Source organism: Bacillus massilinigeriensis (assembly GCF_900117315.1).
Lineage (GTDB): Bacteria > Bacillota > Bacilli > Bacillales > Cytobacillaceae > Bacillus_BE > Bacillus_BE massilionigeriensis.
The window spans coordinates 2,826,974-3,057,659 of sequence record NZ_LT630337.1 but is presented as its reverse complement, the minus strand read 5'-3'; the positions used below and the strand labels follow the sequence as shown (position 1 = coordinate 3,057,659).

Here is a 230,686-nt window from a genome sequence, read left to right as displayed (position 1 = left end):
CGGGAAAGCCTCAGATAGTAAGGATGGAGCTAAAGGGGAATTTTACTTCGCAATAAAAAAAGGGGATGACTTTATTGACCCTATTCAGGTGATTCCGTTTGAATAATCTATTGAATTTAATGAAAAAAATTCATATTCACCCCATTTTTTGGGCAATTGCTTCCCTTGCTATCATGACGGCACATTTCTTAGATTTAACCATTCTTTTCTTGATTGTTTTGATTCATGAAATGGGACATGCGTTTTGCGCCTCTTATTTTGCATGGAGGATAAAAAGGATTTCTCTCCTCCCCTTTGGTGGAGTTGTGGAAATGGATGAGCATGGCAATAGACCGTTAAAGGAAGATGCGTTGGTCATTCTTGCAGGCCCCATTCAACACCTTTGGCTTTTTCTCGCAGGGTGGATTGGATATACTTTAAACCTGATTCCAGAAGATATTTATTCTCTTTTTTTTCAATATAATTTAATGATTCTCTTCTTTAACCTATTGCCAATTTGGCCTCTGGATGGCGGGAAATTATTGTTTTTATTATTATCCTTAAAGCAGCCGTTTCCTGAGGCACATATGAATACTCTTATGCTTTCCATTGGAAGTACTTTGGTCTTTGTTTTGATCAATTTTTTGATAGACCCTTTTAATTTGAATGTGTGGATTATTGTCGCATTCCTACTTTTTTCTTTATTTTATGAGTGGAGGCAGCGGCGTTATTTATTTATCCGCTTCCTGCTTGAAAGATATTACGGGAAAAATCCAGATTTTCAATCCCTTCTTCCCTTGACTGTTCATAAGGACGATATGGTGATAGACATACTAGAGCGTTTCCAAAGAGGGTGCAAGCATCCAATCGTCGTTGAAGGAGATGGCAGTGAAATTGGGACCCTCGATGAGAATGAGCTCTTACATGTGGTTTTTTCTGATAAGCTGTTGACTGCAAAAGTCGGGGATTTGCTATATTATTATTAGTGTAAAATAATATAGGAATCTGACTGCGAAACGAGGAAACCATTTGAATAAATTAGTAATTAATTACACAGGAAGAGAAAAACGATGGGCCTTATTACAAAATGATAAGATTGAAAAAATAATGATAGAACAACCACAACAGCTTTCATCGGTTGGAAATATCTATTTAGGGATTGTAACTAAGGTTCTTCCAGGAATGAATGCTGCCTTTGTAGACTTTGGGGAGGATAAGGGAGGCTATCTTCATCGTGACAAGCTTTTATCCTACATCCAATCAAATGAACCGAAGGAGGTTAAACAAAAAAGAAGTATTTCCACCTTTGTCCATCAGGGAGAGCGAATTCTCGTCCAGGTGGAAAAGGATGCGACAGGAACAAAGGGCGCCCGACTGAGTGGAATCATCGAGCTTTCCGGGGATTATCTCGTCTATATGCCAAATGGACGTTATGTAGCCGTTTCAAAAAAAATGAAAAGTGAACGAGAGAAGGCTAGATGGCGCAAATATGGCTTCCATGAGAAAACCGAGGAGGAAGGTTTAATTTTCCGGACGGAATGCGAGAATCAATCAGAAGAAACAGTTCAATCCGAGCTTCAATTTTTACGCGAGAGATTCTTTAATGTTAATAAACAAGCGCAATCGATGAAAAAAACCGGAATTGTTCTCTCAAAGGATACATTTCTAAAGGAAATTGAAAAGGAACTGAAAAAATGGAATGTTGGAGAGGTCATTATAGATGATGCAGAGGCTAAGAAGAAGATAGAATCTCTGATTTCGAACCCTGAGATCAATGTTCAATGGTATTCGAAGAAGGAAAGTATTTTTTCTGCCTATCATTTAGAGCATGAGGTTGAAAGGGCGTTAAAGCGTATTGTATGGCTTCAAAATGGAGCCTATCTTATTTTTGACTATGCGGAGGCATTAACAATCATAGATGTGAACACTGGAAAATTTTCTGGAAAAAATGATTTGGAAGAAACAGTATTGAAAACAAATGAATGGGCGGCCGAGGAAATCGCGCGGCAAATTCGTTTGCGGGACCTTGCAGGAATGATATTAATCGATTTTATTGATATGAAAAGTGATGAGGAACGGAGAATTGTTCAAAAACGGCTGGAGACTGAGCTTTCTAAGGATGAACGAAGGACAAAGGTAATAGGATTTACACCTCTTGGCATCTTACAATTAACAAGAAAGAAAACAAAAGTTTCCCTCTCTGAGTCTTTGCAGACAAAATGTTCAGTATGTGAAGGAACAGGTATGGTATTAAGTCCGGAATCCATTGCCTTTCAATTAGAAAGAGAGCTTTGGGAGCATCGAAACTCTGATGCGGAAGCTATTTTAATTGAAACGACTCTAGAGGTAAAATCTATTTTTTGTGGGGATCAGGAAATACATAAAAAAAGATTTGAAGAGATGATTGGTCTCCGATTATTCTTTATCCTAAAGGATAGCTGTAAGCCATATTACGAGATTAGACAGATAGGGAGCCTCTCGGAGATTGAAAGAAAAGTGTAACAGTGAAAACTAGCTTTTTTCAAGGCTGGTTTTCTTTATTGTTATTGACATTCAAGCCTAAACCATGTTAGTATTTTAATGTTATGTTTGTAGCGCACCCGTGCTACAACCGCTCAGAGCAGGTAATAAGCTTTTGCTTTCGAGCAAAACGCCTGATCATGGCGAGTCTTAGTTTATAAGGAGGTGCAGTTCATGTACGCAATTATCGAAACTGGTGGTAAGCAAATCCGTGTAGAAGAAGGTCAAGCTATCTACATCGAAAAGCTTAACGCTGAAGCAGGCGAAACAGTTACATTTGATAAGGTTTTATTCGTTGGTGGTGACAACGTTAAAGTTGGTAGCCCCGTTGTAGAAGGAGCAACTGTAACAGCTACAGTTGAAAAACAAGGTCGCGCTAAAAAGATCATTGTTTTCAAATACAAAGCGAAGAAAAACAATCGTAAAAAACAAGGTCATCGTCAGCCATACACTAAAGTTGTTATTGAAAAAATCAACGCGTAAGGCGAGTAGTGATGATTCAAGCAGAATTTATTCGTAATGAATCCGGAGCTATTCAATCATTCACATTAAGCGGACATGCGCTTTTTGCGAATCATGGCAATGATATTGTTTGTGCAGGTGCATCAGCTGTATCAATTGGTTCCATTAATGCGATTATCGCGTTAACCGGAGTGACTCCTGAAATCGAACAAGGCGAGAGTGGCTTTCTCCGATGTGTAATACCAGACGACTTACCAGAGGATACACAAGAGAAGGTTCAATTGTTGCTTGAGGGCATGCTCGTATCATTGCAAACGATTGAAAGAGATTATGGAAGACACATAAAAATTACCTTCAAAAAGTAGGAGGTGGAAACAAATGTTAAGATTAGATCTTCAGTTCTTTGCTTCTAAAAAAGGAGTAGGTTCTACAAAGAACGGACGTGACTCTATCGCTAAGCGCCTTGGTGCTAAGCGTGCAGATGGTCAATTCGTAACTGGTGGTTCTATCCTTTATCGTCAACGTGGAACAAAAATCTATCCAGGTGTGAACGTAGGTAAAGGTGGCGACGATACTCTATTTGCAAAAGTAGATGGCGTTGTTAAGTTCGAACGTCTAGGACGTGACCGTAAGCAAGTGAGCGTTTATCCAGTAGCTCAAGAAGCTTAATCTTCTTACTAAACTCTAACCGATTAGGTTAGAGTTTTGTTTTTAGTTTGGGGAAAATACATAGTACTTTTTGTTTTGTGGATTACATAGTTTGTTGTTTTGTGGGATTAGGCATGTTGGTGTGGGAAGTGGGTTGGGAGATTACGATTGGTTTTGGGATTGGGGAGTTGGATTGTCGCGAATCAGTTTGGGAATTTCGCGAGTATTTGGTGGAATTTCGCGGGTATTTGGTGGAATTTCGCGGGTATTTGGTGGAATTTCGCGAGTATTTGGTGGAATTTCGCGAGTATTTCGAGAATTTCGCGAGTATTTCAAAATTTCGCGAATAATCCCCAAGATTTCGCGAATAAAATCCAAAACTTCGCGAATAAATCACCAAATTTCGCGAATAAAACTCAATTTTTCGCGAATAAACCCCCAATTTCTCCAAGTAAAAATAATTCTCCCGCCTCCGACAAATAAAAAAATCTGCTCAAGGGCCATAAATAAGTAAAAAGTGGCTGTTCAGAGCAAATAATCAAGTAAATCTCCCTATTATTCGAGGATTTTACCAAAAATCAATCTCACTCCAGGCTAGAACACAACTAAAGGATCACACTAAACACAAAAATCCAGAACCAAACAATGCCTAATATATGCATATTTGGATGAAAATTATGAATTTAATCATGCCATTGTAATTATTTTTGGTATACTAGCCTAAAGAGGAAACTGTGCTAGGAGTGCTACAATGAATAGGGACTGGAATACGGTTGAGGTGCTAAGGCACGCAAGACATGATTGGTTAAACAAAATACAATTAATAAAAGGAAATTTATCTTTAAATAAATATGGACGTGTAAATGAAATTATTGATGAAATTGTGGCAGAGAGTAAGCAACAATCTAAGCTATCCAATTTGAATATACCTCAGTTTGCCTCATTACTTTTAACCTGCAATTGGGAAAATCACTTATTTCAAATAGAATTTGATGTATTAGACGATCATCCGAATAAGAATAAAATTCAGGATGAAGCTTTGACAAATTGGACGAATAATTTCTTTCAGACGTTAGATTTGTCGGTAAAAATGTTTTACGATAATTATCTTTCAGTAACAATTGAACCGCAAATAGAAGGAACCGGTTTCTTTTTTGATTTTCGCGGGATAATAACAAGTAGGGAACAAATCGAACAATTTTTAAAGAGGGAGCAATCTTTAAAGTTGGGTGTTACAGTTCAGCAATTTACCGAGGGCGAGCTTTCTCTCGAGTTCTTTTTACCAAATGAATAAACTAAGGAAAATAAATAGAAGGATTCTCGTCTGATGATAATCATTCTTTTTACAGACTTTCGACGGGAGGAAAAATATGTTTGTAGATCAAGTCAAAATATATGTTAAAGGTGGAGACGGCGGTAATGGAATGGTTGCGTTCCGCCGGGAAAAATATGTACCAAAAGGTGGTCCAGCTGGTGGGGACGGAGGAAAGGGTGCAGATGTTGTTTTTGAAGTAGAAGAAGGCTTGCGCACCTTAATGGATTTCCGATACCAACGACATTTTAAGGCTCCCCGAGGGGAACATGGGATGAGCAAGAATCAGCATGGAAAAAACGCGAAGGACATGATTGTCAAGGTTCCACCGGGTACGGTTGTGTATGATGCAGAGACAAATCAGACAATAGCTGACCTAACAGAGCATGGACAGCGTGCGGTTATTGCGAAGGGTGGTCGAGGAGGTCGAGGAAATTCTCGTTTTGCAACCCCATCAAACCCCGCACCAGAGCTATCTGAAAAAGGTGAGCCTGGGCAGGAACGAGATGTCGTCCTTGAATTAAAGCTTTTAGCCGATGTGGGTCTGGTTGGTTATCCAAGTGTTGGGAAATCGACACTTCTTTCAGTTGTTTCAGCTGCCAAGCCAAAAATCGCTGAATATCATTTTACTACGATTGTTCCAAACTTAGGAATGGTTGAAACAGAAGATGGCAGAAGCTTTGTTATGGCGGACCTCCCTGGATTAATTGAAGGGGCACACTCAGGAGTAGGGCTTGGCCATCAGTTTTTAAGGCATATTGAAAGAACAAGGGTTATCGTTCACGTAATTGATATGGCTGCAACTGAAGGGCGAGATCCATTTGATGATTATCAAAAAATCAATAATGAATTAAAAGAATATAATCTACGCTTAACGGAACGTCCGCAGATTATTGTTGCCAATAAAATGGATATGCCGGGAGCAGAAGAAAATCTTAAAAAGTTCAAAGAACAATTAAAAGAGGATTATCCAATTTTTCCGATATCAGCTATTACCCGTAAAGGCTTAAGGGATTTACTTTTTGCGATTGCAGATAAGCTTGAGAATACACCTGAGTTCCCACTTACACACGAAGCTGAGGAAGAGGATGAAAGCATTAACCGAGTATTATACAAACACGAAGCGGAAAAACCTGATTTCGCCATCACAAGGGATCCTGATGGCAGCTTCGTGCTTTCAGGATATTCGATAGAAAGATTGTTCAAAATGACAGACTTCTCAAGGGATGAATCTATTCGCAGATTTGCACGCCAGCTTAGAGGTATGGGTGTGGACGATGCATTGAGAGCAAGAGGAGCGAAAGATGGAGACACTGTGAAGCTGTTAGAATATGAATTCGAGTTTATGGATTAAGCTGGTTGGTTCATGGGGTGGGGAAATGAAAAATAAGAAATTAGATAAAAAATTTTATTTAGTGCGTGAAGATGTACTTCCAGAAGCGATGAAAAAGACGTTAGAGGCAAAAGAGATGCTAGAGCGAGGAAAAGTGGAATCTGTATGGGAGGCTGTACAAAAGGTGGATTTAAGCCGAAGTGCCTTTTATAAATATAGAGACACCATTTTTCCCTTTCATACAATGGTGAAGGAGAAGCTTATTACATTGTTTTTTCATCTAGAGGACAGATCTGGAACATTATCCCATCTATTAAGTGTTGTGGCGACAGCAGGCTGCAATGTTCTGACCATTCATCAAACCATCCCTTTGCTTGGAAGAGCGAATGTTACGTTATCTTTAAACATCTCTGAAATGGGAATAGAAATAGATGAATTGCTAGCTGAGTTAAGAAAGCTTGAATTTGTTGATAAGGTTGAGGTGCTGGGGTCGGGTGCTTAAAGAGGTACCTCAGCCCTGTTTTTTTTCTAGTATTACATGGTTACATTAAAGCAATAAAGATAGATGTTTTTTAGCTTGTAGGAGGAGAGGAAAAATGAAGATTGCCTATCTAGGTCCAAAAGCAACCTTTACTGGCCTAGCTGTTCAAAAAATGTTCCCTGGATTAACCGCTATTCCTTATATAACCATTCCAGATTGTTTAGATGCAGTGATGGATGATGAAGTAGATATAGCTGTAGTTCCATTAGAGAATGCGTTAGAGGGGTCAGTTAACATTACGCTTGATTATTTGATTCATGAGGTAGACTTACCAATCGTGGGGGAAATTACAGCGCCCATTCGTCAGCATTTTCTTGTACATCCTAACCAGGCAGATCATTGGGAGGATATTGAAATAATCTATAGTCATTCCCATGCGATTGCCCAGTGCCATAAATTTTTACATAGAAATTTTAAGGGCATACCATACGAGAGTGTGACTTCAACAGGAGCGGCTGCGAAATTCTTGGCTGATCATCCCAATCAGAAGGCAGCAGCGATTGCCAATGAATTAGCGGCAGAAGAGTATGGCTTATTTATTGCAAAAGCTGATATCCACGACTTTGATTTTAACCATACAAAATTTATCATTTTGTCTAAGAATCCTATTGATTTGAACGAGCAAATGAAATATAAAGTTGGGGATAAAACAACATTGATGGTGACGCTACCTTCTGACCAAGCAGGGGCGCTGCATCAAGTCCTTTCTGCCTTTGCTTGGCGCAAGCTGAACCTATCAAAAATTGAATCAAGGCCAATGAAGACAGGGCTTGGAAATTATTTCTTTTTAATTGACATTGAAATGTCTTTAGACGATGTATTGATTCCAGGGGCAATGGCTGAGCTTGAAGCATTAGGATGCTCGGTAAAAATACTAGGAAGCTATCCTTATTTTCAATTGGATAAGGAATCCTCCACAGTCGGGGAGACATCTGCTCGAACGGAAGTATAAAAAAAGAGGCCGTCCCATAAGGCGCCATTCACCATATTTAGATATCCTCTTATGGTGAATGGCATTTTTCCTTTAGGACAGGCCTTTTTTATTGCTGATCAATTAAAAAATTTGCTTCTTTCATGGCTTCTACCGCTTCATCTAGTATTTCTTCGGAAGTTGCAGTAATCGTATGTAGATGGTATCCATCTGTTAGTTCAGAAAGATAGGAAGCCTTCGTGTTTCTTATTTTTTCCATGAATTGTTTGACTTCCTTTCGATTAGATACCCGAATAGAAGCCGTTAAATCGCCGTAAACAGGATGCTCAATTCTAACATCCTTTACCGTTACTCCATGGTCTACTAATAAATTGAGCTCCTCCTCGGTTTGTTCAGGTGGATGGGAGCAGGCCACTGTTCGTTCATAAACCGTGAAAGTAGATGGATGAACTAAATATAAGTACCCTTGACTTGAGGCAATAATGGGTTCATTTTTGGCTTTTAGTAAAGTGATATCTCCGACTATGACTTGCCTGCTGACATTTGCTCTTTCGGCAAGCTCACTACCTGTGATTGGACGATTACTTGTCTTTAACCAATTAAGAATTAGGTCTCTTCTTTGTTCCCCCGATAGTCTTTTCTCCTTCAATGGTAAGAACCCCCTTTCTTAAAAAATTCACACCTTTTACACCTTGATTTCTGCATTTTCTACAATAGACAGGATGGCTTCTCCCAATTGCTTAACATCATTGATGGATGTCATTTTACCAAAGGAGATACGGATAAATTCCTTTGCCTCTTTTCCGGTGACACCAAGAGCCTTCATAGTTTTAGATGGTGATAGCAAACCAATTTGACAGGCGCTTCCTGTTGAAATAGCAAAACCAAGGCGGTTAAGCTCTAGCATCATCCATTGTCCCTCAATCCCCTTAACACGCATACCTATGGTTGAGGGTAATTGATTATTAAACTCATAGAAAATGAATCTTGAATCCATCGTTTCTAATTGTTGAAGGAGTTGTCTGCGAAGAATTTGATAATGCTCATGGAGCTGTTCACGCATTTTTTCCATCTTCACTGCAGCAACCGTCATTGCAGCGATTGCTGGGACATTGACCGTTCCTGGTCTAATCCCTCCTTCATGTGAAGTTCCAGGATAATAAGGCTTCCATGCCCTTTTTGGCGAGAGATATAAAGCACCGATTCCTTTTGGTCCATAAATTTTATGGCCGGATATTGAAAAGCTGTCAACAAGCTTTGAAATCGTTTTTAAATCTTGTTTGCCAAATGTTTGCACACAGTCACTATGCAGGAGTATATCATTTTTTTGACATAATGTGCTAATTTCTGAAATCGGTTGAATCGTGCCTATTTCTGGATTTCCATGCTGTACGGTAATGAGAATCGTGTCCTTGCGTATTGCCTTCTCTAGCTCCATGAGGTCTATTACCCCATCCTGATTAAAGTCAAGATACGTAATATCATAGCCTTCTTCCTTCAATTTTTCTAAAGTATTCCCAACTGAGGAATGCTCTGCGGAAGTTGAGATGATATGCTTTCCATTTTTAAGTGGCGATCCTTTGAGAGTTTGAATTCCCAAATAGTTACTTTCAGACCCACCAGATGTGAAATAAAGTCCATCCTTATCGATACCTAAAACGGATGAAAGCTGTGCGCGACTATACTCTAGTAGATTATAGGCTTTATTTCCAATGTCATGGAGGCTTTTTGAATTTCCAAAATAATCAGTAGCTGCTTTTATATAGGTCTCTGCAGCTTCCTTATCCAGTGGACAACTAGCCGCATAATCGAAATATATCATAAGTACCTCCATTTTCTAAGCTCATTACTATGAAAACACTTGTCATAATTTTAAATCTATGTAATTATAAGTGTCAAGACAGGTGTAAAAACGGAGGGTAAAAAATAATGAGACACTCCAATGTATTGATAATTGGAAGCGGTGTGGCCGCCATGCAATTATCAAAAAAATTGAGAAATGATGTAAATGTGATGATTCTCACAAAATCAGATTTAAACGATGGAAACTCCTACTTGGCTCAAGGTGGGGTGGCGGTAGCGTTGGGAGATAAAGATGATCCCTATAAACACTATTTAGATACGATGGAGGCAGGACGTTATCATAATAATGGGGATCTTGTTTTAGCTATGACAAAAGAGGCTCCCTTTTTAATAAAGGAGCTTTTCCAAAATGGTTGCCTATTTGATAAAGATTCAAAGGGGCAGCTTTTATTAGGGTTAGAGGGCGCTCACCGCGAGAAAAGAATCGTTCATGGTGGTGGCGATGCAACTGGAAAAACCATCATGGATTACTTTTTCCGAAATATGAATGATAATGTGTTCGTTGTGGAGAATGTGACTGTTTATAAGCTATTAATTGTCAATAATCGCTGTGTTGGAGTCATGGGGAAATATCCAGATGGAACTGAAGAAGTCTTTTATGCAGAACATGTGGTGCTAGCGACAGGAGGCTGTGGTCAAGTGTACAGCTATACTTCAAATGCAGATACAGTAACAGGAGATGGGATTGCCCTTGCCTATATCGCAGGTGCTGAGATTGCAGATATGGAGTTTATCCAATTCCATCCAACCCTTCTTTTTGTTGACGGAAAAACAAGAGGACTGGTTTCAGAGGCTGTTCGTGGGGCAGGCGCACGTTTAGTGACAAGGGATAGAAAAACCATCATGGATGATGTCCATCCAATGCGTGATTTAGCTCCTCGACATATCGTTTCCCAGGCTATTTATGACCATATCTCACATGGTGAAGATGTGTTTTTAGACATTTCAAACATAGAGAATTTTGAAGAGCATTTCCCGACCGTTTCAACTATTTGTAAAACCAATGGAATGGACTTAACAGAAGGGCTCCTTCCTGTTGTACCTGGCTGCCACTTTTTAATGGGTGGTGTGAAGACGGACTCATGTGGAAGAACTTCGATTTCAGGCTTGTATGCCATCGGAGAGGTGGCTTGTACTGGAATCCAAGGGGCGAATCGACTTGCAAGTAATTCCTTATTAGAAGGGCTATTTTTTGGCAATAGGCTAGCTGAGTGGATTAATACTCATGCTAAAGCTCCTATAGGGGTTTTGGAAGAGGTAAAGATGGATGAAAGAAAAATAAATGAAGCCTTAAACTTAAAGCTTCCAGAAGTAGATGAATTGAAACAAAGAATGATGGATTATACAGGAATCGTAAGAAACTATGAAAATTTGAAAAAGCAAAAAAGCTGGCTTGAAGGTTTTTCTATTGAAAAATGGGTGAATGCTGACCTTGGAAGGCTTTCTAAGGAGGATATTTCTAGAGCCTTTATGCTAATTACCTCCTGGTTGATTACCGATTCTGCCATGAAGAGAACAGAATCAAGGGGTGGCCACTTCAGAGAGGATTATCCTTTTGAAAACGATAAAAAGTGGAGACAGAAAATCATCATTCAGAAAAGACAGAAAGTTGAGGTAGAGGCGAATGAACAGATTAAAGCTAAGATTACTACTTGAGCAATTTTTTCTTGAGGATATTGGAGAACGAGATGTAACTAGTGAGCTCATTTTTGGAGAGGAAGAAAAAGGAGAAATTGTCTTCCTTGCGAAGGAAAATGGAATCTTCTGCGGTCAAGCTGTAATTGAGACTGGATTTTCTTTACTCGATGAAAAGGTTGAAATTAATTTGCTCGTTAAGGATGGTGAGCGAATTGAAAAGGGACAAAGACTTGCCACTGTTCGCGGAAGAGTGGCTGAGTTGCTTAAAGGGGAACGTGTCGTATTAAACCTTGTGCAACGGATGAGCGGGATTGCAACAAAAACAAGGGAAGCAGTCAACATTTTAGGAACCACACAAACCAAGATAGTGGATACAAGAAAAACAACTCCAGGCTTAAGAATGCTTGAAAAATATGCTGTCCGATGTGGGGGAGGCTTGAATCATCGCTTTGGGCTATACGATGCAGTCATGATTAAGGATAATCACATTTCTTTTTCAGGCTCAATTTCAAAAGCGGTGGAAAAGGTTCGAAAAAATCTTGGACATATGGTAAAGATTGAGGTTGAAACGGAAACGAAGGAAGAAATGCTGGAGGCTATTAATGCCGGCGTTGACGTCATCATGTTTGATAACCGAAAACCAGAGGAAATAAAGGAATGGATTCCATATGTTCCAAAAGGAATCATAACAGAGGCATCAGGTGGAATCACCTTGAATAATCTTGGGAGCTACAAGGATTGTGGTGTTGATGTTATATCATTAGGGTTCTTAACCCATACCGTCAAAGCTCTTGATATAAGTGTAAAAGTTCATGTAAGGGGATGAAATAAATGAACATTTTTGAAACCGCTGAAAAAACAAATAATCTACCAGAAATATATAAATCGATGACTGTTGAAGAATTAGAGGAACGAGTAAAAGAAGTAAAAGAAAAACTCGGAAAAAAGTTGTTTATTCCAGGTCATCACTATCAAAGGGATGAAGTCATTCAGTTTGCAGACGCAACAGGGGATTCACTAAAGCTTGCACAAATATCTGCAGAAAATCGAGATGCCGAATATATTGTTTTTTGCGGTGTGCATTTCATGGCAGAGACAGCAGATATTCTAACAACAGAGAATCAAACGGTATTTTTACCAGATATGAGGGCTGGCTGCTCAATGGCGGATATGGCCGACATTCACCAAACAGAAAGAGCCTGGAAAAAACTAACAGAGCTATTTGGGGATACTGTAATACCCATTACCTATGTCAACTCTACTGCTGCCATTAAAGCATTTGTCGGTGAAAATGGTGGTGCTACAGTAACAAGCTCTAATGCAGAAGAGATGGTGACTTGGGCATTAAAGCAAAAGGAAAGAATATTATTCCTACCTGATCAGCATTTAGGTCGGAACACGGCTTATCAATTGGGAGTTCCTTTAGAAGAAATGGCAATATGGAACCCAGCAGAGAACCGTTTAGAATATGAAGGCTCCGTTGAAAAAATCAAAGTCATTTTATGGAAAGGTCATTGCTCAGTCCATGAAAACTTTACGGTGGCAAATGTTGAGGCTGTCCGGAAGAAATACTCAGAAATGACGATTATTGTTCATCCTGAATGTAGCCGAGAGGTCGTTGCTTTATCAGATTTAGCTGGGTCGACCAATTATATTATTAATCAAATTGCAAATTCTAAGCCAGGAACATCCTGGGCCATTGGAACAGAAACCAATCTTGTCAATCGCTTAATTAAGCAATATCCTGACCGTCACATCATTTCATTAAACCCATATATGTGCTCATGTTTAACAATGAATCGAATTGATTTACCTCATCTTGTTTGGTGCTTAGACTCCATTGAAAGAGGAGAATTCTCAAATATCATAAATGTGGAAGAGGAAATTGCTGAAAAGGCAAAGCTGGCATTAGATAGAATGCTTGCACAATCTTAATAATTTTTATCGGTCAGAGGTTGCCTGACATGTACTAATCACATTTGTTCACTCGGACAGATGGAGTCATGCAGGTAACTCTCTTTTTTTGCCCAATAAAAAAGTAGTAATCCACTGATTTTAAGCGACTTACTCATATTTTTTTCCTTTTATGCATAAGTTTTTGTGAAGATTATTAGCATTTTGCCCATTTCGTCATACACTATATGGACTTATGCATAGGAGGGAAGCAGAGTGAAGATCCATATCGTTCAGAAAGGGGATACTCTTTGGAAAATCGCCAAAAAATATGGGGTAAACTTCGAAGAGCTAAAACAGATGAATTCCCAGCTAAGTAATCCTGATATGATCATGCCCGGTATGAAAATAAAAGTACCTACAACAGGTGGAACCGTGAAAAAAGAAATCCCTATGGGTTCCAAGAAGGAGTTTCCCGTTATGGAGCATCCATTTACAAAAGAAAAACCACTTCCAGTTGTTGAAGCACCAATCCAAGCCCCAGCCCCAGCACCTATAAAGGAAGCACCTATTAAAGAAGCACCAATTGTGCAAGCTCCAAAAGAAGTACCTAAGGAAATTCCAAAAGCACCATACGTGCCAAAAATGCCTCAGCCAGTGATCCCAGAAATAGACATTAATAATTACTATCTGATGAATATGCAGCAAAATGTATCTGTGGAGCAAACCACTCAGGCTCCACCAGAAGTAATGCCAATAATGGAAGAAAGTCCGGAATCTATTGAAGAAGAGTCACCAATTGAAATGCCGATTCAAGAGGTTCAACAACCACAAATGTGTCCTTGCATGTATTGCTACCCAATCACACCAGTAATGCCAGGACCTGGATTTTGTTACCCTGTAAACCCGTGTGCACCTTTTGTTCATGCGCCAGTTCCAGTTCCATTTCCAATGCAACAACCGTTTCCACAAGTTCAAGGGGCATATGGCCAGCAATTTCCTCAGGTAGCAGGAGCTTACGATCAGCCACTACCACAAGTTCAAGGGATGATGCAGAATCCTGGATTTGTTCCAACAAGTATGCTTCCAGGAGTAGAGGGAAATTTTGATCATGATGAATCTTCTTCATTATTTATGCCACAAATGCCAGGATACACTCCATCCTTTGCTGGTACAGGTATGGGAAGCTTTGATCCGGAAAGTCCAGAAGGTTTCTCTAACATGCAGCCAACCTATCAAGGCGTTCCAGGTCAGACACCTTTTGGCTTCCAACAGGCACCATTTATGCCATACCAACAAGGTGGACCAATGATGCATGGCCAGCCGATGATGCAGGGTCAACCGATGATGCAGGGTCAACCAATGATGCAGGGTCAACCAATGATGCAGGGACAGCCAATGATGCAAGGTGGACCAATGATGCAGGGTCAACCAATGATGCAAGATGAACCAATGATGCAAGCACAACAGCCATTTATGCCACAGCTGCAGCAAGGAAGGCAAATGCAAATGGGTATGCCATATGGTCAAATTCCATACGGATATCCTCAAATGGGAGGAGCACCATTTGGAGCTGCCCCAATGGGCTATCCTCAAATGCAACCCCTCCAGGAAGGAATAGATTTTGATGAATCTCCTGATGCAGATATGCCGATGGTACCGCAACAAATGTCTGTTGCTCCACAGGTTCAAGGAATGGGTATGCCGATGGATGATTGTGGATGTGGTGGTCCGCAAACTGCACATGAAGGAATGGGTGCCGGAAGCTACGAATTAGGCTCTTTTGGCCCAGGAGGATATAATCCAGCGATGTTTGGACCAGGTATGATGCCACCAGTCTTCACACCTGCATATGGGCCACAATGGCAGACCCAGCCACCATATATGACACCGTATAGCTATGGTCCAATGGGTCAGACGATGCAACGAAGCAATGAAGAAGAACTTGACGATTAATACCCCGGGAGACGACCATCAAAATCGTCTCCTCAGCTATTTAAAAGAACAAGTTCCATTTCATATTCACTCCATTAATAGAATTCGAAGTCATGTTTTTTTTGTCAAATCAAAGAAAGTCAATTTTATCCTTAAAGGGTTTTCCTCTTATCATCGAATGAAGCTACAGGAGTCATTTACTGAATCCTTAAAAAAAGAAGGATTTAACAAAACGTATCATTTTCTAAATATATTTAAGGATCCACCAATGTTATTTGATAAAAAATACTATGGCTGCCTAGAATACATCACACCGTCTAAAGAAATGTTCTCTTATTATCAGGAAAAAGATCGCCTTGAAGGGTTAAGGCTCTTAAGGAGCTTTCATCATACGACAGAAAAGCTCGTTAATCGATATCAAAGATTGATTCCAACCTTTCAATTGATCGATAAGTGGAAAGAGCGTACAAATCTATTCCTAGACAATCTGCGAATCATTCAATTTTTTATTAAAGAAGATTACACTCAAGAATTAATCAGATGGGCAAATTGGTCCCTCAAAGGTTTAGAAAAGGAACAGGGTTTTTTTAATCATGGGAACACAGTTATTTTACATGGGGATGTTGCTCATCATAATTTTCTTCGCAACCAGAGCAATGACTTATCGTTAATTGATTTTGATTTAATAGCTATTGGAAAAGAAAAATTTGATTATTTACAATATGCGAATCGAATTCTCCCATATCTAGGCTGGAGTCTCCTGGAACTAAGGAAGTATGAAGGGATAAATGAAAACTTGAGTGAAAAAGGATTCCTCTATGCTCTCGCCTTTCCTACCGATATTATGCGAGAATGGAATCGAATCATTAAGGAAAAAAGCTATAATAACCCCAAAAGAGTAAGACCCATTATTGAATTAACAACAGCACAATTCCATATGAGAAAGGAATTTATAAAGGAAATTCAACTGGCGTTAAAAGACTTATAAGGTCTTATCTGACAGCATGAAATTCCTCCTTCGTCACAATCTAATAAAGAGCATACTTTGCTCTTTAAACTGGCGAAGGAGGTCATTCGCTTGAATAGAAAAGGCTTAATGGTTTTTTCATTATCCACCTTGCTAGGAATCGGAATAGCTGGATGTGGAGGGAATAACGAGGCGAATGTTCAAGATGGGTATAGCAATCGAATGCAGCCCGTTGGATATTATTCCAATGAAACCCCTAATCGTGGAGGAAATGCTCTGGTGGACAATGATAATGATGGAGCATTAACCGAAATTATGGATCATACTCTTGGGGAAGAGGGGCAAGTTGCCAATGACAGAAGGACCCGGATTCTTGAAACAAGAGATGAAAACGGAAATCCAGGAAATCCAACGAAGCCTCTTGCAGATTATGATAAGAACTTCTTCGAAAGAGATAATCGTTTTAGTAAGGAAGATGCCAATTATCATGGTCATATAAATCAAAATAATCATGTGGGTAGACCGTCCTATTATACAAATTATGATGGAAAGCTTGCAGATAAGGTAAGAAATACAGTCAAGTCCGTTCCAAATGTTAAGGATGCTGAAACGGTCATCTATGGAAAAAATATGGTTGTGGCAGTAAATTTGAAGGATAACAGAAAGAAGAAATCAACCATAAATGATATCAATGGTTCAGTTAAGCCGTATGTAAAAGGGAAAAAACTAACAGTTGTCACCGATCCAAGTTCAATCAGTCGTATAAGAAGCATTGATAATGATTTGCGTGATGGGGGACCGACTGATCAAATTCAGGATGATTTAAGGGATTTGCTACAATCCAAAAAATAGCTTTAATATGAAAATTCAATTAAGCGGGCTGTCAGGAAAATCAGTCCGCTTAATTTTTTTGGATAATTTGACCATCCAATGGCAAAAATATAATTTGAAAAACATTTTTTGATTCTCTTATTGATAATAGAGGTGTTCAAAATGAGTAGAATTCTTTCCCCCATGCTGATGGTATTTGTTTTTACTTCTGTATTTTTCACCCATTCTGTGCACATACAAGGGAAAACAATGGATGGGATGAGGATTGTTCAAGAAGAGGAAATGCCAGTTCATGTAACGGTCATCTTAGAACGTGCTTATGTGGATGGAGATATTAGTCAAGAGGTAGTCCGTGAAACGATTTGGTCTATGGAGAATTTCTGGGCAAAGTATGACGAGTGGGACCTGGTTTATATGGGGAAAGACAAATTAGTATTTCATAAAAATATTGATGATATTTCACCTTTATTAAAAACAAACGGTTACTTTGGTATTACTGATGAGGGAATCTTAACCATTTTTAATGGAAAACCAAGAAATTACAATATTATTCAATCCTTTTTTCAAATTGATGTTGGAAGACTTGAAAGTACAAAGCATGAGCAATTGAAAAAAGGAATCCCAATTAAAAGTAAAAATAATTATGTTGAGGTGCTAGAAAGCTTTAAAATGTATTCAACAGAGGAAAAACATTAAAAGAATAGCCTACAAGTCTGTTTTCTTTAAGAGACAGACTTTTTTCACGTTTTGAGTTTTCCTTCGTATCTCCTCATTTGTTATGATAAAATGAGGGGTACAGCAAATGTTGAGGAGAGAAAGAATTGTTTGAATTTATTAAGGGAAAAGTTGAATACATAGGACCAGAATATATCGTCATTGAAAATCAAGGAATTGGATTTCAAATTGCCACACCTAACCCATTCTTTTTTTCAGGCAAGATAGGGAATGAAGTGATTGTTTACACGTACCATTATGTTAGAGAAGATGTGATGGCCCTATACGGGTTTCAAACGAGAGAAGAGAAACTCCTGTTTACTAAGTTATTAAATGTTTCAGGAATCGGTCCAAAGGGTGCCCTTGCTATACTTGCTTCTGGAGTACCTGAACAAGTGGTACAGGCAATTGAAGCAGAGGATGAGAGCTTTCTTGTCAAATTCCCAGGAGTGGGAAAGAAAACAGCCAGACAAATGATTCTAGACCTAAAAGGAAAACTACAAAACGTAGTCCCAGACTTTTTTCCAAACTTATTTACTGAGGAAAATGGGGAAGCAACGCACGTTAATGATCATCATGAATTAGAAGAAGCCATCCTTGCATTGAAGGCTCTTGGATATTCTGATAAAGAGATTACTAAAATGACAAAGGATTTGAAAAAAGAAAAGCTAACAACCGATCAATATATAAAGCTGGCTTTACAGAAGCAGCTAAGATAGTGAACTTTTTTGAAAAAAGGATGGAAACCGTATGGAGGAACGAATCGTATCAGGTGAAGCTGATTTACAAGATGTCTCGTTCGAACAAAGCTTGCGTCCACAAACGTTAAAACAATATATTGGGCAAGATAAAGTGAAGGAGAATCTTGAAATATTCATCCAAGCAGCAAAGCTTCGCGAGGAAACATTAGACCATGTGTTACTGTATGGCCCGCCAGGATTGGGTAAAACTACTTTGGCAGCGATTATTGCTAATGAAATGGGTGTAAATATTAGAACAACTGCAGGGCCAGCCATTGAACGGCCTGGGGACTTAGCAGCTATTTTAACAGCTTTAGAGCCTGGGGATGTGTTATTTATTGATGAGATACACCGTTTGCCTAGAGCCATAGAAGAAGTGCTGTACCCGGCAATGGAGGATTTTTGTTTAGATATTATTATCGGTAAGGGTGCCAGCGCTCGCTCGGTGCGGTTAGATTTACCCCCTTTTACCCTAGTTGGGGCTACAACAAGGGCGGGCTCTATTTCTGCCCCACTTAGAGATCGATTTGGTGTTTTAGCAAGATTGGAATATTATCATGAGGAGCAATTAAAGCATATTGTTATGCGTACCTCAGAGTTATTCGAAATAGAAATTGATGAATTAGCAGCCATCGAAATTGCAAGGAGATCTCGAGGGACCCCACGAATTGCCAATCGTCTTCTCCGGAGGGTACGGGATTATGCACAGGTTCGTGGAGACGGCTCCATTGATTATGATTTAGCTGTTGAAGCCCTTGAACTTCTCCAGGTAGATCGTTTAGGACTGGATCATATTGACCATAAATTATTAAAAGGAATTATTGAGAAATTCCGTGGCGGTCCTGTAGGATTAGAAACCATTGCCGCTACCATTGGTGAGGAGTCCACAACGATTGAAGATGTGTATGAGCCATATTTATTGCAAATTGGTTTCTTACAAAGAACTCCACGAGGAAGAATTGTCACGGATTTAGTGTATCGTCATTTTCATATGGAGGTGCCGGAGGATTGACAGGGATTCCAAAAATACTAATGACAATAGGAGCTATTCTTTTTGCAGTAGGGTTTTTGATGCAATTTATTCATATCGGAAAGCTCCCGGGAGACCTCATTATTAAAAAAGGAAATACAACCTTTTATTTTCCTATTGTAACTTCCATTGTTTTGAGTCTTTTATTGTCCCTTGTATTTTACTTATTAGGAAAGTTTCGTTAAAATTTTGTATTGATATAGATAGGGTGACATCATGAAAGTAGATTTATTTGATTTTCATTTACCAGAGGAGCTCATCGCTCAGACACCACTAGAGGACAGGACAAGCAGTCGTTTAATGGTGCTCGACAAAGAAACAGGAAATATTCAACACGAGGTTTTTAAAAACATCCCATCATATTTAAAACCTGGAGATTGTTTAGTTCTAAATGATACGAGGGTCCTACCCGCAAGACTATTTGGTGAAAAAGAAGATACTGGTGCAAAAATAGAGGTACTACTTCTTAAGCAAACAGAAGGGGATACATGGGAAACCCTGGTAAAACCAGCAAAGCGTGTCAAAGAAGGAACAGTAATAAGCTTTGGAGATGGACTTTTAAAAGGAGTTTGTGTTGGATCATCTGACCATGGTGGTAGACTAATTACCTTTAAGTATGATGGGATTTTCTATGAAGTTCTTGATCAACTTGGAGAAATGCCATTGCCTCCCTATATTAAGGAGCAATTGGATGATCAGGAACGATACCAAACGGTTTATGCAAAGGAAAGAGGTTCAGCAGCTGCTCCAACGGCAGGCCTTCATTTTACCGAAGAACTTCTAGAGGAAATAAAATCAATGGGTGTCCATATCGCGTTTATTACCTTACATGTCGGTTTAGGTACGTTTCGACCGGTAAGTGTTGATGATGTGGATGAGCATGAAATGCATTCTGAATTTTACCAGGTATCCGAGGGAACTGCTCGATTATTGAATGAGGTGAAGGAAAAAGGCGGTCGCATCATTACTGTTGGTACCACATCAACTAGAACACTTGAAACCATAGCTGCTGCCCATAATGGCAGATTTAATGCTGAAAGTGGCTGGACAAACATTTTTATTTATCCAGGCTATGAATTTAAAGCGATTGATGGAATGGTTACTAATTTTCATCTTCCTAAATCCACACTAATTATGCTAGTGAGCGCTTTGGCAGGGAGAGAGCATGTTCTTCATGCTTATGAAATAGCGGTCCAGGAAAGGTATCGCTTCTTTAGCTTTGGTGATGCCATGCTAATCCTATAAAAACGAGAAAAAAGATTTTCCTCTTGTTATATTAATAAGAAGGTCAACTCAGGAGGTACAAAGATTTGACAGCAATTAGATATGAGTTAATCAAAACATGTAAACAAACTGGAGCCCGTTTAGGACGAGTTCACACCCCACATGGCTCCTTTGAGACGCCAATATTTATGCCAGTTGGAACATTAGCAACGGTTAAAACGATGTCTCCAGAAGAGCTTAAGCAAATGGGAGCTAACATTATTTTAAGTAATACATACCATCTTTGGCTTCGTCCAGGACATGATATTGTCAAGGAGGCCGGTGGATTACATAAATTCATGAATTGGGACCGCTCGATTCTAACTGATTCAGGAGGGTTCCAAGTATTTAGTCTAAGTGAATTTCGGAAGATTGAAGAAGAGGGAGTTCATTTCCGAAATCATTTGAATGGAGATAAGCTCTTCCTATCACCTGAAAAGGCGATTGAAATTCAAAATGCTCTTGGGTCCGATATTATGATGGCATTTGATGAATGTCCACCATATCCTGCTACATTCGATTATATGAAAAAATCCGTAGAAAGAACGTCAAGATGGGCTGAACGCTGTTTAAATGCTCACACTCGTCCAAATGATCAAGGGATCTTTGGAATCGTTCAAGGGGGAGAATATGAGGAACTGCGCAAACAAAGTGCAAAGGATCTAGTCTCACTTGATTTTCCAGGATATGCAGTAGGTGGATTATCCGTGGGAGAGCCAAAGGAAGTGATGAACCGTGTGCTTGAATTTACCACTCCATTGCTTCCTACAAATAAGCCTAGATACTTGATGGGAGTGGGTTCTCCAGATTCACTGATTGACGGGGCCATTCGTGGGATCGATATGTTTGATTGCGTGCTGCCAACAAGAATAGCAAGAAATGGTACTTGTATGACAAGCGAAGGACGTCTTGTGATTAAAAATGCAAAATATGCACGAGATTTTAGACCACTTGACGAGCATTGTGATTGCCATACTTGTAAAAATTATACACGTGCCTATATTCGCCATCTCATTCGTTGTGACGAAACATTTGGAATTCGACTTACATCTTATCATAACCTATATTTTCTGTTAAAATTAATGGAAGAAGTCAGACAAGCTATTCGAGAGGATCGTTTGGGTGACTTTAGAGAAGAGTTTTTTGAACGTTATGGCTTCAATAAACCCGATGCAAAGAACTTTTAATAATTCCCGAAAGGAGGAGATAGAATGGAAGGTTTAGTAGGTACAATAGGTCCATTGTTACTAATGTTTGTTTTGTTCTACTTTTTATTAATTCGTCCCCAACAAAAGCGTCAAAAGGCTGTTCAACAAATGCAGGAGAGTCTGAAAAAAGGCGATAAGATTGTGACGATTGGTGGTCTTCATGGAACAATCGATTCACTTGATGAAGATAAAGTAGTAATTAAATGCGGTGACGGTAGTCATCTTACATATGACCGCGTAGCAATCAGGGATGTTAAATCCACAGAAGGTTGATTAAGCGAAAGAGTCTGAACCATAAGGTGCGTGGTATCTTATGGGTCAGACTCTTTTTAATGTGGTACCATCAGGCTTCGTCATTCTCTTTATTCTTCTTAGGCAACGCGAGATTTATTCGTCATGTTTACTCCAAGTATCCCACCCATCATCGCTGTTAAAATATAACAAATGTGATAAATCAATTGCTCCACATTAAATAATCGATCATAGCCTAAAAACTGAAATAAGAAGATAATTAAGGAAAATACAAGACCGGTTAAACCGCCGAGTAACCACCCTTTCTGTTTACCCTTCCCCCCAGAAACAAAGCCCCCAACAAATAATGTGATAAAAGAAATAGCTGTCACAATAAATTGGATTGAAGACTCTTGAACGGTAGTAAATTTCAATAGAATTGAAAAGATAAAGCTACAGATAATGAATACGATAAAGATAGTAATAATCCCATATAAAATTGAACTACCCATTTTTTTTGATTCATCCATATTTACATCTCCCCTCTGTAAATCCTTTCCAGCAAAAGATTAATACAGCTTGTTTCTCATAGTACATGCATATTCAAGGATATGGGAAAGTAGAATGGGAATTTGGAAAAGAGTAGGGAATAAATATAAGAAAATGGAAAAACCTTCGTTTCATGAATATCAACAGAAGTGTTTATTCTAAGGTTAAACTTGAGCAAACGTGGATGGGGGATTCAAGTGGAGGAATACGTAATTATCATAATACGAACGTTAATTCTGTACACATTAATCCTGGTTATTTTTCGAATCATGGGGAAGAGGGAAATTGGGGAATTAAGTATATTAGACCTGGTCGTCAATATTATGATTGCAGAGATGGCGGTAATTGCCATAGATAATACAGATGACAATATGTTTAAAACGGTTTTACCTATGCTGCTATTAGTCGTTGTGCAGGTAACACTGGCGATGATTTCTTTAAAGAGTAAAAAGTTTCGTGATTTCGTCGAAGGGAAACCAACGATATTAATTAATCGAGGAAAAATTGATGAAAATGAAATGAAGAAGCAAAGGTATAATTTTGATGATTTACTTCTTCAACTGAGAGAAAATAATATTCGCAATATTGCTGATGTAGAATTTGCCATTTTAGAGCCTTCTGGGAAGCTATCTGTTTTTGCTAAACAAAATGATCAAAAGGGAGATCTCATGATTCCCCTTATTGTCGATGGAGCCATCCAAGATGAAAATCTAGAGCGAATTCAAAGGGATAACCATTGGCTGACTCAGGAATTAAGGAAGAAGGGATATAAAGATCTTAATAATATTTCCTTTTGCAGCTATCAAAATGGTGATTTTTATATTGATGTGAAGGATGAGAAATAGTTACATATTCACTTGTTTTTTTCTAAGGCAAATAGGTTAGGATAAAAACCTATTTGCCTTTACATGTAGGTTAGGAAAGGGCAAAACGAGAAAGGAATTTCCCGATGAATGGGATGCGAGCTATTTCATTTTTATAAATTAGACCGAAGACAATGATTAATAAGAAGTATAGAAAGGCCATAATTACCGTTGTTAATAATAAACTTAGGGACATTTGGAATTTATTTGAAAGGGTAGAAAAAAGCATGTATCCAACCCATCCTGTAATTCCGATTGCAATAAATGTTTTCACGTAGTCCCTAACATAGAAGGTAAATGAGATGGTTTTTAATACAGTTGCGAAATGAAGCATAGTTACAAGTAATATCCCCACAACAATCCCAATAGCTGCACCGTTGATTCCAAAGCTTGGTTGGCTGGCAAGAAGGAAGATGACAACTGTTTTGACTAATGCACCGAGAAAGCTATTAATCATAGCAGCTCTAGCTAAATTCAACGCTTGAAGTGTCGCCTGCAATGGACCTTGATAATACTGCAGTAAGAAAAATGGGGCCATAAGCTTAATGAAAAAGGAACCGCTGGTTGAGCCGTACATTACCTCCATTAAGGGATCTGATAGGACATAAAGAATAACAACTGCAATTCCCCCTGTGATAAAAACAAATCGGAGGGCCTGCTGCAATCGATGCTCTATCATTCTTTTATCATTTTTTGATTTGGCTTCACTGATTGCAGGTACCAAGGATGTGGATAGGGAGTTTGTAACAAAGGAAGGTAGCATTAACAATGGCATAGCGAACCCTGTTAATGCCCCGTATTGTTTTGTCGCTACAATAGCTGTTACCCCTGCTAATGCTAGCGCTTGGGAGACAACAATCGGTTCGAGAAACCAAGAGATGTTCCCAATCAATCTACTTCCTGTAGTAGGTAAGGCAATCGCCATTAATTCTTTAAAAGTACTCTTTCCGGTCTGAACATGCTGAAAAAAGCGTCCACGTAAGCGAAAACGTTTTTTTAGCTTAAAGCTGGTAAGTAAATAAACAAGAGAGGCTAGCTCCCCAATAACAGAGGCAAACATGGCTCCTGCCGCTGCATATTCAACCCCATAGGGTAAAAATGTCTTCGTCATAAACGCAATCAGGGCAATTCGTATGACCTGTTCAATGACTTGTGAAATGGCGGCGGGTTTCATGTTTTGTTTCCCTTGAAAGTACCCCCTTAGTACAGAGGAAACAGCAACAATCGGTACAATCGGTGCAATGGCTAATAGTGGTAACAGAGTCCTGGAATCGGTAAATAATGTTTTAGACAAATACGGGGCAAGAAAAATAAGTGCAGGGGTGAAGACAATTGATAAAGATATGGTCGTAGTAAGTGAAACTATCAGGATTTTCTTTATCTTTTTAACGTCTCCCCGTGCCTCTGCTTCTGCAACATTTTTCGATATGGCAACCGGTAGCCCGAGCTGGGTAATTGTAATTATGAGAATAAGAGTTGGGAATGCCATCATATAGAGTCCTACCCCTTCTTCTCCAATAAAACGGGCAATTACAATTCGATTGATAAAACCTAAAACTCTTGTTACTAGGCCCGCAATTAATAAAATAAGTGTTCCTCTCAAAAACTTAGACATCCATTTCCCTGCCTTCTCAAAAATGGTGATATCATTTACAATTAACTATATGCACCCATGTGGACAAAGCATGACAAGGTTTAGATAATAATTCATTTTGATAAAAGGCGAGGGGGCGGCTCGATATGGGAATCGGCCATAAATATGATCATTTTCGCGAACTTGTACAGCCTGCTATGAAAAGTAAACTTGAGGAATTTGAACTCCTTGGATATGGGACAGTGCTAGAAGAAACATTATGGAAATATTTAACGAATAAAAGATGGAAAAAACCAAAGGAAGAGATCAAGCTTTTTGAAATTGTTCAAGATATCTTATCTGTTGATGTTGGTGAGTATATGAGCTTTGTTACAGTGGAGGCCTTTAAAGAATCCGAGTTTTATTTTGTTAGTGGGGATGATTTAAAGGAATTACTAAAGTAGAAACAAGATTTTGATAAAAGGCTGTTAAGGCATTTTAGTCGATTTTACAGCTTTCATGAAATTGGCAATGAAAGTTCATGTTCATAAATTGACAGCTTTTCCAATCTGTTTCATAATTAGAATGTTGGTTTAAAATACAAGCATATTCTGATAAACAGAGAGATTGTGGTTATTGAGGCCCTGAATTTAAGGAGGATTTATACATAATGGTAAAACGCAGTCGAATTGTTGCCTTTCTGCTTCTAGTCCTTTTACTAGGAGGGTTAGTTGGTGGAACAACAAAAAACATCCTAGATAACATCAAACTTGGACTGGATCTTCAAGGTGGTTTTGAGGTTTTATATAAGGTAGAACCAGCTAAAAAGGGACAAGTCATTGACAAGAAGGTTCTAGCCAATACGGCGGACGCATTGGATAGACGTATTAATGTACTTGGGGTTAGTGAGCCAAATATACAAATTGAAGGAAAAGATCGTATTCGCGTGCAACTTGCGGGGGTAAAAGACCAAAATAAAGCACGTGAGATTCTTTCAACACAAGCGAACCTAACCTTCCGTGATGTGAACGATAAGAAAATGATGGATGGTACGGATTTAAAAGAGGGCGGAGCCAAGCAAACCTTTGATGAAAATGGGAATCCTAGCGTATCACTTACATTAAAAAGTGCGAACAAGTTTAAAGAAGTAACCCAAAAAATTGTCAATATGGGTGAACCAAATAACCTACTTGTTATTTGGTTGGATTTTGAGGAAGGAAAAGATTCTTTTAAAGCTGAAGCAGCGAAAAAAGACCCTGGGTATCTTTCTGCACCTCGCGTTAGCCAAGTCTTTAATCAAGATACCGTTTCGATTGTTGGGGACTTCAAGCTTGAAGAAGCAAAGACATTATCTTCTTTATTAAATGCAGGGGCTCTCCCTGTTAAATTAAAAGAAGTGTATTCGACATCAGTAGGGGCTAAATTTGGGGAACAGGCCTTAAATGAAACTGTATTTGCAGGCATAATTGGGATTGCGATTATTTTCTTATTTATGATCTTGTATTATCGTTTCCCAGGATTTATTGCAACGGTTGCTTTATCCATCTTTATTTACTTAATTTTACTCGTCTTTGACTGGATGAATGGTGTCCTGACCCTACCGGGGATTGCAGCGATTATCCTTGGGGTTGGTATGGCTGTTGATGCCAATATCATAACGTATGAACGGATTAAGGAAGAGATAAAAGTCGGAAGAAGCATTAAGTCTGCCTTTAAAGCAGGTAGCTCAGGCGCGTTTACATCTATCTTTGATGCAAATATTACAACCCTATTAGCTGCGGGTGTATTATTCTTCTATGGAAATAGCTCTGTAAAAGGGTTTGCAACAATGTTGATAATCAGTATTCTAGGAAGCTTTATCACAGCAGTATACGGTTCAAGATTACTTCTTGGATTATGGGTACACAGCGGATTATTTGATAAAAGACCTGGTTGGTTTGGGGTTAAGGAAAAGGATATTCACAAGATTTCTGACAATGTCGATACATTGCAAATTCCAACCCGTTTTGACAAGCTTGATTTTGTGCATAATCGAAAGAAATTCTTTACTATTTCGGGAGTTTTGTTAGCTATATCAATAATTGCACTGATTGTCGTCCGTTTGAATCTTAGTATTGATTTTTCAAGTGGTACGCGAATTGAATTATTGTCTAAACAACCTTTGACAACAGAGAAAATAAGTAAGCAATTTGATCAATTAGACATTGAAACAGAGGATATTGTTATATCTGGAGATAATAAGGATATTGGTGTGGCAAGGTTAAAAGGTGTTTTATCGAAAAATGAGATTGCGGACCTCAAGGCACATTTTAAGAAGGAATTTGGAAATGAGCCAAATGTAAGTACGGTTTCTCCTACAGTTGGGAAGGAATTGGCTAAAAATGCAGTGATTGCGGTTGCTATTGCTGCCATTGGTATTATTATTTATGTCGCTTTCCGTTTTGAGACAGCAATGGGGATTTCAGCTATTCTGGCTCTTTTACATGATGTTCTCATGATTATTGGATTTTTCGCCATCACTCGTCTGGAAGTCGATTTAACCTTTATTGCAGCTGTCTTAACGATTGTTGGTTATTCCATCAACGATACAATCGTTACCTTTGATCGGATGCGTGAATCAATGGTTAAGAAGAAGCGTTTGAAAACACCAGAGGATATTGCTGAAGTTATTAATGTTGGGATAAGACAAACCTTAACGCGATCAGTAAATACAGTTATGACGGTCATTATCCCGGTTATTACACTCCTTATTTTTGGTAGTGAATCCATTCGTAACTTCTCCATTGCAGTATTATTTGGATTAGTGGGCGGTGTCTATTCCTCCATTTGTATCGCAGCACAAATCTGGTATGTCCTTAAAGTGAAGGAATTGAAGAAGAAGGGTACGATTATTACTACAAAGAAAAAACGTAAATATTCAGATCAACCACAAGTATAAAAGAAAGCAGTAAAGGGACTGGTTCATTTCTAAGAATCAAATACATGAAAGGATATTTTGATTCGAGTAGGAGGGCAGTCCCTCCTTTTTTGCATTTTTGTTATAAAATATTGAACGAATTCCAAAATTATACGGATTTATTTTGATATATTGTTCGGATTTTCCAAGTAATGTTCAATGAACTTTCATTGAATCAAAATAAGGTCTCCTGTATAATATTATCTCTAAAGAGGTGAGCGTATGTTAAAACCAAAAAGTCGATGGATTGTTCGGGAAACGAATCAAGAACAAGTTGAAAGACTAGTTTCGGAGTTGAACATCACTCCTCTTGTTGCTTCCTTACTTGTTAATAGGGGACTGGAAACTCCTGAGTCAGCACGGAGTTTTTTATTTGACAAAAATCAGGATTTTCATGATCCTTTTTTAATGTCTGATATGGATGTAGCCGTCGCCAGAATTAAAGAGGCGATAGAAAAACAAGAACCCATTTTAGTATTTGGTGATTACGATGCGGATGGGGTGACAAGTACTTCAGTGATGATGATAACCTTATCTGAGCTTGGTGCTAATGTCACTTTTTATATCCCTAATCGCTTTACAGAGGGATACGGTCCGAACGAAAACGCCTTTCGGCAAGCCGCAGATCAAGGCTTTCGTTTAATAATTACTGTTGATACCGGGATTGCTGCTATTCATGAGGCAAAAATTGCAAAAGAACTTGGGATCGATCTGATCATAACAGATCACCATGAACCAGGTAAGGAGCTACCTGAAGCTTTGGCCATCGTTCATCCTAAACTAGCGAATAGTCAATATCCATTTCGTGACTTAGCTGGGGTTGGTGTTGCCTTCAAGCTTTCCCATGCATTGTATGGTTATGTTCCAGAGCATTTACTTGAATTAACAGCGATTGGTACGGTTGCAGACCTTGTATCCTTAAAGGATGAAAATCGCTTAATCGTTAAAAAAGGATTAAAAAGGCTACAAAAAACAGAGAATTTAGGATTACTGGCTTTAATGAAAAAGGCGAGCGTGAAGCCTTCTTCGATTGATGAAGAAACGATTGGATATGTGCTTGCCCCTAGAATTAATGCAATTGGTAGACTTGAAAGTGCCGAGCCTGCTGTCCATCTCATATTAACAGACAATCAAGAGGAAGCGGATGTATTGGCTGATGAGATTGAACAGTTAAATAAGGAACGTCAGTCTCTTGTTTCAGAAATTACTGAGCAAGCGGTAAAAGAAGTTGAAGAGCATTTTCCAATCAAAGATAATGCCGTATTGGTGATTGGTGGAGTAGGATGGAATGCAGGAGTGATTGGAATTGTTGCATCTAAGCTAGTTGAAAAATACTATCGCCCAACCATTGTGCTTAGCTTTGATGAAGAAAAAGGAATTGCGAAAGGCTCCGCTAGAAGTATAGTAGGATTTGATTTATTCCAAAATTTATCTACGTGTCGTGACATTTTACCTCATTTTGGTGGGCATCCTATGGCAGCAGGAATGACTTTAAAGCTATCGGATGTTACGGAATTAAGGGATAGACTTAATTCATTAGCTAGTGAGCAACTCAAAGAGGAAGACTTTATTCCTGTAACAAAAATTGATTGTGAAGTGGATTTAAGTGATATTCAAATAGGTGCCATTGAGGAAATGAAGCTTCTTTCTCCATATGGAATGGACAATCCGAAGCCGCGTGTTCTAGTTCATCATGTTGGAATCTCCCAAATGAGAAGGATTGGTTCTGATCAAAGTCATTTAAAACTCACTTTAGACGAGAATGGAAATGGCTTGGATGGAGTAGGATTTGGACTTGGACATCTCTATGAAGGGATTTCTCCACTTTCAAAAATTTCTGTTACTGGAGAGCTATCGATTAATGAATGGAATAATATAAGGAAACCGCAGATTTTCCTACAGGATATTTCTGTTTCATCCTGGCAGCTTTTTGATTTTAGAGGATTAAAAAGGGTTCATAAATTATCTGACTCCATTCCAAGGGAAAAGACAAAATGGGTCCTTTTTAATCAAGAAAATAAGAACAAGCTACAAAAATACGTGGGAAATGATTTGGTTATCGTAGACTCCAAGGAGGCTGCGGTTGAATTAAGGCTTGATGCATTTAATGTTGTTTTAGTGGATATGCCACCTAATAAGGAAACCCTTGAAAGATTATTGGGTGGGAAAAAGCCTGAGAGAATCTATGTCCACTTTTATCAGGAAAAGAGTGATTTCTTTAGTACTATGCCAACGAGAGAGCATTTTAAATGGTACTACGCTTTTCTCCTTAAGAAGGCCCCATTTGATTTAAATCGATATGGCGATGAATTGGCTAAATATCGTGGCTGGACTCGTGATACGATTGATTTCATGTCAGAGGTGTTTTCTGAATTAGAATTTGTTAAAATAGATAATGGATTTATTTTCTTAAATCAGAACAAGATAAAACGTGATCTATCGGAATCTCTTGTTTATCGTAAAAAGCAAGCTCATTATGCTCTTGAAAATGATTTATTATTTTCATCCTTCCAGGAACTGCATCATTGGTTTGACGAAATGATTCAAGGGCAGATGAAATTTGAGGAGGCAATTAAGGAATGGATTTAAAACCTTATGTTACTATTGTAGAGGATTGGCCTAAACCAGGAATAAAATTTAAAGATATCACTACTTTGATGGATAATGGTAAGGCATATAAATATGCAACTGACCAAATTGTTTCCTATGCAAAAGAAAGACAAATCGATCTTGTTGTTGGTCCAGAAGCAAGAGGATTTATTATTGGCTGTCCAGTTGCTTATTCTTTAGAGGTGGGTTTTGCCCCAGTTCGTAAGGAAGGAAAGCTTCCACGCGAAACAGTAAAGGTGGAATATGGACTTGAATATGGTAAGGATATACTTACTATCCATAAGGATGCAATTAAGCCTGGACAACGAGTATTAATTACAGATGATTTACTAGCAACAGGTGGGACGATTGAAGCTACCATTAAGCTTGTAGAACAACTTGGTGGAGTTGTTGCAGGAATTGCCTTTTTAATTGAACTATCTTACCTAGAAGGTCGTCAAAAGCTAAACGGTTATGATGTTCTTACTTTAATGCAATTTTAAAGTGGACGTTAAGAGATAATTCATTTAAAATAAAAGGAAATTAGAAAATGTACGGAGCGCTATTTCTTAGTGCTCTTTTTTATATTGAATAGAATAACATTTCCTAATATGGAAAATTCATCTTGAAAAAGAAATGAATTTTCGACAATTTTCTTCATATTGGGAGAAAAATAAATTTCAATCCCTTTACATATTGCTTTTTTTTCAAGATAATAGTAACAATCATTCTATTTTGAAAAGTAATATTAAGTGATTCATTTTATAACTTTATGAAATATATTTAGAAATTAAAGGTGATTATATGGCGAATGATCAGGTTTTAACCGCCGAACAAGTCATCGATCGAACAAAGCAATATTTAAATGATGAGAACGTAGAATTGGTAAAAAGGGCTTATGAATTTGCCAAGTATGCTCATCGTGACCAATTTAGAAAATCAGGGGAACCATATATTATCCATCCCGTTCAGGTAGCAGGAATCCTTGCTGACCTGGAAATGGACCCATCAACGGTTGCTGCTGGTTTTCTTCATGATGTCGTTGAGGATACACCGGTAACTTTAGATGATCTTCGAAAAACCTTCAACGATGAAATTGCGATGTTAGTCGACGGTGTCACAAAACTCGGGAAAATTAAATACATGTCTAAGGAAGAACAGCAAGCTGAAAACCATCGGAAAATGTTTGTGGCTATGGCTCAGGACATTCGCGTCATTCTAATAAAATTAGCTGATCGTTTGCATAATATGAGAACCCTTAAGCATCTTCCTGCAGAAAAACAGAGAAGGATCTCAAATGAGACCTTGGAAATTTTTGCACCTCTAGCTCATCGACTCGGTATTTCAAAAATTAAGTGGGAATTAGAAGATACTGCTTTGCGTTATTTAAATCCACAGCAATATTATCGAATCGTTAATCTTATGAAGAAGAAGAGGGCAGAACGTGAGCAATATCTAGATGAAGTCGTTGATGAAGTAAAGATGCGTCTTAATGAAGTATCCATTAAAGCGGAAATATCAGGACGGCCAAAGCATATTTATAGCATTTATCGAAAAATGGTCATGCAAAATAAACAGTTCAATGAGATTTATGATTTGCTTGCAGTTAGAATTGTGGTTAACAGTATTAAAGATTGTTATGCGGTTCTAGGTATCATTCATACTTGCTGGAAGCCAATGCCTGGACGGTTTAAGGATTATATTGCCATGCCAAAGGCGAATATGTATCAATCCCTCCATACGACCGTCATTGGTCCAAAGGGAGAGCCATTAGAAGTACAAATTCGTACTGGAGAAATGCACAGGATTGCTGAATTTGGTATTGCCGCACACTGGGCCTATAAAGAGGGAAAGGCAATCAGTGAATCCTCCACATTCGATCAGAAGCTTACTTGGTTTAGAGAGATATTGGATATCCAAGATGAAACTACAAATGCTGAAGAATTTATGGAATCGCTCAAAATCGATTTATTTTCTGATATGGTGTTCGTTTTTACTCCAAAAGGGGATGTCATCGAGCTACCATCTGGTTCTGTTCCAATCGATTTTGCCTATCGAATACACTCGGAAATTGGTAATAAAACGATAGGTGCAAAAGTGAATGGGAAAATGGTCACCCTTGATTATGTGCTTAAAACAGGAGATATTATTGAGATTCTAACCTCCAAGCATTCCTATGGGCCAAGTCAGGACTGGATAAAGCTAGCACAAACCTCTCAAGCCAAAAGCAAAATAAGACAATTCTTTAAAAAGCAAAGAAAAGAAGAAAATGTTGAAAAGGGCAGAGAGCTTGTTGAAAAAGAAATCCGTAACATGGATTTTGATATTAAGGAAATTTTAACAGCGGATAATATTAAACGAGTGGCAGAGAAATTTAATTTTGCCAATGAAGAGGATATGTATGCTGCTGTTGGCTATAACGGAATTACAGCTCTCCAGGTAGCGAACAGACTAACTGAAAAATGGCGTAAGAAACGGGATTTAGAACAGGTTAGTACGATAAAAAATGCAGTATCAGAATTAAAGACTTACCCTCAAACGAAAAAGCGTGAATCCGGAGTACGAGTAGCCGGGATTGATAATTTATTAATCCGCTTATCTCGCTGCTGTAACCCTGTTCCAGGTGATGAGATTGTCGGGTTTATAACAAAAGGCCGTGGGGTTTCTGTTCACCGAGCAGATTGCCCGAATATAGATTCAGAAGATGCAAAGGCAAGATTAATAGAGGTTGAATGGGAATCAGGCCTTACCACTCGTAAAGAGTACAATGTTGAAATCGAAATTACTGGCTATGACCGCAGAGGGCTATTAAATGAAGTCCTTCAGGCGGTTAATGAATCTAAGACTGATATTTCTGCCGTTTCAGGACGAACCGACCGAAATAAAATGGTCACCATCAATATGTCTATTTCAATTTTAAATGTTAGTCATTTGCATAAAGTTGTTGAAAGAATCAAACAAATTTCAGATATTTATTCTGTCAGACGGATAATGAACTAAGGAATTTGACGATGAATAAAAATAGTAGGAACAAATGATCGTTCACATATGTGAGCGATTATTTGTTTGATAAGGAGTATGGTTATGCGGGTTGTTGTTCAACGATGTAAAAAGGCAAATGTAACGGTAGCTGGAGAAGTTGTCGGGAAGATAGGAAAAGGTTTCATGCTATTAGTTGGAGTCACTCATGGGGATACCGAGGATGACGCTCAATTTTTAGCAGAGAAAGTAGTAAACCTTCGCGTTTTTGAGGATGAAGCAGGGAAAATGAATTTATCCTTATTGGATGTAGGAGGAGAAATATTATCTGTTTCGCAGTTTACTCTATATGGCGATTGCAGAAAGGGAAGAAGACCTAATTTTATGGATGCAGCAAAGCCTGACCATGCCTTGGAAATCTATGAGTCATTTAATCGTCTTTTATCAGAAAAGGGAGTTCATGTGGAGACAGGCAGGTTTGGTGAAATGATGGATGTGGAGCTTATTAATGATGGTCCAGTTACTTTGATTGTTGAAAGTAAGTAAATAAATCATTTGGATGAATAATTGTATGATATATCATTGCGGAACCATTGTCCGAAAATGAAGTTGAGATTATCTTTACGGACAATGGTTTTGTTATTCATTCATTTTGATAGGCTTACTAGAATTTATAGGACACAGGTTCCACTATTAACTGAGAATCATAAGAAAATGGCTGTCTTTTTATAAAATAACGGAACCACGGTCCGATAAGACTTGAAAAAACCCCTTTTTTCGACAATTAGCGGAATGAATGTCCGCTAACAAATGTAATTAATTGGATTGGCTAAAATAGTTCTTTAACCCCTCAAAAATGGCGCTTGATACGAGATTTTGATATTGATCGCTCTCTACCATTTTTTCTTCATTAGGATTACTTAAATATCCAAGCTCCAAGAGAACAGCCTTCTGGCTATTTTCTCTTAAAACATGATAATCTCCAAATTTAAGACCTCTGTCATATAAACTGGATATTCCAGAAAGGGCCGAATGCACCTCTACAGCAAGTGGTTTTTGATAGGAATGGTAATAATAGCTAGTCACTCCATGAATACTAGAATCCAAAATGCTATCGTAATGGATGCTGATAAAGGCATCCGCATGCTCAGTCCCTGCTAGCTTTACCCTAGAAGGCAATGAGAGGAAGGAATCAGTCGTCCTGGTAAGGATCGGTCTTGCGCCAGCCTTTCGTAATTGTTCGAAGAGGAGGTTAGCAGTTCGTATGGTGAGATCCTTCTCAATTACTCCGGAAATGCCTGTTGTTCCTCTATCCTTTCCACCGTGCCCAGGATCGATGACGATAATTTTATCCTGTAATGATTGTTTTTTGACTTCCCCTGTATAGGGCTTTTCAATGGATACAATCCAGCCTGCAACATACCCAATTTCCCCGCCAGTTAAGCGGATTTTGTACCAATTTCCTTCTTCCTCTATGATTTGAAAGGTATCACCGGTATTTGCCTTTTGAATCATTTCATAGGAAACGTCCGGTCCAGTTCGAATATTCGTGTGGTCATGAAGAATGACTACGTTTTTTTCTTCGATAATCTTTTCCACTTGGCTCGATTCCTGATGATTCACTTCTTGACCTGATTCTTCATTTATCTCAGGTGGCTTACCGCCCAAAATCATATATTCTTTATACACCCAGCCACTGCCAGAGGGGGTCTCAATATTAATCCAATCCCCGTTGATTTGGAGTACCTTCACACCTTCCCCTTGATTAATTATGCCGATGATTTCTGATTCCGTATTAGGTGCCTCTCTCACTCTAAGGTTATCTGCATTAGAAACGGCTAATTGGACGTGTTCTTTCGTTTGCTCTGATGTACTTGCCTTTGCTAAAAGCCAATTAGCAACCCATCCGTTTTGACCATTTCCAAATTGAATTTGGCTCCAAGCCCCATCCTCTTTTATAACCGAGTATATTTCTCCTTTTGAGGCCTTTGCTATGATTCTATTTTCCAATCCGGGACCTTCACGGATATTTACTATTTCTGATGTAATGATAACTACTGTATTTTTTGCCTTCGCAAACGAAGGATGAAACAAAATGCATACCAAAAAGAATGAAGTAGTTAATCGTATAAAACGTTGCTTAAACAAAGAGCATCCCCCTTTTTGCGGTTGTAAACAGGAGTAATTGGCACAGGCAATGCACCTAAGATTAAAACGAGAGAAAAGTTTGTTTTATACCATTTCTACTAAAAGTAGAGATTCCCTTTTATATTTACTAGACATTTTGTCCACAAAGTTTGACAAACATTTTTAGACAACTTTTTTGTAACTTTTTTTGGAATGGTGGGAACAATAGAAGGACTAACGAATGGAAAGGTGATTGGATATGAGATACAGTGAAAAGGGTATGATGACTCAATCTGGTGAAAATCAAATTTTAGGAGTAGATTTTCATGATTTTATTCAAAAGGAGCAGAGCTCTAATATGGTTGAACTTGCTTCTGAATTTGGCCTTTCAGTGAGGGATGTTAGGAAGTTAAAAAAGCATTTAGGCAGAGCATGACCTAGATATTTATGAGTAAAACCCATCTTGACTTTTCTTTCTATGCTACGTATTATTATATAGATAAAGTGAAACTCCTATAAAGGATTCATTTATAGACCATAAAATGGTATTGAATTATTAAAGTATAATAATAACCAATGACGGAGAATAGTAGTTAAGAATCACTTGGAAAGAGAGGAAATGCCTAAGGCTGAAAGCATTTCTCCATTGTGACTTAATGAATGAACACTCCATAGGCTTCTCTCTGAAAAAGTTTCTTTAGTAGGAGATGAACGTTAACAGGCGTTAACTGTAAAAGTGGAAATACGAGTAAACTCGTATTTCAACTAGGGTGGCACCACGGGAAAATTCAACTCTCGTCCCTTGTATATTTACAAGGAACGAGGGTTTTTTTATTTACAAAAAGAATTTGATACATAAATAGGGAGGTATATTATGTCCATTCAAATACCAAGAGGGACGCAGGATATTCGTCCGGGAGATGTGGAGAAATGGCAATTAATTGAGTCAAAAGCCAGAGAGCTATGCAATCTCTATCAATATAAAGAAATTCGCACACCAATATTTGAACATACCGAATTATTCTTAAGAAGCGTAGGGGATACAACCGATATTGTTCAAAAGGAAATGTACACCTTTCTAGATCGCGGTGGCAGAAGCATCACACTTCGACCAGAGGGAACAGCATCAACGGTACGAGCCTTTGTTGAACACAAGATGTTTGGGGATGCCAATCAGCCTGTAAAGCTATATTATATGGGACCAATGTTCCGCTATGAACGCCCTCAAGCTGGTCGTTTCCGTCAGTTCGTACAATTTGGAATTGAGGCATTAGGCAGTGCAGATCCCGCGATTGATGCAGAGGTTATCTCTCTTGCAATGTCACTATACAAGTCATTAGGATTGAAAAAATTAAAGCTTGTTATTAATAGCCTTGGTGATAAAGAGAGTAGAAGTGCTCATAGGGAGGCGCTGATTCAACATTTTAGCCCAAGAATTGGGGAGTTTTGTCACGATTGTCAAAGTCGACTAGATAAGAATCCGATGAGAATTCTAGACTGTAAAAAGGATCGAAACCATGAGCTAATGAAGTCTGCTCCTTCTATTATTGACTACCTAAATGAGGAATCCAAAAATTACTTTGATAAGGTTCAAAAGTATTTAACCGCATTGAATATTCCTTATGAGGTTGACCCGAATCTTGTTCGTGGTCTAGATTACTATAACCATACAGCCTTTGAAATCATGAGTGATGCAGAAGGCTTCGGTTCGATTACTACACTTTGTGGTGGAGGCCGTTACAACGGACTTGTGGAGGAAATAGGTGGTCCGGAAACTCCAGGAATTGGTTTTGCTTTGAGCATTGAGCGTTTTATTGCTGCATTAGATGCGGAAAACATCGAGCTATCTACTAATCCTGGAATCGATTGTTATATTGTCTCCTTAGGAGAAGAAGCAAAGGATTATTCCGTGTCCCTTCTTCAACAGCTAAGAGCAGCAGGATTTTCAGCCGAACGTGATTATCTCAATCGTAAAATTAAAGCACAAATGAAAGCAGCAGACCGCCTTCATGCAAGTTTTGTTGCAATATTAGGCGAGGATGAAATCAAAGCCAATAAAATTAATGTGAAATCAATGGAAACTGGGGAACAAACGGAATTAGAATTAAATACTTTTATCAATCAATTTAAATTACTTAAAAAATAGGGGGATCATCATCATGTTTGGAAGGACTTATTACTGCGGAGAGGTACCAGAAGCTGCGATTGGTGAAAAGGTTAAGTTAAAAGGGTGGGTACAAAAAAGACGTGACCTTGGTGGGTTAATATTCATTGATTTAAGGGACCGTACTGGAATTGTCCAAGTTGTTTTTAACCCAGAGACTTCTGAAGAAGCATTAAAGACTGCTGAAAAAATCCGTAATGAATACGTACTAGACGTTGAAGGCGAGGTTATTGCCCGCTCAGAGGAAACATACAATGAAAATTTAAAAACAGGGAAAATCGAAGTCAAAGCAGAAAAGGTAACCATTTTAAATGAGGCAAAAACACCTCCATTTATGATTCAGGATAATTCAGAGGTTTCGGAGGACGTGCGCTTAAAATATCGCTATTTAGATTTACGTCGTCCGGCTATGTTTGAAACCTTAAAAATGCGTCATCAAGTAACCCAAGTAATCCGCAATTACTTAGATAGCGAAGGATTTCTTGATGTTGAAACACCTATTTTAACGAAGAGCACACCAGAAGGGGCTCGTGATTATTTAGTTCCTAGTCGTGTTCATCCAGGTGAGTTTTACGCACTTCCTCAATCACCACAGTTGTTTAAACAGCTTCTAATGGTTGGAGGCTTTGAACGCTATTATCAAATTGCACGCTGTTTCCGTGATGAGGATTTACGTGCTGACCGTCAGCCTGAATTTACACAGATTGATATTGAAACAAGCTTTATGAGTCAGGATGATATTATTTCCTTGATGGAAAACATGATGAAAAAATTAATGAAGGATGTTAAGGGGATTGATGTACAAATCCCGTTCCCTCGAATGAAATATAAAGAAGCAATGGACCGTTATGGCTCTGACAAACCGGATACTCGTTTTGAGATGGAGCTCGTTGATTTGTCCGAGTTACTAAAGGATTCAAGCTTCAAGGTCTTCTCAGGTGCGATTAGCTCTGGAGGTAAGGTAAAAGCAATTAATGTGAAAAACGCAGCAGGCAAATATTCTCGTAAAGATATCGATGCTCTAACCGAATTTGTTGCGGTATATGGTGCAAAAGGACTAGCATGGTTAAAGGCTGAGGAGGATGGATTAAAGGGACCTATCTCCAAATTTATCTCCGAAGAGGAACAAACTGGGATAAAAGCAACGCTTGCGGTTGAAACAGGTGACTTATTATTATTTGTTGCTGATAAATCAAGTGTGGTTGCTGATGCATTAGGAGCACTTCGCTTAAAACTAGGAAAAGAGCTTGATTTAATTGATCAAAGCAAATTTCATTTCCTATGGGTGACAGATTGGCCACTTCTTGAATACGATGAGGATCTTGGTAGATATTTTGCTGCTCATCATCCTTTCACGATGCCATTCAGAGAAGACCTTCCATTGCTTGATGAAAAACCAGGAGAGGTACGTGCACAAGCATATGACATTGTATTAAATGGTTATGAGCTGGGTGGAGGATCCCTTCGTATATTTGAAAGAGATATTCAAGAAAAAATGTTTAAAACTCTTGGCTTTACTGATGAAGCTGCGAGGGAACAATTTGGCTTCTTAATGGATGCCTTTGAATATGGAACTCCTCCACATGGTGGAATTGCCTTAGGTCTAGATCGTCTTGTCATGCTGCTAGCTGGAAGAACAAATCTTCGTGATACGATTGCCTTTCCAAAAACAGCAAGTGCAAGCTGCTTGTTAACAGATGCACCAGGTGAGGTTAGCGAGGCACAATTAAAAGAGCTTAGCCTTGCTACAACGGTGAAAAAACTGTAAAATTTTGGGTGATTGGTCTTCCTTGAAAACGAATGACCGATATGATATGATACATTCAACAAGTAAAGAGTCCTGAGGTGCTCGTTGTGTAACCTAAAGTTTTGACCGAACATTTCTTCTTTGGGAGTTCGGAGTTTTTAAGTAGCGTAAATGCCTTGGATTAGGACTTACAAAGCTTAAAATAGAACACCCACCTGCTAAGTGCGGGTTCAAAACGAAGGCAAAAAAATGACGGCACAGTTGGGACTCTAGCAATCACACTATCTCAAAGCCAATCTCTCAGAGGTTGGCTTTTTATTTTTTCAAAAAATAAAGCCTAATTATTCCCATAGATCTACTTGTTTTTAAAAGAAAGTATGTTATATTCAATATCGGGAAAAACAAAAGTAAGTATTTTCTAATAAGTAGTTTCGGAGTTGATATATGATGTTACATCAGTTTTCTAGAAATGAGCTTGCCATTGGTAAAGAAGGATTAGAAATAATGAAAAACAGCACGGTTGCTGTACTTGGAATTGGCGGTGTTGGTTCTTTTGCTGCAGAGGCTTTGGCCAGATCAGGCGTTGGAAAGCTTATTCTTATCGATAAGGATGATGTCGATATTACGAATGTAAACCGTCAAATCATTGCCCTTCTTTCAACAGTAGGTAAACCAAAGGCAGATTTAATGAAGGAAAGAATAAAAGATATTAATCCAGAATGTGAAGTTATTGCATTAAAGATGTTTTATACAGAAGAAACATATGAAGAAATTTTTGCCCATGGGTTAGATTTTGTTGTCGATGCCTCAGACACCATTGTATATAAAATCCATTTAATGAAGGAATGCTTAAAACGAAATATCCCGATTATTTCAAGCATGGGTGCCGCAAATAAAATGGATCCCACTCGGTTTCAAATCGCAGATATTTCCAAAACACACACGGATCCTATTGCAAAGGTAATCAGAACCCGCCTAAGAAAGGAAGGGATTAGAAAAGGGATTCCAGTCGTATTTTCAGATGAAAGTCCTGTTGTCATTCGTGAGGAAGTTAGAAAAGTAGTTGGGAAGGATGATGCGAAAATTCGTAAGGCAAAAATGCCTCCTGCCTCCAACGCCTTCGTCCCTTCCGTTGCCGGGTTAATCATGGCAAGTTATGTAGTAAGAGAGCTATTAAAGGATATCGAGATAAAACGGGTAAAAGATGAGAAATAAAGGTCAGACGTGATGTCTGGCTTTTTTGTTTCCCTTTATTTCGGTATAATGATACCAGGATTACAGTGGAGGTAATGAGTGTGAATGGAGAACCGCTGGCTTATCGAATGAGGCCAACTAACCTAGATGAAATCGTTGGTCAGAAGGATATTATCGGAAAGCATACAAGTTTATATAAAATGATTCAAAATGGACATGTACCATCCATGTTGTTATATGGTGAACCTGGAGTTGGAAAAACCTCGATTGCCTTTGCGATTGCTGGAACAACGAAGATTCCATTTATTGCTCTTAATGCAACGACCTCTGGAAAAAAGGATATCGAAGCGGTTGTTGAAGAAACACACTTAACAGGTAAGGTCATTTTATTCCTGGATGAAATTCATCGTTTTAATAAGGCACAGCAGGACTATCTTTTACCACATGTTGAACGAGGGGATATTATTTTAATTGGAGCGACAACGGAAAATCCTTATCATGATGTCAATCCTGCGATTCGCAGTCGTTGTGGTCAAATCAAGCAGCTTACTCGTTTAAAGGTCGATGATATCCTGGAGCTTCTACATCGAGCTTTAAAGGATGAAAAGAAGGGCTTAGGGACTCTTTCGATTCAAATTACTGATGAGCAAGTTAAGAAAATTGCGTTAGGTTCTAACGGAGATGCAAGAAAATCATTAACTCTATTGGAATCTGTTGTTTATTCTTCAGTAAAGGAAAATGAAACCTTTATCATCGAGGACGAAACGATCGATGATCTTATCGATCGAGTGGGTGTTTATGGTGATAAAAAGGGTTCTAATTTCTACAACCTCCTCTCCTGTCTTCAAAAAAGCATTCGTGGAAGTGATGTTGACGCAGCTCTTTACTATTTAGCGCATTTGCTCGAAATAGGGGATTTAGTTGCAGTGAATCGAAGGCTTTTGGTCATCGGCTTTGAAGATATTGGATTAGCTAATACCTCTGTAGGCAATAATGTACTAGCAGCTGTTATGGCAAGTGAGCGACTTGGGCTTCCAGAGGCAAGAATTCCATTATCTGTCGCCGTCGTTGAAATGTGTCTTTCCGCAAAATCTAATTCAGCCCATGTTGCTTTAGATCGCGCAATTTCCGATATACGAAATGGAAAAGTGGGAGATATACCAAAGCATTTAAGAGATGCTCATTATCAAGGTGCTAAGGCTCTTGGACATGTTGGCTATAAGTACCCCCATGATTATCCAATAGGCTCTTTTGGAGGCTGGGTAAAGCAGGAGTATTTACCGAAAGAACTACTAGGAACACAGTATTATGAACCAACAGAAGCCGGCCAAGAAAAACGCCTAGCAGGCATCTACAAAAAGCTTCAGGAGTTTAAAAATAATTAAAAGTATCAAGCAATTGGTACTTTTTTGTTTGAATTTTTACCAATTTGATACCAGGAAATCATTCTAAAGAATATGTTATAATGTCAAATGCCTATCAATATAGTATGGATTTTGATACAATTTATTTAGATAGGCTAATCATACTAAAATGCCTCTTTTTTTACATATATACTTTGGTGAAAGATTTTGAGCGTCATATAAAACGATACTAATTCTGAGGTGATAAAAATGAAAATATCTACTAAAGGACGTTATGGTTTAACAATTATGATTGAATTAGCGAAAAAATATGGGGAAGGTCCTGTTTCATTAAAGTCAATTGCTACTTCAAATGATCTTTCTGAGCATTATTTAGAACAGTTGATTGCTCCACTGAGAAATGCCGGACTTGTAAAAAGTATTCGTGGTGCTTATGGTGGTTATTTACTAGGAAATCATCCTTCCAAAATCACTGCTGGAGATATTATTAAAGTCCTTGAAGGTCCGATTACTCCTGTAGAGGGTATTGAGGATGAGGAACCGGCCAAACGAGAGCTTTGGATTCGTATTCGCGATGCAATTAAGGATGTACTGGACAATACAACCATCGAAGATCTGGCCAATCATTCTGAGGATCAAGAGCCAGACTCTTATATGTTTTATATTTAAGATAATGTCGAAACTAACCTTAAAAAGGAACTTATGGAAGGTGAAATGATTGGATCGGATTTATTTAGATCATGCAGCGACAACTCCCATGCATCCAAATGTAATAAAAGCAATGGTAACATGTATGGAAAACCAATTTGGGAACCCGTCAAGCATCCATACTTTTGGGAGAGAAGCGAGACATATTGTCGATAAAGCAAGAGAAGCACTGGCTTCAAGCATAAATGCTGAATCAAATGAAATCATTATCACTTCTGGAGGTACAGAAGCAGATAACTTTGCTATTATTGGTGTTGCAGAAGCAAATCAACAAAAAGGAAATCATATAATTACCACTCAAATTGAACATCATGCAGTACTTCACACATGTCAACAGCTTGAGAAAAAGGGATTTGATGTCACGTACTTGCCAGTTGATGAAACAGGGCGTATATCCATTGAAGATGTTAAAAGCGCTCTTAGGGATGATACGATTTTGGTCACCATTATGTACGGAAATAACGAAGTAGGAACCATCCAGCCAATCAAAGAAATTGGAGAGCTTCTAAAAAGCCATCCTGCCAATTTTCATACAGATGCTGTACAAGCCTACGGAATAGAAAAGATAGATGTTAAAGAGCTTGGTATCGATCTCTTATCCGTTTCAGCCCACAAAATAAACGGACCAAAAGGAATCGGATTTCTTTATGCGAAAAATAATTTGAAGCTAGCTCCAAGGATGTTTGGTGGGGAACAGGAAAGAAAAAGACGAGCAGGTACTGAAAATGTTGCTTCAATTGCTGGATTCCATGAGGCAGTGAAAATTGCACAGACAGAGATGGAAAAAAGAGAAAAACTGTATGTAGAGTATAAAAAAGTAATGATTGACACACTTAAGAAATTCCAGATAAATTTTACCATAAACGGATTAATTGAAAATTCCTTACCACATGTATTAAACTTAAGCTTTCCGGGTACAGACGTGGAAGCAATGTTAGTGAACTTAGATTTAGCAGGAATTGCGGTTTCGAGCGGATCTGCATGTACTGCTGGTTCAATAGATCCTTCCCATGTTTTAGTGGCCATGTTTGGAAAGGAATCTGAAAGATTAAGAAATTCAATCCGATTCAGTTTTGGATTTACCAATACAAAGGCGCAAATCGAACATGCTGCTGAGGAAACAGCTAAAGTCGTTCAGCGTTTAACAAATAAGTAAGAATTAAGAAAGGGAAGCGAGGTGATACACTTGAATAAAGCACCAAAGGATACTCGCGTCGTGGTAGGAATGTCTGGTGGGGTTGATTCTTCTGTTGCAGCATTGTTATTAAAACAGAAGGGTTATGATGTCATCGGTATTTTTATGAAGAACTGGGATGACACAGACGAGAATGGAGTTTGTACGGCAACTGAGGATTACGAGGATGTCATCAAGGTTTGCAATCAAATTGGTATTCCTTATTATGCTGTTAATTTTGAAAAACAATATTGGGACAAAGTATTCACTTATTTCTTGGATGAATACCGAGCAGGTAGAACTCCAAACCCAGATGTTATGTGTAATAAAGAGATTAAATTTAAGGCCTTTTTGGAGCACGCCATGAAGCTTGGCGCTGACTACTTAGCAACTGGTCATTATGCACAGGTGGAATATCGTGACGGAGAATATAAAATGCTACGCGGGTTGGATGAAAATAAGGATCAGACATACTTTTTAAACCAGTTAACTCAAGAACAGCTATCTAAGGTTATGTTTCCAATAGGCAATATTAAAAAGGCTAGGGTTCGGGAAATCGCCAAGGAAGCGAATTTAGCAACAGCGACTAAGAAAGATAGCACAGGAATATGCTTTATCGGAGAACGAAACTTCAAAGAATTTCTTAGTAATTACCTACCAGCTCAAAAAGGAAATATGGAAACCTTCGACGGGAAGGTTGTCGGTCGTCATGATGGACTGATGTATTACACCATTGGGCAAAGGCATGGTTTAGGAATTGGTGGAGCAGGTGAGCCGTGGTTTGTTGTAGGAAAGGATTTAAAGAGGAATGTTTTACTTGTAGGACAATCCTTTGATAATGAAAAATTATTTTCAGATTCAATCATTGCAACGGATATTAGTTGGGTTTCAAGTAAACCTATTTCTCAACCGCTAAAATGTACGGCTAAATTCAGATACCGTCAACCAGATAATAAGGTCACAGTTGAAGACCTTGGTGATGGAAGAGTGAAGGTCCTATTCGACCAACCCATTCGAGCAGTCACACCTGGACAAGCCGTGGTCTTTTATCAAGGAGAAGAATGCCTGGGTGGAGGAACCATTGACAAGGTATTTAAAGATGGTAAGCAGTTAACATATGTTGGTTAATTTTCAGCCTCGATTTCAACGGAAATCGGGGCTTTTAACTGTGAAGCCGGCTACCTAAGAACACATAATGGAATGACCAAAAAAATATGCTATACTTCTATACAGGATGAACTGGAGTGTGATACATATGAACAAGAATGAAAAAGGAATCGAATATATGCAAGAGGGAAAATGGGAGGAAGCAGCCAAGATTTTTATGGAAGCTATCGAAGAAAACCCACAGGACCCTGTCTCCTATATTAACTTTGGAAATGTCCTTTCCGTCGTAGGTGAAACCGATAAAGCACTGCGATTTTTTGAAAAAGCAATAGAATTAGACGAACATGCAGGTGCTGCGTACTATAGTGCAGGAAATCTTTACTTTGAAAATCAGCAATTCGACCAAGCAAAAAACATGTTTGAGCACGCAATGAAAAGTGGATTAGACTCAAGTGATAACTTTTTCATGCTGGGAATGACACTTCTGCAACTAGATCAATCTAAGCTCGCATTGCCATACCTTCAAAGAAGTGTTGAGCTTAATGGCTTGGATGCTGAGGCCCGTTTTCAATACGGACTTTGCTTGGCACAGCTAGAAATCCTTGACGAGGCGATTGTTCAATTAACCAAATGCGTGGAATTAGATCCAACCCATGCTGATGCTTACTATAATTTAGGTGTTGCCTATGGATTTAAAGAGGATGATGTGAAAGCATTACATATGTTTGAAAAGGCCTTAGAAATTCAGCCTGATCACCTTTTAGCGGGATACGGGAAAAAACTAATTGAAAAGGGAAACTCCGAACTAAATTAACTTTTATTAATAGGGGAGAAAGGAGGCAAAGCTTTTGGAGAGTCAGGAATCACTAGATTTATTCGAGGATCAGGGGAAATTTATCAAAGGAAAGCATTTGGTTACAATTTTTCATAATGAAAATAATTTGTATACCGTGTTAAGAATTAGGGTGGAAGAAACAAACCATTCCTATGATGAGAAGGAAGCGGTCATTACAGGCTATTTTCCAAAAATATTCGAGCAAGAGACTTATATTTTTTACGGTGAGTTTAAAGAACATCCAAGGTTTGGTCTCCAATTTCTCGCAAGTCATTTTAGAAAGGATATTCCACAAACCAAACAAGGGGTCATCGGCTATCTTTCAGGTGAGCTTTTTAAAGGGATAGGAAAGAAAACAGCTGAAAAAATCGTTGAAACCTTAGGTGAAAATGCAATCTCAAAAATCTTAAATCAGCCCTCTTTATTAGATCAAGTCCCAAAACTTCCTCCAGATAAGGCGAAAAGTCTTTATGAAACATTGATGGAGCATCAAGGATTAGAGCAAGCGATGATTGCCTTAAATCAATATGGATTTGGCCCACAGCTTTCAATGAGAATTTATCAGGTCTATAAGGAAATAACCATTGATGTCATTCAAAAAAACCCGTATAAGCTAGTTGAGGATGTGGAGGGCATTGGGTTTAACAGGGCAGATGAATTAGGTTATCAGATTGGAATATCAGGTAATCACCCTGATCGAATTAAGGCAGGTTGTTTATATACTTTAGAGACGAAATGCATGCAGGATGGACATGTCTATATTGAGGCTGAAACACTTCTGGAAAATGTCAAATCCCTTTTAGAGGAAAATAAAAGGGACCTCATAGATTTTATGGATATTTCCAATGAAATAATCAAGCTTGAAGAAGAAGGCAAGATCATCATTGAAGAAAAGAGAATTTATCTACCTTCCTTATTTTTTGCTGAAAAAGGACTTGTTACAAATATTAAGCGGATTTTAGGTCAAACCGAGTATGAGGATCAATTTCCTGAATCTGAATTCCTTCTTGCTTTAGGAAATCTAGAAGAGCGGATTGGTGTTCAATATGCTAACTCGCAAAAAGAGGCGATTCAAACGGCATTAATGTCTCCTATGCTCATATTAACGGGTGGTCCAGGCACAGGGAAGACAACCGTCATAAAAGGAATCGTCGAGCTCTATGGTGAATTACATGGCTGTTCCTTAAATCCCTTTGATTATAAAAAAGAAGAGCCCTTCCCATTTCTTTTAGCCGCACCAACAGGACGTGCAGCCAAAAGAATGACAGAATCGACAGGGTTGCCTGCAGTTACCATTCATCGACTACTTGGATGGAATGGAACGGAGAGGTTTGAACACAATGAGGAACATCCACTTGAAGGGAAAATCCTAATTGTTGATGAAACATCCATGTTAGATGTGTGGTTAGCAAATCAATTGTTTAGAGCATTGCCTGACAATATTCAAGTCATTCTAGTTGGTGATGAAGATCAGCTTCCATCTGTTGGACCAGGTCAGGTTCTCAAGGATTTACTTCAATCTGAACGAATCCCAACCGTCCAATTAACAGATATTTATCGACAAGCAGAAGGTTCTTCTATCATTGAGCTTGCCCATCAAATTAAAAATGGCAATATACCTGAAAATGTTGTCGAGCAAAAAAGTGACAGGTCATTTATTAAATGTAATGGAAATCAAATTGTCAATGCAGTAGAAAAAATTGTTCTTAATGCCAAGAAGAAGGGTTATACTGTCAAGGATATTCAAGTGCTAGCCCCAATGTACAGAGGCCCAGCAGGAATTGATAAGTTAAATGAAAGCCTCCAACAAATATTCAATCCTAATGTGGATGGAAAACGACGCGAATTGAAATTTGGAGATGCATTATATCGAACGGGAGACAAGGTGTTACAACTAGTTAATCAACCCGAGAATAATGTTTTTAATGGAGATATTGGTGAAATTGTCTCGATCTTCTATGCAAAGGAAAATACGGAAAAACAAGATATGGTTGTTGTTTCCTTTGATGGAAATGAAATAACCTATACAAGGCAAGATTTAAATCAGATTACGCTTGCCTATTGCTGTTCTGTTCATAAATCACAGGGGAGTGAATTCTCTGTTGTCATAATGCCGGTTGTTAGAAGCTATTATCGAATGCTGAGGAGAAATTTAATCTACACTGCGATTACAAGGAGCAAACAGTTTCTTATTCTATGCGGGGAGGAAGAAGCATTTAAAATGGGAGTTCAACGGGCAGATGAACAAACCCGACTCACAACCCTTTGCATGAAATTGGAAATGGCGATAGAGAAAAAGGAATCAATCAAAGAGGCAAGTGAATTGGTTCAAGTTCAAGAAGAAATGAACATTCCACCTCTCTCATATCAGGAACAACTCATGAAGGTTGACCCAATGATTGGAATGGAAAATATTACACCATATGACTTTATGACGGAATAAAGAAGCTTGGAGCGCTAGGTGATTGGATTAGCGCTTTTTTTGTTTATTTTTGTCACCTTATCGCAAAATAATGAATGAGGTGATGATATGAAGGAAGAAAAATTAAATGAAGAAGCAGCACCTAATTTAAATCTCGGGGCTCATGTTACTGTACGCAATTTTGAACATGAATTTTCAGAAGAATTGTCTGATGGGGGAGAACGGAACCAGAATATTGAACAACTAAATACAAACAAGAAATAAATTTAGATGAAAATCTAACTCAATCCCTCCAAAAAAGGGGAGTTAGATTTTTTATTCATTTTATTAATTGTAATCATGGAAATCGTTTCACCTTATACTTTCCTTTGATTCGTAAAAAATATAAATGTTCGAAAAGAGGTGGGATAATCTTTGCGGACATTTTCATTACTAAAAGGGCTTCCCGTTTATGCATTATCAAGTGGTGCTAGAATTGGCCAAATTTGTGATATTAGCATCTCAAGTAATGGAACGGTAAAGGGCTTGATCATAAAAAAAGGTGCATTCCTTAAAAGGAGCTATTTAATCGATATCCTCAATATATCCTCTTTTGGTTGGGATGGGATTATGGTAGAGGATGAAAAGGTTTTGGAACCATTAGGAAATCCTGAGCTTACCTTTGATAGCCGTCAGCGTTTAAACGGCAAAATGCTTATGTCTGCTGAAGGAGAAAGACTTGGGATCCTAGAGGATGTATATTTTCAGGAAGAGTTGGGAACAATCGTAGGGTATGAATGCTCAGATGGCTTCTTTTCAGATATCACGGAAGGAAAACGTGTCATCAAAACTGATAAGCCCCCTGCGATTGGGAAGGACGCCATCATTGTAAACGTTAAAGAATAACACCGCCTTCTTTAATAGGTGGCGAGATGTAAAATGAGGTGTTCTTCCATGTTAAAATGCCCCAACTGTAAAAGCAAAGATATAGGGAAAATAGGGATAAACCAGTACTATTGCTGGAATTGCTTTATTGAACTCTCCTTATCAAAGGGAGTTATTTTAACCCATCAAGTAGAGGAAGATGGAACTTTAAGCTCATTAGATGATTTGTTTGACGAGAATGAACGTCGATATAGTGGATAAAAATGACTAAGAGGTGAAACGTATGAATAAAATGTTAACCTCCGCAATCGCAATTGGTGCGGGTATGGCAGCATACAACCTAGCGAAAAGAAATAATATGTTCTCCGGCAGACAAATGAAAAAAATGCAAAAAAGAATTACAAAAGCGATATTTTAAGTGAAAACTTTTAGATTGGCTGTCTCTTTGAGGCAGCCTTTTTATGTATAAATATCCCACTATATTAAAAAATAAGGAGTGGAAGGAGGTAGTGTTTTGGATATTCGTGTGAAATGGTACTATCGACTTGGCTTCCTGCTCCTATTATTTATTGTTGTTTTAGTCTTTTTGAAACTTCAACAAATATGGCTCCCGATAATGAAAGCATTTATGTATGTATTAATCCCTTTTGCCATTGCCGCCTTCATTACCTACCTTCTTCATCCAGTTGTAGAAAATATTCATGAAAGAGGGATTCCAAGAGGCTTAGCAATCATACTTATTTATTTTATTTTTTTTGGCGGGGTTGGAATGGCTGTTTACAAGGGAATCCCAGCCTTTATTGCACAGTTAAAGGATCTGACGGAAAATGCCCCTTACTTCTCGAACCAGTATCGGTCCTGGATTGAAGCGGTTCAGCACCAAACATCAAAATGGCCAAACACTGTTCAGGAACGGGTTGAACAAGGAATAACAACAGTCGAAACCTCATTAGGTCAACTATTTACAAAAGTGATTAATGTGTTAGTGAGAATATTGAATTCAATTGTTGTTATAGCAATTATTCCTTTCATAGCCTTTTACATGCTAAAAGATATAGATTTAATAAAAAAGACTTGTTGGTATCTTACCCCAAGAAAATGGAGAAAAGAAGGGATTTTATTTTTAAGGGACGTTAATAAATCTCTAGGTGGCTATATTCGTGGACAGCTGTTAGTCTGCTTAATTATTGGAACACTATCATCTGTGTTATTTTGGATTATCGATATGAAATATCCTTTATTATTGGGATCCATCGTAGGGATTACAAATGTGATTCCATACTTTGGACCATTTATTGGAGCAATCCCAGCCGTTATTATTGCAGCAACGATATCTGTAAAAATGGTTGTTTTTTCTGCTATTATTATCATTCTTCTTCAATTTATGGAAGGGAATATTGTTTCTCCATTAATAATGGGAAAAAGCTTACATATGCACCCCCTTATGATTATGTTTGCCCTCCTTTCTGGTGGTCAAGTGGGGGGAATATTAGGGATGATATTGGCCGTTCCCATTTTAGCCATAATAAAAGTGGGAATGCTTCATGCAAGACATCATTTTGGCAAGTCTAGACTAAAGATCGAGCCATAAGCTCGGATGGTGCCTAATTTTACCACAAATATATTATTTTCAAATCTACATTGACAAATATCTTTTTCTATCGCTATAATTCGTAAATAGAGTGTATATAGTAAAAAATGTTGAAGGATCGATTATGTTATAGACCATCTGAGTGCTTATGCACAAAAGAGAGGAATTTCCTTGGCTGAAAGAAATTCTAGATGAAGGATAACAGAAAGCTAATCCGGAGTGCAGTTAAAACCTGCCGTCAGCCGCGTTAAGGTGAATTTGAGAGATGGATGTATTGGGTTTAAAAACTCTTTTACAAGAGTTCGCATCCATAATCAGGGTGGTACCGCGAGTTAGCTCTCGTCCCTGTTTTTGGGGATGAGGGCTTTTTGTATTGAAAAAAATATTCTTATAAATCAGGAGGATGTTTTAGAAAATGAAACAATTAACAGGATCTGAAATCCGTCGTATGTATTTAGACTTTTTTAAAGAAAAAGGTCATGCTATTGAACCAAGTGCATCACTAGTACCGCATGACGATCCTTCCTTACTTTGGATAAACAGCGGGGTTGCAACACTTAAAAAATATTTTGATGGTCGGGTGATTCCAGAAAATCCCCGTATTACAAATGCTCAAAAATCCATCCGTACGAATGATATCGAAAATGTTGGGAAAACAGCTCGTCACCATACATTCTTTGAGATGCTTGGGAATTTCTCAATCGGAAATTACTTTAAAGAAGAGGCTGTTGAATGGGCTTGGGAATTTCTAACGGATTCAAAGTGGATTGGCTTTGATCCAGAGCTTTTATCTGTTACCATCCATCCAGAGGATGAGGAAGCCTTTGAATTATGGAATAAAAAAATTGGAATTCCTGAAGAGAGAATTATTCGCTTAGAAGGAAACTTCTGGGATATCGGTGAAGGCCCATCTGGACCGAATACGGAAATTTTCTATGATCGTGGACCTGAATATGGAAACGATGAAAATGATCCGGAATTATATCCTGGTGGAGAAAATGATCGTTATCTTGAGGTTTGGAACCTTGTTTTCTCTGAATTTAATCATAATCCCGATGGTACATATACTCCACTTCCAAAGAAGAATATTGATACAGGCATGGGATTAGAGCGTATGGCTTCTGTTTGCCAAAATGTTCCAACCAACTTTGATACGGATCTATTTATGCCAATTATTAGAGCAACTGAAGAAATTTCTGGGGCTTCTTATGGTAAAAACCATGAGCATGATGTTGCCTTCAAGGTTATTGCAGACCATATCCGAACTGTATCCTTTGCTGTTGGTGATGGGGCATTACCTTCCAATGAGGGCCGCGGGTATGTATTACGTCGCTTACTTCGCCGGGCTGTTCGTTATGCGAAGCAAATTAATATTAATCGCCCATTTATGTTTGAATTAGTACCAGTCGTTGGCGAAATCATGGCTGACTTCTATCCGGAAGTAAAGAACAACGTAGATTTTATTCAAAAGGTCATTAAAAACGAAGAAGAGCGTTTCCATGAAACTTTACATGAAGGCTTAGCAATTCTTGCAGCTATGATCAAAAAAGAAAAAGAAAATGGCAGTGATACGTTATCTGGTAAAGATATATTCCGCTTATACGACACCTATGGCTTCCCAGTTGAATTAACAGAAGAATATGCTGAGGAAGAAGGAATGCGCGTTGACCATCAAGGCTTTGAGGCTGAAATGGAGCTTCAACGTGAACGTGCTCGTGCTGCAAGGCAGGAAGTGGACTCTATGCAGGTTCAAAGCGGGGTACTAGGCGAAATAAAAGCAGAGAGTAAGTTCGTTGGTTACAATCAACTCGAGACAACTTCAAAGGTTGTTGTGCTTCTTAAAGATGGACAAATTGTTCAGGAAGCAGGAACAGGCGATGAGGTTCAATTAATTCTTGATGTGACTCCATTTTATGCTGAAAGCGGCGGACAAATTGCAGACCTTGGGATTTTAGAGGCTGAAGGTTTAACCGTTGAAGTCAAGGATGTCCAAAAGGCTCCAAATGGTCAGCATTTACACCGTGCCGTAATCACACAAGGAATACTTACAGTAGATTCAAAAGTACAAGCGAAAATTGAAGAAAACAATCGCAGTCAAATTATTAAAAATCACACAGCTACTCACCTTTTACATCAAGCTTTAAAAGATGTATTGGGAGCTCATGTTAATCAGGCAGGGTCTTTAGTAGAAGCGGATCGTCTCCGTTTTGACTTTTCTCATTTTGGCCAAATCACTCCAGAAGAGTTAGAAAAGGTCGAGGCTATAGTTAATGAACAAATTTGGCGTAGCCTTGATGTAGATATTTCCTTGAAGGGAATTGAAGAAGCAAAGGCAATGGGAGCAATGGCTCTGTTCGGAGAAAAATATGGGGATGTTGTTCGCGTCGTGAAGGTTGGAGATTATAGCTTAGAGCTTTGCGGTGGATGCCATGTTCCAAACTCATCTGTAATAGGATTATTCAAAATCGTTTCTGAAAGTGGAATTGGTGCAGGAACAAGAAGAATCGAAGCAGTAACGGGAGAATCCGCTTATAAGCTAATGAATGATCAAATTGGTTTATTGAAGGAAGCTGCAAGTAAGTTAAAAACAAATCCAAAAGACGTAATGACGCGTATCGAGAACCTACTTGCTGAAATGAAGGAACTTCAGCGCGAAAATGAATCTTTGGCTACAAAATTGGGCAATATTGAAGCGGGAAGTATTGTGAATAAGGCTAAAGAAGTAAATGGTGTTACAGTACTAGCTGCAAAGGTTCAAGCTTCGGATATGAATAATCTGAGAAACATGGCTGATGAGCTTAAGCAGCAGATAGGTTCAGTCGTCATTGTATTGGGTAGTGTCCAAGAAGGAAAGGTTAACATCATTGCAGGTGTAACGAAGGATTTAATTGAAAAAGGCTACCATGCAGGAAAACTTATTAAGGAAGTGGCAACTCGTTGCGGTGGCGGCGGTGGTGGTCGTCCAGACATGGCTCAAGCCGGCGGAAAAGATCCGAATAAACTAGATGAAGCTCTACAATTTGTTGAAGAATGGGTTAAATCCATTTGATATTGGGACAAAGTAGTGTAAAATGTAGGTAACAATTAACAAGTTGGCTATTTTTTGACACAAAAGTTTACGCTTTTTGTCAAATAGTAGCCATGGGTTCACTAAAAGCGGGGTGCATAAAATGAGCTCATTTGATAAAACCATGAGGTTCAATTTTCCTGAAGAGCCAATTGAACATGATGTAAATGAGGTGCTTTTTCAAGTTTATGAAGCACTACAGGAAAAAGGATATAATCCGATTAATCAAATCGTTGGATACCTCTTATCAGGTGATCCGGCCTATATCCCACGTCATCGCGATGCTCGTAATATCATTCGAAAGTTAGAGCGCGATGAGATCATTGAAGAGCTAGTGAAATCATATTTAAAAAAACAACGTGAGGAAAAAATGAATGCGGATAATGGGTCTTGATGTCGGCTCGAAAACAGTTGGCATTGCTTTAAGTGATGAACTAGGTTGGACAGCCCAAGGCTTAGAAACCATACGTATTAACGAAGAAGAAAATGTGTTTGGTTTTGAGCGAATTGGTCAATTAATTAATGAGTATGATGTTACTAAAATCGTTGTCGGTTTACCAAAGAATATGAATGGAACGATAGGACCTAGAGGAGAAGCAAGCCAGTTTTATGCAAAAGAACTTGAAAGATTGTATGGATTGCCTACTGTCCTTTGGGATGAACGTTTAACTACGATGGCAGCCGAACGCGTCCTATTAGAAGCGGATGTAAGCCGAAAAAAAAGAAAAAAAGTCATTGATAAAATGGCAGCGGCGATCATTTTGCAAGGATATTTAGATAGTGTCAAGTAAACCTTAGGTAATAAAGACATGCCTTAAGGCAAAATATTAAATAATGAAACACTCCAAAACAGCAAAATGAGGTGTCTAGAATGAATCACGGTGATAATAATATTACTGTAGTAGATGAAGAAGGAAATGAGCAGTTATGTGAGGTTCTTTTCACATTCGACTCTGAAGAATTTGGCAAGTCATACGTTTTATATTATCCAATTGGTGCAGACGAAGACGATGAAGAAGACATTGAAATTCACGCTTCAGCCTTTATGCCAAGCGAGGATAATAATGATGGCGAATTAATGCCAATCGAAACAGAAGAAGAATGGGACCTAATTGAAGAAATGCTTAATACCTTCCTTGAAGAACAAGAAGAAGAATAAGAAATAGATAAGGCCGGCCTTGATATGAGGTCGGTTTTGTTTTTTATGTAAATTTTGAGGAGAATTGAAGGCTTTTTAAGCGTTGATTAGTGTCTTTGATACCGCTGGTAGTATAAAAACGATGGCAATATATTTTTTTATATGCCTTTGGAGAAAAATAATCCATTAAATCTTTGTTTATTCGCGAATTTACCAGTAATATTCGCGAAAATTAAAATTTATTCGCGAAAATCCTAAAAATATTCGCGAAAATTAAAATTTATTCGCGAAAATCCCCAAAATATTCGCGAAAGATTAAATTTACTCGCGAAAATCCTAAAATACTCGCAAAAAATTAAATTTACTCGCGAAAATCCTAAAATACTCGCGAAAATCCAGAAATACTCGCGAAAACCCCAGAATACTACCGAAAATCCAGAAATACTCGCGAACCCCTAATTAGTCCACCAAAAGTCCAACTCTACTCGAAAAAAATTTCACCCACAAATACTCATTTTCCCAGAACCTAAAGCTACCTCTCACAAAAATCCCCATAACTCAACTCTATTCTTTTACCACCATTCCTAATCTTTCGCAACCAAAAAACTCACAATAAACTTATGCATTCCTACTTTTTTGTATTTTCTTGCGACTTAAATAAAAAAATATAGTATAATGATTCGAGAAATGTGGAGATTCGTGCTGTGCTTTGGAGAATGGAGGGGAACTATTTGACCTTAGAAAATAAAAATGAAAAAAAAGAATACATACGTCAAAAAATGCTTGAGAAGCAAGGAGAGGCGAAGGTCGTAAGAAAAATTGTGCTCATCGTGACAATTGCGATATTCATCATTGCAGGATCACTGACTCTTGGTGGCTATATTTACATCAAATCTGCTTTAAAACCTCTTGATAAAAATGATAATAAAAACATATCTGTTGAAATCCCAATTGGTTCAAGCACTTCTGGAATCGCACAAATATTAGAGGATAAAGGGGTCATAAAAAATGCCCATATCTTTAAGTATTATGTGAAATTTAGAAATGAATCGGGATTTATGGCAGGAGAATATAAATTAAAACCATCCATGACATTGCCTCAAATTATTAATCGACTTAAGACCGGTAAGCTAATGGAAAAGGTCGTATTCAAAATGACCATTCCAGAAGGTAAGCAGCTTGATCAAATTGCCGATATCATTGCTGAAAAGACTAATCGAGACCCAGATGAAATATTTAAGCAATTAAATGATAAAAAATATATTAAATCATTAATGGACAAATATCCTAGCCTTTTAACGGAAGAGATTTTAGACGAGAATATCAAGTATCCTTTAGAGGGATATCTTTTTCCAGCAACCTATCCATTCTATAAGGAAAATCCCACTTTAGATGAAATGGTTACTTATATGCTTGATAAAACAAGTGAGGTAATCAATGAGCAAATGGGGCTAATGGAAAAGAAAAAGCTGACAGCTCACGAGGTGTTGACTATGGCATCGCTGATTGAAGAAGAAGCAACCGAAAAGGTCGATCGGGATCAAATATCAAGTGTTTTTTATAATCGATTGAAATTAAATATGCCATTGCAAACTGATCCAACCGTACTTTATGCTCAAGGGAAGCATAAGGAGAGGGTAGTGTACAAGGATTTAGAGGTGGATGATCCATACAATACTTATAAAAACGTCGGATTAACTCCTGGCCCTATCTCAAATGCTGGTGAGATATCCATAGAAGCAGCTATTAATCCAGCCAAAACAGATTTTTTATATTTCTTAGCCACAGCAGATGGAGAGGTTCTTTTTTCAAAAACATTGGATGAGCATAATGATAAGAAGGCTCAACATATAACAAAAAATGAAGAATCATGAAGAAATTGGGGAAGGCGCAAGGTTCGCTTTCCTCTTATTTTTATGTTAAAATAGAAAAAGTGTATTAATTCATTTGCTGATAGCGTAACACACAGATTTGTATGGTTTTGTTTCTTTTTAGCCAAACCTAGTAGTGCATAAACCCCTGTCTTTTATGTACAACTCCTGTGAACGCTATTTTTTCATGTCTAAAATAGACAGACGGAACCTTGCTACCTAGATTGTTACTTCCAATGATTTGTCCGATAGTATGATAAGGATAGAGGTGAGGCAGCTTGTTCAATGAGAAGCTGCATAATTATATAGAAGAACTTATACCTAATAGACCTGAGCTTTTGCAGAGAATGGAATTTTATGCAAAGGAGCATCATGTGCCAATCATGGAGATAACTGGAATTGAAGTGATGCTCCAGTTGCTTAGGATGCAGCAGCCAAAAAATATTTTAGAAGTAGGTACGGCAATAGGATATTCTGCCATTAGAATGATTTATACTATCCCTGATACAAGGGTCGTTACCATTGAAAGGGACCCTGAAAGATATGAGGTGGCAGAACAATATTTTAAGGAGGCAGGGATTGACTCACAGGTTGTTTTACTAAAAGGGGATGCGTTAAATCTTGTCGATGAGGTTCAAGGACACGGACCTTATGATTGTATCTTCATTGACGCAGCAAAGGGTCAATATAAGAAATTTTTCGAGTACTATGCACCGTTTTTAAATGAAAATGGGATAATTATTACGGACAACGTATTATTTAAGGGACTAGTAGCAGAATCGAATATAGAGAGCAAAAGAACGAAAAATTTAGTCAAAAAAATAAGAGACTTTAATCTTTGGCTGATGAATCATCCGGATTATGACACAGTAATCCTACCGGTTGGAGATGGAATAGCAATAAGTAAGAAGAGGTGAGCAGAATGAAAAAACCCGAATTATTAGTAACTCCGATATCAGTGAATGATATCGCTCCTCTTGCCGAAGCAGGAGCAGATGCATTTGTTATTGGTGAGCAAAAATTTGGATTAAGATTAGCAGGAGAATTTTCTAGGGAAGATGTTAAAAAGGCAATTGAGCTTGCCCATCAGAAAGGGAAAAAAGTCTATGTTGCTATGAATGCCATTTTTCATAATGAAATGGTTGACCAGCTAGCTGATTATTTACGATTTGCCTATGATGCAAAAGCAGATGCGATTATCTTTGGTGACCCGGCAGTATTGATGGTCGCTCGTGAAGTGGTACCAGATATGAAGCTTCATTGGAGTACAGAAACGACAGGAACAAACTGGTATACATGTAACTATTGGGGTCGAAAAGGGGCAAAACGAGCAGTTTTAGCCCGTGAAATTAACATGGATGCAGTCATTGAAATTAAGGAACAGGCTGAAGTCGAAATTGAAGTACAAATTCATGGGATGACAACCATGTTCCAGTCAAAGCGTTCTCTATTAGGCAACTATTTCTTATACCAAGGCAAGGCGATGGAAGTTGAAAATCGTAAATTGGAAAAGAATATGTTCCTTCATGATAAGGAGAGGGGAAACAAGTACCCAATTTTTGAGGATATCAATGGAACACATATCATGAGTCCAAACGATATTTGCATGATTGATGAGCTTCAGGAAATGGTTGAGGCAGGCGTAGACTCCTTTAAAATAGATGGGATTTTAAAAAGCCCTGAATATATCCTAACTGTAACAAAGCTTTATCGAAAAGCAATTGATCTTTGTGTTGAAGACGTCGATCAGTACGAAGAAGAAAAAGACGAGCTATTAGGGCAAATCCAAGAGATTCAACCGGCAAATCGCCCGTTAGATACTGGTTTCTTCTTTAAAGAAACGGTCTATTAACAGTCAAAATAAATCAGGGAGGAAAGCAAATGACAACGTTAGTAAAAGAGCCTATTTCAAAAATCGTTGACGGAAAACGTGTCATTGTGAAAAAGCCTGAGTTACTTGCTCCAGCAGGTAATTTGGAAAAGTTAAAAATAGCTGTTCACTATGGTGCGGATGCTGTTTTTATTGGCGGACAAGAATATGGATTACGATCAAATGCGGATAACTTTACATTTGAAGAAATGAAAGAAGGCGTGGAATTCGCCAAGAAGTATGGGGCAAAAATTTACGTTACAACAAATATAATTGCACATAATGAAAATATTGATGGATTAGAAGACTATGTTTTAGGTCTTAGAGAAGCCGGAATTCATGGGGTTATTGTGGCTGATCCACTTATTATTGAAACGGTTAAAAGACTTGCACCAGAAATCGAGGTCCATTTGAGCACACAGCAATCCCTATCAAACTGGAAGGCCGTTCAATTTTGGAAGGAAGAAGGCTTAGAAAGAGTAGTATTGGCAAGGGAAACAAGTGCGGAAGAAATTAAAGAAATGAAGGAAAAAGTAGATATTGAAATCGAAACCTTCGTTCATGGTGCGATGTGTATTGCCTATTCTGGGCGCTGTACACTAAGTAACCATATGACAGCACGAGACTCAAACCGAGGCGGCTGCTGTCAAAGCTGTCGATGGGATTACGATTTATATCAACTTGAAGGTGAGAAGGAAAATCCATTATTCTCAGAGAATGATGAGCATTTTGCCATGAGCCCAAAGGACTTAAATTTAATTCAGTCTATCCCTCGGATGATTGAAATAGGAATTGATAGCCTGAAGGTTGAAGGACGCATGAAATCCATTCACTATATTGCAACGGTGGTTAGTGTCTATCGTAAAGTGATTGATACGTATTGTGCGGATCCTGACAACTTTGTAATTAAAAGAGAATGGCTGGAGGAGTTAGATAAATGTGCAAACCGCGAAACAGCCCCAGCATTCTTTGAAGGTGTTCCTGGGTATAAAGAGCAAATGTTTGGTAATCATAGCAAAAAGACTACATTTGATTTTGTAGGCTTAGTGAAGGATTATAATCCAGAAACAAAAATCGTTACATTGCAGCAACGTAACTTCTTTAAGCCAGGTCAAGAAGTTGAATTTTTTGGTCCAGAAATCGAAAACTTTACTACAGTTATTGAAAAAATCTGGGATGAAGATGGAAATGAGCTTGATGCAGCTCGCCATCCATTACAAATTGTTAAATTTAAACTCGATCAACCGGTTTACCCAAACAACATGATGCGAAAGGAGCAATAATACCACCATGGAACGCAAGCCAGTTGTTATAGGAGTCGCCGGGGGATCCGGTTCTGGAAAAACAAGTGTAACCAAAGCCATTTATGATTGGTTTCATGGTCACTCCATCTTAATGCTTGAACAGGATTACTATTATAAGGATCAATCCCATCTTCCCTATGAAGAAAGATTAAAAACGAATTATGATCACCCACTAGCTTTTGATACAGACCTGTTAATTGAGCATTTAAAGAAGCTGCTCAATTATGAACCCATTCAAAAGCCTGTTTATGACTATGCGATACACACTCGATCCAATAAAGTTATCAATGTAGAACCTAAGGATGTTATCATTCTCGAAGGTATACTCGTTCTTGAAGATGAGCGATTACGCAATCTGATGGATATTAAATTATTTGTCGACACAGATGCAGACTTGCGAATCATTCGTCGTCTTATGAGGGATATCAAGGAAAGAGGAAGATCAATGGATTCAGTGATTGAACAATATGTGAGTGTGGTCCGCCCAATGCATAATCAGTTTATTGAACCAACCAAGAGATATGCGGACATTATTATTCCCGAAGGTGGACATAATCATGTGGCAATCGATTTAATGGTCACAAAGATACAAACAATCCTTGAACAAAAATCATTTTTATGAAACAATAGCATAGAAAATATATATAAAAAGAATGAAAAAGTATGCGCGTCTATTTAAGGCGCGCTCCTGTGCATTTATTCATTTTAAATGCTTTTAAATGCCTTACATAATATTGAGACACAATCTGATTTATGATTGTGGGTTAGGAGTGAAGGAATTGTCTACAGAGAAAGAATTTCCAATGACATTAGCTGGAAAAGAAAAATTAGAGCAAGAATTAGAATACTTAAAAACTGTAAAAAGAAAAGAAGTGGTTGAAAGAATAAAGATTGCTCGTAGTTTCGGAGACTTATCAGAAAATTCCGAGTATGATTCTGCTAAAGAAGAGCAAGCTTTCGTAGAAGGAAGAATTACCACTTTAGAAAATATGATTCGTAATGCAAAAATCATTTCAGAAGATGTAAGCGGTGATACTGTATCCCTTGGAAGATCAGTAACCTTTGTTGAATTACCAGGTGGGGAAGAAGAAACCTACACAATCGTTGGTAGCGCAGAGGCAGATCCTTTCGAAGGTAAAATATCCAATGATTCTCCAATAGCAAAGAGCTTAATGGGAAAAAGCGTTGGAGATGAAGTGGCAGTACAAACTCCTGGTGGGGAAATGAACGTTAAAATTGTCTCTATTAAATAATTATTGTTCTTTTATCATTTAATATTAACGAAAATATTTATACTTAGATTTAACTTAATAGTTTGAAAATAGCATTCCTCGTCAACACTTTTGACGAGGTGTTTTTTTATGTGGAGAAAAAGGGCAATTGTAATTGGTGGAATATTTATTTTCATGATTTTTCTTTTAATTGGAAGGCTAGTTGAAGTTCAATTAGTATCGACTGAGAGCTTTTCTAAACATCAAGTAAATTTATTGGAAAGCAGTGTCAAACAGCGTTCACAGGAAGTTATTATTGATAGTGGAAGAGGAGAATTTCTAGATCGAATGGGAGAACCACTGACACATAAAAGCATCCCAGTGCTCATTCTATTCCCATTCTTAAAAAATATGGAGTGGGATGTTGAAAAGGTATCCAAGATTATTGGCATATCTAAGTTTTCTCTGCAGTTATCCATCGAAAAGGCGAAAGAGCCATTTGCATTTGGAGACCCTCACCCGATTCCTCTCACAGAAGATCAGATGAAGGAAATTAACGAATTAAAAATTCCTGGTGTATTTGCTGTTGAGAGAAAATATGATGAACTGGATTCAATAGCTGAACAGCTGATAGGTATCACCGGTGAAAATACGAATGTTCTTAATAAAAGATACCCTGATAAAGATCTATCCCCACAAACATTAGTCGGTTTATCTGGACTTGAAAAGAGCTTTGACGAATTTCTATTACCCGAAGGAAAGTCTAAATTAGTCTACCATGTTGATGCAAGGGGCGGACCTTTATTTGGTATCAATGTAAAATATGTGGAGCCCGCTAATCCCTTTTATCCCGTCAATGTGAAAACAACGATTGATAAAAAACTACAAATGAGACTAGAGAAGCTAGTTGATGGCCAAGGAATTAAAAAGGGAGGACTTGTTCTTCTTGATATTAAAACAAATAGCGTTTTAGCCATGGTATCGCGGCCAAAAATAAATAGGGATGCCCCTTTCGATGAGAGAACAAGTGGAATAAAGAACATGATGCTAACTCAACAAATAATGGGCTCAGTTTTTAAAACCGTTGTAGCAGCCGCTTCGATTGATTATCAATTAGACGACCCAAAAAGAACATTTGATTGTAGTAAAAAAATCAATGGTGACCCAGATCCTGTGTATGATCATGGAATGCTAAATTTTAGTGAAAGCTTTGCACGAAGCTGTAACAATACATTTGGAACACTAGCAAAAGAGCTTAAAGATATGGACCCTAATCTGCTTACAAAATATGCAGAGAAGCTATCCTTGACTGGTACAGTAGGTTGGAATGATTCCATATTCCATATCAATTCCTTCAAACAATTGCCGGATGAAGAAAAGGGAAGAGTATTTCTGTCTGAAGAAGCAATGAAGGATGATAACTTTGTTGCCTTATCAGGGATAGGTCAGCATGAGGTCAGGGCGACACCACTTGCAATCGCCAACATGATGTCAACCATCGCAAAAGGTGGAAAAAAGGAAAGTGTACGAGTAGCATCAGAAATTCAATATAAAAATGGAACATCACTTATGGAATTTGATAAGGAAAAGCTAGAAGGGGAAACCCTTTCTCCTTATACTGCGATGAAGCTTCAAAAATTACTTAGAGGAGTAGTTACTAATGATCATGGAACTGGCAGATGGTTTCAGGAATTGCCGTACGAAGTGGCAGGTAAATCGGGTACAGCAGAAACCGATCAATATGTAAAAGGAAAGCAACTTCATAATAAATGGTTTGCTGGATATTTTCCTTATAAAAACCCGCAATATGCACTTGTAACGGTAAATCTAGGGGTTTATGAGGATGAGGGGGCTGTCAATCCTTTATTCGCTAGTGTTGTTAAAGCAATATATGATTACAATGACAATAATTAGGAATAACCCTTTTTCCACTTGAATCTTAATGCGATTCTGCTATACTATTTGTTCATGAAGGTCTGGTATCGCGTTTTTCTTCATGTTACTACTAAGACATGGTAGAATATGTATAGGCCAAGGGGAAGCTAAAATTATTTGCTGACTCATGAAAGGGAGGAAAGCATCGATGAATGATGAATTACGTTCATCTCGTTCTGAACAAAGATCAAAAAGGAGAAAAACAAATCTTATATTAAATGGACTAATTGCCATTGTATTAATCCTAATAGTAGTGATTTCCGCAAATATTTTTTTCGATGATAATTCCAAAGATGATACAAAAAAGGATAACAAAATAGAGACTAAACAAGAATCAACGAAGGAAGACCAAGATAATACAGCAGAGGATTCTAGCACAACTGAAAGTGAAGATGTCTCAACAGATATGCCATCTGATACGGGTGAAGATCTAACTCAAAATGGTGATAATGAGCCAGTTGAGACAAATGGTGAAGCAGTGGAAACGGAAGGCGGAAGTGACGAAAGTGTCCAGAAGACCATTGTCAATCCTAGCTGGCAACCTGTTGGTACAACACAAACAGGTGAGCATTCGGCAGTGTATGACTCAAATTCTGCGGATTGGAAGGAGATGCTAAAGGCAATTTCTTATGGATCTGGGGTAGAAGAAAGTAATATGACAGTATTATTTTTAGGCAATAATGGTCCGAATAAATCAGTAGGAAATATATTAGCAAAGAGTGAACAAAAAAAATACAGAGTCTTCATTGAATGGGTTGAGGGTGAAGGCTGGAAACCAACGAAAGTGGAAGTCTTAAAATAAAAAAAGCCTCCGTTCATTATGATTCGTTTCATCTATCATAATATTGAACGGAGGTCTTTTTTTGAAGTCACCTTTTTGCTTTAAAATGAACAACAGCGCTATAAAGAGTTCTCCCCTTCTCATCAACATGCATCTGATGAGAGACAGAATGAACACCTAGAAGAATAGCCTTATTCAATTCAATTTGATCATTAATCTTCCTTTCTAATGTTTTGATATCTACCGCTTCAAAAAATTCAATCTTATCCTCAATTATTTCTATTTGAAAATTCAACCTTCTCGCTCCTCTTTCAATCAACTAACTTTATTTTAGGGAAACAATTCCTGTTAATCAATAAACTTTCTTCTATTTCCACTAGTAAAAAATAGTATAATAGTGCAAACATAGGAAGATTGGGGAGAGAAATAATGGAAAAGGGCCTAAGTGGAAAAAAGGTAGTTATTGCGGGTTCTCGAAAGACCGATGAGATGAGTACATTGATTGAAAAACAAGGTGGCATACCCATTTTGCGACCACTGCAAGGTACTGTTTATTTTGACGAGAAGAAATTAGAGAAGGATTTTTTGTCTTTTCTTAAAAAGGGTGCAGACTGGACGATTTTTACCACTGGAATGGGGATTCAGACATTAATAGAGGTCAGCCTAAAATTGGGTGTGAAAGACCGTTTTTTATCAATCATAGGAAACTCAAGTGTAGCTTCAAGAGGGTATAAAACCTTTGCAGCCTTAAAGAAGCTTGAAGTTGTGCCGAGGGCTGTTGACGACGATGGCACAAACCGTGGTTTAGTCCGTTCACTAGAAAATGATGATTTTCACGGAAAAAAAGTCATGGTCCAGCTTCATGGAGAAAATGCACCAACATTAATATCATTTCTTGAAAAAAGAGGGGCTGAAGTCATGAAACTATTGCCGTATCAGCATATTCCTCCACAAAAAGAAATAGTAGATCTGCTTTGCCAAGAAATCTCAATGAATAATATTGACGCAATATGCTTTACGACGGCTATTCAAGTCCGGTCATTATTTGATTATGCAAGAGAGATAGGAGTTTTAGATTCAATTCTAGATGCATTTAATGAAAAGGTATTAGCTGCTGCAGTTGGAAAGGTAACGGCAGAAGCATTAAGTGAAGAAGGGTTAGAAAACTTTCTTGTACCTGACAATGAACGGATGGGAGCTATGATTATTGGGCTTTCACGTTATTATTCGAGTCAAGGTAATGAATAAGCTGAAATAGGTTGGAAAGTACACAAAATATCCCTAAAATACTTTAAACCCATACCATTAGACCTACTATATTGATTGAAAAAAGAATAATGCTGTGGTAAAGTTAGAACATCTTTTATTTTAATTCATAGTATACTCATAGGAATTTGTTAGTATGACATCGGAGAGTGACAGCAGATGGGAAAAGAGTTTATTGAGCTATTTGAGAACTGGGCAGATTCATATGATGATAGTGTGACTGGACACGACCCCGAATATAAGGATGTATTTCTAAACTACGATCGTATTTTGAATAACGTGGCGAAGCGCTCCTTCGGTCATGTACTAGAGTTTGGTCCGGGTACTGGTAATTTAACAGCTACATTAATTCGATACGGATTAAAGGTGACAGGAGTGGAACCATCCCCTGCTATGAGAAGGATTGCAAAGGAGAAATTGAAGAACAAGGTAACGATTATCGACGGTGATTTTCTACAATTTCCAAAATTGCCTTTTAATACAATCGTCAGTACCTATGCATTTCATCATTTAACAGATCAGGAAAAGGAAGAAGCTTTTAGCATCTATGGAAATCTCTTAACACCAGGTGGTAAAATAGTTTTTGCGGATACAATGTACGAATCTGAAGAAGCCTATAATGAGGCCATAAAGGATGCGTTGACTAAAGGCTATCATAATCTAGCTGAAGATTTGCAGAGAGAATATTATACAACGATTCCACTATTAAAAGAAATAGCAGAGCAGCATGGCTTTTCGGTTACTTTTGATAGGTGCAATGATTTTGTTTGGATTATGGAGTGTGTAAAGGAAAGATAATCTGCGAAAACCATATTAGAAAGAGGTAAGGGTATTGAAGATTGCCATCATCGGAGCAATGGAAGAAGAAGTAACTTTACTACGTGACAAAATAGAGAATAAAACCCAAGAAATCATCGCTGGCTGTGAATTTACTAGTGGAATAATGGACGGAGCAGAGGTTATTTTATTACGTTCAGGAATTGGAAAAGTGAATGCTGCTATGTCTACGACCATCCTTTTAGAGAAGTTTAAACCTGATGTCGTTGTGAATACAGGTTCTGCAGGCGGTTATAATCCAGAGCTAAATGTAGGAGATATTGTGATTTCTACAGAAGTTAGGCATCATGATGTAGATGTCACTATATTTGGCTATGAATATGGTCAAGTTCCACAGCTTCCAGCAGCATTTACTGCGGATTCAAAATTAGTGGAAATAGCCTTAGAATGTGCGAAGGAAATTGATGGAATTCAATCTGTAAAAGGATTAATTGCGACTGGGGATTCCTTTATGAATGACCCCGTTAGAGTGGAATTTGTAAGGGGAAAATTTAAGGAGCTCCAAGCGGTTGAGATGGAAGCAGCGGCCATTGCCCAAGTGGCTCACCAATTTGGAACTCCATTTGTGATTATTCGCTCTTTATCTGATATTGCAGGTAAGGAATCAAATATTTCCTTTGATCAATTTTTAGAAAAAGCTGCCTTACATTCGTCCACCCTAGTCATGAAAATCGTGTCGGCATTAAAAATTCATTAATCACTTTGTTTAAATAAATGTATATATTGCTTAAAACAGAAAGTTGATTAAACTTATCAAGCATGAATTAGTTAGTGAATTTGAAATAAAAGCCAAAAATTATTGGACGGGTGGGACATCAAGAATGGAGATTTATCATAATGTCCATGAAATAATCGGTCAAACTCCAATCATGGAAATTACTCAATTCCAATTGCCGGAGAAGGTGCGCCTCTTTGCGAAATTAGAATTTATGAATCCAGGTGGGAGTGTTAAGGATCGGTTAGGAATTGAATTATTAGATGCGGCTTTTAAATCAGGTGAATTAAAGCCAGGTGGAACGGTGATAGAGCCTACTGCTGGAAATACAGGTATTGGTCTTGCTTTAGCTGCGATTAATAAACAATTAAAGATTATTCTTTGTGTTCCGGAGAAGTTCAGTCTCGAAAAGCAGGCATTAATGCGAGCTCTTGGTGCTGAAGTGGTACATACCCCAACTGAGGAGGGGATGACAGGAGCTATCAAAAAGGCAAAGGAACTAGTGGAACAAATTCCTAATTCCTATTGTCCACAGCAGTTTGCTAATCCTTCCAATCCTGGGACCTATTATAAAACTTTAGCACCAGAAATGTGGCAACAGCTTGATGGGGAAATTGATGTGTTTGTGGCAGGTGCAGGGTCTGGTGGTACCTTTATGGGGACCTCTCGATATTTAAAGGAGAAAAAGCCGGAAATTAAAACCGTGATTGTTGAACCAGAAGGATCAATCATAGCTGGAGGAGAAGCCGGTCCGCATAAAACAGAAGGAATCGGAATGGAATTTTTACCAGAATTTATGGATCGAGCGTATTTTGATGCGATTCATACCGTATCAGATGATGATGCCTTTCGTTTGGTGAAGGAGCTAGCGTCGAAAGAAGGTTTGTTAGTAGGAAGCTCATCAGGAGCTGCTTTTTATGCTGCTTTACAGGAAGCAAAAGCCGCAAAACCCGGAACGAATATCGTCGTCATTTTTCCAGATGGAAGCGAGAGATATTTAAGTAAAAACATCTTTGAAGGAGGCATATAATCTTGAAAACAAAAACAAAATTAATTCATGGTGGCATATCTGGAGATCCGCTAACAGGAGCAGTTTCTGTACCGATTTATCAGGTTAGTACGTACAAGCAAGAAGGTATTGGTGGTCACAAAGGGTTTGAATACTCTCGTACAGGAAATCCAACTAGACACGCTTTAGAAGAACTGATGAAGGATTTAGAGGGTGGAAAAGCAGGATTTGCCTTTGGCTCCGGAATGGCTGCGATTACAGCTGTCTTTATGCTATTGAATAGCGGAGACCATGTCATCTTAACTGATGATGTATATGGTGGTACTTTTCGTGTTATGACAAAGGTGTTAAATCGATTTGGTCTTGAATTTACCTTTGTCGATACAAGTCATTTAGAAAATATTGAGAAGGAAATCAAGCCAAATACAAAAGCCATCTATTTAGAAACACCAACGAATCCACTTTTAAAAATAACGGATATTAAAGAAGCATCAAGAATTGCTAAGGAAAACAATTTATTAACTATCGTAGACAATACCTTTTCAACACCCTACTGGCAGAATCCACTAGAATTAGGTGCAGATATTGTTCTTCATAGCGCAACGAAATATCTAGGCGGCCACAGTGATGTTGTCGCTGGTGTAGTAGTTGTTAATAGTGAAAGGCTTGCAGAGGATTTACACTTTGTCCAAAATTCAACCGGTGGCGTTCTTGGACCTCAAGACGCTTGGTTATTGATGAGAGGAATTAAGACACTTGGTATTCGAATGGAAGAGCACGAAGAGAATACCAATAAAATTGTAAACTTCCTAAATAATCATCCAGCTGTCAAAAAGGTCTATTATCCGGGTTTAGAGAACCATCCAAATCATGAAATTGCTAAAAAGCAATCGGCTGGATTTGGAGGAATGGTTTCCTTTGATGTTGGCAGCGCAGAAAATGCTGATAAATTATTAGGTAAGGTTAAATACTTTACACTCGCAGAAAGTCTTGGAGCAGTGGAGAGCCTAATTTCTGTTCCAGCCAAAATGACCCATGCCTCTATTCCAAAGGAACGTAGAGAAGAGCTTGGTATTACGGATGGTTTAGTTCGAATATCCGTAGGACTTGAGGATGCAGAGGATTTAATTGAAGACTTGAAAATTGCACTGGACAATTAAGGGAAAACAAAAAGAGCCGACTAAGAGGAGCTTCTCCTCCAAAAGTCGGCTCTTTTCCATTTTTACTATAAATTACACCACCTGAAAAAAGAAAAAGTGTGCTAAATTAGAATATGATTGTTAAAGATTACGAGAAGGGGTAAAGAATTAGATGAAAACTAATGTAAAAAAACTTTATGAAAATATGAAAGATTTGCATCGTTTTGCAGTCGTATTCTTGGCAATAGGTGCATTTTTTTATTTAGGAGTTATCATCCCTTCTGATAAATCAGAATTAGACCAATATATAATGATGGGTTCAGCCACATCCTTTTTGATTGTATCTATTATTCTTTTTTACAACTCAAAACGATTTCGTACAAGACTTCTAGAAACGGAAGAAGGACAAGAATATATTGCGAAAAAATAACGTTCCATACGGGGCGTTTTTTTTTCGCAAAATTTATGGAGGATTTGCATAAAAAATTTATTTTTTGAAAATAGGCAAAAAAGGTTTACAAATATTTTGATTGTGGATATAATTACCAATGTAAGTAATTTATTCTTAAGAAGGAGGTCGAATAATATGTTAATGAATTTAGGAATGTGCCAGGGATTTTCAAAGAAGTTCACACGCAACACTACAACCGTATATCTAATAAACACATATTCGACCGTTAAGGAATGGATTGCTTAAGGTTTAATTAATTCTGCATATCCAAGCCGCAGGTAGAATATGTCCTGCGGCTTTTTTGTGTCTTTTTTTGCCGCGGGGTATTCCTTGCGGCTTTTTGTGTCCTTTTATTTGGATATGCATAACAATAATAAGATGGAAAGGAGGTTGGAGCTTATGACACTAAATATATTATTTTTTACAGTAACGATTAAAAAGAGATCAGTATCAGTCGAAGACTATATTCGAAATGAAAATGCTGAAAGAGCTTATCAAGACCACAAAGACCGTCAATTATCAATTCAAAGATATTATTAAGAAACAATCAATTAATATAGAAGGGTGGAATGAAAAATGATTTTAATATTACAACGTCGACTAGCATGCTTATGGGTGGAGAAAGACACCGCATAACTAATTAAGGTTAATAGGAGGTCTTGTATGTATTTAAATATTTTGATATTAACAGACCTTTTCCGAAAAAGGAAAAAGTGCTCTTAATAAATTAACAAAATGTTCACAACTTTTCTAATGTAATCCTTGTAAATATGATAAATTCTAAAGTATAAGGAGCATTTTCAAGAGGGGTGTGGAACATGTTCGCAATGGTTATTGGTTTATTAATATGCGGTACAGTTGGTTGCATTATTGCTGCAGAAGTAAGTGTAGAGTAGAGGGTGTATCATTAAGAAGTATTAATCTATTCTCCATGCATAAAAAGAGACAAATAAGATTATTAAAGAATGAGGCTATTCCAAAAGGTGTCTGGCACCATTGCTTTTGGGATTGTCTCATTTTTTCTTTCATAATAATTGTTTATAAATATTCTTTAATGGACAGACAAAAGCATCCTCCCTTTTTCATAGGTATTAGTTATAGGTGAAAGTCCATAAAACGGGGGTGGAATGATGTCCGGAATCTTAACTGCGTTGAGTTATTTAGTAAAGGAAATTGTATTCCTCGTTTCATATGTAAAAAACAATGCCTTTCCCCAACCACTGTCAGCTTCAGATGAGAGAAAGTACTTGCGCCTGATGGCAGAGGGGGATGCCCATGCTCGAAACATGTTAATTGAACACAATCTGAGGTTAGTTGCACATATTGTAAAAAAATTCGAAAACACCGGCGAAGAGGCCGAGGATCTCATTTCAATAGGGACAATCGGACTAATAAAGGCGATTGAGAGCTTTTCAGAAGGAAAGGGGACGAAGCTTGCTACATATGCGGCGAGGTGTATTGAGAATGAAATCCTCATGCATTTAAGAGCTTTAAAGAAAACGAAAAAAGATGTATCCCTTCACGATCCAATTGGTCAGGATAAGGAAGGAAATGAAATATCTCTGATTGATGTTTTGAAGTCTGAATCTGAGGATGTAATTGATACCATTCAATTAAATATGGAACTGGAAAAAGTGAAAGAATATATAGATGTTTTAGATGAACGGGAAAAAGAAGTAATTGTTGGCAGATTTGGACTTGATTTAAAAAAGGAAAAAACCCAACGAGAAATTGCCAAAGAATTAGGAATATCCAGGAGCTATGTGTCTAGGATTGAAAAAAGGGCATTAATGAAAATGTTCCATGAATTTTATCGCGCTGAGAAGGAAAAGAGGAAAAACACATGAAGGAAGCCAGGGGGATCTGGCTCTTTTTTTTGCATCAGGCCTGTCAATTTGGTTCGTGTTTACGATGGCTGGTATTTTTGGTGAAGCCCTGCATTTGTTTTTGGAAAAATAGTGAGGTAATTAGGTAATCGCGGATAAATAGAAATAATCGCGGATATATTGGAAACATCTCGGATAAATAAGAAATGTCCCTTGAATTAACTAATTTCTCCCCGAAAATATAGCCATTTTTCCAATATGAAAAGATCATTTCTCCAAACGAAGCTAGAAAGGCATCGATTTTCTCCACCCAACTGATAATCAACCAGACTCCTAATAAAAAAACTGTCGATAACAAATCGACAGCATCACCATTCATTTAGACCAATCCTATATTTTTTTAAGTGTAAAGGTACTTACCATCAAAAAAGATAGAACAATCATAATAAAAATGAAGGATTGTGGTGGGAAATATGGAATTGCGAGGTAACTTAATGTTGCAAGGCAACCAGCTGCAGTGATTGGGAGTCCGGTATAGAACCCATTATTTTCAGTAATATTAAAGCGAGCAAGACGAAATGCTCCACAGCCAATGAAAAAAACCGAAAAAAATATTCCTGGAGCCCCAAATTCGTTCAATATTCCGTGATAAACTAATAGAGCTGGAGCAACTCCGAATGATATAATATCACTCATGGAATCCAGCTGCTTTCCTAAATCTGAAGTGATTTTGAATTTCCTAGCTACCATTCCATCAAATCGGTCTAATAATGCCGCCAAGAAAATAAGGAGCAAACTTAGATTTGAATTTCCATTTATACCTATAATAATGGAAAAACCCCCTAAAGCAAGGTTAGCTAAAGTAATGACATTTGCAGTTTGGGCTTTGAGTTTTTTGATGGTTTGATCAAAGACATCCAATAAAAACAATATCCTCACTCCTTTTTCGGAGAGATACATAGGGTTTCAATCATATAAATTTTGATTAACAATTTGATGAAAGACCCTTTATTATTTATATAATGATATTTTTGTCTCTTTATTTTATGCCTGTAGGCAAGTAGTATATTTTTTTCTTATGGAGGTTTCATTCTTTGTTTCAAATAATATACCGCATCTTTATTGAATTAACTAATCGAAAATGGACGTCAAATGTTTTAAAGCGCTTTGCTATGTCGAAATTAAGTAAAGTTATTGTACCTTCGTTCACAAGAGCTTATAAAATAAATATGGATGAGATGGAAAAGCCCTTACAAGACTACTCTACATTACATGAGTTTTTCACGAGAAAACTAAAAGCCGGTGCGAGGCCCATTGATCTTCAGCCATTGACAGTGATTAGTCCGGTCGATGGGGTAATAGAAGATATCGGTGTGATTTCGAAAAATCAGATGATTACCGTAAAAGGGAAAGATTACTCAATAAGTGAAATGGTTGGAAATGATCAAGTACTAGCATCCTTCCAAGAGGGTATATATATGATTCTTTACTTAAGCCCCAGTCATTATCATCGCATTCATAGCCCAATATCTGGGAGGATGGTTAATCGATGGACCATTGGTAATCGATCCTATCCAGTGAATAAATGGGGGCTTAAATATGGGAAAAGTCCACTATCGAAAAATTATCGAGTGATTACAGAGATCAAGCATCCAAATGGTGAATTACTTCTTGTAAAAGTCGGTGCCATGTTCGTTAATTCCATTGAAATGGTTCATGAGCAGGACCAACTTACTAAAGGAGATGAGGTAGCGTTTTTTTCATTTGGCTCTACTGTCGTTTTACTGTTTGAAAAGGACTTCTTTGAACCGTCTTCCCCTAAAACACCTAGAGATGTCAAGGTTGGAGAAATTATAGGGAGTCTAAAACGAAAATAAAAAAAAGCCTTAAAAAAAGGCTCAGGATACTTTTAATTTGTGTGATAAAGAACGTCGGTGAATTTCTGTTTCGATAAGGCGAATAAAATCTAAACTCAAATTTAGTTCTCTGGCTTTAAAATATGATTCGATTAACAATTCGTCTGACAACTTCCGCATGTCAGAATTCACCTCCATTTGCTTAATGTCCGTTCTAACCATTTTTTTTCATACATATAATGTAAATTACTGGTTGTTACCTTACTTTAACAAAATTGCAGATTAAGAACAACTGTTCTGTTATCCACAGAATAAAGTGGATAACCTGTTAGTAAGTTGTTTATAATTAATGGGAACAGAGTAGGGACAAGTGGGATAATGTGAATAAAGTTATCCACAATGTTGGATAAGAACAGTTTTTGTCGAAAAGTTTTTTGCATAATAGGATAAATGTAGCGGTTTTTGTCAAAATAGGGCAAAATTTAAATGATAAAGTTTTGCACAAACTCATGAATAATGTTTCACTAGTGTTTGAAAGAGGATACAATATTCGTTATGATGGATAGCGGCGATAATTGGATAATTAACGAGGTGTTTGTAAATTGTTAAAGCAATTTTTACCAGATCAACATGTCAAAAGCATTTTTGATATTAAACCAGAAGTACTAAAAGAAAAGGGAATCAAAGGAATTATTACTGATTTAGATAATACCTTGGTTGAATGGGATCGGCCTAATGCGACCCCAAAATTAGTTAAATGGTTTGATGAAATGAAAAAGCAAAATATTTTAATTACAATCGTATCAAATAATAATAAAGAGAGAGTGGAAACATTTTCAGAGCCCCTTGGTATCTCTTTTATTTTTCAGGCGAGAAAGCCACTTAGATTGGCCTTTAATAGGGCGGTTAAAAAGATGGGGATCAAAAAAGAGGAAGCCGTTGTCATAGGTGATCAGCTTTTAACGGACGTTCTAGGCGGGAACAGGAGTGGGTTTCATACGATATTAGTTGTACCAGTGGCTCAAACGGATGGATTTGCGACAAGAATTAATCGAAAGATTGAAAGAATCTTATTAAAGTGGTTTCGTAAAAAAGGAATGCTACAGTGGGAGGATTAAACGAATTGAACGAACAAATTACATGTATTGGTTGTGGGGTGAACATTCAAACGGAAGATCCAGAAAAAATGGGATACGCCCCAAAATCCTCATTACAAAAGGATACGATCATTTGTCAACGATGTTTTCGGTTAAAGCATTATAACGAGGTACAAGATGTAGATTTAACGGATGATGACTTCCTTAAAATATTAAATGAAATTGGACAAAGTGATGCTTTGATTGTCAAAATTGTAGATATCTTTGACTTTAACGGTAGTTGGCTGCCTGGGCTTCATCGCTTCGTTGGTCATAATAAGGTTTTACTAATAGGAAATAAAGTGGATTTGCTTCCGAAATCCGTTAAGTCTCAAAAGGTGATTCATTGGATGAAACAAGAGGCAAAACAGCTTGGTTTAATCCCAGAGGATGTGTTCCTTGTTAGTGCCGAGAAAGGTCATTTTATTAAAGAGGTTACAGCTGCAATTGAGGATTACCGAGATGGAAAAGATGTCTATATCGTTGGCTGTACAAATGTAGGTAAATCTACCTTTATTAATCGAATTTTAAAGGAAATAACAGGCGAGGGAGATGTGATTACAACATCCCATTTTCCAGGAACTACATTAGATATTATTGAAATACCACTCTCAGATGGAAAGGTATTGGTGGATACTCCTGGAATCATAAACCATCATCAAATGGCCCATTTTGTTGATAAGCGTGATTTAAAAATAATTACACCTAAAAAAGAAATAAAACCAAAGGTCTTCCAGTTAAATGAACAGCAAACTTTATTCTTTGGTGGGTTGGCTCGTTTTGATTATCTTAGTGGAGGAAGATGTTCATTTACCTGCTATTTTTCAAATGAAATCAATATTCATCGTACGAAAACAGAAAATGCTTCGGAGTTATACAAAAAGCACGTTGGGGAAATGTTAACACCTCCGAGGATGGAGCAGCTCGATACGTTTCCTGAGCTCGTCAGACATGATTTCACAATAAAGGAAGCAAAGACGGATATCGTATTCTCTGGTCTTGGATGGATTACTTGTAATCAGCCAGGAACAAGGGTGTCTGTACACGTTCCAAAGGGTGTTAATGCGATGATTCGAAAATCATTAATATAAAAGCCGTAAAGTAGAAATAGATAGGGGAGAGGGTTATGAAAAAGTTATATGCTGTTATTGGGGACCCAATTGCACATTCCATGTCCCCGACCATGCATAACGATTTATTTCAGTTTTACGGAATGGATGCACATTATCATGCATTTAAAGTGGAAAAGGAAAACCTTGAGGCGGCTGTAAAAGGTTTTAAAGCCATTGGAGTGGAAGGTTTTAATGTCACAGTACCTCATAAAGTGAATATTATTCCTTTATTAGATGAAATGGATCCTTTAGCAGGTTCGATAGGAGCAGTGAATACTGTTGTAAACTGCAATGGAAAATTTATTGGGTATAATACAGATGGAAGTGGATATTTGAAAGGTCTTTCTACTATAATGGATATCCATGATGACCTATCTGTTCTGATTATAGGTGCTGGTGGAGCAGCTCGTGCCATCTATTTTACAATGGCCCATTCAGGTGTCCACAAGATAGATATAACCAATCGGACGGTCGAACGGGCAGATGTATTAGTAAAGGATTGCCCATATCAAGTACAATCAAAAGTCCTTACGATTCCAGAGGCAGAAGCTGCTTTAGGCGAATATGACTTAATTATTCAAACTACATCAATCGGGATGTCACCAAAAATTGAGTTTTCACCGATTGGATTACAAAATTTACATGCTCAAGCCTTTGTTAGTGATATTATCTACAATCCACTTGAAACCAATATCCTACAACAGGCGAAGCAAAAAGGTGCGAGAGTTCAAAATGGAATTGATATGTTTGTTTTTCAAGGGGCACTTGCTTTTGAAAAATGGACAGGAATTTTTCCAAGTACGGATCGCATGAAGAACACGGTTCTTACACAATTAGGAGGAATAAAATGCTAACAGGAAAACAAAAAAGGTTTCTACGCTCCAAAGCACATCATCTAAATCCAATCTTTCAAGTTGGAAAGGGTGGAGTGAATGAAAATATGATTAGACAAATAAGTGAAGCTTTAGAAGCAAGAGAGCTGATAAAAGTAAGTGTTCTACAAAACTGTGATGAAGATAAAGATACAGTTGCACATCAGCTATCTGAAGGAGCAAATGCTGAGCTTGTACAGATTATCGGTTCTACGATTGTTTTGTACAAAGAGTCAAAGGAAAATAAGGAAATAAAATTACCATAAATGAAAAAGGAGGAATCACTTTGAAAATTGGCATATTAGGCGGAACATTCGATCCTCCTCATTTAGGACATCTCATCATTGCAAATGAGGTATTGTGTTCCCTTGAACTTGATGAAATATGGTTTATGCCAAATCAAGATCCTCCGCATAAAGAAAAATCTAAGAATATATCAAATGAAAATCGATTAGATATGTTAAGTTTAGCCATCGAAGGACATCCTAAATTTAAAATAGAAACATGTGAACTTGAGCGTGCTGGACGTTCTTATACCTATGATACGATGAAATTACTAAAGGAGAATTATCCAACCTATCAATTTTATTTCATTATTGGTGGGGATATGGTTGAATACTTGCCAAAATGGTATCGTATAGATGAGCTAGTGCAGCTTATTACATTTGTAGGAGTTAACCGTCCTACATACAGTATTCAATCACCTTATCCTATTTCTTATGTTCAAATCCCAAATATTAATATTTCATCGAGCCTCATTAGAAATCGAATGAAGGAAGGAATAACCATTCGTTATTTAGTTCCGGATCCAGTTAGACACTATATTGAGGAGAATCAATTGTATGAATCGTGAAACAGCTCTAAAGCTTGTAAAGGAGCAATTAACCGAACATCGTTATCAGCATACGATAGGGGTAATGGAAACTGCCATCCAGCTTGCTCAAAAATATGGTGTGGATGAAAAAAAGGCAGAACTAGCGGCAATTTTTCATGATTATGCCAAATTTCGTCCTAAAGAAGAAATGAAGGCAATTATTGAAAAGGAACAAATGCCAGCAGACCTTCTGGATTATAATAGTGAGCTCTGGCATGCACCAGTTGGAGCGTATTTGGCTGAAAAAGAGGCGGGAATCTCTGATAAGGAAATACTAGATGCCATACGCTATCATACATCTGGTCGAAAGGGCATGACAATATTAGAGAAAATTATCTATTTAGCTGACTATATTGAACCGGGAAGGCATTTTCCTGGAGTTGAAGAGGTTAGAGAACTGGCCAGACATGATTTAGATAAGGCTTTAATTAAATCTATACAAAACACCATTGTTTTTCTAATGAAAAAGAATCAACCAGTTTATCCAGAAACATTTATTACATATAATGATCTAGTCATGAGGAGGGTTTTACCTGAATGAGTGAACGTAAGCTATTGTTAACAGCAGTGAAAGCCGCAGATGATAAAAGGGCTGAAGATATAGTTGTCTTAAATATGAAGGGTCTATCTCTAATCGCAGATTATTTTATTATCTGCCACGGAAATTCCGACAAGCAAGTACAAGCCATTGCCCGAGAAATGAAGGAAAAAGTAGAGGAAAATGGCTTTGAAGTAAAACGTATGGAAGGATTCGATGAAGCGAAATGGGTTTTGGTTGATTTAGGAGATGTAGTAGCCCATGTTTTCCATCGAGATGATCGCTTATATTATAACCTTGAACGCTTATGGGGAGATGCTCCAATTGAGAACATTCAGAGTGAGCTAGAGCAATGAGCTATGAAAGGTTTGCCTATCTATACGATGAGTTAATGAAGGATGTACCCTATGAAAAATGGGTGGAAATCGTAACTAGAGAGGTTCAAAAGCTTGGAATAGATGGGAAACAATTATTGGATTTGGCCTGTGGGACAGGTGAGCTTTCCGTTCAATTTGCTGAAGGTGGTTTTGAAGTAACAGGAGTTGACCTTTCTGAGGATATGTTAGCAGTAGCTTTTGCTAAAGCTCAAGATAGGGGATTAGAACTCAATTTCTATCAGCAAAATATGGCTGAACTAGAATTAATGACCCCATTCGATATCGTAGGAATTTTCTGTGACTCTCTGAATTATTTACAAACAGAAGAGGATGTAATTAAGACCTTTCATTCCGTCTTCCGCCATTTAAAAGAAAATGGCCTCTTTATATTTGATGTACACTCCGTACATAAAATGAGCAATCTCTTCTTAAATCAAACCTATGCCTACAATGGGGATGATATAAGCTATATTTGGCAATGCTTTGAAGGAGAATTCCCATTAAGTATCGAGCATGAGCTAACATTTTTTGTTCAGGATGATGATGGAAAATATGATAGATATGATGAACTTCATTTTCAAAGAACATATCCTGTTCAACAATACATAGAATGGCTTGAAAAAGCCGGACTTCAAGTAATGGAAATATTGGCAGATTTTGAAAATAAATCATATGAGCAGGATTGCGAAAGAATTCTTTTCATAGCAAAAAAATAATATAAGGTGTCAGGACCCACGCGAATGTGGTGCCTGACACCTTTGCATTTTCTTCTTAAAAAGTTTATAAATTTATAGCAGGAATTTGTAAATCTAATAGAGAATTTAATGAAGGGTATATTGCTTTTTCGTGTCCGCAATATCCTCTGCAAATTTCTGATGGGTGGCTTGAAAAAGATGTTCAAATACATCTCCAAGCTCACTTTCTAACACTTTTATTCCTTCTCCAGTGATTCCACCTTTTACAATCACTTTTTCTTCTAGCGCCGGTAATGTGTATAATCCTCTATTTAACAATTGTCCTAAACCAATTAGCATTTCACTTGCAAGCTTTGTAGCGGTTTCTTCATTTATTTTTGTTTCTGAAATAGCCCCTTCGATAAATCTTCTTGTTAAATAACTAAAAAAAGCAGGTCCACAGCTGACAATATCAGATGCTACTCTTGTTACATTTTCTTCAATTTCCACCGGTGTTGAAATAAAAGAGAATAAAGCTAATAATGTTCTTTTCCACTCTTCTTTGCATCCTTTTCCAAAGGTAAAAAGGGATACTCCTGAAAGGGCCCTATTTGTAATACTTGGAATAACCCTAGCGACAGAGCATGGTAATACACATTCAAGTTGATCGACATTAATCGGACTAGTGATAGAAACTACACAACTACTTTCACTTAGAGAAGGACGAATTTCTTGGATGACATGAAATACATCTAAAGGTTTCACACAAATGATAATTAAATGACAGTTCCTTGCGACATCAGAAGGATTTTCATAAATGACTATCCCTTTATATTCATCCTGTATTTGTACTGCCTTTGAAAGGGTTCTATTTGTAATTGTCAAAGAAGAAGGGGATATAGCTTTACTCTCTAATAATGCCTCTATCAGTATTCTCCCCATATTACCTGTTCCAATGATTCCGATTTTCATTGTTACTTCCCTCCTTCACTAACAAAATATTTCATATAACAATATGAATGCATTTGAAGAAATATACCAATGAAAGGAACGTGTTTGCATGATTGAATGGTTAAAGGTTCACAAGATTTATGGAATAATTGGTGGTTTGGCCTTCGTTATGATTATGTATTTTGGATTTACACGAATCGAAGACCAGCCAAAGGAGAAAAACACTAATCTTGAATGGAGCAATTTTCAGGAAGGGACTATGGATACCAAGCAAGAAGATATTATTTCAGACAAAGAGAACAAGAATCAAAAAGAAATACTAGTTGATGTAAAAGGTGCTGTCCATCAGCCAGGAGTATATGAGGCACAAGAGGGAGAAAGGGTAAAGGATATAATTCGAAAAGCTGGAGGGCTAAAGGGACAAGCAGATGAAAAAAATATAAATTTTGCCATGAAGGTAACAGATGAAATGGTTTTGTACATACCTAGGATTGGGGAGACGAATGTTGAAGGATCACAATCACAGGTTGGGTCTCCTTCAAGTTCCTCAGGTAAAGAGAAGGTGAACCTAAATACAGCTGATGAAGCTGCCCTTCAAACTCTCCCTAGTATTGGTCCATCAAGAGCAGCAGCAATCATAGAGTATAGAGAAAAAAATGGGCCGTTTAAATCGATTGAGGATTTAAAATCAATAAGTGGGATAGGAGATAAGACCTTTGAGAAGCTAGAGGAAAACATTTCGGTGCATTAGGACAAATTTTCAATTGACGTCAGATTTCTTTCAATATTAAACTAAAAGGAAAATGGATGATTAAAGGGATGGATAGCCGTGAGTGAAGAACAAAGATTAACTTGGAATCAATATTTTATGCTGAATGCACACCTAATAAGCATGAGGAGTACTTGTAATCGTTTAAAGGTTGGAAGTGTGTTGGTGAAGGATAACCGCATTATTAGCACTGGTTATAATGGTGGAATCAGCGGAGAGGAACATTGTTTGGAGGCTGGCTGTTATGTGGAAGAAAACCATTGCCTTAGATGCCTTCATTCAGAAGAAAATGCCATTCTTCAATGCGCTTTGCAAGGAATCTCAACGAAAAATAGTGTCATTTACGTAACTCATTTCCCATGTATTCATTGTATGAAAAAGATCCTACAAGCAGGTATTACAAAAATATATTATGCCGAGGATTATAAAAATCATGAATATTGCTATCACTTACTTGAGGTTAGCAATGTGGAAGCCATTAAGTTGGAAGTAAATATTGAAAATTATATTGATGAGATTCATCCTTCTAAAGGAATCCTAAAGTGGGATTTTAAATCTTTAGAAACAAAATAAACAAGTAGATCCAACTAAACCTCAAGCTGCTTAGTTGGATTTCTACTTTCAATAGATAGGAGGCTTTTTATTGACTTTCATTGATTTTTTTATGGATTCCTCTCAATATTACGGTGATTGGTTTTGAAAGGAAGATTCATTTTCTTTGTCATTGTTAGCTTAATAGGCATATACCACGGTTTTCATCAGTCTCTTTTTTCCTTCTTCTTATTGCTCACCCTTATCCTCTATCTATATTTTTATAAGTCATTTTCACGAAAGTCAATTATCCTTCTTATTGGTGTTTTTGTTCTTTTTTCCTTAAGGACCCAATTTGATCTGAGGCTTGCAAAACAAACCAAACTTGAAGGCACGAAAACAAATTTTGTAGTTGAATTGGATGAAATCAAGATGGATGGAGACAAGATTTCAGGATTTGCTAAGGAAGTGAAGGATAAAGAAAAAATATCTTTCACATATTTGATTCAATCGGAGAGAGAACAACATTACTTAAAGAACGCCTTTACCCCGGGAATCACTTGTAAAGTTTCCGGATTTTTAAAAAGACCGCAGCCACCAACAAATGATAATGCCTTCTCGTATCCCAAATATTTAGAAGCAAAAAGGATACATTGGATTCTGAACATAGAAAAAATAGAGTTCGCATCCTGCCAAAAGGGTGAAAATACTCCTCTAACAATTCTCAAAAGGCTCCGTCATCAAGGGGTTGAATACCTGTCTCTCCATTTTCCAAAAGAAACAGCTCCACTAGCAGCGGCATTAATTTTTGGTGACCGACATTTAATGGATGATCAATTACTAGATGACTATCAGGACATAGGGATTACTCATTTATTAGCCATTTCTGGATTGAATGTAAGTATGTTAGTTGGGATTATCTTTTATTTAGGGATACGATTTGGAGTAACACGAGAAAGTATGACCAAATGGTTGCTGATAGCTTTACCAATTTATATGATACTAACCGGAGCATCACCCTCTGTTAATCGAGCATGTATCATGATGATTATCATTTTATTGATGAATAGATGGAGGTTTGCTGCATTAAATATTCTTGACTTAGTAAGTCTTGCGTTTTTGCTCTATGTTACTTGGTCCCCTTTGATTATTTTGGATGTAGGATTCCAATTGTCATTTAGCGTGACGTTTTCCCTAATCCTTTCATCAACTTTAATATTAAAATCAATATCTCATCCAATAATAATTTTGATGGTTATCTCATTTATTTCCCAAATGGCAGCCACTCCAATTATTTTATATAATTTTTACGAAATCTCCTTAATCTCTCTCCTCGCAAATTTAATATTTGTCCCACTTTTTTCATCAGTTTTTTCTCCAGTCATTTTATTGCTCTTTTTACTACATCTTCTCTTGCAAGATTTGATTACACCAATTGTCATGCTCTTTAATGTTTTAGTCATTTTCTCAAACACATTGACGACAAAAATAGGACAGATTCCTTATTCAACAATAATTTTAGGGAAACCAGGGAACGTACAACTCTTCTTTTATATCCTTGGGACCTTCATCTTTTTTACCCTTTGGGAGAGAAAAAGGAAGCCAAGTGATATTCTGAAGCTTCTTTTCATTCCCATTGCCCTTTTTGTGTCTCATGGGATATGCCCATATTTTTCATCAGATGGAGAAGTCACCTTCGTTGATATAGGTCAAGGGGACAGTATTTTGGTTACATTGCCTTTTCGCAAAGGAGTTTACCTAATTGATACGGGAGGAACCCAGAACTTTTCAAAAGAAAAATGGAGAGAGCGCAAGAGCACATTTGAAGTTGGGGAGGATGTACTCGTTCCGTATTTAAAAAGTAAAGGTATAGGGACCATTGATAAGCTAATCCTAACACACGGTGATCTGGATCATATAGGAGGGGCAATTTCCGTAATAAAGGAGTTGAAAATTAAGGAAATAGTATTACCAGTCACTTGGGAGCAATCAAATTTAGAGGCGACGATATTACAGCTTGCAAGGAAATATGAGATTTCAATCAAGTTTGTTCAAGCGGGTGATAGCTGGAGAAGGGACAAGACTACCTTTTCTATTTTATCACCAAAGGGTATTGTCTATTCGGAGAAAAATGATGGATCCATCGTTATCCACACGAACCTAGGAGGAATATCTTGGATCTTTACAGGTGATTTGGAGGAGTCTGGAGAAAAAGAATTGGTAAAAAGGTACCCAAATCTTAGGATAGATGTATTAAAGGTAGGTCATCATGGTAGTAAAACCTCGACCTCAGAATTACTACTTGATTCCCTTCAGCCAAAAGCCGCTGTAATTTCTGTAGGTAGGGATAATCGTTTTGGTCATCCTCATTCTGAAGTAGTGAAAAGGCTGAATGATAGGAGGATCTTATTATTTAGAACCGACGAGAATGGAGCAGTGACTTATCGCTTTAATCGAAAAGAAAAAGGAACCTTTTTAACCGTGCTCCCATAAAATATCACATAGTTCATAACATCTTACTCCCACAAGTGAACAACTTTAACAAGATTGTCTAGCATGAGAAACAATTATAGGCATAAAAAAAAGACTGCTGAAATCAAGCAGTCTTAAAAAGAAGCTACGTGAGTCATTGTATGTATTAAGCGCCGACCAAGAAAATGACTGTAGCAATAATAAATAATGTAGCAAAGAAACCAAAGGAGACAATAAATCCTACACCAGAATCAACCGCATCATTACGTTTGCTTTGTACATTTTGTTCAAATTCGTTCACAGTCTACCCCCCCTATTTCCTTTATAGTATAAGCGAAATAATTAAAAAAATCTATATCTTCTATAAAACCCTTTTCCTATAATGACAAGAGTTGTCACAAATAGTTTACATTCATGAGGTAAAAATAATTGTTACAAACAGGCTTAACCGCTGTCATGTAAGTATCCTAGGCCTTACATGGCAGCGTTCAATATAGATTTGGGAATTGGTGTTAAGTGGTCAACCAATTCCCTTTAATATGTTTTTTAACAATAATATTAGATGAAATTTGTGGAAGTCTTTTTTTGCTCTTGTCAAAATGTCCAAGCTTATTTAGGATTAATAATAGGATATTTTTAGAGAACGGAGCGTAATCAATTGATTTTGGACATGTGGAAAGAGATTAAAAAGAAGCAATTCTCTTCAATTTACCTATTATATGGAACGGAAGCCTTTCTTATAAATGAAATAAAACAATTATTAACCAGTCATGTTCTAGAGGGGGAGGATACAGAGTTTAATTTATCATCTTATGATTTAGAAGAGACTCCCATTGATGCTGTCTTAGAAGAGGCAGAGACTCTTCCATTCCTAGGGGATAAAAGGCTCATTTTTGTCAATAATCCATATTTTTTAACAGCAGAAAAGAAAAAGGATAAAGTGGAGCATAATCTTTCCAAACTGGAAGCCTATCTAAAAAAACCCTCTCCTTTTTCCATTGTGGTGTTTACTGGACCTTATGAAAAGTTAGATGAAAGAAAGAAGTTAACGAAAGAATTAAAGAGAGTTGGACAAACCTTCGAGGCGAAAAAGCTTAATGAACGTGAACTTATTGGGTGGATTAAACAAAGAGCGAGCTATAACCATGTTCAAATCGATGATAAAGCCATTGAGCTTATGATTACTTTAGCTGGAAATAATTTATTTATGTTAACAAGTGAACTTGATAAATTAGCCTTGTATTCCGGTGAGAACAATCGAATAAATGTGGAGACCGTTGAGAAATTAGTATCCAGGTCATTAGAACAAAATATTTTCACTTTGGTCGAAAAGGTTGTTCAGCGGCAAATCGATGAAGCATTAAGAATTTACTATGACTTGTTGAAGCAAAAAGAGGAGCCAATTAAAATTTTGGCAGTCATTACGAGTCAATTTAGATTAATCTATCAAGTCAAGGAATTAAGCAGGAGAGGCTATGGCCAGCAGCAAATTGCGGGGTACTTAAAGGTACATCCGTTTCGCATAAAACTTGCTGCAGGACAAGCAAGGATGTTTAAGGATGAGGAATTAGTCAAAATTATGAATATGCTTTCAGATGCTGACTATCAAATGAAAACGGGTGCAATGAATAAGGAAATGCCGATTGAGATGTTTCTTTTCCATCTACATGATGCCCGAGTATAAAAAACAAGGAATGTTTCACAGGGTGCTTACTCCTTATGAAACATTCCTTGTTTTTTGTTTTCAGTAATAAAAAAGAGGCTTGATCCATTTCATGGTCAGCCTCATGTTTCGATTATGCATTTAAAGAGTTTAATTTCTTAGATAAACGAGATTTTTTACGAGCAGCAGCGTTTTTATGGATAAGACCTTTTGCAGCAGCTTTATCTAATTTTCTAGCAGCTTCAACGAAAGATTCTTTAGCAGCAGCAGCATCATTGTTTACGATAGCAGCGTCAACTTTTTTTACAGCAGTACGCATTGCAGATTTAACAGTTGCGTTTTGAGCATTACGACCTTCGTTAGTTTTCACACGTTTAATAGCAGATTTAATGTTTGGCATTCCATTCACCTCCCTAAAAAAACACTCGAGACTATATAACTCGACTTTCACGTTCATTAACATAAATGAAGAACAAGTGATATTCTATCAAACGAAACACATTATTGCAAGACTATCCGCCGAATTTGCTTGAAAGAGTTAATAATGTGAGCATGAATGAAATAATTGGAAAAGGAGAAAATAAGACATATTCTTATTAGAACTATTAATGATTCGGAGGACTTTGTGTGAAAAAATCCATTGATTTAAGTAAATATTCCATTCGAACAGATCTTGCAGTAGAGGCTAGAGAAATGGTTATTGATGAAAGGTCTAAATCAGTCCAGCATGGTGAAGATTTATCTCAAATTGAGGGTGTCATTATTAAAGAAAAGGAAAATAATGATATGAAAATTTCCCTAGTGGAAATTACGAAAGCAGGCGAGGAGCAAATTGGAAAAAAGGCTGGATCCTATTTAACAATTGAAGTAGTAGGAATTCGTGGACAAGATACGGAGCTGCAAAAAAAAGTAGAGGAAGTATTCGCAAGTGAGTTTGCTCTCTTTTTAAAAGGGCACGGAATCACTGAAGATGCCTCCTGTTTAGTCGTGGGACTCGGGAATTGGAATGTCACTCCTGATGCTCTTGGACCTCAGGTTTGTGAAAATCTTTTGGTTACGCGGCATCTTTATGAGCTTCAGCCAGAAAGTGTTGAAAAGGGATTTCGACCAGTAAGTGCGTTGGCGCCAGGAGTTATGGGATTAACAGGTATAGAGACAAGCGACATCATCATGGGTGTGGTTGAAAAATCAAAGCCAGATTTTGTCATAGCCATTGATGCCCTTGCTTCCAGATCAATTGAAAGAGTTAACTCAACAATTCAAATTTCTGATACAGGGATACATCCTGGATCTGGAGTTGGCAATAAAAGAAAAGAATTAAGCAAAGAAACGTTGGGAATTCCGGTTTTCGCCATAGGGATTCCGACAGTTGTAGATGCTGTTTCGATTACTAGTGATACCATCGATTACATATTAAAGCATTTTGGAAAGGAAATGCGTGAAGGAAATAGACCTTCTCGTTCACTAGCACCTGCTGGTATGACCTTTGGAAAAAGAAAGAAGCTTACGGAAGAAGATCTCCCTGAAGAAGAGCATCGAAAAACATTTCTAGGGATGATTGGTACGCTCCCTGAAGAAGAAAAAAGGAAATTAATATATGAGGTGCTTTCCCCACTAGGGCATAACCTAATGGTCACTCCTAAGGAAGTGGATGTGTTTATTGAAGACATGGCCAATCTGATAGCCAATGGATTAAATGCTGCTCTTCATCATTCAATTGATCAAGAAAACGCTGGTTTTTATACAAGGTAACTGACATTTTTCTATCATAGTTAGTCTGTAAGATAAGAAATTGCAAAGATGGAGTTCTATCTTTTCTAGTAAAGTCATATCATTTACTAGACTAGTTTGTGAGGTGGAACGATGAAATCTAATAGACCGCCTAATGTAATGATTACCATACAAGGGTCAAGTTTAATCAAAATATTTATTGCCTTTTTCCTATTTATCCTCCTACTATTTTCTATTAGTGGAGTCTTAACATCATTTAAATCGGCTTATCAGTTAAAGTCTTCATCTGTTAATACCGTTGCTGCCAACATAACAAGTGGTATGCTCTATCAATTGCTAGGATCTGAAAACCATGCATTCTTAGAAACATCCCCACAAGTTTCTTCAACTCCAAGGCTTGCAAATATTATGTTTGCTTTATCAACAAATGTGAATTTAAATGACCCGAGAAGCTTATTAGGAAGAGAGCTTCCTGGATTTTATCAATTTGATGGGAAGATACTCATTGCAGGGGAAGGTACGAATTATACGAATATGCCCATTGAATCCTCCCCACCATTAGAAATTTTAACCGCTGAAAAAGAAGCAACATTACAAAATACCGATGATATTGAAGATACAAAAAATAACCAATCATCAACCCCGCCGTTATCAACGGGCAAAAAAAAGGTCGTCTATTTATACTTTTCACATAATACCGAGTCATATCTTCCTTATTTAAAAGGGGTAACAAACCCTAACCAGGCCTATCATTCGAAAATCAACGTGACAAAAATAGGCGATAAGCTTAAGGAAGAATTAGAATCGAAAGGTATTGGTACGACACTTGATAAGACAGACATTCATGCCATTCTGATAAAGAAAAAGAAGCTTCATGGTGCATCATATGAGGAATCCGGAAAAATTGTAAAGGCTGCATTAGCACAAAATAGGGATTTATCGTATTTAATTGATATTCACAGAGATGCAAGAAGAAAGAAGCATACAACAATGAAGATTAATGGTGAATCCTATGCAAAAGTGGCCTTTGTCATTGGTGCTGAAAATCCTAATTTTGAAAAGAATGCGAAGCTCGCCGGGGAGCTGCATAAGATTCTTCAAAAAAAATATAAGGGGCTTAGCCGTGGTGTTTTAAAACAAGGTGGCCCTGGGAATAATGGGAAATATAACCAAGAATTATCTAGTAATGCAATCTTAATCGAATTTGGTGGAGTCGATAATACCTTCGAAGAGCTGTATCGCTCTGCTGAAGCAATAGCGGATGCATTTAGTGAATATTACTGGCAGGCTGAAAAGGTGGATAGCCAAGTGGAGGCTTCAGAGGAAGGGGAATAAGAATCAACTCCGAAAGTAAAGGTGAATGATATGAAAATGTTTATGTTCAAATCGATTCTTATTGCCTCCCTTATGTTCCTATCTGTATTATTCGGTATGCAGCAAGCGTATAAAGGAATTTCAAACATGAAGGGTTATGAGGATAAAAACTTTAAAAGTGCCTTGACCGTACAAAATAATCATGGCGGTGAGCTAGAGGTTTCCCTATTAGGAAATGATGTTGACAGCCATGACATAGAGAAGAAAAGAGAAAAGCTTGAAAAAATGAAGGTATATAACTTCTTTTCTTCTTTGGGAAAAAAAATAGCAAATACGACATCAAACGTAACGAAAAAAATAGTAATATTTCTATCTGAGATATAGTTCTTTCGATGATTGAGGGTGTACCAAAGGTAAGCTTTTTACTTTGGGTGCATCCTCATTGTTTTATTTATAAGTGGGGGAAAGTTCCAAATTCTATTTTGATTGAATCTTGAATCTCCTCTTGATATAATCAAAAATAGTGTATTATGCGCGAAAATAGTAGGAGTGAACGAACGATATGAACAGAGAAGAAAGACTTAATAGACAATCGAAAATCCGTAATTTTTCCATCATCGCTCATATCGATCATGGGAAATCTACTTTAGCGGATCGTATTTTGGAGAAAACTAATGCCTTAACTTCTCGTGAAATGAAAGATCAGCTATTAGATTCCATGGATCTTGAAAGAGAAAGAGGAATTACGATTAAATTGAACTCTGTCCAACTGAAATATAAGGCGAAGGATGGAGAGATTTATACATTTCATTTAATCGACACCCCTGGACATGTCGATTTTACTTATGAGGTATCTAGAAGCTTAGCAGCCTGTGAAGGGGCGATCCTTGTGGTTGACGCAGCTCAAGGGATTGAAGCCCAAACACTTGCTAATGTGTATTTAGCCTTAGATAATGATTTGGAGATTCTACCAGTTATCAATAAAATCGATTTACCAAGTGCTGACCCTGAAAGAGTGCGTCATGAAATAGAGGAAGTTATTGGACTCGATGCATCTGATGCTGTTCTTGCTTCTGCTAAAGCAGGAATTGGAATTGAAGATATATTAGAGCAAATAGTAGAAAAGGTACCTGCACCAACAGGAGATCCTGATGCACCATTTAAAGCCCTTATATTTGATTCCCTGTATGATGCATACCGTGGAGTAGTCACTTATATTCGAGTAGTGGATGGTACGGTTAAAGCCGGTGACAAAATACGGATGATGGCGACAGGTAAAGAATTTGAGGTTACTGAAGTTGGAGTCTATACGCCAAAAGAGGTTCCAACGAACGAGTTATCTGCTGGTGATGTTGGCTTCTTAACAGCCTCTATAAAAAATGTAGGTGATACCCGAGTGGGTGACACAATTACGAGTGTCAAAAATGGTGCTACGGAGCCATTACCAGGCTACCGAAAATTAAATCCAATGGTGTATTGTGGTCTTTATCCAATTGATAGCGCGAAATTTAATGATTTAAGAGATGCATTAGAAAAGCTAGAATTGAATGATTCAGCTCTCCAATTCGAACCTGAAACCTCCCAAGCGTTAGGCTTTGGCTTCCGTTGTGGCTTCTTAGGCTTGCTCCATATGGAAATTATTCAGGAGCGTATTGAGCGTGAATTTAAAATTGACCTCATTACAACCGCACCTAGCGTTATTTATCATGTGGTCATGACCGACGGATCGGATGTTAGAATTGATAATCCTTCTGATATGCCTGACCCACAAAAAATCGCACATGTTGAAGAACCGTATGTTAAAGCAACGATGATGGCTCCAAATGATTATGTCGGGGCAATCATGGAGCTTTGTCAGGCAAAACGGGGTATCTTTGTCGATATGCAGTATTTAGAGGAAACCCGCGTGAGCATCGTTTATGAAATTCCATTATCTGAAATTGTTTATGACTTTTTTGACCAATTGAAATCCTCAACAAAGGGATACGCATCCTTCGACTACGAGCTCATCGGTTATAAAGAATCTAAGCTAGTGAAAATGGATATTCTACTAAATGCAGAAAAGGTAGACGCGTTAAGCTTTATTGTTCATAAAGATTTTGCCTATGAACGGGGAAAAATTATTGTTGAGAAATTAAAGGAATTAATCCCTAGACAACAATTCGAGGTTCCTGTGCAGGCTGCGATTGGTCAAAAGATTGTCGCAAGGTCAACCATTAAAGCAATGCGTAAAAATGTTTTAGCGAAATGTTATGGCGGAGATATTTCACGTAAACGTAAGCTACTAGAGAAGCAAAAAGAAGGTAAAAAACGAATGAAGCAGGTGGGTTCTGTAGAAGTTCCACAAGAAGCATTCATGGCTGTATTGAAAATGGACGACAGCAATCCGAAAAAGTAATCAGTTGATTGATATGACGGAGGTTAGATACACTTGTTAAAAAGCAGGTGAATCTACCTTCTTTTTATTATCTTAAAGGTCGTGAAAAAATGATAGAAGCAGCATATATTCATATTCCGTTTTGTGAGCATATTTGTCACTATTGTGATTTTAATAAAGTGTTTCTAAAAGGTCAGCCAGTAGATGAATATTTATTATCACTCGAGGAAGAAATAAGGTTAACCCTTGCTCCTTTGCAAACAAAAGTATTTAAATCAATTTTTGTTGGGGGAGGAACCCCGACTGCTCTAAATGAAAAACAACTCAAGAAATTGTGTGAAATCATTCAAAAACATCTTCCATATGATTCAAATACAGAGTATACATTTGAAGCAAACCCTGGAGACCTTTCGAAGGAAAAGTTTCAAATATTATATGATTTCGGGGTCAATCGACTTAGCTTTGGTGTTCAGTCATTCAATGACGAACTATTAAAAAAAATCGGTCGGGTTCACCGAGCACAGGATGTATTTCATTCAGTAGATTTAGCAAAAAGGACAGGGTTTCGAAATATTAGCATTGATTTAATTTATAGTCTTCCCGGACAAACCGTGGATGACTTTAAACAAACATTAGAAACTGCCTTTACATTGGATATCCCTCATTATTCGGGATACTCCCTGATAATTGAACCTAAAACTGTTTTTTATAATCTATTACAAAAAGGAAAATTGCCTGTCACTAGTGAAGACACCGAAGCAACAATGTACGAAATATTAATGGAGCAAATGGAGAAAAATGGCTTCGGGCAATATGAGATAAGTAATTTTTCCAAAAAAGGCTATGAAAGCAGGCATAATTTAACCTACTGGAATAATGAGGAGTATTTCGGTTTTGGTGCAGGTGCGCACAGTTATGTTGATGGAAAACGAAGATCCAACCACGGACCACTTAAAAAATATATGAACGACCTCCAGCATGGAATGATTCCAATCCTTCACGAACATGTAGTGACCAAACAGGAAGGTATGGAGGAGGAGATGTTTTTAGGTTTGAGAAAAGTGAGTGGAGTAAATGTACAACATTTTATTCATAAATTTGACGAAAACGCCCTTAAACGGTTTAAGAAACAAATTGAGAAGCTGCAAACTCAAGGATTGCTCCAGGTCAAAGAGAATAACATTTCTTTAACAAAGCAAGGACGCCTTTTAGGTAATGAGGTTTTTCAGGAATTTCTTATTTAATTGAGTACGTATATAAGAACTCTATGAAGAAAAGGTGAAATAGGATTCAAATGATTGACATTGAGCCCTATTATTTGATAATTTATATGTAGAATTAGCACTCGGATTCAATGAGTGCTAACAGAGGTGATTCACTTGTTAACAGAACGACAATTGTTGGTATTCCAGGTTATTGTTGATGATTTTATTCGATCTGCACAACCGATTGGTTCTAGAAGCTTGTCGAAAAAGCCTGAAATTCCTTTTAGCTCTGCGACCATTCGTAATGATATGGCCGATTTAGAGGAAATCGGTTTTCTGGAGAAAACTCATACATCATCCGGGAGAATTCCATCTGAGCTAGGGTATCGATATTATGTTGATCATCTGCTTCACCCACAAAAGTTGAATCACCATGATATTCATTCGATACGGTCTATTTTTGCGGAACGGATTTTTGAAATTGAAAACATTGTCCAAAGATCCGCAAAGATTCTTTCTGAGCTGACAAACTATACTTCTATTGTTTTAGGCCCAGCCGTAAAGGAAAATAAATTGAAGAAGCTACAAATTGTTCCTTTAAATAAGGATACAGCGATCGCAATTATCGTAACAGATACTGGTCATGTGGAAAACAGAATGTTTAATTTGCCCTCCACTATCGATGCAAGTGATATTGAGAAAATGGTTAATATCATTAACGATCGGATTGTAGGAGTCCCATTAGTGGATCTAAATGGGAAAATCTATAAAGAAATAGCTGTTTTATTGCACCAACATATTAATAATTATGAATCCATGTATAACTCCATAGTTGAAGCTTTGCAGATTCCAACTCATGAAAAAATGTTTTTTGGTGGGAAAACAAACATATTAAAGCAACCAGAATTCCATGACATTGCTAAAATTAAGACGCTAATGAAAATGATTGAGCAAGAGGAAGGCTTCTATGAATTGATTCGAAGTAACCCATCTGGCATAAATGTTAAGATAGGCAAAGAGAATAATAACTCTGCAATGGAGAATTGTAGCTTAATCACAGCGACCTATTCAATAGGTACCGAACAATTGGGTACCATTGCGGTATTAGGCCCAACTAGAATGGAGTATTCCAGGGTGATAAGTTTGCTTCAATATATTAGCAATGACTTTTCAACATTACTAACCAAACTGTATCAAAACAAATGATGGTGGAAATATTGATTAAGGGTGGAAAATTCATTCCATCCCTTTTCCCTTGTGTTTTATGCAGCACTAATGTATATATTTTAGGTGGATGTAATGTTCGATATTTAAAGGGAGGTGAGTTAGTTGGCAGATGAAAAACAAATGCAAACAGAAGAAGTAGTAGATACTCCTAATCAAGTAGATGAGAATATGGAAGAAAACATAGAGAAAGTGTTTGACGAGGAGATAACTTCAGAAGAAACAATAGAGGAAGAAAATCCAATTTCCTTTGAAGCTCAATTACAAGAGGCAAATGAAAAAATTGCGGAGCTTGAAGCGAAGCTAGAAAATGCGGATAATCGTTATTTGAGATTACAGGCGGATTTTGATAACTCAAGACGTCGTTCAAAGCTCGATTTTGAAGCCGCTCAAAAATATAGAGCACAAAATTTAATCAATGATATGCTACCTGCAATTGATAACTTTGAAAGAGCGTTATCAATGAATGCTGATAATGAACAGTCCAAATCTTTATTACAAGGTATGGAAATGGTTTATCGCAGTCTACTTACCGCATTGAAAAATGAAGGCTGTGAACCTATAGAAGCTGTTGGGAAGGAATTCGATCCGAATCTTCACCAAGCAGTAATGACAGTAGAGGATCCTAATTTTGAATCCAATATGGTCGTAGAAGAATTTCAAAAAGGTTATTTATTGAAGGACCGGGTAATCCGTCCATCAATGGTCAAAGTAAGTCAATAGAATTATTTACATATTGGGGAGGTTTTTTCATTGAGTAAAATTATCGGTATCGACTTAGGAACAACAAACTCATGTGTTGCTGTATTAGAAGGCGGCGAGCCAAAAGTCATTCCAAATCCAGAAGGAAATCGTACGACACCTTCTGTTGTTGCATTTAAAAATGGCGAACGCCAAGTGGGAGAAGTGGCTAAACGACAATCAATCACAAATCCAAATACGATTATTTCCATTAAGCGACATATGGGCACGAATCACAAGGTGGAAGCGGAAGGAAAAGAATATTCACCACAAGAAATTTCCGCTGCAATCTTACAATATTTAAAATCATATGCTGAAGACTATTTAGGTGAAAAGGTAACTAAGGCGGTTATCACTGTTCCAGCATATTTCAATGATGCAGAACGTCAAGCAACAAAAGATGCTGGTAAAATTGCTGGCCTTGAAGTAGAACGTATTATTAACGAACCAACTGCAGCAGCTCTTGCTTATGGTTTAGACAAAATGCATGAGGATCAAACGATTCTTGTTTATGACCTAGGTGGTGGTACTTTCGACGTTTCCATTCTTGAATTAGGAGATGGAGTGTTCGAAGTAAAAGCAACTGCCGGGGATAATCGTCTGGGCGGTGACGATTTCGACCAAGTCATTATTGATTATTTAGTAGATCAATTCAAAAAGGAAAATGGAATTGACCTCTCAAAAGATAAAATGGCTCTTCAACGTCTAAAGGATGCGGCTGAAAAAGCGAAGAAGGATTTATCAGGTGTTACTTCTACACAAATCTCTCTTCCATTTATTACAGCAGGTGAAGCAGGTCCACTTCATTTAGAAATGACATTATCAAGAGCAAAATTCGATGAGATCTCAGCTGATCTTGTTGAAAGAACTATGGGACCTACACGTCAAGCATTAAGAGACGCTGGTTTGTCTGCTTCTGAGCTTGACAAGGTAATTCTTGTTGGGGGTTCTACACGTATCCCAGCTGTCCAAGAAGCGATTAAAAAAGAAACTGGTAAAGAACCTCATAAAGGGGTAAACCCTGATGAAGTAGTAGCAATGGGTGCTGCTATCCAAGGTGGAGTCATTACAGGTGATGTTAAAGATGTGGTTTTACTAGACGTAACACCATTATCATTGGGCATCGAAACAATGGGTGGCGTATTTACTAGATTAATCGATCGTAATACGACGATTCCAACTTCAAAATCTCAAGTTTTCTCTACTGCTGCGGATAACCAAACAGCTGTGGATATTCACGTATTACAAGGTGAACGTCCAATGGCAGCAGATAACAAAACACTTGGTCGCTTCCAATTATCGGACATTCCACCAGCTCCACGTGGAATTCCACAAATCGAAGTATCATTTGATATCGATAAGAACGGTATTGTTAATGTTCGTGCAAAAGACTTAGGCACCAATAAAGAGCAGGCTATTACTATTAAATCTTCAACAGGTTTATCTGATGATGAGATCGAAAAAATGGTAAGAGAAGCAGAAGAAAATGCAGAAGCGGATAAAAAACGTAAAGAAGAAGTAGAGCTTCGCAACGAGGCAGACCAACTTGTCTTCACAACAGAAAAGACGTTGAAGGATTTAGAAGGTAAAGTCGATGCAGCTGAAGTGTCCAAAGCAAACGAAGCGAAGGATGCATTAAAAGCAGCGATTGAAAAAAATGATCTCAATGAAATTCGTGAGAAGAAGGATGCTTTACAAGAAGTAGTTCAGAATTTATCTGTTAAACTTTATGAAGAAGCTGCAAAACAAGCGCAAGCCCAACAAGGTCAAGGTCAAGCTGATGGCGCTGGTAAAGACGATGATGTAGTAGATGCAGAATTTGAAGAAGTTAAGGATGATAAATAATCATTACTTTATCTTCCATCATGAGAGTAAAAGTCAGGTCATCAATTGACTTGGCTTTTTCTTTCGTCATTCCTTTTGGACTGATTTATTATCGATCATGTACTAGCAGTTTTTTATTCAACAGGGAAAGGAGAAACCTGCTTATTGCGTGATATTACATGGGAATGTTACAATAACCTTTATGTGAATGTAGCGGGGAGTGAGTAATCATGAGTAAAAGGGATTACTATGAAGTCCTTGGTGTGAGTAAAGGTGCGACCAAGGATGAAATAAAAAAGGCATATCGTCAGCTTTCAAAGAAATATCACCCAGATATAAATAAAGAACCTGATGCTGATGAAAAGTTTAAAGAAGTTAAAGAGGCCTATGAGGTTCTAAGTGATGATCAAAAAAGAGCTCATTATGATCAATTCGGCCATACCGATCCGAACCAAGGTTTTGGAGGATTTGGTGGCGGAGGAGATTTTGGTGGATTCGGTGGATTTGAAGATATTTTCAGTACCTTCTTTGGTGGTGGATCTAGACGACGAGATCCGAATGCACCAAGACAGGGAGCTGATTTACAATATACGATGACGATTTCCTTTGAGGAGGCTGTATTTGGGAAAGAAACAGATATAGAAATCCCAAGGGAGGAAACTTGTGATACTTGTAAGGGCTCTGGTGCTAAACCTGGTACAAAGCCTGAGACATGTAAGCATTGTAAAGGCTCCGGTCAAATAAACGTAGAGCAAAATACACCATTTGGAAAAATTGTAAACCGCCGTACTTGTCATTATTGTCATGGCACAGGTAAGGAAATAAAGGAAAAGTGTACAACATGTGGTGGTACGGGCAGTGTGAAAAAACGTCGTAAAATCCATGTGAAAATTCCTGCAGGTATTGATGATGGCCAACAATTAAGGGTAGCTGGTCAAGGTGAACCTGGAGTAAATGGCGGTCCATCAGGAGACCTATATGTCGTCTTCCATGTGATAAGTCACGAATTTTTTGAACGAGACGGCGACGATATATATTGTGAAATGCCGATAACGTTTGTTCAGGCGGCTTTAGGTGACGAAGTGGAGGTACCAACACTTCATGGAAAAGTGAAATTGAAAATTCCTGCTGGTACCCAAACCGGGACGAAATTCCGTTTAAAAGGAAAAGGGGTTCCGAATGTTAGAGGATATGGAGTTGGAGATCAACATATTATCGTTAAAATAATCACTCCAACAAAACTTTCAGAAAATCAAAAGCAATTGCTTCGAGAATTTGCAGAAATAAGTGGACCTGTGCCACAAGGGGAGAATGAAGAAGGATTTTTCTCAAAGGTAAAAAGAGCTTTTAAAGGCGACTAAGAAATGGAGTTGGTAGAAAATGAAATGGTCTGAAATTGGTATTCATACAACAAATGAAGCGGTTGAGCCTATTTCTAATATCCTGCATGAGGCTGGTGCAAGTGGAGTAGTGATTGAGGATCCCTTGGAATTACAGAAGGAAAGAGAAGATCAATTCGGAGAAATCTACCAACTCAATCCAGATGACTACCCTGATGAGGGAGTTATGATTAAAGCTTATCTTCCAGTTAATAGTTTTCTTGGTGAAACGGTCGAGGAAATTAAACAAGCGATTAATAATTTACCTTTATTTAATATTGATATTGGACGAAATCTAGTAACGCTTAGTGAAGTAAATGAAGAAGAATGGGCTACTGCTTGGAAAAAATATTATAATCCGGTGAAGATCTCTGAACGATTTACAATTGTCCCAACATGGGAGAATTACGTTCCGGTGAATAGTGATGAATTAATTATCGAGTTGGATCCAGGCATGGCTTTTGGAACTGGAACACACCCAACAACGGTCATGTGTATTCAAGCCCTTGAAAGAACAATTAAAAAGGGCGATAAGGTGATAGACGTTGGGACGGGGTCAGGAGTATTGAGTATTGCTGCTGCACTACTCGGAGCTTCATCCATTAAGGCATTGGATTTAGATGAGGTAGCTGTTCAGTCAGCTAGACTTAATATTAAACTGAACAAGGTCCATGAACGAGTGAGCGTTTCACAAAATAATTTACTAGATGGAATCAATGATACGGTTGATGTTGTTGTTGCTAATATCTTAGCGGAAGTAATCTTACGCTTTACCGATGATGTGGCAAGAGTAGTGAAAAAGGATGGATACTTTATTGCTTCGGGGATTATTCAAAAAAAGAAGGAAGAAGTAAAGGAAGCCATCATTCAGGCAGGCTTTGACATCGTGGAAACGATTCAAATGGAAGATTGGGTTGCATTATTAGCAAAAAGAAAATAATGAACTAAAAGGGGGATTTCATGATCTGAACAATCCCCTTTTTTCAATTTATCATGATGTACGAGGAAAAAGAGGTGTACCCGATGCAACGGTATTTTGTGAAGGAATGTATTGGAGAGCAATTTATTATTACAGGTGAAGATCATCATCATATTACGAGGGTGATGAGATTAAAAGATAATGACCAAATACTCTGTACCACTCTTGATGGAAGAAGTGCGGTTTGTTCAATTGCAGAAATTACCGGTGAAAACGTCATAGCAAACGTTGTAAAATGGGTAGAAGGGACTTCTGAGCTTCCAATAAAGGTTACCATTGCGAGCGGACTGCCTAAAGGGGATAAACTTGAATGGGTTATCCAAAAAGGAACAGAGCTTGGAGCAGATAAGTTTATCCCTTTTACTGCAGCTCGCTCCGTAGTCAAATGGGATGAGAAAAAGTCTGCTAAGAAGGTTGAGAGATGGCAAAAAATCGCTAAGGAAGCTGCTGAACAATCTCACCGTAGCCACATACCTGTCGTAGAACACCCAAATAGTTTGAAATTGCTATTGGAAGCTTCAATCAAATTTGACTATAAATTGATTGCCTATGAAGAGGATGCAAAACAAGGGGAAGTATCTATTCTTGCTAATGTTTTAGAGAAAATGCAAGAAGGACAATCCCTAATTATTGTTTTTGGTCCAGAAGGTGGATTAACGGAAGAAGAGGTTTCTCTTCTAAGAGAAAACGGGTTTATGTCTTGTGGACTAGGACCTAGAATATTAAGAACTGAAACAGCACCATTATACGTACTATCAGCTGTTTCGTACCATTTTGAATTAATGAGGTGAAATATATGCCAACAGTTGCATTCCATACATTAGGTTGTAAAGTGAACCACTATGAAACAGAAGCTATTTGGCAATTATTTAAGGAAAACGGTTATGATCGAGTAGACTTCGAATCTACTTCAGATGTTTATGTAATCAATACATGTACGGTAACAAATACAGGTGATAAAAAGAGTCGCCAAGTAATCCGTCGTGCGATTCGCAAAAATCCGGATGCAGTTGTATGTGTAACAGGATGCTACGCACAAACCTCTCCAGCAGAAATTCTAGCGATTCCAGGAGTGGACGTTGTTGTTGGTACTCAAGATCGTGTGAAAATGCTTGATTATATTGAACAATATAAAAATGAGCGCCAGCCTATCAATGCTGTAGGGAATATCATGAAAAACCGTGTATATGAGGAGCTTGATGTTCCATCTTTTACAGATCGTACTCGTGCATCATTAAAAATTCAAGAAGGCTGTAATAACTTCTGTACTTTCTGTATTATTCCTTGGGCAAGAGGTCTTATGAGATCAAGAGATCCAGAAGAGGTCATCAGACAAGCTCAAGCTCTAGTTGATGCTGGTTATAAAGAAATTGTATTAACAGGCATTCATACAGGTGGTTATGGTGAAGACATGAAGGATTACAACCTCGCTGCACTACTTAGGGATCTCGAGGCAAATGTAAAAGGCTTAAAACGAATTAGAATTTCCTCCATAGAAGCCAGCCAAATATCCGATGAAGTGATAGAAGTGATTAACCAATCAAAAATGATTGTTAGACATTTGCATATTCCAATTCAATCAGGTTCAAACTCTGTCTTAAAAAGAATGCGTAGAAAATACACAATGGAATTTTTCGCAGAAAGATTAAATCTGCTTAAAAAGGCTCTACCTGGCCTTGCAATAACTTCAGATGTTATTGTCGGATTCCCAGGGGAAACGGAAGAAGAATTTATGGAAACCTATAACTTTATTAAGGAGCATAAGTTTTCTGAGCTGCACGTATTCCCTTATTCTAAGCGTACTGGAACTCCAGCTGCAAGAATGGAAAATCAAGTGGATGAAGAGGTAAAAAATGAACGAGTTCACCGTCTAATTGAACTCTCTGATCAGCTTGCAAAGGAATATGCTTCTCAGTTTGAGGAAGAGTCTCTAGAAGTCATTCCAGAAGAACGTTTTAAAGATAATCCAGATAGCGGCCTTTATGAAGGATATACAGATAATTATTTAAAGGTTGTTTTTCCTGGAACAGAGGATATGATTGGGAAAATCGTAAAGGTAAAAGTCATAAAGGCTGGGTATCCTTATAATGAAGGGCAATTTGTCAAGGTAATGGATGATAAACCTGAAATGAAGGAAGCCATCATTTAATCTTAAATAGACTGTCAAGAATTTTATATTCTCGGGATCTAATCGGGAATGACATTCTTGACAGTTTTTTTATGCCTCCTTTCGTTGGTTGTTTGGATATACTAAAAATAGAGAAGGCACATAGATAAATGATAAATAACCCTGTCATAGATTGGAGAATGAAGATGGACAATATGGCAAAAATGATTGATCATACTCTACTAAAAGCAGATGCTACGAAAAATCAAATTGAAAAACTTTGTGAGGAAGCAAAGGAATATTCCTTTGCGTCTGTATGTGTAAATCCAACCTGGGTGAAGCTTTCCTCGGAAAAGCTATCAGGAAGTGATGTCAAGGTATGCACGGTCATTGGCTTTCCTCTAGGAGCCACTACATCAGAAACCAAAGCGTTTGAAACAAAAAATGCAATTGAAAATGGGGCAACAGAAGTAGATATGGTTATAAATGTTGGTGCCTTAAAAGAGGGAAATAGCGAATTAGTGGAAAAGGATATAAAAGCAGTTGTAGATGCTGCTAAAGGTAAAGCAATACTTAAGGTGATCATTGAGACATCCCTTTTAACAGATGATGAAAAGGTTCTTGCCTGTAAGCTAGCAGTAAAAGCAGGGGCAGATTTTGTTAAGACATCTACTGGATTTTCTACTGGTGGCGCAACAATCGAGGATATCGCATTAATGAGAAAAACAGTTGGTCCAGATATTGGGGTCAAGGCATCGGGTGGAGTGAGAAGTAGCCATGACGCATCGGAAATGATTAAAGCAGGTGCCACGCGTATAGGTGCAAGCTCAGGAGTTGCAATTGTTAAAGGGCTTACTTCTAATTCGGATTATTAAATCTTGGATAATTCAATATATTTATACTTTTTAAAAGTACACATACACTGGTATATTACAGTTGACCTTGTTTCACTGTTATATTATAATTGTCAAGTACATGGTTATCCGTGTATGGTGTAAGTGTGTTGTGTTCGGAGGGAGGGAAAGAGAATGTCTAAAACCGTCGTTCGTAAAAACGAATCGCTTGAAGATGCTCTTCGTCGCTTTAAACGTACTGTATCTAAGTCAGGTACTATACAAGAAGCTAGAAAGCGCGAATTCTACGAAAAACCTAGTGTAAAACGTAAGAAAAAGTCAGAAGCAGCTAGAAAACGTAAGTGGTAAGAGAGGGTGTATTTTATTGAGTCTTCTCGAGCGTTTAAATAATGATATAAAACAAGCGATGAAAAACAAAGAAAAAGATAAACTCTCAGTTATTCGGATGGTTAAAGCTTCTATTCAAAACGAAGCGATCAAAGCTGGTCATGACCTATCTGAAGATGAGGAGTTAACTGTCCTTTCTCGCGAAGTAAAACAACGCAAGGACTCCCTCCATGAATTTGAAAAGGCAGGACGCGAGGACCTTGCCGAAAAAATTCGCACTGAATTACAGCATGTTGAATTCTATTTGCCTAAACAGTTAACAGAAGAAGAAATATCAGAAATTGTTAAACTAACGATTACTGAAACGGGCGCTTCAAGTAAAGCTGAAATGGGTAAAGTGATGGCTGCTATTATGCCAAAAGTTAAAGGAAAAGCAGACGGATCACTTATAAATAAACTTGTACAACAACACCTTTCATAATTAATATTGGTAAAGGCCGTAAGCACATAGCTTTCGGCCTTTAATATTACATAGACATGGATTGAACATATATTTCTCTTCCCCTATTCATTGTGTTTCACTATCCCGTTTCAACTGTTATGATATTAATGAAACTATTTAACGCTATCATCCGTATCACTCATATGAACGTTTGAAAGGAGGGTTCAAGTGAAGCTTAAGCGATTCATCCTATCCTTTGCATTGTTACTTCCCCTATTGGTTGTCTTATTTCCTTCAGACAGTTCTGCAGATGGAGATGTCGTATATGTCGTTCCTGTTGAAGATACGGTAGAAAAGGGATTATATGCTTTTTTAAATCGCGCAGTTAAAACTGCTGAGGAAGAACACGCCCAAGCGATTATTTTTGATATTAATACTCCTGGGGGTGCAGTAGATGCAGCTGGGCAAATTGGTAAGCTATTATCATCGACAGAGTTAAAAACCGTTTCATTTGTAAATAAGCAAGCATTATCTGCAGGAGCATATATCGCTCTTAATACAGATGAAATTTATATGACTCCTGGTGCAACAATGGGATCAGCGGCCATCATTGACCAAGAAGGAAATACTGCAGGAAAAAAGGCGGAATCTTACTGGTTTGCGGCAATGCAAAGTGCAGCGAAGCAAAGTGGAAGAAATCCCATCTATGCATTAGCAATGGCAGATGAAGAGGTCGATCTTCCGAAATTAGGAGCACCAAAAGGAAAATTACTGACCTTAACATCAGACCAGGCATTGGATGTAGGATATTCTGAAGGAACATATGAAAATCTTGATTCCTTAATTCAGCACCTTGGATTAAAGGATGCTGATATACGCCATTTAGATGAAAGCTTTGCAGAAAAGATTGCTCGTTTCATTACAAATCCAGTAGTGATTCCAATTCTACTCACTATCGGGAGTCTCGGCCTTGTAGTAGAGCTCTACTCACCCGGCTTTGGTATCCCTGGAATTATGGGATTATCCTCCTTAATGCTCTTTTTCTATGGACATCTTGTGGCAGGACTCGCTGGATTTGAAACCATAATATTATTTATTCTAGGAATTGGTCTCATCATATTAGAATTTTTTGTTCCTGGTGGCATTACGGGTGTTTTGGGAGCTGGTGCGATCATAACAAGCTTCTTTCTCGCATCGGATAATGTTATTCATATGGGTATCTCATTATTAATTGCGATTGGCATTTCGATGATCTTTTCGATTCTAATGGTAAAGGTGTTTGGTAAAAAAATGAAGCTCTTTAAAAAAATAATCTTAACCGACTCAACGAATACGGAAGAAGGATATGTCTCCAATATTAACCGAACGGATCTCATTGGCTTAGAGGGTTATGCGCTTACCGCTCTAAGACCTGCAGGAACAGTTGTCATTGGCGATGAAAGAATTGATGTCGTCAGTGAAGGGAACTTTATTCAAAAATCAGCAAAAATAAAGGTTATAAAGGTCGAAGGCGCAAAAATTGTTGTAAGAGAAATAACTTCAAATGAAATGAAAGAGGAGGATAAATAATGATAACAGCTGGTACGGCTTTACTCTTAATCGCAATTGTTGTTGGGATTATATTATTAGCAATTCTATTTACCTTTGTTCCTGTTATGCTATGGATTTCCGCTCTAGCAGCCGGTGTTAGGGTTTCCATTTTCACACTAATTGGTATGAGGTTACGTCGAGTGATTCCAAGTCGTGTAATCAATCCTTTAATTAAGGCACATAAAGCAGGTCTAAATGTAACGACTAACCAATTAGAAAGTCACTATCTCGCTGGAGGGAATGTAGATAGAGTAGTCAATGCTCTAATTGCAGCCCACCGTGCAAATATTGAATTAACCTTCGAACGCTGCGCAGCCATCGACTTAGCAGGTCGTGATGTATTAGAAGCTGTGCAAATGAGTGTAAACCCTAAAGTAATTGAAACACCATTTATTGCGGGTGTTGCCATGGATGGAATAGAAATGAAGGCAAAGGCAAGAATCACTGTTCGTGCAAATATTGATCGATTAGTTGGTGGAGCTGGAGAGGAAACAGTCGTTGCCCGTGTTGGGGAAGGTATTGTATCTACAATTGGGTCTTCAGCTGACCATAAAAAAGTACTAGAAAACCCTGATATGATTTCACAAACCGTATTATCAAAAGGTTTGGATGCAGGTACAGCTTTTGAAATATTATCCATTGATATTGCTGATGTAGATATCGGTAAAAATATTGGAGCGATGCTGCAAACGGACCAAGCTGAAGCAGATAAGAAGATTGCCCAAGCAAAAGCAGAGGAACGCAGGGCGATGGCCGTCGCAAAAGAGCAGGAAATGAAAGCCCAAGTGGAAGAAATGAGAGCAAAAGTGGTAGAGGCAGAGGCAACTGTACCACTTGCCATGGCTGAGGCCCTACGTTCAGGAAATATGGGTGTCATGGACTACATGAATATCCAAAATATTTCTGCTGATACAGATATGCGTGACTCCATTGGTAAAATCAATGATGAAAATAATAAGTGATGTCATACTGAAGCTTATCTTGGCCCCTTGAAGGGAGTGAAGCCTTATGAGAGTTTTATTTGAGAACCCAATTATTCTTATCATCATTTTGGGGATTATATCCTCCCTTTTTAAAAAGGGAAAGGAACCAGAAAAAAAAGGATCGAACCAAAAGCAAAGTCGTAGGAGACAGAATATACCTAAGCCTTTACAAAAATCAATGCAAGAATTGAAGGAAGTTGTTCAAACAGAAATCTCCACCCAAAAAAAGGTGAAAACACCAAAAAAAACTTATATTGATGATTTGGCAAAATATGATGAAGTTAAAGAAGAATCAATATCTAAAATCAACGATTATAAGGAACAAATGGAGAAAATAGAACGAAAGACTGAGCTGATAAAGAAAAAGGCTGAAAAAAATCAACTTAGTCCTAGTCAACAGCCATTAGATGAAAATAAGATAATAGATGCAATTGTTTGGTCTGAAATTCTTGGACCTCCAAGAGCAAAAAATCGTCACCGGGTATATCAAGGAAGTCGATATATTCGCAATAGATGATTGATAAAAAATAAGTGCTAGAACCCTCTCTTATCTCATAAACATGAGATGAAAGGGGGTTCTTTTTTTATGGCAAAAAAGTGGGGGCAACGAGTCCGTAATTGGATGACAAAGCAAATGGGTCTACCTCAAGATGTCATGATGGATTTACCCCGCATTACAATGATTGGACAAATTCATATATATATTGAGAACCACCGCGGGCTAATTGCATTTTCTGACAAGGAATTAAGATTGCTTCTAAAACAGGGGCAGCTATTAATAAAGGGAAAGGCTTTTGTCATTAAAACGATATTGCCTGAAGAGATATTACTAGAAGGAAAAATCGACCAAGTACTTTATTTAAATGATCATAGCTAATATTTTTTGAACAAAGAACTTTCAGGGGGAAAAAAATGAAGAATCAATGGATATTATTTTTTTCTGGAATTGTTGCTGTAAAAGTAACAGGCAACGGAATAGAGCGTTTAATCAATAAATTAACAAGAAGTGGTATTTACATTTGGAATGTCAAAAGACATGGAACACATGCAGTAACATTTAGGATACGCCTAAAGGATGTGAATAAATTTAGACAGGAAGCTAGGGGCTCTGAATGTAAAATAGAGTTCCTACGCCGGAGCGGAACCCCATTTTTATTGAAGCGTTTAATGAAAAATGGTGGCTTTTTAGCAGGCGCTGTTTTCTTCCTTTTTATTATTTTCGTTTTATCAAATATGGTTTGGGGGATTGAAATCAAAGGTGCCAATCCTGCAACAGAATACAAAATTAGAAAAGAGTTAGATGAAATTGGGGTAAAGGTTGGAAAGCTCCAATTCTTCGTAGATAATGTGGAATCGATTCAGAGCCGATTGACCAATAGCATTGATGAAATTACATGGGTTGGTGTGGAATTAAAGGGGACAACCTACTCACTAAAGGTAGTTGAAAAAAATGAACCTGAAAAGCCTGAGCATTTAAGCTCACAAAACCTAGTGGCCAAAAAAAAGGCGGTCATTGTGGACATGTTTGTTGAAGAAGGACAGCCTATGGTCGAGGTTAATCAACATGTTAAACCAGGGCAGCTGTTGGTTTCGGGACTCATAGGAAAAGAGGGAGAAACGAAGGAGGTACCCGCAAAGGGAAAGGTATTTGGGGAAACCTGGTATAAAACAGAGGTGCAGCTTCCTTTACAGAGTACATTCCAAGTATTTAATGGGAATGAAAAAATCAAGCATTATTTGAAATTTGGGAAATTCAGGCTCCCTATATGGAACTTTGGTAAACCTGAATTTAACAGCTATGAGAGAGAAATCAATGAAAAAAAGGTTCGATTCCTAAAATGGCAGCTGCCAATCTCCTACCTTGAAGAAACATATCGTGAAAAGGAAGAAGAAGAAAGGAATTATTCTGAAACAGAAGCAATAGAAATTGCAAAAGAAATGGCTAGAAAAGATATAAAAAGTCAATTGCCTGAGGATGCTATGATTAAAGGTGAAAATGTTTTGCATCAATCAATCCGGAATGGTAAAGTTAAATTATCAATCCATTTCCAAATTATTGAGAATATTGCAGTTGGACAACCGATAATTCAAGGAGACTCAGAATGACAGATGACTTAATAACCATAAACGTACAATTAGAAAATCATCATGAAGCAATCAATTTACTAGGGAACGCGGACTCTAATCTTAAGATCTTAGAACAGGAGTTAGGGGTATCCATTGTCACTAGAGGTGAACAAATTGGGGTATCAGGCGACCCTGAAAAGGTTGAAATCGTAGGACAAATCATTAATAAACTATTGCAAATCATCCGAAAAGGAATAACTATAAGTGGGCGTGATGTTGTATACGCCATACAATTATCCAAAAAAGGAACGCTGGATTATTTTACTGATATTTACGACGAAGAAATCACAAAAAATGCGAAAGGGAAATCCATTCGTGTAAAAACTCTTGGTCAACAGCAATATATTTCTGCGATGAGAAAGACTGATCTTGTGTTTGGAATTGGACCTGCAGGAACGGGAAAAACCTACTTAGCAGTGGTCATGGCGGTTAACGCTCTTAAAACAGGACAAGTGAAAAGAATTATCCTAACCCGTCCAGCGGTTGAAGCTGGTGAAAGTTTAGGGTTCTTACCTGGGGACTTAAAAGAAAAGGTTGATCCATATTTAAGACCTTTATATGATGCGCTACATGATATACTTGGAACAGAGCAAACCGGGCGTCTTATTGAGAGAGGAACAATTGAAATTGCTCCACTAGCCTATATGAGAGGAAGAACATTGGATGATGCCTTTGTTATTCTTGATGAGGCGCAGAATACAACCCATGCACAAATGAAAATGTTCTTAACAAGGTTAGGCTTTGGTTCTAAAATGGTGATAACTGGCGATCAAACACAAATTGACCTACCTAAAGGGATTCATTCAGGCTTAATTGAAGCCGAAAAGGTTCTTTCCGGTGTAAAAGGAATTTCGTTTATCTTTTTAGAACAAAGTGATGTTGTTCGCCATCCACTTGTTGGTAGAATTATTCAAGCATACGAAAAAAATGGTCAGTAATGCCGTTCGGAATTCCGAACGGTTTTTTTTACAATTTCTGTGAAAACCATTGAACATAGCTGTTTATGAACATCATATAGTGACAAAAGATTAAAATTATGTTACTTGTTTGGACAAAAGAGTGAAACTTGTACGAAAAACTGTTATCATTTTACATATTAATATATTTACGCGCTTATCTTGTTTGATCTTGAAGACAGGGTAGGAGGGAGATCAATGGAAAAATTTCAAAATCAATTATCAAAACTCAGAAGCCTGCTCGATATTACTTTTTTTAGGGTATTATTGTTTTTGATTTTAGGAATAGTCCTTTATGCATCCATGTACAGCAACATTAAGCCAGAGAAGGTAAATATCAAACTGTTTTCGGTTGCAGATCAAACCATTCGCTCTCCGATTACAATTGAAGACAAAGAAAGCACAGAAAAGAAGAAAAAAGAAGCAGAAGACCAAATTGAAGATGTATACGTCTTAAATAAAGAAATTACTGAAAATCGGGTGGATTTAATTAAGTCGATTTTTGATGCATCGACAGAGGTAAAAGAAGATATCATTGAAAATAGGGAAAAAGCTATCGAAAAAGATGCAACCAATGTGAAGGAACCTTCAATTAGTGAGCAAGTAGAACTAATGAAAGCAAAATTGACTGAAGATGTGACAAAGGAAGTATCTGATGATGTTTTTTCAACTCTTCTTCAAGCATCAGATGAAACAATTGCAAGTGCCAGTGATTTAACAGTTACAGCAATAAATAATGTGATGAGCAATCGAATTCCTGCCAACCAGGTTGAAAATGCCAAAAAACGCGTGGAGGAAGAATTAAAGTACACAAATTTAGATAAAGATGTTAAAAATGCTGCGATTGAGTTAGGAAGATTTGCCGTCCTACAAAATGAATTTTATGATTCCGGAACGACAAAGGAACGGCGTCAGCAGGCAATAGAGGCTGTAGAACCTGTTAGAATCCTGCAAGGACAAATTATCGTTGAAGAGAATCAATTAATTAGTCGAGATATTTATAGACAACTGAAGCTCGTTGGATTTCTGGATAATGAAATAGCCATTCAACCTTTTATAGGATTAGGACTACTGGTTATCATCATCTTGATGGCTCACTATTATTATTTTTTCGAGACAAAAGTGGATAAGGAAAAGATGCAGAATCAACTGTTAATCTTTAGTATTATCTTTATTATCAATATTTTGTTAATGAAAGCCATTAGCTTGCTCCAACAATTAGATTATTCGGAAATTGGTTACATATTTCCTGTGGCTCTAGGTGCGATATTAATAAGAGTATTAATTGATGAGCGCCTTGCAATCCAATTTACAATCGTTCTCGCCCTTTGTGGCTCCATTATGTTTAATGAAGGGATTACAGGGAACCTAAATATTAATATTGGAATTTATATCATTTGTGGGGGAATAGCGGGAATATTATTCTTAAGCAAGCAAAGTCATCGCTCCAAAATTCTCGGGGCAGGGATGTTTGCCGCAGTTATTAACCTTATTGTCATTTTTTCATTAATATTTATAAAAAATGGCCAATTTGGTTTAAGTGATTTTATATTTTATTTTATTGCCGCTTTAATTTCCGGTGCAATCTCGGGTGTTCTTTCCATCGGATTACTCCCATTTTTTGAATCAAGCTTTGGAATCCTTTCAGCTATGAGATTAATTGAGTTGTCCAATCCAAACCATCCATTGTTAAGAAAAATTTTGATGGAGGCACCAGGGACGTATCATCATAGTGTTATGGTCGCAAATCTTGCTGAATCAGCGTGTGAAGCAATTGGTGCTAATGGATTATTAGCAAGAGTTGGATGCTATTACCATGATATAGGAAAAACAAAAAGGCCACAGCTTTTTATTGAAAATCAAATGAATATAGAAAATCCACATGATCGGCTTCCGCCACAAACAAGCAAAAACATTATTATTTCACATACTAAAGATGGAGCCGAAATGTTAAGAAAATATAAGATGCCTAAGGAAATTATTGATGTGGCCGAGCAACATCATGGGACAACTTTAATTAAATATTTTTATTATAAGGCTAAAGAGAGTGGGATGGACGTGAAGGAAGAGGATTACCGATATCCTGGTCCGAAGCCCCAGTCGAAGGAAAATGCGATTATTGGTATTGCTGATAGCTTAGAGGCAGCAGTACGTTCCATGCGTCAACCGAATCCTGAGCAAATAGAAGGATTGGTTAAATCGATTATTGCTGATCGTTTGAATGATGGTCAGCTTAATGAATGTAACCTCACATTAAGGGAACTGGAAATTGTTGCTAATACCTTATGTGAAACATTAAAAGGAATTTTTCATTCAAGAATAGAGTACCCCGAAATGACAAAGCAGAAGGTGAAGCAAGCATGAGTCTAGAAATTGATTTTATAGATGAAACCAATGAAATTGGTGAAGAGGAATTGCAAACAATCGAGAGATTATTAAATTTTGCAGCGGAAAAGGAAAAGGTAGACCAAGGAAGCGAGGTTTCCATAACCTTTGTAACAAATGAGAGAATTCAAGAAATTAACAAAGAATATAGAGATAAGGACCAGCCAACAGATGTTATTTCCTTTGCATTGGAGGAAACGAGTGAAGGGGAAAGAGAGTTGCTAGGTTCTGATATGCCAAGGATTTTAGGAGATATTATTATTTCAGTTCAGAGAACAAGGGAACAGGCTGAAGAATATGGCCATTCAGAGCTGAGAGAGCTTGGCTTTTTAGCCGTACATGGATTTTTACATCTTTTAGGTTATGATCATATGACCGAGAAGGATGAGGTCGTTATGTTTGGAAGACAAAGGGAAATATTAGATGAATTCGGACTTAAAAGATAAATCATATCATAAAAGAAGAGGTATCCTTTGGTCATTCCGTTATGCCCTTGAAGGAATTATGGCAGCAATAATAAGGGAAAGGAATATGAAAATCCATCTTTTCATGACTATCTCTGTTATTTGTTTAGGATGGTGGACATCTTTAACAAAGACGGAATGGCTTTTTATTTCCTTTGCCATCGGTGGAATGATTTCATTAGAATTAATCAATACAGCCATTGAGAGAATAGTAGACCTGGTAACAGAAGATTATCATCCACTTGCTAAAGAGGCAAAGGATATTGCAGCAGGGGCAGTATTACTTTATTCAATCCTTTCTGTTATTGTAGGAATCCTTATTTTTTGGCCAAAATTATTATAATTATTGCGTGAAAGCGACCAACTATCTTACATAGATGTTGGTTTTTTTATGTCTAGCTATACGGGATATAGGCTGTCATTAAACATCCCTGAATGAAATTATTTGGGGTGAATTTGAAAACCATCCGAAATAGAGTTAAAATGAATGGCAACGTTAAGTAAGGATGCTTGTATTTTTTGAAAATTCAATTTTTTTAATTACATTTTTGCTACAAACGATGAAATTTATTAGAAAATCATGTAAAATAAAATACAGAGGCTAATAGTCTCGGGCGTTGAAGGGAAAGATTGTTGTGGATGAAAATAGACAATATCAAAAAAAATTCACAGTCAAAGAAATACTTACAGGAGCATTTTCATCGGAGGACTTAAATGAATAACGAAACAGGGAAAAAATTTAAATCAGGTTTTATTTCTATCATCGGACGACCAAACGTTGGGAAATCAACTTTCTTAAATCGAGTCATTGGACAAAAAATAGCCATCATGAGTGATAAGCCACAAACAACAAGAAATAAAGTCCAAGGTGTCTTAACTACTAATGATGCTCAATTAATCTTTATCGATACACCAGGAATTCATAAACCAAAGCATAAATTGGGCGATTTCATGATGAAAGTGGCGCAAAATACGTTAAAAGAAATAGATGCCGTCTTGTTTATGGTAAATGCAGAAGAAGGGTATGGTCGAGGCGAGGAATTTATCATTGAGAAGTTCAAATCGCTTCAAACTCCTGTTTTTCTTGTCATTAACAAGATAGATAAAATTCACCCAGATCAATTATTATCTTTAATTGAGTCATATAAGGAAAAATACAATTTTGCTGAGATTGTGCCAATTTCTGCATTACAAGGAAATAATGTTGAACGATTATTAGAGCAGATCAAGCAGTATATGCCTGAAGGTCCCCAATATTATCCAGCTGATCAAGTGACGGATCATCCGGAAAGATTTATCATTTCAGAGTTAATTCGTGAAAAGGCGTTACATTTAACTAGAGAAGAAATACCTCATTCTTTAGCTGTCGTAATTGACAAAATTGAACGAATGGACGAGAAAAATGTCATTCATGTGATGGCCACTGTGATTGTCGAAAGGGATTCACAAAAAGGAATTATTATTGGGAAACAAGGTGGAATGCTCAAAGAAATTGGAAAAAGAGCAAGGATTGATATCGAAAACCTCCTTGGAACAAAGGTATTTTTAGAGCTGTGGGTCAAAGTTCAAAAGGATTGGCGAAATAAGCTCACGCAGCTAAGAGATTTCGGCTTCCGCGAGGATGAGTATTAGTCACACCCTTTTACCATATTAGCTGAAAGAAAAGTTTATGCATGTTTTTTGTTTACAATATTTACGTCTTATGATTTTTAGTAGAAAGGCTATGATAAATATAGGTTTTGGGATAATAAATTGCTAGTTAAAAATTGAAAGGTGGGGTTTTCAATGTTGGAATTTACCTGGAAGGTATTTTCACAAACAGGTAATATTGACACATATCTTCTCTTTAAGGAATTGCAAAAGGAGAATCAAGAAATACCCGAAAATAAGAATGAAGAGCTAGCAGATATAGATTTTCCCATCTCTTAGGTTTGTCACTTTGGGGATGGTGGCGCATTTGTTGCAGAAATTTGAAGGAATTGTCATAAGAACAACTGATTACGGTGAATCGAATAAGGTAGTAACCTTTTATACACGAGAGTGGGGGAAGGTTGGGGCAATGGCACGCGGCGCGAAAAAGCCGAGTAGTCGGCTTGCTGCCATTACCCAACCCTTTACATATGGTCAGTTTTTGCTTCAAAAGGGGAGTGGCTTGGGAGGCTTGCAGCAGGGTGAGGTTATCTCCTCTTATCGATTGATTCGAGAGGATATTTTTCTAACTGCTTATGCTAGTTATGTCGTTGAATTATTGGATAAAAGTACCGATGAAAAAAAGCCCAATCCATTTTTATTTGAGCTACTTCAACAGACACTTCATTACATGAATGAAGAGTACGACCCAGTGATTCTTACACAGATTTTTGAAATGAAAATGCTAAATGTTCTAGGACTACATCCGATCTTAAATCAATGTGCTGTCTGTGGAAGAACGGACGGAACCTTTGCTTTTTCCGTTCGGGAAGGTGGATTTATTTGCCACGAATGTATTGAAAAAGATCCGTATCATATTAAGATTTCACCAGCAACGGTAAAGCTTTTGCGAATATTTTATTATTTTGATTTATCTCGGTTAGGTAATATTTCAGTGAAGGCAGAAACAAAAGCCGAGCTTAAAAAGGTGATTTCTACCTATTATGATGAGTATTCAGGTTTAAACCTCAAAACCAAAAAGTTCTTAAATCAAATGGAACGTTTAGACAATCTTCGGTAAGCTATTGACATTATTTAAGCTTTTCGATAAAATTCAAAAAAAATAGTACTTGCAATGATAGAAAAGAGTACTTAATGAGTTCTATAAAAGCGAACCTAGGATGGTGTGAGCTAGGGTATAGAGCATTAAGGAAGGGCATTCTTGAGCATTTAAGCCTAAATGGCTTTAAAAGAGGCTGAGTAATTTCTCAGCAAATAGGGTGGAACCGCGGGTAAACTCTCGTCCCTATGCTAAATAAGCATAGGGAGGGGAGTTTTTTTGTTGCCATAAAGTGGAGTGGCAGTGGAATCATCACATAGAAATGGATAATATTCCGGAGGTGTCAAATGAATATTCAAAATATGATATTAACTTTACAAAAGCATTGGTCAGAACAAGGTTGTATTTTGATGCAAGCCTATGACGTAGAAAAAGGAGCAGGAACGATGAGTCCATACACTTTCCTGCGTGCCATTGGTCCAGAACCATGGAATGTGGCCTATGTAGAGCCTTCAAGAAGGCCAGCAGATGGACGTTATGGAGAGAATCCTAATCGGCTTTACCAACACCATCAATTCCAAGTAATCATGAAGCCGTCGCCAGACCATATTCAAGAATTATACTTAGATTCTTTACGTGCATTAGGAATCAATCCATTGGAGCATGACATTCGTTTTGTAGAAGATAACTGGGAGAACCCTTCACTTGGCTGTGCAGGTCTTGGGTGGGAAGTCTGGTTAGATGGAATGGAGATTACTCAGTTTACCTATTTCCAACAAGTTGGTGGACTAGAATGTAAGCCTGTCTCTGTTGAGATTACTTATGGAATCGAACGGTTAGCATCTTATATTCAGGATAAGGATAATGTATTTGATCTTGAATGGACAGAAGGATTTACCGTTCGCGATATTTTCCTACAACCAGAATATGAGCATTCCAAATATACTTTTGAAACATCTGATGTGGACATGCTATTCAACCTTTTTACTATTTATGAAAAAGAAGCACATCGTCAAATGGAGGAAGGATTAGTCCATCCTGCCTATGATTATGTATTAAAATGCTCTCATGTATTTAATCTTCTTGATGCAAGAGGCGCAATTTCGGTTACAGAAAGAACGGGCTATATCGGACGTTGCCGAACACTTGCCAGAAAGGTAGCAAAAACATTCTATGAGGAACGTGAAAAATTAGGATTTCCGATTTTAAAGGCTAAGGAGGAAAAAAACCATGAGTAAACACAATCTATTAATCGAAATCGGCCTTGAGGAAATGCCTGCAAGATTTGTAACGAATTCAAGAATCCAATTAGCAGAAAAAATCGAATCCTGGTTTACTGGTCATAAAATCGGGTTTGGTGAAATTGTTTCTTATTCAACACCACGAAGACTAGCCATTCTTATTAAGGATGTAGCTGAGTCCCAGGAAGACATCCAAGAAGAAAATAAAGGTCCTGCGAAAAAAATCGCCCTCGATGAAAATGGTGAGTGGACAAAAGCTGCTCAAGGATTCTGTCGCGGACAAGGTATGAGTGTAGAGGATATCTATTTTAAAGAAATCAATGGTGTAGAATATGCCCATGTGCAGAAGTTTATTCAGGGCCAAGAAACGAAATCGCTTCTTTCCAATCTTCAATCCATCATAACTGGACTAACCTTCCCAAAAAATATGAGGTGGGCTGATCAAGAGCTAAGATATATACGACCTATAAAATGGATTGTAGCTCTTTTTGATCAGGAGATTATTCCATTTGCAATCGCAGGGGTAGAAACAAGTAACTGGAGTTTAGGACATCGTTTTCTAGGTGAAAAAATTGTGATTGATAATCCATCTGATTACGAACAACAGTTATTAGGTCAGTATGTAATCGCCAATTCGGCGGAAAGAAAAAAGGCCATTGTATCCCAGCTTGAAAAGCTTCAAGAAGAAAATGAATGGGTGATCCCAATTGACGAGGATTTGCTTGAGGAAGTAAATAATTTAGTAGAATATCCTACTGTACTATTTGGGCGGTTTGAAGAAGAATTTTTGGATATTCCAGAATCTGTATTAATTACTTCAATGAAGGAGCATCAACGTTATTTCCCAGTTAAATCAAAGGATGGAAAGCTTCTACCTTTCTTTGTGACTGTGCGTAATGGCGATCATAATCACCTAGATACTGTTGCAAAAGGGAATGAAAAGGTACTTCGAGCAAGATTAGCAGATGCTGCATTCTTCTATAAAGAAGATCAAAAGGTGGAGATTAGTAAAGCCTTATCTAAACTGGAAAATATCGTTTATCACGAAGAGATTGGGACACTTTCAGAAAAGGTTCAACGCGTTCGTCAATTAACCAATAAAATAGCCGATATGTTAGGACTTAATGCTGAGGAGAAGGCTTCTGCAGATCGCGCTGCAGAGATATGTAAGTTTGATCTTGTAACGAATATGGTATATGAGTTTCCTGAACTGCAGGGCTTTATGGGGGAAAGATACGCCTTGCAAAAGGGCGAAAAGGAAATGGTTGCTAAAGCAATTAACGAGCATTATATGCCTAGAAATGCTGAAGATGAATCGCCGGCAACTAATGTAGGTGCGGTTCTTTCGATTGCAGATAAATTAGATACGATTGCTTCCTTCTTCGCTATTGGGATGATTCCAAGCGGTTCTCAGGATCCATATGCTTTAAGACGTCAAGCTTCTGGGGTAGTTCAAACCCTACTTCACAAAGGGTGGACCATTGAGATTGAAACGCTTGTAGGGGAAACATTGGATTTGATATTCCAAGCGGGATTCGCTAAAAGGGATAAGGATGAATTAACCCTTGATATTCTATCCTTCTTCAAGCTCAGAGTGAAGCATTTATTGCAAGAGCGTTCTATTCGATATGATTTAATTGATTCCTTACTATCCACTAATATTGGTGTAGTTGCATCACTAGTGAAAAGAGCAGAAGTATTAGAAAGTAATAAAGAGAAAGATGGTTTCAAGGAGAGCATTGAAGCGTTAAGCAGGGTATTAAATATCTCTTCCAAGGCTGAAAATGCTGGGGAAATTAATACAGAGCTATTTGAAAGCGAATATGAGAATGAGCTTTATGAAAAATATTTAGCTGTAAAAGTTCTCTTAGAGCAACCAATCCTTGAGGAAGATTATTTTGATTTGCTGGTTTCCATGAAGGATGTCATCAATCAATACTTTGATCACACAATGGTCATGGCTCAGGATGATAAAGTTCGTCAAAATCGCTTAAACTTGATGGTCAAGATTGCTCAGGTAATTAATCAATTTGCAAATGTAAAAGAAATTATAGTAAAATAAGTTGTTTGAATAAGTAAATGATGGAATGTGAGAGCAATGTTTATTAATAACATTGCTCACCTCCATCATTTTCTTTTTCGAGGATAGCAATTTTTCAGTGATTATTGTATTACATTCCTCAAAGAGTATGTAAAAAATATGAAATATAGAATGTAACAAGATCTTGCCTTTTTCATTTTGACTAAAAAAGTATATAATATTTTATGTAAAAGTATAGCATTAATTGGTTTTTAATAGGGATTACAGGTGGTGAGACCAATAGAACTTAATAAAAGGCAAGAACACATATTACAAATAGTGAAAGAAAATGGACCAATAACCGGAGAAAACATTGCGGAAAGATTAAATTTAACGAGGGCTACATTGCGCCCTGATTTAGCCATCTTAACAATGGCAGGATATTTAGATGCAAGGCCGAGGGTTGGTTATTTTTATACTGGTAAGTCTGGTGTACAGCTAATCAATGAGAAATTACAAAAGCTATCAGTAGGTAATTATCAATCCATACCTGTCGTCATCAACGAAAATATTTCGGTATATGATGCTATTTGTACGATGTTTTTAGAGGATGTTGGGACTTTGTTTGTCGTTGATAAACAATCAAATTTAGTGGGCGTATTGTCACGAAAGGATTTACTTCGGGCAAGCATAGGAAATCAGGAACTTACTACACTTCCTGTTAATATAATTATGACTAGAATGCCCAATATTACGATGTGCAAAAAAGAAGATTCTTTAATGGATGTAGCAAAGTTATTAATAGAAAAACAAATTGATGCATTGCCCGTCGTTAAGGAAACAGAACAGGGCTATGAAGTGGTTGGCAGAATAACAAAAACAAATTTAACAAAAGCCTTTCTTGAGTTAGGAAGTAATCAGTAAGGATTTAGAAGGGAGATGGTTACAAAAATGGGGAAAATTCCAATCATATATGTTGTTTCGGATTCTGTAGGAGAAACGGCAGAATTAGTAACGAAAGCAGCTATTAGTCAATTTCCTTTAAATGATGTAACGATCAAAAGGTTTCCATATGTTGAAGATAAAGTAAATATTGATGAAGTAATCTCACTTGTTAAGATGGATCATGGGATGATTGCTTATACATTAGTAAAGCCTGACATCCGTTCATATATGCGAGAATCAGCAGAGAAGGAAAATATTTATGCAATTGACATTATTGGTCCCTTAATGGACCAAATACAGAATTTATGCCAACAAACTCCTCTTTTTGAACCGGGGTTAGTGAGAAAATTAGATGATGAGTATTTTAAAAAGGTGGAAGCAATTGAATTTGCGGTAAAATATGATGATGGCCGAGACCCTCGTGGGATTCTTAAGGCTGATATCGTCCTCGTTGGTGTATCACGTACTTCAAAAACTCCGTTATCACAATATTTAGCTCATAAGCGATTGAAGGTAGCGAATGTTCCAATCGTTCCTGAGGTGGACCCACCAGACGAACTCTTTCAGGTACCTGCATCAAAATGCTTTGGGTTAAAGATTAGTCCAGACAAATTAAACCAAATCAGGCGGGAAAGATTAATTTCTCTTGGTCTGAATGATCAAGCAAGCTATGCAAATCTGGAAAGAATTAAAAACGAAATGACCTACTTCGAAGCTATCACATCAAAAATTGGTTGCCCAGTCATTGACGTAACGAATAAAGCAGTAGAGGAAACAGCAAATATCATATTAAACCATTATTATCAAAAAAGAATATAAAAACAGGGGTCTGATTCTTAATCCTAGCTCATATACAGCTATAGAGAGTTGTATATGAAACTAAAAGGAGGTCTCAGATCCCTTTCGTTTTAAAAGATATACATATTTATTTAACAAAATTTTAACTTTTTGCCATTCAAAGTATTGGAAAAAGTAAATATTATGTACTATAATAAAAAATTGTGATAAAAATTAATATTTTTAGGTTTAGACTTCAGTTTGAACGAATAAACTATTAATTGTCAGAAGTCAAGTTCACTTCCCCAAAAAAATTCGACATGCATATCTTTGCAAAAGTTGAAAGAATAAAGAAGGAATATGCGAAAGTGTGTAGAATTACTAGTACATTGGGCAAACCAACGATTTATGTTGATGCCGACTCATGTCCAGTTAAAGAGGAAATTGTCGAAATTTCGGAGAGGTTTTCTGTGGAAGTTATTTTTGTGGCCTCATATGACCATGTGAAAAATAACTTATCTATGGGAACATGGAAATTTGTTGATTCAAGAAAAGAAGCCGCAGATTTATTTATCATGAATAAGGTCAAGGCAGGGGATATTGCGATAACCCAAGATATTGGATTAGCTTCCATTCTTTTACCAAAGAAGGTTCATGTATTATCTCCAAAAGGGGATCCCTATATGGAAACTAAAATGGATACTGCTCTAGATCTTAGATATCTTTCCGCTAAAGGTAGGCAACAGGGGATATATGGGAAGGGTCCAAAACCTTTCACAAAAGAAAATAGACAAAAATTTAGAAAAGAACTAATAAAAATTTTGTCGATAATTGAAGGAAAAATGTAATTAATCTAGAATACCTCATAAGTAAAATGGAGTTGTTCTCATGACAGAGCGCATCGCCGAAGAAAAATTAAATGAAATTCGGCAAGCAGTTGATATAGTCGATGTCATTGCTGACTATGTTCAACTTAAAAAGCAAGGCCGAAACTACTTTGGACTATGTCCGTTTCATGGAGAAAACACACCATCATTCTCAGTGTCACCTGATAAGCAAATTTATCATTGCTTTGGTTGTGGAGCAGGGGGAAATGTGTTTTCCTTTTTAATGGAGCTAGAAGGTCTTTCATTTCAAGAAGCCGCTGTAAGGCTTGCTAAAAAGGCAAATGTTGAATTAGAAATCCATCCATCTGGAGTTAGCAGAGGAAAATCAATTCCAAAGGATACTCAGATGATGGTTGATGCTCACGATGTATTACGTAAATTCTATCACCATTTGTTAGTAAACACAAAAGATGGTCAACACGCTTTAGAATACCTGCTTAACAGAGGCTTTACATTAGAGTCCATTGATAAATTCCAGATAGGATATGCATTAAAGTCATGGGATTTTATCTATAAGTTTTTGATCAAAAGAAATTTCCAACCAGAAATTCTTGAGAAGGCAGGACTCATAATAAAACGGGAAAGGGACGGGACCTATTTTGATCGTTTTCGAGATCGAATTATGTTTCCTATTTTTGACCAAAACGGAAATACGATTGCTTTTTCAGGAAGATCATTGGGCGCTGAAGAGCCAAAATATTTAAATAGCCCTGAAACGGCAATCTTTAATAAAAGTAAAATTTTATATAATTACCATTTAGCAAGGCCAATTATTAAAAAATTACAGGAAGTAGTTCTTTTCGAAGGATTTGCTGATGTGATCGCTGCAGATAAGGCTGGAGTTGAAAATGGAGTAGCCTCGATGGGGACCTCTTTAACCTCAGAACACGTTTCAATCATTCGCAGGAATGTGCAAACAGTCACAATATGCTATGATTCCGACAATGCAGGGATAGAAGCTGCCTATCGAGCGGGAAACATGCTTTCTGAAAGCGGCTGCCGAGTAAAGGTGGCTTTAATGCCAGATGGAATGGATCCAGATGAATATATAAATAAGTTTGGTGGAGATAAATATAAAAATGAAGTAATTCATTCGAGCAAAACCTGGATGGCATTCAAGCTTTATTATTTACGAAAAGGAAAAAACCTTAATAATGAAGGAGATCGCCTATTATATATCGAAGAAGTACTCAAGGAAATTTCAAGACTAGAAATGGCGGTTGAAAGGGACCTCTACCTTAGACAATTAGCAACAGAATTCTCTCTTTCACTAGAGGCATTAAAGCTTCAACAAAAACAAATTTATTATAATGAAAAACGTAAGAATCAGGGAAAAGCAATTAATATTCCCAAGCAAAGAATCATCTTAGAAAAGCAAAACAACTCTTTAAAGCCTGCTTTCCATAATGCTGAAAGATATTTACTGGCATATATGTTAAAGGATGAAGATTTGGCTTTTCGCGTTCAGGAAAGGCTTCAAGGTCATACATTTAATATTGACGAACATCAGGCCATATTCACTTATTTATTAGGATATTATACAAAAGGGCTCATGCCTAATGCTGGTGACTTTATTAATTATGTGGAAGATCCTAAGTTGAAAAGAATCATTGCGGAGATTGAAATGTTGACGGTAACGTCGGAGCTCACAGAACAAGAATTAGCCGATTATTTAAAACAGGTGTTGAATTATCCAAAATTGTTAAAGATAAAGGAAAAAGAAGCAGAAGGCAGAAATGCTGAGCGTAGTGATCCTATTCTTGCAGCAAAGATAGCTAAGGAAATTATGGAATTGAGAAAAGAAATCCATTCCTAATTAATATACATGAAGTGTTGTGATTTTTGGAAGGAGGGGTACATATGGCTGAAAAATCGGCCCGTTCAAAAGAGGTTGATTCAGATTTGACCCTAGAACAAGTAAAAGAACAATTAACTGCAGTAGGAAAGAAAACTGGTGTTCTTTCTTATGATGATATCGCTGAGAAATTATCAAGCTTTGTATTAGATTCCCATCAAATGGACGATTTTTACGAATTCCTTCAAGACCAAGGAGTTGAATTGGTAGGAGATAATGATGATGAGGATCCAAATGTACATGAGCTAGAAAAAAATGAAGAGGTATTTGATCTAAATGATTTAAGTGTCCCACCAGGGGTTAAAATCAATGATCCAGTTCGTATGTACTTAAAAGAGATTGGTCGAGTCGATTTATTATCTGCAGAAGAAGAAATCCAGCTTGCAACGAGAATTGAACAGGGAGATGAAGAAGCTAAAAGGCGTCTAGCAGAAGCAAACCTTCGTCTTGTTGTAAGTATTGCAAAAAGATATGTTGGTCGAGGAATGCTGTTCTTAGATTTAATCCAAGAAGGTAACATGGGTCTCATTAAGGCAGTTGAGAAATTTGACTATAGCAAGGGATTTAAGTTCAGTACTTACGCGACATGGTGGATTCGCCAGGCAATTACACGGGCAATCGCAGACCAAGCAAGGACGATTCGTATCCCAGTTCACATGGTGGAAACAATCAATAAGCTAATAAGGGTCCAAAGGCAATTATTGCAGGATTTAGGACGTGAACCGACTCCAGAAGAAATTGCGGAGGATATGGATTTAACGCCTGATAAAGTAAGAGAAATCTTAAAAATTGCTCAAGAGCCTGTTTCATTAGAAACCCCAATAGGTGAGGAAGATGACTCACATCTAGGTGATTTTATAGAAGACCAAGACGCAACATCCCCATCTGAATATGCTGCATATGAGCTTTTAAAAGAGCAGCTAGAGGATGTTCTTGATACATTAACCGATCGAGAAGAAAATGTATTACGACTCCGTTTTGGACTCGATGACGGGCGTACTCGTACCCTTGAAGAGGTAGGTAAAGTATTTGGAGTAACCCGGGAGCGTATTCGTCAAATTGAAGCGAAGGCATTGCGTAAGCTTCGCCATCCTAGCAGAAGCAAGCGTCTAAAAGACTTTTTAGAATAAAAGGATTGCTAATAAATAGTTTACTTCTTACAATAGAGGTAAACTATTTTTATTTTACCTGAAAGAATATCATTTTTTGTAATATACCTTTCGCCCATCATTCATATGAATAATCAATCTATTCCCAATATCGCATGGATGATGGCGCTTAATTTATTAATTGTTTAAGTCATAGGAAGTGACCATATGAGTATGGATGATCATCGAAAAAAGGTAATTGTCAATGAAATATTATATTGGAAGGAAAGTCGTCTCCTTCCTGAGCATTATTGCGACTACTTACTAACCTTATATACAGAAGGAAATCGACCAATAGAATTGGACAAAAAGGCGCCTAACCAAAGGATTAGAATTCTTAGTCTTCTCTTTATATTGCTCATTCCTCTTGCTGTATTTTTTATTTATTTTACTGAATTATCATTTATTTGGCAAATAGCTCTTGAGGCTTTTTTGATTTTTTTAGGATTAATCACAACTTTTTACTTTTCTAAAAAAGGTTTATTAGCCCAAGTGCCCCTTGTTGTTTCGGCTCTAATTCTGCTGTTAACAACGGTGGAAATGATTACAAGAATATTTCCTAATCAGCCAGAAATGCTCTATATGGTTCTGTTTTTAAATTGTTTATTGTGGCTATTTACAGGGAAATTGCTAAAATTAATTTATTTTTTCATCTCAGGGATATTAGGGATTATTGTTTTGATTATTTCTATTTTCATATAACAAAAATTTTTGATAATTTTTTTAATATTTAGAAAATAATTCATTTAAATCCGACGATTCGATATTTGTAATGGATTAGAAAAAGTTGATTTTTGTCAATTTTGCGAACATACTGTGACAAAGTTAACTTTAGGGCTTTTCCTTCTTCTCTTTTTAAAGTAAAATAAAGATTGTTTGTAAATGAATTTTTACGGTATGTTCATACATAAGGGAGGTTATTACATGAATCGAAATCCGATTATTCCATTTGTATTAATTATGGTTTTCGGTATAGGGGCGATGTTCCTACTTTCTTTTAAGGGCTTAGGAGATCATGAGGCTTTAACTGCTGAAAAGAAAGATGGGGGAGAAAAAACAGAAGAAGTAGCATCCAATCCAGAAGATATTTATAAAGCTAGCTGTGTTGATTGTCATGGTGATTCATACCAAGGAGGAGTTGGCCCTGCATTAAATGGTGTTGGTGACCGCTTGTCTAAGGACGAAATTAAAACCATTATTACACAAGGTAAAAATACGATGCCATCTGGTTTAGTTGCCGAGGATAAGGCAGATGCTATGGCAGATTGGTTAGCAGGCTTGAAATAATTAAAAAAACATAAGAGACTGGCTCTAAAAGGGCCTGACACCTTTTCAACCTCCTTGATTGTTAAGGTTTCAGGCTCTTGTATTGAGTCAGTCTCTTTTTTATACTGTAATGGAGGCTTCTAATAAAAGAAAATGTGGTGAAGAAATGAATACACAGAAACTATCTAATCGTTTAGAGACGGTTGCTAAATATATACCAGAGGGGTATAAGCTTGCTGATATTGGTTCCGATCATGCTTATTTACCTTGTTATGCAGTTTTATCTCGAAAAATTTCCTACGCAGTGGCAGGAGAAGTAGTTGAAGGGCCCTTTCAATTGGCACAGAAACATGTTCAAGAAGAGGGATTATCTGAACAAATCTCTGTAAGAATGGGGGATGGGCTTGAAGTAATAAAAAAAGGTGAAGTCGATTGTATCACCATTGCAGGGATGGGTGGTGCACTCATAGCAAGGATTTTGGAGGATGGGAAGGATAAGCTGACCTTAGTAAAAAGATTAATTCTTCAACCCAATATTAGTGCTATTTCCATTCGTTTGTGGCTTATTGAAAATGGCTGGCAGTTGATTCATGAAGAAATATTAGAGGAAGATGGGAAGATATATGAGATTTTAGTATCAGAACAAGGGGAGCCACTCATTCCATACGACCAAAAGGATATGAACAAGGCATTATTGTTAGGTCCTTACTTAATGAGGGAGAAAAGCCAAGTATTTCAAAATAAGTGGTTGAGAGAAATGGAAAACTGGAAACGGATTTTGAAACAAATTGAACAGGCGCCTGATTCAGATGAGAATGAGCAAAAGAAAAGAGAATTAGTGACTAAAATTCAATTTGTTGAGGAGGTTTTAACAAAGTGAAGCAAATAAATGGGCATGAATTGATTCAATTGTTTGAGGCGTTTTCCCCTAAATCCTTAGCAATGGAAGGGGATAAAATTGGGCTGCAAATTGGTCGATTAAATAAACCAATAACCAATGTGATGATCGCGTTAGATGTACTTGAGGAAGTTGTGGATGAGGCAATCCAAAAGAATGTTGAGTTAATCATAGCTCATCACCCATTCATTTACCGTCCGCTTCAAAAAATAACAACCGATACAGCTTATGGAAGAATGATTGAAAAACTTATAAAACATGACATCGCCGTCTATGCTGCCCATACTAATCTAGATGTGGCAAAAGGCGGAGTGAATGACCTTCTAGCTCAAGCATTAGGGCTTAAAAATACGGAAGTATTAATCCCTACATATGATACAAAGTTGAAAAAATTAGTCGTATATGTACCTGTCAGTCATGCGGATTCTGTTAAGCAGGCATTAGGGAATAGTGGTGCAGGTGCAATCGGAAATTATAGTCATTGTTCTTTTTCAGTAAATGGCACCGGTGAATTTCTACCTGGAGAAGATACAAATCCCTTTATTGGTGGCAGGGGAATGCTTGAGAAGGTGGATGAAGCTAGAATTGAGACCATTTTCCCTGAGCATTTACAAAAAAGAGTCATCTCTGCAATGATAAAGGCTCACCCCTATGAAGAGGTTGCCTATGATATTTATCCATTAGAAAATCAGGGGGAGGCTTTAGGACTCGGTCGGATTGGAATGATTGATGAGATGACCTTAGAGGAATTTGCAAGACATGTAAAGGATTCCTTAGAGGTAAAGGGTGTACGGGTGGTTGGAGACCTTACAGCAAAGATAAAAAAAGTAGCTGTATTAGGTGGAGACGGAAATAAATATTTTACTTCTGCAAAATTTAAAGGTGCAGATGTGTACGTTACAGGCGATATGTACTATCACGTTGCCCATGATGCCATGATGGCAGGGCTTAATATTGTAGACCCGGGTCATAATGTCGAGAAAGTGATGAAAAAAGGGGTAGCAAACTATTTGAATCAAGTTTGTGAACAGAAAGGATATTTGGTAACTATTTTTCCTTCTGAAGTACATACGGATCCTTTTCAATTCATTTAAAGGAATTTCTTAAGTCTTTGGAGAGGGGATATTAACTTAGAACTAAAAAGCCCACTAAATTCAGGTGAATTTGGTGGGCTTTTGTAATTATTTCTTTATCTTAGGCAAGATTTTGCTTAAAGGAACCTTTCTCTCTTTTGTCCATGTAGATTGATTATTTGGATCAAACTGTTCAAGAAAAGAGATGACCTCTTTTGTAATTGGTGTAGGGGTGGAGGCTCCAGATGTTACTGCGACTGTTTTGGCGTCCATAATCCATTCCATTTGTAACTCGGAAATGTCGGCAATGCGGTATGCTTTTGTGCCTGCGATCTCTTCAGACACTTGAGCCAAACGGTTTGAATTGTTGCTTTTAGGATCGCCAACAACAATCGTTACATCTGCTTTTCCTGCTTGCTCTGCGACAGCTTCCTGTCTTATTTGTGTGGCTAAGCAAATTTCATTATAGAACTCAGCATGAGGATATTTCTCTTTTAAAAGCTTCATAATTTCGGAAACATCCCATTGGCTCATAGTTGTTTGGTTCGTAACAATGAGCTTTTCAGCTTGAACATTTAAATTTTCTACATCCTCTTTTGTTTCAACGAGATGTACGATGTCGGGCGCTACTCCGACAGCCCCTTCTGGCTCAGGATGGCCCTTTTTCCCAATATAGATTACCTGATAGCCCTCTTGTTTTTTTTGAAGAATTAGATCATGGGTTTTTGTCACATCAGGACATGTTGCATCAATAGTTACTAGTCCCTTTTTCTTGGCAAGTTCTCTTACTTCAGGAGATATTCCATGTGCAGTAAAAATGACTGTACCTGAATCCACCTTTTCTAAGATTTCCTTACGGTTTTTCCCGTCTAATGTAATGATCCCTTCTTCTTTAAAGGCATCTGTGACGTGTTTATTATGAACAATCATCCCTAATATATAAATAGGTCTTGGTAGTGATTTATCTAAAGCAGCATTTCTGGCAATGACCATTGCATCAACAACGCCATAGCAGTAGCCACGAGGTGATATCTTCAAAACTTCCATGCCTTATAATCAATCCTCCTAGAACGAATAGACACAAACCCGGTCTACACATATATAGAGAATAAGAGCCATTTGCTCTTATTCTACATTCCTATTATATAAAACTTGTTAGTAGATTACAAAAGGATTAAGTAAGACCTTAATTTGCAAAAAGAAAGAATGCTGATGTTAGCATCCTTTTCTCTCCTAAATATAAAGTTTGGGTTTGGAGGCTCCTTTGCTCATGCCTTTATGACTACTGACTTTTTCTTTATTTGCCTTTCTTTTTGGAGCAGTCTTTTGTTTCGTTAACGATTTGTCATTAGGCTCCTCCTCTATTTCATTTTCGAGCGAGGCATCCATACCCTCCATACTCTCCATTTCCACATCTTGATTGGATTCTTCTTCTCCACTTGGTGCATCCTTTAATCCTTTATATAGTCGCCACATCGCAGGAAGATTTTTTACCAGTGGTCCATATTGCTGTACCATCGGCCCTATTTGCTGAGCTGCGCTAAGCACCTTCTGAGTATTTTGTAGAAATCCTGTAATAGAGGAAGGGTTGCTGATTGATTTTAATAAACCACCGGGATTTCCTGGGACTGTGCGACCAAAGCCTCCCGGAACACCCATTCCACGTGCTTGATTTCCTCTTCCTAGGATTCTCGCAAGAAGTCCTCCGCCCTTGGATGCTCTTGGGACATTCCCCATTCCCATCCAAGGGGGATTACCCCTCATTGGTCTCATTGGTGGTCTGCCATACATTGGTGGCCTCATATATGGGTTTGGCATTCCTCCTTGAAAAGGAATCCGTTGTCTTGGCGGCATTATAAATGCCTCCTTTCAAAGTCTCGTCTCGTAATAGAATATGCATAAATTTAATAAAAGGTTTTAGGCATGATAATTTTGTTAAAAACCAATAGAACTGTTAAAAATAAATAAGTATAGTATTTGTAGATGTTTAGCAGAAACTTTATTATAATAACAGGATGGACAAATAGGTCTTTTAAAATAGACAAGGAGAACATAATATGGAAACAAAATTTGAACGATTTGATTTTCACCCGTTTATCATAAAAACATTAAATAAGGCAGGCTTTTATGAACCAACAGAAATTCAAGAAAGATTAATACCTACGATATTAAAGGGAGACAGTGCTATTGGTCAATCGCAAACTGGAACTGGGAAGACACTAAGCTACGTACTACCAATCCTACAAAAAGTTGATCCCTCTAGAAAAGAAGTACAGGCTGTTATCACGGCTCCTACAAGAGAGTTAGCTACTCAAATTTATCATGAGATATTAAAATTTACTGAGCAATCAACTGAGAAAGAAATTATCGCTCGCTGTTTTATAGGTGGAACAGATAAACAGCGTTCAATTGAAAGGCTTAAAAATCAACCGCATATCGTTGTAGGAACACCAGGAAGAATTAATGATTTGGTGAAAGAATTAGCATTATTTGTCCATCGGGCTAGCATGCTTGTTGTCGATGAAGCTGATTTAATGCTAGATATGGGCTTTATTGAGGATGTCGATCAAATTGCCTCAAGGATGCCAGAAGAACTGCAAATGCTTGTGTTCTCTGCAACAATTCCTGAAAAGCTAAAGCCATTTTTAAAAAAATATATGGAAAATCCAAAATATGTGCACATAGAACCAAAACAATTAACTGCAGCCAAAATTGAGCATTTATTAATCCCAGCTAGACACAGGAATAAGCTAGATATTTTATCTGAAGCATTAGCTATTTTCAATCCATATTTAGCTATTGTTTTTGCAAATACTAAGAAAATGGCTGATACGATAGCGGATGGCTTAGTAGCAAAAGGCTTAAAGGTTGGGCGTATTCATGGGGATTTATCACCCCGTGAGCGAAAAAAAATGATGAAGCAAATCCTTGATCTTGAGTTTCAATACATTGTTGCGACAGACCTTGCCTCTCGGGGAATTGATATTCAAGGGATTAGTCATGTAATAAATTATGAGTTACCGACCGATCTTGATTTTTACGTTCACCGTGTAGGAAGGACTGCACGTGCAGGCAACTCTGGGATTGCTTTAACTTTTTATGAGGTATCTGATGAGGATGCGTTAAATCAACTCGAAAAAATGGGTGTGGAATTTCAGCATGTAGATATAAAAGATCGCGAATTTGTTGAAATTGGAGATCGTAATAAACGAAAGAATCGGCAAAGACAGCATGATGATATTGACCAAAAGGCAAAATCATTAATTAAGAAACCAAAAAAGGTCAAACCAGGCTATAAAAAGAAAATGAAGTATGAGATGGATAAAATAAAGAAACGAGAAAGAAGACTAAAGAATAAATAATCTTTACAGGGAGAGATATTCATGCTTAAGATAGGTTCTCATGTTTCGATGAGTGGGAAGGGAATGCTTCTTGCTGCTAGTGAAGAGGCGGTTTCTTATGGAGCTAATACATTTATGATTTATACTGGGGCCCCACAAAATACAAGAAGAAAAAAGATAGAGGATTTGAATATTGAAGCGGGACGCAAGCATATGGAGTTAAACGGAATCAATGAAATCGTTGTCCATGCCCCGTATATCATTAACATTGGAAACACTACAAATCCCGCTACATTTGAATTGGGAGTTAACTTTCTTAGATCTGAAATTGAACGGACAGAAGCGATAGGGGCAAATCAAATTGTTCTACATCCTGGTGCACATGTTGGAGCAGGAGCAGAAGAAGGAATTAAGAAAATTGTGGAAGGGTTAAATGAAGTATTAACGGGGAAAGAGACTGTTCAAATTGCTCTTGAAACGATGGCAGGGAAGGGTTCAGAATGTGGAAGATCCTTTGAGGAGCTAGCGAGTATTATTGAAGGAGTTCACCATAATGATAGGCTTTCCATTTGCTTCGATACTTGTCATACTCATGATGCAGGATACAATATTGTAGATGACTTTGATGGGGTTCTTGAAAGCTTTGATAAAATCATTGGAATTAATCGATTAAAGGTGCTTCATATAAACGATAGTAAAAACGAGCGGGGAATGCGGAAAGACCGTCATGAAAATATCGGTTATGGCCACATAGGTTTCGATGCCCTCAATTACGTTGTTCACCATCCACAATTAATGGATGTTCCAAAAATATTAGAAACGCCATATATTGGCGAGGATAAAAACAATAAAAAGGCCCCATATAAACAAGAAATTGATAGCTTGAGAAACAAGAAATTTAATGAAAATCTTATCGATGATGTATTAAAAGGTTGATTCATTGAGCATAAAAAGCGGTTATCCTAAAAAATGCATTGCACCTTGGATAGCCGCTTTTTCTAAGTATAGGTAGATAATCCTTTATTTTGTAAATTGGATAAAGAGCCGATTAACCTCTTTTGCTGTTTCAGGTCCAACAATCTTGGCAACTTCCTTAATGAACTTTGTTCGTTCTGTGTTATTGAAAATATTAACTTTGTTTTTTCTTAAGTACTCCGAGAGGACTTCAGCATGTTTTCGATTAATGGAAATATTGAATTGCTTGGCATATTTTAATAGTTCATCTGAGGTAATCGTACTTACCTTATAATTAATAATATTTTCAAAAATTTTCATTCATATCACTCCCCTCTGTAATCTATGATGTAACGAATGGAAAAGTGACTAAAAAATGTATTTATACCCCATTTGCTAACAACGATAAGAAGATTCTAATGAAAGACGAATGAAGGCAAAGTATATTTTAAAAAAGTTCATAATATGCATATAAAGATTCCGTTAGTCCAGCAGGCTTCTTTACATTGAAGAGAACATCTAGTATACTCAAATTTGTAAATCGGAATGATTCTTAATTTGTAAGGTGATTATATGAATTTTAGCAATACAGTCATTGAAATAGAAGACGTAACGTATCGATACGAAAAGGAGAATGCTCTCGAGAATATTCATTTAGTAGTACCTGAGGGAGCCTTCCTAGGAATTGTTGGTCCAAATGGTTCAGGTAAATCAACATTATTAAAGCTGATCTTAGGCCTTTTAAAGCTACAAAAAGGAAATATTCGATTGTTTGGTCAGGATATCAGTCGATTTAGGGATTGGGATAAAATTGGATTTGTCTCCCAAAAGGCAAATTCCTTCAATACAGGTTTTCCTGCAACGGTTCAAGAAGTGGTTGCCAGCGGATTAACAAAAAAAATTGGATTATTTAAGATGAAAAATAAAGCGCATCGAGAGAAAATTAACCAAGCAATAGAATCTGTTGGTTTATCTCATTATGCCAAACAAAATATTGGCGAGCTTTCAGGTGGTCAGCAGCAACGTGTTTTTATTGCAAGGGCATTAGTCAGCGATCCAAGTCTGCTTATCTTAGATGAACCAACTGTCGGTGTGGATGCAAAAAATGTTCAATCCTTTTATCAAATGCTTGATGACTTAAATAAAAAAAGAGGAATCACACTTGTATTGGTCACCCATGATATCGGGACTATCACTGACAAGGTTACCCATGTTGCCTGTCTTAACAAGCATTTGCATTTCCATGGGGATACTGAAGAGTTTGAAAAGCTAAACATGAATGAAATGTCAGATTTTTATGGTCATGATGTTCATCTCCTTAACCACAATCATGAACACGAGCATGAACATGAATATGGGGGCTCTGTCGTATGATTGAAGGATTAATGCATTATGAATTTTTACAAAATGCGTTTATTACAGGATTAATCATTGGAATTATTGCCCCGTTATTAGGTGTTTTTGTTGTTGTCAGAAGATTATCCTTAATAGCAGATGCATTAAGCCATGTAACATTAGCTGGAATAGCCGCGAGCCTTTTACTTGAAAAAAAACTAATGATTATGAACGGGTTGAATCCAATTTATATGGGGATGGGCTTTTCAGTTGTGGGCTCTCTTTTTATTGAAAAGTTAAGAACGGTGTATAAGCATTATCAGGAGTTGGCAATCCCGATTATCCTATCTGGAGGTATAGGCCTCAGTGTCATTTTTATTTCATTAGCGGATGGCTTTAATTCAGATCTTTTTAGTTATTTATTTGGAAGTGTAAGTGCCGTTAGTCGCCAAGACCTTTGGGTTATTCTTTTTATTAGCATTGCTGTCATGATAATTATTTTCTTCTTATATAAAGAATTGTTTTTGCTTTCCTTTGATGAAGAATATGCGAAGGCCTCTGGCATTTCGGCTAAGAGTATTCATTTTATTTTCATCATTATGGTAGCTTTAGTTATTGCTGCTTCCATGCGGATTGTTGGGATTCTTCTTGTCTCTTCTTTAATGACCTTGCCAGTTGCCGCAAGCATCCGAATAGCGAAGGGCTTTAAACAAACACTTTTATTTTCTGTCATCTTTGGAGAGGTATCAGTACTTGGTGGACTAATTCTTTCCTTTTATTTGGATTTGGCACCAGGTGGAACAATTGTCATGATTGCGGTTCTCATATTAATGGTAGTCATCTTAATGAAAAAACTATGGATGTCAAGACCTGTCTCATAAGGGGTGAATAATAAGTGGACGTAAGTACAGCACTCGAGCTATTGAAGGAAAAGGGATTTAAACATACCGGAAAAAGAGAAGAAATGCTGCAGCTGTTTTCGAACAGTAACAGATACTTAACTGCAAAAGATGTACTTGATCAAATGAAGGGTGATTATCCCGGACTTAGCTTTGATACGATTTATCGTAACTTATCATTATTTTATGAGTTGGGAATTTTTGAAATGACTGAGTTGTCTGGGGAAAAACATTTTCGTTTTACGTGCTCCCATGATCATCACCATCATCATTTCATCTGTTTGGATTGTGGAACGACAAAGGAAATTAAAACTTGCCCTATGCTTGAAATTGAAGAAAGCCTAAAGGGCTACAATATTTCCGGACATAAATTTGAAATATATGGAAGATGTCCAGAATGTCGAATGAAACTAGAACATGTAATGAATGAACAACAAAATGTATGAACTGAGGCTGTCTCATTGGGTGTATAGCACCTTGAAGACAGCCTCTTTCACATTATATTGATTCTGTTTTCAACCATTGATGAACCCATTCATTTGCTTCTTTCCAATTGTTTACACGGACGACTCCATTTGGGGTTGGATCTTGGTTATAGGGTGTATCAAATAATAATACTGGTATTTTACATTCTTCATGAATCATTACCGCATTATCATGTTTGTCCTCAAAGAAGATTTCCACTTGATACTTTTTAGCAGCTTCAACTTTATTATGAGTTCCAAGTAAATCAATGGTATGAAAGTTAAGCTTTTGTTTGTGAAACCAATCCTTTGTAACCTCTTTAAGATGGGAACCACGGGCGCTAATAAAAAAGAGATCATGCTGTTTTTCCCAATTTTTTAATACGTTCCAAGCACCTGAAGCCAATGGGGATTCTGAATATATTTTTGGTTCCATTTTGGAGAACCACTTTGCAAATTCCTTTTCGGAAATATCTACTAAGGGCATAAAATCATATTGTTTTATATCATCAAGTGTAATATTTAATTGGAAGGCATCATTTAAATAAGGAACAAATGTGGACGGACAAGTCACGGTTCCATCAATGTCAATTCCAAAGCGTTTTTTCATATTATTGCTCTCCTTAAACAGGTAGTATATTTCACTATTTTAACGCAAATTATACAAGAGGTCGACAGAAATAGGTATAAATCGACTTAAGATAAGTCCCCTCTCACCCCATTGATTAGACAAAATTTAACACAGTTAATTATGGCCTCCTCGGATACAATAATAAATGCTCCTATCATGAAAGTGAGGGATCCTGATGGCAGATCAAGGACGCAACAACGAAGAGATAATACTTCGTAGTAGTAATAGTGAGCAGAATGATGGAACCAGTATGAACAATTCCTCAGAAAATGCTAATTCGGCATCGAATATATCTACACCTGTAGAAAATGGAGCGACAACGAATGATACTTCATCAAGCTACAGGGAAGAGACTGCTGCAGAAATAGCTGCTCCTGTATCCTTAGGTAGGAATGTGAATGAGGGTCAAGGTGAACAGGCTACAAGTGGTCGAGGAATTGGGTACGCTGCTCTTGCGTTGTCTATACTATCACTATTTGTATGGCCAGTGTTATTTGGAGCAATCGGTATCGTACTTGGTTTCTTAGCAGTACGAAGAGGAGCCACAGGGCTTGGTAGTTGGGCGATTGGAATTGGAGCATTATCTATTATAATCGGTATGTTCGTAATGCCGTTCTTTTAACCCTTTTCAGGCTTGGGGCACTTGAAAAGGAAAGGGCTTGGCAAACTGCCAAGCCCTTTATTTTCATTTGAAGATATATTTATTTAAAGAAGATTGATTACTTTCCTTCGATTTGTTCTTGTTTTTGCTTTTCATAATACTCTTGTGCAATTTGATCGATTTCCTTCTTTAATTCCTCTACCATCGTCTCTTCAGGTACTTTTCTTACGATTTTCCCTTTGCGGAAAAGCAGACCTTCACCACGCGCACCAGCTATTCCAATATCTGCTTCACGTGCTTCTCCTGGTCCATTAACAGCACAACCAAGTACTGCCACTTTAATCGGTGCTTTGATTTGTTGAATATATTCCTCAATCTCATTTGCAATACTAATTAAATCAATTTCAATGCGACCGCATGTCGGACAGGAAATTAAAGTAGCTGCGTTAGAGGAAAGCCCGAAAGCTTTCAATAGTTCCCTCGCAACCTTCACCTCTTCGACTGGATCGGCGCTTAATGAGATGCGTAGGGTGTTTCCTATCCCCTTACTTAATATTGCTCCAAGGCCTGCAGCACTCTTCACAGTACCTGCAAAAAGCGTACCTGATTCAGTGATACCAAGATGTAATGGGTAATCAAATGCTCTTGCTGCTTTTTCGTAGGCTTCAATAGCAAGGTTCACATCAGATGCCTTCATCGAAACAATGATATCATGGAAATCTAAGTCTTCAAGGATCTTGATATGGTGTAGAGCACTTTCAACCATGCCATCTGCTGTTGGATAACCGTATTTGTCGAGAATTCGTTTTTCCAGGGATCCAGCATTAACCCCTATACGAATTGGAATCCCACGTTCTTTCGCTGCTTTAACAACAGCTTCAACCTTCTCGCGTTTACCGATATTTCCAGGGTTTATTCTGATTTTATCGGCTCCTCCCTCGATTGCCTTAAGTGCTAGTTTATAATCAAAGTGGATATCAACAACAAGGGGAATATTAATCCTTTTCTTGATCTCTGCGATTGCCTCTGCCGCTCTCATGTCAGGACAGGCCACGCGAACAATTTGACATCCTGCCTCTTCTAAGCGTTTGATTTGGGCTACAGTCGCTTCCACATCATGTGTTTTTGTCGTCGTCATACTTTGGATAAATAGTTCATTACTTCCGCCTATCGTTAAAGGCCCTACTTTAACTGGGCGAGTTTGTGTACGATTTATAATTTCACTCAATGGTGATTCGCTCCTTTAATAAAGATCAACCTATCGATTTTATCTTTCCACTTCTAAGTAATTGTATCAATGAACAGCTTATATTGACAAGAATCTAGTATGATGACCTTAAGGATTCGACTTCAATTTCTCATGGTAATTGGGGAATTTATAGGTTTTTCCTGTTTGTATATTCTCTGGCTTTATGCCATTTAAATCGATAAAATCCTCTATCACTTGATTGATTGAAACAGGAGGAGAAGATTCTAATTGTTTTTCAACAATGGATAGAACTGTTTCCCCACGCTTCACTTCATAAGTGAAAAAGGCTATTTTTCCTTCTTCTAAATCAATAGATTTTTCTTTTGCTTCTGTTTTTTGCTCGGTTACTGCTGGTAGAGTCCCATTCGTTAGGTCATAGTAGATGATATATATAACTAGAGCTGTGACGAATAAAAGGATTAGACGCTTCATTGGGACATTTCCTCCTTGTATAAATAAGGATTTGTCCTAATATATGCGTTTTACTAGAATAGTAGAACTCTTATTAGTAAGAGAAATAATAGAAGAGCATGAGATTCTAATCCTAAAATCCCATGCTCTATTAATTAATCTTCCGTATTCACTTCACCAGGTACATCCTTTATTGCTAGTAATAGAATGACTAGGGATACAAAAAAGTTAATAAGAAATGCGCTTGGTACTGCTGTTTTTAAGAAATCCATAATAAAGAAAAATACTGTTGGAAGAGTTACCGCATAAGCAGACATCCTCCAAAGATGTCGGTATTGAAGGTTTTTTCTTAATGAGTTTTTAATCAATAATCCGAATGCGGCAACAATAGAAATTTCAATAAATTGTAAGGCACTCGCGAAGATAAAACTAATAATAATGACGATAGGAATAATGATAACAAGAGATTTTTCAATAACATTTAGAAAGTCTGTGAAATCTTTCTTTGAAATGGTCAAATCATTCATTAATGAATAAGAATAGGATTCAGTTTGACCTCCTGCAATTAAGACAAACTCATCCTTTAGGATTCCAATCGTATTTCCACGATTTTTAAGACTTGCTTGATCAACGGCACCAGTACCATCTAAAACAATGGTGAAATCATCACGATCAATGAAAATGGGTTCAGTTTGATCGGTTTGAAGCTGTCCGTCTTTAATAGTAAAGGAAGGGATTTCTTCTTGAATGGTTTCTTTAGCTGAACTGATTCCATTCGTAAATGCAGTACTAAAATAAATCATTGTTGGAATAACAGTGATTAATGAGAGAAAAAAGACATAAAGTATCGTTTTTCCAATCCCTTGATTTCGAAAAGACGCTATATCCTTTGGTGAATAAATACTCCTAATGAATTGCTTAAATATATTCATTGATGTACACCTCTTTTTAGAATCTACTTTTATTTTAGTTTAACCTATGTTGCTTTCACAAGAAAGAATAGGGAATATGTTCATGGTTTTGACAAATGGAAATAATAACTAAAATGTAGTACAATTAGGAAGAAAAAATCTTGAAAATTTTAAGTATAGAGAATATAAATAAAAATAATGGAGATTTTAATTTTGTCATGGTGCAAATCATTTGAAAGGTGCATTTAACTTTGGTAATCTAACATAAAGAACTTTAGAAACATTTAATTATTAAAAATGTTTCTAAGTTAATAAAAAATATTACATAGGAGGAATAAAAAATGGCTTTTGAATTACCACAATTACCTTATGCTTATGATGCTTTAGAACCACATATTGACAAAGAAACAATGAATATTCACCATACGAAACATCACAACACATATGTTACAAACCTTAACAATGCTTTAGCAGGAAATGAAGAGCTTCTTTCAAAATCAGTAGAAGAAGTAATTTCTAACCTAGACGCAGTTCCTGAATCAGCACGTACTGCTGTTCGCAACAATGGAGGCGGTCATGCTAACCACTCTCTATTCTGGCAAATTCTATCTCCAAATGGCGGTGGAGAACCTTCTGGTGAGTTAGCAGATGCTATTACTAAAAAGTTTGGTAGCTACGATGGATTTAAAGAAGAGTTTACTAAAGCAGCAACAACACGTTTTGGATCTGGTTGGGCTTGGCTAGTTGTTAGCAATGGTGAATTGGAAGTTACAAGCACACCTAACCAAGATTCACCATTGATGGAAGGAAAAACTCCAATCCTTGGTTTAGATGTTTGGGAGCATGCCTACTATCTAAATTATCAAAATCGTCGTCCAGATTACATTAATGCATTCTATAATGTGATTAACTGGGATGAGGTTTCAAAACGATATACTTCAGCAAAATAATTAAAACTATGTCAAAACGGCAGACTTATGGAGTCTGTCGTTTTTTTGCGTTTAAATGGGTTGAATAATCATTTTGTCTTTGTAGGAAACTACCTCTAGATAAAAAGGGGAGTATCTTTATGAGTAAAATGAAAAAATTGATTGGTGACGTAGAGCTTTCAAGGGATTTAACCTTGCTGCTTTTTATTGGGGGCTTATATTCGTTAAGTGTCGCTCTTTCAAATACGTTCGTGAATATCTATCTTTGGAAGCAATCAGGTCAATATTTTGATTTAGGGTTATACAATTTATCCATTGTAGTTTTACAGCCCTTTACATTTATTATTGCTGGTAGATGGGCAAAAAAGGTTGATAGGGTCATTGTATTTCGGATTGGAGTCATATTTTTAACACTATTTTACCTAACAGTATTATTTTTTGGGGAGAATGCATCAAAGTATATTCTTCTACTCGGTGGCTTGTTAGGAATTGGATATGGCTTTTATTGGTTAGCCTTTAACTTATTAACCTTCGAAATAACAGAGCCTGAAACAAGAGACTTTTTTAATGGATTTCTAGGGATTTTATCTTCGGTTGGGGGAATGATTGGACCAATCGTGGCTGGATATATTATTTCAAGAATGGAAAATTTTACAGGGTATACCATTGTATTTGGTCTTTCTTTTGGTCTATTTTCTCTTGCTGTCATATTGAGCTTATTTATTAAACGTAGACCAGCTCATGGGCAATATTACTTTAAGAGGATCTTAAAAGAAAGAAAGTTTAATAATAATTGGAAAATGATAACAAATGCCCATTTTTTTCAAGGGTTACGAGAAGGTACCTTTTCATTTGTCATTTCTGTATTTGTATTTCTATCCACAAAAAGTGAACTTTCTCTCGGTACATATGGTTTAATTAATTCGGGAATCTCGTTTGTAGCTTACTACTTTGCCTCCAGATTAATTAAGCCTCAATATCGGAATAAAGCCATTCTTTTAGGAGGTATCATCCTTTATTTCGCCATCTTTCTCATTGTATTTCACCTTACCTACACGAAATTACTAATATACGCAGGGATAATTGCTATTGCCTATCCTCTATTATTAGTACCGTACATTTCTATGACCTTTGATGTTATTGGACGAGGTTGGAAGGCTGCCGAAATGAGGGTTGAATATATTGTTGTACGTGAAATATTTTTAAATTCGGGAAGAATTGTTTCCGTCGTCATGTTTTTATTAACGATCTCTCTCTTTAATCCAGAAAAGGGGATTCCGCTTTTGCTCCTTATCCTTGGCCTAGGTCATACACTTATCTATTTTTTCATAAGAAAAATTTCTTTAAAGCCGACCTAAAGGGGAGAAGACTACTCTCCGTTTTTTCCTACTTATGAATTATGTAGAAAATACTGGAGCAACCATTACTACTCTTGTTATTAAATAATATAAATTTGTTATCCTTCAATGACATTGTGTCCTTTGAAAGTGAAAATGATTGAGGATGTGTGGTACTTGTGAATAAAAAACAAAAAAATAAAAAAACACACGTTCCGTTTCGGTTAAATTTTATCTTTTTTATTGTTTTTATGCTTTTCTCAGTTCTTGTTTTACGATTAGGTATTGTACAAATTGTATACGGTGATGACTATAAAAGGGAGATTGAACGAACAGATGATAAATTCGTCAATATTTCTGTACCAAGAGGTAAAATGTTTGACCGTAATGGAAAAACGATAGTTGATAATAGGCCAAAAAATGCAATAACCTACACGAACCGAGGCGCTAAGCAAGAGGATATGCTCAAAGTAGCAGAAAGATTGGCAAAACTAATTGAAGTAAAACCTGACAAGGTTCAGGAAAGAGATAAAAAGGATTATTGGATTTTAATTAATCCTGATCGTGCGAAGGCAAAAATATCTGTGGATGAATGGAATCGATTCAAACAGAAAGAAATTGATGATGAAAAAATATATGAACTTCAGCTGAAACGCATAACAAGGAATGATTTAAAGGAACTATCAAAGGATGATTTGGAAGTATTAGCGATTTTCAGGGCCTTTAATAGTGGGTATGCATTAACTCCACAAATTGTAAAAAATGAAAATGTGACAAAGGAAGAATTTGCGGCAGTTAGTGAAAACTTAGAATATCTCCCAGGAGTAGATACAACAACCGATTGGGATAGAACCTATAAATTTGGAAATACATTAAAGACCGTTTTAGGGAAAGTGACCAATTCAGATGAAGGTTTGCCTGAAGAAAAGGTTAATTACTATTTATCCAGAGATTACAGTCGAAATGATCGTGTAGGAAAAAGTTATTTAGAAATGCAATATGAAGATGTTTTACACGGACAAAAGGCTAAAGTAAAAAATAAAACAGATAAATCAGGGAATGTTATTGAAGCTGTACAAGTGTCCGAAGGAAAACGGGGGAAGGATCTTATTTTAACAATTGATATGGACCTTCAGCGTTCCGTTGAAAAAATCATTGAAAAAGAATTATGGAATATGAAGAGAAAACCTGCTACAAACTTATTGGATAGAGCTTTTGTTGTTTTAATGGATCCAAACACAGGGGAAGTATTAACGATGGCAGGGAAGCAGATCACAAAGGATGACAAAACGGGCAAAATGGAAATGTCGGATTTCGCATTAGGAAATATTACTACCGCCTATAATGCTGGATCGGCTGTTAAGGGTGCCACAATTTTAACAGGGTTTAATACCGGTGCAATTAGCCCAGGGACGATTCTATATGATACTCCATTATTGATAAAAGGAACTCCGCCTAAGAAGTCGTGGAAAACGATGGGGAGTATTGACGATCTTTCTGCATTAAGGATGTCATCTAATGTGTACATGTTTAGAACGGCGATTTCTATTGGGAAAGGGAAGTATGCTCCACATGAGCCACTTGATCTTGAGATTACTGCTTTTGATACCATTCGTGACAACTTTAGCCAATTTGGTTTGGGAGTTAGGACGGGAATAGACCTACCGAATGAACAAGTTGGTTTTAAGGGGTCCGACACAAGACCTGGCTTTTTACTCGACCTTGTTATTGGGCAGTATGATATGTATACACCCATGCAGATGGCACAATATGTTTCAACTATTGCCAATGGAGGATATCGTGTTCAACCGCATCTTGTTAAGGAAATTAGAGAACCACTAGAGGATAGTAGCAAATTAGGACCTATTTCCGAGGAAATCGAACCTAAAATACTTAATCGTCTGGATATGAAAACAAAATGGATTAAACGAGTACAGGAGGGTTTCCGTCAAGTAATGCAGTCACCTGGTGGAACGGCTACATCCTATTTTGGATCGAAATCTTACAAACCAGCTGGCAAGACCGGAACAGCCCAGGCTTTCTACGATGGACCTGAGAGATATAAATATGAAGAACCACCAGAGGTAATGAATGTGAGTCTTGTCTCATATGCTCCTTATGATAATCCTGAAGTGGCAATGGCTGTCATTGTGCCATGGGCATACTCAGGCAGCACCGGACCCTCACCAAACCTGGATATTGGCTCAAAGGTGCTAGATACGTACTTTGATTTAAAGAGGAAACGTGAAGAAGTTGAAAATAAAAAAGAAACCAATCGAAACAACGATGGGAAAATAAGCGATTAATATACTTTAAAAGGGACTGTAATCAGTCTCTTTTTTCTTTTTTAGAAGGTTTGGTGATCAATAGGTGATTATAACAGTAATTCCAATATATGTAAATTTTTTTAATCCCCTTAAAATTTTATCACTCCCTTTTATTCCTATCAATCGACAAATTTACACAATATTTAATTTCTGTTTACATAAGCTTTACAACCCTTTAAAACCAAGTTTACATTCACCAATTATTCTAATTATGTAGAACAAAAACATTAAAAAACTCTTAGGGGGTAAAAATGAATGAAAAGCTTTAAAATCTTGGCATTATCTGCAGTGATTGGAACATCCTTAGTATTCACTACAGCGTGTGGTTCAGAAGGAAGTTCCTCAGGAAGCAGTACTGAACAAACTGGTGAGGACAACAAACAACTGCAAGGCGAAATTAACATAGACGGATCCTCCACGGTATATCCCATTATGGAGGCTGTCGTTGAAGAATACGGAATGTTGCAGCCAGGTGTAAAGGTATCAGCAGCAGGTAATGGTACAGGAAATGGCTTTAAAGCTTTAATTGATGGAAAAACAGTTATTTCTAACGCATCTAGAGAAATTAAACCCGAGGAGCAAGCTGAGCTTAATAAAAAAGGAATTAAAGTAACTGAATTTAAATTGGCTTTTGACGGTCTTTCGGTAGTGGTTAATAAAGAGAATGATTTTGTTGATAAGCTCACTATTGATGAATTAAAGAAGATTTGGATTGAAGATGGAAAAGTAAAAAAATGGTCTGATATACGAAAGGGATGGCCCAAAGAGGAAATTAAACTATATTCACCTGGGACTGAGTCAGGAACATTTGATTATTTTGATGAAGTGGTATTAGGTGAACAACCTATTGTTGAAAAGGCCACTCTTTCTGAAGATGATAATATTCTTGTCCAAGGTGTTAAGGGAGATAAGAATGCAATCGGTTATTTTGGCTACGCCTACTACTTGGAAAACAAGGATAGCTTAAAGGTTGTTCCGATAGATAACGGAAATGGAGCGGTTGAACCGACAAATGAAACCATTGAATCTGGAGAATATGCTCCATTGTCTCGTCCATTATTTACTTATGTAGCTAATGAAGCTGTTAAAAAAGAAGAAGTATATGATTTTATAAAATTCACATTAGAAAATGCTGCTGATTTATCAGAGGAAGTCGGATATGTAAAACTTCCGGAAGATGAATATAAAAAGGACCTAGAGGCATTGAAATCTTTGAAAAAATAATTTGGATAGAAAAATAAGAAGAATGAGAGGCAAAGACAAGCTTCTCATTCTTCTTATGGATGATTGGGGGCATTCAAGATGGATCACGCAAAATCCTTTTCTATACAGGAAATGATAGCGGAAAAACAACAGAAAAATAGAAAAAAAAGACTAGAGAAAATCATTCCCGTCTTCTTATTATTAACTGCCATTGTTTCAGTCTTAACGACACTAGGGATTGTCTTTACTCTCATAGTTGAAACCTTTACGTTTTTTGATCAAGTTTCAATGAAAGAATTCTTGACAGCCAAAAAATGGTATCCTTTTTCCGAAACAGAAGGATCCTTTGGTATCCTTCCATTAGTATCTGGTACGGTAAAGGTAACATTGATTTCAATTATTGTTGCTGTTCCAATAGGACTTGCTTCAGCTATATATTTGAGTGAATATGCATCGGACCGAACAAGAAGAGTCATAAAGCCGATATTGGAGGTTTTAGCGGGAATTCCAACGATTGTTTACGGATTTTTTGCTTTAACATTTGTCACACCTCTCCTTCAAAAAGCCATTCCCAGTTTAGAGATCTTTAACGCGCTAAGTCCAGGAATTGTCATGGGGGTAATGATCATACCTATGATTGCCTCTCTTTCTGAGGATGCATTGTCAGCTGTCCCTTATTCGATGCGTCAAGGGGCTCTCGCACTCGGTTCTACTAAGTTTGAGGTGGCATTAAAGGTCGTTGTTCCCGCTGCAATGTCAGGAATTATCGCCTCAATTGTATTAGGGATTTCACGTGCCATAGGGGAGACCATGATTGTAGCAGTTGCAGGTGGGGCCACACCAAATTTAGACCTTAACGTAACAAGTTCTATACAAACAATGACTGCTTATATTGTTCAGGTTAGTGCTGGTGATGCAGGATATGGATCGACTATATATTACAGTATCTATGCAGTAGGATTTACCCTTTTCCTCTTTACTCTTGTTATGAATCTCTTTGCTCAGTTTATCTCTCGTAAGTTTAGGGAGGAATATTAATGAAATTCATTGATCAAACAATAGTTGTAAAACGGATGAAAAGAAGACTAGTTTCAAATCGATTATTTAAGACGATCTTTTTTGCATCTACTTTATTTGGTCTCTTTATATTAGGTGTTTTATTGTATCGGGTATTCACTCAAGGATATAACTATTTGGATTTACAATTTTTACAGAGCCTCCCTTCTAGGAAACCGGAATTAGCAGGTGTAAAAACTGCTTTAATTGGAACCGTTTGGCTTATGGCTGTAGTTACTCCAACTTCTTTAATATTAGGTGTAGGTACTGCCATATATCTTGAAGAATACGCAAAGAAAAATAAATTCACTGAATTCATTTTGGTCAATATTACAAACCTTGCAGGTGTTCCATCTATTGTATTTGGATTATTAGGTTTAACAATATTCGTAAAGTTATTTGCTTTTGGTAGCAGTGTGATTTCAGCAGGATTAACGATGAGCTTGTTAGTATTACCAGTCATCATTGTTTCCTCGCAGGAGGCTATTCGTGCGATTCCGAAAGAAATGAGGGAAGCCTCCTATGGGATGGGAGCAACCAAATGGCAGACCATTAGGCGTGTTGTTTTGCCAGCGGCTATCCCTGGAATTCTAACTGGGGGAATTCTTGCTCTCTCCCGAGCCATTGGTGAAACCGCACCACTTGTCGTATTAGGGTTACCATTATTCTTAGCCTTTTTACCAAAAACCGTTTTTGATACATTTACGGTTCTACCAATGCAGATTTATAACTGGACAGGTCGACCACAAGTCGAATTTCAGGAGTTAGCTGCTGCCGGAATTATCGTTTTACTTGTACTTTTAGTCATTATGAACTCCATTGCCGTAATAATTCGCAATAAGTTTCAAAAGAGATACTAAAATCATTGAACCTGAAGGGGGCTTTTAGGATGAACGCTACAATTGAGAAAAGGCTTTTTCCTATAGATAGAGAAGCTATGGTTAAAGGTGAGGAGCAAAAGGCAATTGTCTATCAAACAAAACAGTTGAACCTTTGGTATGGGGATAATCATGCCCTAAAAAATATAGATTTAGATGTCGTAGAAAACGAGGTAACCGCAATAATTGGTCCTTCAGGCTGTGGGAAATCAACCTATATTAAAGTATTGAATAGAATGATTGAATTAGTTCCAAATGTTAAAACCTCTGGCGAAATATCCTATCGTGGAAGAAATATTTTTGATAAATCATATGGAGTAGAAGTACTGAGAACAAAAGTAGGAATGGTATTTCAAAAACCAAACCCTTTTCCTAAATCAATCTATGAAAATGTGGCATATGGACCAAAAATTCATGGCATTCGAGATCGGAAAGTACTGGATCAAATTGTAGAAAAAAGCCTAAAAGGTGCTGCAATTTGGGAGGAAGTGAAGGATCGTTTACATGAAAATGCCTATGGATTATCTGGGGGTCAGCAACAAAGGCTTTGTATTGCACGCTGCTTGGCTATTGAACCGGATGTAATTCTGATGGATGAGCCAACATCTGCTCTTGACCCTATTTCAACCTTGAAAATTGAGGAGCTTGTTCAGGAATTAAAGAAGGAATTTAGTATAATCATTGTTACTCATAATATGCAGCAAGCGGCAAGAATCTCAGATAAAACTGCCTTCTTCTTAAATGGTGAAGTGATTGAGTTTTCACATACAGACAAGATTTTTTCGAATCCAAAGGACAAGAGAACTGAAGATTATATCACAGGTCGTTTTGGATAAGAAAATATCCTTTAATGAACTAATTTGGTTGATATGAGGGGAGAATATAATGGTTGTAAGAGAAAAATTTCACTATGATATGAATGAATTGAGGAATAAATTAACAGAGCTTGGTAAATTCGCGAATGATGCCTTAAGATGTTCAATAGAAACCCTTGAATCGAAAAATATTGATAGGGCTCTTGAGATTTTAGATAATGATACGAAAGCGGATGTGCTCTATGAGGAAATAAATGATTTTAGTATATTATTAATTGCTAAACAACAGCCTGTAGCCATTGATTTACGAAGAATTATCGTAGCTATTAAAATTGCAGCCGATTTGGAAAGGATAGCTGATTTTGCAGTAAATATTGCAAAGTCCACCATTCGGATTGGGAAGGAAGAGCATGTTGGATCAATGGCTCAAATTCGAGAGATGTTTGAGAGGACTTCGGAAATGATTGAGTTATCCTTAGAGGCTTTTAATGAGGAAGATGTTGATAAGGCTCATACAGTTTTAGATATGGATGATGTGGTCGATTCATTCTATGGGCAAACCATTCGTCAACTATTACAAATCAACCAAAGTAGACCAGAATTGCTATCACAGATAACCCAGCTCTCATTTGTTTGTCGATATTTAGAAAGAGCGGCTGATCATACAACCAATATTGCAGAAAGTGTGTTTTATCTTGTAAAAGGAAAACATTATGAAATAAACAATTAGTACAACGATCGAAAGTATTTTACAATCTGTTGTAGCTAGAAAAGAAAAATTAATACAAACGAGAAACTTAAATCTCAATAAACAAGAACAAGAGCTAAAGGAGTTTCATTTCCTTTAGCTCTTTGTAATAATCCTTGCTATTTGCTCAAAACCCATTTCACTTGTCACGGTAAACTCACCGAGCTGAATCTTCGTACTATATCCATTGTTATCTAGGAATGCAGAAAGCTCACTATGATCCTTAATTATTCCTTGTCTTTCAAGAACTTCAGCAATTCCTTCCGAAGTCATTCCACTAGTTATTTGTAATTGGTAGGATATCACATCTTCATTTTTTTTAACCACAGATTCCTTTTGTGGTACTACTTCCTTTTCTGGCGTGGATTTCTCCTCTTTGATTGTTTCCTTTTTTCCTTGATTTTTTGTTGCATCTGATTTGCCCTCAATTAATTCGTTATATTTACTCTTTGTTAGGATGACATAATTTTTTTCCTTTAATAAATCCTTTGCTTCCTTTTGACTTATCGTTTCATTTTCATCTGAAAAGGCATAATAATAGGTTCCAATTATGGAAACGGTAAAGAAAATACCAAAGGAAAAGGCCATTAATGTACGCTTACTCATCATTAATTTCCCCTTCCCATATATTCTTGAATAATTGCCTGTACATCCTCTTTAGAAAGGGACGATTGTTTTGAAATTTGATCAATAGATAGGCCTTGTCCTGCTAAGGAGATTACTTGGTTCTTAATTATTTCGTGTATTTGTTTCTTTCCATTAGAAAAAGACTGAACTGATGAGCCTGGGCTTGCAATGGATGACATCTCACCTTCAGAAACTAATAATTCTTCCTCTAAAACCTTCATTTTCTTCTTAATTTGATAAAGCTCTTGCAGCTGCTGCATGGAAAGCTGGTCTATTTCCTCTCGAAGAGCTTTAACAGGATCTTTTGCAAATATAGAAATAATAAACAATAGTACAGAAAATGCAAGAAGCCCAATAAATAGAAATTGCATGTACAATTCACCCTCATGTCATCGATATCATGAAACGCTTATCCGGAAAAAAATGGACAGAAATATTTTAACATGTTAATCGACAAATTTCGATAATTACAAAGTCTTAGTCAAAAAATGATTTAATCTTGTCGTTTCATTGATAGGAAAAATCCACTAACCCTGTCGAAACAAGGTATTTCATTTGTTTGTGAAACTTCATGGAAAATATTTTCACTTGAGACCATTAGGTTAAAACAACATTTACAGTTTACGACAAAATGCGTTTATTGTGACTTGATCGCTTCAATGCTAACATAAAATTATAGGAATGGTAATAATTAGGTTGTTGTGAACATATATTAGAAGTTAATTTTTAAAAATAATGATTTCAAAAAAGGGAATGAATTGAAAGCTTTACTATATTGTTTTGAATATATGGGAAATAAATACAATGAAAAAGAAGGTGAATTTTTAATGGGTACTGATGTGTATATGAAAAAAACTGTAGATTCCTCTGTTTTAAAAAATGAATTAATAACAACGGCTGGATTATGGATAGACGGAAAAGCCTTTTGGCTGAAAACGGGTACAGAAAAGCTCTTAATAGATGAATCTATGTCAATTCAGTTGAAAAAGGAAAATATTCATTCAAAAATTCATTTCTTTGAGATCTACCTGACTAATCATTCCTCGGTTGATCGTAGGGCATTGTTACTATTTATGCATCAACATCAAGAAGCAACAAGGGATCATTTTTCATTTATCTCACCATCTGAAAATGTCATTTATCATCTCGCAAATAATAGGGTTTATTTGGTGAATGGTCAAATTAATGGAAATGCAGAAGGTCAGAGAACGGTCCAACCATATTGGAACTTCTATAATGACCTTATTTGGAGCAATCTTGAAAAAGGGGTATTAAAATACAATCCAATGACTAAGGGAGCAGCTGTAAGTATTTTTTCATTAGAAACAATTATTCCTCCTAATAAAACTATTAAAGGAAGCTCATGGGTAATAATGGATGATAAAAAATTGAAATTAGAAAGATTAAATAAGGCTTTCTTAAAAAAACGGACTAGCATTTCTAATTGAAAAATGATATTATAGAAAAGTCGTATGAACGAACTAGTGAACCAATAGTTTGGAGGGAAATTACATGCGTGTGAATATTACGTTAGCTTGCACTGAGTGTGGAGATCGTAACTATATTTCTAAAAAAAATAAACGAAATAATCCAGATCGTCTTGAGCTAAAGAAATACTGCCCAAGAGAAAAACGTTCTACCGTACATCGTGAAACAAAATAAGCAGTGGGATTCTTCCTACTGTTTTTTTTATACATAAAAATTGGGATTTTTTGCAAAATGGGGTGAGATGGTGTTAGATAAGAAGCATTTGCGCAAAGAAATTCAAAGTAGGCTATCTAAAATTCCTAAGCCATTATATGAAAAGAAATCTAGTCAGATTGCCAATCATCTTTTTCATGATGATGGTTGGAAGAATGCACACACAATAGGAATGACGATTTCTAGGGCACCAGAAGTGGATACATACAATATTATTAAAAAGGGATGGGAAGAAGGGAAACAAATCGTCGTCCCAAAATGTTATCCGAAAGAAAGAAAAATGGTTTTCCGCTTGATTGATTCATTTAATCAGCTAGAAACCGTCTATTATGGTCTGCAAGAACCAAAAGAAGAAGAAACCAGAGCAATGGACATGGATAAGATTGATTTATTAATTGTACCTGGTCTTGGATTTACTTCAGATGGAAGTAGGCTTGGATTTGGTGGTGGCTATTATGATCGTTATCTTCATGATTATCATGGGCCTACCTTGTCCCTTGCGTTTGAGGAGCAAATCGTGGCAGCCATTCCTATGGAAAAACATGATATAAAAATAAAAAAAATAATTTCCGAAAGAGGGAAAATATAATAAATGATTAAGTTCATTCTTCCCACTCTAATTATTATGTTGATGGCATTTGGTGGATATAGTGCGCGTTTATTGACTAAATCAGGGATGTTTGCAGCGATGATCGTAGGATTCATTGTTTATTTTAGTATCGGGATTAAGGGCTTCATATTAATGGGAGTCTTTTTTATTAGCTCAAGTGTCTGGTCAAAATATAAACGAATGCAAAAAAATAAGATTGAAGAAAAGCATGCAAAGGGTTCGCGAAGGGATATGCTACAGGTATTTGCAAATGGTGGTATGGCTTCTCTTGCCTGTCTGATATATATTGTTTCGAAAGATCCATTGTGGATTATCGTCTATTGTAGTGCAATAGCTTGTTCTAATTCGGATACATGGGCTTCAGAAATTGGTTCTCTGAGTCGAAATTCACCGATTTACGTAAGAAATTTTAGAAAAGTGGAACCAGGAACTTCAGGAGCAGTAAGCATGTTAGGGACCTTTGCTGCCTTTTGTGGTGCCTTATTAATAGCGGTTATTTCCTATCTTTTGTTCCATTTAACTGTGTTGACAGCAAGTGTTATCCTAATCTTTGGGTTCCTTGGAAATGTTATTGATACGATACTTGGAGCATTTTTTCAGGCACGGTATTCTTGTATACAATGTGGACTGAGTACGGAAAAGACTGTCCATTGTGGTAAGAAAACAAGGATTGAAGAGGGGTTCACATGGTTAAATAATGATATGGTGAATTTTCTTGCGAGCTTTGCAGCTGCATTTTTTACCTATCTCTTTTATAAAATATAGAGACTTTTATGCTTTTTTATGGATTCCTTCTCATGATTATTTCATAAAGAGTCATACTACTATTGAGGTAATCGATAAGGAGGATACATGAATGAATGATCGAGTGAATCGAGTTGTATTAGTTGGGACAGGAGCAGTAGGTTCTAGCTATGCATTTGCCTTATTAAATCAAGGAGTCACTGAAGAGCTTGTTTTGATAGATTTAAACGTAGATAAATCGGAAGGCGATGCAATGGATTTAAATCATGGGCTCCCTTTTGCCCCTTCTCGCACGAAAATTTGGTTTGGTGATTATTCAGATTGCAAGGACGCTGATATTGTTGTTTTAACGGCTGGGGCAAGCCAAAGACCAGGGGAAACTAGATTAGATTTAGTTGAGAAAAACACAAGGATTATCAAGTCGATAGTCGATGATATCATGTCCAATGGCTTTGAAGGGATCTTTGTAGTGGCATCAAATCCTGTAGATATTTTAACTTACGCTGTTTGGAAGTACTCCGGTCTCTCAAAGGAACGAGTGATTGGCTCTGGAACGATACTCGATACTGGGCGATTACGTTTCTTACTAGGAAAGTATTTTGATGTGGATACACGCAATGTTCATGCTTATATCATTGGAGAACATGGGGATACAGAACTCCCTGTATGGAGTCATGCGGATATTGCATGTGTTCCGATATATAACTGGATAAATAAAAGTGAAGATTATAAAAGAGAGGATTTAGACGAGATTTTTATAAATGTGAGGGATGCCGCCTATCATATCATAGAAAGAAAGGGCGCTACATATTACGGAATTGCAATGGGACTAGTACGGTTAACGAAGGCTATTCTTCAAAATGAGCATTCCGTATTAACAGTCTCTACGTATTTAGATGGTGAATATGGTCACCAAGATATATTTATTGGGGTTCCAGCAGTCGTAACTAGAAAAGGAATACGAGAAATAGTTGAAATAGAGCTTAATAAGGAAGAAAAGGAAAAATTTGATTACTCTGTTGAGGTTTTGAAAAAAACAATGGGCCCAGTCTTAAGAGATTAAGTTTAAAGGGAAAAATTTACAATCACAGTCTGCAAATAATGCATTATCTCTCAAACAATACTATGTATTAGAAGGGAGGATTCAGAATGTCACGAGTTTTTTCTATTCTGTTAATAGGAGTCGGGGGATATTATTTATTTCAAAATCGTTATAAGCTAATGAATAATATTTTTGCAAAACCTCTGATTCGAAAATTTCTTGTTTCTTCCATCATGAAAATTCCAGGAATAAGAAATAAAATGATGGGCACCCTTTTTTCAAGCCAGCCTAATTTAAGTTAATCACTTATTAGGACCTGATTACAAACGAATGACAGCAAGCTATCGATTAAGGTAGCTATGCTTTAAACGTTGTAATTCAGTGTCCTTTTATTTTTGACAAAGGGAATAATTTTTCCTTTTTTTAATAAAAAGGTTATGATAATGAAGAAATTGATATTGAAAAAATGAGGAGAATAATAATACAATTAAAACTTCTATCCAAAATAAATGAAGTATTTGTTATCATTTTTAATGAATACATAATTTATATTAAAGTCGGTAAAAAGGAATTGAAAGTAGGGGGAAATTTGAACACACAAGAGTTATATTTATTCTGGAGATTAGCACACTACTTTATTGCTGTTCAGGAATATAGGATTATTCAGTTATCAAAAGATCAAAATGAGCTATGGTTAGAAAAAATGGAAAATAAAAATGTACGAGTGATTCGTTTATTATGCCGTAATTTGGATTGGAGCAATTGGCTGCAAAGGGATATTGAATTAACCTCTCATAATGGTGAACGGATTCGAAAGCAATTGGGAAAAGGGGAATTAAATGTTTTAAACCTATATTTTACAGCCTATCCCCCTGTAGATGATTACCATTATCGGATTGAGAAGCCTTTTATAAACCCTCAAACAAGCAAGACGAAAGTAAACTCAGTCATCTTTGAAAGGGAAAATCTACCTTTATCTATGGAGAAGGTCAGTGACCTATTTCAAGATACAATCTCTTTTTCAATTCCAGAGGAAAATATTGATCAAGAAACTGAAAGATTAAAGCATGAAGCATTAACCACTGCTGTTGATAAAATTAAAGCTGAAAAATCTATGTTTGAATACGGAAAACCGTTTTTCACTTATTTCTTTATTGCCATTCAATTAATCGTCTTCTTATTACTCGAGGTCAGTGGAGGGAGCACGAACACAGAGACCTTAATTAAATTTGGCGCAAAATTTAACCCATTAATCCTTGAAGGAGAATGGTGGAGATTTATCACACCTATTTTTTTACATATCGGAATTCTTCATCTAGCTATGAACACATTAGCTTTGTACTATTTAGGAATCACCGTGGAAAAAATATTTGGTCGTATTCGATTTATTCTCATTTATTTAATTGCCGGTTTTGGAGGATCATTAGCCAGCTTTCTCTTTAGTCAAAATTTATCTGCTGGGGCAAGTGGAGCAATTTTTGGTTGCTTTGGGGCTCTCCTTTACTTTGGTCTAATATATCCAAAACTATTTATGAGAACGATGGGATTGAATATTTTTGTTGTACTTGCCATTAACTTAGCCTTTGGATTTTCCATGGAAGGGATTGATAATGCTGGGCATATTGGCGGATTAATCGGAGGATTTTTGGCAACAGGAGTTCTTCATTTTCCAAAACAGAAAAAAATGCTTCAACAAATCCTATTTTTAGTTGTAACAGCTTCACTTTCAGTAGGGTTGTTATACTATGGTTTCCACCACGGCTCAAAATTATTAAATGAACAATCCACCCTATTTATTGCCCAGGATTATATTCAATCCGAGCAATGGGATAAGGCAAGTAAAGTATTAGAAGGCTATGTAGAGGATCACCCCGATTCAGCTGAAAGTTATTTTCTCCTTTCTTATGCAGAAATCAAGATGAATCAAATCAATAAAGCTGAGAAACACTTATTGCGCGTCCTTGAACTGGATCCGAATATGGATGAAGCTCATGTTAATTTGGCATTAATATATCTGAATAAACATGAATTAGAAAAGGCAAAGGAACACGCCAATCAAGCAGTGAGGATTGAGCCAAACAAAGCTGAATATAAAGAACTTTTACAAAAGGTAAATGAATAATCCATGAGGAACCGAAAGGATTTACCCACAATCTCGCAATAACGTATTTTTTTATCCATCCTTGTCTATGATGGTTTATTATGCGAAGAAAATTGTGGAAGTAAGTCACGAGGTGGATTATGGAGGAAAATACGAGAAAAGCTGTTTCAAAAAATATTGATGAAAATGTATCTTATTTAAAAGACGAGCTAGGAATAGGAAAGAATTTTGATGTCATCCACTTAGAAGTAGAATATGTTGAAACAAAGATGTCGATGTTTCTTATTGATGGACTTGTCAAAGATGACTTACTGCATTTGCTAATGAAATTTTTGGCAAGGGTAAAAAAAGAGGAAGTTGATTCAGATATATTCACAAAGTTGATGAAAACGTATATTCCATACGTCGAGATCGAAGCTGTGGATGATTTAGAAAAAGTGGTGGATATGGTCTTGGCGGGACCGACCGCTTTAGTGGTTGATGGGATAGACAAGGTCATTCTTATCGATGCCCGAACCTATCCTGTTCGCAGTTCTGAAGAGCCAGATATTGAAAGAGTTGTTCGAGGCTCTCGGGATGGTTATGTTGAAACGATTGTCTTTAATACAGCATTAACTCGTCGAAGGGTAAGGGATCGAACCTTAAGAATGGAATACATGCAGGTAGGTCGCCGTTCCAAAACAGATATTGTCGTTTGTTATATTGCGGATATTGCCAATCCTGATATCGTCAATCGGGTGAAGGACGCCATTTCAAAAATTGACACAGATGGATTGCCGATGGCAGAGAAAACAATTGAGGAATTTATTTCTGGAAGGCATTGGAACCCTTTCCCTATGGTTAGGTACACGGAGCGACCTGATACTGCAGCCACTCACCTTTACGAGGGTCATGTTTGTATCATCGTTGATGGGTCCCCTAGTGTCATGATTACTCCTACAACCTTTTGGCATCATTTACAACATGCTGAAGAGTATCGGAATAAACCGATCGTTGGAGCATATTTAAGATTTGTACGCTTCCTAGCCGTTTGGGCATCCATCTTTTTGCTTCCATTATGGTATTTATTTGCTATAGATACAAATTTACTTCCTGAAGCCTTTGATTATATCGGTCCTAATAAGGATGGGCAACTGCCGCTTATTTTACAGTTTTTATTGATTGAGGTTGGTATTGATATGTTAAGAATGGCAGCGATCCATACGCCATCTTCTTTAGCGACGGCATTAGGACTGGTAGCAGCGCTAATGATTGGGCAAGTGGCCGTTGAGGTTGGATTATTTATTAATGAAGTCATCCTATATTTAGCTATTGCTACAATCGGAACCTTTGCAACACCAAGCTATGAATTAAGCTTGGCCAATCGAATTATGAGAATCATTTTACTGATAATAACAGCCATGTTCCACACTTATGGTTTTGTTTTGGGTACATTAGGTTTAATAATCTGGTTAGTGAGTATGAAATCCTTTGGAGTTCCATACTTCTGGCCATTCATTCCCTTCAACCTAAGGGCGCTAAGGGATGTCGTATTAAGGTCACCAATTCCGTTGAAAAATAGAAGACCAAATATTCTTCGTCCAAAGGACCCTGATCGTTAATAGGAAAAAATCTTCACAGACTGTTTACGGCAGTCTGTTTTTTCAATGTAACAGCTTGAGGAGAGCAATAATTTAGATTATACTTTTAGTTGTTAAAGGTCTTTTAATAAAAGGCTATTGAGAAACTTTCTGTTGTATGAAAAAAATGGATATCAAAGTTTACCTTAGCCAATAAAATAAATCGAGGTTCGTGATGAAAAGCATTTATGATATTCAACAGTTATTAAAAAGATTTGGTACAATTATTTATGTTGGCGATCGTATAGGGGATTTAGACTTGATGGAGGCTGAAATAAAGGAGCTCTATCAAGCGAAATTCATTGAACCCATTGAATATCAGACTGCCATTTTATTAATTAGACATGAAAGACAATTTTTATTAGAAAAAGAAAAGAAAAAGATCTAAATGACTCTTAAACATCAGAGAAAAGGTGATACCGATGAGTGAAAAATGGCTGATAGGCGTAGACCTAGGAGGAACAACAACAAAATTAGCTTTTCTTAATCAAAACGGGGATATTATACATAAATGGGAAATCCCAACGGACAATACTGATGAAGGTAAAAACATTACAACAAATATTGACAAAGCTATCGAGGAAAAACTAGCTGAACTAAACGATACAAAGGAGAACGTTCTAGGTATAGGTATGGGAGCTCCAGGGCCTGTTGATTATGAGAAGGGAATTATTTATAAAACTGTAAATCTATCGTGGCATGAGAATTATCCTCTCAAAGACCTTCTGCAAGAGGTGACAGGCTTACCGGTTGCTATTGAAAATGATGCAAATTGTGCTGCAGCAGGAGAAATGTGGAAGGGGGCTGGAAGCGGCTCTCAAAATGTTCTTTTCGTAACATTAGGTACTGGAGTTGGAGGAGGAATCGTTGCAAATGGTAAGATTCTTCAGGGCTCTAGAGGTGCTGGGGGTGAAATTGGTCATCTAGTTTCTGTGCCAGAAGGAGGGGCCCTTTGTGGTTGCGGCAAGACTGGTTGCTTAGAAACAGTCGCATCTGCAACTGGAATTGTTAGAATTGCTACAGAAGAGCTAAAGTCAAAAAGAATCATTTCGGGTTCATTATATGATATATTCCAATCCAATGGTGTAATTACGGCAAAGGATGTATTTGATTGTGCAAACAATGGTGATGAGAAGGCGTTATCGGTAGTAGATCAAATTTCTCATTATTTAGGATTAGCGCTCGCTAATATTGCATCTACCGTAAACCCTGAAAAGATTGTGCTTGGTGGAGGGGTTTCAAGAGCAGGTGATGTGCTCTTAAAACCGGTACAGCATTATTTTAAAAAGTACGTTTTTCCACCGATTAAGGATTATACCACCATTACTTTAGCCACACTCGGAAATGATGCAGGAGTAATTGGTGCAGCGTGGTTAATAAAAGATCACATACAACAACAGTAGCAAATTGTAAATGATTTGTATGAAGAGGTCCAAAAGTATCCTGAATGAAATTGCTCTACTAGCGATTTTTTCATGAAGGGTATTTTGGATCTTTTTTATTTAACTTCAATTGGGGGCCAAGCAAATATTCCCACATTTTTAATATGTATTATATGATAAGGAAATTAGGGGGAATAAAATGAAGGTTCATTTCAGAGAGGGAGATTCGTTCAACTATTATAGTCAGCTTTATTGGATTCCGTTAAACCTATTGATAGACTCTAACCGTCATATTGATGTACAAAATGTTAAACGTGGAGAAATTATTCACATACCTGGTTTTGAGATTGAGAAATATACAATAAGAGAGAATGATGAACTTAACAAGCTTGCTGCTAAAAGGAATTTATCGAATGATGCAATAATCCTTGTAAATCAAGGATGTGATTTTAATAATATCTCGATTGGGTCAACCATTTTTTTGCCTAAGAGGGTATGTCAACCAGTTATCAATGGAAAGAGAAAATATAATTATGATGCTTTGAGTCAGGATATAGAAAAGATTTTAGAACTATATCCTTTTATTAAAGTTAAGGAAATAGGAAAGAGTGTTTTAGGAAATTCCATAAAAGAAATTAGGATTGGGAGGGGCGAAAAGAAAGTTCATATGAATGCTTCCTTTCATGCTAATGAATGGATTACTACATCTGTTATTATGTCATTATTAAATTCATTCCTCCTATCGATCACCAATCTCCAAGCAATGAAACGAATCCATATGGCTCCATTTTATGATTTAGTACAAATATCCATTGTTCCGATGGTAAATCCAGATGGTGTTAACTTAGTCATCAACGGTTCTCCCGAAGAAAATCGGGAGGATTTAATTCAAATGAACGGGGGAAGTCAAGATTTTTCCGGTTGGAAGGCAAATATTAGAGGAGTCGATTTAAATAACCAATTCCCTGCAAACTGGGAAATTGAAAAAGAAAGAAAGATCCCAAAATCTCCTGCCTTTAGAGATTATCCTGGAGAAATGGCCTTATCGGAACCTGAAGCGATAGCAATGGCAAAATTAGCAAATGAAAATCACTTCTCTAGAGTAATTGCTTTCCATACACAAGGAGAGGAGTTTTATTGGGGATATGAAGGGAATGAGCCCCCTGAATCTTTGTCACTTGCTGCAGAATTTGAAAGGATGAGTGGATATAAGTCTGTGCAAAATGTAGATAGCCATGCAGGATTTAAGGATTGGTTTATTCAAACTTTTAAGAGGTCAGGTTTTACCATTGAATTAGGAAAAGGTATCAATCCTTTACCGTTGTCTCAGTTTAACGAAATATATAAAAAAGTAGAGGGTCTTTTCTTAGCATCTCTCTATATGTGATGGTATGCTATAGGCGATAATATAAAAATTTATATAAGTTTTTTTCTTATGCATGAAACATTTGTATGATTGGAACGTAATTCAATTAAGTATATAACTAAGTAGGTGTGGAATTGAAAGTGAAAACAATGAACAATATACCTCGTTCGCTTGTCTTTTTTTCTTTAATCGTCATTTCTACACTATTATTAATAAGCGGTTGTAAGCAGAATAAAGAACCTCAAAAAGTGGTAAAAGAACAGCCGGAAAAGGTAGAGGAACCGATTGAGAAAATAATCGCCCCTATTCTTATAGAGGAAGGTGATTTTTTCTCCGTATATGGTTGGTTAGATGATCATACGATTGTATATTCAACCGAGGCAGCTCAGGGAAGCAATGTGTATAAATATGACCTGATTAAAGGCCAAAGCCAGCGATTATTCCAATCAGATCATCCTATTGTAACGGTTAAAATTAGCCCTTCTAAAAATTGGATCCTTATCCATTCCTCCCCCTCCACCTATTTAGGGGTTGTAACAATAATCGATCAGGAGGGGAAAATCGGTTTATCTCGAGAAGTAGAATCAACTGAATTAGGAATAGAATGGAACTCTTATGATGATAATGCAATCCTATTATCAGCCTTTAATGAAGATTGGAGCTATCAGACTTTTTTATTACATATTGCAGAAAAATCTATGAAACAAATAAATATAGCTGAGCCCTTTGCCTATTGGGTAAATGAGAAGGAGCTTATTTATCTTGCATGGAATAATGATACTCCATCATTACTGGCTCCTCTTATGAAAACAAATATAGAGAATGGTGAAGTTTCGAAGCTATCACCTAATGTATTCCAGGTTCATGCCTTTCACAAAATTTATGCCACAATTACAGTAGATAATGATGATAAAAAATATGCATTATATTCGTTTTATACGAATGATAATAAGAACTTAAAAACCATCAGGATTCCACAAATATCAAGGTATTCGGACTGGCTTGTCCCCTACTCTGATTTGATTGAAAAACATCGAAGATTTGTTACCTTTCAGCCTGTAAAAAGTGGAGATATTGACTCGTATAGAGAAGGCTTTCAGCTTGTTTCTTATTCATTAATGGATGATAACCAAGAACTTTTAATAGAAGACATGCAGAATGAGCCTTTAAGCTGCTCACCAAGTGGCAAGTTTTGTTTATATGGGAACTATTTGGAGAAGCTTATCAACTTAGAAACGAAAGAAGTGATTCAATTAGTGGAAGGTAGTTTCTAAAGATTTTTAGATGAAAGAGATAATTAAGGGAAAAGTGGAAGGAAATTGGCATAAAAAAGACTGCCCAATGTGGCAGTCCTTTTAAGCTAATTAATTTTTTTATTAGTGTACTGCCGGGAATCCGGAGTTCACTAAAGTCATAATAGCAAACCAGCCAAATACAGCTGCTGTTCCAGCTCCAAAAATAATTCCTAGTACATTCTTGTTTTTCAACGCGCTAAAAGTACCAAATAATCCGAGTAGAGCTACTAAAAAGAAAATAATAACAAGTCCCATTATGAATGCCCCCTTTTTGTTTTGATTAATAGCGTATGGCCTATATGAAAATAATTTCGGCACCACCAATGTTAATTACTAATATGTACATTCGAATCTATTTTATTATTTTTTTATTTGTTTGTCGAGTTCAAAAAGTGACACTTCTATGTCAAGTGACACGCAATTTAGGAAATTTCTTCTCCAATGTGGAATAATTTCTATAATTATTCATGGAGATGGTTGTTTTCTCTACTGCTTAAGGATATTAATTTCTGGTGCACTATAGTGTAAAATAGTACTAACAATTTCTTATGGAGGTGCCAGATGGAGTACATAAAAATGCCCCTAGGACCATTACAAACGAACTGTTATATTATAAAAAATGACAACAATACATGCCTTATCTTTGACCCGGGTGAAGAAGGGAGTAAAGTAATTGAGGTACTTAACCATAATGGTTTAGTACCTGCAGCAATTCTTTTAACACATGCCCATTTTGATCATATTGGGGCAGTTGATGAAATCCGTGAGATGTATCAAATCCCTGTCTATCTTCATGAAAATGAATCGGACTGGTTGGGAAATCCAGTATTAAATGGATCACAATTTTTTATGCCAAATCATTTAACATGTGTGAAGCCTGCAAATGATCTTTTAAAGGGTGAAAAGCAGGTGACCGTTGGGGACTTTACCTTCCATATTTATGAAACACCAGGACACTCACCAGGAAGTGTTTCCTTCCATTTTCCTGAAGTTGATTTGGTAATATCTGGAGATGCGCTATTTCAAGGAAGTATAGGCCGAACAGACTTACCGGGGGGTGACCATTCTCAGCTAATGAACAGTATCCATGAGAAATTATTGACTTTATCAGAGGAGACAATCGTTCTTCCAGGTCATGGACCAGAAACAACTATTAGAAATGAAATGGATAGGAATCCTTTTCTTAATGGATTTTAAATAGAAAAGCCCTTCTTATAAAGAAGGGCTTTTCTGGGGGAAGTTCTATTCATAATAATGGGAGGGAATCTAGTTAAGCTACTACTTTAAAGATATAACACAGAAAACACTATGTCAATAGTGTAAAGTAAAAAGAAGGGAAAAAAATGAAAAATTACCTAAAAAATAAAATCCTGGAAAGTCCATCAAAGATGATTTCTTATGCAGCGTTTATTCAAGAAGCCTTATATCATCCTACATTGGGCTACTATATGAAAGAAAGGGAGAAGGTCGGAAGATTTGGAGATTTTATCACTACAAGCAATGTTTCAGATATATATGGGAAAATTGTAGCACGTTGGTTTTCTAAGCTTGTTGATGAAAAGGGAATTCCGGCAACGGTTTGCGAGATTGGAGGTGGCAATGGAAGATTTGCTAATGCTTTTATTGAGGGATGGAAGGAATTAAGTACAGAAAAACTCCAATATTATATCCTTGAGGAAAGTCCTTATCACAGGAAATTGCAGCTTGAAACCATCCAGTTTGATGAAAATATTAGACAAATTTCCTCTTTAGAAGAACTAAAGCCATTTCATGGTCTAATCTTCTCTAATGAATTATTTGATGCTCTTCCTGTCCATGTCATTGAGAAAAGGAATAATCAAATAATGGAGGTCATGGTTTCTTTTAATGGAGATCGTTTTGTTGAGGGATTCGTTCCATTAGAAGATGATTCCATTCAATCGTTTTTGGAGGATAGTGGATTAGTTCTCCAGCTTAATCAACGAATCGAAATTCCACTCTCTATGGTGGAATTTGTTAAGAAAATAGCAGATGTGATTGAAAGAGGATTGATTCTTACAGTAGATTATGGATACACGAATGAAGAATGGATGGAACCAAGTCATCAAGATGGGAGCTTAAGAGGGTACTATCAGCATGGTCAAGTCAACGATGTTCTTAAAAATCCAGGGGAAATCGATATCACCAGTCATGTACATTTTGATTCCTTCATCCAAATAGGAGAGGAACATGGGTTAAGGCTACATAAGAAAGTGAGGCAGGATGAATTTTTTCTTTCCATTGGTTTATTGGAACAGTTACTAGAACATTCTGATCCAAACCCTTTTTCAGAAGTTAGTAGAAGAAATAGAGCAATTAGAAGTTTAATAATGCCTAATGGGATGAGTTCATATTTTCATGTGATTATTCAATCTAAGGGCTTAGATGGACGTTTTTAGAGTTGTACATATAAAAAAAGCGATGGTTTTCCATCGCTTTTTTGGTTGGCAAAAGGTTATTCGGCCGTTACACCAGGAATCATCATAAAGGTTGACCAATATGTAAAGCCAATAAAGAAAACTGTTAAATAAGCACCAAAAACATAAATATACGTACGTTCGGAAAGCTTTAAATAGCTTAAAAGCAAGAAAAATCCTGTTTGACCAAAGAAAATTAAGGACGTTGTATACATTCCGCCTAAAAAGAACATAACTGCGAAAATTCCCGTCCAGAATCCAATTACTCTGTACATACGATCCATATGTATCCCTCCTTTTCCCCTACAAATCCATCATACAATATTATAAATGAAAACTCTGAAAAGTAAATATAAGTTTATTACTACTTTGTGACGATTGCGTGGTAGGCGCAGGAATCACAGCCAGTAAACATATTTTGTTTTTCCACAAGTTCAAATGATTCAAAAAGAGCTGCAAACATCCCTTTTAAGAATTCAATGTGCATGTTACATACAGTTGTGGTATGTTCTTCAGCAATTTCCTTAAACGGACAGTTAAATATTTGAAAATATATTTTTGATTCTTCTTCATTAATTTCAAATTCTGGATAGAAGCCAGCTACTGTTGAAGCATGCTTCAGAATGTTCATTTTTTGTTCAAATGATAAGTCAGTACCTTGGTGAAGTCGGCTAATCTCTTGGTCAACTACCTCCATACCAAATTTCTTTCCAGTTTTATATAAAGCAGCTTTTCCAGCCTCTCCAAGAGAGACCATAGTTTCAATCGCAATTTTAGATAGCAATTGATAATCCCTAAAAGGAAAATTCAATTGAATAACATCATCAGAAAGACGGTATAGTCTACTTGGACGTCCACCCTTGCCAGTTTTCTTTGTTTCAGATTTGAGCATATTTACATCTTCAAGCTTTGAAAGATGAAGACGGGCTACGTTTGGATGGATATTAAAACTATCAGCAATTTCCTGAACAGTAACATCTTGATGTCTTTTTGTAATGTATTGGTAGATATAGTATCTTGTTGGATCTGATAGCACATTAGTTATTCTTAACGTTTGTTCCAATTGATTCACCTCAGGACAATTTTAATTAAATCCATTATAATACAGCAAAAATAGGTTAACACTGTAAACACTATAAGTTTAGAAAATGTTCACATTTAATTGAATAAATCATGAACTAACTTATTTGAACATTATTTGACATTTCTAATGGTGTTAGTTTACTCCACTTTTTTATAAAAAAAATAATGGAATTAGAAGGAAAAGGAGGTATTACGTCGAAATAAATAATTAATTTAATGAAAAGGTGGTGTTTAACGAACTTGGCATCTATTGAAACATTGGCAGATAGAATGTTGAAAGAAGCTGTCAGAAATCGTGCATCAGACATTCACATTATTCCGCGTCAAAAGGATACTTTAATCCAACTAAGGATCGCAAACAAACTCATACCTCGTTTTATTTTGCCCCTAAACGAATGTGATCGATTGATTTCCCATTTCAAGTTCAAGGCACAAATGGATATTGGTGAAAAAAGGCGTCCCCAAAGCGGTGCTTTTTCTTTACGAATTGATGGTCAATATGTTGGTGCACGTCTATCCACTCTCCCTTCGAATAATCACGAAAGCCTAGTCATCCGAATCCTTCCACAGCAAGAACAAATTCCTTACACACGACTCTCCCTTTTCCCAAGTATGACAAAAAAACTGTTAGCTCTATTAAAACACGCACATGGATTGGTTATATTTACAGGCCCAACAGGAAGCGGGAAGACCACAACCTTGTATTCTCTCCTAAATGAAACCTCCCATATGTTTAATAGAAATGTCATAACATTAGAAGATCCAATTGAAAGAAATTACGATTCTGTTTTACAGGTTCAGGTAAACGAAAAGGCAGGGGTGACTTATTCCACTGGACTAAAAGCCATCTTAAGGCATGATCCGGATATCATCATGGTTGGAGAGATTCGTGATAGTGAGACAGCAAGAATTGCTGTACGTGCGGCATTAACTGGACATTTAGTGTTAAGTACGATGCATACTCGAGATGCGAAAGGAGCGATTTATCGCTTATTAGAATTTGGTGTCAATAGACTTGAAATTGAACAAACACTTGTGGCAGTAACTGCGCAGAGGTTAGTTGAATTAACATGTTCTTATTGTGGAGAGAATTGTTCACCCTTTTGTGATATGTATGGTCCATTAAAAAGAGCTAGTGTTTTCGAATTACTTTCAGGCAGAGCTCTTGCATGTGCATTGAAGGAGGCAAGTGGTGAAAAAAGTAATTTTCACTATCAAACATTAAAGGGGGTAATTAGAAAGGGGGTTGCTCTTGGCTTTATTAAGGAATCTGAGTACCATCGCTGGGTATTTGAAGAAGAAAAGGAATAAATGGTCGATTGAGGAGCAGGCCCATTTTCTAAAGAGAACAGGGGAGCTTCTATCAAGGGGCTATCCACTTTCAGAGGCTATCGAATCAATTACTTTTCAAATGCCTGATATGAAGAAGAAGGATATCAAAAATTGTTTGTTAGATTTAAAAGAGGGTTTTCCTTTTTACAAGATATTAATGGATATGAACTTCCACTCAACTTTAATTGGTTTTGTGTATTTCTCTGAACAACATGGGAATTTAGCAAAAGCCTTTCAAGATGGAAGCGAGATGATGCTCAAAAGGGTAAGAGATATGAAAAAGCTAAAGAACATTTTAATGTACCCTATCTTCCTTATACTTATCACCTTTTTCTTATTTATTTTTGTAGAAAAATCACTGCTCCCAAGGTTTTCTGTCCTTTTTCAATCTATGAAGCTAAAAGAGAATTTTTTTACGAAAATTGTTTATGTATTTGGTGATCTATTTCCACTTCTGTTATTCCTCCTTGTGGTCAGTCTTTTTTCCTTACTCCTCTTTTACTTCCTTAAATTTAAACATTTCACAATGCTAAAGCAAAAATATATGATTTCCTCCGTTCCGATTATTGGCTCCTTTTTTAAATTATTATATACCCACTACTTTTCCGTTCAGCTTAGTTATTTATTATCCGGAGGTTTATCTATCAATGAGGCATTAACTGTTTTTGAAGAGGAGGAGCAAAGGTTTGAGCATGAAATTGGACTTGAAATCAAACAGCTTTTAACTGCAGGCCAAAAATTCGAGGATATCCTATTACAGTTTCCTTTTTTTGAAAGAGAGCTTTCAGGAATTGTAAAGCATGGTCTCGAAAATGGGAAGCTTGATCAGGAATTACATTTTTTTGGACTTCATTGTTTGCAGCGTTTTGAAGAAAAAACCGAAAAGCTTCTGAAGAAGGCACAGCCTCTGTTATTCTCAATCATTGGACTGCTAGTAATATCTATGTATTTAGCCATATTATTGCCTATGTTTCATCTACTAGATGGATTTTAGAAAGGAGAATCTTATGTTTAAGAATGAAAAAGGATTTACTCTTATTGAAATGATGATAGTGTTATTAGTGATTTCTGTGTTACTTATTATTACCGTCCCTAATATTACAAAGCACAACTCGAATATAAATGATAAGGGCTGTAAGGCGTTTGTGAAGATGGTTCAAGGGCAAGTGCAGGCGTATGAAATGGATAAAGGGAAGCTACCTGCAGATTTGGCAGAATTAGAGACAAATGGATACTTGAAAAAAGGGGAGACAAGCTGTCCGAACGGGAAAGCATTAACAATTAGCTCTGAAGGTGAAGTTACTATGAGTACGGGTAGTTAAGGTGAATAAAAGGTGAATAAAAGGTCTGATTCTGGCTTTACATTAATTGAAACCCTTTTTGTATTAAGTGTCTTTATGATTATGATAACAATAACCATCATCATGATGAAGCCTCAAAATAATCTCCTTGAACGAAGCCTATTTTTTTCTCAGTTTAAATCAGATTTCTATTATGCACAGCAATATGCGATTGCTAATCAACAAATGCTCTTCTTCAGTTTTCTCCCCTCAGAATTCACCTATTATATAAAAAATCAGGATGGAACTTTTCAGATTAAACGTCAATTTGAAGAAAATATTATCATTAGGGAAGGAACATTAAGTCTATTTTTTAGGGTAAATCCAAATGGAAATGTAAGTAAGTTTGGGAGCATATACATTCAGATTGGAAAGGAGACCTATCGACTTATCATTCATATAGGAAAGGGGCGTTTTTATGTTGTGAAAGAATAGAGGGTATTTTCTTGTTGAATTGCTATTTTCAATGTCAGCCATCCTGTTAATAGCAGGAGGGTTACTCCCCATTTATTTGCAATTAACTAAACAATCTTTGAGCGTTGAGAGGGAGCTAAATGCAACACATATTTTATATGAAGTCATTTTAGGGAATACCCCCACAATGCATCAAAAGGAGACAGAGGTCACTCGGAATCGAGTTAAGTATGAAATTATTTGGAAGGAAAGTGACCATACTCAAATGAAGGAGGTGTGCATTTATTATAAAGATGGTTTTCATCAAAGTGTTAAAAAATGTAGGGGGATGGAATAACAAAGGCTTTACCATGATAGAAATCATTTTTTCCTTTACGATTTTTTGTATAATCGTCTCTTTTCTTCCAATAATCTTCCGAACCATATTAAACCCGAATCCTATTGATGAAAGAATACAAAGAATGGAATGGGAGGTGTTTATCAGCCAGCTGAAAATGGAAATTCAAAGCTGCGATTTTATAAGTGGAGGAAAAAATCAATTAGTATTAATTAATGATGGACATGAAATTATCTTTGAAAAATATGGGACGAATATTAGAAGAAAGGTTGATAACGAAGGGCATGAAATTATGCTACAAAGAGTGAGGATGGTTGAATTTGAGCAAGTAAGAAATGGAATGACAATAAATGTTGAAGATATGGGCCAAAAAAGTTATTCATCAACCATCTATAGTCTAATCGAATTGGAGCCTCATCATGATGTTTAATGAGAAAGGGTTCTTTTACCCCTTAACCTTTATCCTCGTTCTTCTTTTTTCCTCCTTTATAACTATTCAAACCGAATTATACTTATCAGAAAAAAGATTATTAATAGAAACAGAGCATAACTTTGAAAAAGAATACTATTTCAAGCTAGCAATAAACGATATTGAAGAAATCTTCAATAATGATGGATGGAAGGAACATTCTGGAGTCTTAACATATTTACATGGCAGAGTAGATTATTCCGTAATAGATTTATCGAAGGATGTTGGGCAAATTACTATTCATTTGACAATCGGAGAAAGAAACCAAGTATCCGGATTTGCCTATTATGACAAAAATCAAAAAAAAATGATAAAATGGTATGAAAATAACAAGTAGGGGATAGATATGAAACCACTCTATTTAATCGGTTTTATGGGATCAGGGAAGTCAACCGTTGGTAAGGCCTTAGGGGAACGATGGAAACTAGCTGTGTATGATACAGACGATGAAATTGTAAAAAAGGAAAATAAGAGCATCAATCAAATATTTGAACAAATCGGTGAAGCAGGATTTAGAAAGCTAGAAACTGAAATGCTCTCATCACTACCCATATCGGATTGTATTATTATGACAGGTGGCGGAATTATATTAAAAGAGGAAAATATCGAAATCATGAAGGAAAATGGGGTAGTTATTCTCCTAGAGGCAACCATTGATGAGATACTTAAAAGGCTAGAAAAGGATGAAACTAGGCCATTATTAAAGGGGGAAAAAAAGCAAAATGCTATGGAGCTTTTTGAAAATAGAAAAGCTCAATATTTAGCAGCTGCAGATATGACTATTCAAACCACCTCTAAATCCGTTGAGGAAATTATACAGGAAATCGAAAAGCGATTGAATTTATGAAAAATGGACATACTTGCTAATAAAGAAAGCAGGTGTCTATATGAAAACAAATGATTATGTTAAATACATTACCCAAACATTCGTTCAATATATGGATCAGCCGAAGGAAACTAGAAAAAAAGCACGGGTTGAGCGAAAGGCTGCAAAAGAAACCTTTTTGATGAAATGGTTCGGGATAATACCTTTTGTCATTATTGAAGCGATTAAGAGAAGGAAGTGAGTAGAATCATGCGAAAACTACCCACTTTCTTTTTTTATACGGTGTTAGATTGGTGAAACGGCGAATGATTTTCCATTATATTATTGCACCCTCTGTCAAATAAAATATTCCCCCATTTACAATGGAAATGACAATTTTAGGTTCATATTGCTCCTTTAAAGCTTGTTTTTCTGTATTATAGCTCTCCACTTCCTCTTCCACATCCTCATAAAAATGCTCAAGCAAATTTAAGTCTTTTTTCCACCTTTCACGGGCCTCATCAGCCCAGCTATGTTTCTCATTCTCCAATGCATTAGTGATGTACCTTTCTATGCGGTTCAAACCGCTTTTCGGCATAATCAGTGGTGATAAGGTAAAGGAATAGTCAGGTATTTTGGGTGTAAGGTTTAATTTTAATAATTTTTCATGAAAATCTTCTGTTAATTGTCCGTTGATTAGTTGCAATCCAATCGATTTAAAAATATCCCGTTTCCTATCACATTGATAGGAGATTTTTACATTCATTCCTAGCCATGGTTTCAATGGAATATGGTTATTTGGTGTTGTTTTGTGATTCTCATAAAGGCGAATGTAGCCAGCAAGATTCTTCGTTGACTGAAATATTTGATGAAGCCTAGGGGAACCAAAGTGAACGAGCTCTCCTTTAAAATTTTCTGGTGCTCTTTCTTGATTGGTAATAAGGTTAAGCTTCATGGGATTAGGTATGCCACCGGTTTTCTCAAGGTAATGCCAGTAAAAGGGGCGATTCATCAATTCTTTATCTAACTCGATCGTAAGCTGGACGCACATATGACCCTCCCCGTTTTCGAATATTTCGCACCCATTTGCATGAAAGTAACGCTCAAGAAATTGATGAATTTCCTGCTGCTGCATTGACATCTCCTTCTTTCATTTGTTGAGCAAATGATAGGATGGAAGATAAGTTTTCCATCTTAATTCTCATTTCTCCTTCTGTTGTTGAGTTTCCAAAAATATCATTTAAATGGTCATCGATATTACCAAATTCTAGCTTTGTTAATATATCATCTAGTTCTCCGACAACCTTTTCAAATAAATGGATTTTTTCATACAAAAGCTTAAGTATATGCTCTTCCACGGTATCCTTTGTTGCAAAGTTATAAATAAACACGTCCTTTTCCTGACCAAGTCGGTGAATACGGCCAATTCTCTGCTCTAATCTCATCGGATTCCATGGCAAGTCAAAATTTATGATATGGTTACAAAATTGTAGGTTTATTCCTTCACCACCTGCCTCAGTAGCAATCAAAACCTGGGCATGATTTTTGAATAGCTCACGCATCCAATCCTTTTTTCCCCTTTTAAATCCACCTCTAAACGGTACAGAACTAATCCCATGTTGCTTAAGAAACCATTGCAAATACAGCTGGGTCGCACGATATTCAGTAAATATAATTGCTTTATCATTAATTTGTTTTATTAATTCCAATGCTTTTTCAGCTTTTGAATTTGTCTGAACAGCTTCTACTTTAGAAATTAAGTAATGAATTTGTTTTTCAAAGCGTTCGGATGGTTCCTCCGTTCGCGTCAGCATGTTTTTTAGGGTATAAAAGACGGCCTCCCTACTGCTACATGCTTCACGCTGTAAAGTCATTACAGAGAATTGACTTGAAGTAATCCAGCTCTCCTCATCTCGAAGCTCCATAATAGAATCATACAAATCCCTTTCTTCCTTTGAGAATTCGATTGGAATAGTTTGTACTTGTCTTTTCGTCCATTCGATTCCTGTGTCACTGCGACGATTTCGAATCATCACCTTATTTACAAGTTCCTTCAAATGCTCATCGTCATGTATGGAGCGTGAATCTTTTTTATATTTTTCATAAAAAACGGATTCATTACCTAAATGACCTGGTTTCAGGAGGGAAACTAAATTAAAAATTTCCTCTATTCGATTTTGAATCGGTGTTGCGGTTAATAACAGGCAAAACTTCTTTTTTAAGTTCTGAACAAATTCATAGTTTTTCGTTTTATTATTTTTAAGTTTATGAGCTTCATCGATGATAATTAAGTCATAATTCTGCTGATAAATAATATCTCTATGTGGGTTACGCTTTGCAGTATCAATCGAAGAAACAACGACATCACATTGTTCCCAAACATAGCTTTTTCTTTGAGTAATAGCTGGAATATAGAACTTTGTATTCAGTTCATATGCCCACTGAGTGACAAGGGATGCAGGGACTAAAATGAGAACCTTTTTTACGAGTCCACGTATCATATATTCCTTCAAAATTAACCCTGCCTCTATTGTTTTCCCAAGTCCCACCTCATCAGCTAAAATCGCCTTTCCGTTCATGTTTTCAACCACCTGCTTCGCGACCTCAAGTTGATGTGGAAGAGGGGTTAAATGGGAGAGGTGAAGAGGTGCTTGTAGGCCTTCAAACTCCTCAATGATTGTATGCTTTTCCACTTCAATCGCTAATTTAAATAATTCCCAGTTCCCCCACGGTCCATCATCATCAATCCTTTTCAACAATCCATCCTGCCAGGAGGAGTCAAAAATTATTTCTACGGTCATTTAATATACAGCTCCTTTTCGTACACAAGAAGTAAGAGCAATTGTAGTAAGGGTTATTATTCATATTTCAAATAATTTCGAAATGTTATCGTATATCGATATAAATTTTATTGCCCAATTAAGTTCTAGATGGTAGGATGAAGGTATAAATTTGTCAGATTTATTAATTTTTTTAATTAGTAATTAATAGTATGACCAGTTTGGAAAATTTTATAGACGCGGATGATAATAAGGGGAGAGACTACGCTATGTAGCGCCGAAGGAGCAAGCAAAGTGATTTGTGAATCTCTCAGGCAAAAGAACACTTATTTGACGCAACTCTGGAGAGTGTTTCTTATAAAAGAAACCACCAAAGGGGAAAGCCGTAAGGTAAACTTTCAGGTGACAGGACAGAGATCTTCTCAATAAATTTGAGGGGGTTTTCTGTCTTTTTTTATGTCTTCTGGTAAAAAACAGGAAAAACGGAAGGGGAATCTTGCTGATGGCAGAGCTTAAAAGAACACCAGTATTTGCTGTTTATAAAGAATACGGTGGGAAAACAATTGATTTTGGGGGATGGGAGCTCCCAGTACAATTCTCTAGTATTAAAGAAGAACATATGGCGGTAAGAACTAAAGCTGGACTTTTCGATGTATCCCACATGGGTGAAATTGAAGTTAAAGGCCCCGATAGTCTAATCTACCTGCAAAAAATGATGACAAATGATATATCAAAATTACAGAACGGTGGAGCTCAATATACGGCCATGTGCTATGAAAATGGCGGAACGGTGGATGATCTCCTCGTTTACAAAATCGGAAATGACCATTATCTATTAGTCGTTAATGCCGCAAATATCGAAAAGGATTATAAATGGCTTGAGTCCCATGTCAAAGAGGATGTAACCCTCTTAAACCTCTCTGAAAAAATGGCACAGCTTGCATTACAAGGACCTTTAGCAGAACAAATTTTACAAAAGCTTGTAAAAAATATCGATGTAAGCAAAATTGGAGTTTTTAAATTCCAACAGGAAGTTGATGTAGAAGGAATAAAATCATTAATTTCAAGAACTGGCTACACCGGTGAAGATGGGTTTGAAATATATTGTGATAAGGAAGCAGCCGTTACTCTCTGGAGAAGGATTTTAGAAGTAGGTAGTGATGACGGCGTAATCCCATGTGGTTTAGGTGCAAGAGATACTCTTCGATTTGAAGCGGCCTTAGCCCTTTATGGTCAAGAATTAAGTGCAGATATTTCACCCCTTGAAGCAGGAATCGGTTTTGCTGTAAAGCTAAATAAAGAGGAGGACTTCATTGGAAAAGAAGCTCTAATTAAGCAAAAAGAAACGGGGCTAAAGCGAAAGCTTGTTGGAATTGAAATGATCGACAGAGGTATACCAAGACATGGATATCCAGTATATTTCGGAAATGAATGTATTGGCGAAGTAACCACAGGGACTCAATCACCCACATTAAAGAAAAATATCGGCCTAGCACTAATAAATCTTGCGAATGCAGAAGTTGGACAAGAAATTAGTGTTGAAATACGCGGAAAACGCCTTAAAGCAAAGGTAGTAGCTACGCCTTTTTATAAAAAAAAGAAATAGAGAGGAGAAAACCTAATGAAACATCGCTTTTTACCAGTTACTGAAGCGGATCAGAAAGAAATGCTAAAAACAATTGGTGTTTCTGAAATAAATGACCTTTTTAGTGATATTCCTGAAAAGGTTCGATTTAAGGGAGAGTATAAAATAAAGCCAGCAAAATCTGAATCGGCTCTTATGAAAGAGTTAACTGCGCTTGCTGAGAAAAATGCAGACTTAATATCAAATAGTTCCTTTTTAGGGGCTGGAGTTTATGACCATTATATCCCTGTCATTGTCGACCATGTTCTATCTCGTTCAGAGTTTTATACAGCCTATACTCCATATCAGCCGGAAATTTCACAAGGGGAGCTCCAAGCCATTTTTGAATTTCAAACCATGATTTGTGAGTTAACAGGAATGGATGTTGCAAACTCTTCCATGTACGATGGAGGAACGGCTTTAGCAGAAGCAGGGATGCTCAGCACAGGTCAAACGAAACGGAAAAAAATACTTATTTCAAGCTTAGTCCATCCGGAAGCAAAAGATGTGGTAAAAACCTATGCAAAGGGACAAAGAATTGAGATTCAAGAAATTCCACATGTAAATGGTGTAACCGATGTTGAGGCATTAAAGGAATTAATAAACGATGAAATAGCAGCAGTCATGGTGCAATATCCAAATTTCTATGGAAGAATTGAACCATTGAAGGACCTAGAAGAAATCATTCATGCCCACAAAGCGTTGTTTGTTGTTTCAAGCAATCCACTATCTTTAGGTGTATTAACGCCTCCTGGAAAGCTTGGTGCAGACATTGTTGTTGGTGATGCTCAACCATTCGGAATCCCAACTGCCTTCGGTGGACCACATTGTGGATATTTTGCCGTTACCCAGAAGCTCATGAGAAAGGTTCCAGGGCGACTGGTTGGCCAAACGACAGATGAGGAAGGACAGCGCGGTTTTGTTTTAACACTTCAAGCACGTGAACAGCATATACGTCGTGATAAAGCGACATCAAATATTTGTTCGAATCAAGCCTTAAATGCACTAGCTGCTTCCGTTGCGATGACTGCTCTTGGAAAACAAGGTGTAAAGGCTATGGCCACTAGCAATATTCAAAAAGCGAATTACGCAAGGAAAGCATTTAAGAATGCAGGATTTGAAATGGCCTTTGAAGGACCGTGCTTCAATGAATTTGTTGTAAAGTTAAGCCGTCCAGTTAAGGAAGTTAATAAAGTTTTATTAGATAAAGGAATTATTGGCGGGTACGATCTTGGACAGGATGATGAGAATTTGTCCAATCATATGCTCATTTGTGTAACAGAATTAAGAACAAGAGAAGAGATTGATACTTTTGTGAAAGAAATGGGGGATATCCATGCATAAAAAAGATCAGCCACTTATTTTTGAACTTAGTAAACCAGGTCGAATTGGCTTTAGTCTTCCAGAAATGGATGTTCCAGAAGTAGGTCTTGATGAGCTGTTACCAAGTGAGTACAGACGGAGTGAAGAAGCAGAATTACCAGAAGTATCTGAGCTTGATATCATGCGCCATTACACCGCTTTATCAAGACGGAACCATGGTGTTGATTCAGGTTTCTATCCTCTTGGATCATGTACCATGAAATATAATCCAAAGATTAATGAAAATATGGCGCGACTGAATGGTTTTGCTCATCTTCATCCACTGCAGGATGAATCTTCTGTACAAGGGGCTCTTGAATTATTGTACGACCTAAAGGAGCATCTTATAGAAATTACCGGTATGGATGAAGTTACCCTACAACCAGCCGCAGGAGCGCATGGTGAATGGACGGGGCTAATGCTTATCCGTGCATTTCATGAAGCAAACGGTGATATGAAACGAACCAAGGTAATTGTTCCAGACTCAGCGCATGGAACCAATCCTGCATCGGCAACTGTTGCTGGCTTTGAGACGGTAACGGTTAAATCAAATGAGGATGGGCTAGTAGATTTAGAAGATTTACAAAAGGTTGTTGGAGAAGATACTGCCGCATTAATGCTTACAAATCCAAATACCTTGGGACTATTTGAAGAAAATATTTTAGAAGTCGCAGAAATCGTGCATGCTGCAGGTGGAAAGCTATATTATGATGGAGCTAACCTAAATGCTGTATTGTCTAAGGCAAGACCAGGAGACATGGGATTTGACGTGGTTCATTTAAACCTTCATAAAACATTTACTGGTCCACATGGTGGCGGCGGTCCAGGGTCAGGACCGGTTGGGGTGAAAATGGAAATGATTCCTTTCCTTCCAAAGCCCGTTATTGTGAAAAAGGGTGAGGGATTTGCTCTTGATTATGATCGACCACAATCCATTGGACGAGTTAAGCCTTATTATGGAAACTTTGGAATCAATGTGAGGGCATACACCTATATTCGTTCCATGGGTCCAGACGGTTTAAAGGCTGTTACTGAAAATGCAGTCTTAAATGCAAATTACATGATGAGAAGATTGGCAGATTATTATGACCTACCATTTGATAAGCATTGCAAGCATGAATTTGTATTAAGTGGAAAACGACAAAAAAAATTGGGTGTTCGAACACTTGATATTGCAAAACGACTTTTAGATTTTGGTTATCATCCACCTACTATTTACTTCCCGCTCAATGTCGAAGAATGTATGATGATTGAGCCAACTGAGACAGAGTCAAAAGAGACGCTCGATGCTTTTATTGAGGCGATGATTCAAATTGCGAAGGAAGTAGAAGAAAATCCGGAAATTGTTCAAGAAGCCCCTCATACAACTGTTATTGGAAGATTGGATGAAACAACAGCAGCAAGAAAACCAGTTTTACGTTATCAAAAATAATAGCAAAAAAAGGCCTTGCAACTTGCAAGGCCTTTTTATGAGCAGATTATTTTTTGGATTTAACCTTTCCAGTCCAGCCTTTAAATCCACCTTTAAGGTGAGAAAGGTTTTTATAACCTCTACGATAAAGAAACTGAGCTGCACGACCACTTCTAACTCCGTTTTGACAATATAAATAAACAGGCAGATCAGGACGTATTTCCTTTAGTCGCATTTTCATCTGGGATAAAGGAATGTTTCTAGCCCCTAAAATATGACCTGCATCGAATTCATTAGGTTCACGGACGTCAATCAATTGTGCCTTTCGGTAGCCTTCTTTAAATTGTTCCTCTGTAAGTTTTTTAACCATTTTCTTTTGAGACAACCAGTTCGCAGTTAAGTAGGCAATAATTGCAATAACTACGATTAGAAGGATTTTAAGTGTTCCCATGATAGATCTCCTTTCAAACAAACTACACTTTTCTATTATATAAGCCTTTTTTCATATGAGCAAAGGAAATAAAAAAAATATATACCAAGTTCTTCTTACTTTGTTTTTTTTATGAATTTTGATAGACTATAGAGCACTAATTTATCAATTTATTAGAGAGGTTTTTATTTTGGAAAAAGAAAAATGGTTGTTTATCGATTCGGGTAACTGCTCTCCCTTTTACAATATGGCTCTCGATGAAGCGCTTCTAGACTGGCATAGTCATGGTGAAATACCTCCCATTATTCGATTTTACGGTTGGGATCCTCCAACTTTATCTATTGGATATTTTCAAAAGGTTGAAAAAGAAATAAATTTAGAAGCTGTAAAACAAAATAATCTCGGTTTTGTCCGGCGACCAACCGGGGGCAGAGGGGTTCTTCATGATCATGAGCTCACGTACAGTGTCATTGTAACGGAAGAGCATCCGAACATGCCTAAAACCGTCACAGAGGCCTACAAGGTTATATCGGAAGGGATTTTAAGAGGATTTCAAAATTTAGGCTTGGATGCTTATTTTGCTGTTCCAAAAACAGATCAGGAAAAGGATGCTTTAAAGAGTCCCAAATCTGCTGTTTGCTTTGACGCCCCAAGCTGGTATGAGTTAGTTGTGGAGGGAAGAAAGGTGGCAGGGAGTGCACAAACAAGACAAAAGGGTGTTATTCTCCAGCATGGATCAATTTTATTAGATTTGGATGAGGAAAAGCTTTTTAGTTTATTTAACTATCCAAATGAGCAAGTAAGAGAGAGAATGCAAAAGGGATTTAAAGATAAGGCCATTGCTATTAATGATTTAAGTTCAAGAAGAATTGAAATAGGAGAGGCGAAAATTGCTTTCAAAAAAGGATTTGAAGAGGGGCTAAATCTGGAGCTGGAGCCGTATGTCTTAACGAAGGAACAAAACATATACGTCCATAAATTAGCAAAAGAAAAATATGAAAATGAAGATTGGAACTTTAAAAGATAAAGCGGCAATTGCTGCTTTTTATTTTTTGGTTAAAGCTCATGGAACGGAAATCAACATGAGCTAGTTTAAAAGAGCTTCTTTTTAAAAATTTTTATCTTATAGACTTTTTTCCTAGGGATGGGAAATTGCAAGCTTCGAAATTTGTTAAATTTTATTGTTTTTTGGCGAAAAACCACAAAAAACTCTATTATTCTATCCTTTTTAGGAAAAATGAAGTTTGACAAAATAAAATTTTTTTGAATCAAACACAATATGTAGTGGTTTAAGTAATATTTACAATACTATATATTGATTTCGGATATTTGGTATGGTAACTTTAGGTTATATCATTTTGACAACTAGAGAATTAATAGTTTTTGCACAAATGTTACTAGTTTTGAATTAAAAGGAGTGTAACCAAATGTCTGTTGCGTTAGGACGAAAAATGAATATCGATGTAGAGCGTTTGAATGAGGATATCCGCTTATTTCCCCAAGTTCACCCAATTACACCTGATATGACCTTAACTCACAAAGGAGTTTCTAGATTAGTTATGCTTGACCGTTATACCTTTAAGGATACGGAAAAAATCACTTTATCAGAAGGGGACTTCGTAGTTCTGACAATTAAAGAGGATCCAAAATTCCCTGCTAGAGGTTTAGGATACATCCTAAGCATCGATTGGGAGAAAAAAATCGCAAATGTTCTGGTTGAGGAAGAGTATCGAGGATCTCTAGAACACCCAGAAGAAGTGAAGTCTGGGATTATTAAACGCTCTCTTGATGTAATTGAAAAACCTTTGGAAATATATTACGAACAAATAGCTAAGCGAAACGCGACAGGACTCGCATCTGTGGAAAAGACAGAAGAAAAGAGAAATGAATGGTTTGAAAAGTTCTATGAAGAATTAGTAAACTTAAATTTTATTCCTGCCGGACGTGTACTTTATGGAGCAGGTGCCAATACAGATGTTACTTACTTTAACTGCTATGTCATGCCTTTTGTTCAGGATTCACGTGAAGGAATCTCTGAGCATCGTAAGCAAGTCATGGAAATAATGAGCCGTGGAGGCGGAGTGGGAACGAATGGTTCTACATTACGACCACGTAATACCCTTGCAAAAGGTGTAAATGGAAAATCATCAGGATCTGTTTCCTGGCTGGATGATATCGCTAAGCTGACACATTTAGTAGAACAAGGTGGCTCAAGACGTGGAGCACAAATGATTATGCTTGCCGATTGGCATCCTGATATAGTTGAATTCATCATTTCAAAAATGCAAAATCCAAGAATTTTACGATTTTTGTTAGATAATACAACCGATTACACGATAAGAAAATATGCAAAAGAAAAGTTGAAATTCACACCACTTACTGAACAAGAAATCACAATGTATAAAGGAATAACCAATTTTAAACAGATTCCAGGTTACGGTGGTTTTACAGAGGCCATCATAGCCGAGGCAGAGGAAAAGCTGGAGGAAGGCGGAAACTATACCGTCCACAACCCAGAATTTCTGACAGGTGCGAATATTTCTATCTGTTTAACAAAGGAATTTATGGATGCCGTTGAAAACGATGAGGAATATGAGCTCCGTTTCCCAGATGTTGAAGGCTATGATGCTGAGGAAATGAAAATATACAATGAAGAATGGCATAAATACGGAGATGTACGCGAATGGGAGAAAATGGGTCATAAAGTTCGTGTATATCGAAGAATCAAAGCAAAAGAACTATGGAATTTAATTAATATATGTGCAACCTATTCGGCTGAACCAGGTATTTTCTTTATTGACAATGCCAATGACATGACAAATGCAAAGGCCTATGGTCAAAGCGTTGTGGCAACAAACCCTTGTGGAGAACAGCCCCTTGCACCATATTCCGTTTGTAACTTGGCTGCTGTTAACCTTGCCGAAATGGCTAATAAAGAAACAAAAACCGTTGATTTTGAAAAATTAGCACGTACCGTTGAAGTAGGAGTAAGAATGCAAGATAACGTGATTGAAGCAACTCCATACTTCCTAGATGAAAATAAAAGACAAGCACTTGGGGAGCGACGTGTTGGCCTCGGTGTGATGGGACTGCATGATCTTCTTATTTATTGTGAAACAGAGTATGGCTCTGAAGAAGGAAATCGTTTAGTCGACAAGGTATTTGAAACGATCGCTACAACAGCCTATCGCGAATCCATCAAATTAGCTAAAGAAAAAGGAAGCTTTCCATTCTTAACTGGTGAAACAGAAACAGAAACGAATCGACTACGTGAAGCCTTTATCTCAACCGGATACATGAAGAAAATGCCAGAAGATATTAGGCAATCGATTTTAGAAAATGGTATAAGAAACTCTCACCTACTCACAGTTGCTCCTACTGGTAGCACTGGAACAATGGTTGGTGTAAGTACGGGCCTTGAGCCATATTTCTCCTTCTCTTATTTCAGAAGTGGCCGTTTAGGGAAGTTTATTGAGGTAAAAGCAGACATTGTTCAAGAATATCTAGATCAAAATCCAGAGGCAGATGAAAATAATCTTCCACATTGGTTTATTACGGCTATGGAATTAGAACCAGAAGCACACGCTGATGTTCAATGTGTGATTCAGCGTTGGATTGACAGTTCAATTAGTAAAACAGTTAACGCACCGAAGGGTTACAGCGTAGAACAGGTGGAAAAGGTGTATGAACGACTATATCGCGGTGGTGCTAAAGGTGGTACAGTCTATGTAGATGGTTCTCGTGATAGCCAGGTTCTAACCCTTAAAGCAGAAGAAAACAAAATCGATGAACATCCTCATCATGTAGAGAAGCAAAAACAACATGTGGTATTGGTGGATACGATCAGCGATCTTCGTTCCACAGACGTAACCATTGGTTCGGAAGTAGGAAATACCTGTCCGATATGCCGAAAGGGGAAAGTGAAGGAAATCGGCGGATGTAACACATGTGATAACTGTAATGCTCAACTAAAATGTGGATTATAATTTACTTTGATAGGGACAGAATTCATTTTCTGTCTCTTTTTTCGTCAAAAATGAAATACATTCATACAAAAAAACTACACACATAAAAATTAATGACTTGTCTATCGTACTATTTTTCATATGTTGCGCTTAGTATGTATCAAATGTCTTTTAAGGAGTGCTCATATGAATATAGACGGTGTTTTTTCTGGAGGAGGCATAAAAGGGTTTGCACTAATAGGAGCTTATGAAGAGATAGAAAAAAGAGGATTTCAGTTTCAGCGTGTAGCAGGTACTAGTGCAGGAGCCATCATTGCTGCTCTCATCGCCGCAAAATATTCAAGTCAGGAAATCTATAAAATGATGAATGAGCTGGATTTAAAAAGATTCCTCGATAAAAGATATCCACTCCTCCATTTTTCTGTCTTAAAGTGGATTAATCTATACTGGAGATTAGGTCTATATAAGGGGAATGAATTGGAAAGTTGGTTAGCAGAAAAACTAGCTGCTAAGGGTGTCCATCATTTTTCAGATTTGCCTCCAAAAGCCTTACGTGTCATTGCCTCTGATTTAACAAACGGACGCCTGATTGTTTTGCCTGATGATTTGGAGAAATTAGGAATCAATCCTCATACTTTTTCTGTGGCAAAAGCTATTCGAATGAGCTGCAGTCTTCCGTATTTCTTTGAGCCGGTCAAGCTTTTTTCACCTAATGGTACGAGTATCATTGTGGATGGAGGAGTATTAAGTAACTTTCCAATGTGGCTTTTTGATAAAGAAAATGTAAAAAAAGAGAGACCTGTTCTCGGAATAAGGCTAAGCCCAATAATTGGTGAAAAACAACAAAACGATATATCAAACGCAATTAAGCTGTTTGAAGCTCTTTTTATCACGATGAAGGATGCTCATGATGCAAGATATATCTCCAGAAAGCATGAAAGAAATATTATCTTTATTCCAACCAAAGGAGTGCGCGCAACAGAATTTGGATTAACAGAAGAAAATAAGAGGGAATTAATGAATTTAGGGAGGGAAAGTGCAAAGATATTTTTTAATAAATGGAGCTATTAATCATGGGATCAAATAATGGGAGATAGGAGTTGACGTGAAATTTGTTCATAGTGGCTAACAAAAAACCGAGCTTTAAAATGAAGCCCGGTTTTTTTTCTTTCCTTTTTTTCCTTCAATAACAGTTAAATGAGAAGCTGATTTACTTTTCACCTTTTTAGGTTTTTTAGTAGATAATGAGCTATTTGTATACATTTTTTTACTAGGTTCCTTGCGGTTAAATCTTTTCTGTGATTTTTTTGCAGCCTTACGAAACGCTTGTTGCTCTCTATTTTTGGGAACAGCTCTATTCATTAGTAGGCGACGAACTATCAAATAAACAACGAACCCAATGATTAAAAAAGCGACAATATTTATTAGAACTTGTAATGGATCCTCAATTAGGTTACCAATAATCCCAATAGCGGCAAGGGTAATAAGAGTTGTTACGATAATGGTAGAAGTTCGATATTTCAAGAAAGCCACCTCCCTAAGAGCATGATAAGCATAAAACGTATTTTTTAAACTTAGCAACTTACTTTTTAGATGATTTCTTCAATTGTAGAGCTCTGTTCAGTTTCGTTTTCTTTCCTTAACAGTTCCTTAAAGGATAATATGGCAACTTCGACTTGGTCATCAGTTGGTTCCTTTGTTGTTAAAAGCTGGAGCCATAGCCCAGGATATCCTAGATATTTTAACACGGGAACCTCTCTAACCTTATTCGTAAGTTGAAGGACCTCGAACGATACGCCTAGGACAACAGGGATTAGGGCAAGTCGATTAAGAATCCTAACCCAAAGTGGGTCAGTTGGCACAAACATATAAATAAATAATCCGACAACGACAGTAAAGAGGATAAAACTACTGCCACAACGATAATGTAATCGTGAGTGAGCTTGAACATTTTCCACGGTTAACTCTTTTCCTGCTTCAAAAGTGTTAATGACTTTATGTTCTGCACCATGGTATTGAAAAACTCTCTTTATTATTGGTGTCATCGATACAAAATAAATGTAGCAAAATAATAATACAAGTTTAAAAAAGCTTTCAATGAGAATTTGACTTAGATCGCTTGAGAAAATCGGCTTGGTGAGGACTGCTAAAAAAACAGGAACTAAGGTGAAAATAAATTTTCCAAAGAGAAAAGAAAGTACGCCAATTGTTGCTACACCAAGTATCATGGCTAATTTTGTAGGTTGCTGCTCCTGTATCTGGCTATCGTCTTCCGGATCAACATCATATCGTTCCGTTGAGAAATTTAAATGCTTTGCTCCGGTTGCACTCGATTGAATAATGGCAACGATCCCTCTTAAAAATGGAATCTTTTTTAATGCTGTCAACCCATTGTTTGCTTCTCTTGGGAGGTAGAAATAATCTACAGTACGATCCTTCCTGCGAATAGCTGTAACCGTATGGTGTTTTCCACCAAACATTACACCCTCAACCACTGCTTGACCTCCATAATTGGGTCTTGGATTTTTTTCCATTTATGCTAACACCAACCTATATCAATTTTATTCTTCGATGTATGAGCGAAGGGATAATATTCAAGCCATACTTGAACTTGGCCGATTACCATCTCCAAAGGAAATGTCATCAATCATGCGCACCATGTCCAACCTGAAAACTATTATACATCTAATTTTATTTTACTAAATATTCTTTAAAACCTCTAGAGGGGAGTATCAGGAATCATTTGTTTTTAATAAATAGAAAAGATGATTCTAAATGGTAATCAAGAATTGCTGTGGACATACTAAAAATGGAGGTGTTGAAAATGGAACAGGATAAAGAATTAGAACAAAACAAACGAGAAGAACCAATGTCATTTATCACGATGGTCATTATTACCGGGCTTTTTGGAGGTATATTTTGGAGCGGGATAGCCTATCTAGCTTATGTTTTTCATTTTACAGCAATTCGCCCTAATATTGTATTAGAGCCATGGGCGCTTGGAAGTTGGAAAAATGGATGGTTGGGAACTGTAATTTCAATCCTATTTATCGGTCTTTTTTCCATTGTAGCTTCCCTTATTTATTATGTTGCGTTAAGGAAGTTTAAAGGTCTTTGGGTTGGTGCAATTTATGGAATATTATTATTTCTGCTCGTCTTTTTCATATTAAATCCGCTTTTCCCAGGAATGGACCCATTTAATAAGCTTGGAAAAACCACCATTGTAACTTCCGTTTGTTTTTATATTTTATTTGGTACCTTTGTAGGGTATTCAATTTCTTTTGAAGAAAATGAAATTAGAAACCGAAAAAAACGGGTATCGACCACCTAGCAAACAGTGGTTGACTTAAAAAGGAATATGGTAGAATATTCATATTGGTAATACAATGAGTATTAAGGTTATTATTAATTATAGACATCATGAAACATTAAAGGAGAGAGGATTTTGAATAAACTACAAAAATTACGCGATCGATTTGAAAGCAATGGAATTGATGGAATTTTAATAACTAGTCCTTATAATCGACGATATATTTCCAATTTTACAGGGACTGCAGGTGTTGTTTTAATCAGCAATGATAAGGCCTTATTTATCACAGATTTTCGTTATGTCGAACAAGCTACCAAACAATGTGAAGGGTTCGAAGTGGTTAAACAACAAGTAACCATGCTTGAAGAAATTGCTAGCCAAGTGAAAAACCTAGGAATAAAAAGGCTTGGATTTGAACAGGATTATGTCACTTTTTCTGAATATAAATCCTATGAAAAAGAAGTGAAGGCTGAATTTGTTCCTGTTTCCGAATTGGTAGAAAAGTTACGCTTGATTAAGACTGACTCAGAGATTAAGATATTAAAGGAAGCAGCGAATATCGCAGATGCTGCATTTACACATATTTTAAATTTCATTCGCCCTGGAGTAACAGAGCTTGAGGTCTCGAATGAGTTGGAGTTCTTTATGAGAGAGGCTGGAGCAACATCATCTTCCTTCGATACAATTGTTGCATCAGGCTATCGTTCTGCTCTTCCACATGGTGTGGCAAGTAACAAAATCATTGAATCTGGTGACTTTGTTACATTAGATTATGGTGCATACTATCAGGGTTATGCATCTGATATCACTCGCACCGTTGCCGTTGGGGAGCCTAATGAAAAGCTTAAGGAAATTTATCAAATTGTCTTTGAAGCTCAAAAAAGAGGAGTAGAAGGAATTAAACCAGGAATGAGTGGAAGAGAGTCAGACGCTCTTACAAGAGATTACATATCAGAAAAAGGTTATGGTGAATATTTTGGACATTCCACAGGTCATGGAATTGGACTGGAAATCCATGAGGGTCCAGCCCTAGCAATGAGATCTGATATTATCCTTGAACCTGGAATGGTTGTAACATGTGAACCAGGTATTTACATTCCAGATCTCGGTGGAGTTCGAATTGAAGATGATCTGTTAATCACGAATAATCATAATGAATTGCTAACGCACTCAGCAAAAGAACTTATTATTCTTTAAAATATTAGGAGGATTTATTGAATGATTTCTGTTAACGATTTTCGTACTGGCTTGACAATTGAAGTAGACGGTGGTTTGTGGCGTGTAATGGATTTCCAACATGTTAAGCCTGGTAAAGGTGCAGCCTTCGTACGTTCTAAATTACGTAATCTTCGCACAGGTGCCGTTCAAGAAAAAACGTTTCGTGCAGGTGAAAAGGTGGCAAAGGCTCAAATCGATAACCGTAGAATGCAATATCTTTATGCAAGCGGTGATCAACACGTATTCATGGATAATGAATCATACGAGCAAATTGAACTACCTGCTAACGCAATTGAATATGAATTAAAGTTCTTGAAGGAAAATATGGAAGTATCCATTATGATGTTTCAAGGAGAGACTCTTGGAATCGAGCTTCCAAATACAGTTGAACTAGAAGTTACAGAAACTGAACCAGGTATTAAAGGGGATACAGCTTCAGGTGGAACAAAACCTGCAACCTTAGAAACAGGTTTAGTTGTACAAGTTCCTTTCTTCGTAAACCAAGGAGACAAATTAATTATTAACACAGCAGAAGGATCATATGTATCACGTGCATAATTGTAATCAAAATTTGTAGGATACCATATAAAAATCCCGATTGGTGATTATCACTAATCGGGATTTTTGTTACATGTTTTTTAAGATTGAAGATCTGATATATCTCGGCCAGTTGCTCCAACGGACATATCTGTATTATTTTTATTATTATACTCTGGGTCAGAGGTTTGTTTTGAAGGATTATTCTTTGTATTATCTAAATAGCTTGTTTTTCGTTGATGTTTCAAAAATTCGTTTGTATTTATATTAACCATCATCATGCTCCTTTCCATATTATTATGAGCAAAGATTGAATTTTTATGTTTGTTCCAACTCTTATTCTATAAGTAATATTGGAAAACAGCTTGAATGGTTGATCTTACCTCTAATTTTCCTGGCTCGATTGGGGTGGTTGTGGCTACTTTTACAGATTGAAAAGGTTCAAAAGGGGTGGCAGAGGGTCTTGTCTCATGTTTTTCGTTAATCGAGATGGGGGTTTTAATGAGTTGTACATTTAAGGAAGAGGCAATCGTTACTGCCTTTGAAAGCGCATCCTGGACTGCCTCTTTAAGAGATTCTTGATAAAATTTACTTGGGTTTGATAGAGAGAAAAAGATGTTTCTTATCGTGTTTGCCCCGTTGGTAACGGCTGTGTCTACCACGGATCCAACTTTGCTTGTATCTCTAACTGTAATATTTAACAGATGGTCCACCCTATATCCTCGGAATTGCTGTTTTCCGTCAATATAATCATATTGTGGATAAATAGAATATTCCGATGTTCTCATTTGGTCTTGACTGATTCCTAGCCCTTGAACAGCATTTTGAACATTTTTTATTATCTCAGCATTTTCTGCTTGTGCCTTTCTCAACTCTCGATTCTCTGTTGAAGCACCAATCATTATGACTGCTTGATCCGGTTGAACACTTACTGTTCCTTCGCCAAAAACCATCATCACATAGTACTGATTCCTAGAGTTTTTTTGATCACTTTGGATGTAAAATGGGTTTGCCTGGTAATGATACAAATTTACTCCCCCTCAGATATCTTTGCTTTTCATATATAAATGTACTTTCCAAATTGGAAAAAATGCCATGCCATTTAATTAAATTCAATAAGACAAGGTTACTTATAGCTGATAGCCCATTAGTTTTGCGATGATTCTTGGAATCTCTACATTGTCTAAAACACCTTCAAATCCTTCGCTGCCCTTCCCATAAGAAAATAAAGGAACAGGATTTCCGGTATGTCCCCCAGTACTACTCAAAACGCGATTTTCTCTACTCATTACACCTGCATGATTATGGGCAGCAATCATACTTCCAATTTCCCAAGCAATTTGCGATTCTTTATAAACCTGCCCTTTTTCATTATTACATTTATTCATAAATGCCTTTGTCTCTTGTTTAGATAAATGGAGATGTCCATAGGTTTTTAATATTCCTTTGACTTTTGAAATATCATTATGCTCGAGAGCTTTTTCTTTTTTTAATCTATCCGCAATGTATGTTGGTGTCACCTCCATCCTTTTTAACCCTTTCATATTGATTGGTTCACTTTCAGAGATACCCATTGTCTCGTGATCGGCTGTAACAATAACAAGTGTGTCCCCGTTCTTTTTTGCCCAGTTAACGGCAAACTTAACGGCATGATCAAACTCAATTGTTTCTTTCCAAATACTTGTAAAATCTGCAGAATGGGAAGCATGATCAATTCGTGCTCCTTCAACCATCAGAAAAAATCCAGGGGAATCTTGATTGAGAAATTCCAATGCCTTTTGCGTCATTTCAGTTAAAGATGGCTCTTTACTTTTGTATTCATCCCGGTCAATCTTAAAGTTCATATGAATAGGGTTGAATAGCCCTAGAAGTTTTTCCCCCTTGGCTGCTGCTAATTCTGACTTGTCTGTTACATAGGTATACCCCTCCTTTTTAAAGGCTGGGATTAAATCCTTTTCTCCTGCTTTTGTTCGTTTAAATTTATTTGCTCCTCCCCCAAGTAGAACATCGACTCTATTCTCAAGCTGTTGTGCTGCAATTTCATTTTGATTTGTCCATCGATTGGCGATGCTCGCTGTGAAGGAGGCTGGGGTAGCATCGGTGATTGAACTTGTTGTAATGACACCAACCTTTTTACCGTCTTCTTTAAATTTATCTAGAATGCTATCTACCACTTGTTGATTTGGTTTGATTCCAATCATTTCATTATTTGTTTTGTGGCCAGTAGCTAGGGCAGTCCCCCCAGCTGCTGAGTCTGTAACAAATTGATTGGCAGAATTTGTATGTACGAACGCAACATTAGGAAGAGTTTCCATAAAAAGCTTTCCCGTTTTGCCGTATTCAAATAAACGAGCAATTTCCATTTGCCCGAAGCCCATGCCATCCCCAATCATAAAGATGACATTTTTGGGCTTAATATCTTGTTTTGCTGCCTTTTGGCTCCTCGGATATTCACCTGAAAAGAATATGTAACCTGCAATTGCTCCTATGAAAACTAAAAGGAAAACGGAGAGAATTATTCGCATATTTTTCATAATCAAAATCTCCTTTACACGAATTTACCGGAATGAAAAGTGAAAAATTCAAATGAAGCATGTCACTCGTATTTAATACTGTTTTAATTCAAAGTCATAATGTGGTCAAGCAGGCATACATTTAATTAAGAGAAGGCCAAATGGACTTATTTGTTTTAGTATGTTTCCAAAAGTATGTATCAATGTAAAAAATATGGAGGAGCATAGCTGTGGAAACGATTTTAGAAATATTACCGAAAAATTTATCCGAACAACTAAAGGGAATTCCAGCCATTCAGATGGAGGAATTGGAAGAAATTCGAATCCGAATAAATAAACCAATTGAGGTGACAGTAAAGGGTTCCCCAAGATTTTTATCTTATATTGTCCATCCTGAGGATGCGTATCAGCTCCTAAATAAAATTAGCCAATATTCAATTTATACGATGGAGGAAGAATTAAAGCGAGGATATGTTACTGTTTCGGGTGGCCATCGTGTTGGCTTAGCTGGAAAAGTGATATTAGAAAATGGATTTGTTAAGGCTGTCAGAGATGTATCTTCCTTTAATATCCGTATTGCCAGGGAAAAGATTGGAATTGCTGATAGGCTCATCCCTTTTCTTTATAAAAACGGGTGGCTGCATACCATGATTATTGGACCACCACAAACTGGGAAAACAACATTGCTTCGGGATATTGCCAGAATTATATCTTCAGGTGATTTGAATCGTCAATTAAATGCTAGCAAGGTGGGCATTATCGATGAGAGATCAGAAATTGCCGGCTGTATCCATGGTGTCCCTCAGCTTACCTTTGGTCCACGTGTCGACGTACTTGACAGCTGTCCAAAAGCAGAGGGAATGATGATGATGATTCGATCTATGAGTCCAGACGTTCTAGTTGTAGACGAAATTGGTAGAAAGGAAGATTGTGAGGCGATATTAGAAGCAGTTCACTCAGGGATAAAACTAATCATGACTGCTCATGGAAGGGATTTCACAGAATTAAGTAGCCGCCCAATACTTAAACCAATTCTTGAGTTAGGTATTTTTCAAAGATTTATTGAGTTAAGCCGGGATGATGGCCCCGGAACATTAACTTCAATTAAAGACCTGCATGGTGAGGAAATCTACACAAAGGTGAGAGTGACCTAATGATAAAACTTATTGGTGCATTTTTTATCATCGTCGCAACTACTTGGGCAGGGTTTGAAGCATCTAGAAATTTCTCTGAGAGACCGAAGCAACTCCGTCAATTGAAAGCAGCTCTTCAATCACTAGAAGCAGAAATTATGTATGGTCATACACCGCTGCATGAGGCAGCAAGAAGGCTGGCTACACAAATGTCTAAACCGTTATCTCAATTTTTTGAATCCTTTGCGAAGAAATTAACTGATTCGGATACAACAGTGAAAATTGCCTGGGAACAGAGTCTCAAGGAGGTTTGGAAATTAACTGCTCTGCAGCAGGGAGAATTTGAAATTATGAAGCAGTTTGGAGAAACGTTAGGTCGTCATGACAAAATCTCACAACAAAAACAAATAAGACTAGCACTTACGCATCTAGAAAGAGAAGAAGGCGATGCATACGATAAACAAGCAAAGTATGAAAAGATGCTAAAAAGCTTAGGATTTTTATCTGGATTATTGTTGTGCATTTTACTGATGTAAGGGTTTAGGAGGAGAATTCATGGGTTTAGAGGTAGATATCATCTTTAAAATTGCTGGCGTAGGAATCGTTGTCGCCTTCCTTCATACAATTTTAGATCAGGTTGGTAAAAAGGAATATGCACAGTGGGTAACACTGTTTGGTTTTATATATATTTTATTTATGGTTGCTACCATTGTAGATGATTTATTTCAAAAGATTAAATCCGTTTTTTTATTCCAGGGTTAAAAGGGGGAGTTAGCCATTGAAATCCTACAAATAGTTGGGGTTGCTCTCGTTTCCACCTTTCTTGCATTAATCGTTAAGGAGCAAAAACCGAATTTTGCCTTTTTGCTCATAGTCTTTGTTGGATGTGCCATTTTCTTATTTCTAGTAGACCAAATCTACGCCATTATCCATATGCTAGAGGGTATTGCTAAAAATGCGAAGGTGAATTTAGTTTATTTAGAAACGATTCTAAAAATTATTGGCATCGCTTATATTGCAGAATTTGCATCTCAGATTACTAAGGATGCAGGTCAAGGTGCAATCGCTTCAAAAATTGAACTGGGAGGAAAAATCCTTATCTTAGCAATGGCGATTCCTATTTTAACAGTGATGATCGAAACCATTCTCAAATTAATACCAAATTAGACCTTGCAAGTAAACAAGCTGTAGAGTAGGTGAAATAATAGATGATGCAACGGATAACGACCTTTTCCTTCTTTGCTTTCTTGTTAATCCTCCTAATCACTCCAAATGTACAAGCTCACGCAGAGGAAATAAACAAGGATGAAATCACGAGTCCTAAGGATCTGGTTGATCAACAAATTGATCATCTTGATTTGGATGAGCTTAAGGGATTTTGGGAGGAAGTCACAACTAAATATGGCGGATATTTACCAGAAAGTCAGAAGGGAAGTTTGTATGAGTTTGTCAAAGGAGATAAGCAATTCTCCTTTGAAGAATGGGGAAAAGGAATTTTAAATTTTATTTTTCATGAATTCATTGTGAATGGGAAATTGTTAGGGTCGCTGATTATATTAACTGTTTTCAGCATGTTTCTACAGTCTCTTCAAAATGCCTTTGAGCAAGGAACGATTAGCAAGGTGGCCTATGCCATTGTTTTTATGGTGCTTATCATACTAGCACTTAATAGCTTTCATGTAGCAATCGATTACACAAATGAGGCCATAAGTACAATGACGTCATTTATTTTAGCCCTTACCCCACTGCTTCTCGCTTTAATTGCATCTTCTGGGGGATTAGTATCTGCAGCCTTTTTTCATCCCGTCATCCTTTTTCTGATGAATGTGAGTGGGATGTTTATTCAATATGTGATATTGCCATTATTATTTCTTGCTGCTCTTTTGAATATTGTTAGTATTCTTAGCGATCATTATAAGGTGACACAGCTAGCAAACCTCATAAGGAACTGGAGTATCGGACTACTAGGGCTATTTTTAACGGTCTTTCTAGGAGTTATTTCTGTTCAAGGAGCATCTGCAGCGGTTACAGATGGAATCACCATTAGAACGGCAAAATTTATTACAGGAAACTTTATTCCGGTAATCGGAAGAATGTTTACAGACGCAACGGATACCGTTATTAGCGCATCACTCTTATTAAAAAATACCGTTGGAATAGCAGGCGTGGCCATCCTTCTGATGATTTCTGCATTTCCTGCGATTAAGATTCTCATGATTTCCTTTATTTATAAATTTGCTGCAGCGATATTACAGCCACTGGGTGGGGGTCCAGTCATACAATGCTTGGATGTGATAAGTAAATCAATTATGTATGTATTTGCCGCCTTAGCGATTGTTTCACTCATGTTTTTTCTAAGTATTACGGTGATTATCGCAGCCGGTAATTTAACGATGATGGTTCGTTAGGAGGAAGGAGAGGTTATGGATTTTTTAATCGAATGGATTACAAATATCATTCTCTTTGTCCTGCTGGCTACGGTCATTGATATGCTTCTTCCAAACTCTAATCTACAAAAATACACCAAAATGGTAACAGGTCTATTGCTTATGGCTATCATTCTTTCGCCAATTCTGAAAATCGTTTCACAGGATTTTCAGATTCCGACCTTTGAATTTATCCAAGATAAAAATGCAGAAAATTTAATAGAAATTAAGAAAAAAGAAATACAAGCCTCTCAAACTGCATATATTTTAGAACAAACGGCTGTCCAAATGAAGAATGACGCCCAAGAGGAGTTGATGACAGGGTACGGATTAATGATTACAGATATTGACCTTTCAGTGAATGACCAAGCGCAAGGAAACTTTCCAGAAAATGTAGAGAAAATTAAAGTTCAACTCACATCAATTGAGGAAAAAACAAATACGGTTGAAGCCATTAGCAAAGTTGAAATCAATACTGACGAATCCCCTCCAACAAATGATCAATCCGATACGTTAGAAAGGATCACTTCACATCTTTCTGAAAAATGGGGTGTCGGGCAAGAAATGATTGATGTCATGGTAAAAGGGGGAAGCACATCGTAAATGAGTCAAGACAAAGGACCATTATCTACACTAAAAAAGCTATTTTCAGAAAGTGGCAATGGAGATAAGAAGAAAAATAAATATCAATACCTGCTCCTTGTTCTCCTTTTTGGAGCCTTTATCATGGTGCTAAGCAATCTATTATTCAGCGGGGAATCTAATGCGGATTTGCCGGTTTTTAATAACCAAACGAATAAAGAAGAAGATGTCCCAACGTTTGGACAAGGTAAATCCAAAAGCAATGATTTGATAAAAGAATATGAAAACCGATATGAAAATCAGCTGAAGGAGGCCCTTGAGGAAATAAACGGGGTGGATGATGTGATTGTTGTAGTAAATGTAGATGCAACAGAAAAAAAGGTTTTAGAAAAAAACACGGTGACAAACTCTCAAACTACTGAAGAAACAGATCCCCAGGGTGGAAAAAGAATGATAGAGGAGCAATCAAAGGATGAACAGCTGGTCATTACGAATGAAGGGGAAAAGGAAGGACCGATTGTGGTAGAAACGAAGAAGCCAGAGATAAGAGGGGTTCTTGTCGTTGCCAAGGGAGCAGAGAATGTTGAAGTTAAAGGTTGGATTTTTGAAGCAGTTACAAGAGTTTTAGATGTACCGATGCATCGAGTGTCTGTATTACCGAAAAAACCAAAGGGGGAATAAAAAATGTTATTGAAAAAACAAACGGTTTGGTTATTAACAATGTTAAGTTTAGTCGTAGTATTATCAGTCTATTATATTACTTCACCTGAGCAAAAAGGGGACCAGCTAACAAAGGTAGAGGAAAAAAAGAAAACTAGTGAAACGGCAAATGGAACAAAGGAAAATAAGGCAACAGGAGAACAGTCTGATGGCGTAACAGTTATTTCAGAAAATGCTAGCGATGAACAATTTGAACAATTGCGATTAGATATTGAGGCAGAGAGAAGTGAAGAGAAGGAAAGACTAACAGAAATAATGGCTTCCACTGATTTACCTGCAGATCAACGGAACCAAGCAATTGAGAAAGTAGATGAGTTAGAGAAAACAGAACATAAGGAACAGGTACTTGAAACCCTGATTATTTCCATGGGATATGACGATGCATTAGTTAGAGCAGATGGAGAAGAAGTTCGTATTACAGTTAAATCTGATAAGCATTCTAAAGCTGAAGCAAATAAAATTCTGCAACAGGTCAAAAAGGAGTTAGGACATTTACAAGTAGCAGCAGTAGAATTCCAACCAACAAAATAAGGATACAGGAAGAGGGGGAAAATACCCTCTCCTTTTTTTATTCACAAATTTTTCGAAAAATAAAAAAATGTTTTTAAATAAGGGGATAGAAGTATTATTATAGAAATGAAAATATTCTATTTATTGAACTTCTAGTAGGTATTATCGTATGATATTAGTATTTAGTCATAATTACATAAAATTTAAGGGGTGGCAAGTATGCTAAAAGTGCAAGAAATTAGGGAATTGATTAAATTAGTTGATCAATCCAATATCGATGAATTTGTTTATGAAAGTGATGGATCCAAAATCAAAATGAAGAAAAAGACAACAGAAACAGTTGCCATCGCTCAACCGGTAAAACAAGTAGCTGTTGAGGAAGTAGCAGCACCTCAAGCAGCAGCACCGGTTGTCAAACAAGAAGTAAAACCTGAGGTGAAGGTAGAAGCACCTGCTAAAGAAGCTGCAGTTGAAGTGGAGAACACAGATTTACATAAAATCACTTCTCCAATGGTTGGTACATTTTATCAAGCGTCATCTCCAGAGGCAGAACCATATGTAAAACTAGGTTCTAAGGTTACAAATGACTCTGTTGTATGTATTATCGAGGCTATGAAGTTATTTAACGAAATTGAGGCAGAGGTTAATGGTGAGATAGTTGAAATTCTTGTTAAAGACGGCCAACTCGTTGAATACGGTCAACCGTTATTTTTAGTAAAGCCTGAATAAAGGGAGTTCTTTGGAATGATAAAAAAACTATTAATTGCAAATAGAGGCGAAATCGCAGTAAGAATTATTCGTGCTTGCCGTGAAATGGGAATTGAGTCAGTTGCTGTATATTCTGAGGCAGATAAGGAATCCTTACATGTTCAGCTAGCCGATGAAGCATATTGTATTGGACCAAAAGTATCAAAAGAAAGCTATTTAAATTTCGCTAACATTATTAGTGTGGCAAGATTAACAGGATGTGATGCAATCCATCCTGGATACGGATTTTTAGCGGAAAATGCGGATTTTGCTGAACTTTGTAGGGAGGTAAATATCAAGTTTGTTGGCCCAACACCAGAAGCTATTAACAAAATGGGCACAAAGGATATTGCCCGTGAAACCATGAGAGAAGCTGGGGTCCCAATTGTCCCAGGCTCACAGGGAATAATTAGAAATGTTGATGAGGCCATTGAAATAGCAAATCAAATAGAATATCCGGTTATTATCAAAGCAACAGCTGGTGGTGGAGGAAAAGGGATTCGTATCGCCAGAAATGAACAAGAATTAATTAAGGGAATTAATATAACACAGCAGGAAGCGTTAACTGCATTTGGAAATCCAGGAGTTTATTTAGAGAAATTTATTGAGGATTTCCGACATGTTGAGATCCAAGTACTTGCGGATGAACATGGAAATGTGGTTCACTTAGGAGAAAGAGACTGTTCTATACAAAGAAGGCTTCAGAAATTACTTGAAGAAACCCCGTCTCCTGCTCTTGACGGAGAAATTCGCGAGGAAATGGGGAACGCTGCAGTAAAAGCTGCAAAAGCAGTTGATTATACTGGGGCTGGCACGGTAGAATTTATATATGATTATCGCAATCGTAAATTTTACTTTATGGAAATGAATACCAGAATTCAAGTAGAACATCCTGTTACAGAAATGGTTACTGGAGTAGATTTAATCAAGGAGCAAATTAAGGTTGCATCTGGTGATAAATTAAATTTCATGCAATCTGAAGTTAATTTTCAAGGTTGGGCAATCGAATGTAGAATTAATGCTGAAAATCCTTCAAAGAACTTTATGCCTTCCCCTGGTAAAATTAAGATGTACTTGCCGCCAGGAGGTCTTGGAGTACGCATCGATTCTGCTGCTTATCCAGGTTATTCTATTCCGCCGTATTATGATTCTATGATTGCGAAGGTCATAACCTATGGAAAAAGTCGTGATGAAGCGATTTCTAGAATGAAACGTGCATTAAGTGAATTTGTAATCGAAGGAATTCATACGACCATTCCATTTCATTTGAAACTTCTCAACCATGAAAAATTTGTTGAGGGTAATTTCAATACGAAGTTTTTAGAAATGTATGATGTAATGAATTCAGAAAGTTAACTGGGGGTGCACAGAATGAGCGAAAACAACATCTTAGAAATGAATCCAGGAAATACAGGTCTTGGAAAAGTAGAAATTGCTCCTGAAGTAATTGAGGTAATTGCAGGCATTGCTGCATCGGAAGTCGAAGGCGTAGCACAAATGAGAGGAAATTTCGCAGCAGGTGTGGTGGAACGATTAGGAAAGAAAAACCACGGTAAAGGTGTTAAAGTGGAGCTTTCCGAAGAGGGAATTAAAGTAGATGTATACTGTTCTATGAAGTTCGGAGTTTCTATTCCAACCGTAGCTCAAAAGATTCAAGATAATATCCGCCAAGCCTTGCTAAATATGACTGCTCTTGATGCCGAGGAAGTTAATATTCATATTGTTGGTATACAATTTGAAAATCCGAAGCACGAGTCTGAAAAAGAAGCCGAAGAATAAGCAAAATCGAGCCAGAGACAAAATACTTAGTCTTTGGCTTTCTTCTTTTTAGCAGTCTATACATACATATCTGGTTTAAGTTGAGCATCACTTTATTAAGGATAATAGCATGTTTTATCAAGTTTTTAGGGAAAATAAAGAATGAATTATGCGAAGTTATATCAGTTATGCTATGATTTTGTTATGATATTTAGGATAACCCATCCTTAAAGGAGTTTTAGAATAAAATGAAAAGAAGAACAGCAAGAGAAAAGGCTTTACAGGCCTTATTTCAAATTGATATTAGCGATGTAGAGCCGAGTGATGCGATTCATCATGTTTTGGACGGTTCTCCGCAAGATGAATACTTAAATCGATTAGTCTATGGAGTTATTGAGAAAAGGGATTCAATCGATCAACTAATCGTAAATAATCTAGAGAAATGGACCATTGACCGTCTAGCCAATGTGGACCGTAATCTTTTAAGACTTGCTATTTTTGAACTTCATTTTTGCCATGATGAAGTACCAGAAAATGTGGTATTTGACGAAGCAATTGAAATTGCGAAGTTATATGGAGATGATCAGTCAAGTCGGTTTATAAATGCTGTGTTATCCAAAGTGAAGCAATAACACAATAAGTGAAACTTCCACTACTGGGGGGTTTCACTTATTGTGTTAGAGCCTGATTTTCATTCCTTCATTCAGTAGTTCAAGAACAAAGGAGTTCTAATATGGAAAATCGTTATTTATCTGTCACTGCATTAACTAAATACATAAAAAGAAAATTTGATGTGGATCCCCATCTTCAAAATGTGTTTGTAAAGGGGGAAATCTCCAATTTTAAACAGCATTCTAGTGGACATATGTATTTTACCTTAAAGGATGAAAAGGCACGCATATTAGCTGTAATGTTTTCAAGGTATAATCGTACTTTGAAATTCACTCCTGAAAATGGAATGAAGGTTCTTATCAAAGGGGATATTTCCTTATTTGAATCAAGTGGTCAATATCAGGTTTATATTAAGGAAATGCAGCCAGACGGAATAGGTGAGCTATATTTAGCATTTGAACAATTGAAGGAAAAATTGGAAAAAGAGCAGCTTTTCTCTCCTCAGTTTAAGAAAAAGATACCAAAATACCCGAAAACAATTGGAGTAATTACTTCACCTACAGGAGCGGCTATTCGGGATATTATCACAACCATCAAAAGGCGGTATCCTATTGCAAATATCCTGCTTATTCCTGCACTTGTCCAAGGGAATCAAGCGGCACCCTCCATCGTTCATGCGATTCAACTTGCGAATGAACAAGAGGAAATTGATGTATTAATTGTCGGTCGAGGAGGGGGATCGATTGAGGAATTATGGGCATTTAATGAAGAAATAGTTGCAAGAGCGATTTTTTCTTCTTCCATTCCAATTATTTCAGCAGTAGGACATGAGACTGATGTAACGATTGCAGATTTTGTTGCAGACAAAAGGGCACCTACTCCAACAGGAGCAGCAGAGCTGGCGGTTCCACATATCGATGAACTTCTTGGCAAGATTTATACAAATCAGACAAGATTAATGAGAACCATGAAGAAGAAGATCTCCATCCAAGGTGATCGTTTAGAACGCCTGCAGAAGTCTTATGCCTTCCGCTACCCACATAAGTTATATGAGCAAAAATTAGAGCAAGTAGACAAAATGAAAGAAGAGCTTATAAAGGGAACTGGTAAATTATTAGAGCAAAAGAGTGAGCAATTTATTCAATTGGAGAAGAGATTAGTACTTAAATCACCAAATGAACAGGTTATTCAATATAAACAAAAGCATCAAGTCATTCTTAGGAATCTTAATCGTTCCATGTCATTAATCCTTTCAAAGAATATCCAGAAATATTCTCATGTGATTTCAACCTTAGAGGCGTTAAATCCATTGAAAATTATGAGTAGAGGATACAGTGTCGTCTACGGGGAAGATGGAAAGCTAGTTAAGAGTACAGAGCAAGTTAATATAAATGATCGAATCAATGTAAAGTTATCAGATGGAACCATTTATTGTGAGGTAAAAGACATACAGGGGGGGAGTAAAAATGAGTAACGATCAAAAAATGACCTTTGAAGAGGCGATGGATCAATTAGAGGAGATTGTTGAAAAGTTAGAGGAGGGAGATGTACCTCTCGAAGAGGCCATTTCTATTTATCAAAAGGGTATGGAGCTATCTAAATTTTGCCATGATAAGTTAAAGCGTGTGGAAGGTCAATTAACACAAATTTTAACGGAGGATGGACAGAAGGAAGGCTTTTCTATTGAGGAGGATAACTAGAGTGGATAATGATAATCTAGGATCTTTTGCAGAATCTCAAAAAGAAATGCTCATTCAAAAGCTAAATGAAAGTGTTGATAAGCTTGATGCACCTCAAATATTAAAAGAATCAATGCTTTATTCCTTAAATGCAGGTGGAAAACGTATTCGTCCATTATTATTATTTGCCACACTAAAAGCTTTTGATAAACCAATAGAAAAGGGCTTGGAAGTCGCTAGTGCCATTGAAATGATTCATACCTATTCATTAATTCATGATGATCTGCCTTCAATGGATGATGATGACTTACGAAGGGGAAAACCGACAAATCACAAGGTGTTTGGTGAAGCCATAGCTACTCTTTCTGGTGATGCATTATTAACCTATGGATTTCAATTAATTGCTCAAATACCATCCGAACATGCTGATGCCGATCAAAAAATTGCCATCATTCAAGAATTTGCAAAGGCCTCTGGTGCAGAAGGAATGGTTGGGGGTCAGGTTGCCGACATGGAGGCGGAAGGAAAAAAGCTAACCCTGGAAGAGCTTGAATATGTTCATGTACATAAGACAGGAAAGCTCCTTGAATTTAGTATATTGGCTGGTGCAATTCTTGCAAGAGCAACCGAAATGGAAAAGAAGATTCTATCTAAATTTGCCTATCATTTAGGACTAGCCTTTCAAATTCGCGATGATATATTAGACCTTGAAGGCGATGAAGAAAAAATAGGTAAGCCAGTAGGCAGTGACGAAGAGAATCATAAAATGACCTACCCGGCATTATTAACCTTAGCTGGGGCAAAAAGGGCGTTAAAGAATCACATAAATGAAAGCCTTAGATTGTTAAAGGAAACCGGATTAAAAACAAGTTTGCTAGAAGAAATCACTTTATTAATCGCACATCGGGACCATTAATGCATGATTCATTGAGACCAAAAAAAATGTATGGTATAATAACTTAGGTGCCGTTATCACGTTAGTGTTAGCGGCTATTTTTTCAGCCTTGAAATTTCTAAGTTTTATTTTCCCGAGATAAAGAAATTTGCGGAATAAAGTGTTTTCCCTATAATAAAAGGTAAAGAATAATTAGTAAACTTTAATAAATGAAAGTGAGTGATCCTATTTATGGATCTATTATCAATAAAAGACCCCTCTTTTTTAAAAGATTTATCAATGAAGGAATTAGAACTATTAAGTAAGGATATTCGTAAGTTTCTTGTAGAAAATCTTTCAAAAACAGGCGGTCATATTGGGCCTAATTTAGGAGTAGTTGAATTAACAATCGCTTTACATAGATGTTTTAATAGCCCAGTGGATAAAATCTTGTGGGATGTAGGGCATCAATCATACGTTCATAAAATACTTACAGGAAGAGCGGACCAATTTAGCACATTGAGACAATATAAAGGACTATGCGGATTTCCAAAGCGCATAGAAAGTGAACATGATGTTTGGGAAACAGGACACAGCTCCACTTCCTTATCTGCAGCCATGGGGATGGCCATCGCAAGGGATTTAAAGAAAGAGAAATCGTTTATCGTGCCAGTAATAGGTGATGGAGCCCTAACCGGTGGAATGGCTTTAGAGGCCTTAAATCATATTGGACATGAAAAAAAGGATATGATCGTTGTCTTAAATGATAACGAAATGTCCATTGCTCCAAACGTTGGTGCTTTACATAATGTTCTGGGGAGACTGAGAACAGCCGGGAAATATCAGTGGGCAAAAGACGAGCTCGAAATGCTCTTGAAGAAAATACCTGCAGTGGGGGGACGTTTAGCGGCAACTGCGGAAAGAGTAAAGGATAGCTTAAAATATTTACTTGTTTCAGGAATCTTTTTTGAAGAATTGGGCTTTACCTATTTAGGACCTGTAGATGGGCATAATTTTGAGAATTTAATAGAAAATATTAACTATGCCAAAAAAACAGAAGGGCCTGTTCTTTTGCATGTTATTACAAAAAAAGGGAAAGGCTACAAACCTGCTGAAACGGACCGAACAGGAACATGGCACGGAACCGGCCCATACAAGATGGAAACTGGGGATATCATCAAACCGATGAACGCTGCCCCAGCATGGAGCAGTCTTGTTAGTGAAACGGTAAGAAGGTTGGCACGAAAGGACGAGCGGATAGTGGCCATTACACCTGCAATGCCAGTCGGTTCAAAGCTTGAGGGATTTGCATCAGAGTTTCCTGATCGAATGTACGATGTCGGGATCGCTGAGCAGCACGCGGCAACTGTTGCTGCAGGGTTAGCCACACAAAATATGAAGCCCTTCTTAGCAATTTATTCAACCTTTTTGCAAAGAGCATATGACCAGGTTGTTCATGACATTTGCAGACAAAATTTAAATGTTTTTATCGGAATCGACCGTGCTGGCTTGGTTGGAGCCGATGGAGAGACACATCAAGGAGTTTTCGACATTGCCTTTTTACGTCATATTCCAAACATGATATTAATGATGCCAAAAGATGAAAACGAAGGTCAACATATGGTATACACTGCTTTAAATTACAATGATGGACCAATAGCCATGCGGTTTCCAAGAGGAAATGGTTATGGCGTACCAATGGATGATGAGCTTTCAGAAATCCCGATTGGAACGTGGGAAGAACTCAGAAGTGGTGAAGATGCCGCCATTTTGACCTTTGGCACAACGATTCCTATGGCTATGGAAGCAGCGAGTAAGCTTGAGAGCTTAGGTTATTCGGTTTCAGTAATAAATGCAAGATTTATTAAACCTTTAGATGAAAATAGGCTAATGAGCCTTCTAAAGAAGAAAATTCCAATCCTGACGATTGAGGAAGCCCTTTTACAAGGAGGCTTCGGAAGTTCTGTACTTGAGTTTGCACATGACCACCAATATTTTGATGCCGTAGTCGACCGAGTAGGTATTCCCGATGAGTTTATTGAGCATGGTGGAGTGGAAGAATTATTAAAGGAAATTGGATTAACTACTGAGGATGTAGTTAAAAAGATTCTCAATTTAACAAGAGAAAAAGAAAAAAGGGTCTAAACGATGAAAACAAAGAAAGAACGAATAGACGTATTATTAGTTGAAAGAGGATTAGCTGAAACAAGAGAAAAAGCAAAGCGTGCAGTTATGGCAGGTCTTGTCTATTCAAATGAAATGCGATTGGATAAGCCTGGCGAAAAGGTGAGTATTGATATCCCTTTAACTGTGAAAGGACATGCAATCCCTTATGTGAGTCGCGGTGGATTGAAATTAGAAAAGGCATTGAAGACCTTTGATTTACAAATTCAAGACAAGGTATTGCTAGATATCGGTGCTTCAACAGGTGGATTTACTGACTGTGCACTTCAAAACGGAGCAAAAATGTCTTATGCGTTGGATGTAGGATATAACCAGCTTGCCTGGAAATTAAGGCAGGATGAGAGGGTAGTAGTGATGGAAAGGACAAACTTTCGCTATGTTACTCCAAGTGACCTAGTAAAGGAGATGCCTAATTTCGCATCCATTGATGTATCCTTTATTTCATTGAAACTAATCCTTCCTGTCCTTAAGACCTTACTTGTTCCAAATAGCGATGTAATCGCCCTTGTGAAGCCACAATTTGAAGCAGGCCGTGATCAAGTCGGAAAAAAAGGCATTGTAAGAGAAGCGAAAACTCATGAAAATGTTGTGAGTACCATTATCGATTTTTCCTTAAGCTTAGGCTACGATGTGAAAAATCTATCGTTTTCACCAATCACTGGTGGGGAAGGGAATATTGAATTTTTACTTCATTTGTTTTGGAGTGGGGAAAAGGAAAGGGGAAGTAATTCTATACCAACTTCCGTTCATCAAGTGGTTCTCGATGCCCACTCAACCCTAAAATCAAAACCATCAATAGAGAATGAGGCTGATTAATTCAGTCTCTTCTTTTTTTCTACCCGGTTCTACGAGGATTTTTGTATAAATTTGTCTTTTTGCAGAAGGGGTTTTCTGTATTTTTATTGAATTTAATATAACAATCAACTAATTTCTACAAAAAAATGTATAATAAGAAATGACAAGCAGCGACTACAATCAACAATATTTTTACACAAAAATCTTTCTGTTAGAGGGTGTAAGAGTGAATAAAGGGCAACGTCATATAAAAATTAGAGAAATAATTACCAATAATGATATAGAGACTCAGGATGAGTTGGTAGATGAATTAAAAAACGCAGGTGTAAATGTCACACAAGCCACTGTTTCTCGTGATATTAAAGAACTTCACTTAGTAAAAGTACCTTTATTGGATGGACGATATAAATATAGCTTACCAGCAGACCAACGATTTAATCCATTACAGAAATTAAAACGAAATCTAATGGATGCATTTGTTCGTATGGACATGGCAGGGCATTTATTAGTGATGAAAACTCTCCCTGGTAATGCGATGGCCATCGGAGCATTGGTTGATAATCTTGATTGGGAAGAAATACTAGGAACGATTTGCGGTGATGATACGATACTGATTATTTGTAAAACACCGGAGGAAACAGAAATTATTTCGAATCGCTTCCTTGAAATGTTGTAACACGAGGTGATGAACACTTGTTAAGTGAAATATCGATTAAAAATTTTGCCATTATAGAGTCTCTTACGATTTCATTTGAAAAGGGATTTACTGTATTAACAGGAGAAACCGGTGCAGGGAAATCCATTATCATTGATGCTATTCATTTACTAGCAGGGGGCAGAGGGTCTGTAGAATTTGTTCGTCATGGTGAGGATAAAGCCGAGATTGAAGGTTTATTTCAAGTCGAAGACCCCTCTCATGGTTGCTATGAAAAAGCAAATGAGTTAGGGATTGAGATAGAAGACGGGATGATAATCTTAAGAAGGGATATTTTTCGTTCTGGGAAAAATGTATGTCGAATAAATGGAAAGCTCGTAACCATTTCCACCTTACGAGAAATCGGCAATACATTATTCGATATTCACGGACAGCATGAGCATCAAGAATTGATGGACGATACAAAGCATTTAACTTTGTTAGATCAATTTGGATTTGATCGTATTGGTCCAGCTCTCATTCAATATCAAGATATTTATCATAAATATGAAGCAGTTCAAAAACGATTAAAAAGTTTGAGCGAAAATGAACAACAGATTGCTCATCGCCTTGATCTTATTCAATTTCAATACAATGAAATCACAAATGCGGATCTCAAACTAAACGAAGATGAAATGCTTTTAGAGGAAAAAAGTAAATTAATGAACTTTGAGAGAATTTATGAGGCCATAAACACTTCCTATTCCGCCCTTCAAGGAGAACAGCGTGGATTAGATTGGATTAGCCTTTTAATGGGACATTTAGAGGTCGCGGCAGATTTAGATTCCTCATATAAGGAAATGGCTGAAAATGTTTCCAATAGCTTTTATATGCTTGAGGATTTGGCACAGAATTTAAGAAATGAGTTGGAAAATCTTGAATTTGAACCCAATCGTCTAAATGAAATAGAGGAAAGACTATCAGAAATCAACCAATTGAAAAGAAAGTATGGGAAGACCATTCCTGAAATTCTAGAGTATTCAGCAAAAATTGAAGAGGAAATGGAAACCCTACAAAATAAAGAAGGGCACATCGACCAGCTTGAAAAGGAATTATTATCGGTAAGAAAAGATTTAGAACTTGAAGCAAAAGAACTACATTTATTGCGAAAAAAATATGCTAATCAATTAACAAAGCTTATTCATAAAGAACTGAAAGAGTTATACATGGAGAAGACAGTTTTCGAAGTAAGATTTGAAAGTGATTATGAGCAATATTCGAAAACAGGCTCTGATAAGGTTGTATTCTATTTGTCAACAAATCCAGGGGAACCATTGAAGCCACTTTCAAAAACTGCTTCCGGTGGAGAGCTTTCTCGAATCATGCTTGCCTTAAAAAGTATTTTTTCTAAGCATCAAGGAATCACTTCCATTATCTTTGATGAAGTGGATACAGGAGTAAGTGGTAGAGTTGCACAGGCTATTGCAGAAAAAATTTACAAGGTATCAACAAATTCACAGGTCCTATGTATTTCACACTTACCTCAAGTTGCTGCAATGGCCGATACCCATTTGTTTATTTCTAAAAAGATTGTAAAAGGAAGAACAAAAACAGAAGTCCAACCATTATCACATTCCGAAAAGATTAAGGAAATTGCTAGAATGATTTCGGGAGCTGAAATAACGAACCTAACAAAGGAACATGCAAAAGAACTTCTAACATTAGCACATGAAGCAAAAAAACTTGAAAAGCTATCCATATAGGGTAGCTTTTTTTATGTGGAGAATGGTTATAAATGAGTTTGATGAAGGCAAAATTATAATTGTAGCCATTTGAAATGTGTGGACTAGAAGCGAGGAGAGTGATGGTATTGAAATTGGAACATCTTAGAAAAATAATTGGTGGAATTCTCCTTGTTTCATTAATTGCCATTGGATTTTCAAATCCATTTCAGGAATATCTTCACATTCCAAAAGAAATAACACTTTTTGAAGGACAAACGGCAAACTTGTCAAAGGCTATACCAGTATCAGCTTCTCTTTCTTCTGATAATTCTAACATGGAAATAAATGATAAGGATCAATCCATTGCACTAAAGGCGAATCATTATGGCAAAGATGAAATGCTATTAGAGCTTGCAGGAATTCCAATAAAAAAAGTCGATGTAAAGGTATTAAAGGATTTTCGTGTCATACCTGGTGGACAATCGATAGGTGTAAAGCTAAATACGGTCGGCGTATTAGTTGTAGGACACCATCAGGTTCAAACTGAAAATGGAAAGGTGTCTCCAGGAGACCTTGCAGGAATAAAGGTTGGGGATATCATTACCGAAATAAATGGTGAAAAAATTGAAAAGATGTCAGATGTGGCTCCATTTGTCCAAAAGGCAGGAAAAGAGGGAGTTCCTTTAGATGTAGCTATTTCACGAGAAAGTGGGAAAGTAAGAACAAAACTTACACCATTAAAGGAAAAAGGTGGAGAAAACTACAGGCTAGGTCTATATATTCGAGATTCTGCTGCAGGTATTGGAACCCTAACCTTCTATCATGCGGATTCTAAAAAATATGGAGCATTAGGCCACGTGATCTCAGATATGGATACAAAAAAACCAATCGTAGTGGAAAATGGTCAAATTGTACGCTCAACCGTAACTTCTATTGAAAAAGGGAGCAATGGAGACCCGGGAGAAAAGTTAGCCCGTTTTTCATCAGACAAAAAGGTAATAGGAAATATTGAAAAAAATAGTCCGTTTGGTATTTTTGGAAAATTGAATCGAAAAATGGATAACGGCATTATGGATGAACCGATGCCGATTGCATTGTCTCATCAAGTAAAAGAAGGACCTGCGCAAATTCTAACCGTCGTTGATAATGATGAAGTACAATTATTTAATATCCAAATTGTTAGTACGATTCCACAAAAATTCCCTGCAACTAAGGGGATGGTTATCAAAGTCACTGACCCCAAATTATTGAAGAAAACAGGTGGAATTGTCCAAGGGATGAGTGGTAGTCCAATCATTCAAAATGGGAAGGTTGTGGGTGCAGTAACCCATGTTTTTGTAAATGACCCTACTTCCGGTTATGGAGTTCATATAGAATGGATGCTTCAGCAAGCTGGTATTAACATCTACGCAAAACCTAGAGAAAAAGCGAGTTAAATCATTTAAGACTAATCCAATTTAAGGGATTGGTCTTTTTTTTATGGATTTGATAAAATAGTGGATGATACTGATATGAAGATTTTTCGACAAATTCCTAGTTATTGCTTTGTCAACTGACGAATAAAGTCGAAAATGAAAGAAAATCAAAGGAAATTTGAGAATATATACCCTTTTTTAGAAAATTTTATAAATTTAAAGGAATTATTGTTGCATTGTCGAATTTGTAATTTAGAATAAAAGTATAGAGATGAATATGAGACAAGAAATAGATCGAGGAGGATATAATTTGTGAGGAAAATAAAAGTATGTGTTGTTGATGACAACAGAGAATTAGTAGGAATGATAGAAGACTACATATCTTCTCAAGATGATATGCAAGTAGTAGGTGTCGCACATAATGGTCAAGAATGTTTGAATGTTCTCCAACAGGTTGAACCAGACGTTCTTGTTTTAGATATTATTATGCCACATTTAGATGGATTAGCAGTCTTAGAAAGAATACGCGATTTGAAAAAAGGTCCACAGCCAAGCGTTATCATGTTGACTGCTTTTGGCCAGGAGGATGTAACGAAAAAAGCAGTAGAACTGGGCGCATCCTATTTCATTCTAAAACCATTTGATCTAGAAAACTTAGCAAATCATATCCGTCAAGTAAGCGGGCGCTCCAATGCAATCATCAGAAAACCAGCTTCTAATCCAGTTTATCGTACTCCAATTGAATCCAAGCCAAAAAATCTTGATGCCAGCATAACAAGCATTATCCATGAGATAGGTGTTCCTGCGCATATCAAAGGATATCTTTATTTAAGAGAAGCGATATCGATGGTATATCATGATATTGAATTGCTTGGTTCTATTACAAAGGTTTTATATCCAGATATTGCTAAGAAATATAATACAACGGCTAGCCGTGTAGAACGTGCGATTCGTCATGCAATCGAGGTTGCATGGAGTCGTGGAAATATTGATTCAATTTCTTCTTTATTTGGTTACACAGTCAGCATGTCGAAAGCGAAGCCAACCAATTCAGAATTCATTGCTATGGTGGCTGATAAATTACGTCTTGAACATAAAGCTTCTTAAATTATTGGAGGCATAATATCCCTTTTTTCAAAAAATGGGGCTGTTCCAAAAAGGTGTTTGGTACCTTATGGGACAGTCCCTTAAATATATATAACTAATATATTTTTCTCAATCTCCCTAGTTCCCCCTTTTTTTAACATTCAACATTTCGAAAAAATTAATAATTGTTTCAAAAATTCCTACTCGTTTTTCTATTATAATAACCATAGTACCTTTATAAAGGGGAATCACAATATATGGAATTAATTAAGGTTGAAGGTCTGAAATTAGAAGAAGAGAATGGATTCATTTACATTACAGTAGAAAAAGGCCCTTATTCTTTAAAAAGCTTTGAGAAAATTCTTCAAAAAATCCCTAGGGTGGCCATAACTAAATTTAACTCCTTAAAAATGGCACTTGAAAAAGCCGATCATGTTCGGGTTCATATTGGTGAATATAAACCATTTATTTCTTTGACCATCTCAAAGGATCAAATGTCTGCAAAAATAAGAATAAACTGTACTGAACAAGAACTATCCGAGAATAGAGAAAATATTTACTCCAAAATATTAGAAACACTCCACAAAAATGGCGTTAAAGAGGGTATACAAATCAATGCGCTAAATAAACTAATCCCACAAAAGGATTTAATAATTGCTGTAGGAAAAGAACCTGAAAATGGCAAGGATGCCATCATTACATATTTTAAACCATCTGAACGACGTCCAACGATTAAAGAGGATGGTAAGGCTAATTTTTTCGATATGCATTTCATCGATGAGGTGAAAAAAGGCGACTGGTTAGGTGAAAAGAAACCTCCTACGAATGGAACTCCAGGCATGACTGTCACAGGTGAACTAGTTTTACCTAAAGGTGGGAGAGACAGAAAGATCCTTTATGATCCAAAGACAGTCTGTGAGTTTAAGGAGAATGAAAGCGTTGTCTTAAGAGCGCTAAATGATGGAGTTGTAACATTTAACGGCGGAAGAATATCCGTTGGAAGTCATTTATTTGTTGAAGGGGATGTGGGTGTTAAAACTGGAAACATTAAATTTGATGGAAGCATTACAATAAATGGGATTATCCTTGATGGTTATAGTGTGAAAGCTAGCAAAGATATTTCTATCCTTGGTGAAATGGGAATAAGTGGTGCAAAGGAGGTAATTTCCTATTTCGGTGATATTTATATAAAGGGTGGTGTCTTTGGTAAAGGAGAGACATTAATTAAAGCGAATAAAAATATATATTTAAAGCATGCGAATGATTGTAGAGTTGAAGCAGGTGGGGATATTCATATTGGATTTTATTCAATGGGAAGCATACTAAAAGGTAGAAATATTTTTCTTGATTCTAGGTCAGGAAAACTCATCGGTGGATTAGTTGAAGCAAAAGGAAAAGTTGTAGCCGGCATTGTAGGAAATAAAATGGAAAAGAAAACATATATTCATGTTGAGGGATTTGATCGCACAAAGGTCCAAGAAGAGCTTGAGGCTACTCTGATTCAGTATAAAAAAGGAATTATTCATGTGGAAAGCCTGAGACGTCAAATTGAAGTATATGAAGGATTATATGAAGAATTAAACGATCATCAAAAGAAACAATATCATGAAGCCCTTAATAAGTTAGATAAAGAGCTAATGATTATCCAATCCCTCGATAATCAAAGAAAGGCTTTAATGAGCCTGTTAGAAACAAAGGGCGAGGGACAGATATCCATTCAAGAAATTGCCTATCCAGACACAATGGTAAAAATAAAAAACATCCAAAAAAAATTAGAATCGAAAGTTAAAGGGACGTTTTTTGCTGAACAGAATACAATGCATTTTGAATAATAATTTCATATTGAAGGAAGTGGTCATTTGACATCTATCCTTGCGCATAGAGGCTATTCCGCTAAATATCCCGAAAATACAATGTTAGCTTTTATGGAAGCGGAAAAGGCTGGTGCTGATGGCATCGAGCTCGATGTACAGCTCACTCGTGACGGAGAAATTGTCATAATACATGATGAAAAAGTAGATCGAACAACGGACGGAACTGGTTTTGTTAAAGATTATACTTATCAAGATTTAAGGAAGCTAAATGCTGGCCATCATAAAATATTGAATCTGAAAAAGCAAACCATTCCAACCTTAAAAGAGGTTTTTGAATGGTTAAAAACAAATGAATTAATTTGTAACATTGAATTTAAAAATGGGAAGTTCCCATATAAAGGCATGGAAGAAAAGGTTATTTCACTTATTAGACATTATGGTCTTTCCAATAGAATGATTTTTTCATCCTTTAATCATTACAGCATTGTATATTGTTATCGACTAGCACCTGAAATAGAAACGGCCCCATTATACTTAGAGGGACTTTATATGCCGTGGGTCTATGCTCAATCGATTCGTTCAAAAGGAATTCATCCTAAATTGGAAGCTGCTCCAAATATATTAGTTAAGGCGTCTTTGGAAGCAGGAATATCAGTAAGACCTTTTACGGTTAATAAAGAGGAGGATATGCGCCGATTTTTTGAAGTTGGGTGTACATCAATTATTACTGATGATCCAGTGAAAGCAATTAAAATAAGAAAAGAGTATCAATAAAAGAGGCTATTCAAAAGAATTGGGGCCTAACACTACTTAAGTAAATTTAAGTGATGTCTGCCCCTTTTTATGAACGGCCTCTTTTTGTTTATAGTAAAACGATCAAAAATTCTTGTTTTCATCCAGTGGTGTTTGGTTCTCTTCGCTATCTTTTTGTTGAAATCTAGATTGAACCTTATTTTTCTTCCGGTCGCGATGAAGGATAAAACCAGCAATAAATCCGACACCTGCAATAGAGAAAATAAGACCTGCTAGAAATTGTAACCAAAGAGATGGAAAGGGAGCAAGGAGAATTCCAAAAACCATATCACGCATTAATTTTATCCCAAGTCCAGCAATTAAACCGGGAATAACAAGTATGACCAATGCAATTATTCGTACCATTAGAAAAATCCTCTCAAAATAGATCCTTTATGAAAAATATTAAATCAAAGAATTGATTTGTCAACAACCAATAATCAATTTACAATATTATTGTGAAAAAAATTGCAGAATGATTGTGCAGAAAATTTCGTTATCAGGATGGGGTGATGAAATGCAATCGGTCATGATTGTAGGGGCGGGCACTGGTGGAATATCTATTTTGAAGATATTGAAGGAAACAGATGTGTTGAATGTAGTGGTAGTTGCAGATCATAATCCAAATGCCCCTGGATTGAGATTTGCAGAAAATGAAGGGATAACGACGACAATCGATTGGCGTCCCTTTTTAACAAGTCAGATAGATATTGTCATTGAGGTGACAGGGGATCAGCAATTATTCAATGAGTTAAGGGCGGCTAAAAGCAAAAATACAGTTTTGATTCCTGGAAGTGTTGCCTATTTAATTGCCAAATTAATGGAGGAAAAAACGGATTTAATATCCATGCTTAGAAATGAATCCTATAAGCATGATTCTATGCTGCAAGCAATCATTGAGTCTAGCGAGGAGGCTATTTCGGTTGTGGACGAAAATGGAAGAGGGATATTAATCAATCCTGCCTACACAAGGCTTACTGGATTAACTAAGGACGAAGTGATAGGAAAGCCTGCAACTGCAGATATTTCTGAAGGTGAAAGTGTACATATGCAAGTATTGCAAACCAAGAAGGCTGTTAGAGGAGTACCTATGAGAGTTGGCCCGAATAAAAAGGAAGTAATCGTGAATGTAGCTCCTGTTATCGTAGGTGGAAAGGTAAAGGGTAGTGTTGGGGTTATTCAAGATATGTCCGAAATCAAAAATTTAAACAGGGAATTAATACGCGCGCGGCAAATTATTCGAAAGCTTGAAGCCAAGTACACCTTTGAAGACATTATTGGAAATTCGGAAGAAATGAAAATAGCTATTGGACAAGCAAAGCTTGGAGCCAGCACACCGGCAACTATTCTGTTAAGGGGAGAATCAGGAACAGGGAAGGAATTGTTTGCACATGCGATCCATAATGAGAGTGAGCGGAGATACAATAATTTTATTCGTGTGAATTGTGCGTCATTAACTGAATCCTTGCTTGAAAGCGAATTATTTGGTTATGAAGAAGGGGCCTTTAGTGGTGCAAAGAGAGGCGGAAAAAGAGGTCTATTTGAGGAAGCCAATAACGGTAGTATTTTTTTAGACGAAATCGGTGAATTAACGGCGAATACCCAAGCGAAACTATTAAGAGTATTGCAGGAAAGAGAAATCGTTAGGGTTGGGGGAACAAAGGCAATCCCAATAAATGTTCGAGTAATCGCGGCTACAAATGTCAATCTTGAAAAGGGAATAGCAAATCGAACCTTTAGAGAGGACCTTTATTACCGTTTAAACCGGATGCCCATACATATTCCCCCATTAAGAAATCGAATGGAAGACATTCCTTTGTTATGTGCGAGGTTAATCCAAAAAATCAACTCGGATTACGGAAGAAATGTTGAAGGGATATCTGAACATGCCATGCAGCTTTTAATGCAATATCATTGGCCAGGAAATGTAAGGGAATTGGAAAATATATTAGGGCGAGCGATTATATTTATGGACAACCATGAGAAGGTAATAAACACGATTCATGTACCAAATATGATGATTCAGCCCCAAATGCCAAATTTTCCATCTGAGTCCTTCTCTTCAATGAACGAAGAAGTTCCACTCTCGAAGATGGTTGAAGACTACGAAAAAACAATCATTGAAAAAATGTTAAAAAAGAATTTAGGCAATAAAACATTAACTGCAAAAAATCTTGGATTATCCATTAGAAATTTATATTATAAAATCGAAAAGTATAACATTGCAAATAATAGCGTGCAATAAATTTCATAGTATGCAAAATCATGCAGGATGCTTCCTGAATTATATAGTGTTTCTCACAACAATTAGAGTTGGCACAATAATTGCATAATATAAAATGAGTGTTGTAACGCGGAAAATGAGGATAAGCAAAATGAAATTAGAATCACTTTATAAACAAGCAATCGAAGGTAACCATACGGTTGCAGTTGCTGCAGCAGAAGACTCTGAGGTGATTGAAGCTGTTACACAAGCAATAGAAAAAGATTTAGCTGACTTTATGCTATTTGGTGATAAAGAAAAAATCTTAGAATTACTAGAAGAAAAGGGTACCCATTTCATTAATCACAAAAGGATTAAGGTTTTCCATACAAATTCAAAAGTTATTGCTGCTGAACAAGCCGTTAGGGCGGTAAGGTTAAACGAGGCAAGTGTTCTAATGAAAGGTCATCTTCCGACGGCTATGATGTTAAAAGCAGTGCTAAATAAGGAATTTGGATTAAGAACAGGAGACGTATTATCTCATGTCGCTGTCTTTGAGATACCTGGGTATGACCATTCAATCATTATTACGGATGCTGCAATGAATATTGCCCCAGATTTACAGCAGAAGGCACAAATTATTCACAATTCCGTTAATATTGCTAAGAGTATAGGAATTGGGATGCCCAAAGTGGCTATTATAGCCGCAGTTGAAGAAGTGACCCCTTCCATGCAAGCTACGATAGATGCAGCCTCTTTAACAGTAATGAACAAACGTGGGCAAATTAAGGATTGTATCATTGACGGACCACTTGCGTTAGATAACGCGATTTCTATTGTTGCTGCAGAGCAAAAAGGCATTCAAAGTGATGTAGCCGGTCAAGCGGATATTTTATTAGTTCCTACAATAGAAGTTGGCAACACTTTATACAAATCATTGATATATTTTGCGGGTGCAAAAGTCGGTGCGGTAATTGCAGGAGCAAAAGCGCCAATTGTCTTGACCTCGAGAGCAGATAATGCTGAAAGCAAATTAAATTCGCTGGCATTAGCTATCTGCTCTGTACAAAATAATCATGTTTAAAGAAATTAGGAGGAAACAACATGGAAATCTTCAAATATTTAGAGAAATATGATTATGAACAATTAGTATTTTGTCAGGATAAACAATCAGGTTTAAAGGCTATTATAGCTATTCATGATACAACATTAGGACCTGCTTTAGGTGGTACTCGTATGTGGACATATGAATCAGAAGAGGCAGCCATTGAGGATGCCCTTCGGTTGGCAAAAGGAATGACCTATAAAAATGCTGCAGCGGGGTTAAACCTTGGAGGGGGAAAGACGGTTATTATCGGAGATCCTCGCAAGGATAAAAATGAAGAAATGTTTCGAGCATTCGGACGGTACATTCAAGGTTTAAATGGCCGCTACATTACTGCTGAAGACGTTGGAACTACTGTTGCGGATATGGATATTATTCATGAGGAAACAGATTATGTAACTGGTATTTCTCCTGCGTTTGGTTCTTCAGGAAATCCGTCCCCAGTCACAGCATATGGAGTTTATCGTGGGATGAAGGCAGCTGCTAAAGCAGCATTTGGAACGGACTCCCTTGAGGGGAAGGTTATTGCCGTGCAAGGGGTAGGAAATGTGGCCTTTAATCTTTGTCGTCATCTGCACGAAGAAGGTGCAAAATTAATCGTTACGGATATTAACAAGGATTCTGTTAATCGTGCTGTAGAAGAATTTGGTGCAAAAGCGGTTGATCCAAATGAGATTTATGGTGTTGACTGTGATATATATGCTCCTTGTGCATTAGGAGCTGTTATTAACGATGATACTATTCCATTAATTAAAGCAAAGGTCATTGCAGGTGCTGCCAATAATCAATTAAAGGAAGCACGTCATGGTGATCAAATCCATGAGATGGGAATTGTTTATGCCCCTGATTATGTCATTAATGCTGGTGGTGTAATCAATGTGGCCGATGAGTTATATGGTTATAATTATGACCGTGCAATGAAAAGAGTTGAATTGATATATAACAATATTGAAAAGGTCATTGAAATTGCCTCTCGCGACGGAATCCCAACTTACTTGGCAGCCGATCGTATGGCTGAAGAGCGAATTGAAAGAATGCGAAATTCAAGAAGCCAATTTTTACAAAATAGTCATCATATATTAAGTCGTAGATAATTAAGGACTAACAAGGCCAAGGCTGGCTTAATGAAGGAACTGTCCCCCCATTTCACAAATTGTGTCCACCTGAGGGATACTTCGTTAAGTTCAGCCTTTTTATGTATAATAGTCTTGTATCCTTCTGGGAAAATTGTGATGATTTGGAAATATTGGGGGTTTATGAATTTGCAAGAAATACAGTTTCAGGTTCTAGTTATTAATCCAGGCTCCACCTCAACAAAAATTGGAGTATTTCAAAGTGATCAAACGATTTTTGAAAAAACAATTAGACACGATCTAGAAGTAATCCATAGGTTTGATTCGATTATTAATCAATATGAATATCGAAAAGAAACTATTTTGGAAGCATTGCGCAAGGAAGGTATAGATATTTCAAAGTTTGATGCAGTCTGTGGTCGCGGGGGGTTATTACGTCCAATTGAGGGGGGGACCTACGCTGTCAATCAAGCAATGCTAGAGGATCTAAAAGTAGGCTATTCCGGTCAGCATGCATCAAATCTAGGTGGAATTCTTGCTTATGAAATAGCAACAGGGCTAAATATCCCATCCTTTATTGTTGATCCGGTTGTTGTGGATGAAATGGCATCTATTGCAAAAATATCTGGTTTTCATTTAATCGAGCGAAAAAGTATTTTTCATGCATTAAATCAAAAGGCTGTCGCAAGAAAAGTAGCCGAACAGTTAGGGAAAAAATACGAGGAGCTAAATTTAATCGTTGCTCATATGGGTGGGGGAATCACTGTTGGGGTACATAAACATGGAAGAGTCATTGATGTGAATAACGGATTAAATGGAGAAGGTCCTTTTAGCCCTGAACGTGCTGGAACTGTTCCTGCAGGTGATTTAGTCACTTTAAGTTTTTCAGGGGAATATTATTTTGAAGAAATCATGAAAAAGCTGGTTGGGCAGGGTGGATTAGTAGGCTATCTAGGGACCAACGACGCATTAGTAGTTGAAAAGCTAATTGAGTCCGGAAATGAGAAGGCAAGATTAGTCTATTCTGCTATGGCATATCAGGTTGCAAAAGAGATTGGTGCGGCAAGCTGTGTATTATCAGGTCATGTGGATGCCATTATTTTGACTGGCGGCCTCGCCTATGGGAAGAAATTTGTAGAGGAAATTAGTAATCGTATTCATTGGATTGCTGATTGCATTGTTCACCCTGGGGAAGATGAGCTACTAGCATTGGCCGAGGGTGCCTTACGAGTTCTTCGCGGCGAAGAAAAAGAAAAAGAGTATCCTGGAAACTATTGGATAAAAGCTTCAGACGAGGAGGAGACAGAATGGCAGTGGAATATGATGTAGTGATATTGGGTGGGGGAACTGGTGGATATGTGGCCGCTATTAGAGCTTCTCAGTTAGGGTTAAAAACAGCTATTGTTGAAAAAGAAAAGCTTGGTGGAACATGTCTCCACAAAGGGTGTATTCCTAGTAAAGCTCTTCTTAGAAGTGCGGAAGTTTATAGAACAACGAAAGAAAGCGAGAAATTTGGTATTGAAGCCAATGATGTGACCCTTCATTTTGCAAAGGTTCAAGAAAGAAAAATGAAAATAGTTGACCAACTCCACAAGGGCGTTCAATTTTTAATGAAGCAAGGGAAGATTGATGTTTATGAGGGTACAGGGAGGATTTTAGGCCCATCCATTTTTTCACCAATGGCTGGAACGATATCTGTTGAGATGAATAACGGATCTGAAAATGAAATGCTAATACCTAAAAATCTCATTATCGCAACTGGGTCTCGCCCACGAACCTTGCCTGGATTAGAAATCGATGGTGATAAGGTGCTCACCTCTGATGAAGCATTAGTTATGGAGGAGTTACCAAAATCAATCATCATCATCGGTGGCGGGGTTATTGGAATTGAGTGGGCATCCATGCTTCACGACTTTGGTGTGGAAGTCACTGTTATTGAATATGCAGACCGAGTGATTCCTACTGAAGATAAAGAGATATCCAAGGAAATGCAGCGTTTATTGAAGAAAAAAGGGGTAAAACTGGTAACAAGTGCTAAGGTACTTCCTGAAACACTAAAAAAAGAAAATAACGTCTCAATCACCGCTGAAGTAAAAGGGGAACAAAAGGAATTTTCAGCTGAGAAGATTCTTGTTTCTGTCGGACGCCAAGCAAATGTAGAAGGTATTGGTCTCGATAATACTGAAATTCAGGTTGAAAAAGGGTATATTGCCACAAATGAATTTTATCAAACGAAGGAATCACATATGTATGCAATTGGTGATGTAATCGGGGGATTACAGCTTGCGCATGTTGCCTCACATGAGGGGATACTCGCGGTGGAGCATATCGCAGGTGAAAATCCAACTCCAATGGACTATAGCCTTGTTTCCAAATGTATATACAGTGCACCAGAAGTGGCAAGCGTAGGTTATACAGAAGAGGAAGCAAGGGAAAAGGGTTATGAAATTAAAGTTGGGAAAATCTCCTTTAAGGCAATTGGAAAGGCGCTTGTTTTCGGTGAATCAGATGGTTTTGTAAAGATCATTGCAGACATCAAAACAAATGATATTCTTGGTGTCCATATGATTGGGCCACATGTAACAGATATGATTTCTGAAGCAGGCCTTGCCCGTGTATTGGACGCAACTCCTTGGGAGGTAGCACATACGATACACCCACATCCAACATTGTCTGAAGCTATAGGTGAAGCAGCATTGGCTGTTGATGGTTTAGCTATTCATTCTTAAGCAAGATTAGCTAAGTGAATATATGAAACCCAAACACATATAGGCAATTGTCATAATACTTTATACAAAGAAGATCTCGCTTTACATAAATCTTTAGGAGGGATAAAAATGGGTGAAAATCGCCATCAGGCATTAGGGTTAAGCGATGAAAAAGTTATGGAAATGTTTGAAACCATGCTTTTGGCAAGACGCATTGATGAACGGATGTGGCTATTAAATCGAGCTGGGAAAATACCATTTGTTATTTCTTGCCAAGGCCAAGAGGCTGCTCAAGTTGGCGCTGCATTTGCACTTGATAAAGAAAAGGATTATGTTCTCCCTTATTATCGCGATATGGGAGTTGTATTAACATTTGGAATGACAGCGCGTGAACTGATGTTATCAGGTTTTGCAAAAGCAGGAGATCCAAATTCCGGTGGGAGACAAATGCCAGGCCATTTTGGCCAAAAGAAAAATCGAATTGTCACTGGTTCCTCACCTGTAACAACACAAGTTCCTCATGCAGTAGGAATTGCTCTTGCTGGAAAAATGGAAGGCAAAGATCTAGTTACATTTGTCACGTTTGGAGAAGGGTCATCAAATCAAGGGGATTTCCACGAAGGAGCAAATTTTGCAGGAGTACACAAATTGCCGGTCATATTTATGTGTGAAAACAATAAATATGCTATCTCAGTTCCAATAAATAAACAGTTAGCTTGTGAAAAGGTGTCTGACCGTGCAATTGGATACGGAATGCCAGGAGTGACGGTTAATGGTAATGATCCACTTGAAGTTTATCAAGCGGTGAAGGAAGCCGCAGATAGGGGTCGTAAAGGGGAAGGCCCGACATTAATCGAAACCGTTTCCTATCGGTTAACACCTCACTCATCAGATGATGACGACAGAAGCTATCGTGAACGAAATGAAGTGGAAGAAGCGAAAGCGAAGGATCCAATTTTAACCTTTGCTGCCTACCTTAAAGAGGTTGGACTCTTAAATGATGAGAAAGAAAAGGAAATCAATGATCGGTTAATGAGTATCGTGAATGAAGCGACGGACTTTGCCGAAAATGCTCCTTATGCTGAGCCGGAGCATGCATTGAAATATGTATACGCCGAATAAGTTAGGGGGATAAAGATGGCTGTAATTTCTTATATAGATGCCGTGACGATGGCGATTCGTGAGGAAATGGAAAGAGATGCCCGTGTGTTCGTATTAGGTGAAGACGTAGGAAGAAAAGGTGGGGTTTTTAAAGCGACCCAAGGTCTATATGAAAAATTTGGTGAGGCGCGCGTGATTGATACACCTCTTGCTGAATCAGCAATTGCAGGTGTTGGAATCGGTGCAGCAATGTATGGAATGAGACCAATTGCTGAAATGCAATTTGCTGACTTTATTATGCCAGCAGTCAACCAAATCATATCTGAGGCTGCTAGAATTCGTTATCGTTCGAATAATGACTGGAATTGTCCTATCGTAATTCGTGCTCCATATGGTGGGGGTGTCCATGGTGCATTGTATCACTCTCAGTCAGTGGAAGCGATATTTGCAAATCAACCTGGATTGAAAATTGTTATGCCATCCACACCTTATGATGTAAAAGGATTATTAAAGGCAGCTATCCGTGATGAAGACCCAGTTTTATTCTTTGAGCATAAACGGGCATACCGATTAATAAAAGGCGAAGTACCGGATGATGATTATGTCCTCCCAATCGGAAAAGCGGAAGTAAAAAGAGAGGGTGAGGATTTAACCGTAATAACTTATGGATTATGTGTTCATTTCGCCCTACAAGCAGCCGAAAAGCTAGCAAGAGATGGAATTTCAACCCATATTTTAGATTTACGAACGATTTATCCATTAGATAAAGAGGCTATCATTGAAGCTGCTTCCAAGACAGGTAAGGTATTATTGGTTACAGAGGATAATAAAGAAGGAAGCATCATTAGTGAGGTATCTGCAATCATAGCTGAAAACTGCTTATTCGATCTTGATGCACCAATTAAGCGTCTAGCAGGTCCGGATGTTCCAGCGATGCCATATGCTCCTACAATGGAAAAATTCTTTATGGTAAGCCCTGAAAAGGTAGAAAAGGCTATGCGTGAGCTTGCAGAATTTTAAACGGAATACTCCTATCATAGAAATAGAGATATTTATTGTAAACCTGATGAATAAAGCGACAAGGAGGTATGCACATTGGCTTTAGAACAAATAAAAATGCCACAATTAGGGGAAAGTGTAACAGAAGGAACCATAAGCAAGTGGCTTGTATCCGTAGGAGATAAAGTGAATAAGTATGATCCCCTTCTCGAGGTCATGACTGATAAAGTAAATGCAGAAGTACCATCCTCCTTTAATGGAGAAATTAAAGAATTGCTAGCGGATGAAGGCGATACATTATCGGTTGGAGAAATCCTTTGTACCATTGAAGCACAGGATCAAGGTACCTCACAATCTCATAATCCAACTTCCGCCAATGCAATGGAAGAAAAGGAAAGTAGCTCCGATGGTTTATTAAGTGAAAAGTCGAAAAAAGCCCGATATTCTCCAGTTGTATTAAAAATCTCACAAGACCACGGAATCGATTTAAACAAAGTAAAAGGCACTGGTGCAGGAGGAAGAATAACAAGAAAAGACTTATTAACCATCATTGAATCTGGAAACATTCCAACTAAGGAAGGAAGTTTACAAGAATCAAAGTTAGTATCTGAAGAACGAAACAACCCAATTGGAACCCCTACTCAAACAATAGCTTCTCAAACAATTTCTCCAATGGATCAAACAAAGCCAGTAGAAAACGTGTCATCATTACCTGGAGATATCGAAATACCGGTTACTGGTGTCCGAAAGGCTATTGCGGCCAACATGTTGCGCAGCAAGAATGAGGTACCACATGCATGGACAATGGTAGAAGTAGATGTAACAAATCTTGTTGAACTTCGTGAATCAATGAAAGATGAGTTTAGGAAGAATGAAGGGTTTAATCTCACCTTCTTTGCCTTCTTTGTAAAAGTAGTTGCCCAAGCTCTTAAAGAATTTCCACAAATTAATTCTATGTGGGCAGGAGATAAAATTATCCAAAAAAGAGACATTAACCTCTCAATCGCTGTTGCTACAGATACTGCGCTCTTTGTTCCGGTTATTAAGCATGCAGATGAAAAGTCGATTAAAGGAATTGCAAGGGAAATTAAAGAACTGGCAGATAAAGCAAGAAGTGGTTCATTACGCCCTGATGACATGCAAGGTGGTACGTTTACAGTGAATAATACAGGCTCATTTGGCTCTATCCAGTCAATGGGAATGATTAATTATCCTCAAGCAGCAATATTACAGGTTGAATCGATTGTAAAAAGACCTGTAATTATGAACGGTGGAATAATCGCTGTAAGAGACATGGTTAATTTATGTCTATCCCTTGATCATCGAATCCTCGATGGACTAATATGTGGTCGCTTCCTACAACGAATAAAGGAGAAGCTAGAGAACATATCAAAGGATAATACTCCAATTTATTAATGAGGCTGACTCAAAAGGTTGTTGTATGACGACTCTTTTGGGTCTCCTCATTTTTCTATTATAAAATAATAATTACCCACTATTCATTTCGGTTGTTTCGTGTGTATACTAAAATAGAGATAAAATTATAAGATTTAGAATGTTTTTATAATTAAAAGAAAACCTATATTGGAAGGGAGGGAGTGCTGTCTGTTTTGGCAGCTCAAAATGAGTATAGAAAATATGAAGCATAGTACGTTTGCAAAAAAAACAGTTGATAATTGGTCTCAAAAAGCAGAAGAAACGTTAAAGGGGAAATCTATTCAAACACTTAAAAGACACACCTATGAAAACATTGATTTGAAACCGCTTTACACGAGCGCTGACTTAGAAAATCTCAAAATCTCAGAATTTCCAGGTGGTGGAGATTTTCGAAGGGGAACCTCTTCTTTAGGGTATGTCACACAAGAATGGAAAATTGCCCAAAAGCTTGTAGCCAATAATGGCGTTGAATTGCAAAAAAAAATAGAAACTGCCTTTAAAAAAGGTCAATCTTCTATTTCCTTTGAATTAAAACGTGAGTTCATTCCTGAACTATCGTCTATTTTAGAAGATAAATATTTACAATATCCTTTTAGTCTTGATGCAGAAGAGATGCAAGACGAATTCATTTCTGAATTGGTTCAACTAAAAAACAGCCATGAGGTAAGTGGATATATTGCAATGGATCCTCTTGCAATACTTGTATCATCTGGAGCGCTAAAGGAAGAATTAAGTCATCTCTATCGACATTGGTCATCTACGATAAAAAATGCAGATAAAGGATTGCCCAAATTAAAAACGATTTTAATAGATACCACTCCATATCACAATGGAGGGGCAAATGCTATTCAAGAGATTGCCTTTGCTCTATCATCCGCTGTCTTTCATATTGAAAACCTGAAAAAGAACGGGCTAGAAGTGGAAACTATTTTTGGGAAAATTGTTTTTAAATTTGAGATTGGAGCGAATTTCTTTATTGAAATCGCCAAGCTCCGCGCCGCAAGATTACTTTGGAGCAAAATAGCAGAGAGCTATGGAGTAGGGGAAGAAGATAGAAAAATGACCATAGCTGCAGAAACCTCTCATTTTACTAAAACGGTATATGATCCATATGTGAACCTACTTAGAGCAGGAAATGAAGCCTTCGCAGCTGTACTAGGCGGTATTGATTATTTACACGTAACTCCATTTAATGAGGTATTTGAGGAAGTTGATTCCTTTTCAGACCGACTTGCCCGTAATACCCAGCTTATTTTAAAGGAAGAAGCCTTTTTAACCAAAGTGGTTGACCCTTCAGGAGGCTCCTGGTATGTTGAATATTTAACAAATGAGCTATCGAAAAGAGCGTGGACTCTATTTCTTGAAATTGAGGACAAGAATGGCATATTTGATTGCCTTTCTTCCGGTTGGATTCAGGAACAAGTGAATCTAGTACGTGAAAAGAAGGAACAAGATGGTTTTACGAGAAAACAAAGTATTATTGGAACAAATATATATGCCAATCTATCTGAACAGGTAAAAGTACAAGATAAAAATAGTATGGAAAACATACCGGATAAACAAATTGAACCAATTAAAGCTACCAGACTGGCAAAGCCATTCGAACAATTACGTCAAAAAGCTGAACAAATGGATCATGTTCGGGTAGGATTAATATGCCTTGGTGAATTAAAGAATCATAAAGCAAGAGCAGACTTTATATCAGGCTTTTTAGCACCAGGCGGGATTGTCGCCCAAAAAAGTGAAGCTGTTTATTCGCTGAATCAAGCCATTCATTTTATCAATGAAACGAAGGCTAGCCACTATTTTATTTGTGGTAGCAATAAACAATATGATGCTACAGCCCTTCAATTGGTCGAAGGGATTCATAAGGATTCTCCGGAAACCTCTCTATATTTAGCAGGGGTCCCTGATGAAGCGAAAGAAGAATGGTTGCAAGCCGGAATAAAACAATTCATTCATTTGAGAAGTAACTGCTATGAATTTCTTTCAACCCTTTTAAACGAAATGCAGGTGAAGAATCATGAGTAAACCTAATTTTAAAGATATATCTATCGAAAATGTTCCGTCCTTATCAATGGAAGAATGGATGGCAAAAGCAGAAGAAGAAGTAGAGAGTTCAATAGATGATTTGCTATTTGAAACAAACGAGCAAATCAAACTAAAGCCACTGTATACCGATGATGATCGAAATGGGTTAGAGCATGTGGACAGTCTCCCAGGATTACCTCCGTACACGAGAGGACCTTATCCTACGATGTATGTAAATCGTCCATGGACCGTTCGTCAATATGCAGGGTTTTCTACTGCTGAAGAGAGCAACGCCTTTTATCGTCGAAATCTTGCAATGGGACAAAAAGGGCTGTCCGTTGCCTTTGATTTAGCAACACATCGCGGGTACGATTCCGATCACCCACGTGTTGTTGGGGATGTTGGAAAAGCTGGTGTTGCTATCGATTCTATTTTGGATATGAAAACCCTTTTTGACGGCATACCGCTTGATCAAATGTCTGTTTCGATGACAATGAATGGTGCGGTATTGCCGATTATGGCATTTTACATTGTTACAGCAGAAGAACAGGGTGTAAGTCAAGAAAAGCTTTCAGGAACTATCCAAAATGATATTTTAAAAGAATACATGGTTCGGAATACGTACATTTATCCACCTGAAATGTCAATGAAGATAATCGCAGATATTTTTGAATATACTTCCACTTATATGCCCAAGTTCAATAGTATAAGTATTTCGGGATATCATATGCAGGAAGCGGGAGCACCTGCAGATATTGAGTTAGCATATACATTAGCCGATGGTCTAGAATATGTAAGAACGGGAATAAAAGCTGGAATTAATATTGATTCCTTTGCACCAAGATTATCCTTCTTCTGGGCCATTGGAATGAATTATTTCATGGAAGTAGCGAAAATGAGGGCTGGAAGATATATTTGGGCAAAAATGATGAAAACCTTTGAGCCTAAAAATCCAAAAGCGTTGGCCCTTCGTACTCACTCACAAACATCCGGCTGGAGCCTAACAGAACAGGACCCATTTAATAATGTTATTCGGACATTGATTGAGGCACATGCTGCAGCAATGGGACATACCCAATCCCTTCATACGAATGCTCTGGATGAGGCAATTGCTTTGCCAACCGATTTTTCGGCTCGAATTGCTCGTAATACCCAGCTTTATCTTCAGGAGGAGACAGGGATTACGAATGTCATTGATCCATGGGGAGGCTCCTACTATGTTGAAGCCTTAACCAATCAATTAATTGAAAGAGCCTGGAAGCATATAGAGGAAATTGAAAGCTTAGGTGGGATGGCCAAAGCCATTGAAACTGGTCTACCAAAAATGAGAATAGAAGAGGCGGCCGCAAGGAGACAGGCTCAAATTGACTCTGGAAAAGAAACGATCATTGGAGTCAATCGTTATCGTTTAGAACAGGAAGAAGCCATTGAAATACTAGAGGTTGATAATACAGCGGTTCGCGAAAAGCAAATTGAAAAATTAAATCAATTAAAAGCAACCCGTGATGAGGAGAAGGTAAGGATTGCCTTAGAGGCCATCACAAACGCAGCAGAGTCAGGTGAAGGAAATTTATTAGCGCTTTCCATTCAAGCGGCAAGAGTGAGGGCAACACTCGGAGAAATATCCTCTGCAATCGAGAAGGTGGCAGGTCGTCATAAAGCGACTATTCGCTCCATAAGTGGAGTTTATAGCTCTGCCTTTTCAAATGAAGAGGAAATAGCCGAAGTGAAAAAATTAACCGATGAATTTTTAGAGAACGAAGGCAGAAGACCTCGGATTTTAATTGCAAAAATGGGGCAAGATGGTCATGACCGTGGTGCAAAAGTTATTTCTACAGCATTCGCAGACCTAGGCTTTGACGTAGATATCGGTCCACTTTTCCAAACACCAGAAGAAACTGCTTTGCAGGCAGTAGAAAATGATGTTCATGTGGTTGGAATGAGTTCATTAGCAGCAGGACATAAAACGCTTTTACCTCAGTTAATAGAGGAGCTTAAAAAACTTGGACGTGAAGACATATTAGTCGTTGTCGGAGGAGTCATTCCTGCACAGGATTACCAATTCTTATATGAAAACGGGGCAGCTGCCATTTTTGGTCCAGGAACCGTTATTCCCGTTGCAGCACAAAAAGTTGTTCGTGCTATATATGAAAAACTTGGCTATGAGGAAGTGGCTCAAATACATGAGTGAAGATAAGAAGCCTGAATGGGCTGACCCAGAAAATCCGGATTCATTCTCTACCGTGATTCGAAAAGGAATCTCGAGAAAAGAGGAAGATGTGGTGGTGGAAAGAACTACCCATTTTCAGAAAAAAGTGCAAAATGCCCCAACAATAGATGAATTATATGAAGGTGTACTTGCAGGGAATCGGAGTCTGATTGCAAGGGCAATCACCTTGATTGAGAGCAATGCGGAGCATCATTATAAGAAATCTCAAGAGCTACTCCAAAAACTATTACCACATTGTGGAAAATCGATCAGAATTGGGATTACGGGGGTTCCTGGTGCTGGTAAAAGCACATTCATTGAGGCTTTTGGTACTTACTTATGTGATTTAGGGCTTAAGGTGGCTGTTCTCGCAATTGATCCTAGTTCAAGTATTAGTGGAGGAAGTATTCTTGGTGATAAAACTAGAATGGAACAGTTGGCACGAAACCCAAGGGCTTATATTCGTCCCTCGCCTTCTGGTGGAAAACTTGGAGGCGTTCATAGAAAAACACGAGAAACGATGCTCATATGTGAAGCAGCTGGATTCGATTGTATCCTTATAGAAACGGTCGGTGTCGGTCAAAGCGAAGTGATTGTTCGGAATATGGTAGATTTCTTTATGCTACTTGTTTTAACAGGTGCAGGTGATGAATTACAGGGCATGAAAAAAGGGATTATGGAAATCGCTGACACCATTATTGTGAATAAAGCGGATGGCCCAAATCAAATGAATGCTCTAAAGACCAAGGAAGAGTATAATCGGATATTACATTTTCTTCAGCCAGCAACAAAAGGCTGGGAGACAAAAGCGCTTTCTTGCTCCTCCATTACCAACGATGGGATAGAGGCTATTTGGGAAATGATTCAAATGTTTATTAAAAACACAAAGTCCACTGGAGTTTTTCATGATCGACGCAGGGAACAAACGAAGGATTGGATTTATTCCATGATTACCGATCAACTGCAGGCTAGCTTTTTTCAAAACGCGGAGGTTAAGAAGTTATTACCGAAGATTGAAAATGAAGTTATATGTGGTGATCGAACTGTCACCTCGGCAGTAGAAAATCTTTTTGAAGTATATTACAGAACATCCATAAAAAAATAGAGCAACGGAAATGATTGGTTGCTTCCAAAAAAGCTGGCGTATGAATGTCAGCTTTTTTGGATAGAAAAATAAATGGAATAATAGATTAACATGTAAGTAGGAAAATCATATTAATAAGGTTGTTATATTTGAAAATAATTATTCATTATTGTTATCATAACCATATAATAAAATATAGTTATTTAAGGAGCGAAGAGCATGAATATGGATTTTAATCTTTTTATGAATGATGTCGTACGCCAAGCTCGTCAGGAAATTGTATCAGTAGGCTATAAGGAATTAAAAACAGTGGAAGAGGTTGATGAGGCGCTAAATCAACAAGGGACTACTTTAGTAATGGTCAATTCAGTTTGTGGATGTGCTGGGGGAATTGCACGACCAGCAGCAGCCCATTCGTTACATTATGATAAGAGACCAAATCACTTAGTTACTGTTTTTGCAGGGCAGGACAAAGAGGCAACGGAAAAAGCACGTTCCTATTTTACTGGTTTTCCACCATCCTCTCCCTCCTTTGCGCTATTAAAGGATGGAAAGCTCTGCAAAATGATTGAGCGCCATGAGATTGAAGGTCATGAACCTATGGAGGTTGTTCAAAAATTACAAAATGCCTTTGAAGAGTTTTGTGATGAAGTATAACGAATAGTCATAAATCATGAATTGGAAGTTTTTTCAAATCCCCGAGAAATCGGGGTTATTTTTTTTCTTAGGGTAAAATATTCTAAAATAATGAATAATTATTTATAAATAATATTTTTATTGCATAAATATAAATATGTGTTAAAATACATTTTATTGCATAGTTATTAATTCTGAAATTGAAATCATTTTATCTTGCATAAGATATGATTATTACCTTTAGGTAAACAAAAAAATAATTTTCATATAATTATAGGAGGAAAATTAATAATGAAAAAAGCCGTATCGATTATGTTCATGAGCATATTTCTAGTTGGGATATTAGCTGCATGTGGAGCAAATGATAAAAGTAGTGAAAAGAATGGGAAAGATTCAAAGGTAATTGTTATGGGTACTTCAGCAGATTATCAACCATTTGAATATGTTGATACAGCTAAAAGTGATGAAATTATAGGTCTTGATGTCGATATAGCAAAGACAATAGGAGAAAAGCTAGGATACACAGTTCAAGTTAGAGATATGGACTTTAATGGATTAATTCCTTCCATTGAAGCAAAGCAAGTTGATTTTGTTCTTGCTGGTATGACACCAACTGAAGAAAGGAAAAAGAATGTAGATTTTTCAGATGTGTATTATCAAGCAAAGCATATGATCGTAACAAAAAAGGATAGCAAAGTTAAAACCTTAGTGGATCTTAAAGGAAAAACAGTTGGGGTTCAACTTGCTTCAGTCCAAGAAGAAGAAGCAAATAATATTAAGAAGGATATTAACATAAAAATCGAAAATCGAAATCGTATACCTGAATTAATTCAAGAAATCAAGGCTGGCCGTTTTGAAGCAGCCATTATAGAAGATACTGTTGCTAAAGAATATTTCAAAAAGAATAAGGATCTTGATGGTTTTACCATTGAAGGGAATGCAGAGGACGCCGGGTATGCCATTGCGTTTCCAAAAGACAGTAAGCTAACGAATGATTTTAATCAAGCATTAATCGAAATGAAAGAGAACGGTGAAATCGACAAGCTAATCGTGAAATGGTTTAACAAGTAAAGAATCTACTAAGGTGTTTTTTCACCAAAGTAATTTATTCAAAAATTTGAGAGGAGGTTCTTTATGAATCTAGATTTCACCCCCATCCTCCCATCTGTCCCTTATATTTTAAAAGGAATCGGTGTTACCCTTCAAATAGTCATCATTGCTGGGTTAATAGGGTTTGTACTAAGCATACTGCTCGCGCTTTTAAAAATTAGCAATATACGAATATTAGGCTGGTTTGCGGATGCATATACTTCCATTTTTCGTGGGACGCCTTTAGTATTACAGCTTATGCTAATTTACTTCGGCTCTCCACAAATCGTTGGATATCAAATTGAACCGTATGTTGCTGCTATCATTTCATTTGGTCTTAATTCAGCAGCCTACATTTCAGAGATTATTCGCGCCGGAATAATGGCAGTTGATAAGGGTCAAAGCGAGGCTGCCATTGCATTAGGTGTGCCTTATAGAAAAATGATGTTGAATATCATCTTACCGCAGGCCATGAAAAATATCCTGCCAGCTCTAATGAATGAATTTATTTCCTTAACAAAAGAGTCTGCGATTGTAACGACCATTGGTGTAGGTGATATTATGCGCCGAGCCTATATTGTTGGAGGGGACAAGTTCTCTTTCTTTGAACCACTCTTAATTGCAGGATTAATTTATTATTTAATGGTAATCTCCTTAACATTCATTGGAAAAGCAATTGAAAGGAGAATGAGAAGAAGTGATTAAGGTTGAAGATTTGCATAAATCGTTCGGAAAGCTTGAAGTGTTAAAAGGAATTTCAACCTTCATTAATGAAGGAGAGGTTGTTGCTATTATTGGACCTTCAGGGTCTGGAAAATCGACCTTTCTAAGGTGCATGAATCTACTTGAAACTCCGACAAAAGGTCAGATTTGGATTGGAAATCAAGAAATTACCGATAAGAAAACGAATATTATGAAGATTCGTCAAAATGTAGGGATGGTTTTTCAGCATTTTCATTTATTCCCTCATAAAACAGTCCTTGAAAATTTAACCTATGCACCAATGAAAGTAAAAGGAATTTCTAAGTCAGCTGCTGAGAAGAATGGATTAGAGCTTTTGGAAAGGGTTGGTCTATCTTCGAAGGCAAGTGAGTACCCAAATCGTTTATCTGGAGGACAAAAACAGCGTGTTGCCATAGCAAGAGCGCTTGCCATGCAACCGGAGGTCATGCTCTTTGATGAACCAACCTCCGCATTGGACCCAGAGATGGTTAAGGAAGTCCTTGAGGTCATGAAATCATTGGCACATACTGGCATGACAATGGCGATTGTCACACATGAAATGGGCTTTGCCAAGGAAGTAGCGGATCGTGTTTTGTTTTTAGACGGTGGGGTACTATTAGAGGATTCAACCCCAAACGAGTTTTTCACAAAGCCAAAAAGTAAAAGAGCTTCTGAATTCTTGCAAAAAATGCTTTAATAAGGATATTCTATGAGAAGATGGTCACTGATCATCTTCTTGTTTTTATATAATAAATAAGTGGATTTAATTATTAAGAGGGGAATATTCATTTATGAGATTTAAGATCGGTTATCGAACGATAAAGACTGCTTTAGGAATGACCATTTCCATTTTACTTGCACAATATCTGGGATTACATAATTATGCCTCAGCGGGAATCCTGACCGTCTTATGTATTAAAGTAACTAAGCTTAAATCCATTAGGGCTTCTTGGGATAGGATTCTAGCATGTATTATAGCAATCGTGTTTTCTTCCGCCTTTTTCGAATTAATAGCTTATCACCCATTAGTAATCGGTTTCATGATATTATTTTTTATTCCTACGGTGGTCATGTTCAAGGCTAGTGAGGGTATTGTCTCAAGTACAGTTATTATCCTTCATGTTTTTATGGCAAAAGAAGTGTCACTTGATCTCATTATAAATGAATTAGGGATCATTTTTATTGGTATTGGTGTTGCGTTAATTATGAATCTATATATTCCAAGCTTGGACAACAAGCTAGAGGATTATCAAAGACAAATTGAACGGAATTTCAAAAAGATATTTGACGAAATTGTTATTTATTTAAGAACGCATGAAAGTAATTGGGGAGGAAGCGAAATTACAGAAACATCCAAATTAATCGATGAAGCAAGGCAGATTGCCTTTTTGGACATAGAAAATCACTTTTTAAGAAATGAGAATTTTCATTATCAGTATTTTAAAATGAGGGATAAGCAATTTGAAATTATTGAACGGGTGTTACCGATTGTCACTTCGTTATCTTTGGAAGTGGAACAGGCAAAAAAGATTGCAGATTTTATTGAAGATTTATCCAATCATATACATCCAGGAGATACAGCAATTATTTTTCTCGACAAGATAGCAAAAATGCGGGTGCAATTTCAAAATCAGGAACTACCTGTGACAAGGGAAGAATTTGAAACAAGAGCGGCATTGTTACATTTTGTTCGGGAAATGGAAGAATATCTAGTGATTAAGAGGAATTTTTATAAAATGGATGGGAACAAAAAGAAAAGTATCAGACGGATATTAGGATTACATTGATTACAAACAATGTGAGAACTAGATTCAGCAAAGTAAGAAGTATTCCGAATCTAGTCCCTTAATATTCATTGCAAGCTGTGGGCAAGTTTTGTGCCTACGGCTTTTTTTTTAACCCAAAAATAAGCTGGTTTCTATAGATATGCCGAAATTCCAATTAAAAGGGTGGAAGCAAGCATGGCAAAAAGCATTAGGTATACAAATATTTTTCTTGTCTTTTTATTTCTCAAAGTGCATCCTCCTTTTTCTTTATAATCATATTTTACAAGGAATTTGAGTGCTGGACAACCGTTCAAAAACGGAAGGCATATTTTAAATATTATCGAATATTTTCAAAATGGTGAAAATTTTAAGTGAGTACGAATCAATTTATGATATATTAATAGATGTCAGATTAATTAGATTATTGAAATGTTTTTATATAAATACCAATTTTTAAGAAAAGTTATTTTATATAAATAGAAAGGTGTGAGAGGGTTGATTAAGAAAATCGATCATATTGGAATTGCAGTTCATTCATTAGAGGAAACACTTCCATTCTACACAGACATTTTAAAGCTCCCTCTATTAGGCATTGAAGAAGTAGAAAGCGAGAAATTAAAAGTAGCCTTTCTAAAAATTGGACAATCGAAATTAGAATTGTTAGAGCCAACTAGTCCAGACAGTACAATTGCAAAATTCCTTGAAAAAAGGGGACAAGGTATTCATCACGTTGCATTAGGTGTCGATTCCATTCAGGATCGAATCAATGAAATAAAGACAAAGGGCATTCGAATGATTCAGGAAGAGCCAAAGATTGGAGCTGGGGGAGCTTTAGTTGCCTTCATGCATCCTAAATCTACTGAAAGCGTTTTATTCGAACTTTGTGAAAAAAAGGGAGAGGGAGAGAAACATGATTGACATCTATGACAAAATCAATGATCTCTATGACCGAAAGCGAGAGGTTGAACTAGGCGGTGGAGATGAAAGAATCGACAAACAGCATTATAAAGGGAAATTGACTGCAAGAGAACGAATTGAACTCTTAGTCGATCCAGGCACATTTGTTGAGCTTAACCCCTTTATAGAGCACCGCTGTAAGGACTTTGGTCTTGAGAATCAGAAAGGTCCTGGTGATGGAGTTGTAACCGGTTACGGGAAGGTGAACGGAAGACCTATCTACTTGTTCTCACAGGATTTTACCGTTTTCGGTGGTGCATTAGGGGAAATGCATGCTTATAAAATTGCCAATGTAATGGATTTAGCCGCAAAAAATGGCGCCCCGTTTGTTGGATTAAACGATTCAGGCGGTGCGAGAATCCAAGAAGGCGTCGTTTCACTAGATGGATACGGACAGATATTTTATCGGAATTCTATTTATTCCGGTGTGATTCCACAAATTTCTGTTATTATGGGCCCATGTGCTGGTGGTGCCGTGTATTCTCCAGCAATAACTGATTTTGTATTCATGGTTGAAAAAACGAGTCAAATGTTTATTACAGGGCCAAAGGTTATTGAAACTGTTACTGGTGAAAAGATTTCAGCAGAGGATCTTGGAGGTGCGAAGGTTCATAACTCCATTAGCGGTAATGCCCATTTTCGTGGGGAAACTGAACAGGAGGTCATTGAACAGGTTCGTCATCTATTAAGCTATCTTCCACAGAATAATGAAGAAAAGCCACCAATGAATCCTATTGAAGAGGCTGATGATTACCGTCCGGATTTAACAGATGCTATTCCTTTTGATGCCATTCGTCCATATGATGTTAGAGTAGTTGTTGAACAGGTGGTTGACTCTGGATCCTTTATGGAAATTCATAAGGATTTTGCGAAAAACGTTGTGGTTGGGCTTGCAAGAATTAAAGGGGAAGTTGTTGGCCTTGTATGTAATCAGCCTAAATTTATGGCTGGTGGTCTAGATATCAATTCATCTGATAAGGCATCCAGATTTATTCGTTTCTGTGACTCCTTTAATATTCCAATAATCACGTTTGAAGACGTTACAGGATTTTTCCCTGGGGTTAAACAAGAACATGGTGGGATCATTCGACATGGCGCAAAAATCCTTTATGCCTATTCAGAGGCAACTGTACCTAAGCTGACTATTATTTTAAGAAAGGCTTATGGAGGTGCCTATGTTGCCTTAAACAGCAAATCAATTGGCGCCGATCTAGTTTTTGCTTGGCCGAATGCAGAAATTGCTGTAATGGGTCCACAGGGAGCAGCAAATATTATTTTTGCAAGAGAAATTCAAAAAAGTGAGAATCCAGAAGAGACAAGAGCTCAGAAGATTGAAGAATATCGTGAAAAATTTGCAAATCCTTACGTTGCGGCAAGTATGGGCATGGTAGACGATGTCATTGACCCGCGTGAAACAAGAATCAAAATTGTTCAAGCTTTGGAAATGCTTCGAAATAAAAAAGAATCAAGACCTTACAAGAAACATGGAAATATACCATTATAATGCATCACTACTCAGGGAGAGAAGATTCTTCTCTCTCTGATTTTTACTTGCTAATATCTAAATAAGTTAAACCACAACTTTAACTGTAATATACTCCTCAATTAGTTATTCTTCGATTTCACAATTAATCATACATTAGATAATATTTATTCCATTATCTGTAATCCTTTGTGGAGAGCAACTCCTAGATAACTGACAAAATATTTGCGGTAATGAAACAAATAAAGGTATACTGAAATAGTGAATATACACATACATATGGAGGTTAGCCAAGAATGATCAATCAGGAAAGATTATTAAATGAATTTCTAGAGCTTGTACAAATTGATTCTGAGACAAAATATGAAGCAGAAATTGCTAAGGTTTTAAAACAAAAATTTACAGACTTGGGTGTCCATGTTTTTGAAGATGATACTACAGCACAAACAGGACATGGTGCAGGTAATTTGATTTGTACCTTGGAAGGAACAAAAGAAGGCGTTGATACAATATATTTTACCTCACATATGGATACAGTAGTGCCAGGAAAGGGTGTTAAGCCTTCCATTAAAGATGGCTATGTCGTAACAGATGGCACAACTATTCTAGGGGCAGATGATAAAGCTGGGCTTGCGGTCATGTTAGAAATCATTCGCGTGCTTAAAGAACAAAATATTGCTCATGGAAAAATTCAATTTATCATTACTGTTGGAGAAGAAGCTGGTTTACATGGCGCAAAGGCACTTGATCCTTCATTAATTACAGCTAAATACGGTTATGCAATTGATAGCGATGGTAAGGTAGGTAATGTCGTTGTTGCAGCCCCTACTCAAGCAAAGATTAAGGCTGTGATTTACGGAAAAACAGCTCATGCAGGAGTAGCGCCTGAAAAAGGAGTATCGGCTATTACGATTGCTGCAAAGGCGATTGCAAGAATGCCTTTAGGTCGAATCGATGAAGAAACTACTGCAAACATTGGTCGTTTTGAAGGGGGATCCCAAACAAATATCGTTTGTGATCGCGTAGATATTTTAGCCGAGGCACGTTCCCTTATCAATGAAAAAATGGAAGAACAAGTACGCAAAATGAAAGTTGCCTTTGAAGAAGCAGCAAGTGAAATGGGTGGCAAGGCAGAAGTTGAAGTCGAGGTAATGTATCCTGGCTTTAAATTTGGTGAGGGAGACCATGTTGTTGAGGTTGCACGTAAAGCTGCAGAGAAGATAGGCCGTAGCTGTGAGCTTCAATCAAGTGGTGGCGGAAGTGATGCTAACGTGATTGCAGGCTTTAATATTCCAACCGTTAACCTTGCAGTTGGTTATGAAGAAATCCATACAACAAATGAACGTATGCCAGTGGAAGAGCTTTATAAGCTAGCAGAAATGGTTATTGCAATTATTGAAGAAGTATCCGCTTGATCAATAGTTTGTCTTTGATTAAATAGTTGGAGGGCCTTGCCTTAAAAGGCTCTCCTTTGATAGAATTTCGCTTTGATGTTTATTAAATAAATGTCTTTCGTACAAATGCTTATCGCGTTGGGGGGATTAATCATGGCTGATTCCAATAAAGTTGTTGTCTTTATAGTAGGTTCTGAAGAGTATGCTGTTCCCATTCAATATGTGGTATCCATTGAAAAATTAGAGGGTGCCACACCAATTCCTCATTTACCAAACTATGTAAAGGGGATTGTAAAGGTTAGGGGTGAACTTATCCCTGTCATTGATATGGAGCAAATATTTAATTATCAATCTCTTTCTATTG

The 230,686-nt window shown here is 37.2% G+C and carries 238 protein-coding genes, 1 other RNA gene, 1 pseudogene, 1 riboswitch and 3 other annotated features (2 of these 244 cut by a window edge); of the genes and pseudogenes, 206 read left to right on the top strand and 34 right to left on the bottom strand.

The features are described 5' to 3' along the window. From BQ6100_RS15285 to pheA, 10 genes are all read left to right on the top strand, one after another. Positions 1–106, top strand: partial view of a M23 family metallopeptidase gene (locus tag BQ6100_RS15285; RefSeq protein ID WP_075982446.1) — the 3' end only. The gene continues 668 nt to the left of window position 1, outside the view; only the last 106 of its 774 coding nucleotides appear in the window; its start codon lies off the left edge, out of view; the stop codon is at positions 104–106. Beyond that, the gene (locus BQ6100_RS15280; RefSeq protein ID WP_075982445.1) at positions 99–965 is read left to right on the top strand and encodes a site-2 protease family protein; all 867 of its coding nucleotides are present in this window, start codon (positions 99–101) and stop codon (positions 963–965) included. The genes BQ6100_RS15285 and BQ6100_RS15280 overlap by 8 nt, the downstream gene beginning before the upstream one ends. A gap of 43 nt (positions 966–1,008) precedes the next feature. After that, entirely contained in the window at positions 1,009–2,481 is a 1,473-nt protein-coding gene (locus BQ6100_RS15275; RefSeq protein ID WP_075982444.1) for an Rne/Rng family ribonuclease, read from the top strand. Positions 2,482–2,578: 97 nt separating this feature from the next. Then, positions 2,579–2,660 (top strand) — a sequence feature (ribosomal protein L21 leader region). Positions 2,661–2,673: 13 nt separating this feature from the next. Then, on the top strand, positions 2,674–2,982 hold the full coding sequence (rplU, locus tag BQ6100_RS15270) for a 50S ribosomal protein L21 (protein WP_075982443.1): 309 nt from the start codon (positions 2,674–2,676) through the stop codon (positions 2,980–2,982). A gap of 11 nt (positions 2,983–2,993) precedes the next feature. Further along, positions 2,994–3,326, top strand: a complete 333-nt coding sequence (locus BQ6100_RS15265; RefSeq protein ID WP_075982442.1) for a ribosomal-processing cysteine protease Prp — start codon at positions 2,994–2,996, stop codon at positions 3,324–3,326. A 13-nt stretch (positions 3,327–3,339) separates the two neighbouring features. Further along, the gene (gene rpmA / locus BQ6100_RS15260) at positions 3,340–3,630 is read left to right on the top strand and encodes a 50S ribosomal protein L27 (protein ID WP_075982441.1); all 291 of its coding nucleotides are present in this window, start codon (positions 3,340–3,342) and stop codon (positions 3,628–3,630) included. Positions 3,631–4,360: 730 nt separating this feature from the next. Continuing rightward, a complete protein-coding gene (locus BQ6100_RS15250) occupies positions 4,361–4,903 on the top strand; it encodes a Spo0B C-terminal domain-containing protein (protein WP_075982439.1) in 543 nt (180 codons plus the stop codon). A gap of 76 nt (positions 4,904–4,979) precedes the next feature. Continuing rightward, entirely contained in the window at positions 4,980–6,275 is a 1,296-nt protein-coding gene (obgE, locus tag BQ6100_RS15245) for a GTPase ObgE (protein WP_075982438.1), read from the top strand. Between the two features lie 25 nt (positions 6,276–6,300). Further along, positions 6,301–6,756 (top strand): ACT domain-containing protein, encoded by a 456-nt coding sequence (locus BQ6100_RS15240; RefSeq protein ID WP_075983594.1) that lies wholly within the window; start codon positions 6,301–6,303, stop codon positions 6,754–6,756. 94 nt (positions 6,757–6,850) lie between these two features. Next, positions 6,851–7,747, top strand: coding sequence for a prephenate dehydratase (gene pheA, locus BQ6100_RS15235; RefSeq protein WP_075982437.1), 897 nt, complete (start codon positions 6,851–6,853; stop codon positions 7,745–7,747). An 88-nt stretch (positions 7,748–7,835) separates the two neighbouring features. Here the strand turns inward: pheA and BQ6100_RS15230 are convergent, their stop codons facing one another. Together BQ6100_RS15230 and BQ6100_RS15225 are read right to left on the bottom strand one after the other, a co-directional pair. Next, entirely contained in the window at positions 7,836–8,375 is a 540-nt protein-coding gene (locus BQ6100_RS15230; RefSeq protein WP_075982436.1) for a transcription repressor NadR, read from the bottom strand. Positions 8,376–8,411: 36 nt separating this feature from the next. After that, on the bottom strand, positions 8,412–9,548 hold the full coding sequence (locus tag BQ6100_RS15225; RefSeq protein ID WP_075982435.1) for an IscS subfamily cysteine desulfurase: 1,137 nt from the start codon (positions 9,546–9,548) through the stop codon (positions 8,412–8,414). 107 nt (positions 9,549–9,655) lie between these two features. Between BQ6100_RS15225 and nadB the strand changes: the two genes are divergently transcribed. From nadB to yajC, 13 genes and pseudogenes are all read left to right on the top strand, one after another. Continuing rightward, positions 9,656–11,245 carry an L-aspartate oxidase gene (nadB, locus tag BQ6100_RS15220; protein WP_075982434.1) on the top strand — a complete coding sequence of 530 codons (1,590 nt, stop codon included), beginning with the start codon at positions 9,656–9,658 and terminating at the stop codon, positions 11,243–11,245. Then, positions 11,214–12,053, top strand: a complete 840-nt coding sequence (gene nadC, locus BQ6100_RS15215; RefSeq protein WP_075982433.1) for a carboxylating nicotinate-nucleotide diphosphorylase — start codon at positions 11,214–11,216, stop codon at positions 12,051–12,053. Before nadB ends, nadC begins: the two co-directional genes overlap by 32 nt. 5 nt (positions 12,054–12,058) lie before the next feature. Further along, a complete protein-coding gene (gene nadA, locus BQ6100_RS15210) occupies positions 12,059–13,162 on the top strand; it encodes a quinolinate synthase NadA (protein ID WP_075982432.1) in 1,104 nt (367 codons plus the stop codon). Between the two features lie 234 nt (positions 13,163–13,396). Then, positions 13,397–13,816, top strand: a pseudogene (gene safA, locus BQ6100_RS22025) (SafA/ExsA family spore coat assembly protein); the annotation flags it as partial. A 1,237-nt stretch (positions 13,817–15,053) separates the two neighbouring features. Beyond that, positions 15,054–16,043, top strand: coding sequence for an aminoglycoside phosphotransferase (locus BQ6100_RS15200; protein ID WP_075982430.1), 990 nt, complete (start codon positions 15,054–15,056; stop codon positions 16,041–16,043). Between the two features lie 90 nt (positions 16,044–16,133). Beyond that, positions 16,134–16,874: a YhcN/YlaJ family sporulation lipoprotein gene (locus tag BQ6100_RS15195; RefSeq protein WP_084780427.1), complete on the top strand. Its 741-nt coding sequence runs from the start codon at positions 16,134–16,136 to the stop codon at positions 16,872–16,874. 141 nt (positions 16,875–17,015) lie between these two features. Continuing rightward, positions 17,016–17,549, top strand: a complete 534-nt coding sequence (locus tag BQ6100_RS15190) for a BofC C-terminal domain-containing protein (RefSeq protein WP_075982429.1) — start codon at positions 17,016–17,018, stop codon at positions 17,547–17,549. A 125-nt stretch (positions 17,550–17,674) separates the two neighbouring features. Further along, positions 17,675–18,286 carry a Holliday junction branch migration protein RuvA gene (ruvA, locus tag BQ6100_RS15185; RefSeq protein WP_075982428.1) on the top strand — a complete coding sequence of 204 codons (612 nt, stop codon included), beginning with the start codon at positions 17,675–17,677 and terminating at the stop codon, positions 18,284–18,286. 31 nt (positions 18,287–18,317) lie between these two features. Then, entirely contained in the window at positions 18,318–19,319 is a 1,002-nt protein-coding gene (ruvB, locus tag BQ6100_RS15180; RefSeq protein WP_075982427.1) for a Holliday junction branch migration DNA helicase RuvB, read from the top strand. After that, on the top strand, positions 19,316–19,522 hold the full coding sequence (locus tag BQ6100_RS15175; RefSeq protein ID WP_075982426.1) for a DUF2905 domain-containing protein: 207 nt from the start codon (positions 19,316–19,318) through the stop codon (positions 19,520–19,522). Before ruvB ends, BQ6100_RS15175 begins: the two co-directional genes overlap by 4 nt. Positions 19,523–19,553: 31 nt before the next feature. After that, positions 19,554–20,582, top strand: a complete 1,029-nt coding sequence (gene queA / locus BQ6100_RS15170; RefSeq protein ID WP_075982425.1) for a tRNA preQ1(34) S-adenosylmethionine ribosyltransferase-isomerase QueA — start codon at positions 19,554–19,556, stop codon at positions 20,580–20,582. 65 nt (positions 20,583–20,647) lie between these two features. Then, the gene (gene tgt / locus BQ6100_RS15165; protein ID WP_075982424.1) at positions 20,648–21,787 is read left to right on the top strand and encodes a tRNA guanosine(34) transglycosylase Tgt; all 1,140 of its coding nucleotides are present in this window, start codon (positions 20,648–20,650) and stop codon (positions 21,785–21,787) included. A gap of 24 nt (positions 21,788–21,811) precedes the next feature. Continuing rightward, complete coding sequence (yajC, locus tag BQ6100_RS15160) at positions 21,812–22,081, top strand: preprotein translocase subunit YajC (protein ID WP_075982423.1); 270 nt, start codon at positions 21,812–21,814, stop codon at positions 22,079–22,081. Positions 22,082–22,179: 98 nt separating this feature from the next. Here yajC and BQ6100_RS15155 read toward each other — a convergent pair whose 3' ends face one another. Next, the gene (locus BQ6100_RS15155; RefSeq protein ID WP_075982422.1) at positions 22,180–22,569 is read right to left on the bottom strand and encodes a TIGR04086 family membrane protein; all 390 of its coding nucleotides are present in this window, start codon (positions 22,567–22,569) and stop codon (positions 22,180–22,182) included. Positions 22,570–22,785: 216 nt separating this feature from the next. On the opposite strand from BQ6100_RS15155, the gene BQ6100_RS15150 reads away from it, so the two are divergent. Beyond that, complete coding sequence (locus BQ6100_RS15150; protein ID WP_075982421.1) at positions 22,786–23,433, top strand: DUF421 domain-containing protein; 648 nt, start codon at positions 22,786–22,788, stop codon at positions 23,431–23,433. Between the two features lie 70 nt (positions 23,434–23,503). On the opposite strand, the gene spoVB is transcribed toward BQ6100_RS15150, so the two are convergent. Then, on the bottom strand, positions 23,504–25,066 hold the full coding sequence (gene spoVB / locus BQ6100_RS15145) for a stage V sporulation protein B (protein WP_075982420.1): 1,563 nt from the start codon (positions 25,064–25,066) through the stop codon (positions 23,504–23,506). A gap of 125 nt (positions 25,067–25,191) precedes the next feature. On the opposite strand from spoVB, the gene BQ6100_RS15140 reads away from it, so the two are divergent. The 6 genes from BQ6100_RS15140 (at position 25,192) to dtd (ending at position 34,094) form a co-directional block, all read left to right on the top strand. Further along, complete coding sequence (locus tag BQ6100_RS15140; RefSeq protein ID WP_075982419.1) at positions 25,192–25,488, top strand: post-transcriptional regulator; 297 nt, start codon at positions 25,192–25,194, stop codon at positions 25,486–25,488. A 206-nt stretch (positions 25,489–25,694) separates the two neighbouring features. Further along, positions 25,695–27,962 (top strand): protein translocase subunit SecDF, encoded by a 2,268-nt coding sequence (gene secDF, locus BQ6100_RS15135; protein ID WP_075982418.1) that lies wholly within the window; start codon positions 25,695–25,697, stop codon positions 27,960–27,962. 240 nt (positions 27,963–28,202) lie between these two features. Further along, complete coding sequence (recJ, locus tag BQ6100_RS15130) at positions 28,203–30,569, top strand: single-stranded-DNA-specific exonuclease RecJ (RefSeq protein ID WP_075982417.1); 2,367 nt, start codon at positions 28,203–28,205, stop codon at positions 30,567–30,569. After that, positions 30,560–31,072, top strand: coding sequence for an adenine phosphoribosyltransferase (locus tag BQ6100_RS15125; protein ID WP_075982416.1), 513 nt, complete (start codon positions 30,560–30,562; stop codon positions 31,070–31,072). Before recJ ends, BQ6100_RS15125 begins: the two co-directional genes overlap by 10 nt. Positions 31,073–31,373: 301 nt before the next feature. Beyond that, positions 31,374–33,569 (top strand): RelA/SpoT family protein, encoded by a 2,196-nt coding sequence (locus BQ6100_RS15120; RefSeq protein ID WP_075982415.1) that lies wholly within the window; start codon positions 31,374–31,376, stop codon positions 33,567–33,569. A gap of 84 nt (positions 33,570–33,653) precedes the next feature. Continuing rightward, positions 33,654–34,094 carry a D-aminoacyl-tRNA deacylase gene (dtd, locus tag BQ6100_RS15115; protein WP_075982414.1) on the top strand — a complete coding sequence of 147 codons (441 nt, stop codon included), beginning with the start codon at positions 33,654–33,656 and terminating at the stop codon, positions 34,092–34,094. Between the two features lie 270 nt (positions 34,095–34,364). Here the strand turns inward: dtd and BQ6100_RS15110 are convergent, their stop codons facing one another. Continuing rightward, positions 34,365–35,696 carry an N-acetylmuramoyl-L-alanine amidase gene (locus BQ6100_RS15110; protein ID WP_084780425.1) on the bottom strand — a complete coding sequence of 444 codons (1,332 nt, stop codon included), beginning with the start codon at positions 35,694–35,696 and terminating at the stop codon, positions 34,365–34,367. Between the two features lie 238 nt (positions 35,697–35,934). On the opposite strand from BQ6100_RS15110, the gene BQ6100_RS21490 reads away from it, so the two are divergent. The 28 genes from BQ6100_RS21490 (at position 35,935) to BQ6100_RS14980 (ending at position 64,043) form a co-directional block, all read left to right on the top strand. After that, on the top strand, positions 35,935–36,111 hold the full coding sequence (locus BQ6100_RS21490; RefSeq protein ID WP_173719854.1) for a hypothetical protein: 177 nt from the start codon (positions 35,935–35,937) through the stop codon (positions 36,109–36,111). A gap of 131 nt (positions 36,112–36,242) precedes the next feature. After that, positions 36,243–36,481: a binding site (T-box leader), on the top strand. A 68-nt stretch (positions 36,482–36,549) separates the two neighbouring features. Then, the gene (gene hisS / locus BQ6100_RS15105; RefSeq protein WP_075982413.1) at positions 36,550–37,821 is read left to right on the top strand and encodes a histidine--tRNA ligase; all 1,272 of its coding nucleotides are present in this window, start codon (positions 36,550–36,552) and stop codon (positions 37,819–37,821) included. 13 nt (positions 37,822–37,834) lie between these two features. Continuing rightward, on the top strand, positions 37,835–39,607 hold the full coding sequence (aspS, locus tag BQ6100_RS15100; protein WP_075982412.1) for an aspartate--tRNA ligase: 1,773 nt from the start codon (positions 37,835–37,837) through the stop codon (positions 39,605–39,607). A gap of 66 nt (positions 39,608–39,673) precedes the next feature. Further along, positions 39,674–39,858, top strand: a non-coding RNA gene (gene ssrS / locus BQ6100_RS15095) — 6S RNA. 175 nt (positions 39,859–40,033) lie between these two features. Continuing rightward, positions 40,034–40,801, top strand: a complete 768-nt coding sequence (locus tag BQ6100_RS15090) for a tRNA threonylcarbamoyladenosine dehydratase (protein WP_075983591.1) — start codon at positions 40,034–40,036, stop codon at positions 40,799–40,801. 80 nt (positions 40,802–40,881) lie between these two features. Next, positions 40,882–42,165, top strand: a complete 1,284-nt coding sequence (locus BQ6100_RS15085) for a replication-associated recombination protein A (RefSeq protein ID WP_075982411.1) — start codon at positions 40,882–40,884, stop codon at positions 42,163–42,165. 228 nt (positions 42,166–42,393) lie between these two features. Then, positions 42,394–42,813 carry a cysteine metabolism transcriptional regulator CymR gene (gene cymR / locus BQ6100_RS15080; protein ID WP_075982410.1) on the top strand — a complete coding sequence of 140 codons (420 nt, stop codon included), beginning with the start codon at positions 42,394–42,396 and terminating at the stop codon, positions 42,811–42,813. Between the two features lie 49 nt (positions 42,814–42,862). After that, positions 42,863–44,008: a cysteine desulfurase family protein gene (locus BQ6100_RS15075; protein ID WP_075982409.1), complete on the top strand. Its 1,146-nt coding sequence runs from the start codon at positions 42,863–42,865 to the stop codon at positions 44,006–44,008. A gap of 30 nt (positions 44,009–44,038) precedes the next feature. Continuing rightward, the gene (mnmA, locus tag BQ6100_RS15070; RefSeq protein WP_075982408.1) at positions 44,039–45,154 is read left to right on the top strand and encodes a tRNA 2-thiouridine(34) synthase MnmA; all 1,116 of its coding nucleotides are present in this window, start codon (positions 44,039–44,041) and stop codon (positions 45,152–45,154) included. A gap of 127 nt (positions 45,155–45,281) precedes the next feature. Next, positions 45,282–45,947, top strand: a complete 666-nt coding sequence (locus BQ6100_RS15065; protein ID WP_075982407.1) for a tetratricopeptide repeat protein — start codon at positions 45,282–45,284, stop codon at positions 45,945–45,947. 34 nt (positions 45,948–45,981) lie between these two features. Further along, the gene (gene recD2 / locus BQ6100_RS15060) at positions 45,982–48,411 is read left to right on the top strand and encodes an SF1B family DNA helicase RecD2 (protein WP_075982406.1); all 2,430 of its coding nucleotides are present in this window, start codon (positions 45,982–45,984) and stop codon (positions 48,409–48,411) included. 87 nt (positions 48,412–48,498) lie between these two features. Further along, the gene (locus BQ6100_RS21485) at positions 48,499–48,654 is read left to right on the top strand and encodes a hypothetical protein (RefSeq protein WP_173719852.1); all 156 of its coding nucleotides are present in this window, start codon (positions 48,499–48,501) and stop codon (positions 48,652–48,654) included. 150 nt (positions 48,655–48,804) lie between these two features. Continuing rightward, positions 48,805–49,275 carry a PRC-barrel domain-containing protein gene (locus BQ6100_RS15055; protein WP_075982405.1) on the top strand — a complete coding sequence of 157 codons (471 nt, stop codon included), beginning with the start codon at positions 48,805–48,807 and terminating at the stop codon, positions 49,273–49,275. A 48-nt stretch (positions 49,276–49,323) separates the two neighbouring features. Further along, on the top strand, positions 49,324–49,515 hold the full coding sequence (locus BQ6100_RS15050; protein ID WP_075982404.1) for a hypothetical protein: 192 nt from the start codon (positions 49,324–49,326) through the stop codon (positions 49,513–49,515). Between the two features lie 22 nt (positions 49,516–49,537). Continuing rightward, positions 49,538–49,672, top strand: a complete 135-nt coding sequence (locus BQ6100_RS15045; protein WP_075982403.1) for a YrzQ family protein — start codon at positions 49,538–49,540, stop codon at positions 49,670–49,672. A gap of 96 nt (positions 49,673–49,768) precedes the next feature. Further along, entirely contained in the window at positions 49,769–50,845 is a 1,077-nt protein-coding gene (locus tag BQ6100_RS15040) for an AI-2E family transporter (RefSeq protein ID WP_075982402.1), read from the top strand. Positions 50,846–51,260: 415 nt separating this feature from the next. Continuing rightward, positions 51,261–53,894: an alanine--tRNA ligase gene (alaS, locus tag BQ6100_RS15035; RefSeq protein WP_075982401.1), complete on the top strand. Its 2,634-nt coding sequence runs from the start codon at positions 51,261–51,263 to the stop codon at positions 53,892–53,894. Positions 53,895–54,015: 121 nt separating this feature from the next. After that, on the top strand, positions 54,016–54,306 hold the full coding sequence (locus BQ6100_RS15030) for an IreB family regulatory phosphoprotein (RefSeq protein ID WP_075982400.1): 291 nt from the start codon (positions 54,016–54,018) through the stop codon (positions 54,304–54,306). Beyond that, positions 54,287–54,703 (top strand): Holliday junction resolvase RuvX, encoded by a 417-nt coding sequence (gene ruvX, locus BQ6100_RS15025; protein WP_075982399.1) that lies wholly within the window; start codon positions 54,287–54,289, stop codon positions 54,701–54,703. Before BQ6100_RS15030 ends, ruvX begins: the two co-directional genes overlap by 20 nt. 80 nt (positions 54,704–54,783) lie before the next feature. Beyond that, a complete protein-coding gene (locus BQ6100_RS15020) occupies positions 54,784–55,071 on the top strand; it encodes a DUF1292 domain-containing protein (protein ID WP_075982398.1) in 288 nt (95 codons plus the stop codon). A 710-nt stretch (positions 55,072–55,781) separates the two neighbouring features. Further along, positions 55,782–56,924, top strand: a complete 1,143-nt coding sequence (gene mltG, locus BQ6100_RS15015) for an endolytic transglycosylase MltG (protein WP_075982397.1) — start codon at positions 55,782–55,784, stop codon at positions 56,922–56,924. A gap of 275 nt (positions 56,925–57,199) precedes the next feature. After that, a complete protein-coding gene (locus BQ6100_RS15010; RefSeq protein ID WP_075982396.1) occupies positions 57,200–57,838 on the top strand; it encodes an O-methyltransferase in 639 nt (212 codons plus the stop codon). 5 nt (positions 57,839–57,843) lie between these two features. Beyond that, a complete protein-coding gene (locus BQ6100_RS15005; RefSeq protein WP_075982395.1) occupies positions 57,844–58,773 on the top strand; it encodes a peptidase U32 family protein in 930 nt (309 codons plus the stop codon). 29 nt (positions 58,774–58,802) lie between these two features. Beyond that, on the top strand, positions 58,803–60,074 hold the full coding sequence (locus tag BQ6100_RS15000) for a peptidase U32 family protein (protein WP_075982394.1): 1,272 nt from the start codon (positions 58,803–58,805) through the stop codon (positions 60,072–60,074). Between the two features lie 7 nt (positions 60,075–60,081). Continuing rightward, complete coding sequence (gene udk / locus BQ6100_RS14995) at positions 60,082–60,717, top strand: uridine kinase (protein WP_075982393.1); 636 nt, start codon at positions 60,082–60,084, stop codon at positions 60,715–60,717. Between the two features lie 157 nt (positions 60,718–60,874). After that, positions 60,875–61,348, top strand: coding sequence for a transcription elongation factor GreA (greA, locus tag BQ6100_RS14990; RefSeq protein ID WP_075982392.1), 474 nt, complete (start codon positions 60,875–60,877; stop codon positions 61,346–61,348). Positions 61,349–61,456: 108 nt separating this feature from the next. Further along, positions 61,457–63,220 (top strand): peptidoglycan D,D-transpeptidase FtsI family protein, encoded by a 1,764-nt coding sequence (locus BQ6100_RS14985; RefSeq protein WP_075982391.1) that lies wholly within the window; start codon positions 61,457–61,459, stop codon positions 63,218–63,220. Positions 63,221–63,389: 169 nt separating this feature from the next. Then, positions 63,390–64,043 (top strand): DUF1510 family protein, encoded by a 654-nt coding sequence (locus BQ6100_RS14980; protein ID WP_075982390.1) that lies wholly within the window; start codon positions 63,390–63,392, stop codon positions 64,041–64,043. A 67-nt stretch (positions 64,044–64,110) separates the two neighbouring features. Here BQ6100_RS14980 and BQ6100_RS14975 read toward each other — a convergent pair whose 3' ends face one another. Beyond that, a complete protein-coding gene (locus tag BQ6100_RS14975) occupies positions 64,111–64,317 on the bottom strand; it encodes a YrzA family protein (RefSeq protein ID WP_075982389.1) in 207 nt (68 codons plus the stop codon). 134 nt (positions 64,318–64,451) lie between these two features. On the opposite strand from BQ6100_RS14975, the gene BQ6100_RS14970 reads away from it, so the two are divergent. The 8 genes from BQ6100_RS14970 (at position 64,452) to sigK (ending at position 71,286) form a co-directional block, all read left to right on the top strand. Beyond that, positions 64,452–65,270, top strand: coding sequence for a uroporphyrinogen-III synthase (locus BQ6100_RS14970; protein WP_075982388.1), 819 nt, complete (start codon positions 64,452–64,454; stop codon positions 65,268–65,270). A 177-nt stretch (positions 65,271–65,447) separates the two neighbouring features. Beyond that, positions 65,448–66,086 (top strand): class I SAM-dependent methyltransferase, encoded by a 639-nt coding sequence (locus tag BQ6100_RS14965; protein ID WP_075982387.1) that lies wholly within the window; start codon positions 65,448–65,450, stop codon positions 66,084–66,086. A 34-nt stretch (positions 66,087–66,120) separates the two neighbouring features. Continuing rightward, positions 66,121–66,822 carry a 5'-methylthioadenosine/S-adenosylhomocysteine nucleosidase gene (mtnN, locus tag BQ6100_RS14960; protein ID WP_075982386.1) on the top strand — a complete coding sequence of 234 codons (702 nt, stop codon included), beginning with the start codon at positions 66,121–66,123 and terminating at the stop codon, positions 66,820–66,822. 124 nt (positions 66,823–66,946) lie between these two features. Beyond that, positions 66,947–67,870, top strand: a complete 924-nt coding sequence (cysK, locus tag BQ6100_RS14955; protein WP_075982385.1) for a cysteine synthase A — start codon at positions 66,947–66,949, stop codon at positions 67,868–67,870. Positions 67,871–67,872: 2 nt separating this feature from the next. Continuing rightward, the gene (locus BQ6100_RS14950) at positions 67,873–69,009 is read left to right on the top strand and encodes a bifunctional cystathionine gamma-lyase/homocysteine desulfhydrase (RefSeq protein ID WP_075982384.1); all 1,137 of its coding nucleotides are present in this window, start codon (positions 67,873–67,875) and stop codon (positions 69,007–69,009) included. A gap of 151 nt (positions 69,010–69,160) precedes the next feature. Further along, positions 69,161–69,418 carry a YrhC family protein gene (locus BQ6100_RS14945; RefSeq protein WP_075982383.1) on the top strand — a complete coding sequence of 86 codons (258 nt, stop codon included), beginning with the start codon at positions 69,161–69,163 and terminating at the stop codon, positions 69,416–69,418. 420 nt (positions 69,419–69,838) lie between these two features. Continuing rightward, entirely contained in the window at positions 69,839–69,979 is a 141-nt protein-coding gene (locus BQ6100_RS14940; protein ID WP_075982382.1) for a YrzI family small protein, read from the top strand. Between the two features lie 590 nt (positions 69,980–70,569). Further along, a complete protein-coding gene (gene sigK, locus BQ6100_RS14935) occupies positions 70,570–71,286 on the top strand; it encodes an RNA polymerase sporulation sigma factor SigK (RefSeq protein ID WP_075982381.1) in 717 nt (238 codons plus the stop codon). Between the two features lie 43 nt (positions 71,287–71,329). Here the strand turns inward: sigK and BQ6100_RS14930 are convergent, their stop codons facing one another. Both BQ6100_RS14930 and pssA read right to left on the bottom strand, forming a co-directional pair. Further along, positions 71,330–71,644 (bottom strand): hypothetical protein, encoded by a 315-nt coding sequence (locus BQ6100_RS14930; RefSeq protein ID WP_075982380.1) that lies wholly within the window; start codon positions 71,642–71,644, stop codon positions 71,330–71,332. Between the two features lie 11 nt (positions 71,645–71,655). Next, entirely contained in the window at positions 71,656–72,195 is a 540-nt protein-coding gene (pssA, locus tag BQ6100_RS14925; RefSeq protein WP_075982379.1) for a CDP-diacylglycerol--serine O-phosphatidyltransferase, read from the bottom strand. A 164-nt stretch (positions 72,196–72,359) separates the two neighbouring features. On the opposite strand from pssA, the gene BQ6100_RS14920 reads away from it, so the two are divergent. After that, the gene (locus tag BQ6100_RS14920) at positions 72,360–73,142 is read left to right on the top strand and encodes a phosphatidylserine decarboxylase (protein WP_075982378.1); all 783 of its coding nucleotides are present in this window, start codon (positions 72,360–72,362) and stop codon (positions 73,140–73,142) included. A gap of 21 nt (positions 73,143–73,163) precedes the next feature. Here BQ6100_RS14920 and BQ6100_RS14915 read toward each other — a convergent pair whose 3' ends face one another. Beyond that, a complete protein-coding gene (locus tag BQ6100_RS14915) occupies positions 73,164–73,301 on the bottom strand; it encodes a sporulation histidine kinase inhibitor Sda (RefSeq protein WP_075982377.1) in 138 nt (45 codons plus the stop codon). Positions 73,302–73,723: 422 nt separating this feature from the next. Here BQ6100_RS14915 and BQ6100_RS14910 point away from each other — a divergent pair, with 422 nt between their 5' ends. The 8 genes from BQ6100_RS14910 to BQ6100_RS14875 are packed head-to-tail and all read left to right on the top strand — an operon-like array spanning position 73,724 to position 78,746. Next, positions 73,724–74,239, top strand: a complete 516-nt coding sequence (locus BQ6100_RS14910; protein ID WP_075982376.1) for a YqeG family HAD IIIA-type phosphatase — start codon at positions 73,724–73,726, stop codon at positions 74,237–74,239. Positions 74,240–74,244: 5 nt separating this feature from the next. After that, positions 74,245–75,348 carry a ribosome biogenesis GTPase YqeH gene (yqeH, locus tag BQ6100_RS14905; protein WP_075982375.1) on the top strand — a complete coding sequence of 368 codons (1,104 nt, stop codon included), beginning with the start codon at positions 74,245–74,247 and terminating at the stop codon, positions 75,346–75,348. A 35-nt stretch (positions 75,349–75,383) separates the two neighbouring features. Continuing rightward, positions 75,384–76,223, top strand: a complete 840-nt coding sequence (gene aroE / locus BQ6100_RS14900) for a shikimate dehydrogenase (RefSeq protein ID WP_075982374.1) — start codon at positions 75,384–75,386, stop codon at positions 76,221–76,223. Further along, a complete protein-coding gene (gene yhbY, locus BQ6100_RS14895) occupies positions 76,217–76,507 on the top strand; it encodes a ribosome assembly RNA-binding protein YhbY (RefSeq protein ID WP_075982373.1) in 291 nt (96 codons plus the stop codon). Before aroE ends, yhbY begins: the two co-directional genes overlap by 7 nt. A gap of 14 nt (positions 76,508–76,521) precedes the next feature. Then, a complete protein-coding gene (locus BQ6100_RS14890; RefSeq protein WP_097677925.1) occupies positions 76,522–77,094 on the top strand; it encodes a nicotinate-nucleotide adenylyltransferase in 573 nt (190 codons plus the stop codon). Continuing rightward, complete coding sequence (yqeK, locus tag BQ6100_RS14885; RefSeq protein ID WP_075982371.1) at positions 77,084–77,656, top strand: bis(5'-nucleosyl)-tetraphosphatase (symmetrical) YqeK; 573 nt, start codon at positions 77,084–77,086, stop codon at positions 77,654–77,656. The genes BQ6100_RS14890 and yqeK overlap by 11 nt, the downstream gene beginning before the upstream one ends. Beyond that, on the top strand, positions 77,653–78,009 hold the full coding sequence (gene rsfS, locus BQ6100_RS14880; RefSeq protein ID WP_075982370.1) for a ribosome silencing factor: 357 nt from the start codon (positions 77,653–77,655) through the stop codon (positions 78,007–78,009). Before yqeK ends, rsfS begins: the two co-directional genes overlap by 4 nt. Continuing rightward, positions 78,006–78,746, top strand: coding sequence for a class I SAM-dependent DNA methyltransferase (locus BQ6100_RS14875; RefSeq protein ID WP_075982369.1), 741 nt, complete (start codon positions 78,006–78,008; stop codon positions 78,744–78,746). The genes rsfS and BQ6100_RS14875 overlap by 4 nt, the downstream gene beginning before the upstream one ends. A gap of 105 nt (positions 78,747–78,851) precedes the next feature. On the opposite strand, the gene comER is transcribed toward BQ6100_RS14875, so the two are convergent. After that, a complete protein-coding gene (comER, locus tag BQ6100_RS14870; protein ID WP_075982368.1) occupies positions 78,852–79,676 on the bottom strand; it encodes a late competence protein ComER in 825 nt (274 codons plus the stop codon). An 88-nt stretch (positions 79,677–79,764) separates the two neighbouring features. On the opposite strand from comER, the gene BQ6100_RS14865 reads away from it, so the two are divergent. The 3 genes from BQ6100_RS14865 (at position 79,765) to BQ6100_RS14855 (ending at position 83,448) form a co-directional block, all read left to right on the top strand. Next, positions 79,765–80,406, top strand: a complete 642-nt coding sequence (locus BQ6100_RS14865; protein WP_075982367.1) for a helix-hairpin-helix domain-containing protein — start codon at positions 79,765–79,767, stop codon at positions 80,404–80,406. A gap of 78 nt (positions 80,407–80,484) precedes the next feature. After that, the gene (locus BQ6100_RS14860) at positions 80,485–80,997 is read left to right on the top strand and encodes a deaminase (protein ID WP_075982366.1); all 513 of its coding nucleotides are present in this window, start codon (positions 80,485–80,487) and stop codon (positions 80,995–80,997) included. A gap of 117 nt (positions 80,998–81,114) precedes the next feature. Then, the gene (locus BQ6100_RS14855; RefSeq protein WP_084780423.1) at positions 81,115–83,448 is read left to right on the top strand and encodes a DNA internalization-related competence protein ComEC/Rec2; all 2,334 of its coding nucleotides are present in this window, start codon (positions 81,115–81,117) and stop codon (positions 83,446–83,448) included. 145 nt (positions 83,449–83,593) lie between these two features. Here BQ6100_RS14855 and BQ6100_RS14850 read toward each other — a convergent pair whose 3' ends face one another. Beyond that, a complete protein-coding gene (locus BQ6100_RS14850) occupies positions 83,594–83,728 on the bottom strand; it encodes a YqzM family protein (RefSeq protein WP_075982364.1) in 135 nt (44 codons plus the stop codon). 357 nt (positions 83,729–84,085) lie between these two features. Here BQ6100_RS14850 and holA point away from each other — a divergent pair, with 357 nt between their 5' ends. Continuing rightward, positions 84,086–85,111 (top strand): DNA polymerase III subunit delta, encoded by a 1,026-nt coding sequence (gene holA, locus BQ6100_RS14845; RefSeq protein WP_075982363.1) that lies wholly within the window; start codon positions 84,086–84,088, stop codon positions 85,109–85,111. Positions 85,112–85,223: 112 nt separating this feature from the next. Here holA and rpsT read toward each other — a convergent pair whose 3' ends face one another. Then, the gene (gene rpsT / locus BQ6100_RS14840; protein WP_075982362.1) at positions 85,224–85,490 is read right to left on the bottom strand and encodes a 30S ribosomal protein S20; all 267 of its coding nucleotides are present in this window, start codon (positions 85,488–85,490) and stop codon (positions 85,224–85,226) included. A 227-nt stretch (positions 85,491–85,717) separates the two neighbouring features. Between rpsT and gpr the strand changes: the two genes are divergently transcribed. The 38 genes from gpr to BQ6100_RS14650 all read left to right on the top strand — a co-directional run bounded on the left by gpr (position 85,718) and on the right by BQ6100_RS14650 (position 124,919). Then, positions 85,718–86,842 carry a GPR endopeptidase gene (gene gpr, locus BQ6100_RS14835; protein ID WP_075982361.1) on the top strand — a complete coding sequence of 375 codons (1,125 nt, stop codon included), beginning with the start codon at positions 85,718–85,720 and terminating at the stop codon, positions 86,840–86,842. 111 nt (positions 86,843–86,953) lie between these two features. Continuing rightward, a complete protein-coding gene (gene spoIIP / locus BQ6100_RS14830; protein WP_075982360.1) occupies positions 86,954–88,156 on the top strand; it encodes a stage II sporulation protein P in 1,203 nt (400 codons plus the stop codon). Between the two features lie 30 nt (positions 88,157–88,186). Beyond that, entirely contained in the window at positions 88,187–88,519 is a 333-nt protein-coding gene (locus BQ6100_RS14825; protein ID WP_075982359.1) for a YqxA family protein, read from the top strand. 178 nt (positions 88,520–88,697) lie between these two features. Continuing rightward, positions 88,698–90,533 carry a translation elongation factor 4 gene (lepA, locus tag BQ6100_RS14820; RefSeq protein ID WP_075982358.1) on the top strand — a complete coding sequence of 612 codons (1,836 nt, stop codon included), beginning with the start codon at positions 88,698–88,700 and terminating at the stop codon, positions 90,531–90,533. 89 nt (positions 90,534–90,622) lie between these two features. Continuing rightward, a complete protein-coding gene (gene hemW, locus BQ6100_RS14815) occupies positions 90,623–91,756 on the top strand; it encodes a radical SAM family heme chaperone HemW (protein WP_075983590.1) in 1,134 nt (377 codons plus the stop codon). 135 nt (positions 91,757–91,891) lie between these two features. After that, positions 91,892–92,923 carry a heat-inducible transcriptional repressor HrcA gene (hrcA, locus tag BQ6100_RS14810; protein ID WP_075982357.1) on the top strand — a complete coding sequence of 344 codons (1,032 nt, stop codon included), beginning with the start codon at positions 91,892–91,894 and terminating at the stop codon, positions 92,921–92,923. A gap of 123 nt (positions 92,924–93,046) precedes the next feature. Further along, positions 93,047–93,664, top strand: a complete 618-nt coding sequence (grpE, locus tag BQ6100_RS14805) for a nucleotide exchange factor GrpE (RefSeq protein WP_261798580.1) — start codon at positions 93,047–93,049, stop codon at positions 93,662–93,664. A 30-nt stretch (positions 93,665–93,694) separates the two neighbouring features. Next, a complete protein-coding gene (dnaK, locus tag BQ6100_RS14800) occupies positions 93,695–95,527 on the top strand; it encodes a molecular chaperone DnaK (protein WP_075982356.1) in 1,833 nt (610 codons plus the stop codon). Between the two features lie 209 nt (positions 95,528–95,736). Then, entirely contained in the window at positions 95,737–96,867 is a 1,131-nt protein-coding gene (dnaJ, locus tag BQ6100_RS14795) for a molecular chaperone DnaJ (RefSeq protein WP_075982355.1), read from the top strand. Between the two features lie 19 nt (positions 96,868–96,886). Further along, positions 96,887–97,825, top strand: a complete 939-nt coding sequence (gene prmA, locus BQ6100_RS14790; RefSeq protein ID WP_075982354.1) for a 50S ribosomal protein L11 methyltransferase — start codon at positions 96,887–96,889, stop codon at positions 97,823–97,825. An 83-nt stretch (positions 97,826–97,908) separates the two neighbouring features. Then, positions 97,909–98,655, top strand: coding sequence for a 16S rRNA (uracil(1498)-N(3))-methyltransferase (locus BQ6100_RS14785; RefSeq protein ID WP_075982353.1), 747 nt, complete (start codon positions 97,909–97,911; stop codon positions 98,653–98,655). A 5-nt stretch (positions 98,656–98,660) separates the two neighbouring features. Next, a complete protein-coding gene (gene mtaB, locus BQ6100_RS14780; RefSeq protein ID WP_075982352.1) occupies positions 98,661–100,013 on the top strand; it encodes a tRNA (N(6)-L-threonylcarbamoyladenosine(37)-C(2))-methylthiotransferase MtaB in 1,353 nt (450 codons plus the stop codon). 164 nt (positions 100,014–100,177) lie between these two features. Next, complete coding sequence (gene deoC, locus BQ6100_RS14775; RefSeq protein WP_075982351.1) at positions 100,178–100,846, top strand: deoxyribose-phosphate aldolase; 669 nt, start codon at positions 100,178–100,180, stop codon at positions 100,844–100,846. 153 nt (positions 100,847–100,999) lie between these two features. Further along, positions 101,000–101,173, top strand: coding sequence for a 30S ribosomal protein S21 (gene rpsU, locus BQ6100_RS14770; RefSeq protein ID WP_019154564.1), 174 nt, complete (start codon positions 101,000–101,002; stop codon positions 101,171–101,173). Positions 101,174–101,189: 16 nt separating this feature from the next. Further along, positions 101,190–101,633: a GatB/YqeY domain-containing protein gene (locus tag BQ6100_RS14765; RefSeq protein ID WP_075982350.1), complete on the top strand. Its 444-nt coding sequence runs from the start codon at positions 101,190–101,192 to the stop codon at positions 101,631–101,633. A gap of 189 nt (positions 101,634–101,822) precedes the next feature. After that, complete coding sequence (locus BQ6100_RS14760; RefSeq protein ID WP_075982349.1) at positions 101,823–103,163, top strand: NfeD family protein; 1,341 nt, start codon at positions 101,823–101,825, stop codon at positions 103,161–103,163. Then, entirely contained in the window at positions 103,163–104,146 is a 984-nt protein-coding gene (gene floA, locus BQ6100_RS14755) for a flotillin-like protein FloA (protein WP_075982348.1), read from the top strand. Before BQ6100_RS14760 ends, floA begins: the two co-directional genes overlap by 1 nt. Before the next feature lie 46 nt (positions 104,147–104,192). Beyond that, on the top strand, positions 104,193–104,684 hold the full coding sequence (locus BQ6100_RS14750) for a hypothetical protein (protein WP_075982347.1): 492 nt from the start codon (positions 104,193–104,195) through the stop codon (positions 104,682–104,684). 69 nt (positions 104,685–104,753) lie between these two features. After that, positions 104,754–105,044, top strand: a complete 291-nt coding sequence (yqfC, locus tag BQ6100_RS14745) for a sporulation protein YqfC (protein ID WP_075982346.1) — start codon at positions 104,754–104,756, stop codon at positions 105,042–105,044. A 35-nt stretch (positions 105,045–105,079) separates the two neighbouring features. After that, on the top strand, positions 105,080–106,273 hold the full coding sequence (gene yqfD / locus BQ6100_RS14740) for a sporulation protein YqfD (protein ID WP_075982345.1): 1,194 nt from the start codon (positions 105,080–105,082) through the stop codon (positions 106,271–106,273). Then, on the top strand, positions 106,270–107,232 hold the full coding sequence (locus BQ6100_RS14735) for a PhoH family protein (protein ID WP_075982344.1): 963 nt from the start codon (positions 106,270–106,272) through the stop codon (positions 107,230–107,232). The genes yqfD and BQ6100_RS14735 overlap by 4 nt, the downstream gene beginning before the upstream one ends. 216 nt (positions 107,233–107,448) lie before the next feature. After that, on the top strand, positions 107,449–109,614 hold the full coding sequence (locus tag BQ6100_RS14730) for an HD family phosphohydrolase (RefSeq protein WP_075982343.1): 2,166 nt from the start codon (positions 107,449–107,451) through the stop codon (positions 109,612–109,614). Then, the gene (gene ybeY, locus BQ6100_RS14725) at positions 109,611–110,081 is read left to right on the top strand and encodes an rRNA maturation RNase YbeY (protein ID WP_075982342.1); all 471 of its coding nucleotides are present in this window, start codon (positions 109,611–109,613) and stop codon (positions 110,079–110,081) included. Before BQ6100_RS14730 ends, ybeY begins: the two co-directional genes overlap by 4 nt. Beyond that, positions 110,059–110,442, top strand: a complete 384-nt coding sequence (locus BQ6100_RS14720; RefSeq protein ID WP_075982341.1) for a diacylglycerol kinase family protein — start codon at positions 110,059–110,061, stop codon at positions 110,440–110,442. Before ybeY ends, BQ6100_RS14720 begins: the two co-directional genes overlap by 23 nt. A 371-nt stretch (positions 110,443–110,813) precedes the next feature. Beyond that, positions 110,814–111,731 carry a GTPase Era gene (era, locus tag BQ6100_RS14715; RefSeq protein ID WP_075982340.1) on the top strand — a complete coding sequence of 306 codons (918 nt, stop codon included), beginning with the start codon at positions 110,814–110,816 and terminating at the stop codon, positions 111,729–111,731. Between the two features lie 153 nt (positions 111,732–111,884). Further along, entirely contained in the window at positions 111,885–112,028 is a 144-nt protein-coding gene (locus tag BQ6100_RS14710) for a YqzL family protein (protein ID WP_075982339.1), read from the top strand. A gap of 28 nt (positions 112,029–112,056) precedes the next feature. Beyond that, entirely contained in the window at positions 112,057–112,809 is a 753-nt protein-coding gene (gene recO, locus BQ6100_RS14705; RefSeq protein WP_075982338.1) for a DNA repair protein RecO, read from the top strand. 45 nt (positions 112,810–112,854) lie between these two features. Beyond that, positions 112,855–113,039 (top strand) — a binding site (T-box leader). Between the two features lie 96 nt (positions 113,040–113,135). After that, positions 113,136–114,026, top strand: a complete 891-nt coding sequence (gene glyQ / locus BQ6100_RS14700; protein WP_075982337.1) for a glycine--tRNA ligase subunit alpha — start codon at positions 113,136–113,138, stop codon at positions 114,024–114,026. Then, the gene (glyS, locus tag BQ6100_RS14695) at positions 114,019–116,091 is read left to right on the top strand and encodes a glycine--tRNA ligase subunit beta (RefSeq protein WP_075982336.1); all 2,073 of its coding nucleotides are present in this window, start codon (positions 114,019–114,021) and stop codon (positions 116,089–116,091) included. Before glyQ ends, glyS begins: the two co-directional genes overlap by 8 nt. 249 nt (positions 116,092–116,340) lie before the next feature. Further along, complete coding sequence (locus BQ6100_RS14690; RefSeq protein ID WP_097677924.1) at positions 116,341–116,973, top strand: helix-turn-helix transcriptional regulator; 633 nt, start codon at positions 116,341–116,343, stop codon at positions 116,971–116,973. A 27-nt stretch (positions 116,974–117,000) separates the two neighbouring features. Continuing rightward, positions 117,001–117,813 (top strand): pyruvate, water dikinase regulatory protein, encoded by an 813-nt coding sequence (locus BQ6100_RS14685; protein ID WP_075982334.1) that lies wholly within the window; start codon positions 117,001–117,003, stop codon positions 117,811–117,813. 278 nt (positions 117,814–118,091) lie between these two features. Beyond that, entirely contained in the window at positions 118,092–118,619 is a 528-nt protein-coding gene (locus BQ6100_RS14680; RefSeq protein WP_084780421.1) for a YaiI/YqxD family protein, read from the top strand. 40 nt (positions 118,620–118,659) lie between these two features. Then, positions 118,660–120,474: a DNA primase gene (gene dnaG, locus BQ6100_RS14675; RefSeq protein WP_075982333.1), complete on the top strand. Its 1,815-nt coding sequence runs from the start codon at positions 118,660–118,662 to the stop codon at positions 120,472–120,474. Between the two features lie 44 nt (positions 120,475–120,518). Then, positions 120,519–121,643, top strand: coding sequence for an RNA polymerase sigma factor RpoD (gene rpoD, locus BQ6100_RS14670; protein ID WP_075982332.1), 1,125 nt, complete (start codon positions 120,519–120,521; stop codon positions 121,641–121,643). Between the two features lie 186 nt (positions 121,644–121,829). After that, entirely contained in the window at positions 121,830–122,363 is a 534-nt protein-coding gene (locus tag BQ6100_RS14665; RefSeq protein WP_084780419.1) for a hypothetical protein, read from the top strand. 222 nt (positions 122,364–122,585) lie between these two features. After that, positions 122,586–122,948: a cytochrome c550 gene (gene cccA, locus BQ6100_RS14660; RefSeq protein ID WP_075982331.1), complete on the top strand. Its 363-nt coding sequence runs from the start codon at positions 122,586–122,588 to the stop codon at positions 122,946–122,948. A gap of 145 nt (positions 122,949–123,093) precedes the next feature. After that, the gene (locus BQ6100_RS14655) at positions 123,094–123,807 is read left to right on the top strand and encodes a tRNA (adenine(22)-N(1))-methyltransferase (protein WP_075982330.1); all 714 of its coding nucleotides are present in this window, start codon (positions 123,094–123,096) and stop codon (positions 123,805–123,807) included. Further along, complete coding sequence (locus BQ6100_RS14650) at positions 123,804–124,919, top strand: Nif3-like dinuclear metal center hexameric protein (RefSeq protein ID WP_075982329.1); 1,116 nt, start codon at positions 123,804–123,806, stop codon at positions 124,917–124,919. The genes BQ6100_RS14655 and BQ6100_RS14650 overlap by 4 nt, the downstream gene beginning before the upstream one ends. An 87-nt stretch (positions 124,920–125,006) precedes the next feature. On the opposite strand, the gene BQ6100_RS14645 is transcribed toward BQ6100_RS14650, so the two are convergent. Then, positions 125,007–125,945: a 4-hydroxy-3-methylbut-2-enyl diphosphate reductase gene (locus BQ6100_RS14645; RefSeq protein ID WP_075982328.1), complete on the bottom strand. Its 939-nt coding sequence runs from the start codon at positions 125,943–125,945 to the stop codon at positions 125,007–125,009. Positions 125,946–126,131: 186 nt separating this feature from the next. Continuing rightward, positions 126,132–126,752 (bottom strand): VrrA/YqfQ family protein, encoded by a 621-nt coding sequence (vrrA, locus tag BQ6100_RS14640; RefSeq protein ID WP_075982327.1) that lies wholly within the window; start codon positions 126,750–126,752, stop codon positions 126,132–126,134. Positions 126,753–126,955: 203 nt separating this feature from the next. On the opposite strand from vrrA, the gene BQ6100_RS14635 reads away from it, so the two are divergent. After that, positions 126,956–128,260, top strand: a complete 1,305-nt coding sequence (locus BQ6100_RS14635) for a DEAD/DEAH box helicase (protein WP_075982326.1) — start codon at positions 126,956–126,958, stop codon at positions 128,258–128,260. Positions 128,261–128,281: 21 nt separating this feature from the next. Next, positions 128,282–129,175 carry a deoxyribonuclease IV gene (locus tag BQ6100_RS14630; RefSeq protein ID WP_075982325.1) on the top strand — a complete coding sequence of 298 codons (894 nt, stop codon included), beginning with the start codon at positions 128,282–128,284 and terminating at the stop codon, positions 129,173–129,175. An 84-nt stretch (positions 129,176–129,259) separates the two neighbouring features. On the opposite strand, the gene BQ6100_RS14625 is transcribed toward BQ6100_RS14630, so the two are convergent. Beyond that, entirely contained in the window at positions 129,260–129,514 is a 255-nt protein-coding gene (locus BQ6100_RS14625) for a DUF2624 domain-containing protein (protein ID WP_075982324.1), read from the bottom strand. Between the two features lie 252 nt (positions 129,515–129,766). Between BQ6100_RS14625 and BQ6100_RS14620 the strand changes: the two genes are divergently transcribed. From BQ6100_RS14620 to BQ6100_RS14610, 3 genes are read left to right on the top strand one after another with little or no spacing between them, the layout of a single operon-like run. Then, positions 129,767–130,567: a metal ABC transporter ATP-binding protein gene (locus BQ6100_RS14620; RefSeq protein WP_075982323.1), complete on the top strand. Its 801-nt coding sequence runs from the start codon at positions 129,767–129,769 to the stop codon at positions 130,565–130,567. Further along, complete coding sequence (locus tag BQ6100_RS14615) at positions 130,564–131,409, top strand: metal ABC transporter permease (protein WP_075982322.1); 846 nt, start codon at positions 130,564–130,566, stop codon at positions 131,407–131,409. Before BQ6100_RS14620 ends, BQ6100_RS14615 begins: the two co-directional genes overlap by 4 nt. A gap of 14 nt (positions 131,410–131,423) precedes the next feature. Next, the gene (locus tag BQ6100_RS14610; protein WP_075982321.1) at positions 131,424–131,873 is read left to right on the top strand and encodes a Fur family transcriptional regulator; all 450 of its coding nucleotides are present in this window, start codon (positions 131,424–131,426) and stop codon (positions 131,871–131,873) included. Positions 131,874–131,925: 52 nt separating this feature from the next. On the opposite strand, the gene BQ6100_RS14605 is transcribed toward BQ6100_RS14610, so the two are convergent. Beyond that, positions 131,926–132,501, bottom strand: a complete 576-nt coding sequence (locus BQ6100_RS14605) for a hypothetical protein (protein ID WP_075982320.1) — start codon at positions 132,499–132,501, stop codon at positions 131,926–131,928. A gap of 196 nt (positions 132,502–132,697) precedes the next feature. Here BQ6100_RS14605 and BQ6100_RS14600 point away from each other — a divergent pair, with 196 nt between their 5' ends. Continuing rightward, on the top strand, positions 132,698–133,144 hold the full coding sequence (locus BQ6100_RS14600; RefSeq protein WP_075982319.1) for a hypothetical protein: 447 nt from the start codon (positions 132,698–132,700) through the stop codon (positions 133,142–133,144). A gap of 97 nt (positions 133,145–133,241) precedes the next feature. On the opposite strand, the gene ispG is transcribed toward BQ6100_RS14600, so the two are convergent. The 3 genes from ispG to BQ6100_RS14585 form a co-directional block, all read right to left on the bottom strand. After that, complete coding sequence (gene ispG / locus BQ6100_RS14595; RefSeq protein ID WP_173719919.1) at positions 133,242–134,342, bottom strand: flavodoxin-dependent (E)-4-hydroxy-3-methylbut-2-enyl-diphosphate synthase; 1,101 nt, start codon at positions 134,340–134,342, stop codon at positions 133,242–133,244. 117 nt (positions 134,343–134,459) lie between these two features. Next, positions 134,460–134,804 carry a hypothetical protein gene (locus BQ6100_RS14590; RefSeq protein ID WP_075982317.1) on the bottom strand — a complete coding sequence of 115 codons (345 nt, stop codon included), beginning with the start codon at positions 134,802–134,804 and terminating at the stop codon, positions 134,460–134,462. A gap of 134 nt (positions 134,805–134,938) precedes the next feature. Continuing rightward, positions 134,939–135,715, bottom strand: a complete 777-nt coding sequence (locus BQ6100_RS14585; RefSeq protein ID WP_075982316.1) for a DUF1189 domain-containing protein — start codon at positions 135,713–135,715, stop codon at positions 134,939–134,941. A gap of 320 nt (positions 135,716–136,035) precedes the next feature. Here BQ6100_RS14585 and BQ6100_RS14580 point away from each other — a divergent pair, with 320 nt between their 5' ends. The 8 genes from BQ6100_RS14580 (at position 136,036) to phoU (ending at position 144,969) form a co-directional block, all read left to right on the top strand. Next, on the top strand, positions 136,036–136,644 hold the full coding sequence (locus tag BQ6100_RS14580; protein WP_075982315.1) for a superoxide dismutase: 609 nt from the start codon (positions 136,036–136,038) through the stop codon (positions 136,642–136,644). 119 nt (positions 136,645–136,763) lie between these two features. Continuing rightward, positions 136,764–137,981 carry an MFS transporter gene (locus BQ6100_RS14575; RefSeq protein WP_075982314.1) on the top strand — a complete coding sequence of 406 codons (1,218 nt, stop codon included), beginning with the start codon at positions 136,764–136,766 and terminating at the stop codon, positions 137,979–137,981. A gap of 158 nt (positions 137,982–138,139) precedes the next feature. Next, positions 138,140–140,266, top strand: a complete 2,127-nt coding sequence (locus tag BQ6100_RS14570; protein ID WP_075982313.1) for a peptidoglycan D,D-transpeptidase FtsI family protein — start codon at positions 138,140–138,142, stop codon at positions 140,264–140,266. A 276-nt stretch (positions 140,267–140,542) separates the two neighbouring features. Beyond that, the gene (locus BQ6100_RS14565; RefSeq protein WP_075982312.1) at positions 140,543–141,511 is read left to right on the top strand and encodes a PstS family phosphate ABC transporter substrate-binding protein; all 969 of its coding nucleotides are present in this window, start codon (positions 140,543–140,545) and stop codon (positions 141,509–141,511) included. A 78-nt stretch (positions 141,512–141,589) separates the two neighbouring features. Beyond that, positions 141,590–142,528: a phosphate ABC transporter permease subunit PstC gene (gene pstC / locus BQ6100_RS14560; protein ID WP_075982311.1), complete on the top strand. Its 939-nt coding sequence runs from the start codon at positions 141,590–141,592 to the stop codon at positions 142,526–142,528. After that, positions 142,528–143,406, top strand: a complete 879-nt coding sequence (pstA, locus tag BQ6100_RS14555) for a phosphate ABC transporter permease PstA (RefSeq protein ID WP_075982310.1) — start codon at positions 142,528–142,530, stop codon at positions 143,404–143,406. The genes pstC and pstA overlap by 1 nt, the downstream gene beginning before the upstream one ends. Before the next feature lie 77 nt (positions 143,407–143,483). Beyond that, positions 143,484–144,260, top strand: a complete 777-nt coding sequence (gene pstB / locus BQ6100_RS14550; RefSeq protein WP_075983586.1) for a phosphate ABC transporter ATP-binding protein PstB — start codon at positions 143,484–143,486, stop codon at positions 144,258–144,260. A 49-nt stretch (positions 144,261–144,309) separates the two neighbouring features. Then, positions 144,310–144,969: a phosphate signaling complex protein PhoU gene (phoU, locus tag BQ6100_RS14545; protein ID WP_075982309.1), complete on the top strand. Its 660-nt coding sequence runs from the start codon at positions 144,310–144,312 to the stop codon at positions 144,967–144,969. Between the two features lie 114 nt (positions 144,970–145,083). Here the strand turns inward: phoU and BQ6100_RS14540 are convergent, their stop codons facing one another. Together BQ6100_RS14540 and BQ6100_RS14535 are read right to left on the bottom strand one after the other, a co-directional pair. Next, the gene (locus BQ6100_RS14540) at positions 145,084–145,593 is read right to left on the bottom strand and encodes a hypothetical protein (protein ID WP_075982308.1); all 510 of its coding nucleotides are present in this window, start codon (positions 145,591–145,593) and stop codon (positions 145,084–145,086) included. Positions 145,594–145,595: 2 nt separating this feature from the next. Next, positions 145,596–145,985 (bottom strand): hypothetical protein, encoded by a 390-nt coding sequence (locus BQ6100_RS14535; protein WP_075982307.1) that lies wholly within the window; start codon positions 145,983–145,985, stop codon positions 145,596–145,598. 417 nt (positions 145,986–146,402) lie between these two features. Here BQ6100_RS14535 and BQ6100_RS14530 point away from each other — a divergent pair, with 417 nt between their 5' ends. The 12 genes from BQ6100_RS14530 (at position 146,403) to BQ6100_RS14475 (ending at position 157,453) form a co-directional block, all read left to right on the top strand. After that, a complete protein-coding gene (locus tag BQ6100_RS14530; RefSeq protein WP_141770157.1) occupies positions 146,403–147,062 on the top strand; it encodes a hypothetical protein in 660 nt (219 codons plus the stop codon). A gap of 64 nt (positions 147,063–147,126) precedes the next feature. Next, entirely contained in the window at positions 147,127–147,276 is a 150-nt protein-coding gene (gene rpmG, locus BQ6100_RS14525) for a 50S ribosomal protein L33 (protein ID WP_075982306.1), read from the top strand. 40 nt (positions 147,277–147,316) lie between these two features. Next, positions 147,317–147,904, top strand: a complete 588-nt coding sequence (locus BQ6100_RS14520) for a 5-formyltetrahydrofolate cyclo-ligase (protein WP_235816533.1) — start codon at positions 147,317–147,319, stop codon at positions 147,902–147,904. A 3-nt stretch (positions 147,905–147,907) separates the two neighbouring features. Continuing rightward, complete coding sequence (locus BQ6100_RS14515; RefSeq protein ID WP_075982304.1) at positions 147,908–148,690, top strand: DUF92 domain-containing protein; 783 nt, start codon at positions 147,908–147,910, stop codon at positions 148,688–148,690. Between the two features lie 91 nt (positions 148,691–148,781). Next, a complete protein-coding gene (locus tag BQ6100_RS14510) occupies positions 148,782–149,732 on the top strand; it encodes an L-lactate dehydrogenase (RefSeq protein WP_075982303.1) in 951 nt (316 codons plus the stop codon). An 86-nt stretch (positions 149,733–149,818) separates the two neighbouring features. After that, complete coding sequence (locus BQ6100_RS14505; protein ID WP_075982302.1) at positions 149,819–150,013, top strand: hypothetical protein; 195 nt, start codon at positions 149,819–149,821, stop codon at positions 150,011–150,013. Between the two features lie 164 nt (positions 150,014–150,177). Then, positions 150,178–151,833: a rhomboid family protein gene (locus BQ6100_RS14500; RefSeq protein WP_084780413.1), complete on the top strand. Its 1,656-nt coding sequence runs from the start codon at positions 150,178–150,180 to the stop codon at positions 151,831–151,833. A gap of 119 nt (positions 151,834–151,952) precedes the next feature. Further along, positions 151,953–153,413, top strand: coding sequence for a spore germination protein (locus BQ6100_RS14495; RefSeq protein ID WP_075982300.1), 1,461 nt, complete (start codon positions 151,953–151,955; stop codon positions 153,411–153,413). A 193-nt stretch (positions 153,414–153,606) separates the two neighbouring features. Then, positions 153,607–153,819 carry a YqgQ family protein gene (locus BQ6100_RS14490; protein WP_075982299.1) on the top strand — a complete coding sequence of 71 codons (213 nt, stop codon included), beginning with the start codon at positions 153,607–153,609 and terminating at the stop codon, positions 153,817–153,819. 34 nt (positions 153,820–153,853) lie between these two features. Next, positions 153,854–154,834: an ROK family glucokinase gene (locus BQ6100_RS14485; RefSeq protein WP_075982298.1), complete on the top strand. Its 981-nt coding sequence runs from the start codon at positions 153,854–153,856 to the stop codon at positions 154,832–154,834. A gap of 178 nt (positions 154,835–155,012) precedes the next feature. Next, positions 155,013–156,200 carry a M14 family metallopeptidase gene (locus BQ6100_RS14480; protein ID WP_075982297.1) on the top strand — a complete coding sequence of 396 codons (1,188 nt, stop codon included), beginning with the start codon at positions 155,013–155,015 and terminating at the stop codon, positions 156,198–156,200. Positions 156,201–156,319: 119 nt separating this feature from the next. After that, the gene (locus tag BQ6100_RS14475) at positions 156,320–157,453 is read left to right on the top strand and encodes a YqgU-like beta propeller domain-containing protein (protein ID WP_084780412.1); all 1,134 of its coding nucleotides are present in this window, start codon (positions 156,320–156,322) and stop codon (positions 157,451–157,453) included. A 102-nt stretch (positions 157,454–157,555) separates the two neighbouring features. Here the strand turns inward: BQ6100_RS14475 and BQ6100_RS14470 are convergent, their stop codons facing one another. Next, on the bottom strand, positions 157,556–157,729 hold the full coding sequence (locus BQ6100_RS14470; RefSeq protein ID WP_075982296.1) for a DUF2759 domain-containing protein: 174 nt from the start codon (positions 157,727–157,729) through the stop codon (positions 157,556–157,558). 306 nt (positions 157,730–158,035) lie between these two features. Here BQ6100_RS14470 and BQ6100_RS14465 point away from each other — a divergent pair, with 306 nt between their 5' ends. Together BQ6100_RS14465 and BQ6100_RS14460 are read left to right on the top strand one after the other, a co-directional pair. Next, positions 158,036–158,671, top strand: coding sequence for an MBL fold metallo-hydrolase (locus tag BQ6100_RS14465; RefSeq protein ID WP_075982295.1), 636 nt, complete (start codon positions 158,036–158,038; stop codon positions 158,669–158,671). Positions 158,672–158,817: 146 nt separating this feature from the next. Then, positions 158,818–159,891, top strand: a complete 1,074-nt coding sequence (locus tag BQ6100_RS14460) for a class I SAM-dependent methyltransferase (protein ID WP_075982294.1) — start codon at positions 158,818–158,820, stop codon at positions 159,889–159,891. 56 nt (positions 159,892–159,947) lie between these two features. Here BQ6100_RS14460 and BQ6100_RS14455 read toward each other — a convergent pair whose 3' ends face one another. After that, complete coding sequence (locus BQ6100_RS14455; protein ID WP_075982293.1) at positions 159,948–160,193, bottom strand: DUF2626 domain-containing protein; 246 nt, start codon at positions 160,191–160,193, stop codon at positions 159,948–159,950. 80 nt (positions 160,194–160,273) lie between these two features. Further along, entirely contained in the window at positions 160,274–160,972 is a 699-nt protein-coding gene (locus BQ6100_RS14450; protein ID WP_075982292.1) for a helix-turn-helix transcriptional regulator, read from the bottom strand. A 260-nt stretch (positions 160,973–161,232) separates the two neighbouring features. Between BQ6100_RS14450 and comGA the strand changes: the two genes are divergently transcribed. From comGA to BQ6100_RS14405, 9 genes are read left to right on the top strand one after another with little or no spacing between them, the layout of a single operon-like run. Next, positions 161,233–162,303: a competence type IV pilus ATPase ComGA gene (gene comGA / locus BQ6100_RS14445; RefSeq protein ID WP_075982291.1), complete on the top strand. Its 1,071-nt coding sequence runs from the start codon at positions 161,233–161,235 to the stop codon at positions 162,301–162,303. Beyond that, complete coding sequence (gene comGB / locus BQ6100_RS14440) at positions 162,245–163,318, top strand: competence type IV pilus assembly protein ComGB (protein WP_235816532.1); 1,074 nt, start codon at positions 162,245–162,247, stop codon at positions 163,316–163,318. The genes comGA and comGB overlap by 59 nt, the downstream gene beginning before the upstream one ends. Positions 163,319–163,331: 13 nt before the next feature. Beyond that, complete coding sequence (gene comGC, locus BQ6100_RS14435) at positions 163,332–163,646, top strand: competence type IV pilus major pilin ComGC (protein WP_097677923.1); 315 nt, start codon at positions 163,332–163,334, stop codon at positions 163,644–163,646. Between the two features lie 12 nt (positions 163,647–163,658). Next, the gene (gene comGD, locus BQ6100_RS14430) at positions 163,659–164,099 is read left to right on the top strand and encodes a competence type IV pilus minor pilin ComGD (RefSeq protein WP_084780410.1); all 441 of its coding nucleotides are present in this window, start codon (positions 163,659–163,661) and stop codon (positions 164,097–164,099) included. Between the two features lie 31 nt (positions 164,100–164,130). Continuing rightward, a complete protein-coding gene (locus tag BQ6100_RS21480) occupies positions 164,131–164,415 on the top strand; it encodes a hypothetical protein (protein ID WP_173719794.1) in 285 nt (94 codons plus the stop codon). After that, the gene (comGF, locus tag BQ6100_RS14420; RefSeq protein ID WP_141770155.1) at positions 164,372–164,845 is read left to right on the top strand and encodes a competence type IV pilus minor pilin ComGF; all 474 of its coding nucleotides are present in this window, start codon (positions 164,372–164,374) and stop codon (positions 164,843–164,845) included. The genes BQ6100_RS21480 and comGF overlap by 44 nt, the downstream gene beginning before the upstream one ends. After that, the gene (comGG, locus tag BQ6100_RS14415; protein WP_159433160.1) at positions 164,838–165,221 is read left to right on the top strand and encodes a competence type IV pilus minor pilin ComGG; all 384 of its coding nucleotides are present in this window, start codon (positions 164,838–164,840) and stop codon (positions 165,219–165,221) included. The genes comGF and comGG overlap by 8 nt, the downstream gene beginning before the upstream one ends. Before the next feature lie 9 nt (positions 165,222–165,230). Next, positions 165,231–165,731, top strand: coding sequence for a shikimate kinase (locus BQ6100_RS14410; protein WP_075982287.1), 501 nt, complete (start codon positions 165,231–165,233; stop codon positions 165,729–165,731). A 40-nt stretch (positions 165,732–165,771) separates the two neighbouring features. Continuing rightward, a complete protein-coding gene (locus BQ6100_RS14405; RefSeq protein ID WP_075982286.1) occupies positions 165,772–165,951 on the top strand; it encodes a YqzE family protein in 180 nt (59 codons plus the stop codon). Positions 165,952–166,026: 75 nt separating this feature from the next. Here the strand turns inward: BQ6100_RS14405 and BQ6100_RS14400 are convergent, their stop codons facing one another. Then, on the bottom strand, positions 166,027–166,824 hold the full coding sequence (locus BQ6100_RS14400) for a YqhG family protein (protein ID WP_075982285.1): 798 nt from the start codon (positions 166,822–166,824) through the stop codon (positions 166,027–166,029). Further along, entirely contained in the window at positions 166,793–168,490 is a 1,698-nt protein-coding gene (locus tag BQ6100_RS14395; RefSeq protein WP_075982284.1) for a DEAD/DEAH box helicase, read from the bottom strand. The genes BQ6100_RS14400 and BQ6100_RS14395 overlap by 32 nt, the downstream gene beginning before the upstream one ends. Before the next feature lie 222 nt (positions 168,491–168,712). Beyond that, a riboswitch (glycine riboswitch) is annotated at positions 168,713–168,805 on the top strand. 166 nt (positions 168,806–168,971) lie between these two features. On the opposite strand from BQ6100_RS14395, the gene gcvT reads away from it, so the two are divergent. The 3 genes from gcvT to gcvPB are packed head-to-tail and all read left to right on the top strand — an operon-like array spanning position 168,972 to position 172,887. Next, complete coding sequence (gcvT, locus tag BQ6100_RS14390; protein ID WP_075982283.1) at positions 168,972–170,075, top strand: glycine cleavage system aminomethyltransferase GcvT; 1,104 nt, start codon at positions 168,972–168,974, stop codon at positions 170,073–170,075. A 15-nt stretch (positions 170,076–170,090) separates the two neighbouring features. Further along, complete coding sequence (gcvPA, locus tag BQ6100_RS14385) at positions 170,091–171,437, top strand: aminomethyl-transferring glycine dehydrogenase subunit GcvPA (protein ID WP_075982282.1); 1,347 nt, start codon at positions 170,091–170,093, stop codon at positions 171,435–171,437. After that, complete coding sequence (gcvPB, locus tag BQ6100_RS14380; RefSeq protein ID WP_075982281.1) at positions 171,430–172,887, top strand: aminomethyl-transferring glycine dehydrogenase subunit GcvPB; 1,458 nt, start codon at positions 171,430–171,432, stop codon at positions 172,885–172,887. The genes gcvPA and gcvPB overlap by 8 nt, the downstream gene beginning before the upstream one ends. 46 nt (positions 172,888–172,933) lie before the next feature. Here gcvPB and BQ6100_RS14375 read toward each other — a convergent pair whose 3' ends face one another. Beyond that, positions 172,934–173,317 (bottom strand): rhodanese-like domain-containing protein, encoded by a 384-nt coding sequence (locus BQ6100_RS14375; RefSeq protein WP_075982280.1) that lies wholly within the window; start codon positions 173,315–173,317, stop codon positions 172,934–172,936. Between the two features lie 169 nt (positions 173,318–173,486). Here BQ6100_RS14375 and BQ6100_RS14370 point away from each other — a divergent pair, with 169 nt between their 5' ends. The 3 genes from BQ6100_RS14370 (at position 173,487) to BQ6100_RS14360 (ending at position 178,332) form a co-directional block, all read left to right on the top strand. After that, positions 173,487–174,323 (top strand): lipoate--protein ligase family protein, encoded by an 837-nt coding sequence (locus BQ6100_RS14370; protein WP_075982279.1) that lies wholly within the window; start codon positions 173,487–173,489, stop codon positions 174,321–174,323. A gap of 400 nt (positions 174,324–174,723) precedes the next feature. Further along, the gene (locus BQ6100_RS14365; protein WP_075982278.1) at positions 174,724–177,282 is read left to right on the top strand and encodes a vitamin B12-dependent ribonucleotide reductase; all 2,559 of its coding nucleotides are present in this window, start codon (positions 174,724–174,726) and stop codon (positions 177,280–177,282) included. A 165-nt stretch (positions 177,283–177,447) separates the two neighbouring features. Continuing rightward, on the top strand, positions 177,448–178,332 hold the full coding sequence (locus tag BQ6100_RS14360) for a patatin-like phospholipase family protein (RefSeq protein WP_075982277.1): 885 nt from the start codon (positions 177,448–177,450) through the stop codon (positions 178,330–178,332). Positions 178,333–178,404: 72 nt separating this feature from the next. On the opposite strand, the gene BQ6100_RS14355 is transcribed toward BQ6100_RS14360, so the two are convergent. Next, positions 178,405–178,794, bottom strand: a complete 390-nt coding sequence (locus BQ6100_RS14355) for an SA1362 family protein (RefSeq protein ID WP_235816531.1) — start codon at positions 178,792–178,794, stop codon at positions 178,405–178,407. 56 nt (positions 178,795–178,850) lie between these two features. Next, entirely contained in the window at positions 178,851–179,795 is a 945-nt protein-coding gene (locus BQ6100_RS14350; protein ID WP_075982275.1) for a DUF1385 domain-containing protein, read from the bottom strand. Between the two features lie 290 nt (positions 179,796–180,085). On the opposite strand from BQ6100_RS14350, the gene BQ6100_RS14345 reads away from it, so the two are divergent. From BQ6100_RS14345 to efp, 3 genes are all read left to right on the top strand, one after another. Then, the gene (locus tag BQ6100_RS14345; protein ID WP_075982274.1) at positions 180,086–180,592 is read left to right on the top strand and encodes a YqhR family membrane protein; all 507 of its coding nucleotides are present in this window, start codon (positions 180,086–180,088) and stop codon (positions 180,590–180,592) included. Between the two features lie 114 nt (positions 180,593–180,706). Beyond that, positions 180,707–181,768, top strand: coding sequence for a M24 family metallopeptidase (locus BQ6100_RS14340; protein ID WP_075982273.1), 1,062 nt, complete (start codon positions 180,707–180,709; stop codon positions 181,766–181,768). 21 nt (positions 181,769–181,789) lie between these two features. Next, positions 181,790–182,347, top strand: coding sequence for an elongation factor P (efp, locus tag BQ6100_RS14335; protein ID WP_075982272.1), 558 nt, complete (start codon positions 181,790–181,792; stop codon positions 182,345–182,347). Between the two features lie 80 nt (positions 182,348–182,427). Here the strand turns inward: efp and BQ6100_RS21125 are convergent, their stop codons facing one another. From BQ6100_RS21125 to BQ6100_RS14325, 3 genes are all read right to left on the bottom strand, one after another. Then, on the bottom strand, positions 182,428–182,574 hold the full coding sequence (locus BQ6100_RS21125) for a hypothetical protein (protein ID WP_173719793.1): 147 nt from the start codon (positions 182,572–182,574) through the stop codon (positions 182,428–182,430). Positions 182,575–182,667: 93 nt separating this feature from the next. Further along, entirely contained in the window at positions 182,668–183,354 is a 687-nt protein-coding gene (locus BQ6100_RS14330) for an SIMPL domain-containing protein (protein ID WP_075982271.1), read from the bottom strand. A 102-nt stretch (positions 183,355–183,456) separates the two neighbouring features. Continuing rightward, positions 183,457–184,860: an alkaline phosphatase gene (locus tag BQ6100_RS14325; protein WP_235816530.1), complete on the bottom strand. Its 1,404-nt coding sequence runs from the start codon at positions 184,858–184,860 to the stop codon at positions 183,457–183,459. 209 nt (positions 184,861–185,069) lie between these two features. On the opposite strand from BQ6100_RS14325, the gene spoIIIAA reads away from it, so the two are divergent. The 23 genes from spoIIIAA (at position 185,070) to BQ6100_RS14210 (ending at position 206,306) form a co-directional block, all read left to right on the top strand. Then, positions 185,070–185,993 (top strand): stage III sporulation protein AA, encoded by a 924-nt coding sequence (gene spoIIIAA / locus BQ6100_RS14320; RefSeq protein ID WP_075982270.1) that lies wholly within the window; start codon positions 185,070–185,072, stop codon positions 185,991–185,993. After that, positions 185,993–186,508 carry a stage III sporulation protein SpoIIIAB gene (gene spoIIIAB / locus BQ6100_RS14315; RefSeq protein WP_075982269.1) on the top strand — a complete coding sequence of 172 codons (516 nt, stop codon included), beginning with the start codon at positions 185,993–185,995 and terminating at the stop codon, positions 186,506–186,508. Before spoIIIAA ends, spoIIIAB begins: the two co-directional genes overlap by 1 nt. Before the next feature lie 19 nt (positions 186,509–186,527). Then, positions 186,528–186,734 carry a stage III sporulation protein AC gene (spoIIIAC, locus tag BQ6100_RS14310; protein WP_075982268.1) on the top strand — a complete coding sequence of 69 codons (207 nt, stop codon included), beginning with the start codon at positions 186,528–186,530 and terminating at the stop codon, positions 186,732–186,734. A 15-nt stretch (positions 186,735–186,749) separates the two neighbouring features. Beyond that, positions 186,750–187,139 (top strand): stage III sporulation protein AD, encoded by a 390-nt coding sequence (spoIIIAD, locus tag BQ6100_RS14305; protein WP_235816590.1) that lies wholly within the window; start codon positions 186,750–186,752, stop codon positions 187,137–187,139. Between the two features lie 44 nt (positions 187,140–187,183). Beyond that, positions 187,184–188,380, top strand: coding sequence for a stage III sporulation protein AE (gene spoIIIAE, locus BQ6100_RS14300; RefSeq protein ID WP_097677962.1), 1,197 nt, complete (start codon positions 187,184–187,186; stop codon positions 188,378–188,380). A 15-nt stretch (positions 188,381–188,395) separates the two neighbouring features. Continuing rightward, the gene (gene spoIIIAF, locus BQ6100_RS14295) at positions 188,396–189,001 is read left to right on the top strand and encodes a stage III sporulation protein AF (protein ID WP_075982265.1); all 606 of its coding nucleotides are present in this window, start codon (positions 188,396–188,398) and stop codon (positions 188,999–189,001) included. Continuing rightward, positions 189,002–189,661 (top strand): stage III sporulation protein AG, encoded by a 660-nt coding sequence (gene spoIIIAG / locus BQ6100_RS14290; protein ID WP_075982264.1) that lies wholly within the window; start codon positions 189,002–189,004, stop codon positions 189,659–189,661. Positions 189,662–189,664: 3 nt separating this feature from the next. Then, complete coding sequence (locus BQ6100_RS14285) at positions 189,665–190,231, top strand: SpoIIIAH-like family protein (protein WP_075982263.1); 567 nt, start codon at positions 189,665–189,667, stop codon at positions 190,229–190,231. Positions 190,232–190,429: 198 nt separating this feature from the next. Beyond that, on the top strand, positions 190,430–190,939 hold the full coding sequence (gene accB / locus BQ6100_RS14280; protein WP_075982262.1) for an acetyl-CoA carboxylase biotin carboxyl carrier protein: 510 nt from the start codon (positions 190,430–190,432) through the stop codon (positions 190,937–190,939). A 15-nt stretch (positions 190,940–190,954) separates the two neighbouring features. Continuing rightward, complete coding sequence (accC, locus tag BQ6100_RS14275) at positions 190,955–192,313, top strand: acetyl-CoA carboxylase biotin carboxylase subunit (protein WP_075982261.1); 1,359 nt, start codon at positions 190,955–190,957, stop codon at positions 192,311–192,313. Between the two features lie 15 nt (positions 192,314–192,328). Further along, complete coding sequence (locus BQ6100_RS14270) at positions 192,329–192,736, top strand: Asp23/Gls24 family envelope stress response protein (RefSeq protein ID WP_075982260.1); 408 nt, start codon at positions 192,329–192,331, stop codon at positions 192,734–192,736. A 227-nt stretch (positions 192,737–192,963) separates the two neighbouring features. Further along, on the top strand, positions 192,964–193,347 hold the full coding sequence (nusB, locus tag BQ6100_RS14265) for a transcription antitermination factor NusB (RefSeq protein ID WP_075982259.1): 384 nt from the start codon (positions 192,964–192,966) through the stop codon (positions 193,345–193,347). A 101-nt stretch (positions 193,348–193,448) separates the two neighbouring features. Continuing rightward, on the top strand, positions 193,449–194,801 hold the full coding sequence (gene xseA, locus BQ6100_RS14260) for an exodeoxyribonuclease VII large subunit (protein ID WP_075982258.1): 1,353 nt from the start codon (positions 193,449–193,451) through the stop codon (positions 194,799–194,801). A 10-nt stretch (positions 194,802–194,811) separates the two neighbouring features. Next, positions 194,812–195,027 carry an exodeoxyribonuclease VII small subunit gene (locus BQ6100_RS14255; RefSeq protein ID WP_173719917.1) on the top strand — a complete coding sequence of 72 codons (216 nt, stop codon included), beginning with the start codon at positions 194,812–194,814 and terminating at the stop codon, positions 195,025–195,027. 46 nt (positions 195,028–195,073) lie between these two features. Beyond that, complete coding sequence (locus BQ6100_RS14250) at positions 195,074–195,922, top strand: polyprenyl synthetase family protein (RefSeq protein ID WP_173719915.1); 849 nt, start codon at positions 195,074–195,076, stop codon at positions 195,920–195,922. Between the two features lie 210 nt (positions 195,923–196,132). Next, a complete protein-coding gene (gene dxs, locus BQ6100_RS14245) occupies positions 196,133–198,025 on the top strand; it encodes a 1-deoxy-D-xylulose-5-phosphate synthase (protein ID WP_075982255.1) in 1,893 nt (630 codons plus the stop codon). A gap of 3 nt (positions 198,026–198,028) precedes the next feature. Next, positions 198,029–198,880, top strand: a complete 852-nt coding sequence (locus BQ6100_RS14240) for a TlyA family RNA methyltransferase (protein WP_075982254.1) — start codon at positions 198,029–198,031, stop codon at positions 198,878–198,880. A gap of 205 nt (positions 198,881–199,085) precedes the next feature. Further along, positions 199,086–199,535: a transcriptional regulator AhrC/ArgR gene (gene ahrC, locus BQ6100_RS14235; protein WP_075982253.1), complete on the top strand. Its 450-nt coding sequence runs from the start codon at positions 199,086–199,088 to the stop codon at positions 199,533–199,535. A gap of 17 nt (positions 199,536–199,552) precedes the next feature. After that, entirely contained in the window at positions 199,553–201,256 is a 1,704-nt protein-coding gene (gene recN, locus BQ6100_RS14230; protein ID WP_075982252.1) for a DNA repair protein RecN, read from the top strand. Positions 201,257–201,357: 101 nt separating this feature from the next. Next, complete coding sequence (gene spoIVB, locus BQ6100_RS14225; RefSeq protein WP_075982251.1) at positions 201,358–202,653, top strand: SpoIVB peptidase; 1,296 nt, start codon at positions 201,358–201,360, stop codon at positions 202,651–202,653. 342 nt (positions 202,654–202,995) lie between these two features. Further along, entirely contained in the window at positions 202,996–203,739 is a 744-nt protein-coding gene (spo0A, locus tag BQ6100_RS14220; RefSeq protein WP_390622443.1) for a sporulation transcription factor Spo0A, read from the top strand. A gap of 236 nt (positions 203,740–203,975) precedes the next feature. Next, positions 203,976–205,550, top strand: a complete 1,575-nt coding sequence (locus BQ6100_RS14215) for a DUF342 domain-containing protein (RefSeq protein ID WP_075982249.1) — start codon at positions 203,976–203,978, stop codon at positions 205,548–205,550. 27 nt (positions 205,551–205,577) lie between these two features. Next, positions 205,578–206,306, top strand: a complete 729-nt coding sequence (locus BQ6100_RS14210; RefSeq protein WP_075982248.1) for a glycerophosphodiester phosphodiesterase — start codon at positions 205,578–205,580, stop codon at positions 206,304–206,306. 102 nt (positions 206,307–206,408) lie between these two features. Here BQ6100_RS14210 and BQ6100_RS14205 read toward each other — a convergent pair whose 3' ends face one another. Further along, positions 206,409–206,690, bottom strand: a complete 282-nt coding sequence (locus BQ6100_RS14205) for a DUF2627 domain-containing protein (protein WP_075982247.1) — start codon at positions 206,688–206,690, stop codon at positions 206,409–206,411. Between the two features lie 151 nt (positions 206,691–206,841). Between BQ6100_RS14205 and BQ6100_RS14200 the strand changes: the two genes are divergently transcribed. The 16 genes from BQ6100_RS14200 (at position 206,842) to BQ6100_RS14125 (ending at position 226,509) form a co-directional block, all read left to right on the top strand. After that, the gene (locus BQ6100_RS14200) at positions 206,842–208,569 is read left to right on the top strand and encodes a sigma-54 interaction domain-containing protein (RefSeq protein ID WP_075982246.1); all 1,728 of its coding nucleotides are present in this window, start codon (positions 206,842–206,844) and stop codon (positions 208,567–208,569) included. A 130-nt stretch (positions 208,570–208,699) separates the two neighbouring features. Beyond that, positions 208,700–209,611: a phosphate butyryltransferase gene (gene yqiS / locus BQ6100_RS14195; protein WP_075982245.1), complete on the top strand. Its 912-nt coding sequence runs from the start codon at positions 208,700–208,702 to the stop codon at positions 209,609–209,611. A gap of 20 nt (positions 209,612–209,631) precedes the next feature. Then, on the top strand, positions 209,632–210,726 hold the full coding sequence (bcd, locus tag BQ6100_RS14190; protein ID WP_075982244.1) for a branched-chain amino acid dehydrogenase: 1,095 nt from the start codon (positions 209,632–209,634) through the stop codon (positions 210,724–210,726). Positions 210,727–210,894: 168 nt separating this feature from the next. Continuing rightward, positions 210,895–212,034 (top strand): butyrate kinase, encoded by a 1,140-nt coding sequence (gene buk / locus BQ6100_RS14185; RefSeq protein WP_075982243.1) that lies wholly within the window; start codon positions 210,895–210,897, stop codon positions 212,032–212,034. Then, positions 212,013–213,434, top strand: coding sequence for a dihydrolipoyl dehydrogenase (gene lpdA, locus BQ6100_RS14180; RefSeq protein WP_075982242.1), 1,422 nt, complete (start codon positions 212,013–212,015; stop codon positions 213,432–213,434). The genes buk and lpdA overlap by 22 nt, the downstream gene beginning before the upstream one ends. Before the next feature lie 108 nt (positions 213,435–213,542). Then, positions 213,543–214,535: a thiamine pyrophosphate-dependent dehydrogenase E1 component subunit alpha gene (locus BQ6100_RS14175; RefSeq protein WP_075982241.1), complete on the top strand. Its 993-nt coding sequence runs from the start codon at positions 213,543–213,545 to the stop codon at positions 214,533–214,535. 15 nt (positions 214,536–214,550) lie between these two features. Further along, positions 214,551–215,534 (top strand): alpha-ketoacid dehydrogenase subunit beta, encoded by a 984-nt coding sequence (locus BQ6100_RS14170; protein WP_075982240.1) that lies wholly within the window; start codon positions 214,551–214,553, stop codon positions 215,532–215,534. 75 nt (positions 215,535–215,609) lie between these two features. Continuing rightward, positions 215,610–216,929: a dihydrolipoamide acetyltransferase family protein gene (locus BQ6100_RS14165; protein WP_075982239.1), complete on the top strand. Its 1,320-nt coding sequence runs from the start codon at positions 215,610–215,612 to the stop codon at positions 216,927–216,929. A gap of 207 nt (positions 216,930–217,136) precedes the next feature. Then, positions 217,137–218,981 (top strand): methylmalonyl-CoA mutase subunit beta, encoded by a 1,845-nt coding sequence (locus BQ6100_RS14160; protein WP_075982238.1) that lies wholly within the window; start codon positions 217,137–217,139, stop codon positions 218,979–218,981. Further along, a complete protein-coding gene (scpA, locus tag BQ6100_RS14155) occupies positions 218,974–221,172 on the top strand; it encodes a methylmalonyl-CoA mutase (RefSeq protein ID WP_075982237.1) in 2,199 nt (732 codons plus the stop codon). Before BQ6100_RS14160 ends, scpA begins: the two co-directional genes overlap by 8 nt. After that, positions 221,165–222,295, top strand: coding sequence for a methylmalonyl Co-A mutase-associated GTPase MeaB (gene meaB / locus BQ6100_RS14150; RefSeq protein ID WP_075982236.1), 1,131 nt, complete (start codon positions 221,165–221,167; stop codon positions 222,293–222,295). The genes scpA and meaB overlap by 8 nt, the downstream gene beginning before the upstream one ends. A gap of 198 nt (positions 222,296–222,493) precedes the next feature. Further along, positions 222,494–222,931 carry a BrxA/BrxB family bacilliredoxin gene (locus BQ6100_RS14145; RefSeq protein ID WP_075982235.1) on the top strand — a complete coding sequence of 146 codons (438 nt, stop codon included), beginning with the start codon at positions 222,494–222,496 and terminating at the stop codon, positions 222,929–222,931. 270 nt (positions 222,932–223,201) lie between these two features. Then, on the top strand, positions 223,202–223,981 hold the full coding sequence (locus BQ6100_RS14140; RefSeq protein WP_075982234.1) for a transporter substrate-binding domain-containing protein: 780 nt from the start codon (positions 223,202–223,204) through the stop codon (positions 223,979–223,981). Between the two features lie 63 nt (positions 223,982–224,044). Then, a complete protein-coding gene (locus tag BQ6100_RS14135) occupies positions 224,045–224,704 on the top strand; it encodes an amino acid ABC transporter permease (protein ID WP_075982233.1) in 660 nt (219 codons plus the stop codon). Continuing rightward, entirely contained in the window at positions 224,697–225,419 is a 723-nt protein-coding gene (locus BQ6100_RS14130) for an amino acid ABC transporter ATP-binding protein (RefSeq protein WP_075982232.1), read from the top strand. The genes BQ6100_RS14135 and BQ6100_RS14130 overlap by 8 nt, the downstream gene beginning before the upstream one ends. A gap of 94 nt (positions 225,420–225,513) precedes the next feature. Further along, a complete protein-coding gene (locus tag BQ6100_RS14125; RefSeq protein ID WP_075982231.1) occupies positions 225,514–226,509 on the top strand; it encodes an aromatic acid exporter family protein in 996 nt (331 codons plus the stop codon). A gap of 131 nt (positions 226,510–226,640) precedes the next feature. Here BQ6100_RS14125 and prli42 read toward each other — a convergent pair whose 3' ends face one another. Further along, entirely contained in the window at positions 226,641–226,736 is a 96-nt protein-coding gene (gene prli42, locus BQ6100_RS21290) for a stressosome-associated protein Prli42 (RefSeq protein WP_159433159.1), read from the bottom strand. A 247-nt stretch (positions 226,737–226,983) separates the two neighbouring features. On the opposite strand from prli42, the gene mce reads away from it, so the two are divergent. From mce to BQ6100_RS14105, 4 genes are all read left to right on the top strand, one after another. Continuing rightward, positions 226,984–227,406: a methylmalonyl-CoA epimerase gene (mce, locus tag BQ6100_RS14120; protein ID WP_075982230.1), complete on the top strand. Its 423-nt coding sequence runs from the start codon at positions 226,984–226,986 to the stop codon at positions 227,404–227,406. Further along, the gene (locus tag BQ6100_RS14115; RefSeq protein WP_075982229.1) at positions 227,399–228,949 is read left to right on the top strand and encodes an acyl-CoA carboxylase subunit beta; all 1,551 of its coding nucleotides are present in this window, start codon (positions 227,399–227,401) and stop codon (positions 228,947–228,949) included. Before mce ends, BQ6100_RS14115 begins: the two co-directional genes overlap by 8 nt. Positions 228,950–229,224: 275 nt before the next feature. Then, positions 229,225–230,343 (top strand): M20/M25/M40 family metallo-hydrolase, encoded by a 1,119-nt coding sequence (locus BQ6100_RS14110; protein WP_075982228.1) that lies wholly within the window; start codon positions 229,225–229,227, stop codon positions 230,341–230,343. Between the two features lie 132 nt (positions 230,344–230,475). Continuing rightward, positions 230,476–230,686: the 5' end (the start) of a chemotaxis protein CheW gene (locus tag BQ6100_RS14105; protein WP_075982227.1), read on the top strand. Its footprint extends 257 nt past the window's final position; 211 of the gene's 468 nt are visible here — the first part of the coding sequence; the start codon lies at positions 230,476–230,478; the stop codon falls past the right edge of the window.

Excerpts from the sequence above, each read along its gene's own strand:
- rplU (WP_075982443.1), top strand. The coding sequence starts at position 2,674 with ATGTACGCAATTATCGAAACTGGTGGTAAGCAAATCCGTGTAGAAGAA.
- BQ6100_RS15265 (WP_075982442.1), top strand. The coding sequence starts at position 2,994 with ATGATTCAAGCAGAATTTATTCGTAATGAATCCGGAGCTATTCAATCA.
- rpmA (WP_075982441.1), top strand. The coding sequence starts at position 3,340 with ATGTTAAGATTAGATCTTCAGTTCTTTGCTTCTAAAAAAGGAGTAGGT.
- BQ6100_RS15250 (WP_075982439.1), top strand. The coding sequence starts at position 4,361 with ATGAATAGGGACTGGAATACGGTTGAGGTGCTAAGGCACGCAAGACAT.
- obgE (WP_075982438.1), top strand. The coding sequence starts at position 4,980 with ATGTTTGTAGATCAAGTCAAAATATATGTTAAAGGTGGAGACGGCGGT.
- BQ6100_RS15240 (WP_075983594.1), top strand. The coding sequence starts at position 6,301 with ATGAAAAATAAGAAATTAGATAAAAAATTTTATTTAGTGCGTGAAGAT.
- pheA (WP_075982437.1), top strand. The coding sequence starts at position 6,851 with ATGAAGATTGCCTATCTAGGTCCAAAAGCAACCTTTACTGGCCTAGCT.
- BQ6100_RS15225 (WP_075982435.1), bottom strand. The coding sequence starts at position 9,548 with ATGATATATTTCGATTATGCGGCTAGTTGTCCACTGGATAAGGAAGCT.
- nadB (WP_075982434.1), top strand. The coding sequence starts at position 9,656 with ATGAGACACTCCAATGTATTGATAATTGGAAGCGGTGTGGCCGCCATG.
- nadC (WP_075982433.1), top strand. The coding sequence starts at position 11,214 with ATGAACAGATTAAAGCTAAGATTACTACTTGAGCAATTTTTTCTTGAG.
- nadA (WP_075982432.1), top strand. The coding sequence starts at position 12,059 with ATGAACATTTTTGAAACCGCTGAAAAAACAAATAATCTACCAGAAATA.
- BQ6100_RS15200 (WP_075982430.1), top strand. The coding sequence starts at position 15,054 with ATGAAGAAGAACTTGACGATTAATACCCCGGGAGACGACCATCAAAAT.
- BQ6100_RS15190 (WP_075982429.1), top strand. The coding sequence starts at position 17,016 with ATGAGTAGAATTCTTTCCCCCATGCTGATGGTATTTGTTTTTACTTCT.
- ruvB (WP_075982427.1), top strand. The coding sequence starts at position 18,318 with ATGGAGGAACGAATCGTATCAGGTGAAGCTGATTTACAAGATGTCTCG.
- queA (WP_075982425.1), top strand. The coding sequence starts at position 19,554 with ATGAAAGTAGATTTATTTGATTTTCATTTACCAGAGGAGCTCATCGCT.
- yajC (WP_075982423.1), top strand. The coding sequence starts at position 21,812 with ATGGAAGGTTTAGTAGGTACAATAGGTCCATTGTTACTAATGTTTGTT.
- BQ6100_RS15155 (WP_075982422.1), bottom strand. The coding sequence starts at position 22,569 with ATGGATGAATCAAAAAAAATGGGTAGTTCAATTTTATATGGGATTATT.
- spoVB (WP_075982420.1), bottom strand. The coding sequence starts at position 25,066 with ATGTCTAAGTTTTTGAGAGGAACACTTATTTTATTAATTGCGGGCCTA.
- BQ6100_RS15140 (WP_075982419.1), top strand. The coding sequence starts at position 25,192 with ATGGGAATCGGCCATAAATATGATCATTTTCGCGAACTTGTACAGCCT.
- secDF (WP_075982418.1), top strand. The coding sequence starts at position 25,695 with ATGGTAAAACGCAGTCGAATTGTTGCCTTTCTGCTTCTAGTCCTTTTA.
- recJ (WP_075982417.1), top strand. The coding sequence starts at position 28,203 with ATGTTAAAACCAAAAAGTCGATGGATTGTTCGGGAAACGAATCAAGAA.
- BQ6100_RS15125 (WP_075982416.1), top strand. The coding sequence starts at position 30,560 with ATGGATTTAAAACCTTATGTTACTATTGTAGAGGATTGGCCTAAACCA.
- BQ6100_RS15120 (WP_075982415.1), top strand. The coding sequence starts at position 31,374 with ATGGCGAATGATCAGGTTTTAACCGCCGAACAAGTCATCGATCGAACA.
- dtd (WP_075982414.1), top strand. The coding sequence starts at position 33,654 with ATGCGGGTTGTTGTTCAACGATGTAAAAAGGCAAATGTAACGGTAGCT.
- BQ6100_RS21490 (WP_173719854.1), top strand. The coding sequence starts at position 35,935 with ATGAGATACAGTGAAAAGGGTATGATGACTCAATCTGGTGAAAATCAA.
- hisS (WP_075982413.1), top strand. The coding sequence starts at position 36,550 with ATGTCCATTCAAATACCAAGAGGGACGCAGGATATTCGTCCGGGAGAT.
- aspS (WP_075982412.1), top strand. The coding sequence starts at position 37,835 with ATGTTTGGAAGGACTTATTACTGCGGAGAGGTACCAGAAGCTGCGATT.
- BQ6100_RS15090 (WP_075983591.1), top strand. The coding sequence starts at position 40,034 with ATGTTACATCAGTTTTCTAGAAATGAGCTTGCCATTGGTAAAGAAGGA.
- cymR (WP_075982410.1), top strand. The coding sequence starts at position 42,394 with ATGAAAATATCTACTAAAGGACGTTATGGTTTAACAATTATGATTGAA.
- BQ6100_RS15065 (WP_075982407.1), top strand. The coding sequence starts at position 45,282 with ATGAACAAGAATGAAAAAGGAATCGAATATATGCAAGAGGGAAAATGG.
- BQ6100_RS21485 (WP_173719852.1), top strand. The coding sequence starts at position 48,499 with ATGAAGGAAGAAAAATTAAATGAAGAAGCAGCACCTAATTTAAATCTC.
- BQ6100_RS15050 (WP_075982404.1), top strand. The coding sequence starts at position 49,324 with ATGTTAAAATGCCCCAACTGTAAAAGCAAAGATATAGGGAAAATAGGG.
- BQ6100_RS15045 (WP_075982403.1), top strand. The coding sequence starts at position 49,538 with ATGAATAAAATGTTAACCTCCGCAATCGCAATTGGTGCGGGTATGGCA.
- alaS (WP_075982401.1), top strand. The coding sequence starts at position 51,261 with ATGAAACAATTAACAGGATCTGAAATCCGTCGTATGTATTTAGACTTT.
- BQ6100_RS15030 (WP_075982400.1), top strand. The coding sequence starts at position 54,016 with ATGAGCTCATTTGATAAAACCATGAGGTTCAATTTTCCTGAAGAGCCA.
- ruvX (WP_075982399.1), top strand. The coding sequence starts at position 54,287 with ATGCGGATAATGGGTCTTGATGTCGGCTCGAAAACAGTTGGCATTGCT.
- BQ6100_RS15020 (WP_075982398.1), top strand. The coding sequence starts at position 54,784 with ATGAATCACGGTGATAATAATATTACTGTAGTAGATGAAGAAGGAAAT.
- BQ6100_RS15005 (WP_075982395.1), top strand. The coding sequence starts at position 57,844 with ATGAAAAAACCCGAATTATTAGTAACTCCGATATCAGTGAATGATATC.
- BQ6100_RS15000 (WP_075982394.1), top strand. The coding sequence starts at position 58,803 with ATGACAACGTTAGTAAAAGAGCCTATTTCAAAAATCGTTGACGGAAAA.
- udk (WP_075982393.1), top strand. The coding sequence starts at position 60,082 with ATGGAACGCAAGCCAGTTGTTATAGGAGTCGCCGGGGGATCCGGTTCT.
- BQ6100_RS14985 (WP_075982391.1), top strand. The coding sequence starts at position 61,457 with ATGTGGAGAAAAAGGGCAATTGTAATTGGTGGAATATTTATTTTCATG.
- BQ6100_RS14980 (WP_075982390.1), top strand. The coding sequence starts at position 63,390 with ATGAATGATGAATTACGTTCATCTCGTTCTGAACAAAGATCAAAAAGG.
- BQ6100_RS14970 (WP_075982388.1), top strand. The coding sequence starts at position 64,452 with ATGGAAAAGGGCCTAAGTGGAAAAAAGGTAGTTATTGCGGGTTCTCGA.
- BQ6100_RS14965 (WP_075982387.1), top strand. The coding sequence starts at position 65,448 with ATGGGAAAAGAGTTTATTGAGCTATTTGAGAACTGGGCAGATTCATAT.
- cysK (WP_075982385.1), top strand. The coding sequence starts at position 66,947 with ATGGAGATTTATCATAATGTCCATGAAATAATCGGTCAAACTCCAATC.
- BQ6100_RS14945 (WP_075982383.1), top strand. The coding sequence starts at position 69,161 with ATGAAAACTAATGTAAAAAAACTTTATGAAAATATGAAAGATTTGCAT.
- BQ6100_RS14940 (WP_075982382.1), top strand. The coding sequence starts at position 69,839 with ATGACACTAAATATATTATTTTTTACAGTAACGATTAAAAAGAGATCA.
- sigK (WP_075982381.1), top strand. The coding sequence starts at position 70,570 with ATGTCCGGAATCTTAACTGCGTTGAGTTATTTAGTAAAGGAAATTGTA.
- BQ6100_RS14930 (WP_075982380.1), bottom strand. The coding sequence starts at position 71,644 with ATGAATGGTGATGCTGTCGATTTGTTATCGACAGTTTTTTTATTAGGA.
- BQ6100_RS14915 (WP_075982377.1), bottom strand. The coding sequence starts at position 73,301 with ATGCGGAAGTTGTCAGACGAATTGTTAATCGAATCATATTTTAAAGCC.
- aroE (WP_075982374.1), top strand. The coding sequence starts at position 75,384 with ATGAAAAAGTTATATGCTGTTATTGGGGACCCAATTGCACATTCCATG.
- yhbY (WP_075982373.1), top strand. The coding sequence starts at position 76,217 with ATGCTAACAGGAAAACAAAAAAGGTTTCTACGCTCCAAAGCACATCAT.
- yqeK (WP_075982371.1), top strand. The coding sequence starts at position 77,084 with ATGAATCGTGAAACAGCTCTAAAGCTTGTAAAGGAGCAATTAACCGAA.
- rsfS (WP_075982370.1), top strand. The coding sequence starts at position 77,653 with ATGAGTGAACGTAAGCTATTGTTAACAGCAGTGAAAGCCGCAGATGAT.
- BQ6100_RS14875 (WP_075982369.1), top strand. The coding sequence starts at position 78,006 with ATGAGCTATGAAAGGTTTGCCTATCTATACGATGAGTTAATGAAGGAT.
- comER (WP_075982368.1), bottom strand. The coding sequence starts at position 79,676 with ATGAAAATCGGAATCATTGGAACAGGTAATATGGGGAGAATACTGATA.
- BQ6100_RS14865 (WP_075982367.1), top strand. The coding sequence starts at position 79,765 with ATGATTGAATGGTTAAAGGTTCACAAGATTTATGGAATAATTGGTGGT.
- rpsT (WP_075982362.1), bottom strand. The coding sequence starts at position 85,490 with ATGCCAAACATTAAATCTGCTATTAAACGTGTGAAAACTAACGAAGGT.
- spoIIP (WP_075982360.1), top strand. The coding sequence starts at position 86,954 with ATGAAATCTAATAGACCGCCTAATGTAATGATTACCATACAAGGGTCA.
- BQ6100_RS14825 (WP_075982359.1), top strand. The coding sequence starts at position 88,187 with ATGAAAATGTTTATGTTCAAATCGATTCTTATTGCCTCCCTTATGTTC.
- lepA (WP_075982358.1), top strand. The coding sequence starts at position 88,698 with ATGAACAGAGAAGAAAGACTTAATAGACAATCGAAAATCCGTAATTTT.
- hemW (WP_075983590.1), top strand. The coding sequence starts at position 90,623 with ATGATAGAAGCAGCATATATTCATATTCCGTTTTGTGAGCATATTTGT.
- dnaJ (WP_075982355.1), top strand. The coding sequence starts at position 95,737 with ATGAGTAAAAGGGATTACTATGAAGTCCTTGGTGTGAGTAAAGGTGCG.
- prmA (WP_075982354.1), top strand. The coding sequence starts at position 96,887 with ATGAAATGGTCTGAAATTGGTATTCATACAACAAATGAAGCGGTTGAG.
- BQ6100_RS14785 (WP_075982353.1), top strand. The coding sequence starts at position 97,909 with ATGCAACGGTATTTTGTGAAGGAATGTATTGGAGAGCAATTTATTATT.
- mtaB (WP_075982352.1), top strand. The coding sequence starts at position 98,661 with ATGCCAACAGTTGCATTCCATACATTAGGTTGTAAAGTGAACCACTAT.
- deoC (WP_075982351.1), top strand. The coding sequence starts at position 100,178 with ATGGACAATATGGCAAAAATGATTGATCATACTCTACTAAAAGCAGAT.
- rpsU (WP_019154564.1), top strand. The coding sequence starts at position 101,000 with ATGTCTAAAACCGTCGTTCGTAAAAACGAATCGCTTGAAGATGCTCTT.
- floA (WP_075982348.1), top strand. The coding sequence starts at position 103,163 with ATGATAACAGCTGGTACGGCTTTACTCTTAATCGCAATTGTTGTTGGG.
- BQ6100_RS14750 (WP_075982347.1), top strand. The coding sequence starts at position 104,193 with ATGAGAGTTTTATTTGAGAACCCAATTATTCTTATCATCATTTTGGGG.
- yqfC (WP_075982346.1), top strand. The coding sequence starts at position 104,754 with ATGGCAAAAAAGTGGGGGCAACGAGTCCGTAATTGGATGACAAAGCAA.
- yqfD (WP_075982345.1), top strand. The coding sequence starts at position 105,080 with ATGAAGAATCAATGGATATTATTTTTTTCTGGAATTGTTGCTGTAAAA.
- BQ6100_RS14735 (WP_075982344.1), top strand. The coding sequence starts at position 106,270 with ATGACAGATGACTTAATAACCATAAACGTACAATTAGAAAATCATCAT.
- BQ6100_RS14730 (WP_075982343.1), top strand. The coding sequence starts at position 107,449 with ATGGAAAAATTTCAAAATCAATTATCAAAACTCAGAAGCCTGCTCGAT.
- ybeY (WP_075982342.1), top strand. The coding sequence starts at position 109,611 with ATGAGTCTAGAAATTGATTTTATAGATGAAACCAATGAAATTGGTGAA.
- BQ6100_RS14720 (WP_075982341.1), top strand. The coding sequence starts at position 110,059 with ATGAATTCGGACTTAAAAGATAAATCATATCATAAAAGAAGAGGTATC.
- era (WP_075982340.1), top strand. The coding sequence starts at position 110,814 with ATGAATAACGAAACAGGGAAAAAATTTAAATCAGGTTTTATTTCTATC.
- BQ6100_RS14710 (WP_075982339.1), top strand. The coding sequence starts at position 111,885 with ATGTTGGAATTTACCTGGAAGGTATTTTCACAAACAGGTAATATTGAC.
- glyQ (WP_075982337.1), top strand. The coding sequence starts at position 113,136 with ATGAATATTCAAAATATGATATTAACTTTACAAAAGCATTGGTCAGAA.
- glyS (WP_075982336.1), top strand. The coding sequence starts at position 114,019 with ATGAGTAAACACAATCTATTAATCGAAATCGGCCTTGAGGAAATGCCT.
- BQ6100_RS14685 (WP_075982334.1), top strand. The coding sequence starts at position 117,001 with ATGGGGAAAATTCCAATCATATATGTTGTTTCGGATTCTGTAGGAGAA.
- BQ6100_RS14680 (WP_084780421.1), top strand. The coding sequence starts at position 118,092 with ATGCATATCTTTGCAAAAGTTGAAAGAATAAAGAAGGAATATGCGAAA.
- dnaG (WP_075982333.1), top strand. The coding sequence starts at position 118,660 with ATGACAGAGCGCATCGCCGAAGAAAAATTAAATGAAATTCGGCAAGCA.
- rpoD (WP_075982332.1), top strand. The coding sequence starts at position 120,519 with ATGGCTGAAAAATCGGCCCGTTCAAAAGAGGTTGATTCAGATTTGACC.
- BQ6100_RS14665 (WP_084780419.1), top strand. The coding sequence starts at position 121,830 with ATGAGTATGGATGATCATCGAAAAAAGGTAATTGTCAATGAAATATTA.
- cccA (WP_075982331.1), top strand. The coding sequence starts at position 122,586 with ATGAATCGAAATCCGATTATTCCATTTGTATTAATTATGGTTTTCGGT.
- BQ6100_RS14655 (WP_075982330.1), top strand. The coding sequence starts at position 123,094 with ATGAATACACAGAAACTATCTAATCGTTTAGAGACGGTTGCTAAATAT.
- BQ6100_RS14645 (WP_075982328.1), bottom strand. The coding sequence starts at position 125,945 with ATGGAAGTTTTGAAGATATCACCTCGTGGCTACTGCTATGGCGTTGTT.
- vrrA (WP_075982327.1), bottom strand. The coding sequence starts at position 126,752 with ATGCCGCCAAGACAACGGATTCCTTTTCAAGGAGGAATGCCAAACCCA.
- BQ6100_RS14635 (WP_075982326.1), top strand. The coding sequence starts at position 126,956 with ATGGAAACAAAATTTGAACGATTTGATTTTCACCCGTTTATCATAAAA.
- BQ6100_RS14630 (WP_075982325.1), top strand. The coding sequence starts at position 128,282 with ATGCTTAAGATAGGTTCTCATGTTTCGATGAGTGGGAAGGGAATGCTT.
- BQ6100_RS14625 (WP_075982324.1), bottom strand. The coding sequence starts at position 129,514 with ATGAAAATTTTTGAAAATATTATTAATTATAAGGTAAGTACGATTACC.
- BQ6100_RS14620 (WP_075982323.1), top strand. The coding sequence starts at position 129,767 with ATGAATTTTAGCAATACAGTCATTGAAATAGAAGACGTAACGTATCGA.
- BQ6100_RS14615 (WP_075982322.1), top strand. The coding sequence starts at position 130,564 with ATGATTGAAGGATTAATGCATTATGAATTTTTACAAAATGCGTTTATT.
- BQ6100_RS14605 (WP_075982320.1), bottom strand. The coding sequence starts at position 132,501 with ATGAAAAAACGCTTTGGAATTGACATTGATGGAACCGTGACTTGTCCG.
- BQ6100_RS14600 (WP_075982319.1), top strand. The coding sequence starts at position 132,698 with ATGGCAGATCAAGGACGCAACAACGAAGAGATAATACTTCGTAGTAGT.
- BQ6100_RS14590 (WP_075982317.1), bottom strand. The coding sequence starts at position 134,804 with ATGAAGCGTCTAATCCTTTTATTCGTCACAGCTCTAGTTATATATATC.
- BQ6100_RS14585 (WP_075982316.1), bottom strand. The coding sequence starts at position 135,715 with ATGAATATATTTAAGCAATTCATTAGGAGTATTTATTCACCAAAGGAT.
- BQ6100_RS14580 (WP_075982315.1), top strand. The coding sequence starts at position 136,036 with ATGGCTTTTGAATTACCACAATTACCTTATGCTTATGATGCTTTAGAA.
- BQ6100_RS14575 (WP_075982314.1), top strand. The coding sequence starts at position 136,764 with ATGAGTAAAATGAAAAAATTGATTGGTGACGTAGAGCTTTCAAGGGAT.
- BQ6100_RS14565 (WP_075982312.1), top strand. The coding sequence starts at position 140,543 with ATGAAAAGCTTTAAAATCTTGGCATTATCTGCAGTGATTGGAACATCC.
- pstC (WP_075982311.1), top strand. The coding sequence starts at position 141,590 with ATGGATCACGCAAAATCCTTTTCTATACAGGAAATGATAGCGGAAAAA.
- pstA (WP_075982310.1), top strand. The coding sequence starts at position 142,528 with ATGAAATTCATTGATCAAACAATAGTTGTAAAACGGATGAAAAGAAGA.
- pstB (WP_075983586.1), top strand. The coding sequence starts at position 143,484 with ATGGTTAAAGGTGAGGAGCAAAAGGCAATTGTCTATCAAACAAAACAG.
- phoU (WP_075982309.1), top strand. The coding sequence starts at position 144,310 with ATGGTTGTAAGAGAAAAATTTCACTATGATATGAATGAATTGAGGAAT.
- BQ6100_RS14540 (WP_075982308.1), bottom strand. The coding sequence starts at position 145,593 with ATGAGTAAGCGTACATTAATGGCCTTTTCCTTTGGTATTTTCTTTACC.
- BQ6100_RS14535 (WP_075982307.1), bottom strand. The coding sequence starts at position 145,985 with ATGCAATTTCTATTTATTGGGCTTCTTGCATTTTCTGTACTATTGTTT.
- BQ6100_RS14530 (WP_141770157.1), top strand. The coding sequence starts at position 146,403 with ATGGGAAATAAATACAATGAAAAAGAAGGTGAATTTTTAATGGGTACT.
- rpmG (WP_075982306.1), top strand. The coding sequence starts at position 147,127 with ATGCGTGTGAATATTACGTTAGCTTGCACTGAGTGTGGAGATCGTAAC.
- BQ6100_RS14515 (WP_075982304.1), top strand. The coding sequence starts at position 147,908 with ATGATTAAGTTCATTCTTCCCACTCTAATTATTATGTTGATGGCATTT.
- BQ6100_RS14510 (WP_075982303.1), top strand. The coding sequence starts at position 148,782 with ATGAATGATCGAGTGAATCGAGTTGTATTAGTTGGGACAGGAGCAGTA.
- BQ6100_RS14505 (WP_075982302.1), top strand. The coding sequence starts at position 149,819 with ATGTCACGAGTTTTTTCTATTCTGTTAATAGGAGTCGGGGGATATTAT.
- BQ6100_RS14500 (WP_084780413.1), top strand. The coding sequence starts at position 150,178 with ATGAGGAGAATAATAATACAATTAAAACTTCTATCCAAAATAAATGAA.
- BQ6100_RS14495 (WP_075982300.1), top strand. The coding sequence starts at position 151,953 with ATGGAGGAAAATACGAGAAAAGCTGTTTCAAAAAATATTGATGAAAAT.
- BQ6100_RS14490 (WP_075982299.1), top strand. The coding sequence starts at position 153,607 with ATGAAAAGCATTTATGATATTCAACAGTTATTAAAAAGATTTGGTACA.
- BQ6100_RS14485 (WP_075982298.1), top strand. The coding sequence starts at position 153,854 with ATGAGTGAAAAATGGCTGATAGGCGTAGACCTAGGAGGAACAACAACA.
- BQ6100_RS14480 (WP_075982297.1), top strand. The coding sequence starts at position 155,013 with ATGAAGGTTCATTTCAGAGAGGGAGATTCGTTCAACTATTATAGTCAG.
- BQ6100_RS14470 (WP_075982296.1), bottom strand. The coding sequence starts at position 157,729 with ATGGGACTTGTTATTATTTTCTTTTTAGTAGCTCTACTCGGATTATTT.
- BQ6100_RS14465 (WP_075982295.1), top strand. The coding sequence starts at position 158,036 with ATGGAGTACATAAAAATGCCCCTAGGACCATTACAAACGAACTGTTAT.
- BQ6100_RS14460 (WP_075982294.1), top strand. The coding sequence starts at position 158,818 with ATGAAAAATTACCTAAAAAATAAAATCCTGGAAAGTCCATCAAAGATG.
- BQ6100_RS14455 (WP_075982293.1), bottom strand. The coding sequence starts at position 160,193 with ATGGATCGTATGTACAGAGTAATTGGATTCTGGACGGGAATTTTCGCA.
- comGC (WP_097677923.1), top strand. The coding sequence starts at position 163,332 with ATGTTTAAGAATGAAAAAGGATTTACTCTTATTGAAATGATGATAGTG.
- BQ6100_RS21480 (WP_173719794.1), top strand. The coding sequence starts at position 164,131 with ATGTCAGCCATCCTGTTAATAGCAGGAGGGTTACTCCCCATTTATTTG.
- comGF (WP_141770155.1), top strand. The coding sequence starts at position 164,372 with ATGGTTTTCATCAAAGTGTTAAAAAATGTAGGGGGATGGAATAACAAA.
- comGG (WP_159433160.1), top strand. The coding sequence starts at position 164,838 with ATGTTTAATGAGAAAGGGTTCTTTTACCCCTTAACCTTTATCCTCGTT.
- BQ6100_RS14410 (WP_075982287.1), top strand. The coding sequence starts at position 165,231 with ATGAAACCACTCTATTTAATCGGTTTTATGGGATCAGGGAAGTCAACC.
- BQ6100_RS14405 (WP_075982286.1), top strand. The coding sequence starts at position 165,772 with ATGAAAACAAATGATTATGTTAAATACATTACCCAAACATTCGTTCAA.
- BQ6100_RS14400 (WP_075982285.1), bottom strand. The coding sequence starts at position 166,824 with ATGCAGCAGCAGGAAATTCATCAATTTCTTGAGCGTTACTTTCATGCA.
- BQ6100_RS14395 (WP_075982284.1), bottom strand. The coding sequence starts at position 168,490 with ATGACCGTAGAAATAATTTTTGACTCCTCCTGGCAGGATGGATTGTTG.
- gcvT (WP_075982283.1), top strand. The coding sequence starts at position 168,972 with ATGGCAGAGCTTAAAAGAACACCAGTATTTGCTGTTTATAAAGAATAC.
- gcvPA (WP_075982282.1), top strand. The coding sequence starts at position 170,091 with ATGAAACATCGCTTTTTACCAGTTACTGAAGCGGATCAGAAAGAAATG.
- gcvPB (WP_075982281.1), top strand. The coding sequence starts at position 171,430 with ATGCATAAAAAAGATCAGCCACTTATTTTTGAACTTAGTAAACCAGGT.
- BQ6100_RS14375 (WP_075982280.1), bottom strand. The coding sequence starts at position 173,317 with ATGGGAACACTTAAAATCCTTCTAATCGTAGTTATTGCAATTATTGCC.
- BQ6100_RS14365 (WP_075982278.1), top strand. The coding sequence starts at position 174,724 with ATGTCTGTTGCGTTAGGACGAAAAATGAATATCGATGTAGAGCGTTTG.
- BQ6100_RS14360 (WP_075982277.1), top strand. The coding sequence starts at position 177,448 with ATGAATATAGACGGTGTTTTTTCTGGAGGAGGCATAAAAGGGTTTGCA.
- BQ6100_RS14350 (WP_075982275.1), bottom strand. The coding sequence starts at position 179,795 with ATGGAAAAAAATCCAAGACCCAATTATGGAGGTCAAGCAGTGGTTGAG.
- BQ6100_RS14345 (WP_075982274.1), top strand. The coding sequence starts at position 180,086 with ATGGAACAGGATAAAGAATTAGAACAAAACAAACGAGAAGAACCAATG.
- efp (WP_075982272.1), top strand. The coding sequence starts at position 181,790 with ATGATTTCTGTTAACGATTTTCGTACTGGCTTGACAATTGAAGTAGAC.
- BQ6100_RS14325 (WP_235816530.1), bottom strand. The coding sequence starts at position 184,860 with ATGAAAAATATGCGAATAATTCTCTCCGTTTTCCTTTTAGTTTTCATA.
- spoIIIAB (WP_075982269.1), top strand. The coding sequence starts at position 185,993 with ATGATAAAACTTATTGGTGCATTTTTTATCATCGTCGCAACTACTTGG.
- spoIIIAC (WP_075982268.1), top strand. The coding sequence starts at position 186,528 with ATGGGTTTAGAGGTAGATATCATCTTTAAAATTGCTGGCGTAGGAATC.
- spoIIIAE (WP_097677962.1), top strand. The coding sequence starts at position 187,184 with ATGCAACGGATAACGACCTTTTCCTTCTTTGCTTTCTTGTTAATCCTC.
- spoIIIAF (WP_075982265.1), top strand. The coding sequence starts at position 188,396 with ATGGATTTTTTAATCGAATGGATTACAAATATCATTCTCTTTGTCCTG.
- spoIIIAG (WP_075982264.1), top strand. The coding sequence starts at position 189,002 with ATGAGTCAAGACAAAGGACCATTATCTACACTAAAAAAGCTATTTTCA.
- BQ6100_RS14285 (WP_075982263.1), top strand. The coding sequence starts at position 189,665 with ATGTTATTGAAAAAACAAACGGTTTGGTTATTAACAATGTTAAGTTTA.
- accB (WP_075982262.1), top strand. The coding sequence starts at position 190,430 with ATGCTAAAAGTGCAAGAAATTAGGGAATTGATTAAATTAGTTGATCAA.
- accC (WP_075982261.1), top strand. The coding sequence starts at position 190,955 with ATGATAAAAAAACTATTAATTGCAAATAGAGGCGAAATCGCAGTAAGA.
- BQ6100_RS14270 (WP_075982260.1), top strand. The coding sequence starts at position 192,329 with ATGAGCGAAAACAACATCTTAGAAATGAATCCAGGAAATACAGGTCTT.
- nusB (WP_075982259.1), top strand. The coding sequence starts at position 192,964 with ATGAAAAGAAGAACAGCAAGAGAAAAGGCTTTACAGGCCTTATTTCAA.
- xseA (WP_075982258.1), top strand. The coding sequence starts at position 193,449 with ATGGAAAATCGTTATTTATCTGTCACTGCATTAACTAAATACATAAAA.
- BQ6100_RS14255 (WP_173719917.1), top strand. The coding sequence starts at position 194,812 with ATGACCTTTGAAGAGGCGATGGATCAATTAGAGGAGATTGTTGAAAAG.
- BQ6100_RS14250 (WP_173719915.1), top strand. The coding sequence starts at position 195,074 with ATGCTCATTCAAAAGCTAAATGAAAGTGTTGATAAGCTTGATGCACCT.
- dxs (WP_075982255.1), top strand. The coding sequence starts at position 196,133 with ATGGATCTATTATCAATAAAAGACCCCTCTTTTTTAAAAGATTTATCA.
- BQ6100_RS14240 (WP_075982254.1), top strand. The coding sequence starts at position 198,029 with ATGAAAACAAAGAAAGAACGAATAGACGTATTATTAGTTGAAAGAGGA.
- spoIVB (WP_075982251.1), top strand. The coding sequence starts at position 201,358 with ATGGTATTGAAATTGGAACATCTTAGAAAAATAATTGGTGGAATTCTC.
- spo0A (WP_390622443.1), top strand. The coding sequence starts at position 202,996 with ATGATAGAAGACTACATATCTTCTCAAGATGATATGCAAGTAGTAGGT.
- BQ6100_RS14215 (WP_075982249.1), top strand. The coding sequence starts at position 203,976 with ATGGAATTAATTAAGGTTGAAGGTCTGAAATTAGAAGAAGAGAATGGA.
- BQ6100_RS14205 (WP_075982247.1), bottom strand. The coding sequence starts at position 206,690 with ATGGTACGAATAATTGCATTGGTCATACTTGTTATTCCCGGTTTAATT.
- BQ6100_RS14200 (WP_075982246.1), top strand. The coding sequence starts at position 206,842 with ATGCAATCGGTCATGATTGTAGGGGCGGGCACTGGTGGAATATCTATT.
- yqiS (WP_075982245.1), top strand. The coding sequence starts at position 208,700 with ATGAAATTAGAATCACTTTATAAACAAGCAATCGAAGGTAACCATACG.
- bcd (WP_075982244.1), top strand. The coding sequence starts at position 209,632 with ATGGAAATCTTCAAATATTTAGAGAAATATGATTATGAACAATTAGTA.
- lpdA (WP_075982242.1), top strand. The coding sequence starts at position 212,013 with ATGGCAGTGGAATATGATGTAGTGATATTGGGTGGGGGAACTGGTGGA.
- BQ6100_RS14175 (WP_075982241.1), top strand. The coding sequence starts at position 213,543 with ATGGGTGAAAATCGCCATCAGGCATTAGGGTTAAGCGATGAAAAAGTT.
- BQ6100_RS14170 (WP_075982240.1), top strand. The coding sequence starts at position 214,551 with ATGGCTGTAATTTCTTATATAGATGCCGTGACGATGGCGATTCGTGAG.
- BQ6100_RS14160 (WP_075982238.1), top strand. The coding sequence starts at position 217,137 with ATGAGTATAGAAAATATGAAGCATAGTACGTTTGCAAAAAAAACAGTT.
- scpA (WP_075982237.1), top strand. The coding sequence starts at position 218,974 with ATGAGTAAACCTAATTTTAAAGATATATCTATCGAAAATGTTCCGTCC.
- meaB (WP_075982236.1), top strand. The coding sequence starts at position 221,165 with ATGAGTGAAGATAAGAAGCCTGAATGGGCTGACCCAGAAAATCCGGAT.
- BQ6100_RS14145 (WP_075982235.1), top strand. The coding sequence starts at position 222,494 with ATGAATATGGATTTTAATCTTTTTATGAATGATGTCGTACGCCAAGCT.
- BQ6100_RS14140 (WP_075982234.1), top strand. The coding sequence starts at position 223,202 with ATGAAAAAAGCCGTATCGATTATGTTCATGAGCATATTTCTAGTTGGG.
- BQ6100_RS14135 (WP_075982233.1), top strand. The coding sequence starts at position 224,045 with ATGAATCTAGATTTCACCCCCATCCTCCCATCTGTCCCTTATATTTTA.
- BQ6100_RS14125 (WP_075982231.1), top strand. The coding sequence starts at position 225,514 with ATGAGATTTAAGATCGGTTATCGAACGATAAAGACTGCTTTAGGAATG.
- BQ6100_RS14115 (WP_075982229.1), top strand. The coding sequence starts at position 227,399 with ATGATTGACATCTATGACAAAATCAATGATCTCTATGACCGAAAGCGA.
- BQ6100_RS14110 (WP_075982228.1), top strand. The coding sequence starts at position 229,225 with ATGATCAATCAGGAAAGATTATTAAATGAATTTCTAGAGCTTGTACAA.